Genomic DNA, 225,818 nt, shown 5'->3' on the forward strand with positions numbered 1-225,818 from the left:
CGACCCGGTGGCCAGCGACGGCGCATAGCCCAGGCGCTTCATCTCGGGCAGGGCGACCTTGCCCAGGGTGACGGCGGTGGCAACCGACGATCCCGACACGGCCGCAAAGACCGCGCAACCCAGCACCGAGGCCGAGGCGAGCCCGCCGCGAAAGGCCCCGACCCAGGCGAAGGCCGCGTCGTAAAGCCCGCGGGAAAACCCGGCGGCAGAGGCGATGTTGCCCAGAAGAACGAACATCGGCACGACGATCAGGTTGTAGTTGGCGACGGCCGAATAGCTTTCGGTCAGCAGCACGCCGCCGGCGGACCGCAGCCCCTCGAGGCCCCAGTACCCGAAGAAGCCGACCGACATCATGGCAAAGGCCACGGGCATCCGCAGGATCAGCAGCCCGAACAGGCAGGCGATACCCAGAAGACCGGCCATCATCGGTGTCATCATTCCGGTCCCCGCATCGCGATGGCCAGCCCCTGGATCACGAAGACCAGCGCGCACAGGCCCGTGCCCGCCGCCAGGATCGCGTAGAACGGCCAGATCGGCATCTTCAGCATGTTGGTGGCGTCGCCCCATTCCAGCGCATCCAGCGCCTTGATCCCCGCGCGACGGCACAGAAGCCCCAGCACCAGCGCCGAGATCGCCCGCGACAGCAGGTCGCCCGCGTATCGGCCCCAGGGGCCAAGCCAGGGGTCGAAGACATCGACGGCCACGTGATCGCACTTGGTCGTGCAGTAGGGCAGGGCGGACATCACCAGCGCGACGGCGGTCAGCTGAACGATTTCATTGCCGCCCAGAAGCGGGGCGTTGAAGACATAGCGCAGCACCACCCCAAGCGTGACAACCCCGAGGATCGCGATCAGGCAGATGCCGCCGATCACCGTCAATCCAAGCGCCGCGCGGTCCAGCGCGCGCGTCAGGCCGTCCAGCCGTCGCATGGTGGGTGGGGTCTTGCGACCCATTTCAGGACGCCTGCCGGCTGCGGCGGCGTAGTGCGGTGGTGAGTGTCATCTGCTCCTCCAGACCGGACGGCCAGGCGGGCCGGTCCTGCGGTCGGAGTAGCGCGTCGTGGCGCAAGGCGGCCAATTCAATCAAAGCCGCCTGACATAAGTCAAAGCTATAGTGGTAGTTTGCGGGCCTCGTCCCGCAGCACCTCGATCAACAGGGCCTGCGCCTTCGTCGGCACCCAGTTTTTCCGCGTTGTCAGGCCGATCGGGCGGCGCTGCCATGCGGCGCGTACATCCAGTTTGGCCAAAAGCCCGTGCTGCAGTTCGGCCCCTGCCTGCGCAGCCGAGATGCAGCCCAGGTGATCGCTGTGCTGCAGGATTTCCCGCATCAACAGGATCGAACCGGCCTCGATGATGCCCTCGGGCGGGTGCGGGGCGAAAAACTGGTCGAACTGGGTTCGGGTCGGGGTGCCGTGGCGCGGCACGACCCAGCTTGCCCGGTGCAGGTCGGCGGGGCCAAGTCCGTGCTGTCCGACAAGCGGATGATCCCGGCGCGCCAGAAAGGCCAGCCCGTCCTCGAACAGTGGGTCCTGCCGGATGTCCCCGATCGGGGCGGGATCGCGCAGGGCACCGAGGATCATGTCGACCTCGCCGCGTCTCAGGTCCCCGAGCAGATCATCGTACAGACCGTCGATCACCTGAACCGGATGCCTTTGCCGGTCCTCGCGAAACCGGACCAGCGCCCGGGGCAGCAGCACCGACCGCGACAGGGGCAGGGCGCCGATGGTGATCCGCCCGCTTTCCCCGCCGTCCAGATCGGCGATGTCGCTCTCGGCCGAGGTCACTTCGGTCATCGCCACCATCACCGCCTGCACCAGCGCACGGGTCTGGCGGGTCGGCACCAGACCAAAGCCGGTGCGGTCAAACAACTTGCGCCCGGCCTCCTTTTCCATCTGCGACACCGCGCGATGCACCGTCGGCTGTGCAAGCCCCAGGCGACGGGCGGCAAGGGTGAAGTTCTCGGTCTCGTGCACGGCGACGATGGCCTGCAACTGCGCGAAGGTCGCCGTCAGCTTGAGCCGTGGCGCCAGGTCTTCCAGCGCCGGGTCCAACCGGTCGAAGGCACGCCGCAGCCGATCGGCCAGAAGCGCCCCGCGCGGCGTGGCAAAGACACCCTGGCGGGTCCGGTCGAACAGGGGGCCGCCCGCCTCGGCCTCAAGTTTGCTCAGCGCCTGGGTCACGGCCGGCTGGGACACGTTGGTCCGATCGGCCGCCAACGTCAGGGATCCCGTGTCGGCCACCGCAAGGAGAAGCCGAAAGTGTCTGATATTGCGTGAAAATGTCGTCATGGGCGCAAAGGTCCGGCAGTCTAATTCGCCATCCATCATAGCTTCATCTTATGCTGATGCACGCCAATTCGAATTGCCGCATCGCCCCGAGGGTGAGATCACCGCCGCACCCGGACGGAGGAGGACCCAATGACCCGGAAGACCGCCCTCGTGATCTCAGCCCATGCCGCCGACTTTGTCTGGCGCTGCGGCGGTGCCATCGCGCTGCATGCCGACAGGGGCTATGACGTGACGGTTCTGTGCCTGTCCTTCGGCGAACGCGGCGAAAGCGCCAAGCTGTGGAAGCGGGAAGGCATGACGCTGGACCGGGTCAAGACCGTCCGGCGGCAAGAGGCCGAAGCGGCCGCGCAGGCGCTTGGGGTGGCGGACCTGGTCTGTCTCGATCTCGGTGATTACCCGCTCGAGTTCTCGACCGACAACAAGATGAAGATCGTCGATGTGATCCGCAGGGTGCAGCCGGCCTTCATGCTGAGCCATTCGCAGTACGACCCCTACAACACCGACCACATGAACACCACGAACGCGGTGCTGGAATGCCGGATGATCGCCCAGGCCTGGGGGCACAACCCCGGCGAAAAGGTCCTGGGCGCGCCACAGCTTTACCTGTTCGAGCCGCATCAGACCGAACAGATGGGATGGAAGCCCGACACCTTCCTCGACATCACGCCGGTCTGGGACAAGAAGCGCGCGGCGATCGAATGCATGCAGGGGCAGGAGCACCTGTGGGACTACTACACCCGCGTCGCACAGCAGCGCGCCAACCACTTCAAGCGCAATTCCGGCGGTCAGTCCGGCGGACGCGATTGCCGATACGCCGAGGGGTTCCAGTCGATCTTCCCCCGGACCGTCGACGAGTTGTGATCGGGCAGGGGGCGCTGCCCCCGCACGTCAAAGCGCGCTTTGACGCGCCCCCCGGAGTATTTCCGGCAAGATGAAGAGGAGGACAGGATGGAGCCGACCACGCCAAGCTTCGATATCGCGCATCTGGGCCACATGGAGATGCTGACCGACCGCTATGACGAGAGCCTCGATTTCTTCACCCGGGTCTACGGGCTGAAGCTGTCGGCCGAAGACGAGACCTCGGCCTACCTGCGCGCCTGGGACGATTACGAATTCCACACGCTCAAGCTGACGCGGGCCGAAACGACCGGGGTGGGGCACATCGGCTATCGCGCGGCCTCTCCGCAGGCGCTGGCGCGGCGGGTCGCGGCGATCGAGGCGTCCGGCTACAAGACCCACGGCTGGGTCGAGGGCGATCCGGGGCACGGCCCGGCCTTCCGGTTCGAGGACCCCTTCGGCCATGTCTTCGAGATCTACTACGAAACCAAGTGGTACGAGGCGCAGCAGGACGCGGACCGCCCGGCGCTGAAGAACACGGCCTCGGCCTTTTCGGGCGCGGCGCCGCGGCGGATCGACCACCTGAACCTGCTGGCCTCGGACGTGGCCGAATTCCGGCGGTTCATGGAGGTCTGCCTTGGCAGTCGCGTGACCGAATACATCCAGCTGGACAACGGTCGGATCGGCGGCTGCTGGTTCACGGTGAACAACAAGACCTATGACCTGGCCTGCACCGAAGAACACGGCGGCGGTGACGGCCGTCTGCATCATGTCACCTATGCCACCGACCAGCGCGAGGACATCCTGCGCGCGGCCGACGTCTTCCTGCAGAACGGCGTGCATATCGAAACCGGGCCGCACAAGCATGCGATCCAGGGGACTTTCTTTCTGTATGTCTGGGAGCCCGCCGGCAACCGGGTCGAACTGGCCAACGCCGGGGCGCGGCTGATCCTGGCGCCGGACTGGCAGCCGGTGAAATGGACGGAAGACGACCGCAGGAAGGGGCAGGCCTGGGGCCTGAAGACGATCCCGACGTTCCACACCCACGGAACGCCGCCGGTGAAGGGCTAGGGGCCGTGCCGCGCAGCGCGGTACGGCTCGGGTATTTTGGGAAAGAGGAAGAGGTCAGGATGGCTGTTGTCGTGCAGGATGTGAACCGGGCCGATCCCGTGGTGATCGACGGGCTGGCGCGGGCGGGCGTCGCCACCGTGCATGAGGCGCAGGGGCGGACGGGGTGTCTGGCCAGCCACATGCGGCCGATCTACGGCGGCGCGCAGATCGCCGGGTCGGCGGTCACGATCTCGGCCCCGCCGGGTGACAACTGGATGCTGCATGTGGCGATCGAACAGCTGCGCGATGGCGACGTGCTGGTGCTGGCGCCGACCGCGCCCTGCGACATGGGCTATTTCGGCGATCTTCTGGCAACCTCGGCCATGGCGCGCGGCTGCAGGGGGCTGGTCATCGACGCGGGCGTGCGGGACATCCGGGACCTGACCGCCATGGGCTTTCCGGTCTGGTCCCGGGCGGTGTCGGCGCAGGGGACGGTCAAGGAAACCCTGGGTTCGGTGAACGTGCCGGTGGTCTGCGCCGGGCAGCAGATCGAGGCAGGCGACGTCATCGTGGCCGACGACGATGGCGTCTGTGTCGTCCGTCGCGCCGCAGCGGCCGAGGTTCTGGCGAAGGCCGAGGCGCGGCTGGCGGCGGAAGAGGTCAAGCGGAAGAGGCTGGCCGCAGGCGAGCTGGGGCTGGACATCTACGATATGCGGGGGCGGCTGGCCGAGAAGGGGCTGCGCTACGTCTGAGGAGGCGGGGATGAGCATTGCGGACGACGGCATCCCCTGCACCTGGATGCGCGGCGGGACCTCGAAGGGGGCGTATTTCCTGGCCAGCGATCTGCCCGAGGACCCGGCCACGCGCGATGCGCTGCTGCTGGCGATCATGGGCTCGCCCGACCCGGCGCAGATCGATGGGATCGGCGGGGCGGATCCGCTGACCTCGAAGGTGGCCATCCTTTCCGCCTCGGCCCGCGCGGATGCGGATGTCGATTACCTGTTCCTGCAGGTCTTCGTGGACCAACCCCTGGTCAGCGATGCCCAGGGCTGCGGCAATATCCTGGCCGGTGTCGGACCTTTCGCGATCGAACGCGGGCTGGTCCGGCCCAAGGGCGATGAGACCGAGGTGCGCATTCACATGCTCAACACCGGCGACATCGCGACGGCCCGGGTCGCCACGCCGGGCGGTCGGGTCAGCTATGTGGGCGATGCGCGTATCGACGGGGTGCCGGGCCGGCATGCGCCGGTACCGCTGATGTTCGGCGATGTCGCCGGATCGATGTGCGGCGCGCTGCTGCCGACCGGGCGGGTGGCCGACGTGATCGACGGCATCGCCTGCACCCTGATTGACAATGGCATGCCCTGCGTGATCCTGCGCGCAGCGGATCTGGGTGTCACCGGCACCGAAGCGCGCGAGGAACTTGAGGCAGACACCGGGCTGAAGGCGCGGCTTGAGGAGATCCGCCTGCAGGCCGGGCCAAGGATGAACCTGGGTGACGTGCGGGAAAAATCGGTGCCGAAGATGACGCTGGTGTCCCCGCCGCAGCACGGAGGGGTCATCGCCACCCGCAGTTTCATCCCGCATCGCTGCCACGCCACCATCGGCGTTTTTGCCGCCGTCACCGTCGCGACGGCCTGCACGCTGCCGGGATCGACGGCGGCGGGACTTGCCGTCCTGCCCCGGGGCGCGACCTTCGCGATCGAACATCCGACCGGCGCGGCCGAGGTGCTGATCGAGCGTGACCGCACCGGGCAGGTCACCCGGGCCGGCACCCTGCGCACGGCCCGCAAGCTGTTCGAGGGGCGGGTGTTCGCCTGAGACCGCGCCGGGTCAGAACCCGAAAAGCCGTTCTGGCGTGTCGCAGAGCGCTAGCCGCCGGGTGTCTTCGTCCAGCCAGCCCAGCACCGTGTCTGTCAGCAGGCCGTCGTCGGGATAGTCGGCGGTCGTCCTGGCCAGGTTGTGCGGCCAGTTGGTGCCCCAGATCAGCCGGTTCGGCGCATGGGCGGCGACGGCGCGGGTGACGGCGGCGATGTCGGCGTACTCCGGCCCCCCGGTCCGAGAGCTTTCATAGCAGCCCGCCAGTTTGAACCAGCAGCGCCCGCCGTCGATGAGTCGCTTCACGGCAGCAAGTTCGGGCCCGTCGGGCGCGGCGCCACGGAAGAACTTGCCATGGTGGTCGAGGATCCAGTTCGACCTTAGCCCCGACAGCCGCGCCTCGTGGTCGAGGATATCCGATCCGTCGAACTGCACCGCCAGCACCCAGCCACGCGCGGCGGCCTTGGCGTCCACGGCCTCAAGCTGCGACAGGCCGACCGCGCCGCCCGGCAGGTCCATGATCCGCGCGCCGACGATGCCCGCGGCGCTCAGCCGGTCCAGCTCTTGCTCGGAGGTATCGGCGTCGATGACCGCAACGCCCCGGGCCATGTCGCCCAGGTCCTCGAGGCAGGCCAGCAGGCAGCTGTTGTCGCCCTGCTGTGCGTTGCCCTGCGTCACCACCACCCGCGAGATGCCGATCCATTCGGCCATCTGCCGGTACATGGCGGGCGTCGGCAGCGGATCCGGCGGGTTGCCGGGGCCGCCGGGCAGGGCGGGATAGCCGGGCAGGTACATGTGGCACTGGGTGTCGATCGCGCCCTCGGGCAGGCGGATCGTCGGCGGCGTGCCGGTCAGTTTGCGGTCGATCATCGGGTTTCCTTCGGGGCGAAGTCGCGCAGGGCGTCACGGTTGATCTCGATCCCCAGGCCGGGGCCGTCGGGGATCGTGACGACGCCGCGATCATGTTCGATCGGACGGGTCAGGACCGCCTGGCGAAACGGGTTGTCGGTGCGGTCGAACTCGAGGATCGGCTCGACCGGGTTCAGCCGCACGGGGTTGGGCACCATCGCCGCCATGAACTGCAACGAGGCCGCGATCTGCACCCCCGTCCCCCAGACATGCGGCACCACGCGGATGTTGTGCAGCGCGGCCAGGTCGGCGATCCGCTTCATCTCGGTGAAGCCGCCGCAGCCGCAGAGGTCGGGCTGGAGGATATCGATGGCCCGCGTCTCGACCGGCTCGCGCATGCCCCACCTGGTGTGCCAGGTTTCCCCGCCCGCGACCGGGATGGGCTGCTTGGCGCGGATCTCGCGATAGGCCGACAGATGTTCGGGGGTCACTGGTTCCTCGAACCAGTCGATGCCATGATCGGCGGCGGCACGGCCAACCCGGATCGCCTCGATCGTGTCATAGCCGTGGTTGCCGTCGATCATCAGCCGCATGTCCGGCCCCATGGCGTCGCGCACGGCACGGATCACCGCCATGTCCTCGTCGAAGCCGAAGCCGATCTTGATCTTCATCGCGTGAAAGCCGGCCGCGCGGTGGCGGGCGGCCTCTTCGGCATTGTCGCTGACCCGGTCGACGCCGTCGCGCTTGAACGCCCCCGTGGCATAGGCGCGGACGCTTTCGCGGAACCGCCCGCCCAGAAGGGTCGAGACGGGCACGCCGAAATGCTTGCCCTTGATGTCCCACAGCGCCACGTCGATCCCCGACAGCGCCGTCACCGTCAGGCCCCGTTGCCCCTGGTCGCGCAGCGCATTGTACAGCACCGCCCAGATCTTCTCGGTCTCCAGCGGGTCCATGCCGATCAGCCAGCCCGCGTAGGTGTCCACCACGGCGCGGTTGGCGCGCGCGGGGCCCAGGCATTCGCCCCAGCCAACGGTGCCGTCATCGCAGACAACCTCGACCAGCAGGTGCTGGCGCCGGTCGAACCGCATCGAGGCGCTTTCAAAAGCGGTGTCGAGCCGGTGTTCCAGAAGGTGGGTGTGTACTTCGGTGATCTTCATGCTTTGTAGGGGGCGATCAGGTCTTCCATCAGGCCCATCTCTTCCTTGTCCAGATCCGTCAGCGGCGACCGCACCGGGCCGGCGTCAAAGCCCTGCAGGCGTACGCCTGCCTTGATCGCCGACACGGCATAGCCCTTGGACCGGTTGCGGATCGCCATGAAGGGATAGAAGAAATCATTCAGGATCTCTTCGCAACGGCCGCGGTTGCCGCCGCGCAGCGCATCGTAGAATTCGATCGCCAGACCGGGGACAAAGTTGAACACGGCCGAGGAATAGGTGGTGAAGCCCGCGCCAAGATAGGCTTCGGCAAAGAGTTCCGCCGTGGGCATGCCGCCCAGATACATCAACCGGTCGCCCATCTTGGCCGTCACCTGCCGCACCAGCCCGATGTCGCCCGACCCGTCCTTGAACCCGATGAGGTTGGGGCAGGCGTCGCACAGCCGGGCCAGCGTGTCGGGCTGCAGGATGGAGTTGTCGCGGTTGTAGACCATCACGCCGATACCGACCGAGTCGCAGACCTTCTTCACGTGCGCGTAAAGGCCTTCCTGCGGGGCATCGATCAGGTAGTGCGGGATCAGCAGGATGCCGTCGGCCCCGGCCTGTTCGGCCGCCTTCGCGATATCCACCGCGATTTCCGTGCCGTAGCCACAGCCCGACACGATCGGAACTTCGCCCGACGCTGCTTTGGCGGCCGACACGATCTCGGGGATCTCGGCGGGTTTGAGCGAAAAGAATTCGCCCGTGCCACCCGCGGCAAACAGCGTCGCGGCCGGATAGCCCGACAGCCAGCCCACGTGTTTCTCGTAAACGTCCCGGTTGAAACCGCCATCCGCCCCGAAGGGGGTGACGGGGAAGGACAGAAGGCCTGAGCCCAGGGAAGTCTTGAGGTCTTGCGGGTCCATGATGTGCTCCGGTGTTCCGATTGGACCCAGAGCTATCCGACCTGACAGACAGGTGTCAATAAGTTGTATGATCTATTTGGATGTGTCGCGCAGCATATTGCGATATCTCTGCTGGCTGCCCTTCAGGTGATGCCGCATGGCGTCGCGGGCCGTATCGGGGTCACCGGCGGCGATGGCATCGGCAATGGCGCGATGTTCGCCCGAGATCAGGGTGATATAGCTGTCCGGGCTGCGCTGCCCGTTGCCGGCCTGCAGCGCCGACCGGGGAATCACCGATTGCCCCAGCACGTCCAGGAACTCGGCAAAGCGCGGGTTGTTCGCAGCGGCGGCGATGGCGCGGTGAAAGCGGAAGTCGGCCTCGGTGGTGGCCAGCCCCTGCTGGGCCAGGGCGCGGATCTCGGCCTCGGCCTCGTAGATCTCTTCTTCCTGCGCGGGGGATCGGCGTGCAGCCGCCAGGGCGGCGGCCTCCATCTCGACGGCCGTACGCAGCTCAAGCATCTCGATTATCGAGGAAATCTTGTCCACGTCGACAATCTGGAAAGGCCGCTGCACGGGATCTGCGGGCGCAAGGACGAAGACGCCGGCGCCTTGCCGGGGCTCGACCAGCCCGTCCGCGCGCAGGGTGGCGATCGCCTCGCGGATGACCGTGCGCGACACCGAAAACGCCTCTGTCAGCTGCGCTTCCGAGGGCAGGCGGTCCCCGACCTGCACGTCCCCGCTGGCGATCTGGGTGCGCAGTTCGGCCACCACCTCGGCCACGAGGTTGCGTCGGCCGCGCCGGGCGGGTCTGTCGGGTGAGGGCTGTGTCATGTCGGTATCCTTCCGTGCCCTGCACATAAGCTGAATACCGGTCACTTTGTCAAATCCTCGCCGCATGCATCATATGTGTTGACAAGTTGTATGATGATTATCCATACCTCCGGCATAGCTGGCGTCGATCGCCAGATCAAATGGGAGGACAAGACATGACATTTACCCGGATCGCCCTGACCAGTGCCATCGCCGCCCTGGTCGCGGTGCCCGCCCTGGCAGACCAGTGGCGCGGCTGGAACATTCACCCCGAAGACTACCCGAACTCGATCGCGCTTGAGACCTTCGCGAAGGAAGTGGCGGAAAAGACCGAAGGCCGGATCGAACCGCAGGTCTATCACAACGCGGTGCTGGGCGATCAGCCGGACGCGATCGAACAGGTGCGCAACGGCGGCCTGGATTTCGCGAACTTCAACATGGGCCCCATGGGCCAGATCGTGCCCGCGACCAACGTTCTGTCGCTGCCCTTCATCTTCAAGGACGTCGACCAGATGCACGTGGTGATGGACGGTGAGATCGGCCAGCGCTTCTCGGACGCTCTGGCGGAAGAGGGGCTGGTCGCCCTGTCGTGGTTCGACAGCGGATCGCGGTCGTTCTACAACACCAAGCAGCCGATCGAGACGCCGGATGACGTCAAGGGCATGAAGTTCCGCGTGATGAACAACGACCTCTACGTCCAGATGGTCGATCAGCTGGGCGGCAACGCGACCCCGATGGCCTATGGCGAGGTCTACCAGTCGCTGAAGACCGGCGTGATCGACGGGGCCGAGAACAACTATCCCTCCTACGACAGTTCCAACCACTTCGAGGTGGCCAAGTACTATTCGATCACCAACCACCTGATCATTCCCGAATGCCTCTGCGTGTCGACCGCGACCTGGGACGGGCTGTCGGACGAAGACAAGGCCATCGTGAAAGAGGCCGCCGTGAACGCCGCCAAGGAACAGCGCGAACTCTGGGCTGACCGCGAAATGAAAAGCCGCGAAAAGGTCGAAGCGGCCGGGTCGCAGATCAACGAGGTCAAGGATCCCAAGGCGTTCCAGGATGCCATGGGCCCGGTCTACGAAGGCTTCATCAAGGCCAATCCCGACCTGGAAAGCCTGATCAAGGACATCCAGGCCAGCAGCTGATCCCTTGCCTTGCGATGCCCCGGCTGCACTCTGGCCGGGGCATTTCACGTCGGAGACACGGATGACGTCTGACACGAACACCCCGACCCGCGACCCCGTCTTCCGGGTGCTGGACCTTACGGCGCGGGCCTGCATGACCATCGCGGGCATCCAGCTGGTGACCCTGATCGCCATCTTCGGCTGGCTGGTCTTCGGTCGCTACGTGCTGAACGACACGCCGACCTGGGTCGAACAGGCCGCGCTGATGCTGGTGGTCTGGATCACCTTCCTTGGTGCGGCGGCCGGGGTCTGGAACCGGGCGCATCTGTCGATCGATTTCGTCCGGGAAATGATGCCCCCCGTCTTCCGTATCCCCCTGCGCTGGCTGGCGGTGCTGGGCGTGCTGATCTTCGCCGCCTACCTGGCCTGGTACGGCTGGGACCTGGCCGAGAAGACCTGGCGCCGTCGCATCCCGATGCTCGCCATCGCCGAGGGCTGGCGCGCCGTGCCCATGGCGGTCTGCGGCGTGCTGTCAGTCTTCTATTCCCTCTATCACCTCGCCATGCTTGTCCGTGGCCAAGACCCGGCGGAACTCTGAATGGGCCTGTCACTGCTTTTCGGCATCTTTGCCCTTGGCCTGATCTCGGGCATGCCGGTCGCCTTCGCGCTTGGCCTGGCGACCGTGGGCGGGTTCCTGTACGAAGGACTGCCGATGTTCATCGGGTTCCAGCGGATCCTGTCGGGCATCTCGGTCTTCTCGCTGCTGGCCATCCCCTTCTTCATCTTCGCCGGAGAGCTGATGATGCAGGGCGGCATCGCCGGCCGCCTCGTGCGGCTCGCCGCTTCGGCCGTGGGCAAGTCGCGCGGCGGGCTGGGGGTCGTGAACGTGGCCTCCTCGATGCTTTTCGGCGGCATCTCGGGCTCGGCCGTGGCCGATACCTCGGCGCTTGGGGCCATCCTGATGCCGGTGATGAAGGAAAAGGGCTATGACGCGGATTATGCCGTCAACGTCACCGTGACCTCGTCGGTCGCGGGCGTCGTGATCCCGCCGTCGCACAACATGATCCTCTATGCGGTCGCGGCGGGGGGCGTCTCGGTCTCGCAGCTGTTTGTCGCGGGGATCGTTCCGGGCATCCTGATGTGCCTCTGCCTTGGCATCGTCGCCTGGTACATCGCCGTCAAGCGCGGCTACCCGTCCGAGGAGTTTCCGGGCTGGCATGCATTGCTGATCAGTTTCGCCGCCGCGATCCCCGGCCTGCTGACGGCGGTCATCATCGTCGGCGGCGTGCTGTCGGGCGTCATGACCGTGACCGAATCCGGGGCCTTCGGGGCGATCTGGGCGCTGCTGGTCACCGTCTTCGTCTATCGCGAACTGACCTGGCCGGGCTTCAAGCTGGCCGTGATCTCGGCCGTGCGGACCACGGCGCTGGTGATGGTCCTGGTCGCGACGGCGTCGTCCTTTGCCTACCTGCTGGCGCTGTACCGGGTGCCCGACAACCTGGCGACCTTCGTCACCTCGATCTCGTCGAACCCCTTCGTGATCCTGCTGCTGCTGAACCTGACGCTGCTGGTTCTGGGGATGATCATGGACATGGCCGCGCTGATCCTGATCTGCACGCCGATCTTCCTGCCGGTCGTCGTCGGCCTGGGCATGGACCCGGTGCAGTTCGGCGTCATCATGATGATGAACCTCGGGCTGGGTCTGTGCACCCCGCCGGTCGGGGCCTGCCTTTTCGTCGGCTGCGTCGTCGGCGGCATCCGGATCGAACAGGCCGTGCGCACGATCTGGCCCTTCTACATCGCCATCCTGGTCGCGCTGATGCTGGTCACCTATGTGCCCGCCGTCTCGATGGCCTTGCCCAACCTGCTGAAATAAGGATCTGACACCCGTGAAACGTCTGCTCATCACCGGTGCCGCCGGTAACCTTGGACAACTGGCGCGCGCGCGCCTTGGACACCTCGCCGACGTGCTGCGCCTGTCCGACATCGCCGACATGCCCCCCGCCCAAGAGGGGGAAGAGGTCGTGACCTGCGATCTGGGCGACGAGGCCGCCGTGCACGACCTGGTCAAGGATTGCGACGGCATCCTGCATCTTGGCGGCGTGTCCGTCGAACGGCCCTGGGACCAGATCCAGCGCGGCAACATCACCGGGGTCTACAATCTTTACGAGGCCGCGCGCGCCCACGGCATGCCGCGTATCTTCTTTGCCTCGTCGAACCACGCCATCGGCTACTACCGCCAGGACGAGGTGATCGATACCAAGGCCCCGCAGAAGCCCGACGGCCTGTACGGCGTGTCCAAATGCTTCGGAGAGGCCATGGCGTCGCTCTATCATTCCAAGTTCGGGCAGGAGACCGCGTTGGTCCGCATTGGGTCGTGTTTCGAAAAACCCCGCGACCGCCGGATGCTGGCCACCTGGATGTCGCCCGACGACTTCGTCAGCCTCGTCGAATGCGTCTTCCGCGTGCCGATGCTGGGCTGTCCGGTGATCTGGGGCGTGTCGGACAACAATGAGCGCTGGTGGAACACGGAAACCGCGCGGCTGATCGGCTGGGGGCCGAAGGACAATTCGGAAACCTACCGGGCCGAGGTCGAGGCCGCCGCCCCGTGCCCCGCCGCCGATGCGCCCGAAAGCGTCTATCAGGGCGGCAAGTTCACCGCCGAACCGATCTACAGGGACTGACCGATGACCTTCACGCCGCAGGGCAAGCACCTGATCGCCGGGCACTGGGTGTCCGGCACCGACACCTTCCGGTCCTCTCCGGCCACGGGCAGCGGGGCAGACTATGCCCGCGGCACCGAAGCCGATGTCGACCGCGCCGTAACGGCGGCCGAGGACGCCTTCTGGAGCTACGGCTACCTCTCCCGCGATACCCGCGCGGCCTTCCTTGATGCCATCGCCGATGAGATCGAGGCCCGTGGCGCCGACATCACCGCCATCGGCACCGCTGAAACCGGCCTGCCCGCAGCCCGGCTGGAGGGCGAGCGCGGGCGCACCACCGGCCAGCTGCGGCTTTTTGCGACGCATATCCGGCTGGGCGCCCATCTGGACGCGCGCCACGATCCCGCCCTGCCGGATCGCAGCCCGCTGCCCCGGCCGGACCTGCGCATGATCCAGCGCCCGATCGGGCCGGTGGCGGTGTTCGGCGCGTCGAACTTCCCGCTCGCTTTTTCAACCGCCGGGGGCGACACCGCCGCGGCGCTGGCGGCCGGATGCCCGGTGGTGGTCAAGGGCCATCCCGCCCATCCCGGCACCGGCGAAATCGTGGCGCAGGCGATCCACGCCGCGATCACGCGCTGCGACATGCACCCCGGCGTCTTCTCCCTGATCCAGGGCGACCAGGTGGGGTTTGCCCAGGCGCTGGTGCAACACCCGCTGATCAGCGCGGTCGGCTTTACCGGATCGCTGAAGGCAGGCCGGGCGCTCTTTGACCTATGTGCGCAACGTCCCGAACCGATCCCCTTCTTTGGCGAACTGGGGTCGGTGAACCCCATGTTCATCCTGCCCGCCGCCGCGCGGGCGCGGGCCGATGACATCGGCACCGGCTGGGCCGGGTCGCTGACCATGGGGGCGGGGCAGTTCTGCACCAATCCCGGCATCGCGGTCATTCCCACGGGCGCGGATGGCGACCGCATCGTCGCCGCCGCAGCCCGGGCGCTGGCCGATGCCGCGCCACAGACCATGCTGACAGACGGCATCGCCGCCGCCTACCGTGAGGGGCAGGAGAGGTTCGCCGCACGCAACGTCGTGCGCCCGGTGGTGACGACCCGCTCGGACGGCCGCAGCGCCACGCCCAACCTCTACGAGACCGACGCCGACAGCTACCTGGCCGATCATGGGCTGGGGGAAGAGATCTTCGGCCCCTCGGGCCTGGTCGTCCGCGTGGCGGATGCCGCGCAAATGGCGCAACTGGCGCGCGGCTTCGACGGGCAGTTGACGGCGACGATCCACATGGACGCCGAAGATGCCGAACAGGCGCGCGACCTGCTGCCGATCCTTGAACGCAAGGCCGGGCGGATCCTTGTCAACGGCTTCCCCACGGGGGTCGAGGTCGCCGACAGCATGGTGCATGGCGGGCCTTACCCGGCCTCGACCAACTTTGGCGCCACCAGCGTCGGCACCCTGTCGATCCGGCGCTTCCTGCGCCCCGTGTGCTACCAGAACCTGCCCGAGGACCTTCCGATCCCCGGCTGACTTGCCCGGTCACGCCCGGTTCAGTCGTCAGGCCGCGTCAGCTCCCACAGCGTGTCGGCGGTGGCATAGTCGCGATACCCCAGCCGGGCCAACGGCGCGGCGGCGGCGGTGTCGAACCTGCCATCGCGGATGTACTCGTCGCGGATATGGGTCTGCACCACCTGGCCGATCACCAGGTACCGGTCGATCGTGTTGCCCTCGATGTCGACCAGCGGCTGGACCGAGATCGTCCGGCATTCCAGCGCGGCGGGGCTTTCGGCCACGAAGGGCGCCCCGACCACCTGCGACACCCCGAGCGTCAGGCCCGCCAGTTCGAATTCGTTCGCCCCGTCCGGATGGCTGCCCGAGGACACGTTCATCGCATGCTTCAACGCATCCGTGGCCAGCGAAAAGGTGAACTCTCCCTGCGCCTTGGCGTTCGCGGGCGAATGCTTCATCCCCTCGCTGGTAAAGGCGATCATGTGCGGGGCCGAGCCAAGCGGCATGAAGAAGGAATAGGGGCCGAGGTTCGGCACCCCGTCGGCGTTCAGCGTGCCGATCCAGCCGATCGGCCGGGGCGCGACAATCGCCTTGAAGGGGTCGTGTTTCAGGATCTCGGGGCGGTCGGAACCGTAGTGCATGGGGCATCTCTTCTTGGGATGCCCCTTCCTGCCACAGCTGCGCCGCCGACCCCAAGGTGCCAAAACGGACAGGCCGGGTGTGCGATCAGCCGGGGATGGGGCCGGGATGATGGCAGGCGACCACCGCCGCCGGATCCGACACCGGGGCCAGGGGCGGCATGGTCTGGCCGCAAAGCGCCGTCGCCTTGGGGCAGCGGGTATGGAACCGGCAGCCCGAGGGCGGGTTCATCGGCGACGGCAGGTCACCGGTCAGCACGATCCGCTTGCGCTTGCGTTCCAGGATCGGGTCGGGCCGCGGAATGGCCGAGATCAGGGATTGCGTATAGGGATGCTGCGGGTTCGAAAACAGCTCCTCCACCGGGGCCATTTCGACGATGCGGCCCAGGTACATTACCGCCACCCGGTGCGAGATATGGCGCACCACGCCCAGGTCATGCGCGATGAAAAGATAGGCGCAGCCCAGGTCCTTCTGCAGGTCTTCCAGCAGGTTCAGGACCCCGGCCTGGATCGACACGTCCAACGCCGAAACCGGTTCGTCCAGCACGATCAGCTTGGGGTTCAGCGACAGCGCGCGGGCAATGCCGATGCGCTGGCGCTGCCCGCCTGACAGTTCGTGCGGGTACCGGGTGGCCATGTCGGCGGGCAGACGGACCAGGTCGATCAGCTCGGTGATGCGTGTCTTCAGTGCGGCGCGCGGCAGGTCGGCCAGCCGCAGCCCCTCGGCCAGGATCTGCGCCACCGTCATCCGCGGATGCAACGAGGCCATGGGATCCTGGAAGACGATCTGCATGTCGCGACGCAGCTGCCGCAGGTGAGCGTCATCTGCACCGGTCACGTCCTTGCCGCCGACCATCACCTGACCCGAGGTCGGCTGGATCAGCCGCAGGATGCTGCGCCCGAGGGTCGACTTGCCGCACCCGGATTCACCCACGAGACCAAAGGTTTCGCCCGGCGCGATGTCGAACGAAATGCCCGACACCGCCTGGACCGCCCCGACTTCGCGGCCCAGCAGGCCGCCCTTCAACGGGAATTCCTTGACCAGGTCGCGCACCGACAATGCCGCCTTCGACGAAATCGGGGGCAGGGCGGGGACGCCGTCGCGCAGAGGGCTGTTCATGATCATTCCGCCACCTCCGGCGTTACGGTGGTCAGGGGGAAATGGCAGGCGCTGTCGGTTGCGCCGGTGACACGCAGGGCCGGGTCCGTCTGGTGGCAGACCGGTTGCGCCACCGTGCATCGCGGCGCGAAGGAACACCCGGGCGGGCGGTTGAAGATCGACGGCGGCGTCCCCTCGATCTGGCGAAGCGCGCCCGTCCCGTCCAGCGTCGGCACCGCGCCGATCAGCCCGGCGGTATAGGGATGCGCGGTGTTATAGAACAACGGATCCGTCGGCCCGCGTTCGACGATCCGGCCGCCGTACATCACCGCGATCCGGTCCGCGATGCCCGCGACGACGCCCAGGTCATGGGTGATCATGACCAGGCCGATGCCCAGTTCCTTGCGCAGATCGCCCAGCAGGTCGAGGATCTGCGCCTGCACCGTGACGTCCAGCGCCGTGGTCGGTTCGTCGGCGATCACCAGTTCGGGCCGGTTGGCCAACGCCATGGCGATCATCGCCCGCTGACGCATCCCGCCGGAAAATTCGTGCGGGTACTGGCGGATACGCTTGGCCGGCTGCGGGATGGCGACCAGCTCGAACAGGCGCTCGACCTCCTTGAGAGCCGTGCGGCGTGACATCGACCGATCATGCAGCAGGATGGCCTCGGCGATCTGGTCGCCCAGCCGCAGCACCGGGTTGAAGGCCGACAGCGGGTCCTGGAAGATGCAGCCGATCGCCTTGCCCCGGATCTTGCGAATCCGTGCGGACGACATGCCGATCAGCTCTTCTCCGCGGAACTTGGCGCTGCCGGTGACCCGGGCCCCGCGCGGCAGAAGCTGCAGGAAGGCCATCATGGCAATCGACTTGCCCGACCCGCTTTCCCCCACGATGCCAAGCACTTCGCCACTGTCGACCGACAGGTCCACACCGCGCAGCGCCTCGGCCCGGTTGCCGTCGGCATCGGTGAATTCGATCCGCAGGTCGGTCATCTCGAGGAGGGGGGCGGTCATTGGCTTCTCCGGTCGAAAAGGTCGCGCAGGCCATCACCCAGGAACGAGGTCGCCAGCACCACGGTCAGGATTGCCATGCCGGGGCCGAAGGCGATCCACCAGTTGTAGAACCGGGTCGCCCCTTCGGAAATCATGCTGCCCCATTCGGGCGACGGCGGGGTCGCGCCCAGCCCGATGAAGGACAGCGAGGCCGCCAGCAGGACGACCTGCCCGAAGTCCATGGTCGCGTTGATCAGCGTCGGCGTCCAGCACAGCGGCAGGACATGCACCCGCAGCACCCGCAGCGGCGGCGCGCCCCCGGCGACGGCGGCCTCGACATGTTCGCGTTCGCGGACCTCAAGCACCTGCGCCCGCATCAGCCGCGCATAGATCGGCCACCAGACGATGACCATCGCGATCGAGGCATTGGCCAGCCCCGGCCCCAGCATGGCGGCGACGGCCATGGCCAGCAGGATCGGCGGGAAAGCCACGGTCACGTCGACGAGGCGCATGATGATCGTGTCCCACCAGCCGCCGAAAAAGCCCGAGATCGCGCCAAGGAAAGACCCGATGGCCACCGCGCAGGCGACCACGACGATGGCGATCGGGATCGACCAGACCGCACCGTGCAGGGTGCGGGAAAACACGTCCCGCCCAAGCGCGTCGGTGCCCAGCCAGTGATCCATCGACGGCGGTTGCAGGCGCCGCCCGACCATCTGCAGCGGATCGGCCAGCGGCCACAGCTGCACGGTCACCACGGTGATCAGCCACATCAGCAGGATCGCGGCCCCGATCTTGGCGGTCAGCGGCAGGCGTCTCATCGTGCGCGCGATCGGTCCGGGGGTGCGGCGCGGCGCGATCTGCGCGGCGGGTTGGCTTGCGTCGGTCATTCAGTGCACCTTGATCCGCGGATTGGCCCAGGCATAGGCGATGTCGGTCAGCAGGTTCGCCAGAAGGAAGGCGATCGACCCCACGATGGTCACCCCGCCGATCGCCGGGTAATCCAGCGACGCCGCCGCGCGCACCGCGTAGGATCCGATGCCGGGCCAGGCAAAGATCGCCTCGGTCAGGACGGCGCCGGTGATGAGGTAGGCGAAGGTAAAGCCCAGGATCGTCAGCAGCGGGATCATGGCATTGGGCAGCGCATGGCCGACCAGCACCCGCCGTTCGGCAGCGCCCTTGGCGCGGGCCGTGCGGGCATAGTCCATCGACAGCCCCTCGATCAGCGACGACCGGACAAGGCGCGTGATGACGCCGGTGACGGCCCATCCCAGCACGAAGGCGGGCAGGGCCAGGTGGGTCAGCGCCTGCACGAAAAGCCCCACGTCGCCCGCGATCAACGCGTCGACAGTGTAGAAGCCGGTGGTATGCGGCGGCGGGTCGACGCGGGGCGGCAGTCGCCCGGTCCCCGGCACCAGCGAAATGCGCACCGACAGAAGATAAAGAAGGATCAGCCCGGACCAGAAGATCGGCAGCGACGACCCGATCAGCGCGAAGATCCGCGCGACGCTGTCGATCACCGACCCGCGGAACCGCGCCGACAGAAGCCCAAGCGCCAGCCCCATGACCGTGCCGATGATCATCGCGGCCACGACCAGCTCAAGCGTGGCGGGCAGGCGTTCGGCGATATCGGTGGCGACGGGGCGGCGGGTGGTGAACGAGGTGCCCAGATCCCCCTGCACCAGCTTGCCAAGGTAGACGACGTATCGCACCGGCAAGGGCTGATCGAGGCCCCATTCCGCCTTCACGGCGGCGACGACCTCGGGGTTGGACATCATCCGTTCGGGGACAAGGGCGGCCAGCGGGTCGCCCTTGGTCATTTGTGACAGAAGAAACGAGACGCTCGCGACCCCAAGCAGCAGGAAGGGAATGGTGATCAGCCGTCTTAGGATATACGCGAGCATCTGTCTTACTTCCGGGAGATTTCGGCCAGCGGCAGGTTGCAGCAGGCCGAGTATCGCACGCCTTCGATATCGTTGCGATAGGCCAGCACGAGGTTCGGAGAGACCAGCGGAAGGATGATCGCATCCTTCATCATCTCTTCACCAAGCGCGGTATAGGCGGCTTCGGCTTCTTCGCCCGACGAGGCAAGCGCCTTGGCGTAAAGCTCGGCCTCGGCCGGGTTGGCGACCAGGGCGTCGTTGCCGACCCCGGCGCGACCGGTCCAGGGATAGCCCTCGATCATCGCGAAATAGGCGACATACTGGCCCGACCCGTAGTAGTCCGGCGCATAGTAGATCGCCGTCACCGGCCATTCGCCCGCACCCAGTTCATCGCGCCAGACCGCCCAGGTCAGCGGCTTGAGCTCAAGCTCGACACCGACGGCGGCAAAGTCCTGCTGGACCTTCTGCATCATGATGTTGAAGTCGACGCCATAGATGTTGTCGTTGGGATAGCCCGCGACCAGCTTGAGATCCGACTGACCGGCGGCGGCCAGCATTTCCTTCGCCTTCTCGACATCCTGTTCACGCGGGGTCAGACCCGCCGTGCCGGGAAAGCCGTTGGGGATCGGAGCGGCGACCTTGGTGCCGTTGCCGCCCACGGTGAAATCCAGCATCCCGTCATAGTCGATGGCGAGCGCCAGCGCCTGCCGGACCTCGGGGGTCAGCACCTCGGACATGCCCTTGGCGCCGGGAATGAAGCCGATGTAGACGAAGTTGAAGGACGGCACGACCTCGGTGGTCACGTCACCCGACCGGATCGACTGGGCGGTGTCGGGGTCGATCTGCATGGCGATGTCGACCTGACCGGTTTCCAGCGCCTGGGCCTGGCTGACCGCGTCCTGGATCTGGGTCACGACGATTTCCGAAAACGCCGGGGCGGTGCCCCAGTAGCTGTCGTTGCGCGCCAGCCGCAGTTCGGCTTCGGGCGAATAGCCCGCCAGTTGGAACGGGCCGGACCCGGCCGAGTTCTCGAGGAACCAGGGTTCGGCCTTGTCGCCTTCGGCCGCGCCGTCACCGGCAACGGCGCCATTGGCCTCGGCCACTTCGGCGTTGATGATCCCGGCATAGGGCGCCGAAACCTTGTTGAGGAATTCCGCGTTCGGTGCCTCGACCGTGAACTTGACGGTCTTGGCATCGACGGCTTCGGCACTGGCCAGCCCGTCCATCAGGAACGACGGCGACGCCTTGAGGTTCTTCAGCCGTTCGAACGTCCATACGACGTCCGAGGCCTCGACCGGGGAGCCGTCGGCAAAGACCGCGTCCTTCAGCATGAAGGTGAATTCGGTGAAGTCGTCGTTGACCTCCCAGCTTTCGGCCAGGTTCGGGACAAGCGTCTTGTTGTCCGGGTCCAGCGTCACCAGCGTCTCGTAGACGGCGGTGAGGTAGAACTGGCAGGTGTCGCAGAACGCCCGGCTCGGATCGAGCGAGTTGACGTCCATCGACCGCGCGATCACCAGCGTGTCGTCATCCTGGGCCAGGGCAGGGGCGGCGAAGACTGCCGATCCGGCCAGGGCGAGGGCGGTCAGCCCGTGCTTTAGTCTGAAGTGTGTCATTCTGGGTTTCCCTGTTGGCGCATGAAATGACCGTTCACGCATCGATGACCCCCGCCAGTGCGGCGGAGGGTTTCAGCGATGCACGGCTCTGCTTGATGTCCTCGAAGGCGGCGCCTGTCGCCTCGAGGGTGGTGGCGATGTCCTTGCGGGTCATCGCGGCATTGATGAACATGTTGTGGTAGGGCGACATGTAGACCCCGCGCTTCATCGCGGCGCGGCAGAAACCGTAGCCCAGGCTGAAGTCCGGATCGTCCTCGAACAGGATCATGGGCAGGGTGACCGGCCCGGTCTGGCGCAGGGCAAACCCCGTTGCCGCCGCCTGTTCGTCCAGCCCATTGCGCAGGGCCTCACCGATCTGGGTCATGTGTTCCAGGTAATCGCTTTCGCGGACCAGCCGCAGCGTTTCCAGCGCCGCCGCCATCGGCACAGCCGAGAACCAGTAGGATCCGGTGACGAAGATCGACTTGGCCGCCTCGCGCGCCCGGTCATTGCCCAGCAGCGCCGAGATCGGCTGGCCATTGCCCAGCACCTTGCCCCAGGCCGACAGGTCGGGGCGCACGCCGATGGTTTCCCACGAACAGTCGCGCGCCAGCCGGAACCCGGCCCGCACGTCATCGACCACCAGCAGCGCATCGTGCTCGTCGGCCAGCCGCCGCGCGGTGCGGGCGTATTCGGCATCGGGCAGGGACTGGTCGGCGAAGGTGTCGTGCCGGAAGGGCGCGGCAAAGATCCCTGCCAGGTCGTCTCCGGCCTCCTTGACCGCATCGGTCAGGGCCTGCGGATCGTTGTAGTCGAAATAGATGAAATGCGCCCGGTCCTCGGCCACGACGCCGCCGGGGCGGGGCGTGTTCCAGGGCATCGACCCGTGGTAGGCGTTCTTGGCCAGCAGCACCTTGCGCTTGCCGCGATAGGCGCGGGCGATCATCAGCGCCATCATCGTCGCATCGGCGCCGTTCTTGCAGAACATCGCCCAGTCGGCGTGGGACACCATGCCGACCATCGCCTCGGCCAGGTCGACGATCAGCGGGGACGGGCCGGTCGCCGTGTCGATGCGGGTCTGCTGTTCGCTGACCACGCGGGCAATGTCGGGATGGCCATAGCCCAGCAGGTTCGGTCCGTAGCCGCACATGTAGTCGATGTATTCATTGCCATCCACATCGGTGATCCGGGTGCCCTCGGCGCGGGTGAAGAACTGCGGAAAGTCCTCGGGCATGAGCGCGGTGGACTGGTGGCCGTACATGCCGCCGGGGATGACCTCGGCTGCCCGTTCGCGCAGGGCGCGATCCTTGGAATTGTCCCACATGAGCCTGGTATCCCGTTGGTTTGTAACTGATTTATATCGAGGTTATTGACGGAAAATTCAGCTGACAACTGTTATTGATACGCAGTTGCTGGGTGTTAACACTTTGGTTTTCAAACTGCGGATTTGCTGTGCAGAGAGGTATTTTATCAAGCAGTACCGGGGGTTAATCCAGCGCAACTGTTTCGGAATTCTGCGAGTGCACGATGTCCCCGCGCCATCAGTAAGTGATAATTTATTTGATTAACTTAGCTGGAAAACTCAGGGTGCGGCAGAAGCTCTTCCGGCAGGTAGATCCGCAGGTACGCGACCGAGGCGCGCCAGGCCTCCTGCAGGTAGTGATCAGTGATCCGTCCGTGTTCGGCGTATGAGATCATCCAGACCCCGTCCATTACCCCGATCGAAACCGCCAGCCAGTCTTCCAGCCGGTCAAGCCCGGTGCAGATGAAGCGGCGGCGGAATTCCTCGGCCCGGACCCGCGCGAGTGACGAGTTGCCGCGCAGGTCCAGCGTCCGCACCTCGGCGCTGACGCCGGCGCCCATGAACAGCCGCAGCGCGGCGGGGCGTCCGTTCAGGTAATCCCGCCCGCGCGACTGGCGGGTCAGCAGCAGGGTCTGCCACCGATCGGGCGGGGGCGCGATGTGACTGCCCGACAGTTCGGCCAGCTCCTGGTGGAAACGGCGCGCCAGTTCGACGTAGATCGCGTTGCGGTTGGGGAAGAAGTGATAGACCGAGGGCAGCGGCACCTCGGCCCGTTCGGCGATCATGGCAAGGGTGACTTCGGTGTCGGTGTGTTCCGCCAGCAGGTCTTCGGTGACGTCCAGCAGGTGGCGCACCCGTTCCTTGCCACGGGTGCGCTGCGGTTGTCGGGCGCTGGACAGTTTCTGGGCGGGTTTCGTCATCTCGGCCTCCTGTCCGGGCCGGGATCAGATCCCGGCGATAAAGTCCCGCGCCACCGCTTCGACGCCGGGCGCATCAAGCTGGTAGGCGGCATAAAGCGCGGCGGGCGGCCCGACCTCGACATAGCAGTCGGGAACCCCGTGCCGCTTGAACGGCAGGCGGGGCAGGTCGATCAGCACCTCGGCCACGGCGGTGCCAAGCCCGCCGGTCACATTATGCTCTTCCACCGTCATGATCGCCGAGGTTTCCGTGGCGGCAGCGATGACCTCGTCCCGGTCGAGCGGGCTGATCGTGTGCATGTCGACGACCCGCACCCCGATGCCGTCCGCCGCCATCGCAAGGGCCGCATCCAGCGCGGCGCGCACCTGGCTGCCGGTGGCGATCAGCGTCAGGTCGGTGCCTTCGCGCAGGCGGATCGCCTTGCCGATGGTCAGGTCCGGTACCTCGGCATAGACCTCGGGGTCGCGCCCCCGGCCCAGTCGGATGTACATCGCCCCCGGATGGTCGGCCGAGGCCCGCAGCACCGCCCGCAGGTGGTTGGCATCGGTCGCGCAGATCACCGTCAGATCGGCCATGCAGCGCAGCATCCCCAGGTCTTCCAGCGCGTGGTGGGACGACCCGTAGAACCCCATGGACATGCCCGAATGCGTGCCGATCACACGGACCGGCATCCGGGGATAGGCGCAGTCGGTGCGGATCTGCTCGGCGCCGAGGATCGAGGCAAAGCTGGCGAAGGTTGCGACATAGGGCACCATGCCGCTGGCAGCCATGCCGGCGGCGGCAGTGATCATGTTCTTCTCGGCGATGCCGAAGTCGAAAAAGCGGTCGGGGTGCACGTCCTTGAAATCGTTGGTGCGGTTGGCAGAGGCCAGGTCCGCCGTCGCCACCACGATACGCGGGTCGGTCTTGGCCATCTCGGCCAGTTCTTCGCCCAGCACGAAGGCGGGCATGCCCTTTCGCGGGGTGCCGCGCACCGACCGCGTGTCCTTGAAGACCGTCTTGCCTTCGGTCGTGCCGCGAAAGATCTCGGCCTCGTTCTGCATTTCGGTGGTCATTCTGCGGGCTCCGGTTCATAGGGCTGAAGGCCGGCCTCAAGTTCGGCCATCACGTCGTCATAGTCTTCGCCGACCAGGTTGCCGACGTGCCAGTCCAGCGACATCTCCATCCGCTTCACGCCGCGCCCCTTGATGGTGTCGAAGACGATGCACTGCGGTTTGCCGGTGGTGCCCCGGGGCAGGGCATCGAAGGCCGCCAGGATCGACGGCAGGTCATGTCCGTCCACCCGCTGCACGTCCCAGCCGAAACTGGCAAAGCGGTCGTGCACGGGTTCGATCGCCATGATGTCTTCGGTGTGCCCGTCGATCGACAGGCCGTTGCGGTCCAGCAGGATGACCAGGTGACCCAGCTTGAAATGGCTGGCCGAGGACACGGCCTCCCAGATCTGGCCTTCCGAGATCTCGCCGTCCCCAAGCATCACGTAGGTCCGGTGGTCGAGCCCCTTGATCCGCCCGGCCAGCGCCATGCCGACGCCGACGGACAGCCCGTGCCCAAGCGAGCCCGAGGAGAAATCGAGCCCGCGCACCTTCTTCATGTCCGGATGATCGCCGTATTTCGACCCGAGCCGCGTGTAGGTGTCCAGTTCGGCCGGGGGGAAATAGCCAAGGTCCGCCAGCACGGGATACAGCCCGATGGCCGCGTGTCCCTTGGACATGACGAACCGATCGCGGTTGTCCCAGTCCGGCTTGGCCGGTTCGATCCGCATCTGCGCGTAATAGAGGGCCGACAGGATCTCGGCGCAGGAAAAGGTCGAGGAATAGTGCCCCGCGCCCGCGATCTTGGTCAGCCGGACGGTTTCGGTCCGGATGAACTTGGCGCGGTCTTCCAGCACCGCGATGTTGACGTTGGATCTGTCTGGCATCGATGGTCTCTCCTCGCTTTCGAATTTGATATATCCAGTTTGGCCGTAGATCAAGGAAATTGGTGGAATTGGCCGAAATTCCTATGGATACGTCCGAAATTGCTGGGGGATTGGTGCATTATGATATATCTACTGGGCAATCCGCTCGGGCGCCGATTGACACACCGGCCCCCCTGCCGGACTTTGACGGCCAGACCACGTGAAAGGGCAGACAGGTGAGCGACGCTCAGATCGAAGACGCGGCGACGGAAGACGCCATCCCCCTGTCCGAAGTGGTCTATGCCCGGTTGCGCCGGTCGCTGATGCAGGCCGAACTGAAGCCGCACCAGCGGCTCAAGGTGCGTGACCTGGCGCAGCAGATGGGGACGTCGGAAACCCCGGTGCGCGAGGCGCTGTTCCAGCTGGCCCACGAGGGCGCGATCGAGATCCGGCCAAGGTACTATATCCGGGTGCGCCGCCTGACGCTGGCCGAATACAACGAAATCCGCGACATCCGCATGAGCCTTGAGCCGATGGCGGCCGAACGCGCGCTGCCGCATGTCGACGACGCGGTGATCGCGACGCTGGCCGCCACCCATGCCACGCTGGTCGCCGCCGAGGCGTCGGGCGACTGGGCGACGGCCCTGCAGGCGAATTTCGACTTTCATTTCGGCCTCTATTCCCGGTCCGGCATGCCCACGCTGACCGAGGTTCTGGAAGGTCTGTGGATCCGCATCGGCCCGCTGCTGAGCGAACTCTACCCCGATGCCCACCCGACCTATGCCGGGCGGCACCAGCATGAAAACGTGCTGGACGCGCTGCGGGCGCGCGACGCCTATGCCCTGCGCGAAGCGATCCGCATGGACCTGATGGAGGGCGGGCGCAACCTGCGTGAACACCTGGCCGCCCACGAGGCCGACCAGGCGCGGGTCAAGCCGCGCCGCCGCCGTTAATCACCGTCTTCAGGACGCCTTCAGGTGGTGGTCGGCTTGCCGTAGCCATAGCTGCGATAGGCCGCGTGCACCTCGGCCATCTCACCATCCGTCAGCAGAACCGGGTCGCCGACCGAGCGGCTCAGCTGCAGCTGATGCGCGAGCACCTCGAGCTTTTCGGTCTGCCCGAAGGCCGAAGTGAGGCTGCGACCCATGGCGATCATCCCGTGATTGGCCATGAGGCAGGCGGAATAGGTCGTGCCCAGGGTGCTCACCACCGCATCGGCCAGCGCCTGGCTGCCAAAGGTTTCATAGGGCGCGCAGGGCACCTGATTGCCGCCGAACCCGGCGACCATGTAGTGGAAGGGCGGGATCGGCTGGCGCAGGCACGACAGCGCGACGCAATAGGTCGGATGGGCATGGACGATCGCCTGCGCCTCGTCCCGCGCGGCATAGATCGCGGCGTGCAGTGCCCATTCGCTGGACGGTTTCCACCCGCCCGAGAAGCTGCCGTCAAAGGCGACTTCGGCGATCTGGTCGGCGCTCATCCGGTCAGGTTCGACACCCGACGGCGTGATCAGCATGCCGGTGCCGAACCGGACCGAGATATTGCCGGCCGTGGCGTTGGACAGCCCGCGCGTGACGCACAGGCGGCTGTGGTCGACCAGCGCCTGGCGGATTTCGTCTTCGGTCATGATCAGCCTTTCATTTCGTCCAGGGCGCGCAACAACACGTCGGATGTGCCCAGCTTGCCGGATTTCAGGAAGAAGGACACCGGGTCGATGCCGTCCGACACGCAGAACCCGCCGCCAAGCGGGCCGCGTGCAAAGGGGCGGACGCGGCGGATGCCAAGCGCCCCGACGACCGCCCCCGAGGTTTCGCCGCCCGACACGATGAAACGCCGCACGCCCGCGTCATGCAGATGCGCCGCGATGCCCGAAAGCAGCGCTTCGGCCCGACGGGCCGCGCCCAGTTGGCCGAAGGCGGCCTGGGCGGCCTTTACTCCGTCCGCATCGGCCAGCGTGGTGATCGCGAAGGGGCGGTGCCCGATGTGATCGGCGGCCCAGGCGCAGGCCTCGGTGATCTGCTGGGGGACGGGCGTGGGGCTGATCAGGTCGATCCGCAGGACCGGATGTTCGGCGGCGAAGGCGGCGGTCTGGTCTTCGGCGACCGGCCCGACTGATCCGATCAGAACGGCGACCGGCCCGTCGGCATGACGCGGGGCGGGGGCGGTGCCGGTCAGGCCGGCGGCGCGGTCCAGGCCGACCGCGATGCACAGCGGATCGCTGGCCACGATCGCCCGCGTCCCGCGCGCCAGCTGCATCGAGACGGTCACGTCGCCATCATCGGCGCAGTCCAGCAGCACCTGCCGGTGGCCCTTGGCGGCCTCGGCCTGCAGCGCCGCGCGCGCGACGGCTTCGCCCTGCACGAGGTCCAGGTGACTGACGTGGCCGAGCGGAGCGCGCGTCTGTTGCGACAGGAACCGCACCATGTTCGGGTCCGGCATGGGCGTGACGGGATCAAAGCGCTTGGCGCTCTCGTTCACCAGCGTCGACTGATAGAACATGTGGCCCATGGCGACGGTGCAGCGGAATTCGGGAAACCCGGCGCTGAGCAGCACGGGCAGGTCGCCATACCGGTCGGCCAGCATGTCGGCGGCCAGGCCGATGTTGCCCTCTTCGGTGGAATCGAAGGTGGCGCAGGCCTTGTAGGCGACCGTGGCGCAGCCAAGCGCATCCAGCGCATCAAGGGCGCGGGTCAGTTCGGTTCGCGCGTCATCGACCGGGATCAGCCGGGTGCGGCTGGCGATGACCACGATCGGTGCCGACAGCGGCGCGGCGGCTGCGGCGTCTTCGGGGTCGAAGAAGACCGGGCATTCCAGCCCCGCCTCTTCGAAATAGCTGGCGATCAGCAGGCCGCCGGTGAAATCGTCCGAGATCACGCCGTATCTGGGGCTCATGTCCTGTCCTTTCTTCCGAGGATTCGGTGCACAGCATACATGACCGAAACCGGGCGTTGCGTTATTCGGCAGGCACCGCGCGGTGCCCGGCCAGCGCGTCGAAGGCATCGTCGATGGCCGACAGCGCAGTGTCGATCACGCCATCGGTATGGGCCAGCGACAGGAACATGTTGTGCGTGTGGTGCAGGTAGACGCCCCGGGCCAGCGCTTGTTGGCAAAAGGCCTCGCCCAGCCTGGCGCCGGGATCATCGGCGAAATGCATGATCGGCATGGCGGGCGGACCGGACAGCGTGACGTCAAAGCCGTGGCGCGCGGCGCTGCGGGTCAGGCCCTGGGCAAAGCGGGTGCCGGCGGCGCGCAGGCGGGCAGGGCCGTCTTCGCGCTCAAGCACCTCGATCGTGGCGACGGCGGCGGCCATGGCCGCGCCGCCGTACCAGAAGGACCCGGTGAAGAAACAGGTCTCTCCGGCCTGGCGGAAGCGATCGGTGCCGGTCACGGCGGCCAGCGGATAGCCGTTGGCGATGGCCTTGGAATAGGCGGCGAGATCGGGGCGCACGCCGACCTCTTCCCAGCTGCCGCCAAGGTTCAGGCGGAAGCCCGCGCGCACATCATCAAGGATCAGCGCCGCATCCAGCCGGTCGCAATGGGCCCGCGCGGCATTTGCAAAGGGTTCGGTCGGCAGCTCTTGTCGCTGCGCAAGGTCGTGGCGAAAGGCCGACACGACGATCCCGGCAAGATCATCCCCGGCCAGGGCGACGGCCGCATCAAGGCTGTCGGCGTCGTTGTAGTCGTAGGGGATCAGATGCGCCCGGTCCTCGGCGGTGACACCGATCAGGGAAGGAGAGCTCCACGGCACGGCGCCATGATAGGCGCCGCGTGCCACCAGGATCTTGCGGCGTCCGGTCCCCGCCCGGGCCAGCGTCACGCAGCTTGTCATCGCGTCCGACCCGTTCTTCTGGAACAGCGCCCAGTCGGCATGCGGGATCGTCGCGACCAGCTTCTCGGCCAGCCGCACGGCGTGTTCGGTCGGTCCGTTCAGGCAATCGCCGGCGCTGATCTGGGCCAGCGCGGCGCGGTCGACTTCGGGATGGCGGTGGCCCAGGATGATCGGCCCCCAGCTGCACATGAAGTCGATGTAGTCGCGCCCGTTGACGTCGCGCACCAGCGCGCCGTCGCCCCCTTCGAAGAACTGCGGATAGCCTGCAGGCACCGCTTCGGCCCGCATGTGCCCCCAGAGCCCGCCGGGAATGACCTGTCGGGCGCGGGCGCGCAGGCGGCTGTCGGCAGAGTGCGGATCGTTCGGAAGGGCGGAGGGCATGGGCGGATCCTTCGGGGAGTCGGGGAAGTGATATGATATATTAAGTGGCGTATGAGTATTGCGGTCGTCAAGGTGAGTCGTCTTTCTGACTGCAATAAAATCCGAAAAATGGCGGCTTGAAGGTCATGGATTTGGTGGAAGATATCGAAAAGATTGGAATAATGGCGTATATTGCGGTCGGGTATGGATATGGCCCCGTATATGTTGCGAGGAAAAATCAGTCATAATGGTATATCAAAACCCAGTCGCCCGGCCAAAGTCCGTTGCCTTGTGGCACCCGGTCGCGCTGCATAGGGTGATCCAACCAGGCAGGAGGACGGCGTGAGCGCATCGGACATCATCGGCGACCCGGCCGCGCAGGGCCGCCCCATGCGGCGGCGCGGGGTCGAACGCCACAACCTGATCCTCGATTCGACCGAACGGCTGCTGGCTGCGACCACGGACGAAGACATCAGCCTCGCCCAGATCGCCGAGGACGCCGGCGTCTCGTTGGCCTCGGTCTACTATTTCTTCCCCAACCGGAACGCCGTCTACGTCGCGCTGGCCCGGCGGTTCAACGAAGAGATCTATCAAAGGTCGATCCTGCCGCCGACCGATCCCGAACCGCAAAGCTGGCAAGAGCTTCTGGCGATGAAGCACAAGGCGGCGGCCGTGTTTCAGAACAGCCGTCCGGCAGCGCTGCGCCTGTTTCTCGGGGCGGGGGTGTCGGTGGCGGTGCGCAATGCCGATTTCGCCGGCAATGCCCGCATCGCGCAAAGTCGCGCCCGCATGTTCCACGCCTATTTCGACATGCAGCCCATGCCTGACCTGGCGCACCGACTGGAAATCGCGGCGGCGGCGATGGATGGGGTCTGGTCCCTGTCCTACGGACATCACGGGCGCATCACCGACGCCTACCGCGAGGAGGGCACGGCCTGCGCCGTGACCTATCTGCGCCGCTACCTGCCCGAGTTCCTGCCCCGCAAGCCGCTGACCGACGAGGCCTTGGCGGGCATCGAGGTAGCCCCGCTGACCCCGGACGACACCGCACCGACGGACTGACCGCCACCGCCCGGGCACGGGCCAACGAAAAACGCCCCCGACGCGATGGCCGGGGGCGTTTTCTGTCTGGTCTCTGGTTCAGCCGCCGAAGTCGTCGAGCATGATGTCTTCGCGATCCACGCCCAGATCCAGCAGCATGTTGATCACCGACTGGTTCATGATCGGCGGGCCGCACATGTAGAATTCACAATCCTCGGGGGCCGGGTGGTCCTTGAGGTACTGTTCATACAGCACGTTGTGGATAAAACCGGTCAGGCCGGACCAGTTGTCCTCGGGCAGGGCATCGGACAGGGCGACGTGCCATTCGAAGTTGTCGAACTCCTCGGCCAGCTGGTCGAAATCCTCGACGAAGAACATCTCTTTCTTCGACCGGGCGCCGTACCAGAAGGTGATCTTGCGGTCGCGGTTCTCAAGCCGCTTGAGCTGGTCGAAGATATGGCTGCGCATGGGTGCCATGCCCGCGCCGCCGCCGATGAAGACCATTTCCTTCTTGGTGTCGCGGGCGAAGAATTCGCCGAACGGACCGGAAATGGTGACCTTGTCGCCGGGCTTGAGGTTGAAGATGTAGGACGACATCTGGCCAGCCGGGATATCGGTCGTGCCCGGCGGCGGCGAGGCCACCCGGACGTTGAGCATGATCAGCCCCTTTTCATCGGGGTAGTTCGCCATGGAATAGGCGCGCTCGATCGGTTCGGCGACCTTGGACTTGTACTGCCACAGGTTGAACTTGTCCCAGTCGGACCGGTATTCCTCTTCGATGTCGAAGTCGGTGTAGGACAGTTCGTGCGCGGGCGCCTCGATCTGGATGTAGCCGCCGGCGCGGAAGTTCACGTCCTCGCCCTCGGGCAGTTCAAGAACCAGGTTCTTGATGAAGGTCGCGACGTTTTCGTTCGACCGGACGGTGCATTCCCATTTCTTGACGCCGAAGACCTCTTCGGGGACTTCGACGTCCATGTCCTGCTTGACCGCCACCTGACACGACAGGCGGTCGCCACAGGCGGCCTCGCGCTTGGTGATGTGGCTTTCTTCGGTCGGCAGGATGGACCCGCCGCCCGAATGGATGCGCACGCGGCACTGGGCACAGGTGCCGCCGCCACCGCAGGCCGAGGGCACGAAGAGCTTCTGTTCCGCCAGCGTCTGCAGCAGCTTGCCGCCCGCAGGTACGGAAATCGTCTTTTCGCCGTTGATCGTGATGTTGACGTTGCCGCTGGACACCAGCCGCGACCGCGCTGCGAGGATCAGGGTCACCAGCGCCAGGACGATCAGCGTGAAGAGGATGATACCAAGTGAAAAAGTTGCCACTGTCGCGCCCCCTTACAGTTTCACGCCCGAGAAGGACATGAAGGCCATCGCCATCAGACCCGCGGTGATGAAGGTGATCCCAAGGCCCTGAAGCCCGTCGGGAATGTCCGAATACTTCAGCTTCTCGCGCACGCCCGCCATGGCGGTGATCGCCAGCGCCCAGCCAAAGCCGGAGGACACGCCATAGGTGGCCGCTTCGGACAGGTTGTAGGACCGTTCGACCATGAAGAGCGATCCGCCAAGGATCGCGCAGTTCACGGTGATCAGCGGCAGGAAGACACCAAGCGCGTTGTAGAGCGGCGGGAAGTACTTATCGAGAACCATCTCGAGGATCTGCACGATCGCGGCGATCACCCCGATGTAGGAGATCAGGCCGAGGAAGGTCAGGTCGACGTCCCCGAACCCGGCCCAGGCCAGCGCACCGGGGGCGAGCAGGTAGGTCAGGATCAGGTTGTTTGCGGGCACGGTGATGCCCTGCACGACCATGACCGAAATGCCGAGGCCGATGGCGGTCGAGATCTTCTTGGACACGGCAAGGAAGGTGCACATGCCCAGGAAGAACGACAGCGCCAGGTTCTCGACGAAGACCGCCTTGACGGCGAGGGAAATCAGGCCTTCCATCAGTGCGCCTCCACGGACTGGATCTTGTATTCACGCTCTTCGACCTGTTCCGGCTTCCAGGTGCGGAAGGCCCAGATGATCAGACCGATCACGAAGAACGCCGAGGGCGGCAGCAGCAGCAGGCCGTTGGGCACGTACCAGCCGCCGTTGTTCACCGTCTGGAACACGGTCACGCCGAAAAGCGACCCCGAGCCGAACAGTTCACGCACCACCGACACCATCATCAGCAGCAGGCCATAGCCCAGCCCGTTGCCGACGCCGTCGACAAAGCTGGCCACCGGCGGGTTCTTCATCGCGAAGGCTTCGGCGCGTCCCATCACGATGCAGTTCGTGATGATCAGGCCGACGAAGACCGACAGGGTCTTGGAAATCTCGTAGGCGTAGGCCTTGAGAACCTGGTCGACGAGGATCACGAGCGAGGCGATGATGACCATCTGCACGATGATCCGGATCGACCCGGGGATCTGGTTGCGCAGGACCGAGATGAACATGGACGAAAAGCCCGTCACCAGCGTCACGGCGATCGCCATCACCAGCGCCACCTGCATGGACGAGGTCACGGCCAGCGCCGAACAGATGCCCAGCACCTGCAGCGTGATCGGGTTGTTGTCGATCAGCGGATCGACAAGTTGCGAACGGTAGGTCTGAGCCATCAGTCAACCTCTCCTGCTTTGAGACGTTCGAGGAAGGCGCCGTAGCCGGTCTCTCCCATCCAGAAACGCACCAGGTTATCCACCCCGGCCGATGTCAGGGTCGCCCCGGCCAGTGCATCCACGTAATACTCCTGGCCCTGCGGCGGCACGGTCTTGGCCACGCGAATGGCCAGGGTGCCGTCTTCGGTGAACAGCTTCTTGCCGTTCCAGAGGGCCTTCCAGCGGGGGTTGTCGACCTCGGCGCCCAGGCCGGGGGTTTCGCCGTGCTGGTAGAACTGCAGGCCGAAGATGTCGTTGCCGTTCTCTTCCAGCGCGATGAAGCCATAGAGCGTCGACCACAGGCCATAGCCTTCGATCGGCAGGATGACCTTGTCGATCTCGCCCGCGTCGTCACGCAGAAGATAGACCATGCGGAAGGCGTCCATCTGGCCGCCGAGCCCCGCGGGATCTTCGTCCAGCGCGCGGACGATCGCCGGATCGCCCTTCGCGGCCAGCTGATCGAAGGTGTCGATCTCGAACTGGTCGGTGAAGTCGCCGGTCGACAGATCAAGCACATGCGGCTCGAAGTTCGCGAAGGCCTCGTTCACCGGCGTGGTCTCGTCATAGACGCCCGCCACCTGAAGGATGTTCACCCGCTTGTCGCGCAGCTGGTTTTCGGCCTGCACCGGGCGCAGGGCCACGGCCGCTGCCGACACGACCATCGAGGCGACGAGGCACAGGGTCACGGCCACCACGACGGTCTTGCCGACACTGTCGGGCGGCGCGGCCAGGAAGCGGCCGATCGGTCCCTTGGGGCGATCTTGTTGGGTCTGGTCAGACATGACGCTTTGCCCTCCGTTTGATGTTGGCCTGCACGACGAAGTGGTCGATCAGCGGCGCGAAGACGTTGCCGAACAGGATCGCCAGCATCATGCCTTCCGGGAAGGCCGGGTTGATGACGCGGATCATCACCACCATGAACCCGATCAGCGCGCCATAGATGTAGCGGCCCAGGTTGGTGTGCGATCCCGACACCGGTTCCGTCACCATGAAGACGAGGCCGAAGGCATAGCCGCCCAGCACCAGGTGCCAGTACCAGGGCAGGGCGAACATCGGGTTGGTGTCCGACCCGATCCAGTTCAGCAGCAGCGAAAAGCCGATCATGCCCGCGAGGCAGCCGACCACCATGCGGTAGTTGGCGATGCGCGTGGCCAGCAGGAAGACCAGCCCCAGAAGCGCGGCCAGCGTCGAGGTTTCGCCAAGCGATCCGGGCACGAAGCCCAGGAAGCTGTCCCACCAGGTCATGCCGCGTGCGGCCAGCGCCTGGTACCCGTCCGAGGCCGACACCGCCAGCGCGGTCGCGCCGGTAAAGCCGTCGACCGGCACCCAGACGCTGTCACCCGACAGCTGTGCCGGATAGGCGAAGTACAGGAACGCTCGGCCCGTCAGAGCCGGGTTGAGGAAGTTCTTGCCGGTGCCGCCAAAGACCTCTTTGCCGATGACCACGCCGAAGATGATGCCAAGCGCGACCTGCCACAGCGGCGTGGTCGCGGGCAGGATCAGGGCGTAAAGCATGGACGAGACAAGGAAACCTTCGTTCACCTCGTGCTTGCGCACGGTGGCGAAGATCACCTCGAACACGCCGCCGGCAACCAGCGTCACGATGTAGATCGGCAGGAAATACAGCAGCCCGTGCGCCATGTTGGCCAGCGGGTTGGCGGCGTTGAAGCCGATGCCCAGGCCGTCGATGATCGCGGCCCGCCAGCCCGAGGCGCCGAATTCGGCGATCGCGAGGTTGGTCTGATAGCCGGTGTTGTAGAGCGCCATCAGGATGCAGGGGATCGTGGCGAGGACCACGTAGGTCATGATCCGCTTCATGTCGATGTAGCTGCGCGCGTGCGGCGCGGCGGTGGTCACCGTTTTCGGGGTATAGAGAAAGCTTTCGACCATCTCGTAGATGGGGAAGTAGCGTTCCCATTTGCCGCCCTTTTCAAAGTTCGGCTCGATACGGTCAAAGAAGTTGCGCAAGCCCATTCCTTACCCTTCCTTCTCGATCTTGGTCAGGCAGTCGCGCAGCGCCATGCCGTATTCATATTTGGCCGGGCAGGCAAAGCCGACGAGGCCAAGGTCCTCTTCGTCAAGCTCGAGCGCGCCAAGCGCCTGGGCCTGATCGGTGTCCATAACCAGAAGCGCCCGCAGCAGCTGCGTCGGCAGGAAATCCTGCGGCATCAGCGTTTCGAACGTGCCGATCGGCACCATTGCGCGGCGGCCACCGTTGAGGTTCGAGGTCAGCGGGAACTTGCGGCTGGCAAGGGCGGATCCCAGCACCGGCTGCACCGCGTACTTCGAAATCATCGGGCGGATCCAGCCAAGCGGGATCTGCTTGCGGTCTTCCTCGATCAGCGTGATCTGGCGGGCATAGCGGCCAAGGTAGGCGGCTTCGTCCACGGCGGCACGGCCCGACAGGACCGACCCCGAGACCATGCGCGCGGGCACACCGGCAGGCAGGTCGTTCTGCACCAGTTCCGCCACCGACGCACCGCGGATCGTGCGGATCAGCCGGGGATCGTTGCAGATCGGACCGCCAAGCGCGATCAGGACCGACGGATCAAAACGTCCGGTCAGCATCAGCCGGCCGATGGTGATCACGTCCTGATAGCCGATGGTCCAGACGAACCGGTCGGCACGCGGCGTGTCGAGGAAATGCAGGTGCGTCCCGGCCAGACCGGCGGGATGCGGTCCTGTGAAGGCGACGGCTTCGACACCGGGCAGATCGTGGCCGGGCAGGGCATCGCCGCCGTCCTGGCACAGGTAGGTGGTGCCTTCGGTCAGCATCGACACGGTGGCCAGGCCCTTGGCGAAGGCCTCGGCCTCCTCACCAATGGCGATGCGCGGGTCGGCGGCCAGCGGTTCGGTATCCAGTGCGGTGACGTAAATTGCGGCGGGCGTCGCGTCGGGCGCGGGCACCTTGGAATAGGGCCGGGTCCGGAACGAGGTCCACAGACCGGCCGCGCACAGACGTTCGACGACGCCCTCGCGGGTGGCCGCATCCCCGACCGAGGAGAAATCGATCGGCTGGCCCGCGTTCTCGTCGATGTCGATCACGATGCTGATCAGCTTGCGACGGGCGCCACGGTTTATCGCACGAACCTTGCCCGCGACCGGAGAGACGATCTTTGCCTCGGGCATGTTCTTGTCGAAAAGCACCGGGGATCCGGGCACGACGGTGTCGCCTTCCTCGACGACGATTCGCGGCTTGAGGTCGATGTAATCGTCCCCCAGCAAACCGACGCTGTGAACGGCCGGTGCCGTCCCGATTTCCTGGCGCGGCGCGCCTGTGATGGGCAAATCCAGCCCCTTGCGCAGCTTGAAACGCTTCAAATTTCTGGTCCCTCGTTCATGTCTTGGCCGACGAGTCTGCGGTGTGCGCGGGCATACCGAACCCTGCTCGGGCGCTTGCTAGTTCTTTTTTATTCAAATGGCCATAAAGAGCTTGAAGAGATGTGGACAACACGACTACCAGACGCCAAGTTTTCGAAAAAAGGGGCATGCTTTGAGCACTCTGACTACGTTCTCGCGCCGTTCTTTCCTGGTCATGCCGCTGGCCCTGGCGGCTTGCAAACCCGGCAGCCAGGTCATTGAAATCCTCGGATTTTCAATGGGTACCTCGTACAAGGTCGTCGCAGTAGATCACAGCAACCGCCTGAAAGAGGCGGACGTGAAAGCGGCCGTGTCGACCGCGCTGGCGGACGTGAACAAAAGCATGTCGAACTGGGATCCGTCTTCGGAAATCTCGGTTTTCAACCGTGAAGCGGGCGCGTCGCCGGTCGCGATGTCCGCGCCTCTCACAAATGTGATGACGGCTGCGGCGCAGGTCAACGAAGCCAGCCAGGGTCGGTTCGACACCACCGTCGGCCCGCTGATCGAACTGTGGGGCTTCGGCGCCCCCGGCACCCGCGCGATGCCCGACGCCCACGAAATCGCCGCCGCACAGGCGCGCTCGGGCCACGGCAACACGCTGACGATCGGCGCGGGCAGCCTGCGCAAGACGCAAGGCGACACGCAGGTCTATCTGGCCGGAATCGGCAAGGGATATGGCGCGGATCACGTCGGCATGGCGCTGCAGGACATGGGCCTGAAGGATTACCTGGTCGAGATCGGCGGCGACCTTTACGCGTCGGGCCGCAACCGGGACGGCCTGCCGTGGCAGATCGGGATCGAAACGCCCAACCCCGCGGATCGCGGCATCCTGGGTGTTGTCGGCGTGTCGGGCATGGGCCTGGCGTCCTCGGGCGACTACCGCAACTATTTCGACGCGGACGGCAAGCGCTACAGCCACCTGATCGACCCGACCACGGGCCGCCCGGTGGATCACCACACCGCCTCGGCCACCGTGCTGGCGGAAAACGCGATGCTGGCCGACGCCTGGTCGACCGCAATGAACGTGCTGGGTCGGAAAAAGGGGCTTGAAGTGGCCGCGCGGCACGGGATCGCCGTGCAGTTCGTCGACCGCGATCACACCGCCGACGGCCTGCGCTTCAAGACTTACGCAAGCGCGGCGTTCAAGGCACTCACCGCCTGATCGCAGGAGCATCCGATGGCAACCTTCTTTCTGACCTTTACCGTCCTTCTGATGGTCATGACCGGCATGGCGCTTGGCGTGATCTTCATGAACAAGCGGATCAAGGGCAGCTGCGGGGGGCTGAACGCCATCGGGGATGCCGACCATTGCCTGGTCTGCAACAAGGAAATCGATCCGAATTCGCCGCTGCGCGAACGGCTGGAATGCCCGCGCGCCCGCAAGATGCTGGAACGAGCCGGCCTGGATGCCGAAACCCGCGCCTGACATCAGCCTTCGGATGAGAAGATTGAAAGCCCCGGCCCTGCGCCGGGGTTTTTCGTACCGGACCGGCCGACGGCGTCAGCCCGGCAGATCCAGGGGCACGAACCCAAGCGTCAGCAACCCGGCCGCCGCGATCAGCCCCCAGACCCAGTACATCGCGCGCGGGCCTTCGGTCTTCCAGACCCGGCGGTACTGGTAGCCTGCCAGGCAGGTGACGCAGAAGATCGCCGTGGCAATCAGCGGGCTGAGGGTCATGTCGTCCATCGGGCACCTTCACATCGGGCAGGGCGTTTCGCGCGGTGTAACGGGAAACCGGCGCCGCCACACCCCCGAATTCTGCCGGATCACACCAGGAAGTCGGTGTCGGACGGCGCCTGCGTCGTCACCACGAAGGGTTCCCAGTCGCCCCAGACGAACCCGTCATGCGCCTTGACCCACAGCGTCTGCACGGAGGGCGAGGTGTCGCGGCTGAACCAGACGCCATCGAGGTTTTCGGTGACATAGCCGTTGGGGTTGGTCAGTTTCTTGCCGTCGGCCCACCAGTTGCCGGCGCCGTTGCTGTCCCACAGCTGGATCTTGCTGATCCGGTCGCCGTCCGCGTCGGAATAATTGGCGACGGATTTCAGCCTGACCCAGTTGTAGTCGTCGGTGGACATCACCTGGTCGGCGATCTCGACCTCGGGTGCGGCATTGGTCGCACGCGTGGTCAGGGTGAAGGCCTTCCAGCCGCTGAATTCAAAGCCGTCGCTGGCATTGACCCACAGCGTCTGGGTCGAGGGCGTGGCATCGCGCTGGAACCAGACACCATCGACGTTGGTGGTCGTATACCCGCGCGAGGCATCGACGACCCGGCCATCGGCATACCAGTTGTGCCCGCCGGTGCTGTCCCACAGCGTGATCGACCTGATCGGATCGCCGTTGCCATCCTTGATCGACATGACGTCGGGCAGCCGGGTCCACGGCGTACTGCCGATGACCATCGTCTGGTTGGGCAGGCTGACCACGGGCTTTTCGTTGGCCACCCGTGAATGCAGCTGGAAGCTGTCCCATCCGCTCCAGTCGTATCCGTCGTGGCCGCGCACCCACAGCGTCTGCACCGAATCCACGGTATCGGGCCGGAACCAGACATTGCCAAGATTGGTGACGGTATACCCGGCCGAGGCATCGACGACCTTGCCGTCGGCCCACCAGCTTGCCGTTCCGGTGTCGTCCCAGATCTGGAACTTGCCAAGCGTGTCCCCTTCGGCGTCGGTCTGGACCAGGACCGACTCCAGCTTGCGCCAGGCGTTGGACGAGGCGAACATGAACTGGTCATTGACCCGGACCTCGGGGCGGGTGTTCAGGTTTTGGGTCGTCAGGTCGAAGGTTGTCCAGTCGGACCATGCGGACCCGTCCGACGCGCGGATGGCAAGTTGTTGCGTGGTCTCGGTCGCGTCGCGCTGGATCCAGACCCCGTTCAGGTTGGTCGTCACATAGCCGGCCGTGGCGCCGACGATCCGCCCGTCCGCGTACCAGTTATGGGCACCGGTGGTGTCGCGCAGTTCATACCGGGTGATCGCGTCACCATCGGGATCGCTGACCGTCAGGTAGTCGGGCAGATGCGCCCACATCGTATCCCTGTCCAGCAGCACCGACTTCATCTGCACAACCGGCGGCCTGTTGGCGATCGCCAGGTCGGCGAAGTCCATGTGAATATTCCTGGTCAGGTCCCAGGCAAAGGATTTCTGGGCATCCAGATGGCCTGTCTTGCTGACACCCTGGTCAAGTCGGCCGAACTGGGCGAAGGCGAGGCTGGCGGTGTCCCGCCCCATCACGCTGTTGACCTGGTTCACCATCACGTCGTTCAGCACGATGGACGTGACCGTTTCCTGGCCGTCGCCGATGACGCCAACGCCTTCGATCACCACGTACTTCATCAGGTCGCCGGTGGTCATCGCCTCGTAAAGTCCGACGGTCAGCGCGGCGTCGTCGAATTCCAGCACGACATCGCTCAGCTTCGCGGTCGTGGCCCCCTTGTCGCCGACAGGCCCGAACGCGGACAGATCGCCGCCGTCCCAGCCGTCAAGCTTGAACCACCCCGCGCGGCCTGGATCGGTCGAGGTGCCGTCGATCCCTTCAATCTTGATGTAATACCCGGTCGGCGTGCCAACATGCTGCGCGGTGCGCGCGACCATAGCGCTGCTGACCGTGGCCACTGCGTTAATTTCGAGGTCATAGCCGAAGCTCAGCGGGGATGAGGACAGGGCGCCCTTCGCGTCCACCGTGCGCTGAGTCAGGCCGTAGCGGGTGGTGGTCAGCCCAACGGACTCGGTTCCATCAGCGTTCGTGGCCAGAGCGTCGATCTGCAGGTCCTCCAGGGAAAGACGGAACAGCTCGTAACTGGTCTTGGTGTCGGCCCCCGCGGTCACGCCGACCAGCGTCGCGTTGGAAAGGACCTTGTTTGTCGCCGCCGCCAGTTGCGCTTCGGTCAGGGCCAGACCGAAATCCAGGTCCAGATCGATGTAGCCCTCATCGACAAGCGCGCTCAGGTCCAGGCTGTCGACGCGGTAGGTGCCGGTGTACCCCTTGGTGAGGACGTCCCCGACGCCGAGCCCCTCGATATGCAGGTAGTAGTCGAGGGTCATTGCCCCGCCGACCACCTGCGTGCCGCTGTCAGAGGTGGCCACTGTCCCGTCGGTCACCGCGCCAAGATCGGCATTCCAGACGCCAAGATCCACGGTCGTCGTCTTGCCCAGAAGGTCGCGCACGGTGTTCTTGATGCCGGTCTGCTTGGCCGTCAGATCGACCGACATCAGGCCCGGCGACTGGTCCGACTGCACCAGGATCTGGCCGAGGTCCAGCGATACGTCGCCCAGCCGGTATTCCTCTTGCACGGCGAATTGCGCCTTACCGTCGAAGGCGACGCCATGCACCACGGCGCCGGTCAGCCCGCCCGTTTGCTGCTGGCCGATCATCCATGTCAGGGCCGACCCGAAATCCCCGGTCAGGGTCAGCGGCCCGAGGATAGACTTGCCACTTCCGCCCCCGCCACCAAGGCTGGCGAAGGTCGTGTAGGTCTGGCTGTCCAGTGACAGACTGTCGACACGGATCCAGTTGGCATAGCTATCCCCGGCGACGGCCGCCCCGTTCAGGCCGTCGAACTTCAGGTAATAGGCGGTGATCGGCGTATCATCGACCGGATCGGTGCCGGGCGTGATCTGGTTGACGGCGACATCCGCTTCATTGGTCGCGAAATCGAACGAGAAGTCGGTGCTGCCCGAGACCACGCCGGTCTTCTGGTCGACGAGATGCGTTGTCAGCTGGACCTTCCGGGCGTCCAGCGTCAGCTGGTCGAGGTCGCCGTTTCCGGTCGTGTCTTCGGTCGCCTGGAAGCGCGAGACGAGGAATTCGTCGATCGCGAGGTCATAGACGACCTGATCCTGGCGCATCCCGATCACGCGCGCCCCGATGCCGACCTCGGACGTCAGGGACTTGAGATGAAGCTGGGACGCGATGGCAGAGAAGTCGCCGGTGAAGGACAGCGCCCCGAGGTCGGGCGACTTGCCTTCGGTGGCAAGGCTGAAGTCGAAGGACGACAGCCGGGTATAGCCGCTGACGCCTTTGCTCGTCGCGTTCCCGACGATGTCGTCGAAGGCGATGTAGAAGGTGTCGGCCGGCATGGCGGCGCGTTCGGGTGTGCTGGTCGGATCGCCCTCGAAGGCCGTTTCGGTCTTGTCGTTGGCTTCGAAGGACCAGCCGAACTGCTGCGTGGTCTCCTTGCCCGATCCGTCGGTTCCGTAGCTGTAGGTCTTGACCGTCATGGCGCCGACACCGCCGACCCCGAGATCGATCGACTGATCCGCGCCCGTCGCCACGTTGTCCAGCAGCACTTTGCCCAACTTGACCTCGAGAAACCGGGTCGCGGTGCCCTTCATGTCGCCATTGGCCAGCACGCCGTCGATCTGAACCTTGCCGATTGCCTGACCGGTCGCCGCGCTTTGCAGAAGATGCGTCAGCCCCGTGGTCGAATGCAGCGTCAGATCGAAGTCCGCCAAGGTCTTGCCATGCTTGCCCGAGGCCATGTCCAGAAGGCGGGACTGGTCGATGTCGAAATCCGACAGTTTGAACCAGCCGGCGTAGTCACCCCCTTCGACGGAGCCGTCGATGCCATCGATGCGGATGTAGAAGTCGACATTTTCGGGGGCGGATGTTCCCGAGGCCTCAGCACCGTTCGATACGCCGTGCGGGGGCTGGTACACCTGCTGCGTCGACACGTCGAACCCGTGTGCCCAGAGGTCGCCGACCTTTCCATCGGGCTCGACGGTCGCAGCCGCAATCCCGGCGCGGACAGTGCCGATCGACAATGAGGCCGTGACATAGCCTGCCTCGGTTCCGGTCAGGTTGACGGCGCCAAGGGCACCACCGGTGAACGACAGCGTCTCGACGATCGTGTCCGCGTCGTTGACCCCGATGATGCGGATCTCGTCCAGCGCCCGGCCCAGGTACATGCCGTCGAACAGCCCCAGGCTGTTGGACCCGAACCTGATGGTCGCGGTCAGATCCTGGAAGTCCACCTTCTGTGACGAGGGAAAGGACCCCGAGGTCAGGCCCACATCAGTCGAGGCCACGAAGGCATAATCCGAAAGTTCGAACAAGCCGGGAAAGGCCTTGGTCGAAATCTCTCCGCTCAGGACCGACGTGTCAGTCGTCAGATCCAGGTCGATAAAATAACGAAGCTCGGCCACGGGAAAATCCTTGAATGAAATCCCGGAAAGTTTAGCCGCAGGGATCGGATTCGGTCAAAGCGATTAATCCATGACAATCCTGCCGGACCCCGGTGCGACCGCGCGACCCCGGACCGCGCGGAATTTCACGAGACATCCGGCCCGTATCCGCTAGGGTGGCGCGCATATTTATTGACACCGGGACTGCATTTCACATGGCCGAAGACAGATCATCAGACAGCTGGCACACCGCAACCATCGAACGCGATCAGGCCCTGTTCAGTGAACTGCCTTACGGATCCTTCCCCTACGTGGCCAGTCACCCTGATACGCTGGCCACGGTGGCCACGCTGATGGGGCGACAGGTGCCTGCGGTCGCGACGGCGCGGATCCTAGAGTTGGGCTGTGCCTCGGGTGGGAACCTGATCCCGATGGCGGTCGAATACCCCGGGGCGCGGCTGCATGGCATCGACCTGACCGAGCGGCACATCCGCGACGGGCAGGCGCGCATCGCGGCGCTTGGCCTGTCCAATGTCACGCTCGACGTCGCGGATCTTTTGACCATCGATTTCGGCGACAACGTCTACGATTACATCATCTGCCACGGCGTCTATTCCTGGGTCGATCAGGCGACGCAACAGGCGATCCTGCGGTTGATCAAGCGGCACCTTGCCCCGACCGGGATCGCCTATGTCAGCTACAATGTCCTGCCGGGCTGGCAACAGCGCAGCGTGATCCGGGACATCTTCGCCTTCAGCGATACAGGTCAGGGCAGTGTGCCGGACCGGGTGGCGCGCGGGCGGTGGTTGCTGGACCAGCTGGCCAAGGCCTCGGACCAGTCGACGCCCTATGGCCAGATGCTGCGCCGCGAGGCCCAGCACCTGAGCGACCAGAACGACAGTTACCTGATGAGCGAATTCCTCGTGCAGGAAAACAGGCCGTGTTATTTCAAGGACTTCGCCGCCGATGCCAAGGCCGCCGGGCTGTCCTGGCTGGGCGAGGCCGCGTTGTCGTACCTGATGCAGGGGGCCGCCAACCCGCAGCTGGACCAGGTCGTACGGGCCCTCGCGGGGCCGGATGACCTCCAGTACGAGCAATACCTGGATTTCCTTGCAGGCCGCCAGTTCCGCCAAAGTCTTCTGGTGCAGGACGAAGCTGCCGTCGCGCGCAAGCTGGTGCCGGGCCGGTTGCAGCGCCTGCACCTGTCCAGCCCGCTGCGGCAACAGGCGATCGAGGCCTCTGAAGGGGCAGAGCCGTCGGCGCGGCGGCTCAGGGATCCCGTGACCGGGAAATCCATCACCACCAACGATCCTGCCGTGATCGCCGCCTTCGACCATCTGGGGCAACGCAGCCCCGCCACCATGCCCTTTGCCGAGGTGCTGCAGGTCGCGGTCGCGGCGGCGCCCGAGGGCCCTGCGGCACAGGTCGCCGAACGGGTGGCGCAGGCCGTGCTGAAACTTGGCCTTGCCGGCCTGTGCACCCTGCGGACCACGCCGATCGGGGCGGGCGGCGCGCAGCCTGTCCGACCCTGTCTTCGGCCGCTGGCCCGGCAGGAGCTGGCAGATGGTCAGGCCTGGATCACATCGGCCGACCACCGCCCCGTGCACCTCGGAGCTGTCGCGCCGCTGGCCCGCCTTTTCGATGGCAGCCGCACGGCCGATGCCCTTGCCGCCGCCATCGCCGCGCAGATCGAAGCCGGGGCCGTCGCGGTGGACCTCGACGGATCCGACAGCGCGGCGCAGTCGGTGCGGCTGATGCAGTCGCTGCTGGTCAGGTTCGCGCTGGCCGGAGTGCTTGCGCCGTCAGAGACCGCCTAGAGCGCCTCAACCGCATCCTCGGGTGCCGATCGCACCACGCCGCGCAGCGTGTCGCGGGCCAGTTCCGCCGTTGCCTCGACCACCAGCCTGTCGAAATCGGCGTCGCCGCTTTCGCTCAGCCTGCGGGTCTCATCTGAGAGCGCGGGATAGCTGCCCTCCCACGGGGCACCGTTGCGCAGACCGAAGCCCGCGATGACCTTGGCCGGGTTGCGTTCAAACTCGCCGCCGCCGCCCTTGATCACGCTCAGCTGGTCCCAGCCCAGAAGCGCCGCCGCATCCGCCTGCAACAACCGGTACGAGGGGTGAAAGACCCCCTGCACGCTGGCCCGCGCCCGGCCCGGATTGAGCATCCGGCAGACCGTGTTGACGCAGGACCGCAGCCCGAAGGTGTCGCGCAGGTTCAGCAGGGCAAAAAGCGCGGGGTGGGCGGTTTCGAGCGTCATGTAGGCGATGCCGTCGCGGGCCAGCAGGGCCTCGGCCTCGGTCGCCGTGGCGGCCATGCCGATGCCCGCATCCGGCAACCCGTCGCGCACCTTGCGATCCGCGCCGTTCCAGCCATGCAGCAGCACGCGGTGGCCGTCGTCGGCGATGCGGCGGGCGGCGTGCAGAAACAGTGGCGCGCCCCGCGTCCGCCCCGCAGCGTAGGACGGCCAGTCCAGGTCGACCCCGCCGACCGGGGCAATCCCGGCCTGCGCGGCTTCGGCAAAGCCGGCGATTTCCGGGGCCGTTTCGCCCTTCATCCGCAGCAGCATGAGGATCGCGCCAACGGCCTCGGGCGCGGCTTCGCCCGACAGCATCTGGCGCATCGCGTCCGTGGCCTCTTCCCGCGTCAGCGACCGCGACCGCCCGGGGCCGCGTCCAAGGGTGCGCACGTGTTCGGCCAGGCTCACTCGGCGGCTTCCCTTGTCGTGGTCGTGGCGATCAGCGCCGCGATCTCGGGTCGGCAGGATCCGCAGTTGGTGCCGGCCTGCAGCGCGTCACCGATAGCCTCGACGCTGATCAGCCCGTTCTGTTCGATGGCGCGCACGATGGTATTCACACCCACGCCGAAGCAGGAACACAGCACCGGGCCGGGGTCGAGCTGCCCGACAGGCCGCCGCCCGCCCAGCACTTGCGGCGCATCCGTGCCGGGCAGGGTGGCCAGGTAATCGCGCATGACGGCCACGGGTTCGCGTGCGATGAAAATCGCCCCCATCAGCCCGCTGTCGGTCGAAAGTGCCACTCGCGTGATCCCCCGGCCCGCGTCCCGGATGGTCGAGACCTGCGCCTGTTCAATGCCGAATATGCGCCGGGCCTCGGCATCCCAGTCCGCGATCTCGGTCGTTCCGGCAAACTCTGCGCGGAACCCGGCCGTGGTCCGGGCAAGGGCCCAGTACTCCCCCGGCAGATCCATCGGACCGGAGGACACGGCGAATCCGTACCACCCGGCCTTGAACCGTTCAACCGACACGACCGAGGCCTTGCTTTCCGGCTGCCCCGACACCGGATCGACCGCCGCTGCCACCACCGCGTCGATCCGGGCCGAGGGCGCGGTTTCGCCCGTCCAGTGCATCGGTGCGAAGACCTGACCGGGCTGCACGCTGTCGGTGATGCGCGCGCGCAGGATCGCGCGGCCCGTGGGGCTTTGGATCTGCACCAGATCGGCCGCCGCGATCCCCTGCCGCTGCGCGTCATCGGGGTGGAGCTCAAGGAAGGGCTCGGCCAGGTGCGCGGACAGGCGCGGCGACAGGGCGGTCCGCGTCATCGTGTGCCACTGGTCGCGGATGCGCCCGGTGTTGAGCCGGAAGGGATAGCGCCGGTCGGTCTTCGCGGCGGGCGGCTGCCAGCGCACGGGGATCATCCGCGCCTTGCCGTCAGCATGGAAGAACTGCCCGTCCGCAAAGAACCGTCCGCCGGTGCGCGCCTGCGTCACCGGCCAGCGCACCGGTGCAAAGGCGTCGTAGGCCTCGTCGTCGATGTCCATCAGGCCCGAGATGTCGAAATCCCGGCCAAAGCAGCGCCCCGCGATGCCCGACAACGCGGCGTATTCACGAAAGATCTCGGCCGCGGAGGCATAGTCGAAGGCCGCGTCGAACCCCATGCGACGCCCGACCTCGGCCAGGATCGCCCAGTCCGGCCGCGCGCTGCCCGGCGCGGTTAGCACGGCCCTCTGGCGGCTGATCGTGCGGTCCGAATTGGTCACCGTGCCGTCCTTTTCCGCCCAGGCGGTCGCAGGCAGAAGCACATCGGCCAGCCGCGCGGTGTCGGTCGCGCCGGTCACGTCGCTGACCACGGTGAAATCGCACCCCGCGATGGCATCACGCACCCGGTCGGCATCGGGCATGGTGACGGCCGGATTGGTATGGATGATCCACAGCGCCTTGATCCGCCCGTCGCCCACGGCCCGGAACATGTCCACGGCCTTCAGCCCCGGCGCCTCTGGCATCACCGGCGCTTCCCAGAAGCTCCGCACGGCGCTGCGGTGATCGGGGTTTTCGATGTCCAGATGACAGGCCAGCATATTGGCCAGCCCGCCGACCTCGCGCCCGCCCATGGCATTGGGCTGTCCGGTGACCGACAGCGGCCCGCAGCCGGGCTTGCCGACGCGCCCCGTGGCGAGGTGACAGTTCAGGATCGCGTTGACCTTGTCCGAGCCCGAGGTCGACTGGTTCACCCCCTGGCTGAACACCGTCACCACCTTTTCGGTCTTGATCCAGAGATCACAGAAGGCGGTGATCTGCGCCGCGTCCAGGCCCGTCGCGTCGATCGTGTCGCACTGCGCGGCGCGCAGGGTGTCGTCGAAGTCGTTGATCTGCCTCACGTATCCGGCGTCTACCGCGCCAGTTTCATAGATCCGCGTCAGAAGCTGGTTGAAGAGCGCCACATCCCCGCCCGGCGCAATCGGCAGATGCAGGTCTGCGGTGTCGCAACTGGCCGTGCGGCGCGGATCGATGACAACGATCCGCGTGCCCCGGGCCTTCCGCGCCGCCAGCAACCGCTGGTAAAGCACCGGATGACACCAGGCGAGGTTCGACCCGACCAGCACGACCAGGTCGGCCTCGTCCAGGTCCTCGTAGGTTTGCGGCACCGTGTCGGTCCCGAAGGCGCGCTTGTGGCCCGCCACGGTCGAGGCCATGCAAAGCCTTGAGTTCGTGTCGATATTCGCCGACCCGATGAAGCCCTTCATCAGCTTGTTGGCGACGTAGTAGTCCTCGCTCAGCAATTGCCCCGAGACGTAGAAGGCCACGCTGTCGGCGCCGTGATCGGCGACGGTCTGGCGGAACCGGTCGGCCACCTGTTGCAGCGCCGCGTCCCAAGGTGTCGCGACCCCGCCGACCATCGGCGCGCGCAGCCGCCCGCCCAGCCCGACGGTTTCGCCTAGCGCCGAGCCCTTGGAGCAAAGCCGCCCGAAGTTCGCCGGGTGGTCCGGGTCGCCCCGCACATCCAGCCCGCCCATCCCGTCCGCACGCAGCAGAACACCGCAGCCGACACCGCAATAGGGGCAGGTCGACCGGACCTCGGGCAGGGCGGAGCCGTCCATCAGGCCACTCTCCGCGATCCGATGGAGGCCGCGTCGATCTGAACCCGGTCACCCTCCACCCGCACGGGGTAGGTGGTGATGCGGGCGTCTTCGCCGATGGCCTCGCCGGTGTTCAGATCAAACACCCAGTTGTGCAGCGGGCAGGTGATCTTCTGGCCGTGCACGATGCCCTCGGCCAGCGGCCCCGCCTTGTGCGGGCAGGTGTTCGAGGCCGCGAAGACCTCGGCCTCGGCCGTGCGGAACAGCGCGATGCAGCCCACGGGCGTCTTGATCACGCGCGCCCCGCGCAGGGGGACGTCGTCCAGCGATCCGATGTCGATCCAGCTCATTGGGTGTCTCCTTGAGTCGTCATCACAGGCATCCCCTTCAGTTGGCGAACAAGAACTCCGCCCCGAACATATGTCCCGCCCGGCGGTAACGCCGGGCAGTGCCGCGTTGACCGGCAGGTGTTTGCAGGCAAACACCGAGAGGGGCCCGCCCCCCAGGGCGGTGCTTTCGCGCCACCCTCGGGGCGGTCGCTGCCCTCAGCGACGACCGCAGTCGGACTTGCTCTCATGACACCTGAATGGGCAGCGATTGTGGACCCACTCATTCCGCCGCCTCCAGCGTCAGATCGGCCAGCGGCTGGTACCGCTCGGCGCGCGTCTTCACATGATCCGCCCAGGGATCCTTGCGATAGACCGTCTGCGACAGCTCGAAGGCCTCGACCAGCCGCTGGCGTTCTGCCAGATCGTCGACGACCCGCGCCTTCACCCAGTCGAGACCCACCTTCTTGACCCACTTGTAGGGCCGGTCCAGGTACTTGGCGTTCTCGCGGTAGAGTTGGATGAAGGCCACCGTCAGCGCGATCGCCTCCTCCTCGGTCGCTGCATCCGCCAGGCGTTCCGTTTCCTTCACGTCCATGCCGGCCGCGCCCGCGACCCCGATCTGGTAGCCCGAGTCGACGCAGATGATGCCCACGTCCTTGCAGGTCGCCTCGGCACAGTTGCGCGGACAGCCGGACACGCCCAGCTTGACCTTGTGCGGCGTCCACGACCCCCAGAGGATCTTTTCCAGCTTGATCCCGAGGCCCGTGGAATCCTGGGTGCCAAAGCGGCACCAGTCGGACCCGACACAGGTCTTCACGGTGCGCAGACCCTTGGAATACGCATGTCCCGAGACCATCCCGGCGTCGTTCAGATCGGACCAGATGGCGGGCAGATCTTCGCCCTTCACGCCCAGCAGGTCGATCCGCTGGCCGCCGGTGACCTTGACCGCCGCGCCGTATTTCTCGGCCGCATCGGCAATCGCGCGCAGCTCTTTCGCGTCGGTCATCCCGCCCCACATCCGCGGCATGACCGAGAAGGTGCCGTCCTTCTGGATATTGGCGTGTTTGCGTTCGTTGATGAACCGCGACTGCGGGTCATCCTGATACTCGACCGGCCAGTCCGCCAGCAGGTAGAAGTTCACCGCAGGCCGACAGACATGACAGCCGTTGCGCGTCTTCCAGCCAAGCTCCTGCCAGACGGCCTCTTGCGACTTAAGTTCCTGCGACTTGATCAGCCGCCGCACGTCCTCGTGCGTCAGGTCGCAGCACCCACAGATCGGTTGCGTGGTCGGCAGCACGAAGCTGTCGCCAAGCGTGACCTGCAGCACCTGCTCGACCAGCCCGGTACATGTCCCGCAGGACGCGCTGGCCTTGGTCGTGGCCTTCACGGCGCCCAGATCGGTCGCCCCCGCTTCGATCGCCGCGACGATGTCGCCCTTGCACACGCCGTTACAGCCACAGATTTCCGCCTCAGGCGGCAAGGCTGCAACGGCTGAGAGAGGGTCCGCAGAGGCGCCCCCCTGGAAGGCAGGCCCGAAGATCAGTGTCTCGCGCATCTCGGCGATGTCGGTGCCGTCCTTGATCAGCCCGAAGAACCAGTTGCCGTCGGCCGTGTCGCCATACATCACCGCCCCGATCAGGCGGTCATCCTCGATCACCAGCCGCTTGTAGATACCCCGACCCGGGTCGCGATAGACGATGTCCTCGCGCCCCTCGCCGTCGCCAAAGTCGCCCGCACTGAAGAGATCGCAGCCCGTGACCTTCAGCTTGGTCGACAGCTCTTTCATCTGGAAGGTCGCGTCTTCGCCGGTCAGGGTCTTGGCCAGCACCTTGGCCTGATCGTAAAGCGGCGCGACAAGTCCGAAGACGTTGCCCTTGTATTCGATGCATTCACCGACGGCGTAGACGTCTTCGACCCCCGTGCGCATCTGCGCATCCACGTGGATCGCCCGGCCGCAGGGGATACCCGCATCCTTGGCCAGCTGCACCGCCGGGCGGATGCCCACGGCCATCACGACGATGTCGCAGGGCAGTTCGGTGCCATCCTTCAGAACGACCTTTTCAACCTTGCCGTCGCCTTCGATCCGGTCGGTCGAGGCTTCGAGCATCACGGTGATCCCGCGCCCCTCAAGATCCTTCTTCAGAAGATACCCCGCCGCCGGATCCAGCTGCCGCTCCATCAGGTGGCCCATCAGGTGCAGGACCGTCACCTCCATGCCGCGCAGCCGTAGCGCCGCCGCGGCCTCAAGCCCCAGCAGGCCACCGCCGATGACGACCGCCCTGGCACCCGGTTTGGCCGAAGCCTCGGTCATCGCATCGGTGTCTTCCAGATCGCGGAAGGCCACCACGCCCGGCAGATCATGGCCGGGGCAGGGGATGATGAAGGCCGACGACCCGGTGCCGAAGACCAGCTTGTCGTAAGGCACTTCGCCCTTTTCGCCGACGACCACCTTGCGGGCGGTATCGACCGAAATGACCTTTTCGCCGAACCGGCAATTCACCTTGTTCGAGCCATACCAATCGTCGTCGTGGGTGACGATCTCGGCAAAGCTCTTCTCGCCGGACAGCACCGGCGACAGCATGATACGGTTATAGTTCCCGCGCGGCTCCGCGTTGAAGAGCGTGATGTCATACGCCCCGGCGTCCGCTTCGATCAGGTGTTCCAGGAACCGGCCAGAGGCCATCCCGGCACCGATAACGACAAGTTTCTGCATCTCTCGGCTCCTTTAAAGGTACCAGGCCACGACGTGGCTGAGTTCACCGTGTTGATGGATGGGCAGCGCGACCATTGACGCATAGCCCGCCGTGATCCCCGGTTTGCCCGCCTCGATCACCGGCACGCCGGTGCCCAGCACGCGGCCGATGGCCCCCTGCCAGGCGACGGCCTTGCGTTCGTTGCCGGCGTTTTCGGGATCCCAGAGCGCGCCGTCGCGGGCACAGATCCCGTCGACCAGCCGCGCTTCGTTCGCGCTGCCGTTGCGGGCGGCGCGGGCGTCCCAGATCTCGAACCGGCGGGCGATCGGCGTGCCCTGGGCCGACAGCAGCGTGAGCACGAAGGACGTGTCGCCCGGCACCGGGATCGGCAGGCCCAATCCCGTCGTCAGTCCGGCCTTGGCCGCACTGTCGGCGCGGATGAACTTGTAGCCCGAACCGAGGTCGCGCATCAGCATCGGCGTGTGCGAGGACCAGACACCGCCGGGCAGGCCCTGGCCGCGCGGGAAATGCGTGTGCTGGCTGACCCATTCGAAATGCTTGGCGGCCCCGTAGTAGCCATCGTCGAGCATCAGGAGCCCGTCGTTTTCGTGCCAGACCTCGATCGCGCCGGTGCGCTGATCATCGTCGCCGCACAGCACGACCAGCACGGCCTTCAGCACCTTGCCATCGAAGACCGGGATCGCCACGGCCGAGGTCAGCCCGGCCTCGGCCGCGGCTTCGATCCGCTGAAAGTACGACCCGTCAAACCCCTTGAGCACGACCGGCCGTGCCTCGGCCCAGGCCTTGCCCGGCAGCCCTTCGCCCTTTGCGAAGGACACGCGGCGCGAGGCGTCTTCGAACGCGGCGAGGGTGCCATAGTCGCCCCCGGCATGGACCAGCGTGTCACCCTCGGGCACCCAGACCTCGGAGACCTGGATGAAGGTGCGGACCTCGGCGTCCAGAACCGTTTCCATCACGCGGCCTCCTTCTTCTTGGCGTCGGGCGTGGCCTTGGCGGTCTTTTCGGACTTTCCGGTCGCGCCGTGTTCGTATTCTTCAAGGAAATCGAGGACCTGCTCGCGGTAGAGGTAGTAATCCGGATGCTCCAGCAGCGCCTTGCGGGTGCGGGGGCGGGGCAGGTCGACGTTGACGATCTTGCCGATGGTGGCCTGCGGCCCGTTGGTCATCATGACGACGCGGTCGGCCAGCAGGATTGCCTCGTCCACGTCATGGGTCACGCAGATCGCGGTGACCTTGGTGCGGGACCAGACCTCCATGAGAACCTCCTGCAGCTCCCACCTTGTCAGGCTGTCGAGCATGCCGAAGGGTTCATCCAGCAGCAGCAGCTTGGGCGACAGGGCAAAGGCCCGCGCGATGCCGACCCGCTGCTTCATGCCATTCGACATCTCGGAGGCGGACTTGTTCATCGCATCGCCAAGGCCCACCCGTTCAAGGTAATAGTCGACCACGTCCTGCCGTTCGGCCTGCGACGCCTTGGGATAGACCTTGTCGACCCCGATCGCGACGTTTTCGCGGGCCGAGAGCCAGGGGAAAAGGTTTGGCGACTGGAAGACGACGGCCCGTTCGGGGTCGGCCCCCTGCACGTCATAGCCATCCAGCTTGATCACGCCCTTCGAGATGTCGTTCAACCCCGCGACCATGGTCAGCACAGTGGACTTGCCGCAGCCCGAATGCCCGATGAGCGAGATGAATTCCCCCCGGTCGAGTTTCAGGTTGAAGTCTTCGACGACCGTCAGCGGCCCCTTGGGGGTCGGGTAGATCTTGTGCAGCTGTTCGAACGAAAGATACCGCTGATCGATCAGGCCCTTCTGCGCGTCGGCCACGGCCGAGGGCAGGTTGGCGTCATGGGTGTGCTTGGGCTGGATGTCGGGCAGGATGCGCGACCCTTCCGGCTTGGCCTCGATGCCCACGTCCATCAGGTAGTTGGTGACCTCGGCCCGCAGCCTCTTGAAGGTATCGTCGTGGTTCATGGCCGACCGTTCGCGGGGACGCGGGATGGTCACCTTGAATTCGGCGCCAAGCGTCCCGTCGGGGTTCAGCGTGACGATCCGGTCGGCCAGCACGATGGCCTCGTCCACGTCGTTGGTGATCAGAACGCAGGTCTTGCGGTCGGCCTGCCAGATCGCCTCGATCTCGTCGGCGAGGTTGGCCCGGGTCAGCGCATCCAGCGCCGACAGCGGTTCGTCCAGCAGCAGGACCTCGGGGTTCATCGCCAGGGCCCGTGCCACGTTGACCCGCTGGCGCATCCCGCCCGACAGTTCGGCCGGGCGGCGGGTGGCGGCGTGGCTCAGCCCCACCATCTTGACGTAATGCGCGACCTTTTCGGACTTTTCCTTGGCGGGCATCGACGGGAAGACCGAATCCAGCGCCAGCCGGACGTTCCCTTCGACGGTCAGCCAGGGCATCAGCGAATAGCTTTGGAAGATCACGCCGCGTTCGGGGCCGGGGCCTTCGATCGGCTTGCCCTTGAAGGTGACCTCGCCGAAGGAGGGCGTCTCAAGCCCTGCCATCAGGTTGATCAAGGTCGTCTTGCCGGTGCCCGAAAAGCCCAGGATCACCAGGAATTCGCCCTCGGCGACCTCAAGGTCGATCCCCTTGAGAACCGTCGTCAGCTGGGTGCCTTCGCCGAAGCCTTTGTAGACGTTGTCGAACTTGAGAATGCTCATGATACGTCCCCGATCAGCGGTTGTTGGTGAAGGTGAAGGCGGCCTGCAGGGCGAACATCACCCGGTCGAGCAGGAAGCCGATGATCCCGATGGTGAAGACCGCGACCATGATCTTGGCGAGCGACTGCGACGACCCGTTCTGGAATTCGTCCCAGACGAACTTTCCAAGGCCGGGGTTCTGCGCCAGCATTTCCGCCGCGATCAGGACCATCCAGCCCACACCAAGCGACAGGCGCAGACCGGTGAAGATCAGCGGCAGGGCCGAGGGCAGGACCAGCTTGGTGATCTTGGTCCAGGTGTTCATCTTCAGGACCTTCGAGACGTTCACGAGGTCCTTGTCGATCGAGGCCACGCCAAGCGAGGTATTGATCAGCGTCGGCCAGAGCGAACAGAGTGTCACCGTGATGGCCGAGATCAGGAACGACTTGGAAAAGAGCCCGTCATTCGTCGTGTAGACGGCCGAGACGATCATCGTCACGATCGGCAGCCAGGCGAGCGGCGAGACCGGTTTGAAGATCTGCACCAGCGGGTTGAGCGCGGCGTTCGCGGTGACCGAAAGGCCTGCGGCGATGCCAAGCGGCACGGCGACCACGGTGGCGATCAGGAAGCCGAAGAAGACGGTTTTGATCGAGGTCCAGATCTGCTGGTAGTAGGACGGCGCGCCGGTATAGGCGACCATCTTGACCTGGTCTTCCTTGCCCGCGGCGATCAGTTTCTCGTTCCGCTTGGCGACCATGTCCTCGAACTTGGCCTTCTTGGCGGCCTTGTCCTGCGCGTCTTGATGCAGGTTCACGACTTCGGTCCAGACCTGGCTGGGGCCCGGCACGGCGCCAAGCGAGGTCTGCACGCGAGGCGCGAGGTTGGACCAAAGCGCGAGAAACAGCGCGATGGCCAGCAGCGGCACGCCCAGCAGGCGCCAGACGTCCTTCATCTGGGCGCGCGGGTTGTCCCCGGCCGCGGCCTTGATCAGGGGGGCGACCCAGGCAAGGCCCAGGACGGTCAGCCATTTGTCGGCCTTGTTGACGGTGGTAAAGAGCCGGGCGCGACGGGCTTCCTTGGCGGCGGCGGCGTCCAGATCCTGGTGGTCGATGGCGGTCATGATGTCCGTCCTTGCTGTAGCTGGGTTCTGTAGGGGCCACGCCGTTGCGGCCTTGGGGGATCGACGTCGGGCGGCGTTCGCTCCTACCGGAGCCTCACCCCGCCCGCCGTCCCGTCATGGGGTACGCGTCGGCACGCACCCCGGGGAAGGTCAGGCCTTAGCCTTGCACCTCGTTGCCCACGACCTTCTGTTCGCCCTTCAGGCCGATCGGCAGACTTTCCAGGTAGGCATTGGGCGTCTTGCCGTCGAAGGGGATGCCGTCGATGATGTCTTCGGCCGGGGTCGGCGCCTTGTAGCCATCGCTGTCCCAGGGGAAGTCGGCTTCGTTCGCCAGGCCTTCGTCGACCAGCAGACGGGCTGCTTCGAGGTAGATGTCCGGGCGATAGACCGACTTGGCGACCTCGTCGTACCATTCGTCCGACTTCGCATCGGCGATCTGGCCCCAACGGCGCATCTGGGTCAGGTACCAGACGGCGTCGGAATAGAAGGGGTAGGTCGCGTTGTAGCGGAAGAAGACGTTGAAGTCGGGGACCTCGCGCTTGTCGCCCTTCTCATACTCGAAGGTGCCGGTCATGGAGTTCGCGATCACCTCGGCATCCGCGCCGACGTATTCGGGCTTGGCCAGGATCTCGACCGCCTCCATGCGGTTGGCGTTGTCGTTCTCGTCCAGCCAGATGGCCGCGCGGATCAGCGCCTTGGTCACCGCCTTGGTGGTGTTCGGGTACTGTTCGGCAAATTCGGCGGTGATGCCAAAGACCTTCTCTGGGTTGTTCTTCCAGAGTTCATAGTCGGTGATGACCGGAACGCCGATGCCCTTGAACACCGCCTGCTGGTTCCACGGTTCGCCCACGCAGTAGCCGTAGATCGTGCCGGCTTCGAGCGTGGCGGGCATCTGCGGCGGGGGCGTCACGGACAGCAGAACGTCAGCCGCGATCTGGCCCGAGATGTTTTCGGGGCTGTAGAAGCCCGGGTGCAGACCACCGGCGGCCAGCCAGTAGCGCAGTTCGTAGTTGTGGGTCGAGACCGGGAAGACCATGCCCATGTTGAAGGGCTTGCCTTCGGACTTGTACTTTTCAACCACCGGCGCCATCGCGGCGGCGGAAATCGGGTGCTGCGGGCGGCCGTCATCCATGGTGGGGATGTTCGGCTTCATCTGTTCCCAGACCTCGTTCGACACGGTGATGCCGTTGCCGTTCAGGTCCATCGAGAAGGGGGTGATGATATGCGCCTCGGTGCCGAAGCCGATGGTGGCGGCCAGCGGCTGACCGGCCAGCATATGCGCGCCGTCCAGCTGTCCGCCGATCACGCCGTCCAGCAGAACCTTCCAGTTCGCCTGCGCTTCCAGCGTGACGAACAGACCCTCGTCAAGGAAGTAGCCCTGTTCATAGGCCACGGCCAAAGGCGCCATGTCGGTGAGTTTGATGAACCCGAAGGTCAGTTCGTCTTTTTCAAGCTCAAGCTCCGCCAAGGCGGGCGAGGCCAAGGCCACAGAGGCCATCAGACCAAAGAGAACTTTCTTCATCGTCTTTCCTTTCCAGATAGCTCCGGTCCGGCAAGGGACGGAGCATGAACGAAAAAAAGCCGCAGTACGTCACGCCTTGAGATGGGCGGAGTACGAGCGGCTTTGCTCAGCTTGTCCCTGTCGATGGGAAATTCAAAAACCGTCAGCGCCATTGCGTCCGGTTGCATTCTGGATAGGCCGCACAGCAGCAGGAAAAAAGATCAAAGCCGGGAAAAGGTCAGGATTCGACGATTTTGCATGTGCAGAAATGCGGGTTTGCACATTGTTTCATCAGATGCCCGGGGTGGGTCGCGAAAAATACGCGGCATCGGAACGGTCCGGGTTTCCCTCGGGCCGGGCACACGCCTGTATGCGTTGATCCCGGGCGGGTGATTCCTCGCGCAGCCGTCTGGTGTACAGGCCCCGGAAGGGCCCCGAAACACCTTGTCCCGCGTCCCGCTGCGGCGCAGAATTGGAGCCATGGCCAACCAGCTTTCCATCCTTGTCGTTGAATCGGATCGGGACCGGGCGTTGCAGATCGTCGATGGTCTGGGCGGCGGCGACCAGTTCGCGATCTCCGTCATCTCTGAATCCTCCGGGCTTGCGCGGCGCGTCGCCGAACTGAACCCCGACGTGGTGCTGATCGACCTTGAAAGCCCCTCGCGCGATATTCTTGAAGAGCTCGCCTCGGCGTCCGGCCCGCTGGAACGTCCCGTGGCGATGTTCGTGGACCGGTCCGACGACGGGCTGACCCGTGCAGCGGTCGAAGCGGGGGTATCGGCCTATGTCGTGGACGGTCTGCAGACGCATCGCATCCGGCCCGTGCTGGATGCGGCAATCAGCCGGTTTTCCGTCTTCAAGCGGATGCGGACCGAGCTTGAGACCACGAAGCGCGCGCTGGAAGAACGCAAGGTCATCGACCGCGCCAAGGGCATCTTGATGAAATCCAAGGGCCTGTCGGAAGAAGAGGCCTATGCCATGCTGCGCAAGACCGCGATGGACCGGGGCCGACGCCTGTCGGACGTGGCCGAGGCGCTGGTGACCGCGGCGGGTCTGCTGTCATGAGCGATGTGCTGACGGCAGGCTTCCTGCCCCTGACCGATGCCGCCCCGCTGATCGTTGCGCGCGAAATGGGTTTTGCCGCGGAAGAGGGGCTGGAGCTGTCGCTGATCAAGGCGACCTCGTGGTCGTCGCTGCGCGATTACCTTCTGTTGGGCAAGCTGGACGCGGCCCAGATGCTGGCGCCGGTGCCGGTGGCCCATGCCCTTGGCCTTGGCGCGCTGGGCGGCATGGATGTGATCGCCGCGCTGAACCTGTCGGGCAACGTCGTGTCGGTCAGCAAGGCGATCGCGGCGGAAATGCAGGCGGCGGGCTACGGGTTCGATTTCACCGACGCCGCCGCCGCCGGCCGCGCGCTGATCGCCCTGGGCCGGCCGCTGCGCATCGCCGTGCCCTTTCCCTTCTCGATGCATGCGGAACTTCTGTATTACTGGCTCGACACGCTCGGCCTTGCCGCGCCGCAGTCGCTGTCGGTGCGCACCGTTCCCCCGCCCCTGATGGCCGAGGCCATGGCCGACGGAGAGGTCGATGCCGTCTGCGTCGGCGAACCCTGGGGGTCGCTGGCGGTGGAAAACGGCGATGGCGTGATGTTGTTGCCGACCTCGGCGATCCGCCAATCCGCGATAGAAAAGGTGCTCGCGGTGCGCTCGGGCTGGGCCGAGGACAACCCCGACCTGACCCGCAAGGCCCTGCGCGCACTTTGGCGGGCGGCAAGCTGGCTGGACCAGCCGGAAAAGCGGGAAGTCGCGGCCGAGATCATGGCGCGGCCGGATTACCTGGGCCTGCCGGTCGACCTTGTCGAACGCGGGTTGCGGGGCAATTTCACGATTTCGCCGCAGGGGGATCTGCGCGCCGCGCCCGGGTTCCTGACCTTCGCCAGCGGCGCGGCGGGCTTCCCCTGGCGGTCGCAGGCGGCCTGGATCGGGATGCGCATCGCCGCACGCACAGGGTTGGACCAGGCCGAGGCCATGGCCGCCGCCCGCGCGGTTTTCCGCACCGACATCTACCGCGATCACCTGCGGGGCGTCAGCGCGGATCTGCCAAGCGCATCGCAGAAACTGGAAGGCGGGCTGGACCACGCGACCGAGGTCGCCTCGGAAAGCGGGCGGGTCATCCTGCCGCCCGACCGGTTCTTCGACGGGACGGTCTTCGACCCGGACTGAGCGGGGGAGGGGCCTCAGGCCACCTGCCGCGCCGCATTCGCCAGCGACTTGGGGTACCGCACCATGATCACCGCCGGGCTGGCGATCGCTTCGGCCTGCACGGTCGCGGCCAGATCGCCCAGCATGCAAGTCACATGGCGCTCCTGTTGGGTGGAGGCCGCCGCGACGATGTCCACCGGGCAGGCTGCGGGCGCACCGCCCCGGATCAGCCCGGCCTGCACGTCCCGGGCCTTGTCGACGGCCATGTAGAAGGCCGTGGTCGTGCCCGGACGCACCAGCGTGGCGCTGTCGGGCGCGGCGTCGCCCGGGCGGCACATGCCGGTCGAGATGGTGAAGCTGTCGGTCTCTCCGCGTTCGGTCAGCGGTGTCTGGATCGTGGCGGCAGCGGCCGAGGCTGCAGTGATCCCCGGCACGACCTCGACCTCGATCCCGGCAAGGCGCGCGGCGGTGATTTCCTCGGTCGCGCGGCCGAAGATCGACGGGTCGCCGGACTTCAGCCGCACGACGCGCCGACCCTGCGCGGCCTCGGCCACGATCAGCTGGTCGATCCGCTCCTGCGGCCAGGCCGAGGCCCCGACGGCCTTGCCCACGTAGACGCGGTCGGCGTCGCGCCGGGCAAGCTCCAGCACCTCGGGATCGACCAGCCGGTCGTAGAAGATGATATCGGCCTGCTGCAACCGCTGCACCGCCCGCAGCGTCAGCAGGTCGCGCGCGCCGGGGCCTGCTCCGACCAGCGCGATATGACCGCGCCGTTCGGGGGCTGCACCGGCCTCGACCGCCGCCTTCAGCATCGACGCCGCCGCCCGTTCACGCCCCGCCAGATGCGCGCGAAAGGCGTCGCCGGTGAACGCCCATTCCCAAAACGCCCGGCGGTCTGGACGCGCGATGTGCTGTGCCACAGCCCCCCGCAACCGCCCCGCCAGCGCGACGAAGGACCCAAGGCGCGGCGACAGCATGGTCTCGACCTCGGTCTTGATCGCGCGGCCCAGAACCGGGGCCTGTCCTTCGGTGCCGATGGCCACGACCACCGGGTCGCGATCGACGATCGAGGGCGTGAAGGCATCGCAGAGCTCGGGCTGGTCGATCACGTTGACCACGGCCCCCGCAGCCCGGGCCTGCACGGCCAGCGCCACGTCCCACGCCGGGCAGCCGGTTCCGATGAAGACCAGCGCCGCGTTGTCAAAGACGCCGGCCGCATCGGTCACGTGATCCGCCCGGCCCGTATCGACCAGCGCCTGAAGCTCGGCATCCAGCGCATGGGCCAGCAGGGTGATCCGGGCTTCGGTCTTGAGGATCAGTCGGGTCTTGCGGGCGATCTCCTCGCCTCCGCCGCACAGAACCACGCGGCGCCCGGCCATCTTGAGGAACATGGGGAAGGTCTTCATGGAACGCTCCTTGCAACGCGAAAAGGCCGCCGACAGCACATGACGAGGGTCATGATCGTCGGGCAGCCTTGCCCAAAATCCGGTCTGTCGGGATTTCGCGACGCCGTTGTCGCATGAATAACGCCTAGCCGCAGGTCCGCGCGACGGGCAAGGATTATCGGCACCCGGCGCGGTCGGACCCCGCCGGATGCCCGAAACTTCAGCAGATGCGCGCGTCTATTCGGCGACAACCCGGTTACGCAGCAGGCCGATCTGGTCGACCTCGACCTCGCAGACATCGCCCGGCTTCATCCACAGCTGCGGCTTGCGCGCCATGCCGACCCCGGCCGGAGTGCCAGTGACGATCAGGTCACCGACCTCAAGCGTCATGACCGCCGACAGCTTTTCGATCAGCGTGGCGACGTCATAGATCAGCGCGTCGGTATTGGCGTCCTGCACGACCTCGCCGTTGAGGCGGGTGGTGATGCGCAGGCCCTTGGCGCCCGCGGGCAGGGCATCGGCGGTGACGAAATCCGGTCCAAGCGCGCCGGTCGCGTCGAAGTTCTTGCCAAGGGTCCACTGCGGCGTGGCCATCTGGAAATCGCGGATCGACCCGTCGTTGAACAGCGTATAGCCCGCGACATGGTCCAGCGCGGCGTCGCGGCTGATGTGCCGCCCGCGCTTGCCGATCACTGCCACGACCTCGCCTTCATAGTCGAACTGGTCCGAGGCCGTCGGGCAGACCAGATCGCCCTCGTGTGGCACGAGGTTGTCGTTGAACCGGACAAAGACCGTCGGATAGGGCGGTGCCTCGTGCCCCGTTTCGGACGCGTGGTCGGCATAGTTCAACCCGACGCACAGCACCTTTCCGGCACGCGTGAAGGGCAGGGCGGGCGTGATGGAGGCCGGGTCGATCACATCGCCCGCCGCCAGCACCTTGGCCGCCTGGTCGAGCGTCCCCGCCCGAAGGATATCATCCAGCGATCCGGGGAAGGAGGCATCCTCCTCGAGCAGGCCGGCATATCCGGCCCCGGTCTGAATGGCGAGCCCGGCGACACCGTCGCGAGTGAAAGCAAAAAAGCGCATGAGGTCCTCCCTTTGCGCGGAATGAACCACGCGGGGGCGGAAGGTGCAATCGGCCTTCGCAGGGCGGTCTGACAGGGGGGCTGCCGTGCCCCGACAGGATCAGTGCCGGTCGCGGATCACCGCGATCCGGTCGCGCAGCATGGCTTCGGAGATTTCGCCCAGGAATACTGACACCAGCGCTCCGTCGGCTGCAAAGAAGAAGGTCGCAGGCAGCCCCGCGCCACCGAACCGCCGGGCCAGCCGCTTGTCCGGGTCCAGCACGACGTCGCGCCCCGACAACCCTTCGGTCGCCAGATAGAGCGCGACCTGTTGCGGCGTCTCGGCCTGATTGGCAAAGGCCACATCGATGTCGGGCATGGCCTCTGCGATCCGTTGCATCATCGGCATTTCGCTGCGGCAGGGGCCACACCATGTCGCCCAGAGGTTCAGGACCAGCGGCCGCCCGTTGCGCTGCCCCAGATCGCGGACCTCGCCGCCCAGGGTCGTGACAGGCGTGTCCCGGATCGTGCTGCCATCACCGGGCGGGTCCTGCACCAGCGCCGAAAATCCCCCGGTCAGCACGCCGATCCCCGCGACGAAGGCCAGCGGCCGCCCGATCTGGGTCCGCCGCAGCAGCACTGCGGCCAGTGTCAGACTGCCGAGGATCAGCAGCGGCATAAGGGTCGAAAGCGTCGGCACGGCGCGGCTGTCCTTCGGTGGAACCAGGGGCCACTTTTGTGGGGACAGCCCGCGAAGGCCAGAGCCCAGAGGCCATTCCGGGATCACGATGCCGCCAGATGAATGAAAAAGAAAAAAGCCTCCGTTTCCGGAGGCTTTTTCTTCACTCCCCTGAGGGAGGATGTTGGAGCGGGCGAGGCGATTCGAACGCCCGACCCTAACCTTGGCAAGGTTATGCTCTACCCCTGAGCTACGCCCGCTTCCTTGGGTAGGGCAGCGTTTAATCAAACCCCGGGGGGGCTGCAAGAGAGAATTTTGGGGTCGGTGCACTTTTTTTCGCGCGTCGGTCCGGCGACCGTTCGGCCCGTGCAAACGCGGGGCGCTTGCGGCACAGCGGACCGGTGACCGCACCCGAAAATGGCGGGTCCAGGGAACCAACTGGCTCCGTCTGGTCAGGATTGTTCGACCAGCGTCGTGCCGTGCCTGGGCAGGTCGCGCCGATCAGTGTCATTTCCGTCCTAAAGTTAAACTGCGACACATTGATCTGGCCGCAGCGCACAGCGTAAAATCGCATCATTCAAACAAGGGATACGCATCATGAAACATATTTTGGCCACCACCGCGCTGTCGCTGCTGACTGCGACGGCCGCGACGGCCGGTACATTGGGTTACGGACTGACGATCAGCGGGTCTTCCTCCGTCGGCGCCAACTTCAACGTGCCGAAGCTGAGCCTGTCCAATACCGGCGATACCGGAGAGATCACGGCCTTTTCGATCACCGTTGGGGATACAGACTACAATTTTGATTACTTCTCGGGCGCACTTACTCCACCTGCTGGTGGAACGGTGTCCATCACCTTGGGGGACCAGACGAACGGCGGCGTTAGATATGACGAGGTTGCGCTGGCTTTTACCGACTTCGGCCCGGGTGAGATGTCGAGCTTCTTTCTGGATATCGACTCGGACTCAGCGAATACTGTCGAAAGTTTCCGCGAAGTGCTGTTTGACAACGGGCCAGCTCTGAACTCGGTCGTCAGTGTCAGCTTTTCGACAGGCGACATTCTGTCCATGGTCTTGCCCGACAGCCAGACCCAGCTGACGACGTATTCGTTCGGCCAGTCAAAGATCGTCGATGCGGCCGTGCCGCTGCCGGCGTCGATCCCGCTGCTGCTGGCCGGTCTCGGCGCGCTTGGCGTGGTGCGGTCCCGCCGGCGCAGTTGAGACACCAAAATCGATGACAAAGGGGCGCGATTTCGCGCCCCTTTTCACAACGTCAACATACTTCGGTCCTGCTATTCGAACTCGACCAGCAGGTCCTTCGCGTCGATCTGCGCGCCTGCGCCGACGTAGACGGCCTTGACCACCCCGTCGCGGTCCGCGTGCAGGCCGGTCTCCATCTTCATCGCCTCGATGGTCAACAGCAGGTCACCCTCCTTCACCTTCGCACCCGGCGACACCGCCAGCGTCGCCACCACGCCCGGCATGGGGGCGGCAACATGCGCCGGGTTCGTCGGATCGGCCTTGGGGGCCGCCGCCTTGGCCCCGGTCGCCTTGCGGTCCGGCACGCGCACCACGCGGGGCTGGCCGTTCAGTTCGAAGAACACCCGCACCTCGCCGTCATCCTGCGTCGGGCCGACCGTGACCAGCCGGATTTCCAGCGTCTTGCCCGGGTCGATCTCGGCGGTGATCTCTTCTTCGGGCTCCATGCCGTAGAAGAAGGTCAGCGTCGGAAGCGTGCGGACGGGGCCGTAAAGCTCGTGCCGCGTGGCGTAGTCGGTGAAGACCTTGGGATACATGAGGTATCCGTTCAGATCTTCATTATCGATGTCGACGCCGTTCAGCGCCGCGCTGGCCTCGGCCCGCTTTTCCTCAAGATCGGTGGCGGGCAGATGCGCGCCGGGGCGGTCGGTATTGGGGGCCTCGCCCTTCAGGACCTTCTTGACGATCGCGTCCGGGAACCCGCCCGGAGGCTGGCCGAGATTGCCGCGCATCATGTCGACGACCGAGTCCGGGAAGCTCACGTCCTTCTTCGGGTCCTCGACATCCGCACGGGTCAGGCCCTGGCTGACCATCATCAGCGCCATGTCCCCCACGACCTTGGACGACGGCGTGACCTTCACGATATCGCCGAACATCTGGTTCACGTCTGCATAGGCCTGCGCGACCTCGTGCCAGCGTTCCTCAAGCCCCAAAGACCGCGCCTGCGCCTTTAGGTTGGTGAACTGCCCGCCCGGCATCTCGTGCAGGTAGACCTCGGAGGCGGGGGCCTGCATGCCGGATTCAAACGCCGCGTACTGGCCGCGCACGGCCTCCCAATAGTTCGACACCTCGCGCACGGCGGCAATGTCGATGCTGCTTGCGCGGTCCGAGTGCTTCAGCGCCTCAAGCACCGATCCGAAGGTGGGCTGAGAGGTGTTGCCCGACAGCGCATCCATCGCGGCGTCGACACAATCCACGCCCGCCTGCGCGGCGGTCAGGATCGTCGCAATCGCCGCGCCCGAGGTGTCATGCGTGTGGAAGTGGATCGGCAGGTCGACCGCATCCTTCAGGGCCGGGAACAGGACGGCCGCCACCGGGGCGGTCATCACGCCCGCCATGTCCTTGATGCCCAGCACATGGGCGCCGGCCTTCTCCATCTCTTTCGCCATGTCGACGTAATACTTGATGTCGTACTTGGCGCGTGCCGGGTCCAGGGCGTCGCCGGTGTAGCAGATCGTGCCTTCGCAGATCTTGCCGCTGGCCTGCACCGCATCCATCGCGACGCGCATGTTTTCCACCCAGTTCAGGCTGTCGAACACGCGGAAGACATCCACGCCCGTCTCGGCCGCCTGGCGCACGAATTCCTGCACCACGTTGTCGGGATAGTTGGTATAGCCCACCCCGTTCGAGGCGCGCAGCAGCATCTGCGTCAGGATGTTCGGCATCTTTTCACGGATGTCGCGCAGCCGCTGCCAGGGGCATTCCTGCAGGAACCGATAGGCCACGTCGAAGGTCGCACCGCCCCAGCATTCGACCGAAAACAGCTGGCTCAGGTTGCTGGCATAGACCGGCGCGATCTTGACCATGTCGATCGATCGCATCCGCGTGGCCAGGAGCGATTGGTGCCCGTCGCGCATCGTGGTGTCGGTGAACAGAAGCTCCGTCTGGTCCTTCATCCACTTGGCGACTGCCTCTGGCCCCTTGTCGTCCAGCATCGTCCGCGTCCCGGCGGGGGGCTTGGCCTGCTGCAATTCGGGGATGCGCGGCGGCTTGAGGTCGGGGTGCGGCAGCGGACGGCCCTGCACCTCGGGATGCCCGTTCACGGTGATGTCGGCGATATAGGTCAGGACCTTCGTCCCCCGGTCGCGGCGCGGCTTGAAATCGAACAGCTCGGGCGTCGTGTCGATGAACTTTGTCGTGTACTGGTTCGACAGGAAGGTCGGGTGCTTCAGCAGGTTGATGACGAAGTCGATGTTCGTGCTGACGCCCCGGATACGGAATTCGCGCAGGGCCCGATCCATCCGGCGGATCGCAAGTTCGGGCGTCGGGGCCTTGGCGGTCACCTTGACCAGCAGCGAGTCGTAATACCGCGTGATCACGCCGCCCGCATAGGCCGTGCCACCGTCCAGGCGGATGCCCATGCCGGTGGCTGATCGATAGGCGCTGATCCGGCCGTAGTCGGGGATGAAATTGTTCGTGGGGTCTTCGGTGGTGATCCGGGTCTGCAAGGCGTGCCCGGTCAGCTTGACGTCGTATTGGCTGGCCTTGCCGGTGGCCTCGGCCAGCGCCTTGCCCTCGGCGATCATGATCTGCGCCTGCACGATGTCGATGCCGGTGACCTCTTCGGTCACGGTGTGTTCGACCTGCACGCGGGGGTTCACCTCGATGAAGTAGAACTTGCCCGTTTCCATATCCATCAGGAATTCGACGGTGCCCGCGCATTCATAATTCACATGGGCGCAGATCTTGCGGCCCAGTTCGCAGATCTCTTCGCGCTGCGCCTCGCTCAGATAGGGGGCCGGCGCACGTTCGACGACCTTCTGGTTTCGGCGCTGCACCGAACAGTCGCGTTCATAGAGGTGATAGATCGACCCGTGCTTGTCGCCGAGGATCTGCACCTCGACATGGCGCGCGCGGGTGATCATCTTTTCCAGATACCCCTCGCCATTGCCGAAGGCCGCTTCGGCCTCGCGGCGCCCCTCCAGCACCTTTTCCTTCAACTCCTTGGAGTTCGTCACGGGCCGCATGCCCCGCCCGCCGCCGCCCCAGGACGCCTTGAGCATCAGCGGATAGCCAATCTCCTCGGCCTCCCTGGTGATGGCGTCGAAATCGTCGCCCAGCACCTCGGTCGCGGGGATGACGGGCACGCCCGCCGCCACGGCGACCTTCCGCGCGCTGGCCTTGTCGCCAAGCGCGCGCATGGTTTCCGCCTTCGGGCCGATAAAGGTGATCCCAGCCGCGTCACAGGCATCCACGAAATCCGGGTTTTCCGACAGCAGGCCATAGCCCGGATGGATCGCATCGGCACCGGACATCTTGGCGACGCGGATGATCTCCTCGATCGACAGGTAGGCCGCGACCGGCCCCAGCCCTTCACCGATCTTGTAGGCCTCGTCCGCCTTGAAGCGGTGCAGGCCCAGCTTGTCCTCCTCGGCGTAGACCGCGACGGTTTTCTTACCAAGCTCGTTCGCCGCCCGCATGATGCGGATCGCGATTTCGCCTCGGTTGGCGATCAGGATTTTCTGGAAATCGGCCATGGGGTCTTCTCCATGAGAGGGACATTTCGCGAAGCAAACGACATGCCGCGCCGCAGCGCAAGGGGCGAATATGCAAACTGCAAACGGTTAAGGCTGCGGACTGCAAACCCAGCAAAGCCCTTGCCCCATAAGGCGAAGGAGGGTTTGCGCTAACCTTTGGTCAAGGGTGGTGTCGTAATTTTCCGGCGGGGGCGCGGACTTAACCGATGACCTGGTCCCACAGCCGATCGCGTACCTCGGCCGGGCGGGTGATCCCCATCTGGATCATGCCCGAGGTCATGTCTTCGGTCAGGATATGCGTCACATGCGCCGCGCCACGCGCGCCGAAAGCGGCGACGCCCCAGAGCCATGGCCGGCCAAGCATCACGAAATCCGCCCCCAGGGCGATCGCCCGCAGCACGTCGAGCCCGGAGGTCACCGTGCCGTCGAAGATCACGGGGAAATCCGGGCCAAGCGCCTTGCGGACAAGGGGCAGGGCGGCGGCCGATCCCGGGGCGCCGTCGAACTGGCGCCCACCATGGTTCGACACCCAGATCGCATCGAAGCCGAGATCCCGCAGCATCACCGCATCCGACGGCACCAGCACGCCCTTGGCGATGATCGGCCCGTCCCAAAGCTCTCTCAACCGTTTGAACAGCGCGAGGTCCGGTGCGGCATGCGGCGCAAGCCCGACGTGCCGCGCCGGTTCATGCGGCGAGGCATATTTGGCCAGCCCGCGCACCGACGGCACACCGGCCCGTGCGACCGCCATCGACCAATGCGGCCGCAGGACCGATTGCAGGAACAGCCGCGGCGTAATCCGGGGCGGGGTCTGCAACCCGCCACGCCGCTGCCGTTCCCGCCGCGACGGACCGGGGACATCGACCGTGAGGACAAGCGTATGGAACCCGGCCGCCTTGGCGCGGGACAGCAGATCCTCGCAATGATCCATGTCGCGCGGTGGATAAAGCTGGAACCAGCCCTGATCGCCGACATGCGGCGCGAGATCCTCGACCGAGGCCGCAGCGACCGTCGACAGGCCAAACGGCAGCCCCTGCGCCACGCAATGCTGCGCCAGCGTGATTTCGGCCCCTGGCCAGAACAGGCCCGTCATGCCAACCGGCGACACCCCCCAGGGGCGCGTATAGGTCCGGCCCATCAGCGTGGTCGTCAGATCCGGTTCGGTCCGTCCCTTGAGAACGGCTGGCGCCAGAACCACCGCATCCAGCGCCTCTCGGGATCGGCGGATGGCCGAATCTTCGCCCGTTCCGCTCTCAAGGTATTCCCAGGCGAAATGGGGCAGGCGGCGTTTCGCGCGGGCGCGCAGGTCGGGCAGGGTCGGGTGCGAAAGGTCTAGGTCCATGGCCGGGTGACACTGTCCCCGGTCGCAGGGATTGGCAATAGCGTGAAACACCGTTCCTTTCACCACCGGGCGTGTTAACTTCCGTTAATGCCCGGAGAAACCCACCTTGCCGCGATCCTCTGCTCGCTCCTCCTGAACGGAGAGGCCGAGGTGCGCCACGACTATACTGTCGGGGACAAGGTGCGTCATATCCGCGTCGACTGCGAGACCGCGACGCACGTCTACGAGGTTGGATTTGACGGCAAGCGATCCTCCTTTGATTCTCTGCATCAGGCGGTCTTTGCTGCCGAACTGACCGGCAAGCTGCCTGCGATCGTGATCATCGACACCGACGGGCGGGTTGAGCCCGTCGAATACCAGGTGCGCACCGTCGCCAGGGCGGCGGGCGTAAGCTTTCTGACAACGGACAAGGATTTCCTGATCCGGTGGCAGATGACGGCGCCGTTCCGGCGGGATCAGCGCCCGCCGCTGTTCGGATACTGACCCGCAAAACTCTAACAGAAGTCCTGTGAACAAGTCGTGAACACACTCTTCCGTTTCGCTGCCTGACGCGCTATCTTTGCGCGCATGAGCAGCTATGACGAACAGGACGCCTTTGAGGGCGCCTCCCTCTCCGCCCGCGCCATGGCTGCGCGGCCGACGCCCTATCTGGACGACCTGAACCCCGCACAACGTGAGGCGGTCGAGGCGCTGGACGGCCCCGTGCTGATGCTTGCGGGCGCGGGAACCGGCAAGACCAAGGCCCTGACGTCGCGGATCGTGCATCTTCTAAACACCGGGCGGGCGCAACCGAACGAGATCCTGTCGGTCACCTTCACCAACAAGGCCGCGAAGGAAATGAAGACCCGCGTCGGCCGGATGCTGGGGCAGGCGATCGAGGGGATGCCCTGGCTGGGCACCTTCCATGCCATCTGCGTCAAGCTCTTGCGCCGCCACGCCGAACTGGTCGGGCTGAAGTCGAACTTCACCATTCTCGACACGGACGACCAGATCCGGCTGCTGAAACAGCTGATCCAGGCCAACAACATCGACGAAAAGCGATGGCCCGCGCGGCAGCTGGCCGGAATCATCGACCACTGGAAGAACCGCGCCTGGACGCCCGCCAAGGTGCCCTCGGCCGAGGCCTCGGCCTTCAACAATCGCGGCACCGAGCTTTACGACCAGTACCAGCGCCGCCTGCTGGAATTGAACGCGACCGATTTCGGCGATCTGCTTCTGCATATCGTGACGATCTTTCAGACCCATGAAGACGTGCTGGCGCAGTATCAGCGCTGGTTCAAATACATCCTCGTCGACGAATACCAGGATACCAACGTCGCCCAGTACCTCTGGCTGCGGCTGCTGGCGGGCGGGCACAAGAACATCTGCTGCGTCGGGGACGACGACCAGTCGATCTATGGCTGGCGCGGCGCCGAGGTCGGCAACATCCTGCGGTTCGAAAAGGATTTTCCCGGCGCCAAGGTCGTCCGGCTGGAACAGAACTACCGCTCGACCGAACATATCCTCGCCGCCGCCGGGGGCGTCATCCGCGGCAACGAGGGGCGCTTGGGCAAGGAGCTTTGGACAGAAGCGCAGGGCGGCGAAAAGGTCCGCCTGATTGGCCATTGGGACGGCGAGGAAGAGGCGCGCTGGATCGGGGAAGAGATCGAATCCATGCAGTCCGGCACGCGGGGCATGGCCCCGATGTCCTTGGATAACATGGCGATTCTAGTCCGCGCGTCCCACCAGATGCGCGCCTTCGAGGACCGGTTCCTGACCATCGGTCTGCCCTACCGCGTCATTGGCGGCCCGCGCTTCTATGAACGGCTCGAGATCCGTGATGCCATGGCCTATTTCCGGCTGGTGGTCTCTCCGTCCGATGATCTGGCGTTCGAGAGGATCGTGAACACGCCAAAGCGCGGGCTGGGCGACAAGGCGCAGCAGAAGATCCAGCTTTGCGCGCGCGAAAACGGCGTGCCCCTGGTCGACGGGGCGCGCATCCTGCTGAACGAGGGCGGGATCACCGGCAAGGGTGCCGGACAACTGCGCGCGCTGGTCGACAACCTGGAACGTTGGGGCCGTATGACGGGCCACGCGGATCTCAGCCACGTCGAACTGGCCGGGATGGTGCTGGACGAATCCGGCTATACCGAGATGTGGCAGAACGACAAGACGCCAGAAGCGCCCGGTCGGCTCGAGAACTTGAAGGAACTCGTCAAAGCTCTTGAGAACTTTGAAAACCTTCAGGGGTTCCTCGAACACGTCTCTCTCATCATGGACAATGAATCCGACGACCATGGTGCGAAAGTGTCAATCATGACACTCCACGCGGCCAAGGGGTTGGAGTTTCCTGCGGTCTTCCTGCCCGGGTGGGAAGACGGGCTTTTCCCCTCGCAACGCTCCATGGACGAGTCGGGCCTGAAGGGGCTGGAGGAAGAGCGTCGGCTGGCTTACGTCGGCATCACCCGCGCAGAAGAGCTTTGCACGATCTCCTTCGCCGGCAACCGTCGCGTCTTTGGTCAATGGCAAAGCCAGCTGCCCTCGCGCTTCATCGATGAACTTCCCCCCGAACATGTCGAGGTGCTGACGCCCCCAGGCCTCTATGGTGGCGGTTTCGGCGCGGCGGCCGGACAGCCGCAGGTCGAATCCCAGATCGACAAGCGCGTGTCCGAAGCGAATGTCTACAACTCGCCCGGCTGGAAACGCATGCAGGCCCGCGCGAACCAGCGCCCGGTCAGCCAGCCACGCGAAACCCGCGCCCAGGTCATCGACGCGCAGGCGATCAGCGCCTACACGATCGGCGACCGGGTGTTTCACCAGAAGTTCGGCTATGGCGCGGTGACGGGGATCGAAGGCGACAAGCTGGACATCGATTTCGAAAAGGCAGGCCCGAAAAAGGTCGTGGCAAAGTTCGTGATGGCCAGCGACGATATCCCATTTTGAACTGACCGGTCCGACCCGGCCCCTTTGGTCCGGATATCTTCTTCTGGTCAAAAATACCTTCAGGTGAATTGAGCCGCAGGCTCAAGAGGGGCGAAGCCCCTGACGGCGGCTGATCCACACAGGCGTCCGCGGGCCCGTCGTCTTGCCAATGCAGCCCCCAAAAAAAGAAAACCGCGACGCCAGGGAGGAGGAGAGGCGCCGCGGTTCCATTTCACGATGACCCAGGGAGGAGGAGAGGGCCACCGATGCTGTTGTGCAGTGTCCGGCGACCCCAGGGAGGAGGAGAGGGGCCGCCGGTCTTGCTATCACCGACCCAGGGAGGAGGAGAGGGCCGGTGCATTCTGTGCGGAGCGTCTTACCCGGCTCCGGGGATTAGTGCGGCGACATCAGGGAGGAGGAGAGATGCCGCCGCTGTTTTCGACCGGCCCAGGGAGGAGGAGAGGGCCGTCCGAACTCTGAATTACATGCTCCGGTAGGCTTCTTCGTAAGCCAGGGAGCGGATCATCGACCGGTGCAGGCCCAGGTCGCGCAGTTCCCGATCCGACAGGCCGGACAGTTCGTCCAGGCACTTGCGGTAGGTCGTGTACTTTGCGTAACGCTCGGACAGACCGGTCAGCAGGCGCGTGAAGAAGCCACCGGTGTGGACTGCTGCGCTGCGGGTTTCGATCATCGTTGCCATATCTTCGTACCTTTCGTCTTCGCTGCTGTATTTGCGTCTGCAGCGATCTGTTGACTTGAATGTACCTTTTTTCTGCATCTGCACAATGGAGGATGCTGCAACGCAGCTATGCGGCAGATGCATGATTAAGGGAGGGAATTAAGATATTGAAAGATATTGATAATATACAAAGCGCCCATTTGGTGTGCAAAATAATTGTCTCTGACAACCATGTTGACGTCACGTCCCGTCAGGATGTTGCACGGCTGGCACTTCGGCCGGATGGACGTTAGACAGGCCCGGAAATGGCCCGGAGGACAGGTTTTGCTATCCAAGGACACGGTTTTTGCTGCGTTGCAGCGTATCTCTCTGCCGGATGGCGGGGATCTTGTCGCGAACGACATGATCCGCGCGCTGTCGGTCGACGGGGGCAAGGTGAAGTTCGTGATCGAGGCGCCCTCGGCCGAGATCGCGCGGCAGATGTCGGGCATCGTGCGCGCGGCAGAAGGTGTGGTGCGTGACCTGCCCGGGGTTGAAGATGTCAGTGTCGTATTGACGGCCCATGACGCGGCGCCCAAGCCCAAACAGCCGCCGCAGTTGAAGGTCGGCGGTCATCCGACGCCCCAGACGGGGCCGATGCGTCCGGCGGGGGTGGCCCGCATTCTCGCCATCGCCTCGGGCAAGGGGGGCGTGGGCAAGTCGACCGTGTCCTCGAACCTGGCCGTGGCGCTGGCGAAGCAGGGGCGGCGGGTCGGCCTTCTGGATGCAGATATATATGGTCCGTCACAGCCGCGGATGATGGGCGCCTCGGGGCGTCCTGCCTCGCCCGATGGCAAGACGATCGAACCGCTGCACGCGCATGGCGTCACGCTCATGTCGATCGGCTTCATGGTGGACGAGGCCAAGGCGGTGGTCTGGCGCGGGCCGATGCTGATGGGCGCGCTGCAGCAGATGCTGGGGCAGGTCGCCTGGGGAGAGCTGGACGTCCTGCTGGTCGACCTTCCGCCGGGCACGGGCGACGTGCAGCTGACGCTTTGTCAAAAAAGCGAGCTTTCGGGCGCGCTGGTGGTCTCGACGCCGCAGGACGTGGCATTGATCGACGCGCGCAAGGCGATCGACATGTTCGCGACGCTCAAGACGCCTGTGCTGGGCCTGATCGAGAACATGTCTTCTTTCACATGTCCGACCTGCGGCACCGAACACCATATATTCGGTCATGGCGGCGTGGCGGCTGAAGCCGAGAAGATGGGCGTGCCGCTTCTGGCGCAATTGCCGATCGATCTTGAGACCCGCCTGTCCGGCGACGCCGGAACCCCGGTGGCGGCCGGGGACGGGCCAATGGCCGAGTCCTACGCGCGTCTTGCCGAAGGGCTGATCCGAGGCGGCCTCGCCTGACCGGCACCTGAGGCGCGGCGGAGCACTGTTCCGGGAAATCGTGGGATGGATGGGATTGCATGGGCAATCCATGGGGCGGCCCGGGCAGGGGCCGCCTTTTCTTTGGCCGCCGCCATGGTGACGGGCGAAGAATCCTTGGCGATTCGAGCCTTTTTTGCGGGAAATGCCGGGAAATCGGACCGCGCGGACCCCGCCAAAGTCGCTTTTTCTTGCGGTGCGTAACTTTTCTTTGGATTTCATGGGATGGTTGGGCGAAGCCTGTCCGGGGCCTATATATGGTGTTCGATCGCGATTCTGTGACGATATGGGCCATATTTTGCCGATTGTTGGGTGTGGTTGCCCTTGACAAGCCCTGTGGATAACCCTGTCGTTAACCCTTTTTAAGCGAAATTGTTGTTGCGTCCCATGATCCCCCATGGCATCCATATCTCACAAGATGAGACGGGAAACGGGGCATCAAGACCCCATAAAAAAATCCCTAGGCAGTGATCATACAGGCACCCGCTTTCATCAAACCAAGAGATCCGGCGCGCGGGCGAGCAGACATCCCCCCAGGTGGCGCGCGCAGTCGGACATACCCGGAAACGGGACGAGGGCGGCGGATAGGGCAGTGGCAGCAGCTCCTATCCGCCGTTTCCGTTTCAGGGCCTTAGAAAATTCAAACGGGGGACGGGACGAGGAACGTGGGCTACACGCAGCGGTTCCAGGGCAGCGAAGACATGAAGGTGGACAGCAAGTTCCGCCTGTCGATCCCGTCCGACTTCCGCCGTGTCCTCGAAAGCCAGGATCCCGACTGGAAACCCGGTGAACAACCCCGCCTCGTGCTTCTGACCTCCGGCCGCCTTGACGGCTACGTCGAGGGCTATTCCATTGAAACGATTGCCGAAGTTCAGGACGCCTTGGCGCGCAAGCCCAAGGCCGACCCGAAGTTCAAGGCGCTGCGCGCCCACTATATCCATTCCGCGGTGCAGGTGACGGTCGACGAAACCGGCCGCATTGTCGTGCCCGCCAAGGTCCGTGACCGGCTGGGCCTGGGCAAGGATGAATATGTCACCTTCGTTGGTGACCTGAAGACCTTCCAGCTTTGGAAGCGTGTCGATCTTGAGGCCGAGGCCGCCCAGTACGAGGACGACCTGGGCGAAGACTTCGATCCCGATGCCGAGATGGATGCCCTGATGTTCGGCGACACCGAAGGGGCGGAGTAGGCCATGGTGGACAGCGCCCAGACCCCGGACGCGCCCCATATCCCGGTCCTGCTGCGCCCGCTTCTCAGGCTTGTCGCGCCGGTCTCCGGCACCTGGCTGGATGGCACTTTCGGCGCGGGCGGCTATGCCAGGGGCCTGCTGGCCGAAGGGGCGGATCGGGTCATCGGCGTCGATCAGGATCCGCTGGCGCTCGAGATGGCGGAAAGCTGGATCGGCGATTTCCAGGGCCGGCTTGAGCTGCGGCAGGGCAACTTCGCCAACCTCGACGACATCGCGGGTGAACCGCTCGACGGTATCGTGCTCGATCTCGGCGTAAGCTCCATGCAGCTGGATCTGGCCGAGCGCGGATTTTCCTTCATGAAGGACGGCCCGCTGGACATGCGCATGTCGCAGGCGGGGCCGTCGGCGGCCGATCTGGTCAACGGCATGGACGAGGGCGATCTGGCCGACGTCATCTTTCTGTATGGCGAAGAACGCGCCAGCCGCCGTATCGCCCGCGCGATCGTCCGCAACCGCGCCGAGGCCCCGATTGAGGGCACGCTGCGCCTCGCCAATATCGTCGAAGGCTGCCTGCCGCGTGCCAAGCCCGGCCAGTCCCACCCCGCGACCCGCACCTTCCAGGCGCTGCGCATCGCGGTGAACGACGAATACGGCGCGCTGGCCGAAGGGCTCATGGCCGCCGAACGCGCGCTGAAACCCGGTGGCCAGCTGGCCGTCGTCACCTTCCATTCGGTCGAGGACCGCATGGTCAAACGGTTCATCCAGATGCGCTCTGGCGGGGGCGGGCGGGCCAACCGCTATGCGCCCGAGATGCCTGAAGACGCCCCGCGTTTCACGCCCGTCACCAAGAAGGCCGTCGGTCCCGATGACGACGAACTTGCCGTGAATCCGCGCGCCCGGTCCGCCCGGCTGCGGATCGCGCGGCGCACCGAAGCCCCGGCCGAAGCCATTGATCGCAAGGCCCTGGGGATGCCTGTATTTCAGGGGAAACTGCCATGAAACCGCTGCTTTACATCCTGTCTTTCGCGCTGCTGATCGGCCTTGGCTTCTGGGCCTACGAGGAAAACTACCAGACCAAGCAGATCGTCAACGAAGCCGAGCACATGCAGAACCAGATCGCCCAGGCCCGGGCACGTCTGGGCGTTCTCAAGGCTGAATGGGCCTATCTGAACCGCCCCGACCGGCTTCGTGAACTGGCCGAGCTGAACTTTGATCCGCTGGCGCTTCTGCCGATCACGCCGGATCAGTTCGGGCGCATGGACCAGGTGGAATACCCGGTCGTCACCGTGCCCGAGGTTGATCTGAACAACCCCGTTGATGTCTCGACCCTCTCCATGCCGGAGGCCACCGAATGACCGACACCCCGCTTCGCATCCCGCTTCGTCCGCTGGCCCGAATCCTCGAGGCTCGCGAAAAGGGCGAAAACCCCGACGCGATCGAACGCGAGAACCTGCGCCTGAGGCACGAGGAAATGCGCGACCGCGCCCGCGTGCGGGCCGAGGGTCGGATCCTGGTGCTTGGGGCGGTCTTTGCGCTGGCCTTCATGACCATCGGGGTCAAGATGTGGATGGTGGCGGAATCCGAACCCGCCGAACCGCGCACCTCCTATGCCGGGATGGGTATCGTCGCGCAGCGGGGCGACATCGTCGACCGGCAGGGCAGGGTGCTGGCCACAAACCTCGACACCTTCTCTCTTTATGCGCATCCGCACCAGATGGTCGAACCGCGTCGCGCCGCCGAAGAGCTTGCTGCGATTTTCCCCGACCTCGACCGCGAGCGTCTGATCAAGGATTTCACCGGATCGCGCCGCTTTGTCTGGATCCGTCGCAAGATCAGCCCCGAACAGCGTCAGGCCGTGCACGACATCGGCGAACCGGGCCTGCTGTTCGGCCCGCGCGAGATGCGGCTTTATCCGAACGGCGCCATCGCGGCCCATATCCTGGGCGGCGCGGGCTATGGCGAAGAAGGCGTTGCGGCGGCCGAGATCAAGGGCACCGCGGGCATCGAACGCGCCTTCAATGACTACCTCACCGATCCCGCCAACGGCGGCCGTCCACTGCAGCTGTCGCTGGACCTGACCGTGCAGGCTGCCGCCGAAGAAGTGCTTTACGGCGGCATGCGCCTGATGAACGCCAAGGGCGCAACCTCGATCCTCATGGACGCCCATACCGGAGAGATCATTTCCCTGGTCTCGCTGCCCGACTTCGATCCGAACGACCGGCCCAACCCGCCGACCGAAGGTCACCCCGACGACAGCCCGCTGTTCAACCGTGCGGTGCAGGGGGTTTACGAGCTTGGCTCGACTTTCAAGATCTTCACGGCCGCCCAGGCGCTGGACATGGGCATCGCCAACCCCAAGACCATGGTCGACATCCGGGGGCCGATCCGTTGGGGCCGCCACACGATCAAGGACTTCCACTGGTACGGCAAGGAACTGTCGGTGGAAGAGATCATCATCAAGTCGTCGAACATCGGCACCGCGCGTCTGGCCGAACAGATCGGGATCGAACGCCAGAAACAATTCCTCGCGGATCTGGGGCTGTTCGAACCCACCCCGGTCGAACTCTCCGAAGCCCCCAGTGGCGCGCCGCTGATCCAGAAGAACTGGTCCGAACTGACCACCATGACGGTGTCCTTCGGTCACGGCATGTCGATCAGCCCGCTGCATCTGGCATCCGCCTATGCCACCATCGCAAACGACGGCCGTCGCGTCCGCCCGACATTGTTGCGCCAGGATACGCCGCAGGTCGGCCCGCAGGTGATGTCGGCCGCTGCCGCACGTCAGGCGCAGACCATGCTGCGGCAGGTCGTAACCGAAGGCACGGCCTCTTTCGCGGATATCGATTTCTATTCGATTTCGGGCAAGACCGGCACCGCCGACAAGCCCAAGCCGACCGGCGGCTACTACAAGGACAAGACGATTTCGACCTTCGCCTCAATGTTCCCGGCGCATGATCCGCAATACGTGCTGATCGTGACCCTGGATGAGGCCGTCGAGACCTCGGGCAAGGATCCCCGCCGCACCGCCGGCTGGACCGCCACGCCCGTCGCCGCCGAATTGATCACCCGCATCGGTCCCCTGCTTGGCCTCCGCCCCGAGATTGCACCTGTCCCCCTCGCTGATATAACGCTGACATCCAACTAAGCCGGAAAGGCGACAGGCGATGGCAGCAGAAGCTTCCCAGACGCAGACACTCGGACAGCTGGGCCTTTCCGCGCAGGGCGGACGGGACGCCGTGGTGACCGGCATCGCGGTCGACAGCCGCGAGGTCGAGGACGGCTATCTGTTCGCGGCCATGCCCGGCACGCGGATGCACGGGGGCGAATTCATCCAGTACGCGCTGCGTCAGGGGGCCTCGGCCGTGCTGACCGACGCCGAAGGTGCGCGGATCGCCGCCGACGTTCTGGCCGACAGCGACGCCGCCGTGGTGATCGCCGAAGACCCCCGGCAGGCCCTGGCCTATACCGCCGCGCTGTGGTTCCAGCGCCAGCCCCCCACCATGGCCGCCGTCACTGGCACCAACGGCAAGACCTCGGTGTCGACCTTCCTGCGCCAGATCTGGATGCTGGTCGGGCGCGAGGCCGTGAACCTTGGCACCACCGGGGTCGAAGGCAGCTATTCCGCGCCACTGATGCACACGACACCCGAACCCATCACCCTGCACCGGATGCTGGCCGAACTGGCGGACGCGGGCATCACCCATGCCGCGATGGAGGCCTCGTCCCACGGGCTGCGCCAGCGGCGGCTGGATGGCGTGGTGCTGAAGGTCGGCGGGTTCACCAACCTCACGCAGGACCACCTCGATTATCACAAGGATTTCGAGGACTATTTTCACGCCAAGGCGGGCCTTTTCACCCGTGTCCTGCCCCCCGACGCCGCCGCCGTGATCAACATCGACGGGCTGCGCGGCGAAGACATGGCCGATATCGCCGCCGACCGCGGGCTGGATGTCCTGACCGTCGGATCGTCGGCCGAGGCCGAGATCCAGATCCTGGGCCGCCGCTTCGATGCCGACAGCCAGACGATCCGCTTTTCCTTTGACGGCGAAATTCATCAGGCCACGCTGAACCTGATCGGCGGCTTTCAGGCCGAGAACGTGCTTGTTGCGGCCGGCATGGCGATCCTGTCGGGCGAAGACCCGGACGAGGTCTTTGCCGTCCTTCCCGCGCTGACCACCGTGCATGGCCGGATGGAGCTGGCCGCGCGCCGCGCCAATGGGGCGGCGGTCTTTGTCGATTATGCCCATACGCCCGATGCCGTGGCCACGGCGCTCAAGGCGCTGCGGCCGCATGTCATGGGGCGGCTGATTGCCGTGATCGGGGCAGGGGGCGACCGGGATCGGACCAAGCGTCCGCTGATGGGCGAAGCCGCTGCAACGAACGCCGACGTTGTCTTCGTGACCGACGACAACCCGCGCAGCGAAGATCCCGCCGCGATCCGGCAGGCCGTCCTGATGGGCTGCCCCGAGGCGACCGAGGTCGCCGACCGGGCCGAGGCGATCCTGCGGGCGGTCGATTCACTGGGTCCGGGCGATGCGCTGTTGATTGCCGGAAAGGGACATGAAACGGGTCAGATTGTCGGGGATACCACCTATCCCTTTGACGATTCCGAACAAGCCAGCGTTGCCGTGTCCGCGCTGGACGGACGGCTGCCATGACGCTGTGGACGGCGGCAGAGGCCGCGCAGGCAACCGGTGGCAAGACCTCGGGGAACTGGCAGGCAACGGGCGTGTCGATCGACACCCGTACCCTGCAGCCCGGCGATCTGTTCGTGGCCCTGTCGGCCGCGCGCGATGGCCATGATTTCGTGGCGCAGGCGCTTGAAAAAGGGGCGGCCGCCGCCCTTGTCACCCGTGTGCCTGATGGTGTCGCCTCGGACGCGCCGCTGCTGATCGTGCCCGACGTGCTGCGCGGGCTCGAGGCGCTTGGCCGGGCCGCGCGTGCCCGCATGACCGGCAAGGTCGTCGCTGTCACCGGGTCGGTCGGCAAGACCTCGACCAAGGAGATGCTGCGCGCGGTCATCGGCGACCAGCGCAGGGTCCACGCGGCCGAGGCCTCCTATAACAACCACTGGGGCGTGCCGCTGACGCTGGCCCGGATGCCGCGCGAGACCGAGGTCGCCGTGATCGAGATCGGCATGAACCACCCCGGTGAGATCGCGCCGCTGGCCAATCTGGCCCGGCCGCATGTCGCCATGATCACGACCGTCGGCACCGCGCATCTGGAAGCCTTCGACGACATCAGCGGGATCGCGCGGGAAAAGGCCAGCATCTTCAGTGGCCTGATGCCCAAAGGTCATGCGGTTATCAACGGCGATCTCGACACCACCCCGATCCTAATCGACGCCGCCCGCGCCGCCCATGCCACCATTCTGACCTTCGGCGAAAACCCCGCCAACCACCACCGCCTGATGACGGTCGAAATCGTCGACGACACCACCGTCGCACTGGCCCGGATCTGGCGCGCCAAGGCGATGTTCAAGGTTGCGGCCGCCGGGCGCCATTACGCGCAGAACGCGCTTGGCGTGTTGGCCGTGGTGCAGGCGCTCAAGCTGGATCGGGCGCTGGCCTGCGCCAGCCTTGGCCATTGGGCGCCGCCCGCCGGACGGGGCATGCGCGAACGCCTGTTGCTGGACACCGTGGACGATCGCCTGTCGTTCGAACTGATCGACGATGCCTTCAACGCGAACCCGGTGTCGATGGCCGCCTCGCTCGAGGTGATCGCCGCCGCGCGCACCGAAAACAACCTGGGCCGTCATGCAAAGGGCCGCCGCATCGCGGTGCTGGGCGAGATGCTGGAGCTCGGCCCCGACGAGATCGCGATGCACGCGCGGCTGGCCGATCTGCCGTCTGTCGCCAAGCTGGATCTCGTGCACTGCGTCGGCACCCGGATGAAGGCGCTGTATGATGCGCTGCCGCCCGAAAAGCGCGGGCGGTATGCCGATGCCGCGGAAGAGCTGGCCCGCGCGGCCAGTCGGCTGGTCGACGCCGGCGATGTCGTGCTGGTCAAGGGATCCAAGGGGTCCAAGGTCAGTCTGGTTGTTGACGCGATGCGCAAACTGGGGCATCCCGCGCCGGACAATTGAGGCAGACCCCAAGGAGGACGCGAGATGTTGTATTGGTTAACAGCGCTCTCTGACGGCGGAGACGTCTTCAACCTGTTCCGCTACATCACCTTCCGCGCCGGCGGCGCCTTCATGACGGCGCTGATCTTCGGATTCATCTTCGGCCGCCCGCTGATCAACGTGCTGCGCCGCCGTCAGGGCAAGGGCCAGCCGATCCGCAACGACGGCCCCGAGGGGCATTTCGTCAAGGCCGGCACGCCGACCATGGGCGGGCTCTTGATCGTGGGCGCACTGGTGACCTCGACCCTGCTCTGGGCGCGGCTCGACAACGGCTATGTCTGGATCGTGCTCTTCGTGACGCTGGCCTTCGGCCTGATCGGCTTTGCCGACGACTATGCCAAGGTGTCGAAACAGAACACCAAGGGCGTGCCGGGGCGCGTGCGGCTGCTGCTGGGCTTCGCCATTGCCTTCGTCGCCTCCTACTGGGCGTCGATGCTGCACCCCGAGGAGCTTCAGTTCCGCCTGGCCCTGCCGGTGTTCAAGGACGTGCTCTGGAACATGAGCTATTTCTTCCTGCCCTTCGCCATGTTCGTGATCGTCGGCGCGGCCAACGCCGTGAACCTGACCGACGGGCTGGACGGGCTGGCGATCATGCCGTCGATGATCGCGGCCGGGGCGCTTGGCATCATCGCCTACACCGTTGGTCGCGTTGACTTTTCCGAATATCTGGATGTGCACTACGTCCCCGGCACCGGGGAAATCCTGATCTTCGTCGCGGGCCTGATCGGCGGTGGCCTGGGCTTTCTGTGGTACAACGCCCCGCCCGCCGCCGTCTTCATGGGCGACACCGGATCGCTGGCGCTTGGCGGCGCGATCGGGGCGATCGGCGTGGCCACCAAGCACGAGATCGTTCTGGGCATCGTCGGCGGCATCTTCGTGGTCGAGGCGTTGTCGGTGATCATCCAGGTCGCCTACTTCAAGCGCACCGGCAAGCGCGTCTTCCTGATGGCGCCGATCCACCACCACTACGAAAAGAAGGGCTGGGCCGAGCCGACCATCGTCATCCGGTTCTGGATCATTTCGCTGATCCTGGCCCTCGTCGGTCTGGCAACGCTGAAACTGCGGTAGGGAGCGGGGGCTGTGCGCCCCCACACCCCCCAGAGTATTTTGGGCAAGATGAAGGGGATGCGGGCATGATCCCGGTGCGCGGTGTGGAAGGGCAGAAGATTGCGGTGCTGGGGCTGGGGCGGTCCGGCCTGATTGCCGCACGGGCGCTGCGGGCCGGCGGCGCGGAGCCGATCTGCTGGGACGACAACCCCGCCGCCCGCGACAAGGCCGAGGCCGAGGGGTTCCTCACCGCCGATCTCTCCAAGCCTGCCGGGATGGAGGGCGTGGCCGCCCTGATCGTCAGCCCCGGCATCCCGCATCTTTACCCCGATCCCAATCCGGTGATCCGGCTGGCCTGGGACCAGGGCGTGCCGGTCGACAATGACATCGGGCTTTTCTTCCGCTCGCTCGGTGGTGCGGACTGGGACGATTTCGACAGCCAGCCCAAGGTCGTGGCGGTCACCGGGTCGAACGGGAAATCGACGACCTCGGCCCTGATCCACCATATCTGCGTCACCGCCGGGCGATCGGCGCAACTGGCCGGCAATATCGGGCGTGGCGTGCTGGACATCGATCCGCCCGAAGATGGCGGCGTCGTGGTGTTGGAACTGTCGTCCTACCAGACCGACCTGGCGCGGGCGCTGACGCCGGATGTGGCCATATTCACGAACCTTTCGCCGGATCACCTTGACCGGCATGCGGGCCTGGGCGGCTATTTCGCGGCCAAGCGTCGGCTGTTTGCCGAAGGCGGACCGGACCGCGCCGTGATTGGCGTGGACGAGGACGAGGGGCTGTATCTGGCCAACCAGCTGTCCGAAGGGGCGGTGGATGATCGGGTGATCCGTGTGTCGTCCGGGCGCAAGCTGGCAGGGCCGGGTTGGCTGGTCTATGCGCGCAAGGGCTTCCTGACCGAATGGCGCAAGGGCAAGCAGGTCGGCGCGATCGATCTGCGGGGCATCACCGGTCTGCCCGGTGCCCACAACCACCAGAATGCCTGCGCTGCCTATGCCGCATGTCGCGCGCTCGGGCTGGCGCCGCGCGTGATCGAAGCCGCCTTCCACAGCTTTGCAGGCCTGCCGCACCGGAGCCAGACCGTGGCCGAACATCATGGTGTCCGTTTCGTAAATGACAGTAAGGCGACGAATGTGGATGCTGCCGCAAAGGCCCTTGGCGCCTTTGAAAACATCCGGTGGATCTGCGGCGGGCTTGAGAAGGAGGGGGGGCTGGATGACCTGCTGCCTGCCACCGGCTCCGTGCGCCGGGCCTATGTCATCGGGCGTGAGGCCGCGCAATTTGCCGTAAAGCTGCGGGGGGTCGACGCAGAGGTCTGCACCGACATGGCCACCGCCGTCGCACGCGCTGCCGAGGATGCCGAGGCGGGGGATACGGTCCTTCTGGCTCCGGCTGCAGCATCATTTGACCAGTACGACAGCTTTGAGCGGCGTGGAGAGGATTTCGTGGCCCGGGTAAACGCATTGATCGCCGAAGGGTAGCTCAAGTTTCCTTATCCTGCTGCGACCAATTGCTGGGCGTTGGTTCGAATACTGACGCAAAGATTCCCATTTTGAGTCAATTTGACGAATAAGCGGGCCAAAAGGCCCGGCGCCGGGGTGGTCGCATGAGTAACGCCATGCAAGCCGCTGAGAACGAAGACTAAACCGCGCGGATCGCCCGCGCTGCTGCCATGGCCGACGCCCAGGCCCACTGGAAGTTGTAGCCGCCCAACCAGCCCGTCACGTCGACACATTCGCCGATGAAATAGAGGCCCGGCTGCGCCTTGGCTTCCATCGTCTTGCTCGACAGCGCATCGGTGGATACGCCGCCAAGCGTAACCTCGGCGGTGCGGTAGCCTTCGGTGCCGCCCGGCACGACCTGCCAGTGGTGCAACCGATCGGCGACCTCTCGCAGGACCGCGTCGGACATGTCGGCCAGGTTGCCGGTCAGCCCCGTTTCCTCGACCAGTGCGTCGGCCAGGCGGGCCGGGATCAGCGCGGACAGGGCACGGGCCAGGCCGCGGCGGCCGGCCTCGGACCGGGCCGCGCGCAGGGCGTCGAAGGCCGACGCAGCAGGGAGCAGGTCGATGCGCACGGCCTCTCCCTCGCGCCAGTAGGAGCTGACCTGCAGCATCGACGGACCCGACAACCCCCGGTGCGTGAAAAGCAGCGCCTCGGCGAATTCGGGGCCGGTCTGGGCGCCTGCGTTGACGAGCAAGGCCACGCCGGCCAGTGGCGCAAATCGCCCCTCGGGGAAGGTGAAGGGTACAAGACCCGCGCGCGTCTCGACCAGATCCAGCCCGAATTGCCGTGCGATATCATAGGCCAGGCCCGTCGCGCCCATCTTGGGGATCGACTTGCCGCCGGTGGCCACGACCAGCGATCGCGCCGTCACCACGCCCGAGGACAGGGCCACGCGATAACCGCCCGGCACCGCCTCCACGCCCGCGACCGACGTGGAGAGCCGAAGCTCGGCCCCCGCATCCGCGACCATGCCCGTCAGCATCGACACGATCTGCATGGCGCTGTCGTCGCAAAAAAGCTGCCCAAGCGTTTTCTCATGCCAGGCAATGCCATGGTCCGACACCAGCGACACGAAATCCCAAGGGCCATAGCCCGCCAGGGCGGATTTGACGAAGTGCCTGTTCTGCGACAGGAAATTGCCTGGCTCACAGCCCGTGTTGGTAAAGTTGCACCGCCCGCCGCCGGAAATCCGGATCTTTTCCCCGGCCTTCTTCGCATGATCCACGATCAGCACCCGCCCGCCGCAATGCGCGGCGCACATCAGGCCGGCCGCCCCGGCGCCAAGGATGATCGTGTCAAACTCCATCCCCCGCCCATGCCGCAAACCGGCAGCCAGCGCAACGCGGGCGGCGTGCATTCAGACTGGCCAGAGCGGCAAAAATTGGCTAAACTATGGCATCAGACCCCGAAAAACGGGGCGGACAGAGGCAGAAGGCAGTGTCCAATGACAGAGATGGTGTATGGCGCGCTCCCCGTCCCGGACGGAGAGCCGATCCTTCCCAAGTGGTGGCGGACGATCGATCGTTGGTCACTCTTCACGATCATTATCCTTTTTGCGATCGGCCTGCTTCTGGGGCTTGCGGCTTCTCCGCCGCTGGCTGAGCGCAACGGCTATCCGCCCTTCCACTACGTGACGCGGCAGGCCTTTTTCGGCACGCTGGCGATGATCGCGATGATCGTGACCTCGATCATGACGCCGCAATCGGTGCGCCGCCTGTCGGTGCTGGGGTTCATGGTGGCCTTCGCCGCCATCGCCCTGCTGCCGGTCTTCGGCACCGACTTCGGCAAGGGCGCGACGCGGTGGTATTCGCTCGGGTTCGCGTCGCTCCAGCCGTCGGAATTCCTCAAACCCGTCTTCATGGTCGTCACCGCCTGGCTGCTGGCGGCCGCGCAGGACCTGAACGGGCCTCCGGGGCGGCTCTGGTCCTTCATGTTGATGACGATCATCGTCGGCTTTCTGGCCGCGCAGCCAGACTTCGGACAGGCCAGCCTGGTGCTGTTTGGCTGGGGCGTGATGTATTTCGTCGCCGGTGCGTCGCTGAAGCTGCTGCTGGCCATGGCCGGGGGCGTCGTGATCTTCGGCGTCATGGCCTACAACAGCTCGGAACACTTCGCGCGGCGGATCGACGGCTTCCTGACCTCGGAAATCGACCCGACCACGCAGATCGGCTATGCCACGAACGCCATCCGCGAAGGCGGTCTGTTCGGCGTCGGCGTCGGCCAGGGCGAGGTCAAGATGTCGCTGCCCGATGCGCACACCGACTTCATCATCGCCGTCGCGGCCGAGGAATACGGCCTTGTCCTCGTCGCGGTCATCATCCTGCTGTACCTGAGCCTTGTGCTTCGCTCCCTGCTGCGGCTGACGCGCGAACGCGATCCCTTTGTCCGCCTGGCGGGCGTGGGGCTGGCCGCGACATTCGGCGTGCAGGCGATGATCAACCTTGGTGTTGCGGTGCGTCTGCTGCCCTCGAAGGGGATGACGCTGCCCTTCATTTCCTACGGCGGGTCGTCAGTCATCGCCTCGGGAATCGCCGTCGGCATGCTGCTGGCGCTGACCCGCAGCCGTCCGCAGGGCGAGATCACCGACCTTCTGTCAGGACGAAGCCGATGAACCTGTCTGCACCGCTGCTGATCATCGCGGCGGGCGGCACCGGGGGGCACATGTTCCCCGCGCAGGCCCTGGCGGAAACCATGCTGGCCCGGGGCTGGCGGGTCAAACTTTCGACCGATGCGCGCGGCGCGCGCTATACCGGCGGCTTCCCCCCGGGCGTCGAGATCGAGGTGCTGTCCTCGGCTACCTTCGCGCGCGGCGGCCTGGCGGCCAAGGCCATGGTGCCGTTCCGGATCATCGGTGGCGTGATCGGGGCCGTGTGGAAGATGCTGCGCGACAAGCCCAGTGTGGTCGTCGGGTTCGGTGGCTATCCCGCGATCCCGGCGATGGCGGCGGCAACCATCCTACGACGCCCGCGGATGATCCATGAACAGAACGGCGTGCTGGGCCGGGTGAACCAGATCTTTGCCAAGCGCGTCGATGCGGTGGCCTGCGGCACCTGGCCCACGACCCTGCCCGAGGGCGTCGAGGCCGTGCACACCGGCAACCCCGTCCGCGCTGCGGTGCATGACCGGGCGGGCGCCGGGTACATTCCGCCGGGCGATTACCCGATGTCGATCCTCGTCATCGGCGGATCGCAGGGCGCGCGGATCCTGTCCGATGTCGTGCCACCCGCCATTGCCGCCCTGCCGCCCGAACGTCTGCGGCACATCCGTGTCAGCCATCAGGCGCGTGACGAGGACCAGGAGCGCGTGGCCGCGTACTATGCCGAAAACGGCATCGACGCGGATGTCGAACCCTTCTTCCACGATGTGCCGACCCGGCTCAGTGAGGCACAGCTGGTGATCAGCCGGGCAGGGGCTTCGACCGTGGCGGACCTGACCGTGATCGGCCGTCCGTCGATCCTTGTGCCGCTGGCCGCCGCGATCCGCGACGAACAGACCGCCAATGCGCGCGGGCTGGTGAATGCCGACGCCGCGATCCTCGTGCCCGAGAAGCACTTCGAGGCGCAGACTCTCGCCGAACAGATCGACAGCATCTTGTCGAACCCGCAGGCGGCAGAGCATATGGCGCGCGCGGCCCTGTCGGTCGGACGTCCCGATGCGGCGGTCGCGCTGGCCGAGATGGTGGAAACCCTCGCCGCCAAGGGGTAAAGGGCGCCATCCGGCGACCGTGAACAAAGGACAGTACCGTGAACGCAGCGACCAAACTCCCCGGAGACGTGGGCCCCATCCATTTCGTCGGCATCGGCGGCATCGGCATGTCGGGCATCGCCGAGGTGCTGCTGAACCACGGCTATACCGTTCAGGGGTCCGACCTGAAGACCTCGAAGATCACCGACCGGCTGGCCGGGCTGGGCGCGACGATCTTCGAAGGCCAGCGGGCCGAGAACCTTGAAAATGCGCAGGTTGTCGTGATCTCGTCCGCGATCAAGCCGGGCAACCCGGAACTGGACGAGGCCCGCCGCCGTGGCCTTCCTGTCGTCCGCCGGGCCGAGATGCTGGCCGAGCTGATGCGCCTGAAATCCAACATTGCCGTCGCCGGAACCCACGGCAAGACGACGACCACCACCATGGTCGCGACGCTGCTGGATGCGGGGCAGGTCGACCCGACCGTGATCAACGGCGGCATCATCCACGCCTATGGCTCGAACGCCCGCGTGGGTCTGGGCGAATGGATGGTGGTCGAGGCGGATGAATCCGACGGCACCTTCAACCGCCTTCCCGCAACCATCGCCATCGTCACGAACATCGATCCCGAACACATGGATCACTGGGGCGACTTCGACACGCTGCGAAAGGGCTTCCTGGATTTCGTGTCGAATATCCCCTTCTACGGTCTCGCCATCTGCTGCACCGATCATCCCGAAGTGCAGGCGCTGGTCGGCAAGATCACCGACCGCCGCGTCGTCACCTATGGTTTCAACGCCCAGGCCGACATCCGCGCCGCCAACCTGAGCTACAAGGCCGGCGTCGCGCATTTCGACATCCTGCTGCAGGCCGAAGGCGACAGGATCGACGGCTGCACCCTGCCGATGCCCGGCGATCACAACGTGTCGAACGCGCTATCGGCAGTCGCCGTCGCGCGTCATCTGGGCATGAAGAAGGACGAGATCCGCACCGCTCTGGCGAACTTCGGAGGCGTCAACCGCCGCTTCACCAAGGTGGGCGAGGTGAACGGCGTCACGGTGATCGACGACTACGGCCACCACCCTGTGGAAATCGCCGCCGTGCTCAAGGCCGCGCGGCAGGCGACCGAGGGCCGGGTGATCGCCGTGCACCAGCCGCACCGCTATTCGCGCCTGCACACCCTGTTCGACGACTTCTGCGCCTGTTTCAACGACGCCGATGTCGTCGCCATTGCCGAGGTCTATGCCGCAGGCGAAGATCCGATCCCCGGGGCGTCGCGCGATGATCTGGTCGCCGGTCTGATCCGTCACGGCCATCGCCACGCCCGTGCCATCACCTCGGAAGACGATCTTGTCGCACTGGTGAAGGAACAGGCGCAGGAGGGCGACATGGTCGTCTGTCTCGGCGCTGGTACGATTTCCGCCTGGGCGAACAACCTGCCGACGCGACTGGCCAACTAGCGGCCTAGCGTGGGGTGGACAGGCGTCCACCCCTGCGATCCCGGTGTTGCAAAATCGACTCTCTTTATGGGCGAGTTCCCGCTGATCGGGTTTTAGGTTTGCCGGTCACATGTTGATGATGGACCATCATCCCCATCAAGGGATGGGGCCACTCACATGTTCTTCCTTCAGACAAACTACTTCTTCATCGTCACGATCCTGTCGTTCCTGACGGGGCTGTCGGTCTGTTACGCGCTGACCAGCACGCGCATCTGGCCCAAGGGGTTGATCCTGCCGGTCATGGGCGTGCTGATCCTGTTGCAGACCGTCTATGTTCCGATCCCCGGGTCGGACCTGCTTCTGATCGGGGGCATCGGGGTGATGCTTGTTGCGGGCAGCCTGCTGGGGCTGGGCGCGCGGGTCATCGTGCGAGCGATCCAAGCGCGTCGGGCACGCTTCGCCTGACACCGCCGGCTGGACGGCGCGGGGCGCGGTTGCTATCCCGGCGCGACGCCGGAAAGGAACTGCCATGCCCCGCCCAGACCAGATCGAGATCCGCGGCCGCCTGACCGGCGACCGTGCCCTGTCCGACCTGACATGGCTGCGCGTCGGCGGCCCGGCTGACTGGTTCTTCCAGCCCGCCGACGAAGACGACCTGGCGTATTTCCTGGCCCATCTCGACGCCGACGTGCCCGTGTTTCCCATGGGCGTCGGGTCGAACCTGATCGTGCGCGACGGCGGGCTGCGCGGCGTGGTGATCCGGCTGGGGCGCGGGTTCAACGCCATCGAAGCAGAAGGCCAACGGGTCACCGCAGGCGCCGCCGCGCTGGACGCCCATGTCGCCAGGCGCGCGGCCGAGGCGGGGATCGACCTGACCTTCCTGCGCACAATTCCGGGCTCCATCGGCGGGGCGCTTCGCATGAATGCTGGCTGCTATGGCAGCTATACCGCCGATCATTTCATCGCCGCCCGAGCCGTGACCCGTGACGGGCAGCAGGTGACGCTGCGCGCGGATGACCTGAACTTCGCCTATCGCCAGACCGATCTGCCCGAGGGCTGGGTGATCACCCAGGTCACCTTCGAAGGCCCCGCAGGTGATCCCGCCGAACTGGCCGCCCACATGGACGCGCAGCTGAAAAAGCGTGACGAAACTCAACCCACCAAGGACCGGACCGCCGGGTCGACCTTCCGCAATCCGGCCGGCTTTTCGTCGACCGGGCGCGCGGATGACGTACACGACCTCAAGGCCTGGAAGGTCATCGACGACGCCGGGATGCGCGGCGCGCGGCAGGGCGGGGCGCAGATGAGCGAGAAACATTCGAACTTCCTGATCAACACCGGCGACGCCACGGCGGCCGACCTTGAAGGATTGGGCGAAGAGGTTCGAAAAAGGGTCTTACAATCCTCGGGTTTGACGCTAGAATGGGAAATCATGCGCATCGGAGAATTCGTCCCGTCAGAGGACAGCTGAGCGCAGGCAGAAAACAGGACCTTCCAGGTCAAAAGCTACTAACAAGGGCGAGAAGCCCGAATGAGGCGCTAAGTGGGTGTGTCGAGCAGGACAACCCTCAAGGTGGCGGTACTGATGGGTGGACCCTCTGCAGAACGCGAGGTGTCTTTATCCACCGGGCGTGAATGCGCGGCCGCCCTGCGGGGTGAAGGGTATGACGTGGTCGAGGTCGATGCAGGCCCCGATCTTCCTGCGCGCCTGTCCCAGATCGCCCCCGACGTCGTTTTCAACGCCCTGCATGGCCCCTTCGGTGAAGATGGCTGCGTGCAGGGTATGCTGGAATGGCTGAAGATTCCCTATACGCATTCCGGCGTTCTGGCCTCGGCCTTGGCCATGGACAAGGAAAAGACCAAGGGCATCTATCGCACCCATGGTCTGCCCGTGGTGGCAAGCCAGCTGGCCAGCAAGGATGAGGTCCGCGCCCGCCACGTGATGGCGCCGCCCTATGTCGTCAAACCCTACAACGAAGGGTCGTCGGTCGGCGTCTATATCGTGAACGAAGGCGCCAACACGCCGCCCGCCCTGTCCGACGACATGCCCGACACCGTCATGGTCGAAGCCTTCGCGCCGGGCCGTGAACTGACGGTCTCGGTCATGGGGACGGGCGAGGGCGATCCGGGCGCGCTTTGCGTCACCGACATCCTGACCGACGGCTGGTACGACTATACCGCGAAATACGCCCCCGGCGGATCGCGCCACGTCTGCCCTGCTGAGATCCCGTCCGAGATCGAACAGGCCTGCCTCGACTACGCCGTGCGCGCCCATATGGCGCTTGGCTGTCGCGGGGTGAGCCGGACGGATTTCCGTTGGGACGAGGCGCGCGGGCTCGACGGGTTGATCCTTTTGGAGACGAACACGCAGCCGGGCATGACGCCGACCTCGCTGACGCCGGAACAGGCGCAGGCCCGTGGCTTCAGCTTTGGCGCCCTGTGCCGTTGGCTGGTGGAGGATGCCTCATGCAGCCGCTGATCGCCCGCCGCCCCGTCGGTGCCCGGCCCGACCCGGCCGAACGCGCCGCCCCAAAGCCCAAGGCCGATCCCGCGCCCTCGCGCGCCGCCTACCGGATGCAGCGCCTGATGCTGACCCCGGCCTATCGCCTGACGCTGCGGGTCTTCCTGCCGTTCCTGATCGGGCTGAGCGCGGTGCTGATCTACATGTCCGACGCTGATCGCAAGGATGCGGTCCTTCTGGGCATTGTCGACCTGCGCAACCAGATCGAAACCCGCCCCGAATTCATGGTCAAGCTGATGGCCATCGACGGCGCCTCGGCCGAAACCGAAGGCGATATCCGTGAGATCTCGCAACTCGACTTCCCGGTCTCGACCTTCGATCTCGATCTCGACACGCTGCGCGAAAACATCATCGGGCTGCCTGCGGTGGCTGCGGCTTCGGTCAGCGTGCGCCAGTTGGGCGTGCTGGAAATCACTGTGACCGAACGCGAACCGGCGCTGCTGTGGCGGCGCAACGACGGCATCCAGGTGCTGGACAACACCGGCATCATCATCGGCGAACTCGACAGCCGCACCCTGCGGCCCGACCTGCCGCTGATCGCCGGCTACGGCGCCAACGACCACGTGGAGGAGGCGATGGACCTGCTGCGCGTGATCTCTCCTCTGCATGACCGTCTGCGCGGCATTGTCCGCATGGGCGAACGCAGGTGGGACATCGTGCTGGACGGCGATCTGCGGATCATGCTGCCGGCGCACCAGCCCGTTCTGGCGCTGGAACGGGCGATTGCATTGCACGACGCACAGGACGTGCTGAACCGGGACATCGCGGCGCTGGACCTGCGCCTTGCCGCGCGCCCGACACTTAGAATGAATGCCGGGGCGCTCGAACGCTGGCGGCAGATCAAGGACATGCGTGTGGAGACGGGCAGATGACGATGCTCTATGAGACTCAGCGGGCGATGCGCAACATGCGCAAGGCGGCGATGCAGCGCGGCGTGGTGGCCGTTCTGGACGTCGGCAGCTCCAAGATCGCCTGCCTCGTGCTGCGGATCGACCAGTCCGGCAGCGGGATGCGCGACGATATCGGCGGCTCTCTCGCCGGGCAGGTCGGTTTCCGGGTCATCGGCGCGGCCACCACCCGGTCGCGTGGCGTGAACTTCGGTGAAATCGACAGCATGCCCGAGGCCGAGCGCGCCATCCGCACCGCCGTTCAGGCCGCGCAGAAGATGGCCAACATCCGCGTCGATCACGTCATCGCCTGCTTCTCGGGCGCCGACCCGAAGTCCTACGGCCTCTCGGGCGAGATCGAGGTCGAAGGGCAGGCGGTGTCCGAACAGGATATCTCCCGCGTTCTGGCCTCCTGCGACGTGCCCGACTATGGCGCGCACCGCGAAGTCCTGCACGCCCAGCCCGTGAACTTCGCGCTGGATCACCGATCGGGCCTCAGCGACCCGCGCGGCCAGATCGGCCATCACCTGTCGACCGACGTGCACATGCTGACCGTCGATGCGATCGCCGTGCAGAACCTGGCCTACTGTCTGAAACGCTGCGACCTGGAACTGGCGGGCATCGCCTCGTCGTCCTATGTCACCGGCGTGTCCTGCCTGGTCGAGGACGAGCAGGAACTGGGCGCGGCCTGCATCGACATGGGCGGCGGCACCACGGGCCTGTCGATCTTCATGAAAAAGCACATGATCTATGCCGACACGGTGCGGATGGGCGGCGATCACGTGACCTCGGACATCTCGATGGCGCTGCAGATCCCGACCTCTCATGCCGAACGGATCAAGACCTTCTACGGCGGCGTCGTCGCCACGGGCCGCGACGATCTGGAACGGATCGAGCTGAAGGGCGAGACCGGCGACTGGAACCACGACCGGCGCGAAGTTTCGGTGGCCGAGCTGATCGGCATCATGCGCCCCCGCGTCGAGGAAATCCTCGAAGAGGTCCGCCACCGCCTGGACGCCGCGGGCTTCGATCACCTGCCGAGCCAGCAGATCGTGCTGACCGGCGGCGCCAGCCAGATCCCCGGCCTTGACGGCCTTGCCGCGCGCATCCTCGGCCAGCGCGTCCGCCTGGGTCGCCCGCTGCGCGTGCATGGTCTGCCACAGGCCGCCACCGGCCCCGGTTTTGCGTCCTCCGTCGGCATGTGCCTCTTTGCGGCGCGTCCGCAGGACGAAAGCTGGGACTTCGATCTGCCGGTCGAACGCTACCCCTCCAAAAGCCTGCGCCGCGCGGTGCAGTGGTTCAAAGAGAACTGGTGATTGGCGGCGACACCCGCGAATTGACGGGTGCAATTTCCTGCGTGTCGGGTTAGACGGGGCCAAGGTGACACCACCTTGAGCCCGATAAGGCCCATTACTCGAAGGAATTAGCATGATCAGAATGACCATGACGGCAGCTGCCGTTTCTATTTTTGCCCTGACCGCCGCCGAAGCGGCAACCGTTGCGTCCGGCGCTACGCTTGCCAGTAATGATGGCGGTATCGAATCTAACGACGGCCCGTCCTACGCCGTGTCTCACGGATCCTATTCCAGCGAAGTCACGACCCCCGCATCCGAGTGGGTCTGGAACGGCACCGCTGTCAACGTTGACACGACCTACACCTTTACTTTCGACCTGACGGGATACGACGTTTCCTCGGCCAGCCTGTCCGGAAAGTGGGGCGTCGACAACGTCGGTACTGTTGCGCTCAACGGCACCATTCTCGATTCGCTGAATGCGGTTGTTACGGGAAATTTCAACAGCTTGCACGATTACTCGGCAAACACTGGCTTCCTTGCTGGCGTGAACAGCCTCGTTTTCACTTTGCGTGATGTCGGCGCGCCGGGTGCTTTCCGCGCGACCGCAGTCGTCGATGCCACGGCCGTTCCGCTGCCTGCCTCCGCGCCCCTGCTTCTCGCCGCAATCGGTGGCGTTGCCGCGCTGCGTCGCAAGCGCCGCGGCTGAGCCGACCCACACATGACGACATGGGCAAAGGCCGTCCCCCTTGGGCGGCCTTTGCTTTTGCGAAAGCCCTGCGGAAATTGGCCGGTCTGCTTGGCGTATTCCGGGCTTTGTGCAACAATCCGCGCAACAAGGGACGGAAAACGTCCGAGTCGGCGCGAGCAGTGACCACTCACCCTATATCAAGAATCGCAGCGCCGCTAAGCCGCGATAGATGCTGCATAATCGGACTAATCTTGCTGTTGTCCGCTCTATTCTTGCGTCTCCTTGCACATCAAGATATTGCTGTAACGGCAATATTACGCTGACTTAATCGTAACTGACCCCAGATTTTGCTAGCGTTTCAGAGATTCAGGCGTGACCTCAGCCGAGACTCACGCTACAGTTGGCAACGATAGACATGAATAAAAGCTGTCGATAGATGGACACACAGGCGGACGTAACCATGGCATTGAACCTCTCGGTACCGGGACAGGACGAACTGAAACCGCGCATCACCGTGTTCGGTGTCGGTGGCGCTGGCGGCAACGCAGTCAACAACATGATCGACAAGGCGCTGGACGGGGTCGACTTTGTCGTCGCCAACACCGACGCCCAGGCGCTTCAACAGGCCAAGGCGGAACATCGCATCCAGCTGGGTGTGAAGGTGACCGAAGGTCTGGGGGCAGGGGCCAAGGCCTCGATCGGCGCCGCGGCGGCCGAAGAGTCCATCGAACAGATCGTCGACCAGCTGGCCGGGGCACACATGTGCTTCATCACCGCCGGCATGGGCGGCGGCACCGGCACCGGCGCTGCCCCGATCATTGCGCAGGCCGCCCGTGAGCTTGGCGTTCTGACCGTCGGCGTCGTGACCAAGCCCTTCCAGTTCGAAGGCGCCAAGCGGATGCGCCAGGCGGAAGACGGTGTCGAAGCCCTTCAGAAGATGGTCGATACGCTGATCATCATTCCGAACCAGAACCTCTTCCGGCTCGCCAACGAAAAGACCACGTTCACCGAAGCCTTCTCGATGGCCGATGACGTGCTCTACCAGGGTGTGAAAGGCGTGACCGACCTGATGGTCCGTCCGGGTCTCATCAACCTCGACTTTGCCGACGTTCGCGCCGTGATGGACGAAATGGGCAAGGCGATGATGGGCACCGGCGAGGCCGAGGGCGAAGACCGCGCCATCCAGGCCGCCGAAAAAGCCATCGCCAACCCGCTGCTCGACGAGATCTCGCTGCGCGGTGCGAAGGGCGTGCTGATCAACATCACCGGATCGGACGATCTGACCCTGTTCGAACTGGACGAAGCCGCGAACCGCATCCGCGAGGAAGTGGACCCCGAGGCGAACATCATCGTCGGTTCGACCCTCGACCCGAACATGGACGGCAAGATGCGCGTGTCGGTCGTCGCGACCGGCATCGACGTGACCGAGATGTCGCAGGACATTCCGACCCCGCGCCGTCGCATGGCCGAGGCGCGCCAGACCGCGCCCGAGCAGATCGAGGTGGCCGAACAGCCCGCCCCGGCACCGGTCGAAACCGCCTACGAACCCGCACCGGCCCCGGCTCCGCGCCGTCCGGCCCCGATGTTCGTCGCGCCGACCCCGGCACCGGCTCCGGTTGAAGATGTGATCGAGGAAGACGACGCGCCGTCCCTGTTCACCGGCTTTGACGCCAACGAAGCGGGCCGCGACATCGCGCGGGACACCTACGCCGAGGACGCCGACGACGGCCTTCCGGCCCCGGCCTACCGTCCCGAGGTGATCGAGGCCGCGCCGCAGCCCGCGCCGGAACCGCAGCCGCAGCAGACCGAGGCCTTCGTGGCCCCCAAGGCGCCGCGTCCGGGCCAGCCCTCGGCTGAAACGCTTGCCCGCCTGCAGGCCGCGATCCACCGCGCGCCCTCGCGCCAGGCGGAGCAGCCGCAGGAAGAAAAATCCCGCTTCGGGATCAACTCCCTGATCAACCGGATGACCGGAGAGCGTCAGCACGGACAGGCCGCCGCCGCGCAGCCCGCACCGCAGCAGCCGGTCCGCCAGCAGCCCGCGATGCGCCCGCAGGAAGCACCGCGCGCCGCCGACCCGGCCCGTGATCAGGATCAGGAGCGGATCGAAATCCCCGCTTTCCTGCGCCGCCAGGCAAACTGATCCTACGCAAATCGTGAACGGAAAGGGTCGCCGACGGGCGGCCCTTTTCTTTTGCTAGCAAGGGGTTCCGACGGTGTCTTCACCCGATGCGTCAATTTTCGCCGCGCTGCGGCGGTTGTGTTTCAAACCGTTGCAAAGAGTGAATTGAGATGTCGGGCCGTCACAACTAGTTAAGGATCAGCAGAACGCCCCCGTATGGCCGAACCATGCAGCTGGCCCGGGATCATTGCGTTCAAGACAAGGGGTTGCCGTGCAGAAGACGATCAAGTCGCCAGTCCGCTTCGAGGGTGTCGGTCTCCATTCGGGGAAACCGGCGACGCTCGTGGTGCGCCCGGCCTCTGCCTATCACGGCATCTGGTTCAAGCGGACCGACATCAAGCTGGGCGATGCCAAGATCCCCGCACGTTGGGATGCGGTCGACCGCTCGCCCCTGTGCACCCGGATCGAAAACGCGGCCGGCGCCACCGTGTCGACCATCGAACACCTGATGGCCGCGCTGGCGGGCTGCGGCATCCACAATGTGCTGATCGAAATCGACGGCCCCGAGGTCCCGATCCTCGACGGCTCGTCCGCGCCGTTCGTGCGCAGCTTTTTGACCTGCGGGCTGCAGGTCCAGGCCGCCCCGATCCGCGCGATCGAGATCCTCAAGCCGGTCGAGGTGTCCAACGGCGACGCCGTGGCCCGGATCGAACCGAACCGCGTGATGGAAATCGCCTTCCAGATCGACTTTGCCGATGCGGCCATCGGGCAGCAGGCCAAGCATCTGACGATGGAAAACGGCACCTTCGTGCGCGAGCTGTGCGATTGCCGCACCTTCTGCCGTCAGGCGGATGTCGACGCGATGCAGGCCAACGGTCTGGCGCTTGGCGGCGTTGCGGGCGAAAACGCGGTTGTGTTCGACGGTGATGACGTGGTCAGCCCCGGCGGTCTGCGTCGCGGGGACGAACCCGTGCGTCACAAGATGCTGGACGCCCTTGGCGATCTGACGCTGGCCGGTGGCCCGATCCTGGGTCTCTACACCGGCACCCGCGCCGGTCACAGCCTGACCAACACCCTGCTGCGCAAGGTTTTTTCCGATCCTGCGAACTATCGCGTGGTTGATTGCACCGACGCACAGGCCGCCCGTCTGCCGGGCGCGGGCGCGCATCTTGCGGAAATGCCCGCAGTCGCCTGATTTTCAGGGCAAACCTGCTCTTGTCCTCCTCTGCCAAACGGGCGATTGTCGATTTGCCCCCCGGGTTTTCTGTGTTAGACCCGGGTAACCGCGGCCCCGAGGGTGGCGGTAACCGGAGTGGGCAGGTCCAAAAAGACGACATGGGGCGGCTAGTGGTGAACTCTCGAATTGCGGCAAATGGCACGCGTGCCTTGGCGACCTTGATGCTGTGCGGGGCTCTTGCCGCCTGCAGCGGCGAGGCCACCGATGGTCTTGGCATGAACGGTCAGCCGATCGAAGCCTTCACGGCCGAACAGATCTTTGGCCGGGCCGAGTTCGAAATGAACCGCCGTCGCCACGAACGGGCCGCCGAATACTTCGGAGAGGTCGAACGCCTGTATCCCTATTCCGAATGGGCGAAACGCGCGCTGATCATGCAGGCCTTCGCCTATCACAAGGACAAGGACTACGAGAACAGCCGCTCGTCCGCGCAGCGCTACATCGATTTCTATCCGGCGGATGAAGACGCGGCCTATGCGCAGTATCTTCTGGCGCTCAGCTACTATGACCAGATCGACGAAGTCGGCCGTGACCAGGGCCTGACCTTCCAAGCGCTGCAGTCGCTGCGCACCGTGATCGAGCGTTATCCCGACAGCGAATATGCCAAGTCGGCGATCCTGAAATTCGACCTCGCCTTCGACCATCTCGCCGCGAAAGAGATGGAGATCGGGCGTTACTACCTCAAACGTCATCACCACACCGCGGCGATCAATCGCTTCCGCGTCGTGGTCGAAGACTTCCAGACCACCACCCACACGCCCGAGGCGCTGCATCGCCTGGTCGAGGCCTACCTGTCACTCGGCCTGACCGACGAAGCGCAGACCGCCGGCGCGATCCTGGGCCACAACTTCCAGTCCACCAACTGGTACGAAGACAGCTATCAACTGCTGACAAAGCAGGGGCTGGAACCGAAGGTGCGCGGGAAGAACTGGCTGTCTGCCATCTATCGGCAGATGATCCAGGGCAAGTGGCTGTGACGCTGCCCCTTTGGGGATCTGCGACAGGATAAGCTGATGCTGCGCGGGCTGGACATCCGGGACATGCTCATCATCGACCGGCTGGAGCTTGAGTTCCAGCCCGGTCTAAACGTGCTGACCGGTGAGACCGGCGCGGGCAAGTCCATCCTTCTGGATTCGCTTGGCTTCGTGCTGGGCTGGCGTGGCCGGGCCGACCTGGTGCGCACCGGCGCCGATCAGGGCGAGGTGACGGCCGTCTTCGACCTGCCCGCCGATCATCCCGCACGCGCCGTCCTGGCCGAGGCCGGGCTGCCTGCCACGGACGAACTGATCCTGCGCCGCGTGAACACCGCCGATGGCCGCAAGACCGCCTGGATCAACGACCGCAGGTCGTCGGGCGAAGTGCTGCGCAGCTTGTCGGAAACCCTGATCGAACTGCATGGCCAGCACGACGACCGGGGCCTGCTGAACCCGCGCGGGCACCTGGCGCTGCTGGACGCCTACATGGATCAGCCCGCGCTGGTGGACGCCACCCGCCAGGCCTGGCGCACCCGGCGCGAGGCCGCCAAGGCGCTCGACGTTGCCCGCGCCGCCATCGAAGAGGTCAAGGCCGAGGAAGACTTCCTGCGCCATGCCGTGGCCGAACTGGACAAGCTGGGCCCGCAGCCGGGCGAGGAAGCCGAGCTCGACAGCAGCCGTCGCCGGATGCAGGCCGCGGAAAAGGTCCGCGAAGACGTCGCCCGCGCGATGCAGGCCCTTGGCAGTGACGGGGCCGAGGGCGTGATGACCGACGCGCAACGCTGGCTGGACGGGGCTGCTGCCCAATTGGGCGACGCGCTGGACGCGCCCCTCGCGGCCCTGTCGCGGGCCTTGACTGAACTGGGCGAGGCCGCCGACGGGGTGGAACGGTGCTTCGATGCGCTGGATATCGACCCGCTGGAACTGGAACGGACCGAGGAACGGCTGTTCGCAATCCGCGCCATGTCGCGCAAGCACGGCATCGTCGCCGATGACCTGCACGCCTTTGCCGACACGCTGCGCGAACGGCTGACCCGGCTGGACCGTGGCGCCGAGGATATCGAGGACCTGGAGGCCGCCGCCGCCAAGGCCGACAAGGCCTATCAGGCCGCCGCTGCCCGCCTGACCGAGGCCCGGGCCGAGGCCGCAGGTCGGCTCGACAAGGCGGTGGAGGCCGAACTGGCTCCGCTCAAGATGGAACGCGCCCGGTTCACGACCGCGCTGACCCCCGCCGATCCCGGTCCCGATGGACAGGATGCCGCGACCTTTACCGTCGCCACCAACCCCGGCGCGCCTGCAGGCCCGTTGAACAAGATCGCCTCGGGCGGGGAACTGTCGCGCTTTTTATTGGCGCTGAAGGTCTGCCTGTCGGGCGAGGCCTCGGGCGTCACCATGATCTTTGATGAAATCGACCGGGGGGTTGGCGGCGCGACCGCCGATGCCGTCGGGCGCCGCCTGGCCGAACTGTCCGCGACGGGCCAGGTTCTGGTGGTCACGCACAGCCCGCAGGTCGCCGCGCTTGGGTCGCATCACTGGCGGGTGGCGAAATCGGTCGATGGCGATGTCACCCGGTCGACGGTCACGCCCCTGGCGCAGGACGAACGGGTCGACGAAATCGCGCGGATGCTGTCTGGTGATCGCGTGACGCCGGAAGCCCGCGCTGCCGCGCAATCGCTTCTGGGCTAGGGCGGCCGCGTCTCAACCCCTTGAAAAATAGAGGCCCCCGAAGATCGCACAGCGTTCCTCGAAGGCCCCAACACGTCACTCAATATTCGCGGACCATAGGAACCGTCCCCCAGGCCGTCATGCCCCATTTGGGCTAAATTTTCCGGTCGTCCACGATTTTCCTACAAGCCCTAGCTTGCAGGAAGATGCGCCATCCGCTTGAGGTGCTGCAGGACCATGTCCCATTTCTGGAAGAACAGGAACGATCCGGCGCCTTCGACCGGGATGATGGTCACCCAAGGGTAATCCGCGCGATATTCGGCGATGGTTTCGGCAGTGATGCCCTGATCCTCGGTGCCGATCAGATCGACGATCTGCACCCGGTCGCGCATCGCCTCGAACTCGCTCCGCCAGTCACTGCGGTGCACGATCGAGATCTCCTGCGCATAGGCGCGCGCGGCTTCGAACCCTTCCGACAGGATGACGTCGGATCCGCTTTCCACCGATTCGAACAGGCGCGGCACCCGGGTCATGGCAACGTCGGCGGGCGACCCGGCATAGACCTGCCGCACGAATTCCGCCTTGCCGATCTGGCGCGCCATGGCAAAGCCCAGCCGGACCACGAAGGGCAACAGCGCCGGCACGTACCGTGCCGTGCCCAGTATGAACCGGTGCCAGCGCCCCATGCGTTCATACTGTTCTGGCCGGGTCAGCGGCAGGAAGGCCGAAGACCCGAGGATGCTGTGGATGCGGTCCGGGGCATGGCGGAAAAGGCGCGCGACATAGGGCATGTCCTCGTCCAGCACGATGACCTGCGCCGCGCCGATCACCAGCTTGTCCATCACGGCCAGCACGTCCTGCGCGAAACAGTCCAACCGGTCGTCTCCGGGCGCCAGCGGCGAGGATCCCCCATAGCCCGACCGGATCGGCGCGATGATCCGCAGGCCCGACTGTTCGGCGGCAAATTCAGCGGTGGCCGGCCAGCGGCAGGTCCCGAACGACGAACTGAGGAAGATCACCGGCCGTCCCTCGGGATCGCCGAAATCAAGGTAATCGAACCGCCGCCCGTCGGGCCGCGTGATCTGGCGGAAGGGCAGGGGCGACAGTTCGGCCCCGCCGCGCGATACCCGCAGCCCCGTCCCGTCGCTGCGTGGGCTGATGCGGTCCGTGTCCCCCGGCGCGATATCCATCAGCGACAGGGCGATGCGCAGCAGTTCGGATTGCCCGCGCGCTTCGGTCTTGGCCTGCAGCGATTTGACCTGCGACCTGACCGTGGCCAGCGACCGGCCCCGCGCCGCGGCAATGTTCTTGAGCGAATGGTGCCGCGTCAGGGCGATCATCACCTCGGCTTCGGCCTCGGTCAGGTGGAAGGCATCGCGCAGAAGGGTCCGGGCCTGCGGGGTCCAGTGGATATCGGTGGTGGCAACCAGGACGAAATCCGGCTCGTCCTCGGCGCCAGGCACATAGTGGACAAGAAAGAGGATCGGCCGGTCGTCGGTCACGCGTCGCGCGCGGACGATGCGTGTCGGCTGTCCGCCGGGCGCCTCACCGGACAGCAGCGCCTGCACGGTCATCGACAGCCGCGCCAGGTCGTCCTCTCCGATCCGCAGATCCCGCAGGGCCTGGCCGCGTCGAAGGCCCAGCATCCGGCCCGCCGCCGAATTCGCCACCGTGATCCGCAGTTTCGCATCCAGCGTGAAGGCCGCGGCCCGGTGGAACCTGTCCAGCGCCCGGTCCTGCGCCGAAGACCGCGACGCCTGCGCGCCAAGCTTCAGGATTTTCTCAAGCCGCCCGAGGTGCCGCAGCATCCCGCTGCGGTCCAGATGGGCCCGGCGCGTCTGGGCCGAGAGCCGCCAATTCGGAACAAAGACCTTGTCCCAAAGGGTGACGAGGTCGGTCAGACGTCGCGGCTCAAGCGCCGCATCGTAGGATTGATCGACGACCGACGCCTCAACGTCCGTATCTGCGCCGTCGTCCGTATGTGCCGCGTCCGGCTGGCGTTCTGCCTGTGTCACCTGTGCCCCTACCGTCCCAATTCCGGTCCGGCGCGCAACATCCCCAAGACGCTGCAGAATGCAGCGCCGCCGGGTCCCAATGATGTCGCGCGTCTGGGCGCATCAATAGACTCTAATTGGCGTCAGGCGCAAGTTTTCCCGGGTTCAGGATGTTCTGCGGATCCAGCGCGCGCTTGATCTGCCCCATCACCTGCCAGGCATCCCCATGTTCACGGGTCATGAAGCCCTTCTTGCCGATGCCCACGCCATGTTCCCCGGTCGAGGTGCCGCCCATCTCCAACGAAAGCGCCACCATGCGGTCCGAGGCCGCCTTGACCCGTTTCAGGTCGGCTTCGTCCGTCGGATCGACCAGCAGGATCGCGTGGAAATTCCCGTCGCCCACGTGGCCGAGGATCGGGCCGGGGATACCGGCTTCCTCAAGATCCTTCTGGGTCGCCTCCACCGCTTCGGCCAGGCGCGAGATCGGCACGCAGATATCCGTGACCACCGCCCGCGTCCCGGGCCGCGCCGCGAGGATCGCCCAATAGGCGTGGTGCCGCACGGTCCAGAGCGCCTTGCGATCCTCGGCATTGGCCGCCCATTCGAACCCGTGGCCGTGGTGTTCGGCCACGATATCGCCAAAGACCTCGGCCTGTTCGGCGACCCCGCCCTCGGAGCCGTGGAATTCCACCAGCAGATGCGGCTTCAGCGGCATCGCCATGCCCGAATAGCGGTTCACCGCATCCACCGTCGCCGCATCGACAAATTCGATCCGCGCCATGGGAATGCCCATCTGGATGGTGTCCGACACGGCGCGCACCGCGTCCCCGATGGTGTCGAAGGCACAGACGGCGGCGCTGACCGCTTCGGGCTGGCCGTGCAGGCGCACCACCATTTCGGTGATCAGGCCAAGCGTGCCCTCGGCGCCGATGAAAAGCCCCGTCAGGTCGTACCCGGCCGAGGACTTCCGCGCCCGCGTGCCGGTGCGGATCACCCGGCCGTCGGCCAGCACGACCTCAAGCCCCAGCACGTTGTCCCGCATCGTGCCGTAGCGCACCGCCGTCGTGCCGCTGGCCCGGGTCGAGGCCATGCCGCCAAGCGTGGCATTGGCGCCGGGATCGACCGGAAAGAACAGCCCAGTCGCCCGCAGTTCCTCGTTCAGCGCCTCGCGGGTGACACCGGGCTGGATGCGGGCATCCATGTCGGCCTGACCGATCTCGATCACGCGGTTCATCCGGGCGAAGTCCACCACCAGCCCGCCCGAGAACGCCTGCGCCTGGCCCTCAAGCGAGGTACCCGCGCCATAGCCGATCACCGGCACACCATGCGCCGAACAGATGCGCATCAGCGCCGAAACCTCGGCCGTCGTTTCGGGATAGGCCACCGCATCGGGCAGGGTCAGGGGGAAATAGCTTTCCGAGGCGCCGTGCGCCTCCAGTTCCGGCTTGGACCGCGTGACCCGATCGCCTAAGACATCGGTAAGGTCGGGCCAGGCGTTTTCCAGCGTCATCTCGTCTCCTGCGGCTGAACGTGTCCCGTCTCTATTATGGCACGGGACCGGGGGAGGGAAGGGCACCACATCCGGCACAACGCACAACCACGGAGGCCGCAAGGCGCCATGAGCTCCAACGCCAGATCGCCCTTGGCCGCCGTGATCGAACGGATGCGCGCCAATCTTCTGGACGGCTGGCACGTGATCCGCACGCGCGGCCCCAACCAGGTGCAGTTCTGGCTGATCGCGCTTGCCGTCGGGATCGCGGGCGGCGCCGCAGCACTTGGCTTCCGGCTGGGGATCGAGGCGCTGCAGGCCTTCCTCTATCGCACCGATGACATCACCCGCCTGTCGAGCTTTGCCAGTGACCTGCCCTGGTACTGGGTGCTGACGATCCCGATCTGCGGTGGCCTTCTGGTGGGCGTCATCCTGCACAAGTTCACGCCCGACGCCCGGGTCAGGTCGGTGGCCGACGTGATCCAGGGGGCGGCGCTGAACAATGGCCGGGTCGAGGGCAAGGCAGGCCTCGCCTCCGCTGCGGCCTCGCTCATCACGCTTGGCTCGGGCGGGTCGTCGGGGCGGGAAGGGCCGGTGGTGCACCTGGCCGCCGTGATCTCGACCCGGGTGCTGACCTGGCTCAAGGCCGATGGCGTCACCGGGCGCGATCTTCTGGGATGCGCGGTGGCGGCGGCGGTCTCGGCCTCGTTCAACGCGCCGATCGCCGGGGCGCTCTTTGCGCTCGAGGTGGTGCTGCGCCACTTCGCCATCCATGCCTTCGCCCCGATCGTCATCGCCTCGGTCGCGGGCACGGTGATCAACCGGCTCGAATTCGGCGGCGTGACCGAATTCACCCTGACCACCGGGTCGATCCTGCATTTCTACGAAGAACTCCCCGCCTTTCTCATCCTGGGCGCGATCTGCGGTCTGGTGGCGGGGATGCTGATGCGGTCGATCTTCGCGGCCGAGGATGTCGCCTCCTACATCCAGGCGCGCTACCGCCTGCCGCGCTGGCTGCGCCCGGGCCTCGCCGGCGCAATGCTGGGCGTCATGGCGATCTGGTGCCCGCAGATCATCGGGGTGGGGTACGAGACGACCTCGCTGGCGCTGACCGGCCAGATCGTTCTGTGGAACGCGATCCTGCTGGCGGTGATCAAGACGGTGGCGGTGTCGATCACCATCGGCGGACGGATGGGCGGCGGGGTCTTCTCGCCCTCGCTGATGATCGGGGCGCTGACCGGCCTGGCCTTTGGCCAGATCGCCACCGGCATCTTCCCCGACATCTCGGGCTCGGCGACGCTCTATGCGCTGGCGGGCATGGGCGGCGTTGCGGCGGCGGTGCTGGGCGCGCCGATCTCGACCACGCTGATCGTGTTCGAACTGACCGGCGACTGGGCCACGGGGCTGGCGGTGATGGTCACCGTGTCGATCTCGACCGCGATCGGCACGCGGCTGGTCGACCGGTCCTTCTTCCTGACCCAGATCGAACGGCGCGGCGTCCACCTGGCCGCCGGGCCGCAGGCCTATCTGCTGGGGCTGCTGAAGGCACAGCAGGTCATGCGCATCCGGGGCGAAAAACGCGCCCCCCCCGACGACGACTGCTGGGCGATGATCGAGGCCGGCGACTACATCGACGCGCAATCCACGCTCGAGGCCGCGCTGCCGGCCTTCGACCGCACCGGTGCCGTATTCCTGCCGGTGGTACAGTTGACACGCGCCGACCAGCCGCCTGACCTGCTGGGTGCGCTCTACCACGTCGATGCGCTCAGGGCCTACAACCGGGCGCTGGCCGCGACGGCCGCCGAGGAACACAGTTAGAGGGCGCTGCCCTCTCTTGAGCCCATGCGGGCTCAATTCACACCCGGGATATTTTCGGCAAAAAGAAATCAGCCAACGCCGCTTTCTTTTTGCTCCAAATATCCCCGCCGGAGGCATCCGACCCCGCCACGGGCGTCACGCGTGGGCGTCGTCGGGCGCCTTGGGCAGCAAGGGCTGGATCGCGCGCAGGAAGCTGTCGATATAGGTCAGCAGCACCGGCACCACCACCAGCGTCAGCAGCGAGGACGAGATCAGCCCGCCGATCACCGCATGGGCCATGGGCGCGTTCTGGCCCGAACCGCCGTGGATGTTCAGCGCCAGCGGCAGCATCCCGAAGATCATCGCCAGCGTCGTCATCACGATCGGGCGGAAGCGGGTCGTCCCGGCCTCGACCAGCGCGTCGAAAAGGTTGAGCCCCGCGCGCCGGTGCTGGTTGGCGTTGTCGACCAGCAGGATCGCGTTCTTCACCACGAGGCCCATCAACATGATGAAGCCGATGATCGAGAACATGTTGAGCGTCGATCCCCCGACCAGCAGGCCCGCCATCACCCCGATCAGCGCCAGCGGCAGGGATGACATGATCGCCAGCGGCTGCACGAAGCTGGCGAACTGCGAGGCCAGCACGAGGTAGATGAAGACCACCGCCAGCAGCAGCGCCGCCGCCGCCGAGGCGCCGGATTCGGCGATCTGTTCGCTGTCCCCGCCAAAGCCCGTCCGGTAGCCCGGCGGCATGTCGAGCGCGGCGATGGCCTCCTGAATGAAGGGCTGGGCGGTGCGGATGTCGAGCCCGTCAAGGCCGGAGGTCACCTGGACCGACCGTTCGCGGCCTTCCCTGGTGATCTCTCCGGGACCTTCCGAGGGTTCGACGACCGCGATCTGGTCCAGCCGGACGACGCCGGTGCCGCTGGCATCCGTCGCCACCGGCAGCGACCCCAGCCGACCCGCATCGTTGCGCACGCCTTCGGGCAGGCGCAGCAGCACGTCGTAGCTGTCGCCATTGGGCGCGGTCCAGTCCGACACGGTCTGCCCGGCGATCATCGGCGACAGGGCGTTGCCCACCTGCGCCAGCGACACGCCAAGGTCCGAGGCCGCGTCGCGGTCGACCCGGATGCCGATGGTCGGCTGCGGATCGTCGAGGCTGGTGCGCACATCGGCAAAGCCCGGCACGGCCTCGAGGTTGTCGGCCAGCTGGCGCGACAGGCGGCCAAGCGTATCCAGGTCTTCGCCGAAGATCTTGATCACCACCGGCGATTCCACCCCGCCCCCGAAGCTTCCCGGAGGGCCGACGCGGAACTTGGCGCCGGGCACCGCCGAAAGCGCCTCGCGCATCAGCGGCGTGAGGGTCGTGGGGGTCAGTTCGCGTTCGGTCGGGTTGGTCATGCGCAACACGATGGAGGCCGCGTTTTCACCGGAATTCGTGCCCGAATTCACGGTGGCATAGGTGCCGATCACCTCGGGAAAGCTGCGGGCGATGGCATCGACCTGGGCGATCTTTTCGGCAGTCCGGTCCAGCGGCGTGCCGACCGGCATCTCGAGGTCGATCTGCATTTCCGAATTGTCGGCCGGCGGCACGAATTCTGCGCCGACCAGCGGGAACAGGGCCAGCCCGCCGACGAAGAACCCGAAGGCCGCCAGCAGCGTCGTCTTGCGCCAGCGCAGCGCGACCTTCAGCAGCCCGCGATACCGGCGGCCCAGCCAGTCGAAGAACCGTTCGAACTGGTGGATCGCACGGCCGAGCGGCCCGCGTTTGACATTGGCGTCCGCCGCCGGGTCGTACCAGACCGAGGACATCATCGGATCAAGCGTGAAGGACACGAAGAGAGAGATCAGGACTGCCACCGACACGGTCACCCCGAACTGCAGGAAGAACCGCCCCAGGATGCCTTCCATGAAGGCCACCGGCAGGAACACCGCGACGATCGACAGGGTGGTGGCAAAGACCGCCAGGCCGATCTCGTTCGTGCCGTCCAGCGCCGCCTGGTCGTGCGGTTTGCCCATCTGCAGGTGTCGCATGATGTTTTCGCGCACCACGATGGCGTCGTCGATCAGGATGCCGACGGCAAGGCTGAGCGCCATCATCGTCATCATGTTGAGCGTGAAGCCCAGGAAATAGATCGCCGCCATCGTCCCGATGATCGAGATCGGCAGGGTCAGCCCGGTGATCACCGTGGACCGCCATGAATTGAGAAAGAGGAACACGATCACGGTGGCCAGCAGCGCCCCTTCGATCAGCATCGACTGCACGGATTCAAAGCTGTGTTCGACAGGCACGGCATTGTCGCGGATGATCTCAAGCTCGATCCCGTCATAGAGAGGGTCTTCGGCCAGTTTCGCGATTTCCTCGCGGACGGCCTCGGCCACGGCGACGGTATTGGCGCCCTGGGTCTTCACCACGTCGACCGCCAGCGCGCGCTGGCCGTCCAGCATGGCAAGGCTTTCGGCATCCGCAAGGTTGGTGCTGGTCTGCGCCACGTCGCCCAGCCGCACCGGGTAACCGCCACGGCGCGAGATGATGATGTCGTCGAAATCGGCCAGCGCGGCGATGCGGCCTTCGACCTGCACCGATTGCTTGCTGTCGCCGCTGGTGACCGACCCGGCGGGCAGGTCGGTGTTGTCGGCGGCCAGGGCCTGCACGATTTCCGAGGCGCCGATGCCAAGCGCCGCCTGGCGGTCCGGATCGATCAGCACATGCACCTCGCGCGGGACGCCGCCGACGACCGAGGCCCGGCCCACGCCCGGAATGTTCGACAGGCGCGTCGCCAGCTGGTCTTCGGCCAGGGCCGTCAGAACCCCGGTGTCGAACCTCTCCGAGGAGATCCCGACCGAGATGATGGGCAGTTCAGAGGGATCGAACCGCAGGATCTGCGGATCTTCGGCGTTGTCGGGCAGTTGTGAAGCGATCTGGGCGATCCGGTCACGCACGTCCTGGGCTGCGACGGAACTGTCGATCTCCAGTTCGAACTGCACGATGGTCATGGCCGATCCGGTCAGCGCGGTCGAAGTGATGGCGTCGATGCCTGACAGGGTCGACACCCCGTCCTCGATCGGCTTGATGATGTCGGCCTCGACCGCCTCGGGCGTGGCCCCGGGGTAGGTGGTCACGATGGCGACGACCGGGAAGTCGACCTCGGGCAACTGTTCGACCGGCAGGCGCTGGTACGAGAAGAGCCCGATCACGAAGATCGCGACCATGATCATGGTCGCGAACACCGGCTGGGCAACGGAAATGCGGGTCAGGAACATCGCTTACTCTCCAACCACGGTGATCTGCATGCCGGGCTGCAGGCGGGGCATGGCGGCGGTGACGATCACGTCGCCGTCCGTCAGGCCTTCGGTCACCTGCACGACGCGTCCCCGATCCCAGGACTGGCCAAGCGTCACCGGCTGACGCACGACGCGCCCGCCATCCCGCTTGAGCACGAAAGACCCGTCGCCGTCTTCGCGGATCGCATCGACGGGCACACCGAAGGCATCGGTCACCTGGTCCAGCACCAGAAGCCCCGAGGCGAACATGCCGCCACGCAGCACTTCGTCGGGGTTGTCGATGGTGGCATAGATGGGCAGCATCCGCGTGCCCGAGACCGCCACCGGGGCAACGCGTTCGATCTTGCCCGAGAAACTTTGATCGCCAAAGCCATCGACGGTCAGTTCGACCGTCTGGCCGGTCTGGATGCGGGGGCCGTAGTTCACCGGCACCGCGCCTTCAAGCTCCAGCGACGAGACATCGACCAGCGTCATCAACGCCGTGCCGGGGCTGACATAGGCGCCCGGATCGACCAGCCGTTCGGACACCACGCCGGGGAAGGGCGCGGTGATCGTCGCCTTTTCCATGGCACGCTCGGCGTTCGACACCTGTTTTTCCAATGCCGCCAGATTGGCGCGCAACTGCCGCACGTTGGCTTCGTTGCTGTCCAGCGTCGAGGACGCCGACACGCCGCGATCCACAAGGCTTTGCGTCCGGGTGAACTGTTCCTGCGCATAATCCAGCTGCGCCCGCGTCGCATCCGCCGTCGCCCGGCTTTGTTCCAGCTGGTTGCGCAGGGTCTCCAGATCGATCTGGATCAGCGTCTCGCCCTCGACAGCCGTCTGCCCGGCCTTCTTGGCCACCCGCTGCACCCGGCCCGAGACCTCGGCCGGAATGCCCAGCTGACGGACGGGGGCAAGCGATCCGGTCAGGCGGACGGTGTCGCGCAGGGTGGTCGGTTCGATCCGGGTCAACTCTCCCGGCAGCAGCTGCATGACGACCTCGCGCGCGGGGGCTTGGGTTTCGGCAGGCGTTTCGGGTGCGGGCGCGTCGGCCGTTTCCTCGGCGGGCGGGGTGCCCAGCAGGCCACGATCCTGCGCGACCCAGGCGCCTGCTCCGACTGCTGCCAGCGCCACCACGATCCAGGGCCAGCGCCGACGGGGGCCGCGCCGCCCGTCGGCCTGCGCCGCCTTGACCTTGCGTTCACGACCGGTCAGCGCCCAGTCGGGCTTGGGCGGGTCTTGGGGTTTGTCTGCCATGTCAATCGCTCACTGTCTTGTCGGGGGCCTCGGCCCCTCGTGTCTGGTCCTTCGGGGCCGCGTCGAGCGTCTGGGCCCACTGCGACAGGAATTCGGATGATTTGTGGTAGAAGTCCGAGAATTCCTCGACCTTCCTGCGTTGCCGTGCCTGGCCGGGATCAAAGCTGTCGGCGATCTCGTCGATCCGCTCGGCATTGCGCCGGAACCTGAGCGACAGGCTTTCCAGCACGCCGCGATGCATCCGCGCCTCGGCCCGCCAGTGGTCCTGACGTGATCCGGGCCGCGCCTCGCGCACCGCGATGCCCTTGGCTTCCAGCAAACGGACATTGGTCGACACCGACGCCTTCGAGACCTGCAGCGTCTCGGCGATTTCGGTCAGGCTCAGCGCGCGGTCGGCCAGGGCCAGCTGTCCAAGGATGCGGCCCGAGATCGGCGGCATGCCTTCGCCCTGAAAGATCAGGCCCAGGGTTTCGACGAAACGGTCTTCGGGTGTGTCGGTCATCGTTTTCCTCGTTCGGAACGTTCAATATGAACTGAACGATGAGGGTGCAAGTCAGACACCGACGATTTCCGTCGTGCCGTAGCGGAATTTGCCGATCTTGCGTCCGATATGGGCCGCGAACACGAAAACGCCCGCATCCTGGGATGCGGGCGTCGTCAGATCCGGTGGTGCGGCGGGGGTCAGACCCGTTCGACCGCCACGAAGTCGGTGGCATAGAAGGCAAGGTGGTCCTTGATCCGTTCCATGCCTTCCTTGGGTGTCTCATAGCTCCAGGCTGCGTTTTCCAGCGTCGTGCTTTTCGTCACGATCGAGAAATAGGTCGCATCGCCTTTCTTGGGGCAGTGGGTGGTGTGATCCGTCCGGTCCAGGAAGGCCATCGCGATATCGCCGCGCGGGAAGTAGATCACCGCCGGATAGCCGCCCTCGGTCAGTTCAAGTGCGTCGCGGCTTTCGCCCAGAACGGCGCCCCCGGCGCGCACGACCCATGTGCCCTCGGCCTTGTGAATTTGTATGTCCGTCATTCGTCCCTCCCGGCAGGCCATCCTGCCTTTGCCCTCACTGTGCGACAGTGAAGTGACAATTCTGTAATATGCTCAGAGAGCTTCAACCGCCGCGTCAAACCATAGCCTGCAGTCCTGCGGCAGGAGAGGGCCGATATTGTCGCGGCATGTGGCGTGGTACGCATTTATCCACGCCCGTTCCTCTGCCGTCAACAGGTCGGTCGCGATCAGCCGCCGGTCAATGGGCACCCAGGTCAGCGTCTCGAAATCCAGCATGTCCCGCGCATCGCCGCCGGTGACGGGATCGGCAGGCTGAACGGCGATCAGGTTCTCGATCCGGATGCCGAAGGCGCCGTCGCGGTAATAGCCGGGCTCGTTCGACAGGATCATGCCGGGCAGAAGCGGCACGTCACCGCCCCGGGCAAGCCGCTGCGGCCCTTCGTGTACACAGAGGTAGGCGCCGACGCCGTGCCCGGTGCCATGGTCGTAATCCATCCCCGCAAGCCACAGCGGATACCGCGCCAGAGCATCCAGATGCGCCCCCGCCACGCCGCGCGGAAACCGCGCCCGGGAAATCGCGATCATGCCCTTGAGGACAAGGGTGAAGGCGCGCTTTTCCTCGGCCCCCGCATCGCCGACGACCAGCGTGCGGGTGATATCGGTGGTGCCGTCGGGATATTGCCCGCCGCTGTCCAGCACGATCAGCGCACCCTCTTCGAGCCGACGGTTCGTGTCGGTGCTGACCCGGTAATGGGGCAGGGCACCGTTCGGCCCCGCACCGGCGATCGTGTCGAACGAGATCTCGCGCAGCATGTTCGTATCCCGACGGAACCCTTCGAGAGAGGTCACCAGGTCGATCTCGGACAGGTCCGTCTGATCGGCGGCGTCGAACCAGGCCAGGAACCGGCACATGGCGACGGCGTCGCGGATATGGGCGTCGCGCATCCCCTGCAGTTCGCCTGCGTTCTTGCAGGCCTTGGGGATACGGCAGGGATCGGTGCCATGCCGTGCCTCTTGCCCGGTGTCGGCCAGCATGTCGGCCACCGCCTGCGGCGTCGACTGCGGGTCGATCCGCAGCGGGCCGGTCAGATCGGCAAGGACCGCGGCCAGATCGCTTTCGGTGCGGATCTGAACCTCGGGGCCCAGGTGGTCGCGCACCGCGTCGCATTTCGCCGGATCGGTCAGCAGCACCGCAGAGCCATCGGCCCGCAGCACGGCGAAGGCATGGGCAATCGGGTTGCGGGGGATGTCGGCGCCGCGGATGTTGAACAGCCAGGCCACGCTGTCGGGGAGGGTGATCAGCGCGGCGGCCTCGCCCGCCTTGCGCAGGTCCTCGGCCAGCCGGGCGCGCTTGGCATCATGCGTCTCACCCGCGAATTCCAGCGGATGGGCCGTGATCGGCGCGGCGGGCGGGGCGGGCTGGTCGGCCCAGATCCGGTCGATCAGGTTGTCGGTGCGCCGGAAGGTCATCTTCGGCAGATCGCGCGACAGGCGCGTGATCTCGTCGATCGTGTGCAGCCAGGGATCGAAGGCCAGAACGCCACCGTCGGGGTAGGTCTGGGCCAGCCAGCCGACATGGCTTTGCGCGGGCCAGTCCATCGGGGTGAAATCGGGCGCGACCTGCGCGCGCACCTGCACGCGGTAGCGGCCGTCGACGAAGACCAGCGCATGATCGGCGCTGACCAGCGCAAAGCCCGCCGATCCGGTGAACCCCGTCAGCCAGGCCAGCCGGTCGTCGCGCGGCGCGACGTATTCGCCCTGGAACCGGTCGGCGCGGGGCACGAGGTAGGCGTCGATCTTCTCGGCCGTCATGACATCGCGCAGACGCGCCAGGCGGGGCGGGCCCTGATCCGGCGAAGAGGGGCTGTCGAAGGTCTGGAACATGTCAGGCGCCTCGCTTGTGGGGGCCGCCGGAGGGCGCTGCCCTCCGGACCTCCCGGGATATTTGGGGCAAAAAGAAGATCAGGAGGCCTTCCTGATCCCCGAGAACCGGGCCCGGGCCCGCGGGTCTGTGTCGAAAAGCGCGGCCAGCTGTTCGGTCATCGCACCGGCCAGCTGATCGACGTCCGTGATCGTCACGGCGCGGTCGTAATAGCGGGTCACGTCGTGGCCGATGCCGATGGCCAGCAGTTCGACCGCCTTGCGCTTTTCCACCATGGCGATGACATCGCGCAGGTGCTTTTCCAGGAAGTTCGCCGGGTTGACCGACAGGGTCGAGTCGTCCACCGGCGCCCCGTCCGAGATCACCATCAGGATCTTGCGCGCTTCGCGGCGGCCCTGCATCCGGCGGTGCGCCCATTCCAGCGCCTCGCCGTCGATGTTTTCCTTCAGCAGACCTTCCTTCATCATCAGGCCAAGGTTTTCGCGCGCGCGCCGCCAGGGCGCGTCGGCGGACTTGTAGACGATGTGGCGCAGGTCGTTCAGGCGGCCGGGCTGCTGCGGCCGACCGTCGTTCAGCCAGGCCTCGCGGCTTTGTCCGCCCTTCCAGGCGCGGGTGGTGAAGCCCAGGATTTCCACCTTGACGGAACACCGTTCCAGCGTGCGGGCCAGAACATCCGCGCAGATCGCCGCGATCGAGATCGGACGGCCGCGCATCGAGCCGGAGTTGTCGAGCAGGAGCGTCACGACGGTGTCGCGGAATTCCATGTCCTTTTCGACCTTGAACGACAGCGGCGTGGTCGGGTTGGCCACGACCCGGGCCAGGCGGCCGGCATCCAGCACGCCCTCTTCCTTGTCGAATTCCCAGCTGCGGTTCTGCTGCGCCTGAAGGCGGCGCTGCAGCTTGTTCGCCAAACGCCCGACCGCGCCCTTCAACGGTTCGAGCTGCTGGTCGAGATAGGCGCGCAGGCGTTCCAGTTCGACCGGATCGGCAAGGTCTTCGGCCGCGATTTCCTCGTCATTCTCGGTGGAATAGACGGTATAGTTCGGGTCAGCTTCCGACGCGGGTGGCGGGGGCGGCGGCTCCAGCGGGGCCTCGCCTTCGGGCATCTCGGCCTCGTCGCCCATTTCCTCTTCGGCCATGTCGTCCATCGACACGGTCGCTTCAGAGGGATCCTGCTGTTCTTCCTGGCTTTGCTCGGGCGAGGCCTCGGCGTCGTCCTGGTCGTCGCTGTCGCCGGTGCTGTCGGGCTGTTCTTCTTCGTCCTGCCCGTCCTCGGTCGCCTCGTTGTCCTCGTCATCGCCGCCGTCCGGGTCATCCCCCAGCTGGTCGCCGTAGCCGAGGTCTTCGATGATGCGTCGCGCGAAACGGGCGAATTCGGCCTGGTCCGACAGTTTCTCCGCGAGGTTTTCCAGCGTGCCGCCGGCCTGATCCTCGATGAAGGGTCGCCAGAGCTCCATCACGTTCTGCGCGCCCGCAGGCATCTCGCGCCCTGTGGCAAGGTGGCGGATCAGGTAGCCCGCCGCGACCGGCAGGGGCGCATCGGCCATCTGGGTCACGCCTTCATAGCCCGCGCGCTTGGCCTCGGCGCCGATCTTGGCGTCGATATTGCCGGCGGTGCCGGGCATGTCGCGGGCGCCCATGGCTTCGCAGCGGGCAGTTTCCATCGACTCGTAGAGATCCCGGGCCATCTGCCCCGGAGGCGCGAATTTCGCATGGGTCGCGGCGTCGTGGTAGCGTCGGTGCATGGCCAGCGCATCCGCCGTGCCCCGCGCCAGCAGGACCTCGTCCTTGGTCATCCGCCGGCTGATCTGCGGCAGGCGCATGTTGTCGCCCGAGGTGCCCGAGGGATCGACGGAATAGCTGACGTTCAGCTCCGGATCATCGGCCATGACCTTGGTGGCCTCGGCCAGGGCCTTCTTGAACGGATCGGCGGGATTGTCGCTTGGCTTGCTCATGCGAGAGGTAAAGCACTCCGCGCGGTCCTCGGCAAGCGGTTCGCGGCGTGAGGGGGGCAGACCAAGGCCGCTCATGAGGGCAGGGAGGGGCGGGGCAGCATCCTGCCATTGCGCCCGGTCGGCGCGTCGCGGTCAAGGGGGGTCAGCTGGTCATCAGGAACAGGCATCGTTCCAACGCGGCGCGGGCGGTGGCACGGGCCTGTCGGGCCTGTTGCGGATCCCGGGTGAAACTGGCCCGCTGAAGCAGGGCGGCCTGCGCGAACTTTGCCTCGATCCGGGTGGCGAGGATGGCGGGACCCGCATCGGCCGGGCGCGCCGCATCGACGAGGTCGATCATCATGGCGCGCTGGCGCGTGACCTCGGCCGGGTCGTGGCCCATCAGCCAGCTGTGTTCCATTTCGGCAGAAAAGCGCCCGGCACAATCGGCGAAGATCATCACCGGATCCGACAGGTCGCCCGGCCCGGCCTGTCCGGTTGCCGGGGCAACCAGCCCGAGAGAGACAACAAGGGCGCGCACAAGATGCATGGGATCAAGATAGCGCACATTTCTTAATCAGACCCTTAGAAAATCGCGAGAATTTGGCAAAGGATGCAAATTTGCACTTTTCAGGTGGGCCGGAGTGTTGCAGCCGCGGTGACCGGCGACTCTCCGTTCCCGCACAGTCCATGTGCGACGGCCGGCCTTTTGCCTGCGCCTCCGCACGAAGATATTCCGCACATCGCAAATGCAAAACGGGGAGACACCAATGTCCCGCAATCCGAAGATCGCCCTCATCATCACTTCGACCCGCGACAGCCGCTGGGGTGAAGTGCCCGCCCAATGGATGCTGACCCAGGCGCAGGCCCGCACCGACCTGGACGTCGAACTGGTTGACCTCAAGGACTTCGACCTGCCGATGTTCAACGAACCGGCGTCGAACATGTGGATGCCGACGAGCGACGAGAAAGCCGTTGCCTGGCAGAAGAAGATGGCCGAATTCGACGGTTTCATCTTCGCCGTGGCCGAATACAACCACACCATTTCCGGCGCCCTGAAGAACGCGCTGGACCAGGCCTACAACGAATGGGTCCGCAAGCCGATGACCGCCATCGCCTATGGCTCCATGGGCGCAACCCGCGCGCTGGAACACCTGCGCAACATCGCCGTCGAACTGCAGATGGTGCCGGTGCGCAACGCCGTGCACATCGGCGGCGCGGACTTCTTCAAGGTGCACCCGATGGGTGGTGGCGCCCCGATTTCCGAGGTCGAGGAAAACCTGCTGCCCGCCGCCAAGGCAACGCTGGACGACCTGGCCTGGTGGGCACGCGCGACCATGGCCGCGCGGGACGCGGACGCTCAGAAGGCCGCTGCCTGAGGCATCCCGGGGCTCTGCCCCGGACCCCGAGGTATTTCGGACCAGAAGAAACGAGAAAGGGCCGCGCGATGCGGCCCTTTTGTCGTTGGGATGACCCCGGTCAGCTGGCAGCCGAGGCGGCGCTTTCGGGAAGCTCCTCGTCGAAGCAGCGCTGGTAGAATTCGGCCACCGTCTGGCGTTCCAGCTCGTCGCACTTGTTGAGGAAGGTCAGGCGGAAGGCGTAACCGATGTTGCGGAAGATTTCGGCGTTCTGGGCCCAGGTGATCACGGTCCGCGGCGACATGACGGTCGACAGGTCGCCGTTCATGAAGGCGGTCCGGGTCAGGTCGGCAAGACGTACCATCTGGCTGACGGTCTTGCGGCCCTTTTCGTTGTTGTAGTGCGGCGCCTTGCTGAGGATGATCGCGGTTTCCGCATCATGGCTCAGGTAGTTCAGCGTCGCGACGAGGGACCAGCGGTCCATCTGTGCCTGGTTGATCTGCTGCGTGCCGTGATACAGGCCCGTCGTGTCGCCAAGGCCCACGGTGTTCGAGGTCGCGAAGAGGCGGAAATACTTGTTGGGCGTGATGACTTCGTTCTGGTCGAGAAGCGTCAGCTTGCCGTCATGTTCCAGCACGCGTTGGATCACGAACATCACGTCCGCGCGGCCCGCGTCGTATTCGTCGAACACGATCGCGGTCGGGTTGCGCAGGGCCCAGGGCAGGATCCCTTCGTGGAATTCGGTGACCTGCTTGCCGTCGCGCAGCTTGATCGCGTCCTTGCCGATCAGGTCGATCCGGCTGATGTGGCTGTCGAGGTTGACGCGCACGCAGGGCCAGTTCAGCCGCGCGGCGACCTGTTCGATGTGGGTCGACTTGCCCGTGCCGTGATAGCCCTGAACCATCACGCGGCGGTTGTGCGAAAAGCCCGCAAGGATGGCGAGCGTCGTGTCGGGGTCGAACTTGTAGGTGCTGTCGACCTCGGGAACGCGGTCGGTCCGGTCCTCGAACCCCTTGATCACCATGTCGGTATCGATGCCGAAGACTTCGCGAACCGAGATTTCCTCGGTCGGTTTTGCGTTGATATCGGTCATGCCCTCGGCCATGGTTGCCCTGTCCTTTCCTCGTGAAAGCCTTGCTTGAGGCCCGCCCCGCAACATATCGAAGCGGAAAATGAGGGAAAGGGCAAAATGGCTGTCTTGCGGCCAATATCCGGGCCCACCCCCGGGGAAGGAGCACGATGACCACACGGCAGGAGATCGAGACCCTGATCGATAAGTGCGCCACCGGCGACCGGCAGGCCTTTTCCGATCTCTATCGATACACCTCGGCGAAACTCTTCGGCACGGCCCTGCGTATCTTGAAATCAGAAGCCGAAACGGAAGAGGCGGTACAGGAAATCTACGTCAAGATCTGGCGCAACGCCGATCGCTACCGGGCCGGGGGAACCAGCCCGATGACCTGGCTCATCACGATCGCGCGCAACCATGCGATCGACCGGCTGCGCGCCCGGCGCGCCATGGGCGGCGGGATGGACGAGGCCGAGGCCATCGCCGATGCCGCCCCGGGGCCCGAAGCCCTGGCCATGGCGGCCTCGGACCGGTCACGGATCGTTGCCTGTTTTGCGCTGCTGCCGTTGGACCGCGCCGAAGCCGTCCGGCGGGCCTACCTTGAAGGCGAAACCTATGCGGACCTGGCCAGCCGGTTCGAGGTGCCGCTGAACACGATGCGAACCTGGCTGCGCCGCAGCCTGATGAAACTGAAGGACTGTCTGTCGGAATGAGCGACGAGGATACCATAGGCGACGGCGACGACCGCATCCTGGCGGCCGAGTATGTGCTGGGGCTGCTGTCGCCCGCAGACATGCGCGGGGTCGAAGACCGGCTGGGGGGCGATGCCGCCCTGCGGTCCGAGGTCGCGCAGTGGCAGGAAACCTTCGTGACCTTCACCGACCCGATCCCCGAGGTCACGCCGCCCGAGCACCTCTGGCCTGCGATCACCCGGGATCTCGACACGCCCGTGACGACGCGGCCGCGCCGGTTCGGGCTGGGCGTGCTGGGCTATGCCCTGGGCGGTGTGCTGGCGGCGGGCCTGGCCTGGGTCGCCTTCGACAGCGGCGTGATGAGGCCCGCAGCCCCCGAGTATCAGGCCCGCATCGCGGCCGAGGACGACAGCCTTGTCTTCGAGGCCGCCTTCGACGCCGACACGGGCCAGCTGGCGCTGCAGTACCGGACGGGCGGCCATGCGCCCGGGACCTCGCTGGAATTCTGGCTGATCGCCGAAGGGCAGGCGCCGGTATCGGTCATCGTCTGGCCGGACGGGTCGCAGGCCGAAACGGTCGAGCTTCCCTCGGACCTGACGGGGCAGTTGACGGGCGCGGTGCTGGCCATTTCGGAAGAACCTGCCGGCGGGTCGCCGACCGGTCAGCCGACCGGACCGGTGCGCGCCGTCGGACCGCTGCAGGGCGTCTGACATTTACGGATCCCGACGTCCCCGAAGCGGGACGTCGCATGTGCCACCCCGCCCGGACAGATGGGCAGGGGGCCGCAGGGTCACTTGAAGTTGCGGCTGTCCTTGATCTGATCCCAGGCCCAGACGACCAGCTGAAGCTGTTCTTCCTGGCTGCGGTCGCCGCCGTTCATGTCCGGGTGCAGCACCTTGATCAGCGCCTTGTAGGACTTGCGGACCTCGGCCTTGGTCCAGTGGTCCTTGGCTTCCAGGATCTCGACCGCGCGGCGTTCGGTCGAGGGCAGACGACGCGTGGTGGCGCCGTTCGTGGACCGGCCCGGGTTGCGCGTGGCGTTCGATCCCAGCACCTGGTGCGGGTCGTCGATGCCCAACCGGGCCCAGGCCCGGGCCTCGGGATCGCCCAGGGGTTTCGTCTGGCGTTCCCAGACCTTGTCCTTGGACATCTGCGCGTTCATCTCGGCCTCGGTCGTGCCGTCGAAGAAGCTCCACTTCTGGTTATATTCGCGCACGTGGTCCTTGCAGAACCAATAGTAGTCATCCAGCACGTCCGGCGCCTTGGGCGCACGGTACTGCCCGGCTTCTTCGCAGCCCGGGTGTTCGCACTGTTTCTGCGAGGTCTCGGAGGCCCCGGTCATGCCCCGGCGGCCGCGGTTGGTCTTCTTCTTGGCCGAAGAAACCGACATGTCGAATCCGAAGGGGTCATTTTTGGCCATGAGATGTCCTTTCCGAGTCAGGCGCAGGAGTTTAGACTGTCTGTCCGAAGATTGAAGAGGCGAGGTTACAAAAAATGCTGGTATCGGCAGAGATACGCGAAAAGCTGGACGCGCGGTTTTCCCCGCGCGAGCTTGAGGTGATCGACGAGAGCGAACAACATATCGGCCATGCAGGGTATCAGGAAGGCGGGCAAAGTCACTTTCGGGTCAGGATGCGCGCCGAGGAACTGGACGGGTTGTCGCGGGTCGCGCGGCACCGCGCCGTGCACGATGCCCTGGGGCCCGATCTGATCGGGCGGATCCACGCGCTGGCGCTGGATCTCGCTGCCTGAGGGCTATTCGGCCGCCGTGCGCCTCTGGGCTGCGGCGGCATCCTCAACCGGGTCTTCGGCATCCTCGGCAAAGCGCGACGCCAGATCCTCAAGCGCCGCATCCGACGGGGCCTCGACCTCAGGATCGCTGTCCGACTGCCGTTGCGCGGCGCGTCGCCGCAACAGACCGCTCAGACCGCCCGCATCGGGGTCGGGCGCATCCCCCGAGACGGAGCCAGAGGTGTCGCTACCGGACACAGGGGGCAGCAGTAACGGCGCCTGCGGGGCCTCTTGGATCGCGCGCGGATCGAAGGCCGCCAGGTCCGACTGGCGCTTGCGGCGAAACACCAGCACGTTGCGATAGACGGTATGGGCATTCACCAGCCCGGTCTTTTCCTCGGACGGCAGGGTTTCGGCGCGCTGGTATTCCCACCCCTCGGCCGCCATGTCGTTCATCACCAGTTCCAGCGAATGGGCAAACCGGCCCTCGGGGCCGCTGATGCCCCGTCCACGCTTGCCACGCGCGGGCGCGGGGACGACCTTGTATTCGTAATGGCTCATCTCAATCCGTTCCGTCCTGCCAAAATGGCCCGGGGCCTGGCGGTTTTGGCCAGTATTCCCCGATCCGGACCGAATATGAAGGCAAAACATGCCCTTGGGACACGGACCCTGCGCCTGTGCCCCCGCTGCACGTCAGATCACTTGCGGATCGCCATGGGTGCGCCGACCCAGTCGGGCACCGGCAGCTTCGCATGTGCGTCCAGCGTCTCGGTCAGCTTCGCCAGAACCTCGGGCGGGTAGGGGGCGACACGGGGGCCGGACTGGTCGATGTGCAGGCTGATCCCTTCGCCGGTGGCGGCGATCCAGCCGTCCTCGTGGATCAGCTCCTGGCAGAAGTGATGCGCCTTGGGGCCGACATCCAGCAGCCGGAAGGACGCACGAACCTTGTCGCCCACATGCAGTTCCCGGACATAACGGATACGGAATTCGGCCGAATAGGTCGTGTGCGTTCCCTTCGAGGTATAGTCCCATCCCAACCCGAAGGTCTTGGCCACCTCGTCGACGCCGGTGTCGAACAGCACGCCGTAATAGGCCATGTTCAGGTGCCCGTTCTGGTCAATCCACTCCGGTTTGACCTCCATCTCGGGGGACAGGAAAATATCGCTCAAGATCTCACTCCCAATGGCAGCCCGACCCAATCGGGCACGGGTGAACTTGCCTGTTCTGCCGCCATCTTTTCAAGCGCATTCCTCAGCTTGTCGGTATAGGGCACCACTTTGCGCGCCTCCATGTCGACATGCAGGTTGACCGTTTCCGCCGTGGCGGCGACCCATCCGTCGCTGTGGATGAGCTCCTGGCAGTAGTGGAACGCCCGCGTCCCGACCTTCACGATCCGGAACGAACAGCGCACCCGGTCTCCCAGCAGCAGCTCTCGCAGGTAGCGGATGCGGAAATCGGCGGTCATCGAGGTCATGCCGTGATCGCGCCGGTAGTCCGCACCAAAGCCGATGGCGTTGAAACCATGGTTGCAGCCGATGTCGAACAGAACACCGTAGTAGGCCATGTTGAGATGCCCGTTGAAATCGATCCATTCGGGAAGGATCTCCATCTCTTCGGACAGGAAACGGCCGTCGATCATCTCTCCGGTCATGTTGCGGGCGTAGGGGTCGTGGGTCATGCGGATCCTCTGGTTCGGACCCGTGGTAAGGGGCGAGGCCACCGGGGTAAAGGCAAGGACGCCTTCGCCAGATATGCAAACGGCGGCAGGCTGGTGTCGCCTTGCCGCCGCTGCGGTGATGACTGGACGATTGGCCGGGCTTAAAGCCCCAGCTTCTCCGTCACCAGCTGGTTGACCGCCGCCGGGTTGGCCTTGCCGCCAGTGGCCTTCATGACCTGTCCGACGAACCAGCCTGCCAGCTTGGGATTCTGCTTGGCTTTTTCGACCTGCGCGGGGTTGGCCGCGATCACCTCGTCCACGGCGGCCTCGATGGCGCCGGTGTCGGTGACCTGCTTCATGCCCTCGGTCTCAACGATCTCTTCGGGGTCGCGGTCCTGGGTATAGGCGATCTCGAAGACGTCCTTGGCGATCTTGCCGGAAATGTCGCCCTTCTTGATCAGCGCCACGATCTGGCCCAGGCGCGCCGGGGAAATCGGGCTGTCCGAAATCTCGGCATCGTCCTTCTTCAGGCGGCCGAACAGTTCGTTGATGACCCAGTTCGCCGCCAGCTTGCCGTCACCGCAGGCCGCGACGACCTCTTCGAAGAAGTTCGCGTTCTCGGTTTCCGCAGTCAGCACCGAGGCATCGTAGTCCGACAGCCCCATGTCGCCCATGAAGCGCGACTTCTTGGCGTCCGGCAGTTCGGGCAGGGAGGCCGCGATGTCGTCGACCCAGGCCTGCTCGATCTCGAGAGGCAGGAGATCGGGATCGGGGAAGTACCTGTAATCCTGCGCCTCTTCCTTGGACCGCATCGACCGGGTTTCGTTCTTGTCCGGATCGTACAGGCGGGTTTCCTGCACGACGGCGCCGCCGGCCTCGATGATCGCGATCTGGCGCCGGGCTTCGACGTCGATGGCGGCCTGGATGAACCGCATGGAGTTCATGTTCTTGATCTCGCAGCGCGTGCCGAGATGCGAGAAATCCTGCGTTTCCTGGTACTTCTCGTACTGGCCCGCACGGCAGACCGACACGTTGACGTCCGCCCGCAGGTTGCCGTTCTGCATGTTGCCGTCACAGGTGCCCAGGTACCGCAGAATCTGGCGCAGCTTGGTGACATAGGCCGCCGCTTCCTCGGGGCCACGGATATCGGGGCGCGACACGATTTCCATCAGCGGCACGCCGGTGCGGTTGATGTCGATGAAGGACATGTGCGGATCCATGTCGTGGATCGACTTGCCCGCGTCCTGTTCGATGTGGATCCGTTCGATCCGCACCAGCCGCGCGACGCCTTCGCCCATTTCGACCAGCACTTCGCCTTCGCCCACGATCGGGTGATAGAGCTGCGAAATCTGGTAGCCTTGGGGGCTGTCGGGGTAGAAATAGTTCTTGCGGTCGAAGGCCGACCACAGGTTGATCTGCGCCTTCAGGCCCAGCCCGGTGCGGACCGCCTGTTCGACGCAATATTCGTTGATGACAGGCAGCATCCCCGGCATCGCGGCATCCACGAAGGACACGTTCGAATTCGGCTCGGCGCCGAAGGCGGTCGAGGCGCCCGAGAAAAGCTTGGCGTTGGACGACACCTGGGCGTGGATTTCCATCCCGATGACGAGTTCCCAGTCGTGCTTGGCCCCGGCAATGACCTTGGGCTTCGGGGTCTCATAAGTCAGATCGAGCATAACCGCCTCATGTGTCGCATATCGACAGGCGTTCTAGGCGGGATGGGCCAGCGGGGCAAGGGGGCCTGCGGGGCGGGCGCGCCCGGGGGACGGTCCGGGACCGGCACTGCCCTACATCCGGGCGTTGGTCCGGTTCGCCTGATGGATCGCGCCCATGGAAAGCGCGGAATTCACCGCGCCCTGCGCCCGTTTCGTCGCCGCCGCGATCCGACCCGAGGACAGCGGGCCTAGGTGCGATGCCCCGGGCAGCGCATCGGCGCGGGCCCAGACCTGCGGATGCAGTTCGGTCAGGTGGCGGTCGGTCAGTTCGGGCAGGGCCGCGTGGATCCGGCTCCGCGCCGTCTGGGCCGACCGCGACAGGTCGTCCGGCGCGACCTCGGGGTCCATGCCGTCGGCATAGGCCGCAAACAGGTTTGCCAGAACGGGATCGGGGCGCGAGGTCAGAATGTCGTGCATGCCCGCAATGAAGCGTTCGGTATCCAGCACCGAGGCCGCCGAGGGATCAAGCCGCAGCGCGTCGAACCACATCCAGGTATAGCCGCCATCGCGCCAGACCGATTTCATCTCGGCCGCGACGGACTGGGCCGTGGTTTCAAGGCGGTCGTGGGTGCCGAACCAGCGCGGCAGAAGATGCACCCCGTAGGCGCGCAGCCGGCCCGGGTTGGCCGCATCGGCGTCGATCGCCGACTGGTGCAGCGCATCGACCCGTGCGCCGGCACCGGGATCGGCGGCCAGCAGATCGCAGCGGGTCGCGGCGATCTCGGCGCTCAGGGGGGCGGTGACGGCGGCCTGCACGATCAGCGCCGAGGCTGCCTCGAACCGGTCAAGGAACCCCGCGCTCGGGGCTGCGGGCAGGGCATAGGGATCGACCTGGCCTTCATAGGCCCAGGCGCATTCGATCTGCGCCCGTGCCACGACCAGCGCGACGCCCCAGAAATCATCGTGTTCTTCCGCGATCTCCTCAAGCGCGCGGATGCCGCCGGGGACCGGCGCGCCGCCTTCGGTGATTGCACCCCGGGCATGTCGTACCGCGTCCGATCGGGCCCCGTCGGCCAGTAGCGCCGCCATCGAGACACCCGAGGGCGAGGTCACGCGCTTGCGGTCGGTTTCGTGGATCAGCTTGGCCAGCATGTCCCATCGTTCCTGCCGCGCCAGCGTCTGCCCCTTGGCAAAGTAGACATTGCGCCCCCGATCCTGCGCGGTCTCTCCGCGCACCGGAAGGGAAGGTCTGGGGGCCGTGGCCGTCTGTCTGGGGCGAAGGGGGGTCATGGGCAGCTCCGTCGTTCTGCCGATGGGTATGACGCCGCTTTCAGGCCGAAACGGGGCAGGTGTCGGGTCTTTGAACGAAATTGGCGTGACCGTCCGGGGCGAGCTTGGCGCAAAGATGGCCGCCGCGTGCCAATTGCGGCACCTTCGCCCGATACCCGTCCACAAGGTGAACGCCGTCTTGCCTTAACGGCCGCCCGCCACGTCTAGGATCGACCGCGTGGTATAGCTGGCGCCGTCCGACAGCAGCCACAGGATCGCCTCGGCCACTTCCTCGGCGGTGCCGGGACGGCCAAGGGGCGGGGTATGGCCGATCTGGCCCAGCCGGTCGGGCTCGCCCCCCTTGGCGTGGATATCGGTCTCGATCAGCCCGGGCCGCACGGCGTTCACGCGGATGCCTTCGCCTGCAAGCTCATCCGCCAGCCCGATGGTGAAACAGTCGATCGCCGCCTTCGAGGCCGCGTAATCCATGTACTGCCCGCCCATCCCCTTGCGCGCGGCCGTGGACGAGACGTTGACGATATGCCCGCCCGCGCCCCTGCGCCGCATAAGCGCCACCGCTTCGCGCGCCACAAGGATCGCGCCGATGGTATTGACGGCGAACATCCGCGTCAGGCGCTCGGGCGTCAGATCGGCCAGCGAGGCCCGGGTGTCGACGATGCCCGCGTTGTTGACCAGGTGCAGCGGCAGGTCCGGATCCGACGCCTCGGCGGCCTCCTGTCCCAACCGCGCGATGTCATCCGGGGTTTCCAGATCCGCCTGGATCAGCGTGACCTCGGCCCCACGGGTCCGGGCGTCATCGGCCACGTCCTCGGCCGCCTCGCGATTGCGGCCGTAGTGCAGCAGCAGATGCTGATCCGATGCCGCCGCCAGCCGCGCGCAGGCGGCCCCGATCCCGGAACTTGCGCCGGTGACAAGCAGAGTGCGTTTCATGATCCTGATCCTCCGCCCGCGATCTGATCACGGGCGGACGCGACTGGCAACCAACTGACGCCGCCCCATCAGGCGTCGAGGATACGCCCCACCATTTCACCGGTGTCGCGGCTCAGCCCTTTCAGCCCCGCGATGCGGTCCAGTTGTTCGCGCATCATGCCCTGCCGGTCCGCATCATAGCGCCGCCAGGTCTGGAAGGCGGAACACATGCGCGCGGTGGTCTGGGGGTTCACCGGATCCAGTTTCATCAGCCAGTCGGCCATCAGGCGATAGCCCGCGCCGCTGGCATGGTGGAACCCGGCCTGGTTCATCGCCAGCGCCCCAAAGACCGCGCGGAACCGGTTGGGGTTGGTCATGGTGAAATCGGGCCGTTCCGTCAGCCCCTGCGCCACCTGTGCGGCCAGTTCGGGGCGGGCATGGGCGACCTGCACCATGAACCACTTGTCCATCACCAGCCGTTCCCCGGCCCATTGGTCGGCAAAAAGCCCGAGTTGCAGTGACCCCAGCCCGGCCGCCAGAAGCGACGACAGCGCGCCCAGCTGTTCGGTCATGTTGTCGGCGGTCTCGTATTGCGCGGCCGCCGCCGCTCCGCCATCGCGCAGCGTGATCAGCGACAAGAGCGCGCCGGTCAGCGCGCGCCGCCCGGCGGGTCCCGCGTCAGGTGAATAGGGGCCGGTCACGCGGTGGCGGTCGTAAAGCGGTTGCAGGTCGCCCGACAGCGTGTCGGCCATCGCCAGGCGCATGGCCTGTCGCCCGGCCCAGATCGCCTGCGGGTCCGGGGTGCGCCCGGCATCGGACAGCGCCTGCGCCAGGTCGTCTTCCGACGGCAGGCCCATGCACAGGGCGCGGAATTCCGGATCGAGACTGTCATCCGTCACCAGCCGACGCAGACCGTCAAGGAACCCCTGATCGGGCGACTGCCCGCCGTCGATCATGCCAAGCAGCGCGGATTTCGCCAGCTGCCGCCCGGCCTCCCACCTGTTGAAGGGATCGGTGTCATGCGCCAGCAGGAAGGCGCGGTCCTCGTGCGTGACCTCACGCTCAAGGATCACCGGGGCCGAGAAGCCGCGCAGCGGCGACGCCACGGGCCGATCGGCGAGCCCTTCGAAGGTAAAGCTTTGTTCGGCCTCGGTGAATTCCAGAAGCGTGGTCGGCACCACCTCTGCCCCCGACCGGTCCAGCAGGCCGATCGCGAAGGGGATCACCTGCGGTTTCTTGTCGGCGCATTCGGGCGTCGGCCGCAGGGTCTGTTTCAGATGTACGGTATAGGTGCCATCGGCCCAATCCTCGGTCATATCGACCCTGGGCGTTCCCGCCTGACTGTACCACAGCTTGAACTGGCTCAGATCGCGGCCGGTCGTATCCTCGAACACCTTCAGCCAGTCCTCGATCGTGCAGGCCTGACCGTCATGCCGGTCGAAATAGAGATCGAGCGCGCGGGCATAGGCATCATCCCCGACCAGGCGTTTGAGCATGCCGATGACCTCTGCGCCCTTTTCATAGACGGTCGCAGTGTAGAAATTGTTGATCTCCTGAAAGCTTTCGGGCCGGACCGGATGGGCCAGCGGCCCGCCGTCCTCGCGAAATTGCCGCCCGCGCAGATCCAGCACGTCCGAGATCCGCTTGACCGGCTCGGACCGCATGTCGGCCGTGAACTGGGCGTCGCGAAAGACGGTCAGTCCTTCCTTCAGGCACAGCTGGAACCAGTCGCGGCAGGTGATCCGGTTGCCCGTCCAGTTGTGGAAATATTCGTGCGCGATGATCGCCTCGATCCGTTCGAAATTCGCGTCCGTCGCGGTTTCCGGGCTGGCCAGAACGGCGGAGGAGTTGAAGATGTTCAACCCCTTGTTCTCCATCGCACCCATGTTGAAGTCATCGACCGCCACGATGTTGAAGATGTCGAGATCGTATTCCCGGCCATAAACCTCCTCGTCCCAGGTCATCGACTTCTTCAGCGCCTCCATCGCGAAGTCGCACTTGTCCTCGTCACCCTTGCGGACCCAGACGTTCAATTCGACGTCCCGGCCGGACCGGGTGGTGAACTGGCCCGGCAGGTTCAAAAGCTCTCCGGCGACCAGCGCGAACAGGTAGGCAGGCTTGGGCCAGGGGTCGTGCCATTCCGCGAAGCCAGGTCCCTCTGCCTGCTTGTTGCCGTTGGACAGCAACACCGGCAGGTCCGACTCGATCCGGACGGTGAAGACCGCCATCACGTCGGGGCGGTCGGGATAGTAGGTGATCTTGCGAAAGCCCTGCGCCTCGCATTGCGTGGAATACATGCCGTTCGACATGTAAAGGCCTTCGAGCGCGGTATTGGTCTCGGGGCTGATCTCGACCTCGGCCTCCCAGGTGAAGGGGCCGTCGGGCACGTCGCATGTCAGGCCTTCGGGCGACACGGTGGGTGACACCTCAACGCCGTCGATTGCGGCGCGGATCAGGGTCAGCTGCTCCCCTTCCAGAAAGAACCTCCGATCCGTCGTGTCCGGGTTGGGCGTGAACCGCACCTTCGATGTCACGCGGGTCGCGGTCGGGGCGAGCCGGAAGGCCAAATGCACGTCTTCGACCAGCCAGGCGGGGGGCGTGTAATCCTTGAGATAGATGGTCGGGTTTGCCGCGTCCGTCATGGCCTGCGCTCCTTCATGGCTGGGTCACGCCGTTGTTCCAGCCGCGACGGAGGAGTGCAAGGGGGGCAGGGCGGATGCGGAAGCGCGGCGGGCAACGCTGCGGCCTGTTTGAACCCGCGGTCCGGCGCTGCGTGACCATGCAGGTGGTGTCGGGCATGCCCACATCCGGTCAGGACACCATGCGCAGCCCCACGTTGTCGCGGCCTTCGTCGCCCGTGCGGAACCGGCTGACCTCGTGCATCAGCCCGTCGGCCTCGCCCTTCAGCGTGCGGCTCATGTCGGCGGCCGAACGGATGTTGGCGGCGTTGCGTTCGGTGTCGGTGCTCAGCTTGGTGGTCGCCATGTTGATCTCGGAAATCGTCATGGCCTGTTCGTCCAGGGTGGTCATGTTCGACGCGACGTTCTGGGAGATCGTGCCGATTTCCTCGAAAATGCGTTGCAGCACCTCGTCGGCGCGCGCCACGAGCTTTGATCCGTTCTTCACCCGCTCGTCGCTGGATTTCACCAGCAGCTTGATCTCGGTCGCGGCGTCAGAGGCCCTCTGGGCAAGAGAGCGGACTTCGGAGGCGACGACGGCGAAGCCGCGACCCGCATCGCCGGCGCGGGCGGCTTCGACCCCGGCATTCAGGGCCAGCAGGTTGGTCTGGAAGGCGATTTCATCGATGCTCGATAGGATGTGGCCGATCTGGGTCGAGGACGCCTCGATCTCGTTCATGGCCCCCTTGACCGAATCCACCACCTTGCGGCCGTCTTCGGCGCTTTCCTGCGACGACTTGGCCAGATCGTGGCTTTCGCGCGCGCGCTGGACAGAACTTTCGGCGCTGGCCGACAGTTCGTTGATGGCAGCCGCGACCTGTTCCAGCGACGCGGCCTGGCTTTCGCCGCGCTGGGCAAGGTCGTCGGTGGCCGCATCCAATTGGCTGGCGATGCCATGCGCCGACGTCGAGGTCATCCGCACCTTGCGGACGAAATCCGCCATCGACGTCACCATCTCGTTGAACCGCAGCCCCAGTTTGCGCACCACGTCATACCTGTCGTCGAACGTCGCAGGCGTCAGGTCCCCGTCACGCAGATTGTCGAGGCCCTGGAACAGAAGGCTGTTCATCAGGTGCCTGTCGGTGATGTCGCGGGCGACCTTGATCACGCGCGCGACCTTGCCGCTGGCATCGAAGACCGGGGCATAGGTCGCGTCGATCCAGATTTCGCTGCCATCCCTGCGCAGGCGCTTGAAGACATCCGTGTGGGGCTGGCCGTTTCGCAGAAGGTCCCAGAAGGTGGCGTATTCGGCAGACTCGGCAAAGTCGGGTTCCACGAAGATCGCGTGTTTCTGCCCCTGGATTTCGCTGACGTCGGAAAACCCCATGGCGCCGAGGAAGTTGTCGTTGGCAAACAGGATGGTCGCATCGGGGGCGAAATGAATCACCGCCTGGGTCGACATGACCATCTGGACCAGAGCGTCGTTGCGTTTCTGTTCTTCTTCGGAAGCCTTGTGCGCACCGCGTCTGGTGTCGCGAGAAAGAGAGCGAAGCATCGGGTGTCCTATGTTTACTGACCCGACCTGTCTACGGCGCAAAGGTTACGAAAACCTCTAACGGTCCCCTGATACTTTCGTGACCGGACAAGAAGCGGATTGAACCCGATCCGCCCGTCCTGCGTTCATCCTTTGGAAACCCGAAGGAGCTATCATGTCCGCACCGACAACGAACATCGAGAAACAGGCACACCGTCACAGCACACCGATCTGGGGGATCCTGGCAGCCGTCATCTTCGGCGGGCTGATGGGCGCCGCGATCACCTGGACCGCGACCAGTGGCGATGCCCCCGAAGGCGCAGCCGCCCAGGTCGACGGCCGCACGGGCGACGTCGCCACCGAGTAATGACGCATCCGCGGGCGACGTGGGGCGCCGTTGTCGTGCCTCGTCAGCCACGCGGCGCGGCGTTGCAGTGAAGCGCGGACCAATGTGGTGCGGATCAATGTGGTCACGTAAGACCTCCGCTCAACAGCAGGGGTGCACTGGGTTTGACGCCTAGACGTGTGCTGGTGGGCGAATGCTGCGCTATAGGTAGGCCGTTGGTAGGCCGTGGTCTGATGTCCTTTGGCGGCCATAATTCAACCATGCATTGGCTGACAGCATCGGTCGAACAGAATGGCTTTACCGAGGCAAGTCAATTGTACCGACGCCACGTCGGCGGTGCGCGTTGGACATTGGTCGTCGGCTGTCGAAGGGCCATCGACCTCGGAAGCTCAGCATCGGACGTTCAAGTTCGGACATTCAATATCGGCAGCCAATCACAGGCGGCTGACAGACGCATCAGTGTCGGCCCATGCCCGGCGGCCCGCCACGGAGCCCATTGCACAATTGTCAGGCTCGGCGCCCTGTCTCTGCGTCCGTGCACAGTGCGCGTTGTTTCATTGCCTCGGTCCCCCGGTTATATCTGGTGCAGGCAAAAGGACCCGACACCACATGGCACGCCCCCGCATCGGCATCATCACCAACCTTCATATCGTCAACGACAGCTACCGCACCCACGCGGGCGGTGTGATGAACTCCGAAGCGGTGGCCGAAGCGGCCGGGGGGCTGCCCCTGCTGATCCCCGCCGATCCGCGTATGGCCTCGGTCGAGGAACTGCTTGAGACCTTCGACGGCTTTGTCCTGACCGGCGGGCGCCCGAACGTACACCCCGAAGAATACGGCGAATGCGAAACGCCCGCCCATGGCACCTTTGACCGGGCCCGCGACGCGATCACCCTGCCTCTGGTGCGGGCCTGCGTCGAACGTGGCCAGCCGTTTCTTGGGATCTGCCGGGGATTTCAGGAGGTTGCCGTGGCCATGGGGTCCTGCCTGCACCCGGAAATTCGCGATCTGCCGGGCCGGATGAACCACCGGATGCCCCCCGAGGGCACGCTGGAGGAACGGTTCGCGCTGCGCCACAAGGTGACGGTCAGCGATGGCGGTCCCTTCCACAAGATCTTTGGCGCGACCGAGGTGATGACCAACACGCTGCACGGCCAGGCGGTGATCCGCGCGGGCGAGCGGTTCGTGATCGACGGCACCGCGCCGGACGGCACCGCCGAGGCGGCCTATGTCAAGGACGCGCCCGGGTTTACCCTGTCGGTTCAATGGCATCCCGAATTCAACGCCGCCGCCGACCCGGTGTCGCGCCCGCTGTTCGCCGCCTTTGGCGAAGCCGCGTGCGCCTGGATGACGCGGCGCGAGCCGTTGCAACTGGTAAAATCCGCCTGATCCGCAGGGGTTAGGCCACAGCCACCCGCACCCAGTCCAGATAGGCGACGCCAAGCCGCCCGGGAAACGCCGGAAAGGTGGTTTCCGAGGTCGCGATGACCAGCCTGTCGTCCGTGATCGTGAAATTGCGGATCTGTTCGGTGCCGACATAGGCGGGCACCCAGGCGACATCGACCAGCGCGGTGAACTGCCCGTCGCGGATCGTCAAGGCACCGGAATAGCTGAACATCGTGCGGATCATCGCGGCCTCGGGCGTCTCGCCGGGGTGGGGGGAGCGGTCGCGGGCCGTGATCACCGTGCTCAGCCGATTGTCGCGGGTGATGGTGATGAAGCCCAGGGGATCATCCCCGAAAGGCAGAAACTCCTCGCCGGTGTCGGAAAAGACATAGCGCACTGCCTCCAGCCGCCAGTTTCCGTAGATCTCGTCGCTCATGTCTGTCCTCCCGGGCCGGATCTGGCCACGGGGCGCAGCAGACACCTTTTGCCCGGATAACGAAAGGGGCCGCGCGGTGGCGGCCCCTTCGACATGATCTGCCAGGTGATCAGACGGCGAAATCAAACTGCTCGGCCAGCGGCAGCCTGCGCGCCCGCGTGCCTGTCAGATCGAACAGCGCATTGGCCAGCGCCGCCGCCGCCGGGGGCGTGCCCGGTTCGCCGATGCCGCTGATGCGATGGCCGTTTTCCAGGATCCGGATATCCACGACCTGCGGCATCGTATGCATCCGGATCGCGTCGTAATCGTAGAAGTTCGCCTGTTCCGCCGCGCCGTCGGCAAAGGTGATCTGCTGGTGCAGCGCTGCCGACAGGCCAAAGGTCATGGCCCCGAACAGCTGTGCCTCGATGTTCTTCGGGTCCAGCGCAATGCCGACGTCCGCCGCGATCCAGGCCTTGGCGATCTTGATGCCCGCGTCGGTCTGATGCACCTCGATCACCTCGGCCACGGGGGTGCCGAAGCTGTGGCAGAAGGCCACGCCGCGTCCCACGCCGTCGGGTGTCTTGCCGGTCCAGCCTGATGCGTCGCGCACGGCCTCGAGCACCGATGCCGACCGTGCGTCCTCATCGCGCATCATGTCCAGCCGGAAGGCCAGCGGATCGGCGCCAGCCGCATGGGCCAACTCGTCGATGAAGCTGTCGAAGAAGAAGCCGTTGATCGACGCCCCCACGGATCGCCACGGCCCGACTGGCAGGTCCATGTCGGCCAGGTATCCGCGAACCCGGGCATTGGGCAGGGCATAGGGTTGGTCAAAGGCGCCTTCGACGGTGATCTTGTCGGGACCCATGGGCGCCATGCCCAGCAGGATCGACATCAGCGAGGCCGTGGCGCTTTGCGCAGCGATCTGGCCGTCGACCATCACCGCACGGCCGTCCTTCACCGCACCGCGGAACCGCGACACAGCGCCGGGGCGGTAGAACCCGTGGCTCATGTCCTCTTCGCGCGACCAGAGCAGCTGCACCGGCACGCCGGGCATCTTCACCGCCAGCCGCGCGGCGTATTGCGTGAAATCCAGGAACCCGCGCCGCCCGAACCCGCCGCCCATCAGGGTGGTGTGCAGGGTCACGGCCTCGGGGTCCAGCCCGGCCTCCTTGGCGGCGACATCGCGGCAGTGGATCGGGATCTGGTTGCCCGACCAGACTTCCATAGTCTCGCCGGTGAACAGCGCCGTGGCGCTCAGCGGCTCCATCTGCGCATGGCAGAGGTAGGGCACCTGGTAGTCCGCCGTGATCTCGGTCGCGCCGTCGGGCAGGATGTCGACATCCCCGGTCTCGAGCAGTGTCGAATTCACGTCGCCGTCAAAGGCCGCGCGCAGGGTTTCGAAGATCATGTCCGATGTTTCAGGATAGGTGCCGGGCGTCCAGTCGAAGACGACGGCCTCGGCCCCTTGCATCGCGGACCAGGAGTTGTTGGCGATCACCGCCACCCCGTCGCCCAGGTTTATGACATCCTCGACCCCGGCCATGTCGAGTGCCGCCGAGGGATCGAAGCCCGCCATGCCGCCGCCCTGGTAGGGGTTGCGCTTGAGCGCGGCGAACTTCATCCCCTCAAGCCGCACGTCGAGCGAGAACTGCGCCGTGCCGGTTGCCTTGGGCATCTGGTCGTGGCGCGGCTGGCTCTTGCCGACGTGTTTCCAGCTGGATTGTGGGCGCAGGTCCGGCACGATCGGCTTGATCTCGGCGGCGGCCACGGCCAGTTCGGCATAGCTCAGCCGTGTGCCGTCGGGCGCGATCACCGCGCCGCCTTCGGTCTTCAGCGCCGACCGGTTCACGCCCAGCTGCTGCGCGGCTGCCTCCTTCAGCGTTTCGCGGGCCGAGGCCCCGGCCTGCCGCATCTTTTCGAACCCGTCCGCCGAGGAGGTCGAGCCGCCGGTGATCTGCAGGTTCAGGAACTTGCCCGCCACCGACATCTGGTTGCCAAGCGCCTCTTGCCAGCCCGACAACCGGTATTCGGCGGTCGGGAACATCTGGGTGCCCATGCCGCGGTTGTAATAGGCCTTGCCCGGAGGGCCGTGCTGGATCCGCAGGTCGCCCGGGTCCATGTCCAGCTCTTCGGCCGCCAGCGCGGCCCAGGTGGTTTGCACGCCCTGGCCCATCTCGGCCTTGGGGACGATGACGGTCACGCCGTCGCCGTCGATCACGATGAAGGGGTTCAGCGCGACCTCGCCGTCCTTGGGCGTCAATGGGTTCGGCGCGGGTTTGCGCGCGGCATAGACGCCGAAGGCGACGCCCCCGGCCACGGCGGCGGTGCCGATCAGAAAGGTGCGGCGGGCGATTTTACCGATACGGGACATGGATCAGGCCTCCTGCAGCTTTTGCGCGGCGTCGTGGATCGCGGCGCGGATCCGGGGGTAGGTGCCACAGCGGCAGAGGTTGCCCTGCATCGCCTCGTCGATATCGGCGTCGGTCGGGTTGGGCACCTCGGCCAGCAGCGCGGCGGCCTGCATGATCTGGCCCGACTGGCAGTAGCCGCATTGCGCCACCTGGTGATCGACCCAGGCCTGCTGCAGCACGGCAGGCGCATCGGGCGTGCCCAGCCCCTCGATCGTGGTCACCTCGCCCCAGACATCGCCGATGGCGACCTGGCAGGACCGCACGGCCTCTCCGTCGATATGCACGGTGCAGGCGCCGCAGGCGGCCACCCCGCAGCCGAACTTGGTGCCGGTCATGTTCAGCCCGTCACGCAGCGCCCACAGCAGGGGCACCTCGTCGGGCAGGTCTACGGTCTGGGCGGTGCCGTTGATGGTCAGTCTGGCCATGGAATCACTCCTGCTGAACTTTCTGACAAAATGCGGCTAAAGTGTCATTGTGTCAATTGACAGATTTCACGATTTCTGTCAGAACGCCGGACATGAACACGCAAGCCCTTTCGGATACTGATGAAAAACGCGCCCGCATCCTGAATGCGGCGCTGTCGGTCTTTTCGCTCTATGGCTACCGTCGCACCTCGATGGAGGACATCGCGAAGGGGGCGGGCATGTCGCGCGCGGCGCTCTATCAGCACTTCCGCAACAAGGAAGACATCCTGCTGCACGGGGTGGGCGCCTATTTCGACGTGGCCGTTTCGGCACTGCGTGATGCGCTGACACCTGGCCGCCCGCTGAAAGAGGCGCTGCAACTGGCCTGCGCCTCGGGCACGGGGGATCTGGCGCGCGCGCTTCTGGACAGCCCGCACGGCGAGGAGCTTCTGTCGATCAAGTCCGGCGAGGCCGAAGTGCAGACCCGCGAGGGCAATGCCCGCATCGCCGCGATCTGGACCGACTGGCTGGCGACCGAAGCCGCCGCCGGGCGCATCCGGCTTGAAGGCGACAGCATCCCGCAGATGGCCGAGGCGATCATCGCCGGCCAGCACGGCCAGAAGATGCTGGCGACCAGCTATGCCGACTATGTCGCGCGCCTGAAGGTCTATGCCGACCTCGTCGCGCGCGGGCTGGAGCCCTAGGGCTCAGATCTCGGCGTAGATTTCCAGGCGGGTGCCCTGCGGGTCGCGGAAGAACAGGGTCCGGTGGCCAAACGGCTGGTCCGTGACCGGCTGGTCGATCGCGATGCCCTGCCGGTCAAGCTCGGCCGCGCAGGCCGCCACCATGTCGGGCGGCACCCGGAAGGCCAGCTGCAGGGCAGGGGCCTTGGGCGCCGTATCGACCTGGCACAGGGCAAGGGTCTGCCCGCCGACCGCGAATTCAAGCCACCGGGGCGTGAGCGCGCGGACGAACCGGAACCGCAGGACCCCTTCGTAGAACCCGCGCATCGCCTGCAGGTCATCCGTAAAGATCACCGTGTAGTCGATGCCGCGGATGGCATCGAAGGGGCTGCCCATCTCAGACCTGCCCGCCGCCGATCATCACCTCGGTGCCGTTGACGCTTTCGCACAGCGGATTGCACAGCCAGACGGCCGCTGCCGCGACCTCTTCGGGGCGGATCAGGCGCTTGTGGCGGTTCAGGTCGACCATCATCGACCGCGCCGCGTCTTCCGACACCCCCGCCCGCTGAGAGATCGCGTCGGTGTTGCGTGTCACGATCGGCGTGTCGACGTAGCCGGGGCAGATCGAATTGAAGGTATAGGGCGCTTCGAGGAAATCCTCGGCGAAGGACCGCATCATCCCCAGCACCCCGTGTTTCGACGCCGCATAGGCCCCCGCGCCGGCCGATCCGCGCACGCCCGCGATCGACGACACGGCGATGCAGCGCCCCCAGTCGGTGGTCAGCATCGACTTGAGGCTTTCGCGTACGGTGTAGAAACAGCCGTCCAGGTTGGTGGTCATGATCTTGCGCCAGAACTCCGACGAGGTCTTGTGCAGCTTGCGCCCCTCGGCAATCCCGGCATTGGCGACGCAGATCTGGATCGGGCCGCGCGCCTCGACCGCGGCGGCCATGCCGTCGATGATCTGGCCTTCGTCGGTCACGTCCATGACCATCGGGTGCATGCCGGGCTCTGCCACCTCTTTCAGAACCTCGATCCGGCGGCCGGTGATCGTGACCTGCGCACCTTCGGCGACCAGCGCACGCGCGATGGCCAGCCCGATCCCGGTGCCACCCCCGGTGACGATCGCATGTTTCCCGTCCAGCATCATGGCCGCTCCTCCCTTGCGGAATTGATTTCCGCGAACCATAGGCCGCGCCGGGCAAAGCGCAAGCGGCGTGGTGGATTGCAATTCATTCGTCATCATGAATATGTTGTGGCAGGAGGAGCCCATGATCCATTTCAAAACCGCCCTGGCCCTGTGCCTGACCGCCACCGCGGCGCTGGCCAGCGAAGACATCCCCGACCAGTACCCCCAGTCCGAGCTTTACTCGAAACCGGTCGAGGTGATCCCGCACGTCTTTTCGGCCATCGGAGCCACCGCCCCGCCGACCTATGAGAACGCGGGCCACAACAACAATCTCAGCTTCATCGTGACCGGCGACGGGGTGATCGTGGTGAATGGTGGGGCCTCCTACCGCCTGGCGCGCGCGCTTCATGACGAGATCCGCGCCGTGACCGATCAGCCGGTGAAGCTGGTCATCAACGAGAACGGGCAGGGGCATGCGATGCTGGGCAACTCCTACTGGGCCGAGCAGGGGGTCGACATCCTGGCCCACGAAGAGGCGATCGCCGAGGTCGAGGCCGAGGGGGATTTCATCCTGCAGGGAATGCGCGCCTATAATCGCGACAAGGCCGAGGGCACGCGCGTGGTGCCTGCGAACCTGTCGTTTTCCGACAGCTATGCCATCGACATGGGCGGTCTGCAGATCGAGGTGATGCACATGGGCCCGGCCCACGGCCCCGGCGACACGCAGGTCTGGATCCCCGCATGGGACATCCTGATCGCCGGGGACATCGCCTTTCACGAACGGATGCCGCCGATCTTTGAAGGCGCCTGCACGAAATGCTGGATCGAGACATGGGAGACCAAGCTAGAGCCGCTTGCCCCCACCTACATCATCCCCGGTCATGGTCACCCGACGAACCTGGCGCAGGTGCGGCGCTATACCCACGACTACCTTGTCTACCTGCGCGACCGGATCGGGCAGCATATCGACGATGGCGGCGACCTGGCCGGCGCCTATTACGTCGACCAGTCGCCCTATGCGCATCTTGATACCTTCGAGGAACTTGCGACCAAGAATGCCGGGCGCGTCTATGAAGAGATGGAGTGGGAATGACACCGGCATGAGTTCCTGGATCGACATCCCGCCCCTCTGGTTGGGCCTGGCGCTGGCAACGGCCTGGGCCCAGGCGCGTCATCTCGACATGGGCCTGACGTTCGGCGGGGCGTGGTCGGATTTCGCGGGCGGTCTGCTGGTCGGTGGCGGGCTGATCCTGATCGCCCTGGCCGCGCACGAGATGTACCGCCAGCGCACGACGATCCTGCCCAACCGCGAGGCCGGCCGACTGGTCACCACCGGGATCTTCAGCCGCACGCGCAACCCGATCTACCTGGGCGATGTCATGATCCTTGCCGGTTTCATCCTCAACTGGAACGCTGTTTTATCGCTCCCCCTTGTTCCGATCTTCCTCTGGTTTATCGAACGGCGATTTATTTTCGCGGAAGAGGATGGACTCAGGCGCAAATTCCGGGCTGACTTCGCGCGCTATTGTCAGAAGACCCGTCGTTGGATTTGACTCTGCGCTGCAGAAAGGGCACATCGACAGGGATCTGTTGCGCAACAATCTTGCGCGACCCAAGGAGGAATTGGTCGGAATATTCCGACCGTCGGAAAGCCGTTGTTCAAAAAGGGGGACGACACAGGTGAAAATCGGAACGCCGAAAGAGGTATTCGAGGGTGAGAACCGGGTCGCGATGACGCCGGACTCGGCCGCGCAACTCCAGAAGCTTGGCCACGAGTGTTACGTCGAAGCCGGGGCCGGTGCGGCCGCGGGCTTTGCCGACGACATGTACGAGGCAGCTGGCGTCACGGTGGTCAAGACCGCTGCCGCGCTGTGGAAAGAGGTCGACATCATCGCCAAGGTGCGTCAGCCGAACGAGACCGAGCTGAAGCGCCTGAGTGCTGACAAGACGTTGATTTCCTTCTTCAACCCAGCCGGAAACGAGCAGGGGATGGAGATCGCGAAATCCAAGGGCGCCACCGTCATCGCGATGGAGATGGTGCCGCGGATTTCCCGCGCGCAGAAGATGGACGCCCTGTCGTCCATGGCCAATATCGCGGGCTACCGCGCGGTGATCGAGGCCGGCAACAACTTTGGCCGCTTCTTCACCGGTCAGGTCACGGCTGCGGGCAAGGTGCCCCCCGCCAAGGTCCTGGTCGTCGGCGCCGGCGTGGCCGGTCTGGCCGCCATCGGCACCTCGACCTCGCTTGGCGCCGTCACATACGCCTTCGACGTGCGTCCCGAAGTGGCCGAGCAGGTTGAATCCATGGGCGCCGAATTCGTCTACCTCGACTTCGAGGAAGAACAGGCGGACGGCGCGGCCACGGGTGGCTATGCGGCGGTATCTTCGCCCGAATTCCGCGAGGCGCAGCTGGCCAAGTTCCGCGAACTGGCCCCCGAGGTCGACATCGTCATCACCACGGCGCTGATCCCGAACCGCGAAGCGCCCGAGCTGTGGACCGAGGACATGGTCAAGGCCATGAAGCCCGGATCGGTCATCGTCGACCTGGCCGCCGAAAAGGGCGGCAACTGCAAGATGACGGTGATGGACCAGAAGATCGTGACCGACAACGGCGTCACGATCATCGGCTACACCGACTTCCCGTCGCGCATGGCGACGCAGGCCTCCAGCCTTTATGCCACCAACATCCGTCACATGATGACCGACCTGACGCCCGAAAAGGACGGCGTGGTCGATCACAATATGGATGACGACGTGATCCGTGGCGCGACCGTGACCCACAAGGGCGAAATCACCTGGCCGCCGCCACCGCCGAAGGTCGCGGCCATCGCGGCCCAGAAGCCCAAGGAAAAGGCCAAGGAGCTGACGCCCGAAGAAAAGCGCGCCGCCGAAACGGCCGCCTTCAAGGCACAGACCAAGCAACAGGTGACCCTGCTGGGTGTCGGTGCCGTTCTGCTGCTGGGTGTCGGCCTTGTTGCGCCGGCCAGCTTCATGCAGCACTTCATCGTGTTTGTCCTGTCGGTCTTCATTGGCTTCCAGGTCATCTGGGGCGTGGCGCATTCGCTGCACACGCCGCTGATGGCCGTCACGAACGCGATCTCCTCGATCATCATCCTGGGCGCCCTGATGCAGATCGGGTCCGGGTCCTTCCTGGTGATCCTGCTGGCGGGGCTTTCGGTCTTCATGGCCGGGATCAACATCTTCGGCGGCTTCCTTGTGACACGGCGCATGCTCGCCATGTTCCAGAAATCTTAAGGAAAGGCGGGGATCATGGATTACGGATTCACCACGGCGGCCTATGTGGTCGCGGCTGTCCTCTTCATCCTGTCTCTCGGGGGCCTCTCCGGGCAGGAATCTGCAAAACGCGCCGTCTGGTACGGCATCGTGGGCATGGCGCTGGCGGTCTTCGCCACGCTGATCGGGCCGGGATCGGGCCTGTGGCTGCTGTCGGCTCTGCTCATCGCAGGCGGCGGGGCCATCGGCATGTACGTGGCCAAGAAGGTCGAAATGACCGAGATGCCGCAGCTTGTTGCTGCAATGCACAGCCTTGTCGGTCTGGCGGCGGTCTTTGTCGGCTTCAATGCCCATATCGAACTGGCCCGCGTGGCCGCGATGGACGAAACCGCCCGCGAGGCGCTAAAGGGCTTTGCCGCCCTGATCGCCAAGAAAGACGGGGTCGAGATCGGCATCCTGAAGGTCGAGCTCTTCCTCGGCATCTTCATCGGGGCCGTGACCTTCACCGGGTCGGTCATCGCCTATGGCAAACTGGCGGGCAAGGTCACCTCGGCGGCGCAGAAGCTGCCCGGCGGTCACCTGCTGAACGCCGCCGCCGCCATCCTGTCGGTCGTCTGCCTGTTCTGGTATGCCTCGACCGGTGGCTTCCTGCCGCTGGCCCTGATGACGCTGGCCGCGCTCTTCATCGGCTATCACCTGATCATGGGCATCGGCGGCGCGGATATGCCTGTCGTCGTGTCGATGCTGAACAGCTATTCGGGCTGGGCAGCGGCCGCGATCGGCTTCTCGCTTGGCAACGACCTGCTGATCGTTGTGGGCGCGCTGGTCGGCTCGTCGGGTGCGATCCTGTCCTACATCATGTGCAAGGCGATGAACCGGTCCTTCGTGTCGGTGATCCTGGGCGGCTTCGGCGGCACCAGCGGCCCGGCGATGGAAGTCGAGGGCGAACAGAAGCCCATTGACGTCGACGGCGTGGCACAGGCGCTGGACGAGGCCGACAGCGTGGTCATCGTGCCGGGCTACGGCATGGCGGTCGCGCAGGCACAGCAGAACGTCGCCGAACTGACCCGCAAGCTGCGCGCCAAGGGCAAGGAAGTGCGTTTCGCGATCCATCCCGTCGCGGGTCGTCTGCCGGGCCACATGAACGTGCTTCTGGCCGAGGCCAAGGTGCCCTACGACATCGTGCTGGAGATGGACGAGATCAACGACGACTTCCCCGATACGGACGTGGTCATCGTGATCGGGTCGAACGACATCGTGAACCCGGCGGCGCAGGACGATCCGAACTCTCCGATTGCCGGCATGCCGGTTCTGGAAGTCTGGAAGGCCAAGCAGGTGTTTGTCTCGAAGCGCGGTCAGGGCACCGGCTATTCGGGCATCGAGAACCCGCTGTTCTATAAGGACAACACCCGCATGTACTATGGCGACGCGAAAGACAGCGTCGGAGCGTTGCTGGCCAAGATCGACTGATCTGCGGTCAAGCGAATTGGAAAGGGCGGTCCTGCGGGGCCGCCCTTTTCGTTTGTGTGAGCCGACCGAGGGGGGGCTTTGCCCCCCGGCCCGTGCCGGTCCTCCCCCCAAGGTATTTGGAACCAGAAGAAGCGGGCCGGGTTTGGTCATTAGCACGGAGGAGATGCAGATGATCCGCGAAGGTACTCAGGTGAAGTGGAGCTGGGGCAATGGCTCGGCCAGCGGCAAGGTGGAGGAGCGGTTCACCCGCGAGGTCACCCGCACGCTCAAGGGCGAGGAGGTCACCCGCAAGGGATCTGACGACAACCCCGCGCTGCTGATCGTGCAGGAAGACGGCGACAAGGTGCTCAAGCTGCACTCTGAGGTGGAGCGGGCCTGAGCATGGCAGAGCTGGTCTATTACCCCGACGACCGGCCCGGCATCACCCGGGCGCGCCATGGGCGCGGCTTTACCTATCGCGGACCGGACGGCACCACCATCGCCCGCGGGCCCGAGCGGCGGCGGCTGGAGGCCATGGCGGTGCCCCCCGCCTATGATCGCGTCTGGATGACGCCGTTGGACAACGGGCACCTGATGGCGACGGGGTTCGACGACCGGTCGCGCAAGCAGTACCGCTATCATCCCGACTGGTCCGCCGCGCGATCGGCCGAGAAATTCGCGGTGCTGCCCGCCTTTGGCGAGGCGTTGCCGAAGATACGGGGCCGGATTTCCCGCGACCTGAACAACCGCGAGGCGGGGGAGGCGGAGTTCGCGCTGGCCGCCGCGCTGCTGCTGATCGACGAGACCGCGATGCGCGTCGGCAACCCGGTCTATGCCGCCGAGAACGGCACCTATGGCGCGACGACCCTGACCCGCCGCCATCTGCGACTGCGTGACGGCGGGCTGGACCTGAGCTGGATGGCCAAGGGCGGCAAGAAGGTGCGCAGGCGCATCCGGTCGAAACGCCTGATGCGGGTGCTGCAGGCGGCGCGCGATCTGCCGGGGGCAGAGCTGTTCACCTGGGTCGACGACGCGGGCGCGGCGCACAAGGTCACCTCTTCGGCGTTGAACGGATACCTCTCGGAAATCGGCGGGCACGACGGGTTCACGGCCAAGACCTTCCGCACCTGGGCCGGGTCGCTGGCCGCCTTTGAATGCCATCTGGCAGAGGGCGAGGGGGCGACCATCAAGTCCATGGCCCAGGCCGCGTCCGAGGCCTTGGCGAATACGCCGACGGTCGCGCGGAATTCCTACATCCACCCCAAGGTGATCGATCTTGTTGGCGTGGATGCGGCGGATCTGCCAGAAGGCCGCCGGGGCCTGTCGAAGGCCGAGGCGGGGATGCTGAAGATCCTGACGTGATCCTCATATGCAAAAGGGCCCGGCGAATGCGGGCCCTTCTTTCGTTCGCGGATGGGTGGATTATTCGGCAGGCTGCGCCAGTGCGGCAGGCAGCGCGCGGCCCAACAGCAGGCGGTCGGTGGCCACGCCGCCGATGCAGATGAAGCCAAGCGCCAGCAGCGCCGCGACGCCAAGCGTCGGCACCCCGGCCAGGCCCGCGCCGATGGTGCAGCCGCCCGCAAGCACGCCGCCAAAGCCCATCAGGGTCGCGCCAAGGATGTAGCGGCCGGTCTGTGCCGGGGTCGCGAAGCTTTGCCATTCGAAGCTACGCAGCGCCAGCGCGGCAATCAGGCCACCCAGAAGCGCGCCACCGATCAGCCCGGTGCCGAAGCCCGCGGGCACGGCCGTCGACGCGATGGTCCAGAAGAGGCCCTCGGTCATGGGGGCGATGAACGACAGGCTTTCCAGCGTGATCGGGTCAAATTCGTCATAGAGCACATAGCCCGTGCCGACCCAGCCAAGCGGCACCAGCAGGCCGATGGCGGCGGCCAGCACCAGCCGACTGACCGGATTGCCGGACCGCACCACGAAGACCAGCGCCAGCGCGGCCAGCACCACGGACCACAGGGTCAGGCCGCCGGGCAGGGCGGCCAGCGTCCCGAACTCTCCGACGGACCAGGTGACCGACCCGAGCGTGGTGCGCACCGGGGCCAGCACGCCCTTGAGCGTGGCATGGGCGACGACCGCGAAGACGACCAGCACCAGCGCCGCGCGCAGGTTGCCCGCGCCCGTCAGAACGACCAGCCGCGAGACGCAGCCGCGTGTCAGGATCATGCCGGCGCCGAACAGAAGCCCGCCTAGCGCAATGGCCAGAACGGGCATGTCGCCGGTGACATAGCGGTGGCCTGCGAAATCGATCAGCCCGGCGGCCACGGCGCCCTGCGTGCCCAGGATCGCCACGGCCAGGGCCAACGCCCAGACCCCGCGCGCGGCGCGGCGGTCCTCGCCCACCAGGGCGCGGCGGAAGCAGAACTTGGTGACCGCTGCCAGCAGGCCGAAGACCAGCCCGAGGCCCAGGGCGAACCAGAGGCTCGCCTGTTGCGGTGTCAGAGTGTCGAAGCCGAAGGATTCGTACATAGGTATCTCCTGAGCGCGGAATATTGTCCCGATACGCCTGCAGAGGGGGCCATATCAAGCTATTCATTCATGCGAATAGGTGGCTTGGTCGGGAAATTATCCCGATCGGCGCGGGCGACAAGAACGCTGTCCCCGCCAGCCCCGGGAAATGGAACACCGGCCCGCATCGCTGCGCGCCGGTGGAACCCTTGCCTTAATTTGCCTCAGCGCCCGCGGATGCGGGGATCAAGCGCGTCGCGCAACCCGTCACCGAGGTAATTGACCGTCAGCACGGTCAGCGAGATCGCGACGCCGGGCAGGATCACCCTTTCCGGGTTCTGCTGCATGTAGTCGACCGCGTCGAACAGCAGGCGGCCCCAGGTCGGGAAGTCCGGCGGAAAGCCGAGACCCAGGAACGACAGGGCGGATTCGGTGATGATCGCATTGGCGATGCCCAGGGTTGCCGACACCACGATCGGAGAGATCACGTTCGGCAGGATATGCCGCAGGATCATCTTGCTGTCCGTCGTCCCGATCGACCGGGCGGCCAGCACGAATTCACGCTCCTTCAACGCCAGCACGTCGCCGCGCACGATCCGTGCCGTGGGCATCCACGAGGTCACGCCGATGGCGACCACGATCAGGATGAAGATCCCCGTTTCGGGCCCGAAGGCCGCGTTGAGCGGTTCACGGAACAGCAGAACCATGACCAGCAGCAGCGGCAGCAGGGGCAGGGCGAGGAACAGGTCCGTCGTCCGCATCAGCAGGTTGTCGAGCCATTTGAAATAGCCCGCCATGACCCCCACGAGCGAGCCCAGGAACAGCGCCAGTAGCATCGCGGTGATGCCCACGGAAAGCGAGACCTGCCCGCCGGCCATCATCCGGGCCAGCATGTCGCGGCCCAGCTGGTCGGTGCCGAAGGGATGCGCCAGCGACGGCCCCTGGTTGCGGGCGCGGATGTCGATGAAGGTCGCCTCGATCGGCCAGAACAGCGGGCCGGCGAAGACGACCAGGACGATCAGCAGGAAGATGATCCCGCCGGCCATGGCGCCCTTGTGGTGGCGGAACTGGCTCCAGACCTCGGCCCACTGGGACCGGGGCGGCGTGTTGGGCACCTGCACCTTCATGACGTCTGCGGCCTGGACTTCGCCGGGGCCGGGTTCGATCTGCTGGGGTGTGTTGGGGTCAGTCATAGCGGATCCGGGGGTCGAGAATGCCGTAAAGCACGTCGGCGATCAGATTGAACATCACGATCAGCACGGCGAAGATGAAGGTCAGCGTCTGCACCATCGGCAGGTCGTTCGCCTGGATCGCGGTGATCAGCAGCTGGCCGATCCCGTTCACCTTGAAGACCTGTTCGGTGATGATGGCGCCGCCGAAGATCGACGGAATGCCAAGCGCGATCACGGTGACCACGGGGATCATCGAGTTGCGCAGAACGTGGCTCAGCACCACGACGCGTTCGCCCAGGCCCTTGGCCCGCGCGGTGCGCACGTAATCCTGGTTGAGGTTGTCCAGCATCGAGGCCCGCATGAACCGCGCGATCTGCGCCGTGATCTGCAACGCCAGAACCATCACCGGGAGCACCATCTGGCGCAGCTGGATCATGAAGCTGTCCCAGTCGGTCACCTTGTGCGTCGTGTCGTAGATCGACGGGAACCAGCCCAGCTGGACCGAGAAGATCACGATCACCAGCACGCCCGAGAAGAAGGGTGGCACCGAAAACCCGATCATCGACACGAAGGTGCCGACGTTGTCGAACAGCGAATACTGGCGGTAGGCCGAATAGATGCCGATCGGCAGGGCGATCAGGACGGCCACGACATAGGCCGTGCCGACCACCCAGAGCGTCTGGGGGATACGCTGCACGACGATGTCCATGATCGGCGACCGGGTCTGCCAGGACAGCGCCCGCAGTTCTCCGGCTGCGAATTCGGTTCCGAAGATCGCGTCGATCAGCACCCGGGGTTCGACCCAGAAGAACTGCCGCAGCCATTTCCAGTACTGAACGTACCAGGCGTCACCGAGGCCAAGCGCCTCGCGCATCTTCTGTTTGACTTCCGGCGGCACCGTCAGCGGCACCTGCGCCATCGGGTCGCCGGGCGCCAGCATCAGCAGGCCGAAGATGACCAGCGAGATGAAGAGAAGCGTGGGCACGGCGAGCACGAGACGCCGGATCGTGAAGGTCAGCATGGGGCGACCTCATGGTCTTTGGGGAGGAGCTTTGAGGGCAAAGGCCATGTCCATCTTTTGGGGCTGCATTGGAAAGCCATCCTGCACCAATGGCTTTCGAATACCGCCCGAAAAACGGGATACGCCCCCGCAAGTGGATGCGGGGGCGTAAAGATCAGGCGTTTACTTGACGCGGTGCCAGTCGGCGGCGTTCCACAGTTCCGAGTCCCAGGTGTTCAGGACCACACCACCCAGGGTGTTGGAATGTGCGGACACACGGCCACGGTCGACCAGCGGCACGACGACGTAGCTGTCTTTGGTCAGCATGTCGTTGAGCTTCTTGGCGATCTCGGCACGCTTCTCGATTTCGCCGGTCTTGCCCAGCTCGGCGACAAGTGCGTCGTACTCTTCGTCGCAGAAGCGGTTGATGTTTTCACCCTGCCACTGGCTTTCCGGCTTGGGGGCCTTTTCGCAGGTGTGCTGCGCCAGGTAGGCTTCGGGATCGGTGCCGTCGAAGTTGTTCGCGTACATTTCCACGTCCGCATAGAACTTCTGGAAGGTGTCGGGCGAACCCGGGTCACCACCGAAGAAGACCGAGCCCGAGATGTTGCGCAGTTCGGTTTCGACACCGATCTCGCTCCACCACTGCTTGATCAGCGCCTGGAAGTCCTGACGCACGGCGTTGGTCGAGGTCTGGTAGAGAAGCGCCAGCTTCTTGCCATCCTTGTCGCGCACGCCGTCGCCATCGCTGTCGGTCCAGCCGGCTTCGTCCAGCAGGGCCTTGGCGCCTTCGATGTCCTGCGCGATGCAGTCGGTGTTGTCGGAGGCGTAGACCTCCGGTGCGGGCACCAGGTTACAGGTCGGGCGACCGGCCTGGCCGTAGCCGATTTCCACCAGCAGTTCGCGGTCGATGGCCATCGACAGCGCCTTGCGGACGCGGACGTCGGACAGCGCCCAGTGGGGGTGCTTGGCGGTCGCGCGCTCGCCTTCCGGCAGGGACGGCGACGGGTCGGTCATGTTCATCTCGATCCGTTCGACCAGCGTGCCGAAGGCCGAAACCGGGGTGCCCTTGCCGCCTTTGGCCATCTCGGCGATGACTTCGGGGGCCAGCTGCAGGTTCCAGGCGTAATCGTATTCGCCGGTTTCCAGAACCGCACGACCCGCCGCAGCCGCGTCGCCGCCGCCCTTGAAGGTCATGGTCGCGAAGGCGGGTTTCGCCGGATCGCGGTAGTTCGGGTTTGCGGACAGCGAGATCACGTCGTTCGGGCGGAAATCATCCACGACGAACGGGCCGGTGCCGATCGGGTTGAAGTTCGCTTCGGTGCACTCGGGCGCTTTCGGGCCAAGGCAGTTTTCGAACTGGGCTTTCTGCAGGATCGGGGACTGACCGCCCATGAACGCCTGGTAGGGGTTCGGCTTGGGTTCGGTGAAGTTCACCACGACAGTCAGGTCATCCGGCGTCTCGACCGAGGAGATGCCTTCGAACTTGGCCAGCTGCGCGCAGCCGCCTTCGGGATGCATGCAGTATTCGGCGGTGAAGGCCACGTCGGCCGAGGTCACCGGGGTGCCGTCAGACCACAGCAGGCCCTCTTTCAGCTTCCAGGTGATCTGCTTGAGGTCTTCGGTCACGCCACCGTTTTCGATCGTCGGAATTTCGACGGCCAGGTAGGGGACCATGTTGCCGTCCTGGTCAAAGCGGCCAAGGGGTTCGATGACCAGCGATGCGGCTTCGATGTCCTTGGTGCCCGAGGACAGGTAGGGGGTCATGATCGACGGCGCCTGCCAGTAGATCACGTTGACATGGCCGTCCGCGCCACGCTCTGCCATGGCGGCAGGCGCCATGACCGATGCAGCGGCGGCGCCGAGCAACAGGGTTCTGAGTTTCATCACACACTCCATTGTTGGATTTGCCGCGCCACTTCTGCGGAGGCGCGGGATGGTACGCGCGGTAAGTGCCATCGCACCCCTATCAAGGGTGTGGCCGCCCACCTCACGGATTTGTTCATCGAAAAGCGGTTTCGTTCAAATTGCAAGCCCAGTGGTTAGCGGACCTGAGGTAAGCGATGTCACGCGTTTGACATTTTGCCCCGTCCGTCGCTAGCGTCAGGGCGTCAGACAGGACAGGACCCCCCATGCTGGATCAGACCCCCGCCGCGGACACCGACCGCGAGGCCATTGCCCGGATCGAAAATCTGAAAGTGTCGTTCCAGACCAAGGACGGAGAAGTCTTTGGTGTCGAGGACGTGTCCTTCTCGGTCTATCCCGGCGAAACCGTCTGCATCGTCGGCGAATCCGGATCGGGCAAATCGGTGTCGTCCCTGTCGCTGATGCGGCTGGTCGAATTCGGCGGCGGCAAGATCGCCGGAGGGCATCTGTTCTTCGATCGCTCCGAAGGCGGCCAGATCGATATTGCCAAGACGGATCAAGGCCTTATGCGCACGATCCGTGGCAACGAAATCGGCATGATCTTCCAGGAGCCGATGACGGCCCTGAACCCTGTCTTCACCATCGGCCGCCAGTTGACCGAAGGGCTGCGCCTGCATCTGGACCTGTCCAAGTCCGAGGCGCACGCCCGCGCGATCGAATTGCTGCGCGAGGTTCGGATCCCCGAACCTGAACGTCGGATGAAGCAGTATCCGCACGAGCTTTCGGGCGGCATGCGCCAGCGTGTCGTGATTGCCATGGCGCTGGCCTGCAAGCCGCGTCTGCTGATCGCGGACGAACCGACCACTGCGCTCGACGTGACGATTCAGGCCGAAATCCTGGCCCTGATGGATCGCCTCAAGCGGGAAACCGGCACGGCGGTGATGTTCATCACCCACGACATGGCCGTTGTTGCGCAGATGGCGGACCGCGTCGTGGTCATGTTCCGCGGCAACAAGGTCGAAGAGGGCACCGTCGCTGAAATTTTCAACAATCCCAAGCACGACTATACGAAAGCATTGCTCGCCGCAGTGCCCAAGCTGGGGGAAATGACCGGCAAGGCCGCGCCCGAGCCGATGAAGCTCGTCGGGGTCGAATCAGGAGAGGTCCGACCAATTCCCGGCACGCAGGAGACGCTGCTTGAGGTGAAGAACCTGACCACGCGTTTCCCGGTGAAAGGTGGCTTCTTCCGGCGCACGGTGGCGCAGGTTCACGCGGTCGAAGACGTGTCGTTCACCGTCAACAAGGGCCAGACGCTGAGCCTTGTCGGGGAATCCGGCTGCGGCAAATCCTCGGCCGGGCGGTCGATCCTGCGGCTGGTCGAACCGAACTCGGGCGAGATCCGACTGGGCGGCAAGGACATCATGGCGTTGAACGATCGCGACCTTCGCGAAGCGCGGCTTGATATGCAGATGATCTTCCAGGATCCCTTCGCCTCGCTGAACCCGCAGATGATGCTGCGCGACCAGGTTGCCGAACCGATGTGGAACTACGGCACCGTAAAGGGGCAGGAGATGGAGGACCGCATCGCCATGCTGTTCGACCGCGTCCACCTGCCGCGCGCCTTCATGCGCCGCTACCCGCACGAACTGTCGGGCGGTCAGCGGCAACGTGTGGCGATTGCCCGCGCGCTGGCCCTGAACCCCAAGCTGATCGTCGCGGACGAAGCGGTGTCGGCGCTGGACGTGTCGGTGCAGGCGCAGGTGCTGAACCTGATGATGGAGCTTCAGGCCGACCTGGGCCTGTCGTTCCTGTTCATCAGCCACGACATGGCCGTCGTGGAACGCGTCAGCCACCGCGTCGGCGTCATGTACCTGGGCCGCATCGTCGAAATCGGATCCCGCCAGGCCGTGTTCGAAAACCCGCAGCACCCCTACACCCGCGCGCTGATGAAGGCCGTCCCGATCGCCGATCCCGACCGCCGCAAATCCGAACGCGAGCTGAACTTCAAACCCATCCCGTCCCCGATCCACGATCTTGATTACGTCGCCGAACCTTCGGTCTACGACAAGGTCGGCGAGGACCACTTCGTGCTGACAACCGACAGCGGCTACTGAGAAAATGCCCGAAAAACTGACGCCCTATCAGATCATGGAGAAGCTGGTCAGCTTCCCCACGGTCTCTCGCGATTCGAACCTTCCGCTCATCGACTGGGTGCAGGATTACCTTGAAAGCCATGGGGTTGCGGTCAAACGCCACCTGCACGCGTCAGAGCCTAAGGCGGGTCTCTGGGCCCATGCCGGCCCGATGGAGGACGGCGGCGTCGTGCTGTCCGGGCACACCGACGTGGTGCCCGTGGACGGGCAGGCCTGGTCGACCGATCCCTTCACCGTCACCGAAAAGGACGGACGGTACTACGGGCGGGGCTGCTGCGACATGAAAAGCTTCGACGCGCTGGCCGTCTGGGCCGTGGTCGAGGCGCATCTGAACGGGACCAAGCGGCCCTTGCAGCTGGCCTTCACCTATGACGAGGAAGTCGGTCTGATCGGGGCCGATCCGCTGATCGAGGATCTGGGCGACGCCTTCCCGCGCGCCAAGACCGCCATCATCGGCGAGCCGACCACCATGCAGGCCGTCACCGGCCACAAGGGCGGGCTGGCCTGGAACATGCATTTCCACGGCTACGAGATCCATTCGTCCCTGTCGCATCGCGGCGTGTCCGCGATCATGGAAGGGGCCAAGCTGATCCAGTGGGCGAACGAGGTGAACGCCGAAAGCGCCGCCGCGACCCCGAATGAGATCAACGCACTGTTCGATCCGCCCTGGTCCAACCTGCATGTCGGCATGATCGAAGGCGGCACCGCCCACAACATCACCGCCAAGGATTGCGAATTCGTCTTCTCGATCCGCGTGGCCCCGGGGGATGACCCCAAGGTCTGGACCCGTCGCGTCATGGACAAGGTGGCCGAGATCGAGGCCGGCATGCAGGCGATCCACCCCGATACGCGGATCGAGGTGACCGAGAAATTCGCGGGCCCCGGCCTCTTCTCCGATCCCGGTGGCCCGGCCGAAACGCTGGCGCGGCAGCTGACGGGCGACAATGCGCGCCATGTCGTCAGCTATGGCACCGAGGCGGGATATTTCCAGAAGCACGGCTTTGACGCCGTGGTCTGCGGCCCCGGCGACATCCAGCAGGCCCACCAGCCCGACGAATTCATCGAGGTGTCGCAGTTCGAAGCCGGCCATACCTTCATGCGACGACTTCTGGACCACCTGAACCAGGACTGACCCATGCCCATCAAGAACCGCTTTGCCGAACTGCTTCCCGAAATCACCGCCTGGCGGCGCGATTTCCATGAAAACCCCGAACTGCTGTACGACATTCCCCGGACCGCCGGGATCGTGGCCGACAAGCTTCGGGACTTCGGATGCGACGAAGTGGTGGAAGGCATCGGCCGCACCGGCGTGGTCGCGGTGATCCGGGGGCAAAGCGACACCCATGGCCGCGCGATCGGTCTGCGGGCCGACATGGACGCGTTGCCGATGCAGGAAAAGACCGGGCTGCCCCATGCCTCGAAGACGCCCGGCATGATGCACGCCTGCGGTCATGACGGGCATACCTCGATCCTGCTGGGCGCCGCAAAATACCTGGCCGAGACGCGACGCTTCGACGGCACCGTGGTCCTGATCTTCCAGCCCGCCGAAGAGGGCGGGGCCGGCGGCAAGGCCATGATCGACGACGGGCTGTTTGACCGCTGGCATATCGACGAGGTCTATGGCCTGCACAACCAGCCGGGCCTGCCCGTGGGCGATTTCGCGATCCGCCCCGGCGCGCTGCTCGGCTCGGCCGACGAATTCGCGATCACCGTGACGGGCAAGGGTGGCCATGCCGCGCAGCCCCATACGGTCATCGATCCGGTGGTCGCTGCCGCGCAGATCATCACCGCGCTGCAAACAGTCGCCAGCCGCAACGCCGACCCGATCAAGTCGATCGTCGTGTCGGTCTGCACGCTGGAATCTGACACCAAGTCGCACAACATCATCCCCGGCGCGGTCTTCCTGCGCGGCACCGTCCGCACGCTGGACCCCGGCGTGCGCGATATGGCCGAAGACCGCATCCGCACCCTGGTCACCGCGACGGCCCAAGCCTTCGGTGCCACGGCCGAGATCACCTATGACCGCGGCTATCCGGTGACGATGAACACCCCCGACCAGACCGACTTTGCCGCCGATATCGCCGAACAGGTGGCGGGCCGGGTCGACCGCAACGTGCCGCCCGTCATGGCGGCCGAGGACTTTGCCTACATGCTGGAACAGCGCCCGGGCGCCTATATCATGCTGGGCAACGGCGACAGCGCCATGGTCCATCACCCCGCCTATGACTTCAACGATGAAGCGATCCCGGCCGGCTGCAGCTGGTTCGCGGAGCTCGTCGAAAACAGACTGCCGGCCTGACGACCGGAGCCAGACTGCCGGCCTGCCGCCGGCCGCGAAAGGAAAGACAATGCCCGTCAAGAACCGCTTTGCAGAGCTGCTGCCCGAGATCACCGAATGGCGCCGCGACCTGCACGAACACCCCGAGATCCTGTTCGACACCATCCGCACCGCCGGCATCGTCGAGGAAAAGCTGAAGGCCTTCGGCTGTGACGAGGTCGTCACCGGCCTGGGCCGCACCGGCGTCGTCGGTGTCATCAAGGGCAAGGAAACCGGGTCGGGCAAGGTCATCGGGTTGCGCGCCGACATGGACGCGCTGCCGATCCTGGAAGAAACCGGGGTCGACTATGCCTCGAAGACGCCCGGCGCGATGCATGCCTGCGGCCACGACGGCCACACCGCGATGCTGCTGGGCGCGGCCAAGTATCTGTCGGAAACGCGCAACTTCGACGGCACGGTCGTGGTGATCTTCCAGCCCGCCGAAGAGGGCGGCGGTGGCGGACGCGAGATGTGCGCTGACGGCATGATGGACCGCTTCGGCATCCAGGAGGTCTACGGCATGCACAACTGGCCCGGCATGCCCGTCGGCACCTTTGCGATCCGCCCCGGCCCGACCATGGCCGCCACCGATGAATTCACCATCATCGTGAAGGGCAAGGGCGGCCACGGCGCCAAGCCGCACCAGGCGGTGGATTCGGTCGTCACCGCGTCGCAGATCGTCGTTGCCCTGCAAAGCATCGTCAGCCGCACCGCCGACCCGATCAGTGCGGTCGTCGTGTCGGTCACCAGCTTCGTGACCTCGTCGCAGGCGTTCAACGTCATCCCCGACACGGTCGAACTGCGCGGCACCATCCGCACGCTGACGCCGGAAAACCGCAAGATGACCGAAGAGAAGATCAAATCGATCCCCGTCGCCATCGCCGCCGCCTATGGCGCCGAGGCCGAGGTGATCTATCATTCGAACTACCCGCCGACCATCAACGCGCCCGAGCAGACCGAATTTGCCGCCGCCGTTGCGCGGTCGGTGTCGGGCGACTGCGCCGAGGCCGAGATCACCATGGGCGGCGAGGATTTTTCCTACATGCTGGAAGAACGCCCGGGCGCCTACATCTTCATGGGCAACGGCGATAGCGCCGACGTGCACCACCCGAAGTACAACTTCAACGACGAAGCGATCCCGGCGGGTTGTTCGTGGTGGGCGGGCATCGTCGAACAGCGGATGCCTGCGGCGTGATTTGAACCGGGAGAGGGGGCTGTCTGCCCCCTCTTGTCCCTGCGGGCCAATTCACCCCCGAGGATATTTGCGGCCTTATGTATCAAACGCACCAAGCGGTGCGCGGCTAGATGAAATGACTCCACTTAGCGTCTGAAGTCGCCTACCTCTTGTTTTAACAGGAGGTCTACATGTCAGAAACGCCGCTGGTCTTATTTATTGATCTGAAGCCAGACACACGCATTGATCTAAAAACGGCGGCTCGTGCCGCGATAGCCTGGGCCGATACGGTCGAGAGTGTTGGAGCGTTCTTCGATCCAGCACACCCGCCCACAATTGATCTTGTTGCATCTGAACCCGGAAGCCAAAAGCTGCGGGGTATCATCAAGTCGATTACGGACGATCCGCAGGCGCTTATACGAACAGCGATAGTTTCTTCGATCATCTACATTGTAGATACCGGCGGACGCTGGGGGCTTGAGCAAGTTCTTGAATACATGAAAGGGCCAGACGCACCGCAGGAAGTTGTTTCTCTATCTGAGGAGGAGCGTACTCAAATCGCCAAGGATGTTGCGGCCGCGCTAGAAGCGCGCCTTGGCGAAGCTCCTGCTAGGAGGGTGTTTGCTGAGCTTTCCAATGATGATGACGTGACCGGCGTGGGGGTCACTTCTCGAACCGATGGTAATAGGCCTTCCATCGTCGTCAGCAGAGGAGAGTTTCCGCCGGAGGTGTTCATCATCGACCATGAGGGAACCGAAAAGCGCACGCGGGTAGAGGAGGTTGATCTGGTTCTGTTTCGGCCAGTCTTAACTACCGAAACTGACAAAAGGTGGGGGTTCACATGGCCGTATGGAAAGATAGGGGCCACCATAAAAGACCATGAGTTCTTAACCAACATGGCCGAAGGGAAGCTTGGAATTGAGATGGCGCAGGGGATTGTGTTGACGGTTCTGCTCGAAATTTCCGAAGAACGCAGAGAGAGCGTTTGGTCGGTCAAAGAATATTCTGTTCAAAAGGTTGTCAAAATTCGCCCTCACGAAAAACAGGAGCGGATGGATTTACAGTGAGGTCAGCAAGATGATGCCGAAAACCACGATGGCTAAGGCGGTCAAGATTGCCGCAACAGTACTGAGCGTTTGAACCGCAAGCAAAACACCGAAAACCGCAGCAGCCACCACGGTCGGCGCGATCCATTTTCGCACCTTAATCCATTGTTTTTGCTCTGTTTCCTTGATCATTCCAAAATCTCAACTCTCTGCACTTTTATAGCAGAAAGGGACTGCAATAGGAACGCCGCAGTGAACTTCCCTCGTGACAATTTGTTTCGAATGTTCACCTCTTTGTCTCCAATCAGATCGGCAAGCTGCGCATAGGTCACGCCTTTACGCTTCAGCTCCGCTTTCAGGAGGTTCGCGGCCATCGTTTCCCATTCTGTTTGCTGCGCCATGCGTCACCTTTCAAGATAAACGTATCTTTTTTGATACCTATGCCCTTGCAAGGGATGCGTCAACGTACCATATCTGTTACATAGGTAACGGAAACGATACGATGGCCCAACACTTTCTCCTCTCCGCAGCGTCCCGCACCCTCTCCCTGCGTTCGATCTACAAAGCAGGCGAGGAAGCAGCTTACGAAACCTTCTGCAAGATGCGCTGGCCCGAGACGGATGGCGAGGCGGTTTGCCCGCGCTGCGGACATGACGAAACCTATTCGATCAGCACCCGCCGCAAGTTTAAGTGCAAGGCTTGCGCTCACCAGTTTTCGGTTACGTCCGGCACCATCTTTGATTCCCGCAAGATGGCCTTCGTGGACCTGCTGGCCGCGATCTGCATCATCGTGAACGCATCCAAGGGCGTTTCCATGGTGCAGCTTTCCCGCGACCTGGATTGCCAGTACAAGACCGCCTTTGTACTGGCCCACAAGCTGCGCGAAGCGATGGCCCTTGAGGTTCAGACTGGCGAAGTGCTGAACGGTCATGTTGAAGTTGATGGCGCGTATTTTGGCGGTCACGTCCGCCCGGAGAACCGCAAGGAAGACCGGAAGGACCGCCGCCTGAAAGAGAACCAGACCGGCAAGCGCCGCGTGGTTGTGGTCCTGCGTGAGCGTGATGGCCGCACTCTGCCGTTTGTTGCCAAGCAGGAAGCGGAAGGCGTGGAACTGGCGAAAGAGAACGTCAGCCGCTCCGCTACCCTGACCGCCGACGAAGCGTCCCATTGGGATTTGCTCCACGCTGGCTGGTCCGTGGATCGCGTGAACCACTCGCAGGTGTACAGCGATCACGGCAAGCACACCAATATGGCGGAAAACTACTTCTCCCGCCTGCGCCGCATGGTTGTCGGCCAGCATCACCACGTTTCGCCGCAGTACCTCTACCAGTACGCAAACCACGCCGCATGGCTGGAAGACAACCGCCGCACTGACAACGGGACGCTGGCACACATCATGGTTTCGAACGCGATGGACGCGCCGGTTAGCAGGAACTGGAAGGGGTACTGGCAGCGGGCGGCGTGACATATTTTGTGTATTGGGGTTGACCAACCCACGACCTGAGGTATTCGCCATGGACTCAGGCAGAACGAATCAAGTATATTCATCCGTGGGGCTGCAATGGGACCCCACGGATGAAACTTGAGCCGTGCGACCGGCCAGTCTTGTCAGTGAACACGACAAGAATCCCATTTTTGACGGAAGCCGTCAAGCCTGTCGCCGCCTCTGACCTAAGAGGTGCGCCATGGGACTTTCCCTTGGTCTCGGACTTGGGCTTGGAATGAATCAACCGGTTCCGACCGTTGATGAAAAGGACAAGCCCAAGAAGCCGAAGAAGGAAAAGGACAAGTAACGCTTGTCTGGCTGGCCCTACGGGGTCAGCCTCCACACCGGCCCACCCTCAATCTTTCCCCTAAGCTTCGACAAAGCCCCATCCACTCGCCAATAAAGCCGATCCGTGGGCACGTCAGGTCGAAGCGCCCCAATATATTCGACAAGCTGCGCACGGGTCTTGGGGCCATCCCTGAGCGCATCCAGCACCATCCGCCCCATCTCTCCGCGTCGGGCTGTGGCAATTAACACACGGGGCATATCCACGCCGCGCATGGCCAGCAGCGCCTCCACATGGTCCAGACCGTCGCCACCTTCCCGGATGATCTGCTTTCGGAGCGCCAGCAGCGCGTTATTGATCGTCTTGTCCTGCATGGGGGCAGGGTAGCAATTTCAGCGCGTCAGGGATTCACAGAAGTTGGTGCGTTTGATACATAAGGCCGGATATTTGCAGCAAAAAGAAGCTGCGGTCTGTCAGCCGCGCCAGAGCGCCTCGTAGACCTCGGCGATGCCTTGGGCTTCGCGGTCGATCGAGAAGAGCCGGGAGGCGTCCTGGCGGGCATGGACGGCCATCTGGGCAAGGCGGGCGGGATCCGACAGCAGGGTGACCAGCGCCTCGGCGGCCTGAGGTGCGGCCTCGACCGGGACGGTGATGCCATTGGCGCCGCCTTGCGTGAAATGCCGGAAATACCCGGCCTCGGAGGCGAGGAGCGGCACGCCGGACGCCATCGCCTCGAGCGGGGCCATGCCGTAGCCTTCGTACCGGGGCAGCTGCACGCAGAGATCCAGCGCGGGCAACAGGTCGACCATGCGCTCGGGCGCGAGTTCGCCGGGAAAGAGGATGCGGTCGGCCAGACCGGCGGCGGCGATCCTGGCCTTCTGATCTGCCAGGAACTTTTCGTGTTTGGACGTTGCCTTGCCGATCACCAGCGCGGTGACGCCGGGAAGGTCCGGCAGGGCGGCGATGGCGGCGTCAATGAAGACATCGGTCCCCTTTTCGGGCCGGATACGCCCGATCGTGGCGATGCCCCTCTGGCCGGGGTATCCGGTGGCGGCCCAGGCGGCGGTGCGGTCCGGCGCCGGTACAAAGAGGCTGGTATCGACCCCGTGCGGCACCACGGCGCGGACATGCGGCACGAATTCGGCCGCCTTGTCGGTCGTCGCGATCACCGCGTCCATGCGCGAGATCAGCCAGCGCGGAAAGGCCGAATGCAGCCGTTGCGCGGCTGAAGTGAAGACGATCCGGATCGGCAGGCGCAGCACGTCGCGGGCCCAGATGGCGGTCTGCATTTCCGGATTGCGGCGGACGTGCCAGATCGCGAAGGACCGACCTTCGGGGGCGTCGCGCGACAGGCGCCGGGCGTCACGTCGGCTGATCGGATCGGGCGCGCCGGGCAGGGAATGGCCGACGAGCCGCAGGTCATACTGCGACATCTGCTGGCGGATCACCCCGGCGGCGGTCGAGGAGACGCCGGTGTAGTTGCGGTTGAAGTTGGTGACGAAAAGCTCGGGCATGGTCAGCTAAGCAGTTGTTCATCCAGAAGGGCCGCCAGCCCGTCCAGCTGATCCAGCTGCGACTGCGCCAGCGACTGCGCCACGCTTTTCTGGCCGCGCTGTTCTTCGAGATCGGTGAGCAGGAGGGCGACGGCTTCGGCCAGCTCGCGCGGGGTCTTGATCATGCTGACAGCCCCGGCTTCGGTAAACTGGTCGTAGACATCGGCAAAGTTCGCGACCCGGCGGCCCGAGATCAGCGCGCAGTTCATCTGTGCCGGTTCATAGGGGTTGTGGCCCCCGGCGCGCCCCAGGGATCCCCCCATGAAGACGACCGAGGCCAGTTGATACCAGACCCCCATTTCGCCAAGGGTGTCGGCAATATAGACCTCGGAGGCGCCGGGATCGCGTGAGTGCGATCGGCGGGTGCAGGTCAGCCCCTTGGCTTCGACCATCGCCGCGATCTCGGCGGCGCGTTCGGGATGGCGGGGCACAAGGATCAGACGCGCCCCGCGCACCATGTCGCGCAGGCGGATCTGGGCTTCGATCACCTTTTCCTCTTCGCCGGGATGCGTCGAGGCCGCGACCCAGAGAAGACCGGAATAGGCCGCTTCGACCTCCATGTAGGCACGTTCGTCGACTGGCAGCGGATCGGCCATCGCCTTGAGGTTCGGTCCGCGCGCCACGCGGTCGGGATCGGCGCCAAGCGCGATCAGCCCGTCCAGCGTCCGCTGGTCCTGCGTGCGGATCAGGGTGAACAGCCCCAGCAGGTAGCGGGCGGTGCTGTCGAACCGCTGCCAGTTCTTCAGGCTCGATTTCGACATCCGCGCATTGACCAGCGCCAGCGGGATCCCGGCGGTATGGGCCGCGACCAGCATCTGCGGCCAAAGCTCGCTTTCCACGAAGATCGCGGCGTCGGGTTTCCAATGGTCCAGGAACCGCCGCAGGGCCGAGGGACGGTCAAGGGGCGCGAACTGGTGCCGGCAGCCGGGCGGCATCCGCTTTTCCAGGATCGCCGCCGAAGATGCGGTGCCCGAGGTGATCAGCACCTCGGCCCCCTCGTCGCGTTCCACCATGCGGCGGGCCAGCGCCAGCACCGACAGGCTTTCGCCGACGCTGGCCGCGTGGAACCAGATCAGCCGACCGGCGGGCCGGGGCAGGGTCGCATGGCCCAGCCTTTCCCGGCGGCGCGCGGCGCTTACCCCCTGGCGGGCAAGCTTGCGGGACACGCGGTACCAGACCAGCGGCGCGGCAAGCGCCGCGATTCCACGGTAGAAGTGGAAGAACGCCGTTCCCTGGGGCGCCATCAGCCGCCCGTGTGGCTCATGTGCCGCGACACCTGGCCATCGGCCCGCTGACGGGAATAGTCGAAGTCGTGCCCCTTGGGCTTGAGCAGGATCGCGGCGCGGATCGCGTCTTCAAGCGGGGCGTCATCCTGCGGGTGATCGCGCAGGGGCGCGCGCAGGTCAGCGACGTCTTCCTGGCCGAGGCACATGTAGATTTCGCCGGTGCAGGTCACGCGGACGCGGTTGCAGCTTTCACAGAAGTTATGCGTCAGCGGCGTGATGAACCCGATCTTCTGCCCGGTTTCCTGCAGCTGCACATAGCGCGCCGGTCCGCCCGAGCGTTCGGCAAGGTCGATCAGCGTATATCGTTCAGCCAGTTGCGCGCGCAGGTCCTTCAGCGACCAGTACTGGCCGATCCGGTTCTCGTTGCCCAGATCGCCCATGGGCATGACCTCGATCCAGGTCAGGTCCATGTCGCGGGCGGCGCAGAATTCGGCCAGGGTGAACAGCTCGTCTTCGTTGAAGCCCTTCAGCGCCACGGCATTCAGCTTGACCCGCAGGCCCGCTGCCTGCGCCGCATCAAGCCCGCGCAGCACCTGCGGCAGGCGACCCCAACGGGTCACGCGGGCGAATTTGTCTTCGTCCAGCGTGTCGAGCGACACGTTGATCCGGCGCACCCCCGCCGCGTAAAGATCCTTGGCAAAGCGTTCCAGCTGAGAGCCGTTCGTCGTCAGCGTCAGTTCCTTCAGCGCGCCCGAGTCGAGATGGCGCGACATCGACCGGAAGAAGGTCATGATATCGCGACGCACCAGCGGCTCGCCCCCGGTGATCCGCAGCTTTTCCACGCCGAGGCCGACGAAGGTCGAACACAGGCGGTCCAGTTCCTCAAGCGTCAGAAGTTCCTTCTTGGGCAGGAAGGTCATGTTCTCGGACATGCAGTAGACACAGCGGAAATCGCACCGATCCGTCACCGAGACGCGGAGATAGGTGATCGCACGGGCGAAGGGATCGATCAGCGGAGCCGTCATGCGCAGAACTTAAGGCCCGGGCAGGGGCAGCACAAGCGGGAAGGGGGGCGACTTTTGGCCCAGGCGGCACCGGAAAAAGATTGACCCCGGGCGGGGGCGGCGCATCATTCCCCATATGAAAGCCCTTGTCCTGTCCGCGCTTCTGGCCCTGTCCGCCTGTTCGTCCATGCCCGCGTTCCGTGCGCCGGGTCCGCAGCCCGCGACCGCAGACCCGGTGGCGCAGGGGCCTTACGCGCAGGTCCGGCCGCAGGGCCGGCCCGGCGAGGGCGGCGCGACACCCGTGGCGGCCGCGCCCCCTGCGTCCGGGCGGCTGGGCACGACCGTGGCCTCGCTTGGCAATGCGGCCGAACCGGGGATCTGGCTGAAGACGCCCTTGGTGCGCACCGAGGGGCCGGGAACGGTCAGCTATGGCGGAAAATCCGTCACGGCGCGCCTGATCCCGATCGACGGGCCGGCGACGGCGGGATCGCGCGCCTCGCTTCAACTGATGCAGGGGCTGGGGGCGCCGCTGACCGGCCTGCCGGAATTCACCGTCAGTCGCTAAGGTACTTGCCCGCCTCTTTGCGCGCAAAGGCCTTCATGCCGGACCCGTATTCGGCAAGGAAGGCGCGCACCCGGGCGGCGTCGTGCTTGGACAGTTCGCGCAGCCACCAGGCGATGGCCTTCTGGATGAACCAGTCCCGATCCGAGACATAGCCGCCCGCCCAGTCCAGCACCCGGTCGCGGGCGGCGGCTTCAGCCTCGGAAGGATGGTTGGACTTGGTCAGAAACAGCGTCGAGACCAGCGCGGCGCGGCGGGTCCACATGTGATCCGACACCGTCCAGGCTTCCAGATCGTCCAGCCGCGTCAGATCCGCCTGAAGCCGCCGCCCGATGGCGCTGCAGGCGTGATCGGCAATCGCCCAGGCGTCGAACTGCGGCACCCAGGAGGCCAGCAGATCCCAGACCGGCGCATCGCCCTTGATCCGCGCCTGCGTCAGAAGCTTGGCGGCGGCGATCCGCGCCTCGTGAATGTCCGTCGCCCACAGACCGTCGGCCAGCGCGACGCGGTCCTCAAGCGACAATTCACGCCGCCATTCGGTCGTGAGGTCGTTCACCGCCGGGTTGGGCACGCCCAGGTAGGTCCGGTCCACCTTGTGATAGGCGGTACTGCCCTCGGCCCGGCCCGGTTCCTCGTGGGCGCGCAGGGCCTCGAGCGCGGCCTCGACGGACATGGGTGCGGTCATTCCACCGTCACGGATTTGGCCAGGTTGCGCGGCTGGTCGACATCGGTGCCCTTGGCGACGGCGGTGTGATAGGCCAGTTGCTGCGCCGGGATCGCATAGAGGATCGGGGCCAGCAGGTCCTCGACCTCGGGCATCTCGATGCTGCGCCACAACCCGTCACCGGCGATGTCCAGCCCGGCCTTGTCGGTGATCAAAAGCACCTTGCCGCCGCGCGCCATGACCTCTTGCATGTTCGACACGGTCTTGTCGAAAAGCGCATCGCGCGGTGCCATGACCACCACGGGCATATTGCCGTCGATCAACGCGATCGGGCCATGCTTGAGCTCTCCGCTGGCATAGGCCTCGGCGTGGATATAGCTGATTTCCTTAAGCTTCAGCGCCCCTTCCAGGGCCAGCGGGTACATCTGGCCCCGGCCCAGGAACAGCACGTCGCGCGCCTCGGACAGCTCGGTCGCCAGCGTCTCGACCACTGCCTCGTTGTCGAGCGCCATGTTGATCCGCGACGGCAACCCGCGCAGGGCCGAGGTCACGTCGGCCAGCCTGTCGTCCGTGATGGTGCCGCGCTGCCGGGCGGCCTCGAGCGCGACGACCAGCAAAACGGTCAGCTGGCAGGAGAACGCCTTGGTCGAGGCGACGCCGATTTCGGTCCCGGCAAGGATCGGCAGGGCCACGTCGGATTCCCGCGCGATCGAGCTTTCGGGCACGTTCACCACAGACACGATCCTGTCGGCCTTGTCCTTGCAATACCGCAGCGCCGCCAGCGTGTCGGCGGTTTCGCCCGACTGGCTGACGAACAGCGCGATCGTGCCCTTGCCCACGGGCGGTTCACGATAGCGGAATTCCGAGGCCACATCGACCTCGACCGGGATACCGGCCAGCTTTTCGATCCAGTATTTCGCGGTCAGGCAGGCATAGAACGCCGTGCCGCAGGCCACCAGGACCATGCGCGAAACCGTCGTGAAATCAATGTCGTCCGAGGGGAACCTGATCTGGTGACCGCTGGCGCCGAAGTAATGCCCGATCGCTTCGGAAATCACCTGCGGCTGCTCCGCGATTTCCTTGGCCATGAAATGCTTGTGCCCGGCCTTGTCGACCCGCACGTTGTCCTGCTTGACCTCGCGCATCTCGCGGTTGGCCAACTGGCCGTCGGCATCGCGGATCTCGACCGAGGTGCGGGTGAGGACGGCCATGTCACCTTCTTCCAGATAGGTGATCTTGTCGGTCAGCGGAGCCAGCGCGATGGCGTCCGAGCCGATGTAGTTCTCACCCTCGCCATGCCCGATTGCCAGCGGCGACCCCTTGCGGGCGGCGATCATCAGATCTTCTTCACCCTCGAACAGGAACGCCAGCGCATAGGCCCCTTCAAGCCGTTTCAGCAGCCGTTCCACCGCCGCGCGCGGGCTGTCGCCGTCGCGCATGTAGGCTTCGACCATGAGCGCGACGGTCTCGGTATCCGTGTCGGTCACGAAATCCACGCCCATCTCCTTGAGCTCACTGCGGAAATCGCGGTAGTTCTCGATGATCCCGTTGTGCACAACCGCCACCGGTCCGGCCTTGTGGGGGTGGGCGTTGCGTTCCGAGGGCTCTCCATGGGTGGCCCATCTGGTGTGGCCGATGCCGGACTTCCCGGCCAGCGGCATGTGCACCAGAAGATCGCTCAGGTTGACCAGCTTGCCGACAGCGCGACGCCGATCAAGCGCGCCCTTGTTGACGGTCGCGATGCCCGCGCTGTCATAGCCGCGATATTCCAGCCGTCGCAGCGCATCCACGAGGAAAGGCGCCGCTTCGTGCTGTCCGAGATACCCGATAATTCCACACATTTATTACGCCTCTTGGCTTTTTTTCAATTTCTGTTTCTTCAACATTTCAAACAATTTCCGCGCAAGCCCGGGTTTCGTCACCTGTCGCGCCCGCCCGATGGCCAGCGCCCCCGGTTCCACGTCCGAGGTGATGACCGAACCCGAGGCCGTCATCGCATCGTCCCCGACCGACACCGGCGCCACCAGCATGGTGGACGATCCGATGAAGGCCCGTGCGCCGATCCGCGTCTGATGCTTCATCACGCCGTCGTAGTTGCAGGTCACCGTGCCCGCGCCGATGTTCGCCTCTTCGCCCACCTCGGCGTCGCCGACATAGGTAAGGTGGTTGATCTTGGCGCCGCGATCCACGCGAGAGGCCTTGATTTCCACGAAATTCCCGACCTTTACGTCCTCGGCCAGTTCCGCGCCCGGACGCAGGCGGGCATAGGGGCCGACCACCGATCCGCGGCTGACGTGGCAGCCTTCCAGATGCGAAAAAGCGCGGATGGTGGTGCCGGATTCCACGCTGGCCCCGGGGCCGAAGACCACGTTCGGTTCGATCACTGAATCGCGGCCAACCACGGTGTCATAGGCGAAGAAGACCGTCTCGGGCGCGACCAGCGTGACCCCGTCCGACAGCGCCTCGGCCCGCATGCGTGCCTGGAAGATCCGTTCCGCCTCGGCCAGCTCCGCGCGGGAATTCACGCCAAGCGTCTCGGCCTCGTCACAGGTGACGGCCCCGGCGGACAGCCCGCGCGCGCCGGCCAGACCGATGATGTCGGTCAGGTAAAATTCGCCCGCGGCGTTGTCGTTGCCGACCGCATCCAGAAGTTCCATCAGAACCTTGGCATCCGCCGCCACAACGCCAGAATTGCAAAGGGTTATGCGGCGTTCTTCATCCGTGGCGTCCTTGAATTCGACGATCCGGTCCAGCCGTTCGCCGTCCATCACCAGCCGCCCGTAGCGCCCGGGATCGGCCGCTTCGAACCCCAGGACGACCACGTCGTGCGTCGCCCGCGCCGCCTGCATTTTCTCCAGCGTCTCGGGCTGGATGAATGGCGTGTCGCCGTAAAGTACGATCACGTCACCCTCGAAGCCGTCGAGCGCCGCGCGCGCCTGCAGCACCGCGTGCGCCGTGCCAAGTTGTTCCTCCTGCACGGCAATATCGACGAAGGGCGCATAGTCCAGCGCCGCCTGGCCGACCGCTTCGCCACCATGGCCGGTGACCACGACGATCCGCGACGGTTCCAGCGTCGCGCCGGACCGGATCGCGTGCACCAGCATCGGCGCGCCGCCGATCGGGTGCAGCACCTTGGGCAGGTCAGAGTTCATGCGCGTCCCTTGGCCGGCGGCCAGAATGACGAGTGCGATGGTCATCAGAGCGTTGCCCTTGCATTGTTTTCCTGTCGCGCTCGTTTTATCCGGATGGGGCTGCCGTGCAAGGGCAGGCCAATCAACTTGGGTTTCGACCCCGTAACAGGAGCCTTTCCGCCCATGGCCACCATCGTGTTCGACCTTGACGGGACGCTTGCCGATACCAGCCGCGACCTGCTGGCCGCCGCCAACCACTGCCTTGGCGATTATGGCGCCGATGCCATGCTGGGCGATGACGATGCGGGCACGGCCTTGCGCGGCGGGCGGGCAATGCTGCGGCTTGGCCTGGGTCGGATCGGCCGGGACGACGAGGCGGTGATCGACGCGCTTTATCCCCGCCTTCTGACCGCCTACGCCGATGCGATTTCGGTGCATACGGTGCTTTATCCCGGCGCCATGCAAAGCATCGAGGTGCTGCGGCGTGAAGGGCATGGCGTGGCGATCTGCACCAACAAGCCCGAAAAACTGGCGCGACAGCTGCTGACCGACCTGGGCGTGATCGACGAATTCCAGGCGCTTGTCGGCGCAGATACCCTGCCGGTCCGCAAGCCCGATCCCGAACCGCTGCGCGAAGCCGTGCGCCGGGCCGGAGGCGACCCGGCGCTGGCCGCACTGGTCGGCGACAGCGATACCGACCGCAACACCGCCCGCGCCGCGAACGTGCCGTCGATCCTCGTGACCTTCGGACCAAGCGGCGAGGACATGGCGGCGCTTGATCCCGAGGCGCTGATCGACCATTTCGATGACCTGCCGGGCGTGGTCCGGACGCTCTGGGCGTGACCTGAAGGCCACCCCGGACCTGTCCCGAACGGCTGTCATGGACCATTCAGTTGACCGCTGCCCGCCCGCGTCCTAGCGGATCGGGCGGAGTATACCATGACACCTGTTTCTACCGCCTCGGCCCCGGCCCCCCGGTCCGCCGTCGTTTTCGTCTTCGTGACCGTGCTGATCGACATGATCGGCGTCGGGCTGATCTTTCCGGTCATGCCCGCCTTGCTGCAGGACGTGGGCCACATGGACCTGTCGCAGGCCTCGGTCATCGGCGGCTGGATGTTCGCGGCCTTTTCGCTGGCGCAGTTCCTGGCGGGGCCGCTGGTGGGGAACCTGTCGGATGCCTATGGCCGCCGGCCGCTGTTGTTGCTGGCCATTGGCGGGCTGGCGCTGGACTACGTGCTGTCCGCCCTTGCGCCGACCATCTGGCTTTTGTTCATCGGACGGGCGATCGCGGGGCTGTGCGGGTCGTCCTACATCGTCGCCAATGCCTTCCTGACCGACATCACCGCCCCGCAGGACCGCGCCCGCGCCTTCGGGCTGGTCGGCGCCGCCTTCGGCATGGGCTTTGTCTTCGGCCCCGCCATCGGTGGCATCCTGGGTGAATTCGGCCCCCGCGTGCCCTTTTGGGCCGCCGCAGGGCTGGCAGCCGCCAATTTCGTCTTCGGTGCGCTGATCCTGCCGGAATCCCTGCCGCCGGAAAAACGCCGCCCCTTCCGCTGGCGCCGGGCCAATCCGATAGCCCTTTTCACGGTGTTCAGGGGCTACCCGAGTGTCCTGCCATTGGCCGCCATCCTCACGCTGTATCATTTCGCGGGCAGCGCGTATCCGACACTCTGGTCCTTCTGGGGCATCGCACAGTTCGGCTGGACCGAACTGACCATCGGCGCGACGCTGGCCCTGTTCGGCACAATGGCCGCAGTGGTCGAGGGCGGGCTTTCGGGCCCCTTCGTGCGCTGGTTCGGCGAACACCGCCTGATCGTGGCGGGCCTGCTGATCGGCACCGGCAGCGCGCTTGGGTTCGGCCTGGCAACGACCACGACCGCCGTGATCGTCCTGTTGGTGATCGTGTCGATCGAAGGCCTTGTGAACCCCTGTCTGACGTCGCTGATGACGGCCGAGGTGCCAGATGATGCGCAGGGCGAATTGCACGGTGGCCTGTCGTCACTGGCCAACCTGGCCATGCTTTTCGGCGCGCTCTTCTTCACCCAGACCTTCGGATGGTTCATCCGCCCCGAGGCCACGACACCGAGCCCCGGTGCGCCCTTCATGATCTGCGCGGGGCTTTATGCCGTCGCATTCCTGGGCTACCTCTGGGTGTCGCGGCGTCCGGTGACGTGACGCCCCGCGCCGCGCCCATATATCCCGCAGGAGCCCCCATGACCGAAACCTTCACAGGCGCCTTCACGCAGCAGGAACCGATCCCCGAAGAGGCGATCGAGGCCGCCGTTCGCGTCATGCGGTCGGGTCGGCTGCACCGCTACAACGTGGTCGAGGGCGAGACGGCCGAGGTCGCCCTGCTGGAACAGGAGTTCGCCGCCGCGATGGAGGTGGATTTTGCCCTGGCCACGGCCTCGGGCGGGGCGGCCATCGCCACGGCGCTGCGGGCCGTCGGCGTGAACCCGGGTGACCCGGTCCTGACCAATGCCTTCACGCTGGCCCCGGTGCCCGGTGCGATTGCGTCGCTTGGCGCCGTGCCCGTCTACGTCGGCGTGACCGAGGCGCTGGTTATCGACCTTGATCACCTTGCGGATCTGGCCAAGACCGCGGGCGCCCGTGTCCTGTTGCTCAGCCACATGCGGGGCCATATCTGCGACATGGACCGTCTGATGGCGATCTGCGACGCCGCCGAGATCACCGTGATCGAGGACTGCGCCCACACCATGGGCGCGCGCTGGAAGGGCGTTCTGTCGGGCAACCATGGCCGGGTCGCCTGCTATTCGACGCAGACCTACAAGCACCTGAATTCCGGCGAAGGCGGCTTTCTCACGACCTCGGATCCCGAGGTCATGGCCCGTTCGGTGATCCTGTCGGGAAGTTACATGCTGTATGGGCGGCATCTGGCCGCGCCGGGGCCCGAGGTGTTCGAAAAGGTCAAATACGTCACCCCGAACGTGTCGTCCCGCATGGACAATCTGCGCGCCGCGATCCTGCGACCACAGCTGGCGCGGCTCGCCGATCAATGCGCCCGCTGGAACGACCGCTACCGCGTCGTCGAAGACGGCCTGCGCGACACCCCCGGCCTGACCGTGATCGACCGCCCCGGACACGAGGCCTTTGTCGGCTCGTCGATCCAGTTCCTGCTGCTGGACTGGTCTGAAGCGGCCATCCAGGACGTCCTGCGCCGCTGCGCCGCCCGCGGGGTCGAATTGAAATGGTTCGGCGGCGCCGAGCCGACGGGCTTTACCTCGCGCTACGATTCCTGGCGCTACGCCCCGTCAGAGCGGCTGCCGGCCTCGGACCGGGTGTTGAAATCCATCCTCGACATGCGCTTGCCACTGACCTTCACCCTCGACGACTGCGCGACATTGGCCCGGATCATCCGGGCCGAGGTCGGGGCGGTCTGGCAGCAAAAAGGCGCGACCGGGTAACCGATCGCGCCATGGGCCGGGTCATCCGGCAGCGGGGGGCAATGTCAGAAGCTGACCTTGCCGTGTTCGCCCATGTCCGGCGTGTCGTCCGTCAGGTTGGCCTTGGCGATCTCGTAAAGGAAGCCTGCACCGCCATCGGTTGCCCAGACCTCGCCCCGGGTCGGCCGGAAGGCCAGCAGACGGACGTCATCATCGTGGCGATCGTCCTCGAACCAGGCGGCTGCGACGGGTGACCAAAGCTCGTCCAGCTTGTCCGGATTGTCGGCCTGCGTCAGGCTGCCTTCGATATCGGCGAACAGCTTGGCCGACATGTCCGAGGCAATCAGCCGGATGCGGCCGGATCCATGTGCGGCCTTGTGGGCATCGGTGCCCTCGGCGGTGATGAACCAGATGACGCCTTCGCCCGCGTCGGCATAGGGCGACATCGGCAGTGCGCGGCCGTCGATTTCCATCATCACGGTCTTCAGGTCTTCGGCGCGCTTCCAAAAGGTCTCGGTCAGCGAATGTGCATGGTCTTTCATCGTCATCTCCTATGATTTCGGACGCCTCGCGTCCCTTGCACCTTCAACGCGGGCCGGGCTTCGGGGGTTCCTGCCCATTGACGCGACTCGGTCCCTGTGCTTGGTATATGAACGAGTGTTCAATAAACGGGAGGAGGAGCCCATGTTCACCGCATCCATGGCCTTTGATCTGGGCGAGGACGTGAACGCGCTGCGCGAGATGGTGCACCGCTTTGCGCAGGAACGGATCAAGCCTCTGGCCGCCGAAATCGACGCGACCAACGAATTTCCCGCGCACCTGTGGAAGGAAATGGGCGATCTGGGCCTTCTGGGCGTCACCGTGCCCGAAGAATACGGCGGCGCGGGCCTGTCGTATCTGGCCCATGTCATCGCGGTCGAGGAAATCGCCCGCGCCTCGGCCTCCGTCTCGCTGTCCTACGGCGCGCATTCGAATCTTTGCGTGAACCAGATCAAGCTGAACGGGACCGAGGAGCAGAAGCAGAAATACCTGCCCGGCCTCGTCTCTGGCGATCATGTCGGGGCGCTGGCCATGTCCGAACCCTCGGCGGGCTCCGACGTCGTGTCGATGAAGCTGCGCGCCGAAAAGCGCAACGATCACTATCGGTTGAACGGCGGCAAGTACTGGATCACCAACGGGCCCGACGCCGACACCTTGGTTGTCTATGCCAAAACCGATCCCGACGCCGGGTCCAAGGGCATCACCGCCTTCATCATCGAAAAATCCATGACCGGCTTTTCGACCTCTCCACATTTCGACAAGCTTGGAATGCGCGGGTCGAACACGGCCGAGCTGATCTTCGAAGACGTCGAAGTGCCCTTCGAGAACGTGCTGGGCGAGGAGGGCAAGGGCGTGCGCGTCCTGATGTCCGGTCTTGATTACGAACGCGTCGTTCTATCGGGCATCGGCACCGGCATCATGGCCGCCTGCCTGGACGAGATCATGCCCTACATGGCCGAGCGCAAGCAGTTCGGCCAGCTGATCGGGAACTTCCAGCTGATGCAGGGCAAGATCGCGGACATGTACACCAAGATGAACTCGGCCCGCGCCTATGTCTACGAGGTCGCCAAGGCCTGTGATCGCGGTCAGGTCACCCGCCAGGACGCCGCCGCCTGTGTGCTGTATGCATCCGAGGAAGCGATGGTCGTCGCCCACCAGGCCGTGCAGGCCATGGGCGGCGCGGGCTACCTGAACGACAACCCCGTCGGCCGCATCTTCCGCGACGCCAAGCTGATGGAAATCGGGGCCGGCACGTCCGAAATCCGCCGGATGCTGATCGGGCGCGAAATGATGGGCGCGATGTCATGAGAACCCCGGCGGCCGTCCTGACCCTCTGCGCGACGACAGCCGTCGCAGACATGCCGGTCGCGATCACGCGGGATCTCGACCGCTGCATGGTCGCATCCGTTGACCAACAGTCGGACATGCGCTGCATGACCACCGCATTCCAGGCCTGCGGAACCTCCGATGCAGCCTGCCTCATCGCACTCGATGCACGTGTCACGGCCGCAGCCGACGCACTGGTTCAGGACATCGACCCCTCGGCGATGGCCGGAGCGACAAAGAAGGAGGCCCTGAAGCGACGCATGTTCCTGCGCAGGCTCAACCGGGTTTCCAAGCGCGTGGACCGCACCTGCGGATCGGACCAGACGCCGGAAACCTGCGCCGTTCTGGCATCGACCGTCCGCTGGCTCGAGCTCCGCAGCCTGTCGCGCGAGGTGGCGGGATAGCCATGCTGGAACGGGTCGGATCATATCAGGACCTCAGGGACCGGTTCGCGTGGAAGATCCCCCCGCGTCTGAACATGGCCGCGCAGGTTTGTGACGATTGGGCCGGGCGCGATCCGTCGCGCACCGCGATCATCGACATGACAGGCGAGGCGCGGCGCGATGTCTCCTACGCCACGCTGCGCGAGATGGCCGAGGTGCTGGCGACGGGGTTGTCGGACCGGGGCGTCGCGCGGGGCGACCGGGTGGGGGTGCTGCGGTCGCAGGACCCGTGGTGCGCCGCCGCTCATGTCGCGATCTGGAAGCTCGGCGCGATTTCCGTCCCGCTTTTCAAGCTCTTCCGCGAAGACGCGCTGCGCAGCAGGGTCGAGGATTCGGGGCTCAGCCTGTCGGTCACCGACGCCAAAGGGGCCGCCATGCTGGAGGGCATCGGATCGGAGGCGCTGATCCCCGAAGACGGCCTGCCGGACCACATGACCCCGACCGCCGACACGGGCGCCGAGGATCCGGCGATCCTGATCTATACCTCCGGCACCACGGGCAAGCCCAAGGGCGCGCTGCATGCGCATCGGGTGTTGACCGGCCACCTGCCGGGGGTGGAGTTGAGCCATGATTTCCTGGGCCAACCCGGTGACGTCCTGTGGACGCCGGCCGACTGGGCCTGGATTGGTGGCCTGTTCGACGTGCTGATGCCCGGCCTGGCGCTTGGCGTGCCGGTGGTGGCGGCGCGGATGGTGAAGTTTTCCGTCACAGAGTGCCGTGAACTGATCGCAAGCGCCGGAATTCGCAACATTTTCTTCCCGCCGACGGCGCTGCGGATGCTCAAGGCCGAAGGCGCCGTGATCCCCGGGCTGCGGTCGGTCGCATCGGGCGGCGAACCGCTCGGGGCCGAGATGCTTGCCTGGGGGCGCGAGTCCATGGGGCTGACCATCAATGAATTCTACGGCCAGACCGAATGCAACATGGTCGTGTCCTCCTGCTCTGCTGCCTATCCCGCGCAGCCCGGCTGCGCCGGGCGGGCGGTGCCGGGGCACGAGGTTGCGATCGTCGACGCCGAAGGACGGTTAACAGACGCCGAAGGCGATGTGGCCGTGAGGCGAGGCTCGGCCTCCATGATGCTGGAATACTGGCAAAAGCCCTACGCGACGGCCGAAAAGTTCCGGGGCGACTGGATGTTGACTGGCGACCGGGGCGTGATGGAGGATGGCTACCTGCGCTTTGTCGGGCGCGAGGATGACGTGATCACCTCGGCCGGGTATCGCATCGGACCCGGAGAGGTCGAGGATTGCCTGCTGACCCATCCGGCGGTCGCAACAGCGGGCGTGGTGGGTAAGCCGGACCCGCTGCGCACAGAAATCGTCAAAGCCTACATCGTGTTGAAGCCGGACGCTCAGCCAACGGACGAGACGCGACAAGACATTGTTAACTACGTAAAATCCCGCCTGTCCGGTCACAATTACCCGCGCGAGGTCGAATTCCTCGATGCGCTGCCGATGACCGTGACCGGCAAAGTCATCCGCAAGGACCTGAAAGCCCGCGCCATGGAGGAGACCAGAGGATGAAGCTTACCTCGCAAGCCATCGCCACCTCGGAAGATTTTCGGAAGAACCGCGAAGGCCACCTGGCCGCGCTGGACATCGTCCGGGCCGCAGCCGAGGCCGCAACACAGGGCGGCGGGCAGAAATCGCGCGACCGCCACGTCAGCCGGGGCAAGATGCTGCCGCGCGATCGGGTGGCGGGGCTGCTCGACCCCGGGTCGCCCTTCCTCGAACTTGGTGCGACGGCCGCGCATGGCATGTACGACGATGCCGCGCCCTGCGCCGGCATCATCACCGGGATCGGCCAGGTGCAGGGGCGCGAGGTCATGGTGGTGTGCAACGACGCCACCGTGAAGGGCGGCACCTACTATCCGATGACGGTGAAAAAACACCTGCGCGCCCAAGAGGTTGCCGAGGAAAACCATCTGCCTTGCGTCTACCTTGTCGACAGCGGCGGTGCCAACCTGCCGCAGCAGGACGAGGTCTTTCCCGACCGCGATCACTTTGGCCGGATCTTCTATAACCAGGCGCGCATGTCGTCCAAGGGGATCCCGCAGATCGCGGTGGTCATGGGGTCGTGCACGGCGGGCGGCGCCTATGTGCCCGCCATGTCGGACGTGACGATCATCGTGAAGGAACAGGGAACGATCTTCCTGGCCGGTCCGCCGCTGGTCAAGGCCGCGACCGGAGAGGTCGTGACCGCCGAAGACCTGGGCGGCGGCGACGTCCACACGCGCCTCTCGGGCGTCGCGGACTACCTGGCCGAGGATGACGCGCACGCGCTGGCGCTTGCACGCCGGGCCGTCGGGTCGCTTGGATTTGCGCCCAATGTCAGTGCCTTGCAGATGCAGTCACCGGAAGATCCGGCCTATGATCCGGACGAGATCATCGGCGTCGTCCCGGCCGATCTGCGCACGCCTTATGACATCCGCGAGGTCATCGCGCGCACCGTCGATGGGTCGCGGTTCGACGAGTTCAAGCCGCGCTTCGGCGAAACGTTGGTCACCGGATTTGCGCATGTCATGGGGATCCCGGTCGGCATCATCGCCAACAACGGGGTGCTGTTTTCCGAGGCCGCCCAGAAGGGCGCGCATTTTGTCGAACTGTGTTCGCAGCGCGGTATCCCGCTGGTGTTCCTGCAGAATATCACCGGGTTCATGGTCGGGCGGAAGTATGAAAACGAAGGCATCGCGCGCCACGGGGCCAAGATGGTGACCGCCGTCGCCTCGACCAACGTGCCCAAGATCACCATGCTGGTCGGCGGATCCTTTGGCGCGGGCAACTACGGCATGGCGGGGCGGGCCTATTCACCGCGCTTCCTGTGGACCTGGCCGAATTCGCGCATATCGGTCATGGGCGGCGAACAGGCGGCAGGCGTGCTGGCGACGGTCAAGCGCGACGGGATCGAACGCGCGGGCGGCAGCTGGTCGGCCGAGGAAGAGGCCGAGTTCAAACGCCCCACAATCGAGATGTTCGAACGGCAGTCGCATCCGCTTTATGCCTCGGCCCGGCTTTGGGACGACGGCATCGTCGACCCGCGCAAGAGTCGCGAGGTGCTGGCGCTAAGCCTGCGCGCCGCGCTGAACGCCCCGGTGGCGCCCACGAAATTCGGCGTGTTCCGCATGTGACCGGCGGGGGGAGGGGGCGCTGCCCCCCGTCCTTCGGACGCCCCCCGAGGTATTTGGACCCAGAAGAAGGAACTGTACCGTGATCGAGACCAGACTGACCCGGGCCTTCGGATTGGAGCATCCGATCGTGTCGGCCCCCATGGCGCTGGCCGCGGGTGGGGCACTGGCGGCGGCGGTGACCGGCGCGGGCGCGCTGGGCCTGATCGGCGGGGGCTATGGCGATCCCGACTGGATCGAGACCGCGTTTCGCGATGCGGGCAATGCGCGGGTCGGCTGCGGGTTCATCACCTGGAAGATGGCCGAACGACCCGAGCTGCTGACCCGGGCGCTGGAGCATGACCCGGCGGCGCTGTTCCTGTCCTTTGGCGATCCGCGCCCCTTTGCGGGGGAAATCGCGGCGGCGGGTGTGCCGCTGATCTGCCAGGTGCAGACGCTGGCCCACGCCCGCGAGGCGATCGAGGCCGGAGCGCGGGTGATCGTGGCGCAAGGCGGCGAGGCCGGGGGGCACGGGGCGACCCGTGCGACGATGACGCTGGTGCCGGAGGTTGCGGACCTGCTGGCGCGCGAGGCGCCCGAGGTGCTGTTGCTGGCCGCCGGCGGGATCGCGGACGGACGCGGGCTGGCGGCGGCCCTGATGCTGGGGGCGGACGGCGTGCTGGTGGGCACGCGACTTTGGGCCAGTCGCGAGGCGCTGGTGCACGAGGCGACGCAGGCGGCAGCAGTGGCGGCGGGGGGCGATCAGACGATCCGGTCGTCGCTGCCCGACATCGCGCGGCGGCTCGACTGGCCTGCGCCCTTCACCATTCGCACGGTGGAGAACGACTTTACTCGCACCTGGCAGGACGACCCCGAGGGGCTGAGGGCGCGTGGGGATATCCCCGACGCTTATGCGACGGCTTTTGCCAGTGGCGACACCACGGTGGCGCCGCCGATCGCGGGCGAAGCCGTGGGGTTGATCCACGACATTCCCGGCGCGGGCGAGATCGTCACGCGTATCGCGACCGAGGCCGAGGCGCTGCTGGGTGGCGGCTGGAACAGATGAGATTTGCAAGGAGCTCCATGGGGGACCGCCCCGGAGAGGAGGACAGATGTTCGACAAGATCCTGATCGCGAACCGGGGCGAGATCGCCTGCCGGGTGATCGACACGGCGCGGGCCCTGGGCGTGCGCACCGTGGCCGTCTATTCCGACGCGGACGCGGGCGCGCGCCATGTCGCCATGGCGGACGAGGCGGTGCATATCGGGGGCCCGGCTCCGGCGGACAGTTATCTGCGGGGCGATGCGATCATCGCCGCGGCGCAGGCCACGGGGGCGCAGGGGATCCATCCGGGCTATGGCTTCCTGTCGGAAAACCCCGATTTCGTGGACGCGGTGGAGGCCGCCGGGCTGACCTTCATCGGCCCCTCGGCCAAGGCGATCCGCGCCATGGGGCTGAAGGATGCGGCTAAGGCGCTGATGGAAAAGGCGGGCGTGCCGGTGGTGCCCGGCTATCACGGGGCGGACCAGTCGGATGACGTGCTGTCGAAGGCCGCCGATGACATCGGCTATCCGGTCCTGATCAAGGCCGTGGCGGGTGGCGGCGGCAAGGGGATGCGGCTGGTCGAGGCGCCGGGCGCGTTCGCCGATGCCCTGGCGAGCGCCCGGTCAGAGGCCAAGACGGCCTTTGGCAACCCGGATGTGCTGGTCGAGAAGTTCGTGGAAAAACCGCGCCATATCGAGGTGCAGGTCTTCGGCGACGGTACCCGCGCGGTGCATCTGTTCGAACGCGACTGTTCGCTGCAGCGTCGCCACCAGAAGGTGATCGAGGAAGCGCCGGCCCCCGGGATGACCGAAGAGATGCGCGCCGCCATGGGCGAGGCCGCCGTGCGCGCGGCCGAAGCGATCGGCTACAAGGGCGCGGGCACGATCGAGTTTATCGTGGACGGGTCAAACGGCCTGCGCCCCGATGGCTTCTGGTTCATGGAGATGAACACCCGCCTGCAGGTCGAACACCCGGTGACCGAGGCGATCACCGGCGTCGATCTGGTGGAATGGCAGCTGCGGGTGGCCAGCGGCGAAGCCCTGCCGAAACAGCAGGACGAGCTGACGATCACCGGCCACGCGTTTGAGGCGCGGCTGTATGCCGAGGACGTGCCCGCAGGGTTCCTGCCCGCCACGGGTCGGCTGGCCGATCTTGCCTTCCCGTCGGGCGCGCGGTCGGACACGGGCGTGCGGTCGGGCGATGTGATCAGCCCGCATTACGACCCGATGATCGCCAAGATCGTGACCCACGGGGCGACCCGGGACATCGCGCTGAAACGGCTGTCCAAGGCGCTGATTGATACGCATGTGGCCGGTACGGTTACGAACCTGGCCTTCCTTGGCGCATTGGCCGCGCATGACGGGTTCGGCAGGGGCGACGTCGACACCGGGCTGATCGGGCGCGACATCGACGCGCTGTCGGCCGCGCCCTTGGCTGCGCCGCAGACCACCGCCTGGGCGGCCATGGTCGCGCTTGGGCTGGATGCCGCGCCGGGGGATCTGACGGGTTTCACCATCTGGGGCGAGTTGACCCGCCGCCTGACCCTGCGCCACAGCGGTGAGGAGATCGAGGTGACCATCGCCAGCGCCTCGGGCACCGACCACCGGATCACGCTGGCCGATGGCACGACCGTCACCGCGACCCACGCAGGGCAGTGGATGCTCGACGGTCAGCCCGCCCCGGCCCATCACCGCGAGGGCAACAAGATCACCGTCTTCGCGGGCTACGGGCAGGGGTATGAGCTGATCGACCCGCTGGATCGCGCGGCCGAGGCAGGCGCAGGCGGCAACCTGATCGAGGCGCCGATGCCCGGTCTCGTCAAATCGCTTTACGCCAAGGCGGGCGACACGGTCACCGCCGGGACGCGCCTTGCGGTGCTTGAGGCGATGAAGATGGAACACGGGCTTCTGGCCCCGCGTGACGGGGTTGTGGCCGAGGTTCTGGTGGACGAAGGTGCGCAGGTCGAGGCCGGAGCGCCTCTCATCAGACTCGAGGAGGAAGAATGACCCCGATCCTGCACCACATCCCCGGCGCCCGATCATTCCGCATACTCTGGCTGCTGCAAGAGATGGGGATCACCCCGGAGATCAAGGAATGGAAGATCCAGGACGGGTCGATGCGCAGCCCGGATTTCCTGTCCAAATCGCCTGCGGGGCGGATCCCCGCGCTCGAGATCGACGGCGAGGTGATCTATGAAAGCGGCGCGATCACCGAATACCTGTGCGACACCCGCCCCGAACATGGGCTGGGCCGCGCGCCGGGTGATCCCGAACGCATCCCGTTCCTTGAGGCGATGCATTATTCGGAAACCATCGGGCACCTGATCGCCGGGCTGAACCTGCAGTGGATCTTCCTGCGCAACCCCGAGGACCGGTCGGACACCGTGGTCAAGATCGAGGCCAAGCGGCTGGCCGCCACGCTCGCCCCGATCGAAGCGCTTCTGGGCCGACAGGACCACATCCTGGCCAGCGGGTTTTCTGCCGCCGACACGATGTACGGGTTTTCCCTGACGGCCGCGGGGCGGTACGTGCGGCTGGAGCAGTTTCCAAACATCCAGGCCTATATCGCGCGAATGGCGGATCGCCCGGCCCACAAGGCGGCCAAGGCAATGGACGGCGAACGCAACTTTCCGGGCAAGGACTTCTACGAGGTGGAGGCGTGATCACACTCCACCACACGCCGCAGACCCGATCCATGCGCGTGCTCTGGCTGCTCGAAGAGCTGGGCGTGCCCTATCAGATCGTGCCCCATGCCTTCGACAAGTCCCTGCGTGCGCCGGATTACCTGGTGATCTCGCCCGCCGGGCGCGTGCCTTCGATCGAGATGGACGGCGACACGTTTTTCGAAAGCGGCGCGTTGATCGAAATCCTGTGCGAACGCTATCCCGAACGCGGGCTGGGGCGTCTTGCTGGGGATCTGGACCGGCCCGACTGGCTGATCTGGCTGCATTTCGCGGAAACCGTGACCCAGCATTGCGCGGCGCTGACGCAGCAGCACATTGCGATCTACGATGACGCCATGCGGTCGCCCACGGTGATGAAGCTTGAGGCCGCGCGGCTGTCCAAATGCTATGCCGCCATCGAAGGCCGCCTGTCGACTCCGGTCGAAAACCGCGACTATCTGCTGACCTCGGGCTTTTCCGCCGCCGACATCGCGGTCGGGCAGGCGGTCTATCTGGGTCGCTTCTTTGCAAAGCTCGACGACTACCCCGAAACCGCCAAGTGGTACGACCGCCTGGCCGAACGCCCGGCGTTCCAAGCGTCGCTGCCCGAACCGGGGCAGGGGATCTACAAGCAGGATTTCTATCCGCCCTGGGAGGGCTGAATGACCGGACCCGTCGAAATCTTCGAGGTCGGCCCGCGCGACGGGCTGCAAAACGAAAAGCGCGACATCCCCGTGGCCGAGAAGATCGCGTTGGTCGACACGCTGTCGCGCGCGGGCTTCCGGCGGATCGAATGCGCCTCCTTCGTCAGCCCCAAGTGGGTGCCGCAGATGGCCGGATCGGCCGAGGTTCTGGCCGGGATCACCCGGTCGAAAGGCGTCCGTTATGCCGCGTTGACGCCGAACATGCGCGGGTTCGAGGACGCCGTGCGCGCAGGCGCGGACGAGGTGGCGATCTTTGGCTCGGCCTCCGAAGGGTTCTCTAAGGCCAACATCAACGCCTCGATCGCCGAAAGCCTGGAACGCTTCGCCCCCGTCGCGCAGGCGGCGATGGAGGAAGGCCTGCCGGTCCGCGGCTATATCTCTTGCGTGACCGACTGCCCCTATGACGGCGCGACGCCGCCGGGCGCCGTGGCGCGGGTCGCGGCGGCGCTGCGGGACATGGGGTGCTATGAGATCTCTCTCGGGGACACGATCGGGCAGGGCACGCCCGACAGCATCGCCGCCATGCTGGACGCGGTGCTTGAGGAGATCCCGGCGCCTCGGCTGGCGGGGCATTACCACGATACAAGTGGCCGGGCGCTGGCCAATATCGAGGTGTCGCTGGAAAAGGGCCTGCGAGTCTTCGACGCGGCGGTCGGTGGTCTGGGGGGATGTCCCTATGCGCCGGGGGCGGCTGGCAACGTCGCGACCGAGGCCGTGCATGACCGCGTGACGACGCTTGGCTATGACACGGGGCTGGACCGCGACGTGCTGGTGAAAGCCGCTGATATGGCGCGGCGGATGCGCGGGCAGGCGGGGTGAACCCCGCCCTACGCCCGGCCCGACCGCCCTGGCCCCGGACGCGACACTGTAGGGTGGAGTTTCCCCCACCTCCCCACCACCAGAGTAAGAACAGGACAAGCCCATGACCGACACCACCGTTTCCATCACCCGCGATGACCGGGGCGTCGCCACGCTCTGGCTGGATCGCGCGGAAAAGCACAACGCCATGAGCGCGCAGATGATCCGCGACATCCACGACGCGGCCGAGGCCTTGGGCCGGGACGATACGGTGCGCGTGGTGATCCTGGCGGCGAAGGGCCGGACCTTCTGCGCCGGTGGCGATCTGGGCTGGATGCGCGACCAGTTCGACGCCACGCCCGAAACCCGCGCGAAAGAGGCCGGGGCGCTTGCCTACATGCTGCAGGCGATCAACCTGATCCCCAAGCCGGTGATCGGCCGCGTGCAGGGCAATGCCTTTGGCGGCGGGGTTGGCATGGCCGCCGTCTGCGACGTGGCCATCGGCACGACCGAGGTTACCATGGCGCTGACCGAAACCAAGCTGGGCCTGATCCCCGCCACCATCGGCCCCTACGTCGCTGCCCGCATGGGCGAGGCCCGCGCCCGCCGCGTCTTCATGTCCGGCCGCCCCTTCAAGGGCCCGGAGGCGGTCGAGCTGGGTCTGCTGGCCCGCGCCGTCGCCGCGGACGATCTGGACGACGCCATCGAGGCCGAGGTTCTGCCCTACCTGCAGACCGCCCCCCTCGCCGTTGCGCGCGCCAAGGCGCTTCTGCGCCACCTTGGCCCGCCGATCACGCCCGAGGTCATCGAGCAATCGATCGGAGAACTGGTCGCCTGCTGGGACGGCCCCGAGGCGAAAGAGGGAATCGGCGCCTTCTTCGACAAGACCAAGCCAAGTTGGCAGAGCTAGGCGGTCGGGCCCGGGCGACCTGCGCGGTCACGGTTTTCGGCATCGCTGACGACGCCTGACGTCTAGGGATCCCGGGCACGGGCGCCGTCGCGGCACAATGGCCCAGAGGCGGCGCGCCTTAACCTGCCGCGCCAGACGCGATGATCGGGACTGACCGGTGCCGCATCATGCCGCAGACCGCACTGCCACCGCCACGAAAAAGTCGACAGAAAGAATCGGAATTTCGTTCGTAACCTCGTGGAAACCCACGAAAGCTTAGGTGGACCGGACGGATCGCGGGCACTACATTCCGCAAAGTGAATATCACCGGGTTTGGTTGACCCTGACAAGGGGCAGGAGTAAACCCCAATCAGCCCGGACAGGTCATAAACACCTGTCCAGCCCTCAGGAAAGGAGCTATCCACGTGGAAGAGATGCTCAGGGAATATCTCCCCATTCTCGTTTTCCTTGCCGTCGCCGTTGCCCTGGGCCTTGTTTTCATCTTCGCCGCCATCATCGTTGCGGTCCGCAATCCGGACCCCGAGAAGGTTTCGGCCTATGAATGCGGGTTCAACGCCTTCGATGACGCGCGGATGAAATTCGACGTCCGGTTCTACCTCGTCTCGATCCTCTTCATCATCTTCGATCTCGAGATCGCGATGCTCTTTCCCTGGGCCGTGGCCTTCAAGGACATCTCCATGGTCGGCTTCTGGTCGATGATGGTCTTCCTCGGCGTGCTGACGATCGGCTTCGCCTACGAATGGAAGAAAGGGGCGCTGGAATGGCAATAAGCACCGCCGTGAACACCGCGGCCGCGGACAAGGACTATGCCACGCAGGCCCTGAACCGCGAACTGCAGGACAAGGGGTTCCTGCTGACCTCGACCGAGGATCTGATCAACTGGGCGCGCACCGGGTCGCTGCACTGGATGACCTTTGGCCTCGCCTGCTGCGCGGTCGAGATGATGCACACCTCGATGCCGCGCTACGACGCCGAACGCTTCGGCATCGCGCCGCGGGCCTCTCCGCGCCAGTCCGACGTGATGATCGTCGCGGGCACGCTGACCAACAAGATGGCCCCCGCGCTGCGCAAGGTCTATGACCAAATGCCGGAGCCGCGCTATGTGATCTCGATGGGATCCTGCGCGAACGGCGGCGGCTATTATCACTACAGCTATTCCGTGGTGCGCGGCTGCGACCGGATCGTGCCCGTGGACATCTATGTCCCCGGATGCCCCCCGACCGCCGAGGCGCTTCTGTACGGGATCATGCAGCTGGCCCGCAAAATCCGCCGCACCGGCACGATCACGAGGTAACCCGCGATGCCGATGAACGAACTTGGTGCCCATATCGAGCTCAAGCGCCCGGACTGCGTGCTGTCCTGGGACGTGACGCTTGGTGAGCTGACGGTCGATGTGACACCCGCGAACGTCGCGGGCTTTGTCGAATTCCTGAAGACCGACGCGACCTGCCGCTTCTCGACTCTGGTCGACATCACGGGGGTGGACTATCCCGAACGGGCCAAGCGCTTCGACGTGATCTACCATTTCCTGTCGATGTACCAGAACCACCGCATCCGCCTGCGCGTCTCGGTCCGCGAGGACGAGATGGTGCCATCGATCACCGAGGTCCACCCAAGCGCCAACTGGTACGAGCGCGAGGTCTTCGACATGTTCGGGATCATCTTCTCGGGCCACCCGGACCTGCGCCGTCTTCTGACCGACTACGGCTTCCGCGGCTACCCGCTGCGCAAGGATTTCCCGACGACCGGCTACACCGAGGTGCGCTATGACGAAACCGCCAAGCGCGTCGTCTATGAGCCGGTGAAGCTGACGCAGGAATACCGCCAGTTCGATTTCATGTCCCCCTGGGAAGGCGCGAAATACGTGCTGCCGGGGGATGAGAAGAAGGAAGCCCAGAAATGATGGACGGGCCAATTCGCATTGCAGATCCGGCGCTTGACCAGGCGATCACGGACTATTGCCACGCGCTGCACTTTGGCGACGGCGCAGCGGTTGATACCCTGTGCCACGACCGGTTCCTGATGCAGTGGGTCGGCCAGGACGGCGGCGCGCGCTGCATCGACAAGGCGGCCTTCGTCGCCCGGATCGGCGGACGCGATGCCTTTCCCGGTGAGCCCCGCTTTGATGTCCATTCGGTCGATCTGTCGGGCCCCGACATGGCGCAGGTCAAGCTGGACGTGACGGTGCCGCCGCGCGTCTACACCGACCAGCTGGGCTTTCTGCGCGTCGACGGCGCATGGCGCCTGATGACCAAGCTTTTCCGCGTGGCCGACGGCCCGGCGCTGGAGGACTGAGGATGCAACTTCGCTTCGGAGGCGACAAGACATGATGGACGGCTCCAACCAGTTCGGCGACGCCCAGACGGGCGAGCAGAAGATCCGCAACTTCAATCTCAACTTCGGTCCGCAGCACCCTGCGGCCCACGGCGTTCTGCGCCTGGTGCTTGAGCTGGACGGCGAGGTGGTCGAACGTTGCGACCCGCATGTCGGCCTGCTGCACCGTGGCACCGAAAAGCTGATGGAAAGCCGGACCTACCTGCAGAACCTGCCCTATCTCGACCGGCTCGATTACGTGGCGCCGATGAACCAGGAACACGCCTGGTGCCTGGCCATCGAGAAGCTGACGGGCGTCGAAGTGCCCCGCCGCGCCTCGCTGATCCGGGTGCTGTTCTGCGAAATCGGCCGTATCCTGAACCACCTCATGAACGTCACCACGCAGGCGATGGACGTGGGTGCGCTGACGCCGCCGCTCTGGGGGTTCGAACAGCGTGAAGACCTGATGATCTTCTACGAACGGGCCTGTGGCGCGCGTCTGCACGCCGCCTATTTCCGCCCCGGTGGCGTGCATCAGGATCTCCCGCCCGAGCTGATCGACGACATCGAGGCCTGGATCCCGCCGTTCCTCAGCTTCATCGACGATCTCGGCAACCTGCTGACCGAAAACCGCATCTTCAAGCAGCGCAACGTCGACATCGGCGTCGTCACCGAAGACGACATCCAGATGTACGGCTTTTCAGGCGTGATGGTGCGCGGGTCGGGTCTGGCCTGGGATCTGCGCCGTGCGCAACCCTATGAATGCTATGACGAATTCGACTTCCAGATCCCGGTCGGCAAGAACGGCGATTGCTACGACCGGTACCTGTGCCGGGTCGAGGAAATGCGCCAGTCCGCCGCGATCATGCAGCAGTGCATCGACAAGCTGCGCGCGCCGGAAGGGCAGGGCGACGTGCTGGCCCGGGGCAAGATCACGCCGCCGAAACGGGGTGAGATGAAGACCTCGATGGAGGCGCTGATCCACCACTTCAAGCTCTACACCGAAGGCTTCAAGGTGCCCGAAGGTCAGGTCTATGCGGCGGTCGAGGCCCCCAAGGGCGAATTCGGCGTCTACATCGTGTCCGACGGCACCAACAAACCCTACCGCGCCAAGCTGCGCGCGCCGGGCTATCCGCACCTTGCGGCGATGGACTACATCGCCACCGGCCACCAGCTGGCCGATGTCGCCGCCATCATCGGCACCATGGATATCGTGTTCGGAGAGATCGACCGGTGAAGACATTCTTTCTGTTGCCCGTCCTTGGCCTGACCGCCGCCTGCGCCATGCCGCCCCAGGGTGTGCCGGGCGATGCCGTGACCGCCTATGATGCCGCCGTCGCGTCAATCGGCTGCAACCTGCGGTCCGAAAAGGATTATCTTCCCGTGGAACTGCAGACGGGCATGACCCGTGAGCAGGTGCTGGAAATGACCGCCTTCAAGATTGCCAACAAGCAGGCCAAGAAGCTGCCTGATGGCACCGTCCAACTGATGACCGGAGCCTGTGCCTGATGCTGCGTCGCCTGCACCCAGAGCAACCCGATAGCTTTGCCTTCACGCCCGCCAACCAGGCCTGGGCCGAAGCGCAGATGACCAAGTACCCCGAAGGCCGCCAGGCCAGCGCGATCATCCCGCTGCTGTGGCGCGCGCAGGAACAGGAAGGCTGGCTGACCCGCCCCGCGATCGAACATATCGCGGACATGCTGGGCATGGCCTATATCCGCGCGCTCGAGGTGGCGACTTTCTACTTCATGTTCCAGCTGCAACCTGTTGGATCCGTTGCGCATATCCAGATCTGCGGCACCCTGTCGTGCATGATCTGCGGCGCCGAGGACCTGGTGGGCGTCTGCAAGGAGATGATCCACGAAAAGCCCCACGCCCTGTCGGCGGACGGCAAGTTTTCGTGGGAAGAGGTCGAATGCCTGGGCGCCTGCGCCAACGCGCCGATGGCCCAGATCGGCAAGGATTACTACGAAGACCTGACGGTCGACCGGCTGAAGGAAATCCTGTCGGAACTGGCCGAGGGCAAGGTGCCGGTTCCGGGCCCGCAGAACGGCCGGTTCGCGGCCGAACCGCTCAAGGGGCTGACGTCCCTGACCGAATACGAAAGCGGCCGGACGCAATACAACGCCTCGGCCGCGCTGGCGGTCGACATTGGGGATACGGTCAAGCGCATCGATGGCACCGAGGTGCCGCTGCTGACGCCCTGGCAGGGCAAGCCCAAGGCCGACAAAGCGTCGGGCAGCACCAGGGTGAGCGAGGCCGTCGCGGCGAAGAAGGCCAAATCCGAACCGCGCCCGGCAGAATCCGAACCCGCAGACGCCACCGGAACGACCGAACAGGAAGCGCAGGCCTCGAGCCAGGCCAAGCCCGTGTCCAAGGACGAACCGGCCAAGGCTGGCAAGGCGGCGAAACCCGCCAAGTCCGGCAAGACCGCCTATGCCGAAGCGCCTTCGGCTGACACGCTGGATGCCGCCGCCGCCGCGATGGACGCCCCGGCCAGCGTCACCGCCGCCGCAGGAGAGGGCACCAAGCCGCGCGGGCTGAAGGCCCCGCTTGACGGCGGTGCAGACGACCTGAAGCTGATCAAGGGCATCGGTCCGTCGCTGGAACAGCTGTGCCATAGCCTGGGCGTCTATCATTTTGGCCAGATCGCCGAATGGGGCGGGGCCGAGCTTGCCTGGATCGACCAGAACCTGAAAGGCTTCAAGGGCCGCGCCAGCCGCGACCAGTGGATCGATCAGGCCAAGGTTCTCTCGGCTGGTGGCACGACGGATTTTGCCGAACGCGTCAAGCAGGGCGGCGTTTACGACGATTGATGTGACACCAAGGGGATAGAGAATGGGACAGGACTGCAAACGTAACAGCTGGATTGCCGCGGCGGCGCTTGGCGCTCTCGTGTTCCTTGTCATTCTCATCTTCGGCACCGTCGAATTCTTCGGCTCCATCGTCATCGGCGTGGCCGTTGCCATCGTGCTCGGGTTCTTCTTCACGATGTTCCTGTGCCCCGGTGAGGGCACCGACACGAAAGCAGACACGAAAGCCGACACGGAAGCCTCCGATCACGCCCCGACGGCAACGCCCGCGGCCTCGGCATCTGCCAGCGCAACCGCAGCGGTGACACCGGCAGACGTGGCCCCCGCAAAGGCGACACCGGCCCCCGCCGAGACGCCCGCCGCACCGGCCCCCGTGGATACGCCGTCGGAGCCCGAAGTCGTCGCGGCACCCGCGCCCAAGCCCGAACCGGCCCCTGCGCCCAAGCCCGAACCGGCCCCTGCGCCCATGCCCGAACCGGCGCCCGTCGCCGCGCCGACCCCGGCAGCGACCGACGGCGCGGGCAGCCGCCCGGCAGCATTGGACGCGGCGCGGGATGGCAAGGCGGATGACCTGAAGAAAATCAAGGGCGTCGGCCCCAAACTTGAAGTGATGTTGAACGAGATGGGCTATTACCACTTTGACCAGATCGCCGCCTGGAGCGGAGAGGAAGTGGCCTGGGTCGATCAGAACCTCAAGGGCTTCAAGGGCCGCGTCAGCCGAGACAACTGGGTCGATCAGGCCGCGCAGCTTGCCGCAGGCGGCGAAACCGAATTTTCCAAGCGCGTCGGCAAGGGCGACGTGTACTGAGTGACGTGATGCAGGACCGAGACGCAATCATAGCCAGGAAGAGCAGGGTGGTCGCCCTGGTCATCGCCGGTGCCATGGTCTTCTGGATCGCGGGGCAATTCCTGCGTGAACAGCTGGGTGTCCCGCTGCGCTTCGCGTTTCTCATCGATCTCATGGCCATCGCCGCCTTTGTCTGGGCGCTGGTGGTCATCTTGCAAATCTGGCGCGCCCGTCAGGGCGACAGCGGCCAAGACTGAAGGCCAAGGATAAAGGGTAGAGCATGCTCAAGGACGAAGATCGCATCTTCACCAACATCTACGGGATGCATGACCGGACGCTGAAGGGCGCCCAGGCCCGTGGTCATTGGGATGGCACCGCCGGCATCATCAAGAAGGGCCGCGACTGGATCATCGACACGATGAAGGCCTCCGGTCTGCGGGGGCGTGGTGGTGCGGGCTTCCCGACCGGCCTCAAGTGGTCCTTCATGCCCAAGGAATCCGATGGTCGCCCGGCCTATCTGGTTGTGAACGCGGATGAATCCGAACCCGGCACCTGCAAGGACCGGGAAATCATGCGCCACGATCCGCACACGCTGATCGAGGGCTGCCTGATCGCATCCTTCGCGATGAACGCGCATGCCTGCTATATCTACCTGCGCGGCGAATACATCCGCGAGCGCGAGGCGCTGCAGGCCGCCATCGACGAATGCTATGACGCGGGCCTTCTGGGCAAGAACGCCGCCAAGTCCGGCTGGGACTTCGACCTCTACCTGCACCACGGGGCCGGCGCCTATATCTGTGGTGAAGAAACCGCGCTGCTGGAAAGCCTTGAAGGCAAGAAGGGCATGCCCCGGATGAAGCCGCCGTTCCCGGCAGGTGCCGGCCTTTATGGCTGCCCGACCACGGTGAACAACGTGGAATCCATCGCCGTCGCACCCACCATCCTGCGTCGTGGCGCCGACTGGTTCGCGGGTTTTGGCCGTGAAAACAACGCGGGCACCAAGCTGTTCGCAATCTCGGGCCACGTCAACAACCCCTGCGTCGTCGAAGAGGCGATGTCGATCACCTTTGAAGAGCTGATCGACAAGCATTGCGGCGGCATCCGGGGCGGCTGGGACAACCTGCTGGCCGTGATCCCCGGCGGATCGTCCGTTCCCTGCGTGCGCGGGGAAAAGATGAAAGACGCCATCATGGACTTCGACTACCTGCGCGGCGAACTGGGCTCGGGCCTGGGCACGGCGGCGGTGATCGTGATGGACAAGCAGACCGACATCATCAAGGCGATCTGGCGGCTGGCCAAGTTTTACAAGCACGAAAGCTGCGGCCAGTGCACGCCCTGCCGCGAAGGTACCGGCTGGATGATGCGCGTGATGGAACGCCTGGTGAAGGGCGAGGCGAGCGTGGAAGAAATCGACATGCTCTGGGACGTGACCAAACAGGTCGAAGGCCACACGATCTGTGCCCTTGGCGACGCGGCCGCATGGCCCATCCAGGGCCTGATCCGCAACTTCCGTGACGTGATCGAAGACCGGGTGAAGACCAAACGCCCGGCGGTGGCAGCCAAGTGATCCGTCGCACCCGCATATCCCTGCTTGTCGGTGCCGCGCTGGCCGTGGCGCTGGCAGGCTGTTCCGCGCAGACCATGCGCGAGAACTGGCAGAACCGCGTGTCCGGCGAGACCGAGGTGCATATCACCGAAGGCGCCTATCGCGTCGCCTTCCTGCCGCTGGCCTCGCCCCCCGGCGCGGCGGCGGATGCCTGGGTCTATGGCCCCGGCGTGTCGGCTCCGTTCACCATCCCCGATGGTGGTGTGCCGGGCCTGCGGATCAGCCGTCTGGACGGCCAGCCGATGCTGCGCGCCGATTACGAAAACGCCCGCGCCGCCGCCTCGGCCGGTTGCGCGGATCGCCCCGGCTGGACCCCGGCCAAGGCCGCGGCCATTGCCCGCACAACCGCGCGTACGGAATCGACCGCCTACTACGGGACGGGTTATCTGACGGGCGGTGCCTGGGTGCTGCTGGGGGTTTGCAAATGACCCGCTTTGCAGACTTTGCAATACGTTTCGCGGCCCCGGTCGCCGACCTTGAAGGAGGAGCCGCATGATCCGTGCGCTGGTTCTGATGCTGATCACCACGACCACCCTGTCGGCCTGCGGAAACTGGGGGGGCAAGGGCAATCCCTGGGGCAATCGCGTCGCCTATGACGGGGCATACTTTCGCGTGAAGGCCTCGAGCGACAAGGACAACCGTCAGAATTTCACCGTCGATGTCCGCGATGCAGGCAAGACGCTGGTCGGCGCGCGCCAGGCGGCGAGCGCCAAGGCGGCGGAATACTGCATCCGTCAGTACGGCCGGTCCGACATGACCTGGGAGGTATCGCCCGAGGTCGAGGATGCCATGCTGCCGATCGTCGAGGGCGACCTGATCCTGAGGGGGACCTGCGACGGATGGCGTTAAGCCGCGCATATCATCCGGACCGGACCCGCGCGGGCGGCAAAACCCCGCGTGTTTCAACCGGTTATGGGGCGCGTTATTGCATAACACGCACCCTGTATCCCATCTGCGCAGCAGATGGGGTCGCCGTGATGGCGACCCTGCGCCGCAACGAAGGGAGACATCCATGCGTCTGACCACCACCGCCCCGATGCTGGGCCTGATCCTCGCGCTTGGCGCGACAGCCGCGACCGCCAAGGTGCCGCTGCGCGACGTGCCCGAGATCGACAACCAGATGTTCTCGGTCGCGATGGCGATCGAGATCAGCGACAAGTGCGACAGCATCAGCCCGCGCACGCTCAAGGGTCTGAACTTCCTGTTCGGACTGGCCAGCCAGGCAAAGGGCATGGGCTATACCAAGGCCGAAATCGACGCCTATCGCAAAAGCGATGCGGAAAAGGCCCGGATCCGCGCCAAGGGCGAAGCCTATGTGCGCGAAAAAGGGCTGGACCCGGCGAAACCCGCTGACCTGTGCAAGCTGGGTCAGATGGAGATGGCGGCGAACAGCCAGATCGGATCCTTCCTGAAGTAGATCGGGACGGATCCACGCGGGCCCCGCCCGCACCCGAACAACCGCCCCGGCGCCGCGTGCGCCCGGGCACCGAAAGAACCCCGGTCCGAGGATCGGAAGGCGAGTAGCAAAGTGAGAGACCATGTCTGACCTGCGCAAGATCATCATCGACGGCCACGAGGTCGAGGTCGATCCGGCCCTGACCCTTATCCAGGCCTGTGAACAGGCCGGGATCGAGGTGCCGCGCTTCTGCTATCACGAACGCCTGTCGATCGCGGGCAACTGCCGCATGTGCCTGGTCGAAGTCGTGGGCGGCCCGCCGAAGCCCGCCGCCTCCTGCGCGATGCAGGTGCGTGACCTGCGCCCGGGGCCGGAAGGCCAGCCGCCGGTGGTGAAGACCAACTCGCCCATGGTCAAGAAGGCCCGCGAAGGGGTGATGGAGTTCCTGCTGATCAACCATCCGCTGGATTGCCCGATCTGCGACCAGGGTGGCGAATGCGACCTTCAGGACCAGGCGATGGCCTATGGCGTCGACTTCTCGCGCTATCGCGAGCCCAAGCGCGCGTCGGACGATCTGGATCTCGGCCCGCTGGTCGAGACGCATATGACCCGCTGCATTTCCTGCACCCGCTGCGTCCGCTTCACCTCCGAGGTCGCTGGCATCATGCAGATGGGTCAGACCGGCCGGGGCGAGGATGCCGAGATCACATCCTACCTGAACCAGACGCTGGATTCGAACCTGCAGGGCAACATCATCGACCTCTGCCCGGTTGGCGCGCTGGTGTCGAAACCCTATGCCTTCACCGCGCGGCCGTGGGAGCTGACCAAGACCGAAACCATCGACGTGATGGATGCGCTTGGGTCCAACATCCGGGTGGACACCAAGGGCCGCGAAGTCATGCGCATCCTGCCGCGCAACCATGACGGCGTGAACGAGGAATGGATCGCGGACAAGACGCGCTTTGTCTGGGACGGGCTGCGCCGCCAGCGGCTTGACCGCCCCTACATCCGCGAAAACGGCAAGTTGCGCCCGGCCTCCTGGCCCGAGGCGCTGTCTGCCGCGGCGACCGCGATGAAGGGCAAGAAGGTCGCGGGCCTCGTCGGGGATCTCGCACCGGTCGAAGCCGCCTTTGCGCTGAAGCAGATGATCGAAGGTCTGGGCGGCACCGTCGAATGCCGCACCGATGGCGCCAAGCTGCCCGTGGGCAACCGGTCCGGCTATGTCGGCACCGCGACGATCGAGGATATCGACAGCGCCAATGGCATCCTGCTGATCGGCTCCAACCCACGCGTCGAGGCGCCGGTGCTGAACGCCCGCATCCGCAAGGCCTGGATCAATGGCGCGCAGGTCGGCGTGATCGGCGCGGCCGAGGATCTGACCTACGACTACCACCACTTCGGCGCCGACCGCGCCGCGCTGGCCGACCATGTGAAGACCGCCAAGTCCGAACCCGTGGGTGACGACGAACGTGGCATCGTGATCGTGGGGCAGGGCGCCCTGCGCGAAGCGGACGGTGACGCCGTCCTGGCCGCCGCGATGGAAATTGCCGAAGCCCGGGGCGCCAAGCTGATGATCCTGCACACCGCCGCCGCGCGCGTTGGCGCGATGGACGTGGGCGCGGTGACCGACGGGGGCCTCAAGGCCGCCATCGACGGGGCCGAGGTGATCTACAACCTGGGCGCGGACGAGGTCGAAATCGCCGACGGTGCCTTCGTGATCTACCAGGGTTCGCACGGGGATCGCGGCGCACACCGCGCCGACGTGATCCTGCCGGGCGCCGCCTATACGGAAGAAAACGGGCTCTTCGTGAACACCGAAGGCCGTCCGCAGCTGGCATTGCGCGCCGGGTTCGCCCCGGGCGAGGCCAAGGAGAACTGGGCCATCCTGCGCGCGCTGAGCGCCGAGGTCGGAGAGGCGCTGCCCTTCGACAGCCTCGCGCAGCTGCGCAAGGCGCTGATCGCCGCCGTGCCGCACCTGAAGAAGATCGACCAGGTGCCCGCGAACGACTGGTCCGCCCTGCCAAGCGCCAAGCTGGGCGAGGCAAGCTTCGTGAACGCGGTCAAGGATCACTACCTGTCCAACCCGATCGCGCGCGCCAGCCAGGTGATGGCCGAACTGTCGTCCAACGCCGCCGCCCGCGCCAACCCGAAGGTCGCGGCCGAGTGATCCGTTTCGCCCTCATAACTGCGGTCGGCCTTATGGCGGCCTGCACCGCGCAGGAGGTATCCCGCGCGGCGCCCCGGGCCCTTGCGCCCGCAGGGGCGAGTTACGGGGCAATCGAGACGCGGCTTCTGGACAACGACTTGGTCGCCTTCCACGTCAAGATGCGTGGCGCGCGTGACGGCCAGGACGTGGCCGATTATGCCGAATGCGCGGCCGCGCAGTACACGCTGATCCGCGGTTTCGGATTTGCGCGACATCTGCGCACGAAAACCGCCGAAGTTTCTGGCGTCTGGCAGGCAGATGCGATTTATACCATCTCGCCGGCGATCCCCGCCGGCCTGCGCACGATCGACGCCGAAGTGACGGTCGAGAACTGCAAATCCAACGGAATACCCACGGTGTGAGGACCTATGGCTGACTTCTTTACAACTCACCCCCTAGGCATCCTCCTTCTGACGGTCGGTCAGGTCTTGCTGGTGGTCGTGCCGCTTCTGGTGGCGCTGGCCTTCCTGCTTTACGCCGACCGCAAGGTCTGGGCCGCCGTGCAGTTGCGCAAGGGGCCGAACGTCGTGGGTGTCTTCGGGCTGTTGCAGTCCTTCGCGGACTTCCTGAAGTACATCACCAAGGAAGTGGTGGTGCCGGCCGGCGCGGACAAGTTCGTCTTCTTCCTTGCGCCGATGCTGTCGTTTGTCCTGGCCATGATCGCCTGGGCCGTGATCCCCTTCAACGACGGCTGGGTCCTGTCGGACATCAACGTCGCGATCCTCTATGTCTTCGCGGTCTCCTCGCTCGAGGTCTACGGCGTGATCATGGGCGGCTGGGCGTCGAACTCCAAATATCCCTTCCTCGGCTCGCTGCGGTCCGCCGCGCAGATGATCTCTTACGAGGTCTCTCTCGGACTGATTATCATCGGCGTCATCATCTCGACCGGGTCGATGAACTTCGGCGATATCGTCGCCGCGCAGGATGGCCGCTACGGGATCTTCAGCTGGTACTGGCTGCCGCACTTCCCGATGCTGTTCCTCTTCATCATCTCGGCCATGGCGGAAACCAACCGCCCGCCCTTCGACCTGCCCGAGGCGGAATCCGAACTTGTCGCGGGCTACCAGGTCGAATATTCGTCCACGCCCTTCCTGCTGTTCATGATCGGCGAATACGTGGCGATCGTGCTGATGTGCGCGCTGGTGTCGCTGCTGTTCCTCGGCGGCTGGCTGTCGCCGATCCCGGGCCTGCCGGACGGCGTGCTGTGGTTCGTGCTGAAGCTGATCTTCGTCTTCTTCATCTTCGCCCTGACCAAGGCCGTGGTGCCGCGCTATCGCTATGACCAGCTGATGCGGATCGGCTGGAAGGTCTTCCTTCCGCTGTCGCTTGCCTGGGTGGTGATCGTCGCCTTCCTTGCCAAATTCGAACTCTTCGGCGGGGCCTATGCCCGCTGGCTGATGTGAGGACGCAATGACCCAGATCGACTACAACCGAGCCGCGAAATACTTCCTGCTCTGGGATGTGTGGCAGGGCTTCAAGATGGGGCTGAAGTACTTCTTCAAACCCAAGGCCACGCTGAACTATCCGCATGAGAAGGGCCCGCTTAGCCCGCGTTTCCGTGGCGAACATGCGCTGCGCCGCTATCCGAACGGCGAAGAACGCTGCATCGCCTGCAAGCTCTGCGAGGCGATCTGCCCCGCGCAGGCCATCACCATCGACGCCGAACCGCGCGAGGACGGATCCCGCCGGACCACGCGCTATGACATCGACATGACCAAGTGCATCTACTGCGGCTTCTGCCAGGAAGCCTGCCCGGTCGATGCCATCGTCGAAGGCCCGAACTTCGAATTCGCGACCGAAACCCGCGAGGAACTGTTCTACGACAAGGAAAAGCTGCTGGCCAACGGCGAACGTTGGGAAGCCGAAATCGCCCGCAACCTGGAACTGGACGCCCCGTACCGATGATCGCCCCCCGGCATCATATGAAGGACAACGCCCATGGCTGACGCGAAGACCCCGTTCGAACTGATGATGAGCCAGGCGCAGGAGATGGTGAAAGCCATGAACCCCGCGCTTGAGACCTTCACGCCCAAGGGGTTCGACAGCCTCTGGCCGACCATGCCCAAGGAGTGGATGGAGATGGCCTTCGGCAACGCCTTCAACACCGGCGGGCTGGATGCAAAGACGCGGCTTTACCTGACGCTGGCGGGGCTGACCATGCAGGGCGCGCAGGCCGAAGCGCAGATCCGCATGACCGTCCGCCACCTGCTGGAACTGGGCGCGACGAAACAGGAAATCGGTGAATGCATCGCGCAGATGTCGATGTTTGCCGGGCTGCCCGCCATGACCAAGGCGGGCGAAATCGCGAACGACGTGATCAAGGATCACGAGGCCGCGCAGAAGGATGAGGACGAGGCATGACCGTGACCACACTGGCCTTTTACCTGTTCGCCATGTCGACACTGGTCGGCGGGCTGTTCACCGTAATGAGCCGCAACCCGGTGCATTCGGTGCTTTGGCTGATCCTGGCCTTCCTGTCGTCGGCGGGGCTGTTCGTGCTGCTGGGTGCGGAATTCGTGGCGATGCTGCTGATCATCGTCTACGTCGGCGCGGTCGCGGTGCTGTTCCTGTTCGTGGTCATGATGCTGGACGTCGACTTTGCCGCGCTGAAGGCCGAAATGGCCCGCTACATGCCGCTGGCGCTTTTGATCGGGGTCATCCTGCTGATGCAGTTCGGCCTCGCGTATGGCTCCTGGGAAGCCTCGGCCGCGGCCGAAGGCAACCGCCTGGCCATCATGCCGCAGGGCGAGAACACGCAAGGGTTGGGCCTGCTGATCTACGACCAGTACTTCCTGCTGTTCCAGCTGTCGGGCCTGATCCTGCTGGTCGCCATGATTGGCGCCATCGTCCTGACCCTGCGCCACCGCACCGACGTCAAGCGCCAGAACGTGTTGGCGCAGATGTGGCGCGACCCGGCGAAGTCGATGGAACTGAAAGACGTCAAGCCCGGGCAGGGGCTCTGATGGAACTCGTGGCGCTCGTCGTGGCCAAGCTGGGCTACGGCGGTGTTGCGGCACTCTGGGCGGCCAAGGTCGCCTGCTTCTGGGCCGGGCACCGGCTTTGGAAAAGAAGAAACTCGAAGGTCTGAGGGGACTGGGAATGATTGGGATCGAACATTACCTGACGGTGGCCGCCGCGCTATTCGTCATCGGCATCTTCGGGCTGTTCCTGAACCGCAAGAACGTCATCATCCTGCTGATGAGCATCGAACTGATGCTGCTTGCGGTGAACATCAACCTTGTCGCCTTCTCGTCTTTCCTCGGCGATCTCGCCGGGCAGGTGTTCACCCTGTTCGTGCTGACGGTCGCCGCCGCCGAGGCCGCGATCGGCCTTGCCATCCTCGTCTGCTTCTTCCGCAACCGCGGCACGATCGCGGTCGAAGACGTCAACGTGATGAAAGGCTGAGCCGATGCTTCAGATCATCCTCTTCGGACCTCTTCTCGGCGCCCTCATCGCGGGCCTTGGCTGGCGGGTCGTGTCGATCCGTGGCGCCCAGTGGATCACCACCGGGCTGCTGTTCCTGTCGTGTTTCCTGTCCTGGGTCACCTTCCTGAGCCACGGGCCCGAAACCCAGCACATCGAACTGCTGCGCTGGATCGAGAGCGGCTCGCTCTCGACCTCATGGGGGATCCGGCTGGACCGGCTGACCTCGATCATGCTGATCGTCGTCACCACCGTCTCGGCGCTCGTCCACCTCTACAGCTTCGGCTACATGGCGCATGACGACAACTTCCGCGAGGGCGAGGACAGCTATCGCGCCCGTTTCTTCGCCTACCTGTCGTTCTTCACCTTCGCCATGCTGATGCTGGTGACCTCGGACAACCTGGTCCAGATGTTCTTCGGCTGGGAAGGGGTGGGCGTCGCATCCTACCTGCTGATCGGGTTCTACTACCGCAAGCCCTCGGCCAACGCGGCTGCCATGAAGGCGTTCATCGTGAACCGCGTGGGCGACTTCGGCTTCGCGCTTGGCATCTTCGGTCTCTACTACCTGACCGACAGCATCATGCTGGACGACATCTTTGCCGCCGCGCCCGACCTTGCCGGTCAGAACCTGCACTTCCTGTCCTGGTCCTTCGACGCGACCGAGATCCTGGCGCTGCTGCTGTTCATCGGCGCCATGGGCAAGTCGGCGCAGCTGCTGCTGCACACCTGGCTTCCCGACGCGATGGAAGGCCCGACCCCGGTGTCGGCCCTGATCCACGCGGCCACCATGGTCACGGCGGGCGTCTTCCTGGTCTGCCGCATGTCGCCGCTGATGGAATACGCCCCCGACGCCATGTCGATCGTCACCTTCATCGGTGCCACCACGGCCTTCTTTGCAGCCACCGTGGGCCTGGTGCAGAACGACATCAAGCGCGTCATCGCCTATTCGACCTGTTCGCAGCTGGGCTACATGTTCGTGGCCGCCGGCGTCGGCGTCTATTCGGTCGCGATGTTCCACCTTTTCACCCACGCCTTCTTCAAGGCGATGCTCTTCCTGGGCGCCGGGTCGGTCATCCACGGGATGCACCACGAACAGGACATGCGGAACTATGGCGGTCTGCGCAAGAAACTGCCCTATACCTTCTGGGCGATGATGATCGGCACGCTGGCCATCACCGGCGTCGGCATTCCGCTGACCCACATCGGTTTTGCCGGCTTCCTGTCCAAGGACGCGGTGATCGAGAGCGCCTGGGCCGGCACGGCGGGGGGCTATGCCTTCTGGATGCTGGTGATCGCGGCGCTCTTCACGTCCTTCTACTCCTGGCGTCTGATCTTCCTGACCTTCTACGGCGAGCCGCGCGGCGACAAGCACACGCATGATCACGCGCATGAAAGCCCGACGGTCATGCTGATCCCGCTTGGCGTGTTGTCGCTTGGGGCGATCTTCGCGGGCATGATCTGGTACGGGTCGTTCTTCGGGGACCACAACAAGGTCAACGCCTTCTTCGGCATTCCGGCCCATCACGAGGCCAGCGAAGGCCACGCCGAAACAGACGGTCACGCCGACACCGCCGCTGCGGACCATGGGACCGACGCGGCCGGGGATCACGGCACCGAAGCCGCGCATGTGACCGACCTGGCCGAAGGTCATTCCGGCATGGCACCGCAGGGCGCGATCTTCATGTCGCCGGACAACCACGTCATGGACGAGGCGCACCATGCCCCGACCTGGGTGAAGGTCAGCCCCTTCATCGCCATGCTCATCGGGTTCGTCACCGCGCTTTGGTTCTACATCTGGAACCCGTCGATGCCGGCGCGTGTCGCCGAAACCAACCGGCCGCTGTACCTGTTCCTGCTGAACAAGTGGTACTTTGACGAGATCTACGATTTCATCTTCGTGCGGCCCGCCTTCTGGATCGGCCGCACCCTGTGGAAGCGCGGGGATGAGAAGACCATCGACGGCGGCATCAACGGCGTCGCCATGGGGATCATCCCCTTCTTCACCCGCCTCGCGGGCCGGGCGCAGTCGGGCTACATCTTCACCTATGCATTTGCCATGGTCATCGGCATCGCGGTCTTCGTGACCTGGATGACGATCGGCGGAGGGGCGGAATAATGAGCAACCTTCTCTCTATCGTCACCTTCCTGCCGGCCATCGCGGCCCTGATCCTCGCGGTCTTCCTGCGAGGAGAGGACCCGGCAGGCCAGCGCAATGCCAAGTGGGTCGCGCTGATTGCGACGGTGATGACCTTCCTGATCTCGCTTTTCATCCTGGCGGGCTTCGACAGCGCCAACACCGGCTTCCAGTTCGTCGAGGAACGCGACTGGCTGATGGGCCTGAAGTACAAGATGGGCGTCGACGGAATCTCGGTCCTCTTCGTGATGCTGACCACCTTCATGATGCCGCTGACCATCGCGGCGTCCTGGGGCGTCAACACCCGCGTCAAGGAATACATGATCGCCTTCCTGCTGCTGGAAACGCTGATGCTGGGCGTGTTCATGGCGCTGGACATGGTGCTTTTCTACCTCTTCTTCGAGGCAGGCCTGATCCCGATGTTCCTGATCATCGGCATCTGGGGCGGGGCGAACCGGATCTACGCGTCCTTCAAGTTCTTCCTCTACACCTTCCTCGGGTCGGTCCTGATGCTGGTGGCCATGGTCGCGATGTATGCCGACGCGGGCACCACCGACATCCCGACGCTGCTGGCGCATGAGTTCGGGTCCGAGACCTTCAGCCTGCTCGGCATCCAGATCATCGGCGGCATGCAGACGCTTCTGTTCATCGCCTTCTTCGCCAGCTTCGCGGTCAAGATGCCGATGTGGCCGGTCCATACCTGGCTTCCGGACGCGCACGTGCAGGCGCCGACCGCCGGGTCGGTCGTGCTGGCGGCGATCCTGCTGAAGATGGGCGGCTATGGCTTCCTGCGGTTCTCTCTGCCGATGTTCCCCGTGGGGTCCGACGTGATGACGCCGCTGGTCCTGTGGATGTCGGCCATCGCCATCGTCTACACCTCGCTCGTCGCGCTGGTGCAGGAGGACATGAAAAAGCTCATTGCCTATTCGTCCGTCGCGCACATGGGTTACGTCACCATGGGCATCTTCGCGGCGAACCAGCAGGGCATTGATGGCGCGATCTTCCAGATGCTGAGCCACGGCTTCATCTCGGGCGCTCTCTTCCTCTGCGTCGGCGTGATCTATGACCGGATGCACACCCGCGACATCGAGGCCTACGGTGGACTGGTGAACAAGATGCCAGCCTACGCGATGATCTTCATGCTCTTCACCATGGCCAACGTCGGCCTGCCGGGCACCAGCGGGTTCATCGGGGAATTCCTGACCCTGATGGGCATCTTCCAGGTCAACACCTGGGTCGCCGCCGTGGCCACCTCGGGCGTCATCCTGTCGGCGGCCTATGCGCTGTTCCTGTACCGCCGGGTCGTCATGGGCGACCTGATCAAGGAAAGCCTCAAGTCGATCACCGACATGACCGCCCGCGAAAAGTGGATCTTTGCCCCGCTCGTCGCCATGACCCTGCTGCTCGGTGTCTACCCGAGCCTCGTGACCGACGTGATCGGGCCGTCCGTCTCGGCCCTGATCGAAAACCATGAAACCGCGCTCGCCAATGCCGACAGGCTGGGCGACACGATGCACGCCGACGCGGCTGCGTCGCACTGAGGGGACCGGACATGACCACGGATCTCAACACCATCCTGCCGGAAATCCTGCTGTCCGGTTTTGCCATGCTGGCGCTTCTGGCGGCGGTCTATACCGGCAAGGACAAGATGGCCCCGGCCCTGACCTGGATCACCGCGGGCGTCATGGGCCTGCTGGCGCTCTGGATCGCCACGACGGGCGAGGGGACGAACCCCGCCTTCGGCGGCATGTTCGTCGACGACGCCTTCGCGCGCTTCGCCAAGGTGACGCTGCTGCTGTCCGGCGCGCTCGTCCTCATCATGGGGCAGGAGTACATGGAGCGGCGCGGCATCCTGCGCTTTGAATACCCGGTGCTGGTGGCCCTGGCGTCCGTCGGGATGATGGTCATGGTCTCTGCCGGAGACCTGATGACGCTCTACATGGGGCTCGAGCTGCAGTCGCTGGCGCTTTACGTCGTCGCATCGTTGCGGCGGGATTCCGTCCGGTCGACAGAAGCGGGGCTCAAGTACTTCGTCCTCGGCGCGCTGTCCTCGGGCATGCTGCTTTACGGCGCATCGCTGGTCTACGGCTTCTCGGGCACCACGCTTTTCTCGGGCATCGTGACGGCGGCGGGCGAGGGGCGCGCGGCGCTTGGCCTGCTCTTCGGCGTGGTCTTCATGCTGGCGGGCCTTGCCTTCAAGGTCTCGGCCGTGCCCTTCCACATGTGGACCCCGGACGTCTACGAGGGTGCGCCGACCCCGATCACCGCCTTCTTCGCCACCGCCCCCAAGGTCGCCGCCATGGGCCTGTTTGCCCGCGTGATGTACGACGCCTTCGGCGGCATCGTCGGCGACTGGCAGCAGATCGTCGCCCTGATGTCCGTCCTGTCGATGTTCCTTGGCGCCATCGCCGCCATCGGCCAGACCAACATCAAGCGCCTGATGGCCTATTCCTCGATCGCGCACATGGGCTATGCCCTGATCGGCCTCGCCTCGGGCACCGAACAGGGAGTCAGCGCCATGCTGACCTACCTCGCGATCTACGTGACCATGAACATCGGCACCTTCGCCTTCATCCTGTCGATGCAGCGCGACGGGGAGCCGGTGGTCGATATCGGGTCGCTCAACCTCTATGCCCGGACCGATCCGGCCCGCGCCCTGGCGATGCTGGTGCTTCTGTTCAGCCTTGCCGGCGTGCCGCCGATGCTGGGCTTCTTCGCCAAGCTGGGTGTCTGGCAGGCGGGCATTGGCGCGGACCTGGTCTGGCTGGTGGCCCTCTCGGCAGTCGCTTCGGCCATCGGCGCCTACTACTACCTGCGGATCGTGTTCTTCATGTACTTCGGGTCGGAAGGATCGCAGATCGACAGCGGCCGGTCGCCGCTGCTCTGGGGGCTTCTGATGGCCTCGGCCGCGGTGATGGTGCTGGGTGTGTTGAACCTTTTCGGTGTCGACGGCATGGCCCAGGCCGCCGCCGCATCGCTGGTGAACTAAGCCGATGAGCGCGCTGCCGTCGTGGCCCGAAGGCCACGACAAGCTTATCCTCGAGACGGTCGACAGCACCCTGAGCGAAGCGCAGCGCCGCTTTGCCGGGGGCGTCACCCGCCCCTTGTGGATCCTTGCCTTGCAGCAGACCGCCGCACGCGGTCGCCGGGGCCGCCCCTGGTCGATGCCGCCGGGCAACCTCGCCACCACGCTGATCCTGCCGACAAGCGACACGCCCGACCGGCTTGCCCTGCGCAGCTTCATCGCCTCGCTTGCGCTGCATGACGCCTGCACCGCCGTCACCGGCCGGACCGAGGGGTTTGCGCTGAAATGGCCCAATGATGTTCTGCTGAACGGCGGCAAACTGGCCGGGATCCTGCTGGAAAGCCTGGCCTCCGGCGGGCGCACCGCCGCTGCGTCGATCGGGATTGGCGTCAACCTTGCCGCCGCCCCCGGCGCGGAGGAGGTCGAGGCCCGCGCCCTGCGGCCCGTCGCCCTGACCGAGGCCGGGGCCCAGACCACCCCCGAGGAATTCCTGACCTTCCTCGCCCCCGCCTTCGCCCGCTACGAGGCGCAGTTCACCACCTACGGTTTCGCGCCGATCCGGACCGAATGGTTGAACCGTGCGGCGCATCTGGGCGATGTCATCACCGCCCGCACCGGCACGGATGAAACCACCGGCACGTTCGAGACGATCGACGACACCGGACGGCTGATCCTGGCCACCGCGCAGGGCCGCACCGCCATCGCGGCCGCCGACATTTTCTTCTGACAGGGGGCGCACATGCTTCTCGCCATCGACTGCGGCAACACCAACACGGTCTTCTCGGTTCTCGACGGGGACAAGGCCCTGTGCACCCTGCGCACGGCCACCGACCACCAGATGACCGCCGACCAGTATTTCGTGTGGTTTTCCACGCTGATGGAGCATCACAAGCTGCCCGTCGACATCAACGCGGTCATCATCTCATCGACCGTGCCGCGCGTGGTCTTTAACCTGCGTGTCCTCGCCGACCGGTACTTCAACTGCCGCCCCTATGTCGTCGGCAAGCCCGAATGCCTGCTGCCGCGCCAGCCGCGCGTGGATGCGGGCACCGTGGTCGGGCCGGACCGGCTCGTGAACTCGGCCGGGGCCTATGACCGGTACGGCGGCAACCTGATCGTGGTCGATTTCGGCACCGCCACCACCTTCGACGTGGTGGCCGACGATGGCGCCTATGTCGGTGGCGTGATCGCGCCCGGCGTGAACCTGTCGCTGCAGGCGCTGCATGAAATGGCCGCCGCGTTGCCCCACGTGGATGTGACGAAACCGCAGAAGGTCATTGGCACCAACACCGTCGCCTGTATGCAGTCGGGTATCTTCTGGGGCTATGTCGGGCTTGTCCGGGGGATCACCGAACAGATCCAGGCCGAATATGACCGACCGATGAAGGTTATTTCGACCGGGGGCCTTGCGCCGCTCTTCGGTCAGGGGGATACCCTCTACGATCACTTCGATGAATTCATCACGATCCACGGTCTTCGGATCATCTATGACTACAACCTTGAACAGGGCAACGCATGAGCAATGAACGGCTGATCTATCTCCCCCTCGGTGGCGCCGGGGAAATCGGCATGAACGCCTACGTCTACGGATACGGGCGGCCGGGAGAGGAGAGGCTGATCCTCGTGGACCTCGGCGTCGCCTTCCCGGACATGGACACGACCCCGGGGGTCGACCTGATCTTCGCCGACATCACCTGGCTTGAAGAACGCAAGGACCGGCTCGAGGCGCTGCTGATCACCCATGCGCACGAAGACCACGTCGGCGCGGTCGGGCATCTGTATGAACGCCTCGGCGCGCCCAAGATCTACGCGCGGCCCTTCACGGCGAACATCGCCCGCGGCAAGCTGGCGGAATACGGGGTCGGCGACAACGCCGTCACCGTCGCCAATGTCTGGCCCGAACAGATCCAGCTGGGCCCGTTCCGGGTCGGCTTCCTGCCGATTTCCCACTCGATCCCCGAAAGCTCCGGCTTGGTCATCGACAGCCCCGAAGGCCGCGTGATCCACACTGGCGACTTCAAGCTGGACGAAACCCCGCTGGTCGGCGAAGCCTTTGACGAGGCGCTTTGGCGCGAGGTCGCTTCCACCGGCGTGCGTGCGCTGGTCTGCGATTCCACCAACGTCTTCTCCGGCCACGCCGGCCGGTCCGAAGCCGTCGTCGGGCCCGAGATTACCCGCCTGGTCAACTCCTCGACCGGCATGTTCGTCGCCACGACCTTTGCCTCGAACGTCGCGCGGGTGAAGACCCTGGCCGATGCGGGCGTTGCCGCCGGACGGTCGATCTGCCTGTTGGGCCGGGCGATGCGCCGCATGATCGAAGCCTCGATCAAGACCGGCGTCCTGTCGGACTTCCCGACGGTCGTGTCGCCCGAGGATGCCAAGAACATCCCGCGCGAGAACCTGATGCTGATCGTCACCGGCAGCCAGGGCGAACGCCGTGCCGCCTCGGCCCAGCTGTCGCGCGGCAAGCACATGGGGCTGACCCTGAAAGAGGGCGACACCTTCCTCTTCTCCTCCAAGACCATTCCGGGGAACGAGAAGGAAGTCATTCGCATTATCAACAGCTTCTCGGAACTGGGTGTCGATGTGGTCGACGACAGCTCCGGGCTCTATCACGTGTCCGGGCACGCCAACCGCCCGGATCTTGAGCGCATGCAGGACATCGTGAACCCGCAGATCGTGGTCCCGATGCACGGCGAACATCGTCACCTGCGGGAACATACCAAGCTGGCGGAACAGAAGCGTCGCAAGGGTGTGCTGGCGGTCAATGGCACGATGGTCTCGCTGTCGGGCAATGCGCCAGAAGTTGTGGATTATGTCGAAACCGGGCGGACTTACCTGGACGGATCGGTGCAGATCGGCGCCTTGGATGGCATCATCCGCGACCGGATCCGCATGGCGCTGAACGGGCATGTCACCGTGACGGTCGTCCTGGACGAAGAAGACGAACCGCTTGGCGATCCCTGGTGCGACCTGATGGGGCTGCCCGAACTGGGACGGTCCCGCGCGCCCCTGCAAGAGGTGCTTGAGGAAGACCTGTCGCAGTTCCTGAACCGGGCAGGGCAGGCCACCCTGTCGGATGACGACAAGATCGAAGAGGCCCTGCGCCGCGTCATCCGCCAGTCGGCCAACGACGAAATCGGCAAGAAGCCCGAGGTCACGGTCGTCGTCAGCCGCCTGACCTGAGGTCTAAAAGGGCTGTTGCGCGGCGACCAACTGCGCAATGGCCCCCCGCGCCAAGGCGGGCGAGGCGAACTCGACCCCCATCTGCCGGTCCCGTGACCAGCGCCACACCACCCGCATCTGCAAGACCTGCGACACCCGTAATGAGGCGATCGTCGTCGCGCCATAGGAGTCCGCCGGCAGGGGCAGCTCGATCCGCGCCCCGCCGTAGGACAGATCAAGCACCCGCACGCTGGTCGCGCCGCCGCCAAACACGGCGATCCCCGTCAAATTGACATGAATACGTTCGAACTGGCGCACGGACGCCAGAGTGGGCTGCGCGACAGCACCCATGGGCCAACCTTTCACAGGATCTCTCCTGTGATTAGCTGACAACCGTTGAAGAAGGGTTAAGACGCGCCTTAGCTGGCGCGCCGTTCGTCAAAGCTTAGCGCGATGAAGCTGGGCATATGATCGCCCATGCCGACAACCTTGTTGTCGTCATCGCGGCCCCGCCGACGCCCACGCCGCTGATCGCCCTTGGGCTTGTCGTCGGATTTGGGATCGTCCTTGGTCGGCGCGGCCTGTTCGGCGACCTCGACGGCCTCGGTCTTGGCTTCGACCTTCGCTTCGGTTTCGACAGGCTTGTCGCGACCACGGCCGCGGCCGCCCCGCGACCGGCGCGGTTTGGCTTCGGTCGTGTCCTCTTCGACCGCCGCCGCAGGGGCAGGGGCGTTCGGTGTGTCAAGCCGCGGGATGGTCTTTTCGACCAGCTGCTCGATATCGTCGAGGTTCTTTTCGTCGCGCGGCACGCAGATCATCACGGCCTTGCCCTGACGACCGGCGCGGCCAGTGCGACCGATCCGGTGCACGTAGTCTTCGGCATGGCTGGGGACGTCAAAGTTGAACACGTGGCTCACGTTGGGAATATCCAGCCCGCGCGCAGCCACGTCCGAGGCCACGAGGAACCGGAGCGAGCCGTCGCGGAACCCGTCCAGCGTCTTCATCCGCTGCGATTGTTCCAGGTCGCCATGGATCGGCGCGGCGTCATACCCGTACTTTTTCAAGGACTTGGCGGTGATGTCCACGTCGGTCTTCCGGTTGCAGAAGATGATCGCGTTCCGGCAGCCCTCGCCTTCGGATTCGATCAGGTCACGCAGCAGGCGCCGCTTTTCCGACCCTTCACGATCCTTGCGGGATGCCTTGAACATGACAACGCCCTGCTCGATCGTCTCCGACGTCGTCGCCTGGCGCGCCACTTCGATCCGTTCCGGGTTGGAAAGGAAGGTATTGGTAATTCTCTCGATCTCGGGCGCCATGGTGGCCGAGAAGAAAAGCGTCTGCCGGGTGAACGGCGTCAGCGAGAAAATGCGTTCGATATCAGGGATGAAGCCCATGTCGAGCATACGGTCGGCTTCGTCCACCACCATGATCTGCACGCCGGTCAGCAGAAGCTTCCCACGTTCGAAATGGTCAAGCAGACGGCCGGGCGTCGCGATCAGAACATCGACGCCACGGTCGATCAGCGCGTCCTGTTCCTTGAAGCTGACACCGCCGATCAACAGCGCTTTCGTCAACTTGAGGTGTTTCGTGTAAGTGTCGAAGTTTTCGGCAACTTGTGCCGCCAGCTCTCGGGTCGGAGCAAGCACGAGGCTGCGCGGCATCCGCGCCCGGGCGCGGCCCTTCGACAGCAGTGTGATCATCGGCAGCGTAAAGCTGGCCGTCTTGCCGGTCCCGGTCTGGGCGATACCCAGCACGTCGCGCCCTTCAAGCGCAGGGGGAATGGCGCCCGCCTGAATCGGCGTCGGCGATTCGTAGCCGGCCTCGGCAATGGCTTTCAGGACCTTGGGGTCCAGGTTCAGATCAGTAAATTTTGTCATGCGTATCCGTAGTTTGCGGACACGTCTTGGCCCGCGCGGCGTGGGGGCCGGTTGCCCGGATGGCTCTGAGATGAGTGATTCAGATCGGCCCAAGTGCGGCGGGCATACCGGAAAAACGCAGTTTCGTCAAATGCGTAAGCTCTCGGATCACACGGCGGCCCCGGGAAAGTGTTTTTCCCGGATCGCGGTTAGCGGCAACTGTTCCTGCCGCAGCAGCCCCGCCGCGCGCAATCGGGACAGGTGACCGGGAGTGGCAGCGCAGACTTCGTCGAAAAACTGCCGAAGGGCCGTGTCCCCGCCCTGGTCCTCAAGCATGGCGAAGACCTCGTGCATGGTTAGCCCACCCTTTTCGCGGATCTTGTTGGGTTTGAGCTCTGCGCGGTAAGCCCCCAGCCTGTGGCGATAATCATAGTGGGCCCGCCAATCCTCCCAACTGCGGGCATGAAGGTGGGCCAGGGCGATGTCCGGCAGTTCCTGCATGCCGGGGTTCTGTGTGTCGCCCGACAGGAAATTATGGATGCGGAAGGCCGGGGCCGGCAAACCGGTCCGAACGGCGACCTTCCCTGCAACATGGCTAAGAAAGCCGCCGTTGAGGTGACGACCATACGTCGGCCAGACCTCTTCTGCCAGCCGATGGCGCGTCGGCAAGTCGATCGCCAAAGTCTTGAAATTCCAAGTATCCGAGGGGGCGTCGAGCGGTGCCAAGGCCTCCATGGGGCGCAGCCGCGCGACATGGCAGTCTTCGGGCAAAAGGGCGAGGTGGCCGGCCACCGTTCCGGTAGGGATCAGGAACTCGTCAACATCGATATGCACCAGCCAGTCGACATCGGCGCGTCGCCTGTAGGTTCGTGTCGCGTTAAACGTCTGACGGGGTTCGACCTTCTCCGGTCGGCCGCGCCCCCTTGAGTGCCAGTAGTCATCGTCGGTGACGAGCGGCCGGATCCGGGGATGGGCCTTGAGAATGGCAAAGGTTGCGGCGTCCGGGGCGTCGAGGTGGATGAACAAGCGGTGCGCGCCAAGCTCAAGATGCCAGGCGGCAAAGTCGAGCACGTCGCGCATCGGGGCCTTGATCGTGCTGACGATGCCCCAGGTGGTCATGCAAAGCCGCCTGCGGCGACATGAGCTGTGTGTTGCAACCGGTTGATGCAACGACTTTGGACAAGGTTATCCACAGGCCGCGAGGCGGATTGGACATGCATCACACAGATCATGCAGCGAGAGTGCCGCGCCGCTGCCGGGCTGGCAAGCGGCTCAGCCCATCATCTCTTTCGTCGCGGTCAGCTTGATTTCGGGATAGTCACGCTCCACGCGGTCGATATCCCATTGCAGGCGGGTCAGGTAGACGACGTCGCCGTCGTGGTCCGTTGCAATATGCTGTTTGTTCGCATTCACAAACTTATCAACCGCTTGCCGGTCGCCCTTCACCCACCTCGCCGAGGTGAACTGGGAACTGTCGAAGCGCACCGGCAGGCTGTATTCCAGCTCGATCCGGCTACCCAGGACCTCGAACTGCAGGGCGCCGACGACGCCGACGATGAAGCCGGACCCGAAGGACGGCTTGAAGACCTTTGCCGCGCCTTCCTCGGCGAACTGCATCAGCGCCTTTTCCAGGTGCTTTGCCTTCATCGGATCGCCCGCGCGGACTGTCTGCAACAGCTCTGGCGCGAAGGAGGGGATGCCGCTGACACGCAGCGCTTCGCCTTCCGTCAGCGTGTCGCCGATGCGCAGCTGGCCGTGATTGGGAATGCCGATGATATCGCCGGCCCAGGCCTCTTCTGCCAGTTCGCGGTCGGCGGCAAGAAAGAGCACGGGGTTTGAAATCGCCATCGGTTTCTTCGTGCGCACATGGGTCAGTTTCATGCCGCGTTCAAAGTGCCCGGAGGCGAGCCGGATAAAGGCGACGCGGTCCCGGTGTTTGGGATCCATGTTTGCCTGAACCTTGAAAACAAAGCCCGCGACCTTCTTTTCATCCGGCGCGATCTGGCGCGGTTCGGCCGATTGCACCTGCGGTTCGGGGCCGTAGGTGCCGATGCCGTCCATCAGTTCCTTCACGCCGAAGGAATTGATCGCAGAGCCGAACCAGATCGGCGTCATGTGCCCTTCAAGCACCGCCTGGGGGTCCAGCTTGGGCAGCAGTTCGCGGGCCATTTCGACCTCTTCCCGAAGCTTGTCGAGAAGATGCGCAGGCACGTGCTTTTCCAGCAGAGGATCGTCGAGACCGTTGATTTCGATCGTAGCGGCAACGCGGTTCCGGTCGGCACGATCCATCAGCTCAAGCCGGTCCCGCAGCAGATCGTAGCATCCGACAAAGTCCGACCCGGTCCCGATCGGCCAGGAGGCAGGGCTGACGTCAATCGCCAGGTTTTCCTGGATTTCGTCAATGATGTCGAAGGTATCTCGACTTTCCCGGTCCATTTTGTTGCAAAATGTCAAGGTCGGCAGATCGCGCAGGCGGCAAACTTCGAACAGTTTCCGCGTCTGGCTCTCCACACCCTTTGCGCCGTCGATCACCATCACGGCAGCATCCACGGCCGTCAGCGTGCGATAGGTGTCTTCCGAAAAGTCCGAGTGGCCGGGCGTGTCGACAAGATTGAACCGGAAGTTCTTGTAATCGAACGACATCGCAGAGGCCGAGACCGAGATCCCGCGATCCTTCTCCATCTGCATGAAGTCCGACCGGGTGCGCCGCGCCTCGCCCTTGGCGCGGACCTGACCGGCCATCTGGATCGCACCGCCGAACAGCAGGAACTTTTCCGTCAGCGTCGTCTTCCCCGCATCCGGGTGAGAGATGATCGCAAAAGTCCGGCGCCGCGCGATCTCGGGCGGCAGGGTGGGGCGGTTTGAGGGCGTGTCCAGCATGGCGGCGATATAGCAGTCCCGCCGAAAACGGCAAGCGGCGCAAGGCTGCAGTCAATGGGATTCGATGTGTTCGACGCCGAGACGAGGGCGAACGATGCCCCGATGAGCCTAGCGCGTGCCGGTCCGTCGCGACGCCGCCCGCAGCACACCTGCCGCATCAGGCTGATCCAGCAGGGCTTTCTGAACCTCAAACTGCAGGTGCGGACGGTCCGCGTGGCCGGGCAGGGCGCGCGCCAGAACCTCGTCCAGCTCGGGCGGAAGGGCCGCGCGGGTGCGCGTGTCGACCAGAAGGGTTTCTGCGGCGATTCCCTCGGCGTAGATGATCTCGTGCCCGTCGAAGAGCAGCTGGTAGTATTCGACGAACCCGCCATCCTGCTGCGTCACGGTGCTGCCATTGACCAGATGGCGCGCCTTGACCAGAAGTTCGCGGCGACCGGCGCCGATGGCATCTTCGCGTTGGTAGATGAACAGCCGGTGATCGGGGCTGACCACAAGGTCGTCATCATTGTTGAGCGCCCCGGCGCGGATCACGATCGGGGCAAAATCGCCCACGGCCCGAACGGTCGAATGGCCGATCCAGCGGATTTCCTGCACACCATTGTCACGGGTCAGCACACGGTCACCGATCTTCAGCGCCTCGATCGCGCGTTGCGCGCCCGAGGCCAGCGTGATCCGGGTGCCGCGCGTGAAGGACACGCAGGCGACTTCGGCGAACTTCCGGGCCGCATCTTCGACATCGATGCCGACCAGGGTGTAGTCGATGCGCGGGGCCAGCGGCGCAAGCGGCAGGGCATAGACCGCCGCCGCATCGCCGAACATGTCGACCTCGACCAGAAGCAGTACTTCGGTCGTGGCGCCGTCGGGGGACATGAATGTCAGGCAACTGTCCAGGTGGACCGAGGCGCCGGGTGTGCCGACGCCGGTATCTTCGCCGATGGTGATGGCGCCCGCGTCGGACGATTCGACGCCCAGCCGGACCTGCCGCGCGCCATCGGTGAACCAGTAGCTGTCGTCCAGCATCAGCTCTGCCGCGAAGGTCAGATCGTCGCCTTCGTTCGCGCCATGTACGCAAGTCAGATCGCGGGCGCGGAAGACCGGGATCGACGCTGCGGGTTTGGCGATCGCAGAGATCATTGCACTTTACACCTTTCCACTGCCGGGTCGGTCCGGCATGAGTGTAGGACTAGGCGGCGATTGTGGCGGCATCCGGGCGGGTCCCGGGTCATTTGCCGTCATTGTTGCGGTTTCGGACCGCAATCAAGCTAACAGGCCGACGGAAACAAAAGGATAACGGGCCCTTGGCCCGGACAGGAGGATACATGGACCTCGGGATTACTGGCAAGCGCGCATTGGTCTGCGCCTCGTCCAAGGGGCTGGGCCGTGGCTGTGCGATGGCACTGGCTGAAGCGGGCGTCGACCTTGTTCTGAACGCACGCGGGGCCGAGGCGCTTGAGGCGACGGCGCAGGAGATCCGCGACACCTACGGGGTCGAGGTCACGACCGTGGCCGCCGACATCGCCACCGACGAAGGCCGCGCCCGCGTGCTTGAGGCTGCGGGCCAGATCGACATCCTTGTCAACAACGCGGGCGGCCCGCCCCCGGGCTTCTGGACCGAGTGGGAGCGAGAGGATTTCATCAAGGCGCTGGACGCCAACATGCTGGCCCCGATCGCGCTGATGAAGGCGCTGCTGCCCGGCATGATCGACCGCGGCTGGGGCCGTGTGGTCAACATCACCTCGGCCTCTGTCCGGTCGCCGATCGCGCAGCTGGGCCTGTCGAATTCGGCCCGCGCCGGGCTGACCGGCTATGTCGCGGGCACCGCGCGGCAGGTGGCGCAGCATGGCGTGACGATCAACAACCTGCTGCCCGGCCTGCACGCCACCGACCGCGCCACGTCGCTGGCCAAGGCCACTGCCGACCGCGAGGGCATCACGATCGAGGAAGCCGCCCGCAACCGCGACGCCGCCAACCCGACGGGCCGCATCGGCAAGGCGGAAGAATTCGGTGCCACCTGCGCCTTCATGTGTTCGCAACATGCGGGCTTCATGGTGGGGCAGAACATCCTGCTGGACGGCGGGGCGTTCAATTCGACCACCTGACGGGGGCGGGATATGGCGGGGGGCTATTCGCTCAAGGATCAGCTGTTCAACGCGGAAACGGTCGGCGGCCTGGTCGCCCGGTTCCGCGCGAACGACCCCGCCTTTGGCCCCGGGCTCGAGGATCGCATCCTCGGGCGGTTTGCCGAGCTTGAGCTGAAAGAGCGGATCGACTGGATCGCAGACTGCCTTGTCGCGGCGCTTCCGGATGATTTCGACCGCGCGGCCGAGGTGATCCAAGCCGCGCTTCCCCCGCCCCTGGATCCAACCAAAACCGACAATGATTTCGGGCACTTCATCTATGCACCCCTGGGTGAGGTGGCGGTCAAGACCGGGCTGGAGCATCACCGCGACCGCGCGCTTGACCTGATCGAGGCCGTGACGCAGCGCTTTTCGATGGAATATGCGATCCGGCCGTTCCTCAACCGCTGGCCGGACGAGACGCAGGAGCGTCTGGCGCAATGGGCAGACCATCCCAGCTATCACGTGCGGCGGCTGGTCAGCGAAGGCACGCGGCCAAGGCTGCCCTGGGGAATCGGGATCACGCTGCCTGCCGGGGCCGCCATGCCGCTTCTGGATCGGTTGCACGCCGATCCCGCCCGGTTCGTCACCCGGTCCGTGGCCAATCACCTCAACGACATCTCGAAACTCGACGCCCGCCCGGTGATCGCCGCCTTGCATCGCTGGCGGTCCGACGGACGGCAGACCGCGCCCGAGCTGGACTGGATCACGCGCCACGCCCTGCGTGATCTGGTAAAAAAGGGGCATCCCGGCGCGCTGTCCCTGCTGGGCTACCGGATGGAGGCGCAGGTCAACGCCGATCTGACCCTGCCCGCGACGGCCCGGATCGGTGAGGGGTTCGACCTCTCGGTCACGCTCACCGCTGCCGAGGATCTGCCGGTCCTGGTCGACTATGCGATCGGGTTCATTCGCGGCACCGGCGTGCGCCGCAAGGTGCACAAGCTGAAGGTGGCACAGCTGACAGCGGGCAAGCCGATGACCCTGGCCAAGCGGCACAAGCTGCCTGCCGACGCCACCACCTATCGGCTCAACCCCGGCCCGCACGAGGTCGAGGTGGTGGTCAACGGCCGGATCCGCGCCACCGGCATCGTCACCTTCACCACCTGATCCGGCCAGACCCTTGCCCGCGCGGGGCCTGCCTGATACCCACGGCGAAACCTTTGCAAAACGATCAGGCATCCGGTGACCACACCCCCAAGACTAGAGGTCCGCAACCTGTCGCGCAGCTTTGATGGCCGCGCGGTGGTCGATGACGTCTCGCTCACCATCCAGCCGGGGCAGGTGACCTGCCTGCTGGGGCCGTCGGGATGCGGCAAGTCCACCACGCTGCGGATCATCGCCGGGGTCGAGTTGCAGGACGCCGGAGAGATCCATGTCGACGGCGACCTGATCTGCGACACGGTCTATCGGGTGCCCGCCGAGCGCCGCCGCATTGGCCTGATGTTTCAGGATTTTGCCCTGTTCCCGCACCTGACCGTGGCGCAGAACGTGGCCTTCGGCCTGTCGGGCAGCGCAGCCGAAAATCGCGCCCGGGTCGAGGCCATGTTGGACCGCGTCGACCTGCGGCGCTTCATCGACGCCTGGCCGCACGAGCTGTCGGGCGGCGAACAGCAGCGCGTCGCCCTGGCCCGCGCCCTGGCCCCGCGCCCCCGTATCATGCTGATGGACGAACCCTTCTCGGGCCTCGACAACCGGCTGCGCGACGACATCCGCGACACCACGCTGACCATCCTGAAGGACGAAGGCACCGCCGTCCTGCTGGTCACGCACGAGCCGGACGAAGCCATGCGGATGGCGGATGAGATTGCCCTGATGCGCCATGGCCGGATCGTCCAGCAGGGGGCGCCCTACAATATCTACAACGCGCCGATCGACAAGCAGGCGGTGGCGTTCTTCAGCGATATCAACGTGATCCGGGGAGTCGTGCGCGGCGCGCTGACCGATACCCCCTTCGGCCAGTTCCTGGCACCGGGCATCCCCGACGGGCAGGAGGTCGAGATCGTGATCCGGCCGCAGCACCTGAAGATCGACTTCGACCGCAACGGGCAGGGGCCGCTGCCCACGGCACAGGACGGCACGCCCGCGCGCGGCGTGGTGTCCCGGGCGCGGTTCATGGGCAACGAAAGCCTGGTCGAATTCCGCATGGATCACGACGGATCGACCATCAAGGCGACGGTGCCGAACGTCTTCCTGCCCAGCCCGGGCAAGCCCCTGTGGCTGACCATCCGGCGCGACCGCTGCTTCGTCTTTCCCGTCGGCGACTGATTTCCGTCTGGTCCCAGATACTTCCGGCCGGAACGCCCCGGGTGATCGGCAGCGACGCCTCGGTCCCACGCCGCCCTGTCGATATGCCGCGCCCGATCCACCTGTTTTCTTTCACATTCACAGGAATGCACCTTCCCCTTGCGCGTCAGAGCCATTAGATACGACGGGACTTTCGATCCGGGCGGATCACAGCAAAATCCCCGCCCGGCGAACCAGGGAGAGATGACATGCTCAACAACATCGGCCTTCCCGGCCTTCTGCTGATCGCCGTGGTCGTGCTGGTCCTCTTCGGACGCGGCAAGATCTCCTCGCTCATGGGCGAGGTCGGCAAGGGCATCACCGCCTTCAAGAAGGGCGTGAGCGACGGAACCAAGGAACTGGAAGACGCGCAGGCCGACACGGCCCGTGACGTGACTCCGGAAGAAAAAGACAAGGCCTGATCCCATGTTCGGCATGGGCTGGACCGAGCTTCTGGTCATCGGCATCGTCGCCCTGATCGTGGTCGGACCCAAGGACCTTCCGGTCCTGTTCCGCACGCTTGGGCAGTTCGTGGGCAAGGCCCGCGGCATGGCGCGTGAATTCACCCGCGCCATGGAAGAGGCCGCCGACCAGTCGGGCGTGAAAGAGGCCACTGACACCCTGCGCGGCCTGTCCAACCCTGCCAAGTACGGGCTCGACAAGGTGAAGGACGCCACCGACTTCACCAAGTGGGATCCCGACAGCGAAACCGGCAAGCTGGCCAAGGATCGGGCGGACAACGCCGAAAAGATCCGCCAGGCCGCCGCCACCAAGGCGCAGGCGCGCCTTGACGCAGAAGCCGCCGCCAAGGCCGAGGCCGAGGCCGAGACGGCCAAGGGCCCCGCGCCGCTGGAAAAGGCGATGGCCAAGGCCAAGGGCGATGCCCCGGCTGACACCGCCAGCGCCCCGAAAGAGGCGCCCGAAACGGCCCCGACCGACGCCCGGACCAAGACATGAGCGCACAAGACGAGATCGACGACAGCTCCGCCCCGCTGATTGAACACCTGGCCGAGCTGCGCACCCGCCTGATCCATTCGGCGGTCGCCTTCATCATCGGCATGGTGATCTGCTTCACCGTCTGGAACCCGATCTTCAACTTCCTGACGCAGCCGCTGTGCGACGCCATGTCCGCGCGCGGCCAGACGGGCGATTGCGGGCTGATCCTGATCAAGCTGCAGGAAGGCTTCTTCGTCGCGATTTCGATCTCGCTTCTCGGCGGGCTCTGCTTGTCCTTTCCCTACATCGCCTACCAGATGTGGCGGTTCGTGGCCCCGGGGCTTTACAAAAGCGAACAGGGGGCCTTTCTGCCCTTCCTGATCTCCTCGCCGCTGATGTTCTTCCTCGGCGCCTCCTTCGCGTTCTACGTCGTGACCCCGCTGGCCTTCGACTTCTTCCTTGGCTTCCAGCAGCCCGGGTCGGTCCTGTCGGACAACCCGGCCGACAACGGCATCGCGGGCATCGCCTTCCAGGGCTCGGCGCAGGAATACCTCTCGCTCACCATCAAGTTCATCGTCGCCTTCGGCCTCTGCTTCCAGCTGCCCGTCCTGCTGACGCTGATGGGCAAGGCGGGCCTGGTGTCCGCCGAAGGGCTTGGCAACGTGCGCAAATACGCCGTCGTCGCGATCCTGGTGCTGGCCGCGCTGGTCACGCCGCCGGACGTCATCACACAGGTCATCCTGTTTGTGGTGGTCTATGGCCTCTATGAGATCTCGATCTTTCTGGTCCGTCGCGTCGAGACCAAGCGCGAAGCCCGCCTGCGCGCCGAAGGCTACTATGACGACGAGGAAGAGGACGCCGAAGCTGCCGCCGATGCGGAGATGGCCGAGGACCCGCTTCTGAAGGACGACCCGCTGATGAAGGACTTCGACGCGGACGAGACCGACAAGAAGAATGACTGACGACGCCCTGACCCGCATCGCCGACGCGCTGGAACGGATGGCGCCCGCGCCGCTGGCCTCGCCGGATTTCACCGGGGCAGACGCCTTCGTCTGGCACGTGAACCCCGAACGCCTTGTGCCGGTGCCCAGGGTGTCACGCGTCGCGCTGGATCTGCTGGTCGGGATCAACCGGTCCCGCGACACGCTGCTGGCCAATACCCTGCAGTTCGCCCAAGGGTTCCCGGCCAACAACGCCCTGCTCTGGGGCGCGCGGGGTATGGGAAAATCCAGCCTGGTCAAAGCCGTGCACGCCGAAATTCTTGCACGCGGCCATGATCTGAAGATCATCGAGCTGCAGCGCGACGACCTGCCCACGGTCGACCGGCTGATGCAGATCCTCGGTTCTGCCAACCACCGGTTCCTGCTGTTCTGCGATGACCTGTCGTTCAGCCACGACGACCAGCATTATAAATCGTTGAAGGCCGTGCTTGACGGCGGCATCGCCGGGCGGCCCGAGAACGTGCTGTTCTACGCCACCTCGAACCGCCGCCACCTGATGCCCCGCGACATGATCGAGAACGAACGTTCCTCGGCGATCAATCCCGGCGAAGCGGTGGAAGAAAAGGTGTCGCTGTCGGACCGCTTCGGCCTCTGGCTGGGCTTCCATGCCTGCGATCAGGACGATTTCCTGGCGATGATCGATGGCTATTGCGCGGCCCACGGGCTGACGATCGACGCCGACACCCTCCGGGCCGAGGCGATCGAATGGCAGGCCACCCGGGGCGGGCGCTCCGGTCGCGTGGCCTGGCAGTTCTTCACCGATCTCGCCGGGCGGCACGGCGTCAAACTGGCCTGAGCGTCAGCCGCTCGCCAGATCCTCAAGATAGATCCGCACGGCCTCTTGCACGTGGCGAAACCGGTCGCCGCCCAGGTGCTTGCCGCCGTACCAGCGCGTCACCACCACGATATGATCGTGCAGCCCCTCGCGCTCCAGCATCCGCAGGATGACCATGCCGGCCCCGGCCTCGCCATCGTCGTTCTTCACGGGCCCGTCGGCGCTCAGCAGGCCCCAGGTGTTGTGGGTCGCCTTGGCGAACTTCTTGTTTCGGCAAAGGTCCTTGATAAAGGCCTTGGCCTCATCCTCGGACTGGCACGGCCCGCCCGAGACCGCGTATTTCGATCCCCGGTCGCTGATGATGTTCACAAGGCTGCGCATGGGACGGGCTTACGCAAGCCGCCGGGGCCGCGCAAGCCGGGCCCGGGGCTTCTTCTGGTCCAAAATACCTCGGGGGAGCCCGGAACGGGCGGGGGCAGAGCCCCCACGCCGGTCTACTGCAGGTAGTCCATCGGATCCGTCGCCTCGAGCCCCTTGCGGACCTCGAAATGGACGTAGGGCGACGACCCCTTGCGCACCTCGGCCAGCTTCTGTCCGCGCGAAACGCTCATCCCTTCCTTCACGGCGATATTGTCGACGTTGGAATAGATGGTCAGCAGCTTGCCCTCGTGGCGCACCACGATCACGCGCACGTTGTCCGCGTCCGAGGTGATGGCCGCCACCGTCCCGCCCTGCGCGGCGCGCACGGCGGTGCCACTGTCGGCGGCGATGTCGATGCCGTCGCTCTTGCCCTTGGAATAATCCCGGATGATCCGGCCCTTGACCGGATAGTCCATCGCGGCCTTCGGCGCAGCGGTCTGGGTCTGGCCCAGGTCGGGTGCGGCGGTCGGTGCAGGCGCGGGGGCCGGGGCAGGGGCAGCGGTGCTGCTGGCCGTGCGTTCGGGCGGCGTGATCGGCTGCGTCTGTTCTGCAGGCAGCGGCGCACTGGCGCTTGGCGGCACCGGGGTCGGCGACCCGACGCCGGGCGGCTGCGTGGCCACGGGCACCGGCACATCCTCGACCGCGACGGGGATCAGCAGGAACTGGCCCTCGCGGATGGTGTAATTTTCGTCCAGCCCGTTCCAATCGGCCAGCGACCGGACCGACACGTCGTAAAGCCGCGAAATCGTATAGGCCGTCTCGCCGCGCGCCACCTTGTGGCGGACAGGCTCCGGCGCGGTCAGCTGGCTCTGGGCGGCGGGCAGGGTCGACACTTCGACCCGCTGATCGCCGGCGCGGTCCAGCGCGGCCCCGGCCATGCTGCCGATATCGACCTGGCCCGCGGGCATGTAGGGGCCGGTACCGGGCGCGCCGGTTGCGGGCGATGGTTCGGCCACGCGCGACGGCAGGGCCAGGATTTCTCCGTTGCGCAGGATGTCATCGGTGCGCAACCCGTTGTAATCGGCCAGTTGCTGCGGATCGACGCCGACCCGGCCCGCGACCTGCGCAACGCTGTCGCCGCGCCGCGACACCGCGACCTGGTAGTTCGGATAGGAGATCACGCCGCGATCGTCGGGGGCGGGGCGCGCCACCGTGGCCGTCCGCGCCGCGTCTGTCGTCGAAAAGCCGCCCAGCTCTCCGCGCACGTCCATGTCGAACCCGTTCTGGCACGCGGCCAGCGCCACCAGCGCCGTTCCCGCCAGCATTGCGCGCATCACTCCGGCCTGGCGGAGGACTTTCCCCGACTTGTCCTGCATCTGCTCTGTCCCTCACCACCCCGTTTGCCGGGGATTGAATTCCGTGGCGCCACCCGCGCCGTCAGTCGTCCCGTGCAAGGCCTTCCACCAGCGGCACGAAGCGCACCGGGCGAAGTTCCTCATACTCATAGCCCGTTTCCGTCCGCAACACGCGGATCAGGCTTTGCACCGTGTCGGACTGGCCGACAGGCAGCACCATAATACCGTTAATCTTCAACTGAGCCAAGAGAGGCCCCGGCGGGTCTTCGGCCGCGGCGGTCACGATGATACGATCAAACGGCGCCTGATCGGACAGCCCGTGGCTGCCGTCGCCCGCGAAGGTCGTGATATTGCCAAGACCCAGCCGGTCAAAGATCACCTCGGCATCCTTCACAAGACGCGGGTGCCGGTCGATCGTGTAGACGCGCCGCGCGATCTGCGCCAGCACCGCCGCCTGATAGCCCGACCCCGTCCCGATCTCGAGAACGCGGTGACGCGGATCCACCTGCAGCGCCTGCGTCATCAGCCCCACGATCGAAGGCTGCGAAATCGTCTGGCCGCAGGCGATCGGCAGCGGCATGTCCTCGTAGGCGCGTTCGGCAAAGAGCCCGCGCAGGAAATCGCCGCGATCGACCTTTTCCATCGCGGCCAGCGTGCGCTTGTCGGTCACCCCGCGCGTGCGCAGGGTGAAGAGGAACTGCATCTTGCGTTCTGCGAGGCTCTCGTCGCTCATTCGATGGCTTTCAGCGGCTCCAGGGCGTCATGGGCCGTCAGGTCGGCCCGCATCGGCGTGACCGAGATGTAGTTTTCCAGGTTCACGGCCGCATCCGTCCCGTCGCCCGACCGCTGCCGCTGATCGGTGCCCCGCACCCACAGGAACTTCTTGCCCGAAGGCGACAGGTGCGGTTCGACATGGAAACTGGTGTGCGGCCGGATGCCCTGCGCGGCGACTTTCGTGCCTTTCACCGCATCGGCGGGGCAGGGCGGAAAGTTGATGTTGTAGAACAGCTTGTAGTCTTCGGTGTTCTTGGGCGCGGCGTCCATCACCTTGCGGATCACCCCGGCACCATGCACCGCCGCGGCCTCGAACGGGTTGTCGATGTGGAAGTTGTCGGGACCAAGGTACTGCGACAGCGCAAAGGCCGGCAGCCCCTGCAGCGCGCCTTCCATGGCGCCGCCAAGCGTGCCGGAATAGAGCGCGTTCTCGGCCGAGTTGTTGCCCCGGTTCACCCCCGACAGGATCAGGTCTACCGTCTGGCCGTTCAGCACCTCGTGCAGGCCGGCCAGCACGCAATCCGCCGGCGCGCCTTCGGCGGCAAAGCGGCGTTCGTCCAGCTTGGTGATCATGAAGGGGTGGGTGTAGGAGATCTTGTGGCCCACGCCCGACTGTTCGAAGGCGGGCGCGACGGTCCAGACCTCTCCGTCCGGGCCGGCAAGGTCGGTGGCGATGTCGTGCAGAACCTTCAGGCCGGGTGCACTGATACCGTCGTCATTGGTGATGAGAATGCGCATCTGTCGCCCCGCTTGCCTGTTTTGCCTTTCCATACATTTCGCGGCGGGAACGGGCAAGGCAGCAGCGGTGCGGCGACGGGCAGGGGGGCCTTTCGTGCAACGCCTGGCTTCGGCCCCGGACAATGCCCCGGAAAACGCCACGGCCCCGCGCGGCTGGCATCCCCCGGGCGCAATCCCCATCTGGGGCAAAAGACGGAGCCCCCGGATGCGCCTTCCCCTGATCCTGAACCTCAGCCTGCTGGTTCTCTTCCCGCTGTCATGGGCCGCGCCGCTGGCGCGGGCGGGCGTACTGCCGCTGTTCGGCCTGTCCGAGATCTCGGTGCTCTCGGGGCTTGTGTCACTGTGGGACACGGACCGGGTGCTGGCCTTGCTGGTCGCGCTCTTTGCCATCGTCGCGCCCATGGCCAAGACCGTCGCACTGGCGCTGATCCACACGGGGCGGATCGGCGCGCGGTGGCTGGGGCCGCTGACGGGGTTGGGACGGCTGGCCATGGCCGATGTCTTTCTCATCGCGCTCTATATCACCCTGGCCAAGGGCATCGGCATCGGCCGGGTGGAAACCGCCTGGGGGCTGTACCTCTTCACCGGCTGCGTCCTGGCGTCGATTGGCCTGTCGCACTGGACCAAGGCCTGCACCGCATTGACCACGCCCGTGGCCTGAGGCACAGATGTAGTATGGCCAAACCCCAGATCTCCTACACCTGCCAATCCTGCGGCGCGCAATTCCCCAAATGGGCGGGGCAATGCGAAGGCTGCGGTGAATGGAACACCCTGGTCGAGGAAGCGCCGCTGTCCGCAGGCCCCGGCAAGGCGCTGAAGGGTCCGAAGGGCCGCAAGCTGATCCTCACCGACCTCTCGGCGAAAGAGGCCCCGCCGCCGCGCCACCCCTCGGGGATGGAGGAACTGGACCGGGTGCTGGGTGGCGGGCTGGTGCCTGCGTCGGCCATTCTGGTGGGCGGCGATCCCGGCATCGGGAAATCGACGCTGCTGCTGCAAGCCGCCGCGCGCTTTGCGTCGACGGGGCTGCGCACCTTCTATATCTCGGGCGAGGAAGCCTCGGCCCAGGTGCGTCTGCGCGCCGCGCGGCTGGGGCTGACCGATGCGCCGGTGCAGCTGGCCACCGAAACCTCGCTGCGCGACATCATGACGACACTGGATGCCGAACGGCCCGACCTGGTGATCATCGATTCGGTGCAGACCATGTGGTCCGACAACGTCGACAGCGCCCCGGGATCGGTCAGCCAGGTCCGCGCCACCGCGCAAGAACTGACGACCTTTGCCAAGCGGCGGGGCGCCGCCGTGATCCTGGTCGGCCATGTCACCAAGGAAGGTCAGATCGCGGGCCCCCGCGTCGTCGAACACATGGTGGACACGGTGCTTTATTTCGAGGGCGAGCGCGGCCACCAGTTCCGCATCCTGCGCAGCGTCAAGAACCGCTTTGGCCCGGCCGACGAGATCGGCGTATTCGAGATGACCGGAGGCGGGCTGGCCGAGGTCACCAACCCTTCGGCCCTGTTCCTGTCCGAACGCGGCACCCCGGCGCCCGGATCGGTGGTTTTTGCAGGCATAGAAGGCACGCGGCCCGTGCTGGTCGAATTCCAGGCACTGGTCGCGCCGACGCCGCACAGCCAGCCGCGCCGCACTGTCGTGGGCTGGGATGGCGGGCGTCTGGCGATGATCCTGGCGGTGCTGGAATCACGCTGCGGCATCCCTTTCGCGGGGCTGGATGTCTACCTCAACGTGGCCGGCGGGCTGAAGGTCGGCGAACCGGCGGCGGACCTTGCGGTGGCCTGTGCGCTGCTTTCGGCGCGCGAAGATACGGCTTTGCCCGCAGAATGCGTGGTTTTCGGCGAGATTTCCCTCTCGGGCGCGCTACGTCCGGTCGGGCAGACGGAAAACAGGTTGAAAGAAGCGACGAAACTTGGTTTCTCCTCCGCCATAGCCCCGGCCGGGGGGAAGATTTCTGGGTTCGGGGGCATGTCCCTTCGTGAAATGCCCGATCTGACCGCCGTCGTCGGAGAGGTCTTCGGCGCGGGATAGGCGCACATTTCCGCGCGGGACGGCGCGATCGAAAGGACGATCAGATGGAAGGTTTCACTGTCATCGATGCGGTGGTGGCGATTGTAGTCGTCCTGTCGGCGCTTCTGGCCTATTCGCGCGGCATCGTCCGCGAGGTGCTGGCCATCGGCGGCTGGATCGCGGCGGGCATCCTGTCGTTCATCTTCGCCCCGCAGGTCGCGCCGCTGGTGAAAGAGGTCCCCTTCATCGGCCCCTTCATCTCGGACAACTGCGAACTGTCGATGATCACCGGTTTCGCCGCCGTCTTCGCCATCGTCCTGCTGATCGCCTCGCTCTTCACGCCGCTGTTTTCGGCCGTGGTGCAGAAATCCGCGCTTGGCGGTCTGGACCAGGCGCTAGGGTTCCTGTTCGGCGTGGCGCGTGGCCTGCTGCTGGTCGCTATCGCGTTCTTCGTCTACAACACGATCTTCTCGGCACAGCACACCGATGTCGTCGACAACTCGCGCTCGGCGCTGGTCTTTGGCCAGCTGACCGGCAAGATCGAACAGGAAAATCCCGAACAGGCGCTTGGCTGGGTCACCCGCCAGTACGAACAGCTGATCGGCACCTGCAGCCAGTAACGTCAGATTTTCCGGCGTCGGATCACGTTTTCCCGATAGCGCGAAGAGATTTATGATCCTTTCGTGACACCGGGGAAACTTCGTCCTATGAGGGGCCCAAGGAAGCGAACGGATTCGGAGACCGCCTTGTCCCGCCAGACCCCCGCCACTCTCGCCGCCTCTTCGGACGCACCGGAAAAAGACCTGCCCAGCCTGCCCTGGGACGACGACAAGCTTAAGGAAGAATGCGGCATCTTTGGTGCCGTGGGTGTCACTGACGCCGCCAGCTTTGTCGCGCTTGGCCTGCACGCCCTGCAGCATCGCGGGCAGGAGGCCGGCGGCATCGTCACGCATGATGTCGAACACGGGTTCAATTCGGCCCGCCGCTTTGGCTACATCCGCGACAACTTCACCTCGCAGGATATCATGGACACGCTGCCCGGCATGATCGGGATCGGCCATGTCCGCTATTCGACCGCCGGATCCAAGGGCGCGACGCAGATCCGCGACGTGCAGCCCTTCTTTGGTGAATTCGCCATGGGCGGCGCGGCCATCGCGCACAACGGCAACATCACCAACGCCGACGCCCTGCGGCGCGAACTGATCGAACGCGGGTCGATCTTCCAAAGCTCGTCCGACAGCGAATGCATCGTGCACCTCATGGCGCGGTCGCTGCAGAAGGGCCTGCCGGAACGCATGGAAGACGCGCTGCGCCGCGTCGAAGGCGCGTTTTCGGTCGTCGCCATGACCTCGACCCAGCTGATCGGCGTGCGCGACCCGCTTGGCGTGCGGCCGCTGGTGCTGGGGCAGGTGGGCGATGGCTGGGTCCTGTCGTCGGAAACCTGCGCGCTGGACATCATCGGCGCGGATTATGTCCGCGAGGTCGAGCCGGGCGAAATGGTCGTGATCACCGACAAGGGGGTCGACAGCCGGTTCCCCTTCCGCCGCCAGTCGCCGCGTTTCTGCATCTTCGAACATGTCTACTTCTCGCGTCCCGACAGCATCATCGGTGGCCGGTCAGTCTATGAGACCCGGCGCCAGATCGGTGTCGAACTGGCCCGCGAAAACCCGGTCGAGGCCGATCTGGTCTGCCCCGTGCCCGACAGCGGCACCCCTGCAGCGATCGGATACAGCCAGGAATCCGGCATCCCCTATGCCATGGGGATCATCCGCAATCAGTACATGGGCCGGACCTTCATCGAACCGACCGAACAGATCCGCAACATGGGCGTGCGGCTCAAGCTCAACGTCAACCGCGCGCTCATCAAGGGCAAGCGGGTGATCCTGGTCGACGACTCGGTGGTGCGCGGCACGACCTCGCGCAAGATCAAGGAGATGATCCTGGATGCAGGCGCCGCCGAGGTGCATTTCCGCATCGCCTCTCCGCCGACCGCCTGGCCGTGCTTCTACGGCGTCGACACCCCGCAGCGCGAAAAGCTGCTGGCGGCCACCATGTCGGAAGACGAGATGCGCGATCACCTGGCGGTCGACAGCCTCAAGTTCATCTCGCTCGATGGCCTCTACCGGGCCGTCGGTGCGGCCGAGGGACGCAACAACAAGTGTCCGCAATATTGCGACGCCTGTTTCTCGGGGGAATACCCGGTCGCGCCGTCGGACATGATCGACAAGGGGTTCGAGCTCAAGGCAGCCGAATGACCCGCAAGGCCCGGGACACATGACCGATTTTCTGCTGTTCGTCCCGGCCTGCTTTGCACTGAACCTGGCCTTTGGTCCCAACAACCTGCTGGCGCTGACCCACGGTGCGCAGGGTGGGGCAGGGTTCGCCATCGGTGCTGCGTCTTCGCGCATCGCGGTCTTCGTGCCGATGATCGCCGCCAGCGCCCTCGGGCTGGGGGTGATCCTGTCGACCTCGGCCCTGCTGTTCGGCGTGATCAAGGTGATCGGCGCGCTCTACCTGGTCTGGATGGGAATCCGCCTGCTTGGGTCGCGTCCCGAGGGGGGCGCTGGTGCGGGCCGTCCACAGGCGCCAAGTTTCCGCACCGCCCTGCGACGAGAGGCGCTGGCCGCCGTCAGCAATCCCAAGGCCATCCTGATCTTCGCCGCCTTCTTTCCACAGTTCGTCGACACCGCCGCCTATTGGCAAAGCTACGCGACCCTTGGCGCGATCTTCCTGGGGCTGGAGCTGTGTGCGATCAGCATCTACGCGCTCGCCGGGGCCTGGGCCGCCAGTTTCGCCGCGCATCGCCTGCATTGGTTCCAGCGCGCCTCGGGCGTGGGCATGATCCTGTTTGGTCTGCTGCTTCTGGTCAGCCGCCAGCCCGGTCGCGCCTGACACCTGCGGCACGCGGTCACAACTGCGTGCTCGGCAACCCGGCGCTGAACGGCGCCCGCCCCGTCGGCGCCGATCTGCCGCAGGCCGAGACCGGACCCAATGCCCCATTTCCTTTCCCGACGCGCTTTGTCATGCCGCGCCGCACGCCACCACAGGCGTGTCAAAGACAAGAGGCATCCATGGCCGGAACACCGGAAAACGTCGCGAAACTGGCAACGCGGGAAAATGCGCTCGACCTCGGGTCGCTGGCGCTGTTGGGCACGATGGTCGAACCCGACGGGCCGAAGGCACTGATCCGCACCTCGGGCGGGAACATCCAGAAGGTCCGCCCGGGCGACCGCATCGGGCTGTCGCAGGTCCGGGCGATCGGCAGCGGCATGGTGCAGGTCAGCAGTTTCGGCAGCGTCGAAACCCTGACCATGCCGGGCGGCTAGGCGGGCATTGGTGCGGGGTCTCTTGACGCAGTTGCGCAAAGCGGCCAAACCGCAGCCATGACCCAACAGATCGCCCTCATCACCGGTGCATCGCGTGGCCTTGGTGCCGCGCTCGCCAAGGCCCTGGCCCCGACCCATCACATCGTTGCCGTCGCCCGCACGGTCGGCGCCCTGGAAGAGCTGGACGATGCGATCCAGGCCGCCGGGGGGCAGGCGACCCTGGCGCCGATGGACGTGACCAAACCCGATGCCATGGCGCAGCTGTGCCGGTCGATCCACGACCGTTGGGGCGGTGTCGCCCTTTGGGCGCACACGGCGATCCACGCGGCCCCGCTGACGCCCGTCGCGCATATGGACGCCAAGGACTGGGCCAAGTCGGTCGAGGCCAACGTGACCGCCATGGGCCACCTGATCCCCTATATCGCGCCGCTTCTGGGCACCGAAGGCCGTGCGGTCTTTTTCGACGATGCCGAGAAGGACGCGAAGTTCCACGGGCCCTACGGGGCGACCAAGGCGTCGCAGATCACGCTGGCCCGCGCCTGGGCCGAGGAAAGCGCCAAGTCCGGGCCGAAGGTGCATGTGCTGACACCCCGCCCGATGCCGACGGCCACCCGTGCCCGGTTCTATCCCGGCGAAGACCGGTCGGCCCTGACGCATCCCGACGCAGAAGCCGCACGGCTTCTGGCCTTGCTGGGCTGACGCAGATGAGCGCGGAGGTTGCCAGCTATATCGCTCAGCAGCCCGAGGCGCAGGCCAAGGCCCTGAAAACCCTGCGCAAGTACCTGGCCGCCCGTGTGGCCCATGCGGGCGTGGCGGCCGAAGAGGTGATCTCCTACGGCATGCCCGGGTTCCGCATCCTGTCAGGGCGGGGGCAGGGCAAGATGCTGCTGGGCTACGCCGCCTGGAAAGATCACCTGGCGCTTTACCCGCACTCCGGCACGGTACTGGGCAGGATGAAAGCGGAAACACGCGGGCTGAGCCAGACCAAGAGCGCCCTGCACATCGGCATCGGGTCGGTGCCGGACGATCGCGTCACCGACCGTCTGATCCACCTGAGGCTGGAGGAGCTGGGCTAGCGCGGAGAGGGGCGCTGCCCCTCGCGGCTGCGCCGCTCACCCCGAGGTATTTTCGACCAGAAGAAGCCTTGAGACGCGCCCCGGTGCGGGCCGGGTCATCGCACGGCTTCGATCGGCCCTTCGGCGCGGCCGTGGATGAACTGGTCCAGGTACGGATCGCCCGAGGCATCCATGTCGGTGACCGGCCCGGTCCAGCGGATCTTGCCACCGTGCAGCATCGCGATCCGGTCGGCAATGGCGCGGACGCTGGTCATGTCGTGGGTGATGGTCATGGCCGTCGCCCCCATCTCGACCACGATTTCACGGATCAGGTCATTGATGACGCCCGCCATGATCGGGTCCAGCCCGGTGGTGGGTTCATCGAAGAAGATGATCTCGGGCTCGGCCGCGATGGCGCGGGCCAGGCCCACGCGCTTTTGCATGCCGCCCGAAAGCTCGGCCGGGAAGCGGTCGGCGACGTCCGGCGTCAGCCCGACGCGCCGCAGCTTTTCGATCGCGATCTCGCGCGCCTCGACCTTCGGGCGTTTCAGCGATCCGCGCAGCAGGCGGAAGGCGACGTTCTGCCAGACCGGCAGGCTGTCGAAAAGCGCCGCGCCCTGGAACAGCATCCCGAACCGCGCAAGGAAGGCATCGCGATCCCCCGCCATCGCCGGTTTGCCGCCCACGGTGATCGCGCCGCTGTCCGGCGTCACGAGGCCAAGCACGCTTTTCAGCAGCACCGATTTGCCGGTTCCCGAGCCGCCGATGATGACCATCGACGTGCCCTGCGGCACCTCGAGCGTCACGCCGCGCAGCACCTGGTTGGCGCCAAAGGCCTTATGAACATCGTCGAACCGGATCATGCCGAGAAGAACACCCCCGTGAGCACGAAGTTCGCGGCAAGGATCAGCACCGACGCGGCCTCGACCGAGGATTTGGTCGCCTGGCCCACGCCCTGCGCGCCCCGCCCCGAGTTCATGCCGAAATAGCAGCCCATCACCGTCGCGATCACCCCGAAGGCCGCGCCCTTGACGAGCGAGGAGATGACGTCGAGCGGTTCGAGGAAGTCGATGGTGTTTTGCAGGTAGGTGGCCGAATTGAAGCCAAGCGAGCGCACCGCCACCTGGTAGCCGCCGAAGATCCCGATCACGTCGCCGATGCCGACCAGCACCGGCACCGTGACCAGCCCGGCCAGCACGCGCGGCACGGTCAGGTACTTCATCGGATGGGTCGACAGGGTCACCAGCGCGTCGATCTGTTCGGTCACCTTCATCGTGGCGATTTCCGCCGCGATCGAGGAGGTCACCCGCGCCGCGATCATCAGCCCGACCAGCACCGGACCCAGTTCGCGCACCATGCCGATGGCCACGATCTGCGGCACCACCGCCGCCGCGTCGAACCGCGATCCGCCCGCATAGATCTGCAGGGCAAGCGCGCCGCCGGTGAAGACGGCCGTCAGCCCCACGACAGGAAGGGACAGCCAGCCGATGTTCATCAGGGCCGACAGGAATTCACGACCGTAGAAGGGTGGGGTCAGCAGGTGGCGCAGCACCTGACCGGCGTAGATCGACACCCGGCCGACCATGGCGAGCACGGCCAGAACCCGCGCGCCGATCCCGCCAAGCAGCCGACCCAAGCCCTTAGCCCCCCTTGTAGCGACGCGACATGCGCCGCCCGAGGGATGTCAGGACCTCGTAGCCTATGGTGCCCGCGTTGTCGGCGATCATGTCGACGGTCTGCTGCGGGCCCAGCAGCGTCAGGCCCTGCGGTTCCTCGTCGAGGTGGGTGATGTCCACGCCGATCAGGTCCATCGAGATACGACCCCGGATCGGGCAGGGATCGTCCCCTGCAAAGAGCGAGGTCTTCGGGCCCATGATCCGGTGGATGCCGTCGGCATATCCGGCGGCCACGGTCGCGATCTTGCTGGGCCTGTCCGCAACCCAGGTGTTGCCGTAGCCGACGGTTTCGCCCGCCTGCACCGTGCGGACCTGGATGACCGGCAGGTCAAGCCGCGCGACAGGCATCGCCTCGGTGAAGGGCAGGCCGCCGTAAAGGCCGATGCCGGGGCGGGTGACGTCGAAATGATACTCCGGCCCCAGCAGGATGCCGCCCGTGGCCGACAGGGACCGCGGCACACCGGTGCCGTCGGTCAGCGCCAGGAAGGTCTCAAGCTGCTGGCGGTTCATCGGGTGGTCGGGTTCATCCGCGCAGGCCAGGTGCGACATGATGAGCGTCGGGTCAAGCTCGAGCGCGGTGTCGCGCAGGGCCAGCCATTCCTCGGCCTCCATGCCCAGGCGGTTCATGCCGGTATCAAGCTGGATGCCGAAGGGATGGCCTGGCAGGGCTTCGACGTGGCGGACCATCTGGTCGATGGAGTTGATCATCGGCACAAGGTTCAGATCGCCGATCATGTCCGTGTCACCGCGCATGTGGCCCGAGAAGACGCTGATTTCGACGTTCGGTCCCAGGGCATCGCGCAGGGCCGCGCCCTCTTCTGCAACGGCGACGAAGAACCGCCGGACCCCGGCCTTGGCCAGCGCGCGTCCGACCGGCTGCACCCCCAGACCATAGCTGTTCGCCTTGACGACGGCGGCGGTCTCCGTCGTGGCGGGGGTCATGGAATCCAGCGCCCGCCAGTTCGAGACGAGGGCATCGAGATCAACGGTAAGACGTGCGGTGCTCATGTGGGTCTTTTGACGGTCGGGCAGGGCCTTCGCAAGCGGAATTGCCGGGGCGCGACGCCATGGGCAAGGGGGCGGCGATGCGGGGGGCGTCCGCTACGACCGAGAGGCGAAAGGCAGGCCGTGCCTACGGCTCCCAGTTGTCGCGGTAGCGGTCCCAGATCTTTTCGCCGATCAGGCAATCGCTGGCCTGTGCGGGCCGGACCTGCGGGGCAACCGGACGGTCGATCCGGGGCGGTTGGACCGGCCCGGCGATTTCCAGCACCAGTTTCTTGCGCACCGCGGCGGCAAATTCGGACCAGTCCAACACCGGCACGACAAAGGCGCCGGGGCCGCCGATCACGCAGTCGCGGTAATACTGGTCAAGGTTGTCGATCGTCCACATGCCGCCCATGCCGTCGCGGGTCATCAGCGGCAGCCCGTTGATCGTGATCCCCTGCGCGACCACCGCATCGCGCGCCATGATCACCGGCCCGCCATCGTTGTTCGGCCCGTCGCCCGACACGTCGATCACCCGACGCAGACCGGCAAAATCGTTCTGCGCAAAATAATCGGCACCGACCGTCAGCGCCGACGAGATCGAGGTGCGTCGCATCCCCGGCGAATGGGTCAGGGCGATGACATCGGCAAAGGCCTCGGCGTCCTCGCGGGTGCGGATGATTGCCCAGTCCTGTACGATGCGGTGCGACGTCCGGCCCGCCCATTCGACATAGGCGATCGCGACGCTGCCCAGCATGCCGCTGTTGATGGCTGCAAGCACGTCGGAGGACACCAACGCCTCGGCATAGCCGCGCCGCTGGATCTCAAGCTCCCGTTCGCTCATCGAGCGCGAGACATCGACCAGCAGCAGCAGTTCGACGTCGACCTCGATGGCGTCAGGGTTCCAGGGCTCCTGCGCGAGGGCAGGGGCGGCAAGGGACATCGCGGCCAGAAGGACTAGGGGGCGCCACATCCGAAAAGTGTCGCGCCGCCCGGGCCTTTCTGTCCAGAAAAACCGGTGGCCTTACGAAAAGGTGATGCGACCTGTGGGTCAGTAGCCCGCGTCGCCGCCTTGCTGCCAAGGCTTGACGAGGTTGCCGAAGCGGGTGAATTCGGATTCGAACG

General features: G+C 65.5%; 212 protein-coding genes and 1 tRNA gene (2 of these 213 cut by a window edge). 117 read left to right on the top strand and 96 right to left on the bottom strand.

The features are described 5' to 3' along the window. From E4S58_RS03015 to E4S58_RS03025, 3 genes are all read right to left on the bottom strand, one after another. Positions 1-435: the start of a TRAP transporter large permease gene (locus tag E4S58_RS03015; protein WP_136635810.1), read on the bottom strand. Its footprint begins 870 nt before the window's first position; 435 of the gene's 1,305 nt are visible here — the first part of the coding sequence; the start codon lies at positions 433-435; the stop codon falls past the left edge of the window. Further along, positions 435-953 (bottom strand): TRAP transporter small permease, encoded by a 519-nt coding sequence (locus tag E4S58_RS03020; RefSeq protein ID WP_136634826.1) that lies wholly within the window; start codon positions 951-953, stop codon positions 435-437. The genes E4S58_RS03015 and E4S58_RS03020 overlap by 1 nt, the downstream gene beginning before the upstream one ends. A gap of 155 nt (positions 954-1,108) precedes the next feature. After that, on the bottom strand, positions 1,109-2,326 hold the full coding sequence (locus E4S58_RS03025; protein WP_338101496.1) for a LysR family transcriptional regulator: 1,218 nt from the start codon (positions 2,324-2,326) through the stop codon (positions 1,109-1,111). 90 nt (positions 2,327-2,416) lie between these two features. On the opposite strand from E4S58_RS03025, the gene E4S58_RS03030 reads away from it, so the two are divergent. The 4 genes from E4S58_RS03030 (at position 2,417) to E4S58_RS03045 (ending at position 5,995) form a co-directional block, all read left to right on the top strand. Beyond that, a complete protein-coding gene (locus E4S58_RS03030) occupies positions 2,417-3,148 on the top strand; it encodes a PIG-L deacetylase family protein (protein ID WP_136634828.1) in 732 nt (243 codons plus the stop codon). Between the two features lie 87 nt (positions 3,149-3,235). Next, on the top strand, positions 3,236-4,195 hold the full coding sequence (locus tag E4S58_RS03035; RefSeq protein WP_136634829.1) for a VOC family protein: 960 nt from the start codon (positions 3,236-3,238) through the stop codon (positions 4,193-4,195). 59 nt (positions 4,196-4,254) lie between these two features. Continuing rightward, entirely contained in the window at positions 4,255-4,926 is a 672-nt protein-coding gene (locus tag E4S58_RS03040) for a 4-carboxy-4-hydroxy-2-oxoadipate aldolase/oxaloacetate decarboxylase (protein WP_136634830.1), read from the top strand. 10 nt (positions 4,927-4,936) lie between these two features. Then, complete coding sequence (locus tag E4S58_RS03045; protein WP_205965347.1) at positions 4,937-5,995, top strand: 4-oxalomesaconate tautomerase; 1,059 nt, start codon at positions 4,937-4,939, stop codon at positions 5,993-5,995. A 12-nt stretch (positions 5,996-6,007) separates the two neighbouring features. On the opposite strand, the gene E4S58_RS03050 is transcribed toward E4S58_RS03045, so the two are convergent. The 4 genes from E4S58_RS03050 to E4S58_RS03065 all read right to left on the bottom strand — a co-directional run bounded on the left by E4S58_RS03050 (position 6,008) and on the right by E4S58_RS03065 (position 9,710). Continuing rightward, on the bottom strand, positions 6,008-6,862 hold the full coding sequence (locus E4S58_RS03050) for an amidohydrolase family protein (protein ID WP_136634831.1): 855 nt from the start codon (positions 6,860-6,862) through the stop codon (positions 6,008-6,010). After that, positions 6,859-7,998, bottom strand: coding sequence for a mandelate racemase/muconate lactonizing enzyme family protein (locus E4S58_RS03055; RefSeq protein ID WP_136634832.1), 1,140 nt, complete (start codon positions 7,996-7,998; stop codon positions 6,859-6,861). Before E4S58_RS03055 ends, E4S58_RS03050 begins: the two co-directional genes overlap by 4 nt. Further along, on the bottom strand, positions 7,995-8,900 hold the full coding sequence (kdgD, locus tag E4S58_RS03060; protein ID WP_136634833.1) for a 5-dehydro-4-deoxyglucarate dehydratase: 906 nt from the start codon (positions 8,898-8,900) through the stop codon (positions 7,995-7,997). Before kdgD ends, E4S58_RS03055 begins: the two co-directional genes overlap by 4 nt. Before the next feature lie 72 nt (positions 8,901-8,972). Beyond that, entirely contained in the window at positions 8,973-9,710 is a 738-nt protein-coding gene (locus E4S58_RS03065; RefSeq protein ID WP_136634834.1) for a FadR/GntR family transcriptional regulator, read from the bottom strand. A 155-nt stretch (positions 9,711-9,865) separates the two neighbouring features. Between E4S58_RS03065 and E4S58_RS03070 the strand changes: the two genes are divergently transcribed. From E4S58_RS03070 to E4S58_RS03090, 5 genes are all read left to right on the top strand, one after another. Then, on the top strand, positions 9,866-10,840 hold the full coding sequence (locus tag E4S58_RS03070) for a TRAP transporter substrate-binding protein (RefSeq protein WP_205965348.1): 975 nt from the start codon (positions 9,866-9,868) through the stop codon (positions 10,838-10,840). A 61-nt stretch (positions 10,841-10,901) separates the two neighbouring features. Then, the gene (locus tag E4S58_RS03075; protein WP_136634836.1) at positions 10,902-11,417 is read left to right on the top strand and encodes a TRAP transporter small permease; all 516 of its coding nucleotides are present in this window, start codon (positions 10,902-10,904) and stop codon (positions 11,415-11,417) included. Further along, on the top strand, positions 11,418-12,695 hold the full coding sequence (locus tag E4S58_RS03080) for a TRAP transporter large permease (RefSeq protein WP_136634837.1): 1,278 nt from the start codon (positions 11,418-11,420) through the stop codon (positions 12,693-12,695). 13 nt (positions 12,696-12,708) lie between these two features. Beyond that, positions 12,709-13,503: an NAD-dependent epimerase/dehydratase family protein gene (locus tag E4S58_RS03085; protein WP_136634838.1), complete on the top strand. Its 795-nt coding sequence runs from the start codon at positions 12,709-12,711 to the stop codon at positions 13,501-13,503. A 3-nt stretch (positions 13,504-13,506) separates the two neighbouring features. Continuing rightward, positions 13,507-15,015: an aldehyde dehydrogenase (NADP(+)) gene (locus tag E4S58_RS03090; RefSeq protein WP_136634839.1), complete on the top strand. Its 1,509-nt coding sequence runs from the start codon at positions 13,507-13,509 to the stop codon at positions 15,013-15,015. Between the two features lie 20 nt (positions 15,016-15,035). Here the strand turns inward: E4S58_RS03090 and E4S58_RS03095 are convergent, their stop codons facing one another. The 10 genes from E4S58_RS03095 to E4S58_RS03140 all read right to left on the bottom strand — a co-directional run bounded on the left by E4S58_RS03095 (position 15,036) and on the right by E4S58_RS03140 (position 25,337). Further along, positions 15,036-15,635 carry a flavin reductase family protein gene (locus tag E4S58_RS03095; RefSeq protein WP_136634840.1) on the bottom strand — a complete coding sequence of 200 codons (600 nt, stop codon included), beginning with the start codon at positions 15,633-15,635 and terminating at the stop codon, positions 15,036-15,038. 85 nt (positions 15,636-15,720) lie between these two features. Continuing rightward, the gene (locus tag E4S58_RS03100) at positions 15,721-16,758 is read right to left on the bottom strand and encodes an ABC transporter ATP-binding protein (protein WP_240789445.1); all 1,038 of its coding nucleotides are present in this window, start codon (positions 16,756-16,758) and stop codon (positions 15,721-15,723) included. Beyond that, a complete protein-coding gene (locus tag E4S58_RS03105) occupies positions 16,755-17,744 on the bottom strand; it encodes an ABC transporter ATP-binding protein (RefSeq protein ID WP_136634841.1) in 990 nt (329 codons plus the stop codon). The genes E4S58_RS03100 and E4S58_RS03105 overlap by 4 nt, the downstream gene beginning before the upstream one ends. Next, positions 17,741-18,613 carry an ABC transporter permease gene (locus E4S58_RS03110; protein WP_169052587.1) on the bottom strand — a complete coding sequence of 291 codons (873 nt, stop codon included), beginning with the start codon at positions 18,611-18,613 and terminating at the stop codon, positions 17,741-17,743. The genes E4S58_RS03105 and E4S58_RS03110 overlap by 4 nt, the downstream gene beginning before the upstream one ends. Further along, a complete protein-coding gene (locus E4S58_RS03115) occupies positions 18,614-19,627 on the bottom strand; it encodes an ABC transporter permease (RefSeq protein WP_136634842.1) in 1,014 nt (337 codons plus the stop codon). It abuts the gene before it with no gap. A 5-nt stretch (positions 19,628-19,632) separates the two neighbouring features. Next, the gene (locus E4S58_RS03120) at positions 19,633-21,219 is read right to left on the bottom strand and encodes an ABC transporter substrate-binding protein (protein WP_136634843.1); all 1,587 of its coding nucleotides are present in this window, start codon (positions 21,217-21,219) and stop codon (positions 19,633-19,635) included. A gap of 34 nt (positions 21,220-21,253) precedes the next feature. Then, positions 21,254-22,522, bottom strand: coding sequence for an aminotransferase class III-fold pyridoxal phosphate-dependent enzyme (locus tag E4S58_RS03125; RefSeq protein WP_136634844.1), 1,269 nt, complete (start codon positions 22,520-22,522; stop codon positions 21,254-21,256). A gap of 245 nt (positions 22,523-22,767) precedes the next feature. Beyond that, positions 22,768-23,421: a TetR/AcrR family transcriptional regulator gene (locus E4S58_RS03130; RefSeq protein ID WP_136634845.1), complete on the bottom strand. Its 654-nt coding sequence runs from the start codon at positions 23,419-23,421 to the stop codon at positions 22,768-22,770. A 24-nt stretch (positions 23,422-23,445) separates the two neighbouring features. Next, positions 23,446-24,474 carry a transketolase family protein gene (locus E4S58_RS03135; RefSeq protein ID WP_136634846.1) on the bottom strand — a complete coding sequence of 343 codons (1,029 nt, stop codon included), beginning with the start codon at positions 24,472-24,474 and terminating at the stop codon, positions 23,446-23,448. Continuing rightward, the gene (locus E4S58_RS03140) at positions 24,471-25,337 is read right to left on the bottom strand and encodes a transketolase (RefSeq protein WP_136634847.1); all 867 of its coding nucleotides are present in this window, start codon (positions 25,335-25,337) and stop codon (positions 24,471-24,473) included. Before E4S58_RS03140 ends, E4S58_RS03135 begins: the two co-directional genes overlap by 4 nt. Before the next feature lie 215 nt (positions 25,338-25,552). Between E4S58_RS03140 and E4S58_RS03145 the strand changes: the two genes are divergently transcribed. Then, positions 25,553-26,269, top strand: coding sequence for a GntR family transcriptional regulator (locus E4S58_RS03145; protein ID WP_205965349.1), 717 nt, complete (start codon positions 25,553-25,555; stop codon positions 26,267-26,269). A 20-nt stretch (positions 26,270-26,289) separates the two neighbouring features. Here E4S58_RS03145 and E4S58_RS03150 read toward each other — a convergent pair whose 3' ends face one another. The 3 genes from E4S58_RS03150 to E4S58_RS03160 all read right to left on the bottom strand — a co-directional run bounded on the left by E4S58_RS03150 (position 26,290) and on the right by E4S58_RS03160 (position 29,526). After that, a complete protein-coding gene (locus E4S58_RS03150) occupies positions 26,290-26,943 on the bottom strand; it encodes a class II aldolase/adducin family protein (RefSeq protein WP_136634848.1) in 654 nt (217 codons plus the stop codon). Between the two features lie 2 nt (positions 26,944-26,945). Beyond that, complete coding sequence (locus tag E4S58_RS03155; protein ID WP_136634849.1) at positions 26,946-28,208, bottom strand: four-carbon acid sugar kinase family protein; 1,263 nt, start codon at positions 28,206-28,208, stop codon at positions 26,946-26,948. A 61-nt stretch (positions 28,209-28,269) separates the two neighbouring features. Continuing rightward, on the bottom strand, positions 28,270-29,526 hold the full coding sequence (locus E4S58_RS03160; protein WP_136634850.1) for an aminotransferase class III-fold pyridoxal phosphate-dependent enzyme: 1,257 nt from the start codon (positions 29,524-29,526) through the stop codon (positions 28,270-28,272). A gap of 321 nt (positions 29,527-29,847) precedes the next feature. On the opposite strand from E4S58_RS03160, the gene E4S58_RS03165 reads away from it, so the two are divergent. Beyond that, the gene (locus tag E4S58_RS03165) at positions 29,848-30,567 is read left to right on the top strand and encodes a TetR/AcrR family transcriptional regulator (protein ID WP_136634851.1); all 720 of its coding nucleotides are present in this window, start codon (positions 29,848-29,850) and stop codon (positions 30,565-30,567) included. 78 nt (positions 30,568-30,645) lie between these two features. Here the strand turns inward: E4S58_RS03165 and nqrF are convergent, their stop codons facing one another. Genes nqrF through E4S58_RS03195 form a run of 6 tightly spaced genes read right to left on the bottom strand, consistent with a single transcriptional unit; the run spans position 30,646 to position 36,503 of the window. Then, positions 30,646-31,869 (bottom strand): NADH:ubiquinone reductase (Na(+)-transporting) subunit F, encoded by a 1,224-nt coding sequence (gene nqrF / locus E4S58_RS03170; RefSeq protein ID WP_136634852.1) that lies wholly within the window; start codon positions 31,867-31,869, stop codon positions 30,646-30,648. A 12-nt stretch (positions 31,870-31,881) separates the two neighbouring features. Then, a complete protein-coding gene (nqrE, locus tag E4S58_RS03175; protein ID WP_136634853.1) occupies positions 31,882-32,490 on the bottom strand; it encodes an NADH:ubiquinone reductase (Na(+)-transporting) subunit E in 609 nt (202 codons plus the stop codon). Further along, on the bottom strand, positions 32,490-33,143 hold the full coding sequence (locus E4S58_RS03180; protein ID WP_136634854.1) for an NADH:ubiquinone reductase (Na(+)-transporting) subunit D: 654 nt from the start codon (positions 33,141-33,143) through the stop codon (positions 32,490-32,492). Before E4S58_RS03180 ends, nqrE begins: the two co-directional genes overlap by 1 nt. Beyond that, positions 33,143-33,964 carry a Na(+)-translocating NADH-quinone reductase subunit C gene (locus E4S58_RS03185; protein ID WP_136634855.1) on the bottom strand — a complete coding sequence of 274 codons (822 nt, stop codon included), beginning with the start codon at positions 33,962-33,964 and terminating at the stop codon, positions 33,143-33,145. The genes E4S58_RS03180 and E4S58_RS03185 overlap by 1 nt, the downstream gene beginning before the upstream one ends. After that, complete coding sequence (locus E4S58_RS03190; protein ID WP_136634856.1) at positions 33,957-35,156, bottom strand: NADH:ubiquinone reductase (Na(+)-transporting) subunit B; 1,200 nt, start codon at positions 35,154-35,156, stop codon at positions 33,957-33,959. The genes E4S58_RS03185 and E4S58_RS03190 overlap by 8 nt, the downstream gene beginning before the upstream one ends. A gap of 3 nt (positions 35,157-35,159) precedes the next feature. After that, positions 35,160-36,503: a Na(+)-translocating NADH-quinone reductase subunit A gene (locus E4S58_RS03195; RefSeq protein WP_136634857.1), complete on the bottom strand. Its 1,344-nt coding sequence runs from the start codon at positions 36,501-36,503 to the stop codon at positions 35,160-35,162. A 172-nt stretch (positions 36,504-36,675) separates the two neighbouring features. On the opposite strand from E4S58_RS03195, the gene E4S58_RS03200 reads away from it, so the two are divergent. Beyond that, entirely contained in the window at positions 36,676-37,704 is a 1,029-nt protein-coding gene (locus E4S58_RS03200) for an FAD:protein FMN transferase (protein WP_240789446.1), read from the top strand. Between the two features lie 15 nt (positions 37,705-37,719). Next, a complete protein-coding gene (nqrM, locus tag E4S58_RS03205) occupies positions 37,720-37,968 on the top strand; it encodes a (Na+)-NQR maturation NqrM (RefSeq protein ID WP_136634858.1) in 249 nt (82 codons plus the stop codon). A gap of 75 nt (positions 37,969-38,043) precedes the next feature. Here nqrM and E4S58_RS03210 read toward each other — a convergent pair whose 3' ends face one another. Both E4S58_RS03210 and E4S58_RS03215 read right to left on the bottom strand, forming a co-directional pair. Next, positions 38,044-38,229: a hypothetical protein gene (locus E4S58_RS03210; protein ID WP_136634859.1), complete on the bottom strand. Its 186-nt coding sequence runs from the start codon at positions 38,227-38,229 to the stop codon at positions 38,044-38,046. An 80-nt stretch (positions 38,230-38,309) separates the two neighbouring features. Further along, entirely contained in the window at positions 38,310-42,689 is a 4,380-nt protein-coding gene (locus E4S58_RS03215; protein ID WP_136634860.1) for a type VI secretion system tube protein Hcp, read from the bottom strand. Positions 42,690-42,883: 194 nt separating this feature from the next. Between E4S58_RS03215 and E4S58_RS03220 the strand changes: the two genes are divergently transcribed. Continuing rightward, positions 42,884-44,485, top strand: a complete 1,602-nt coding sequence (locus E4S58_RS03220; protein ID WP_136634861.1) for a class I SAM-dependent methyltransferase — start codon at positions 42,884-42,886, stop codon at positions 44,483-44,485. Here E4S58_RS03220 and E4S58_RS03225 read toward each other — a convergent pair. From E4S58_RS03225 to E4S58_RS03260, 8 genes are all read right to left on the bottom strand, one after another. Next, entirely contained in the window at positions 44,482-45,375 is an 894-nt protein-coding gene (locus E4S58_RS03225; protein WP_136634862.1) for a glycosyl transferase family protein, read from the bottom strand. The two genes, E4S58_RS03220 and E4S58_RS03225, sit on opposite strands and share 4 nt — an antisense overlap. Beyond that, positions 45,372-48,005: a nitrate reductase gene (locus E4S58_RS03230; RefSeq protein ID WP_136634863.1), complete on the bottom strand. Its 2,634-nt coding sequence runs from the start codon at positions 48,003-48,005 to the stop codon at positions 45,372-45,374. The genes E4S58_RS03225 and E4S58_RS03230 overlap by 4 nt, the downstream gene beginning before the upstream one ends. Beyond that, positions 48,005-48,334, bottom strand: a complete 330-nt coding sequence (gene nirD / locus E4S58_RS03235; protein WP_136634864.1) for a nitrite reductase small subunit NirD — start codon at positions 48,332-48,334, stop codon at positions 48,005-48,007. Before nirD ends, E4S58_RS03230 begins: the two co-directional genes overlap by 1 nt. A 259-nt stretch (positions 48,335-48,593) precedes the next feature. After that, a complete protein-coding gene (gene nirB, locus E4S58_RS03240) occupies positions 48,594-51,026 on the bottom strand; it encodes a nitrite reductase large subunit NirB (protein ID WP_136634865.1) in 2,433 nt (810 codons plus the stop codon). A 12-nt stretch (positions 51,027-51,038) separates the two neighbouring features. Beyond that, the gene (locus tag E4S58_RS03245) at positions 51,039-51,980 is read right to left on the bottom strand and encodes a GAF domain-containing protein (protein WP_136634866.1); all 942 of its coding nucleotides are present in this window, start codon (positions 51,978-51,980) and stop codon (positions 51,039-51,041) included. Then, positions 51,980-53,692, bottom strand: a complete 1,713-nt coding sequence (locus E4S58_RS03250; protein WP_136634867.1) for an ABC transporter ATP-binding protein — start codon at positions 53,690-53,692, stop codon at positions 51,980-51,982. Before E4S58_RS03250 ends, E4S58_RS03245 begins: the two co-directional genes overlap by 1 nt. A 13-nt stretch (positions 53,693-53,705) precedes the next feature. Further along, on the bottom strand, positions 53,706-54,791 hold the full coding sequence (locus tag E4S58_RS03255) for an ABC transporter permease (protein WP_136634868.1): 1,086 nt from the start codon (positions 54,789-54,791) through the stop codon (positions 53,706-53,708). A 157-nt stretch (positions 54,792-54,948) separates the two neighbouring features. Continuing rightward, the gene (locus E4S58_RS03260; protein WP_136634869.1) at positions 54,949-56,313 is read right to left on the bottom strand and encodes a CmpA/NrtA family ABC transporter substrate-binding protein; all 1,365 of its coding nucleotides are present in this window, start codon (positions 56,311-56,313) and stop codon (positions 54,949-54,951) included. 459 nt (positions 56,314-56,772) lie between these two features. Here E4S58_RS03260 and E4S58_RS03265 point away from each other — a divergent pair, with 459 nt between their 5' ends. Continuing rightward, positions 56,773-57,357 (top strand): ANTAR domain-containing response regulator, encoded by a 585-nt coding sequence (locus E4S58_RS03265; RefSeq protein ID WP_136634870.1) that lies wholly within the window; start codon positions 56,773-56,775, stop codon positions 57,355-57,357. Then, the gene (locus E4S58_RS03270) at positions 57,354-58,514 is read left to right on the top strand and encodes an ABC transporter substrate-binding protein (RefSeq protein WP_136634871.1); all 1,161 of its coding nucleotides are present in this window, start codon (positions 57,354-57,356) and stop codon (positions 58,512-58,514) included. The genes E4S58_RS03265 and E4S58_RS03270 overlap by 4 nt, the downstream gene beginning before the upstream one ends. A 14-nt stretch (positions 58,515-58,528) precedes the next feature. Here the strand turns inward: E4S58_RS03270 and cysG are convergent, their stop codons facing one another. From cysG to E4S58_RS03290, 4 genes are all read right to left on the bottom strand, one after another. Then, positions 58,529-59,899, bottom strand: coding sequence for a siroheme synthase CysG (gene cysG / locus E4S58_RS03275; RefSeq protein WP_136634872.1), 1,371 nt, complete (start codon positions 59,897-59,899; stop codon positions 58,529-58,531). A gap of 216 nt (positions 59,900-60,115) precedes the next feature. Further along, complete coding sequence (locus tag E4S58_RS03280) at positions 60,116-60,964, bottom strand: fumarylacetoacetate hydrolase family protein (protein ID WP_136634873.1); 849 nt, start codon at positions 60,962-60,964, stop codon at positions 60,116-60,118. 99 nt (positions 60,965-61,063) lie between these two features. Continuing rightward, positions 61,064-61,642 (bottom strand): TlpA family protein disulfide reductase, encoded by a 579-nt coding sequence (locus E4S58_RS03285; RefSeq protein ID WP_136634874.1) that lies wholly within the window; start codon positions 61,640-61,642, stop codon positions 61,064-61,066. Between the two features lie 164 nt (positions 61,643-61,806). Next, a tRNA-Gly gene (locus tag E4S58_RS03290) sits at positions 61,807-61,881 on the bottom strand. 337 nt (positions 61,882-62,218) lie between these two features. Here E4S58_RS03290 and E4S58_RS03295 point away from each other — a divergent pair. After that, positions 62,219-62,842: a VPLPA-CTERM sorting domain-containing protein gene (locus E4S58_RS03295; protein WP_136634875.1), complete on the top strand. Its 624-nt coding sequence runs from the start codon at positions 62,219-62,221 to the stop codon at positions 62,840-62,842. A gap of 71 nt (positions 62,843-62,913) precedes the next feature. On the opposite strand, the gene E4S58_RS03300 is transcribed toward E4S58_RS03295, so the two are convergent. Then, complete coding sequence (locus E4S58_RS03300) at positions 62,914-66,357, bottom strand: pyruvate carboxylase (RefSeq protein ID WP_136634876.1); 3,444 nt, start codon at positions 66,355-66,357, stop codon at positions 62,914-62,916. Between the two features lie 199 nt (positions 66,358-66,556). Further along, a complete protein-coding gene (locus E4S58_RS03305; protein WP_136634877.1) occupies positions 66,557-67,699 on the bottom strand; it encodes an alpha-hydroxy acid oxidase in 1,143 nt (380 codons plus the stop codon). An 87-nt stretch (positions 67,700-67,786) separates the two neighbouring features. On the opposite strand from E4S58_RS03305, the gene E4S58_RS03310 reads away from it, so the two are divergent. Beyond that, positions 67,787-68,182, top strand: coding sequence for a hypothetical protein (locus E4S58_RS03310; RefSeq protein ID WP_136634878.1), 396 nt, complete (start codon positions 67,787-67,789; stop codon positions 68,180-68,182). A gap of 84 nt (positions 68,183-68,266) precedes the next feature. Beyond that, entirely contained in the window at positions 68,267-70,621 is a 2,355-nt protein-coding gene (locus E4S58_RS03315) for an ATP-dependent helicase (RefSeq protein WP_136634879.1), read from the top strand. Between the two features lie 460 nt (positions 70,622-71,081). Here E4S58_RS03315 and E4S58_RS03320 read toward each other — a convergent pair whose 3' ends face one another. Then, positions 71,082-71,300 (bottom strand): DUF1127 domain-containing protein, encoded by a 219-nt coding sequence (locus E4S58_RS03320; RefSeq protein WP_136635816.1) that lies wholly within the window; start codon positions 71,298-71,300, stop codon positions 71,082-71,084. 303 nt (positions 71,301-71,603) lie between these two features. On the opposite strand from E4S58_RS03320, the gene E4S58_RS03325 reads away from it, so the two are divergent. The 9 genes from E4S58_RS03325 to murD all read left to right on the top strand — a co-directional run bounded on the left by E4S58_RS03325 (position 71,604) and on the right by murD (position 82,543). Continuing rightward, positions 71,604-72,674 carry an Mrp/NBP35 family ATP-binding protein gene (locus E4S58_RS03325; protein ID WP_420821268.1) on the top strand — a complete coding sequence of 357 codons (1,071 nt, stop codon included), beginning with the start codon at positions 71,604-71,606 and terminating at the stop codon, positions 72,672-72,674. Between the two features lie 683 nt (positions 72,675-73,357). Next, complete coding sequence (locus E4S58_RS03330) at positions 73,358-73,879, top strand: division/cell wall cluster transcriptional repressor MraZ (protein WP_136634880.1); 522 nt, start codon at positions 73,358-73,360, stop codon at positions 73,877-73,879. A gap of 3 nt (positions 73,880-73,882) precedes the next feature. Further along, the gene (gene rsmH, locus E4S58_RS03335; RefSeq protein ID WP_136634881.1) at positions 73,883-74,878 is read left to right on the top strand and encodes a 16S rRNA (cytosine(1402)-N(4))-methyltransferase RsmH; all 996 of its coding nucleotides are present in this window, start codon (positions 73,883-73,885) and stop codon (positions 74,876-74,878) included. Continuing rightward, positions 74,875-75,234 carry a cell division protein FtsL gene (gene ftsL / locus E4S58_RS03340; RefSeq protein WP_136634882.1) on the top strand — a complete coding sequence of 120 codons (360 nt, stop codon included), beginning with the start codon at positions 74,875-74,877 and terminating at the stop codon, positions 75,232-75,234. Before rsmH ends, ftsL begins: the two co-directional genes overlap by 4 nt. Next, entirely contained in the window at positions 75,231-77,024 is a 1,794-nt protein-coding gene (locus E4S58_RS03345; protein WP_136634883.1) for a peptidoglycan D,D-transpeptidase FtsI family protein, read from the top strand. The genes ftsL and E4S58_RS03345 overlap by 4 nt, the downstream gene beginning before the upstream one ends. A 19-nt stretch (positions 77,025-77,043) precedes the next feature. After that, the gene (locus tag E4S58_RS03350; RefSeq protein WP_136634884.1) at positions 77,044-78,537 is read left to right on the top strand and encodes a UDP-N-acetylmuramoyl-L-alanyl-D-glutamate--2,6-diaminopimelate ligase; all 1,494 of its coding nucleotides are present in this window, start codon (positions 77,044-77,046) and stop codon (positions 78,535-78,537) included. Then, a complete protein-coding gene (locus E4S58_RS03355; protein ID WP_136634885.1) occupies positions 78,534-79,964 on the top strand; it encodes a UDP-N-acetylmuramoyl-tripeptide--D-alanyl-D-alanine ligase in 1,431 nt (476 codons plus the stop codon). The genes E4S58_RS03350 and E4S58_RS03355 overlap by 4 nt, the downstream gene beginning before the upstream one ends. Positions 79,965-79,988: 24 nt before the next feature. Then, positions 79,989-81,071, top strand: a complete 1,083-nt coding sequence (gene mraY, locus E4S58_RS03360) for a phospho-N-acetylmuramoyl-pentapeptide-transferase (RefSeq protein ID WP_136634886.1) — start codon at positions 79,989-79,991, stop codon at positions 81,069-81,071. A 65-nt stretch (positions 81,072-81,136) separates the two neighbouring features. Beyond that, positions 81,137-82,543: a UDP-N-acetylmuramoyl-L-alanine--D-glutamate ligase gene (gene murD / locus E4S58_RS03365; protein ID WP_136634887.1), complete on the top strand. Its 1,407-nt coding sequence runs from the start codon at positions 81,137-81,139 to the stop codon at positions 82,541-82,543. Positions 82,544-82,703: 160 nt separating this feature from the next. Here murD and E4S58_RS03370 read toward each other — a convergent pair whose 3' ends face one another. Beyond that, positions 82,704-83,873, bottom strand: a complete 1,170-nt coding sequence (locus E4S58_RS03370; protein WP_136634888.1) for a BaiN/RdsA family NAD(P)/FAD-dependent oxidoreductase — start codon at positions 83,871-83,873, stop codon at positions 82,704-82,706. Positions 83,874-84,011: 138 nt separating this feature from the next. On the opposite strand from E4S58_RS03370, the gene E4S58_RS03375 reads away from it, so the two are divergent. The 13 genes from E4S58_RS03375 to recN all read left to right on the top strand — a co-directional run bounded on the left by E4S58_RS03375 (position 84,012) and on the right by recN (position 99,091). Next, complete coding sequence (locus tag E4S58_RS03375; protein ID WP_136634889.1) at positions 84,012-85,178, top strand: peptidoglycan glycosyltransferase FtsW; 1,167 nt, start codon at positions 84,012-84,014, stop codon at positions 85,176-85,178. Continuing rightward, positions 85,175-86,272, top strand: a complete 1,098-nt coding sequence (gene murG / locus E4S58_RS03380) for an undecaprenyldiphospho-muramoylpentapeptide beta-N-acetylglucosaminyltransferase (RefSeq protein ID WP_205965350.1) — start codon at positions 85,175-85,177, stop codon at positions 86,270-86,272. Before E4S58_RS03375 ends, murG begins: the two co-directional genes overlap by 4 nt. Before the next feature lie 38 nt (positions 86,273-86,310). Next, entirely contained in the window at positions 86,311-87,708 is a 1,398-nt protein-coding gene (murC, locus tag E4S58_RS03385; RefSeq protein ID WP_136634890.1) for a UDP-N-acetylmuramate--L-alanine ligase, read from the top strand. Positions 87,709-87,864: 156 nt separating this feature from the next. Further along, complete coding sequence (locus E4S58_RS03390; protein WP_136634891.1) at positions 87,865-88,152, top strand: hypothetical protein; 288 nt, start codon at positions 87,865-87,867, stop codon at positions 88,150-88,152. A 64-nt stretch (positions 88,153-88,216) separates the two neighbouring features. After that, positions 88,217-89,158, top strand: coding sequence for a UDP-N-acetylmuramate dehydrogenase (gene murB / locus E4S58_RS03395; RefSeq protein ID WP_136634892.1), 942 nt, complete (start codon positions 88,217-88,219; stop codon positions 89,156-89,158). Between the two features lie 72 nt (positions 89,159-89,230). Then, positions 89,231-90,166, top strand: coding sequence for a D-alanine--D-alanine ligase (locus E4S58_RS03400; RefSeq protein ID WP_205965351.1), 936 nt, complete (start codon positions 89,231-89,233; stop codon positions 90,164-90,166). Then, positions 90,154-91,080 carry a cell division protein FtsQ/DivIB gene (locus E4S58_RS03405; RefSeq protein WP_136634894.1) on the top strand — a complete coding sequence of 309 codons (927 nt, stop codon included), beginning with the start codon at positions 90,154-90,156 and terminating at the stop codon, positions 91,078-91,080. Before E4S58_RS03400 ends, E4S58_RS03405 begins: the two co-directional genes overlap by 13 nt. Continuing rightward, a complete protein-coding gene (gene ftsA / locus E4S58_RS03410) occupies positions 91,077-92,411 on the top strand; it encodes a cell division protein FtsA (RefSeq protein ID WP_136634895.1) in 1,335 nt (444 codons plus the stop codon). The genes E4S58_RS03405 and ftsA overlap by 4 nt, the downstream gene beginning before the upstream one ends. 112 nt (positions 92,412-92,523) lie before the next feature. Beyond that, positions 92,524-93,096, top strand: a complete 573-nt coding sequence (locus tag E4S58_RS03415; protein ID WP_136634896.1) for a VPLPA-CTERM sorting domain-containing protein — start codon at positions 92,524-92,526, stop codon at positions 93,094-93,096. 442 nt (positions 93,097-93,538) lie between these two features. Then, a complete protein-coding gene (gene ftsZ / locus E4S58_RS03420; protein WP_136634897.1) occupies positions 93,539-95,218 on the top strand; it encodes a cell division protein FtsZ in 1,680 nt (559 codons plus the stop codon). 250 nt (positions 95,219-95,468) lie between these two features. Continuing rightward, complete coding sequence (lpxC, locus tag E4S58_RS03425; RefSeq protein ID WP_136634898.1) at positions 95,469-96,392, top strand: UDP-3-O-acyl-N-acetylglucosamine deacetylase; 924 nt, start codon at positions 95,469-95,471, stop codon at positions 96,390-96,392. Positions 96,393-96,532: 140 nt separating this feature from the next. Next, positions 96,533-97,408 carry an outer membrane protein assembly factor BamD gene (locus E4S58_RS03430; protein WP_136634899.1) on the top strand — a complete coding sequence of 292 codons (876 nt, stop codon included), beginning with the start codon at positions 96,533-96,535 and terminating at the stop codon, positions 97,406-97,408. 36 nt (positions 97,409-97,444) lie between these two features. Continuing rightward, entirely contained in the window at positions 97,445-99,091 is a 1,647-nt protein-coding gene (gene recN / locus E4S58_RS03435) for a DNA repair protein RecN (protein ID WP_136634900.1), read from the top strand. A gap of 170 nt (positions 99,092-99,261) precedes the next feature. On the opposite strand, the gene E4S58_RS03440 is transcribed toward recN, so the two are convergent. Both E4S58_RS03440 and E4S58_RS03445 read right to left on the bottom strand, forming a co-directional pair. Beyond that, the gene (locus E4S58_RS03440; RefSeq protein WP_136634901.1) at positions 99,262-101,085 is read right to left on the bottom strand and encodes a bifunctional helix-turn-helix transcriptional regulator/alpha/beta hydrolase; all 1,824 of its coding nucleotides are present in this window, start codon (positions 101,083-101,085) and stop codon (positions 99,262-99,264) included. A gap of 112 nt (positions 101,086-101,197) precedes the next feature. Further along, positions 101,198-102,574, bottom strand: coding sequence for an FAD-binding oxidoreductase (locus E4S58_RS03445; RefSeq protein ID WP_136634902.1), 1,377 nt, complete (start codon positions 102,572-102,574; stop codon positions 101,198-101,200). Between the two features lie 108 nt (positions 102,575-102,682). Between E4S58_RS03445 and E4S58_RS03450 the strand changes: the two genes are divergently transcribed. Beyond that, the gene (locus tag E4S58_RS03450; protein ID WP_136634903.1) at positions 102,683-104,371 is read left to right on the top strand and encodes a chloride channel protein; all 1,689 of its coding nucleotides are present in this window, start codon (positions 102,683-102,685) and stop codon (positions 104,369-104,371) included. 135 nt (positions 104,372-104,506) lie between these two features. On the opposite strand, the gene E4S58_RS03455 is transcribed toward E4S58_RS03450, so the two are convergent. The 7 genes from E4S58_RS03455 to E4S58_RS03485 all read right to left on the bottom strand — a co-directional run bounded on the left by E4S58_RS03455 (position 104,507) and on the right by E4S58_RS03485 (position 114,257). Next, positions 104,507-107,614, bottom strand: a complete 3,108-nt coding sequence (locus E4S58_RS03455; RefSeq protein ID WP_136634904.1) for an efflux RND transporter permease subunit — start codon at positions 107,612-107,614, stop codon at positions 104,507-104,509. Positions 107,615-107,617: 3 nt separating this feature from the next. Then, positions 107,618-108,874, bottom strand: a complete 1,257-nt coding sequence (locus tag E4S58_RS03460) for an efflux RND transporter periplasmic adaptor subunit (protein ID WP_136634905.1) — start codon at positions 108,872-108,874, stop codon at positions 107,618-107,620. 1 nt (position 108,875) lies between these two features. Next, positions 108,876-109,376, bottom strand: coding sequence for a GbsR/MarR family transcriptional regulator (locus E4S58_RS03465; protein WP_136634906.1), 501 nt, complete (start codon positions 109,374-109,376; stop codon positions 108,876-108,878). Positions 109,377-109,555: 179 nt separating this feature from the next. Further along, the gene (locus E4S58_RS03470) at positions 109,556-109,897 is read right to left on the bottom strand and encodes a DUF427 domain-containing protein (protein ID WP_136634907.1); all 342 of its coding nucleotides are present in this window, start codon (positions 109,895-109,897) and stop codon (positions 109,556-109,558) included. 72 nt (positions 109,898-109,969) lie between these two features. Beyond that, positions 109,970-111,760: an aminopeptidase P family protein gene (locus E4S58_RS03475; protein WP_136634908.1), complete on the bottom strand. Its 1,791-nt coding sequence runs from the start codon at positions 111,758-111,760 to the stop codon at positions 109,970-109,972. A 78-nt stretch (positions 111,761-111,838) separates the two neighbouring features. Beyond that, positions 111,839-113,713 (bottom strand): cobaltochelatase subunit CobT, encoded by a 1,875-nt coding sequence (gene cobT / locus E4S58_RS03480; protein ID WP_136634909.1) that lies wholly within the window; start codon positions 113,711-113,713, stop codon positions 111,839-111,841. A gap of 142 nt (positions 113,714-113,855) precedes the next feature. Beyond that, the gene (locus E4S58_RS03485) at positions 113,856-114,257 is read right to left on the bottom strand and encodes a hypothetical protein (RefSeq protein WP_169052588.1); all 402 of its coding nucleotides are present in this window, start codon (positions 114,255-114,257) and stop codon (positions 113,856-113,858) included. 202 nt (positions 114,258-114,459) lie between these two features. Here E4S58_RS03485 and E4S58_RS03490 point away from each other — a divergent pair, with 202 nt between their 5' ends. After that, positions 114,460-115,068 carry an NADPH-dependent FMN reductase gene (locus E4S58_RS03490; protein WP_136634911.1) on the top strand — a complete coding sequence of 203 codons (609 nt, stop codon included), beginning with the start codon at positions 114,460-114,462 and terminating at the stop codon, positions 115,066-115,068. A gap of 100 nt (positions 115,069-115,168) precedes the next feature. Here E4S58_RS03490 and cobS read toward each other — a convergent pair whose 3' ends face one another. Continuing rightward, positions 115,169-116,152 (bottom strand): cobaltochelatase subunit CobS, encoded by a 984-nt coding sequence (gene cobS / locus E4S58_RS03495; protein ID WP_136634912.1) that lies wholly within the window; start codon positions 116,150-116,152, stop codon positions 115,169-115,171. Between the two features lie 134 nt (positions 116,153-116,286). Between cobS and E4S58_RS03500 the strand changes: the two genes are divergently transcribed. Beyond that, positions 116,287-116,829: a sigma-70 family RNA polymerase sigma factor gene (locus E4S58_RS03500; RefSeq protein ID WP_136634913.1), complete on the top strand. Its 543-nt coding sequence runs from the start codon at positions 116,287-116,289 to the stop codon at positions 116,827-116,829. Continuing rightward, entirely contained in the window at positions 116,826-117,518 is a 693-nt protein-coding gene (locus tag E4S58_RS03505) for an anti-sigma factor (protein ID WP_136634914.1), read from the top strand. The genes E4S58_RS03500 and E4S58_RS03505 overlap by 4 nt, the downstream gene beginning before the upstream one ends. 80 nt (positions 117,519-117,598) lie before the next feature. Here E4S58_RS03505 and E4S58_RS03510 read toward each other — a convergent pair whose 3' ends face one another. Further along, positions 117,599-118,228 carry a J domain-containing protein gene (locus tag E4S58_RS03510; protein ID WP_136634915.1) on the bottom strand — a complete coding sequence of 210 codons (630 nt, stop codon included), beginning with the start codon at positions 118,226-118,228 and terminating at the stop codon, positions 117,599-117,601. 74 nt (positions 118,229-118,302) lie between these two features. On the opposite strand from E4S58_RS03510, the gene E4S58_RS03515 reads away from it, so the two are divergent. Further along, entirely contained in the window at positions 118,303-118,560 is a 258-nt protein-coding gene (locus E4S58_RS03515) for a BolA family protein (protein WP_136634916.1), read from the top strand. 3 nt (positions 118,561-118,563) lie between these two features. On the opposite strand, the gene E4S58_RS03520 is transcribed toward E4S58_RS03515, so the two are convergent. The 8 genes from E4S58_RS03520 to E4S58_RS03555 all read right to left on the bottom strand — a co-directional run bounded on the left by E4S58_RS03520 (position 118,564) and on the right by E4S58_RS03555 (position 128,223). Continuing rightward, complete coding sequence (locus E4S58_RS03520) at positions 118,564-119,100, bottom strand: DUF4177 domain-containing protein (protein ID WP_136634917.1); 537 nt, start codon at positions 119,098-119,100, stop codon at positions 118,564-118,566. A gap of 137 nt (positions 119,101-119,237) precedes the next feature. Beyond that, positions 119,238-119,708 carry a thioesterase family protein gene (locus E4S58_RS03525; protein ID WP_136634918.1) on the bottom strand — a complete coding sequence of 157 codons (471 nt, stop codon included), beginning with the start codon at positions 119,706-119,708 and terminating at the stop codon, positions 119,238-119,240. Next, positions 119,705-120,217 carry an acyl-CoA thioesterase gene (locus E4S58_RS03530; RefSeq protein WP_240789448.1) on the bottom strand — a complete coding sequence of 171 codons (513 nt, stop codon included), beginning with the start codon at positions 120,215-120,217 and terminating at the stop codon, positions 119,705-119,707. Before E4S58_RS03530 ends, E4S58_RS03525 begins: the two co-directional genes overlap by 4 nt. A gap of 140 nt (positions 120,218-120,357) precedes the next feature. Further along, entirely contained in the window at positions 120,358-121,872 is a 1,515-nt protein-coding gene (gene gatB / locus E4S58_RS03535; RefSeq protein WP_136634919.1) for an Asp-tRNA(Asn)/Glu-tRNA(Gln) amidotransferase subunit GatB, read from the bottom strand. A gap of 111 nt (positions 121,873-121,983) precedes the next feature. Then, a complete protein-coding gene (locus E4S58_RS03540) occupies positions 121,984-123,141 on the bottom strand; it encodes a hypothetical protein (protein WP_136634920.1) in 1,158 nt (385 codons plus the stop codon). A gap of 183 nt (positions 123,142-123,324) precedes the next feature. Further along, on the bottom strand, positions 123,325-124,071 hold the full coding sequence (locus E4S58_RS03545; RefSeq protein ID WP_136634921.1) for an SDR family oxidoreductase: 747 nt from the start codon (positions 124,069-124,071) through the stop codon (positions 123,325-123,327). Between the two features lie 68 nt (positions 124,072-124,139). Beyond that, on the bottom strand, positions 124,140-126,692 hold the full coding sequence (gene pepN, locus E4S58_RS03550) for an aminopeptidase N (RefSeq protein WP_136634922.1): 2,553 nt from the start codon (positions 126,690-126,692) through the stop codon (positions 124,140-124,142). 169 nt (positions 126,693-126,861) lie between these two features. Further along, the gene (locus E4S58_RS03555; protein ID WP_136634923.1) at positions 126,862-128,223 is read right to left on the bottom strand and encodes a methyl-accepting chemotaxis protein; all 1,362 of its coding nucleotides are present in this window, start codon (positions 128,221-128,223) and stop codon (positions 126,862-126,864) included. Positions 128,224-128,377: 154 nt separating this feature from the next. On the opposite strand from E4S58_RS03555, the gene E4S58_RS03560 reads away from it, so the two are divergent. Beyond that, complete coding sequence (locus E4S58_RS03560) at positions 128,378-128,569, top strand: hypothetical protein (protein WP_136634924.1); 192 nt, start codon at positions 128,378-128,380, stop codon at positions 128,567-128,569. Positions 128,570-129,157: 588 nt separating this feature from the next. Then, entirely contained in the window at positions 129,158-129,937 is a 780-nt protein-coding gene (locus tag E4S58_RS03565; RefSeq protein ID WP_136634925.1) for a gamma-glutamyl-gamma-aminobutyrate hydrolase family protein, read from the top strand. A 10-nt stretch (positions 129,938-129,947) separates the two neighbouring features. On the opposite strand, the gene E4S58_RS03570 is transcribed toward E4S58_RS03565, so the two are convergent. The 3 genes from E4S58_RS03570 to E4S58_RS03580 form a co-directional block, all read right to left on the bottom strand. Beyond that, entirely contained in the window at positions 129,948-130,370 is a 423-nt protein-coding gene (locus tag E4S58_RS03570) for a lipocalin-like domain-containing protein (protein WP_136634926.1), read from the bottom strand. A 109-nt stretch (positions 130,371-130,479) separates the two neighbouring features. Next, the gene (locus E4S58_RS03575) at positions 130,480-132,723 is read right to left on the bottom strand and encodes a xanthine dehydrogenase family protein molybdopterin-binding subunit (protein ID WP_136634927.1); all 2,244 of its coding nucleotides are present in this window, start codon (positions 132,721-132,723) and stop codon (positions 130,480-130,482) included. Positions 132,724-132,726: 3 nt separating this feature from the next. Continuing rightward, positions 132,727-133,188 carry a (2Fe-2S)-binding protein gene (locus tag E4S58_RS03580; protein WP_136634928.1) on the bottom strand — a complete coding sequence of 154 codons (462 nt, stop codon included), beginning with the start codon at positions 133,186-133,188 and terminating at the stop codon, positions 132,727-132,729. A 92-nt stretch (positions 133,189-133,280) separates the two neighbouring features. On the opposite strand from E4S58_RS03580, the gene E4S58_RS03585 reads away from it, so the two are divergent. Next, positions 133,281-133,871, top strand: a complete 591-nt coding sequence (locus tag E4S58_RS03585; protein WP_136634929.1) for a TetR/AcrR family transcriptional regulator — start codon at positions 133,281-133,283, stop codon at positions 133,869-133,871. 3 nt (positions 133,872-133,874) lie between these two features. On the opposite strand, the gene E4S58_RS03590 is transcribed toward E4S58_RS03585, so the two are convergent. Both E4S58_RS03590 and E4S58_RS03595 read right to left on the bottom strand, forming a co-directional pair. After that, on the bottom strand, positions 133,875-134,246 hold the full coding sequence (locus tag E4S58_RS03590; RefSeq protein ID WP_136634930.1) for a VOC family protein: 372 nt from the start codon (positions 134,244-134,246) through the stop codon (positions 133,875-133,877). 1 nt (position 134,247) lies between these two features. After that, positions 134,248-135,000: an SDR family NAD(P)-dependent oxidoreductase gene (locus tag E4S58_RS03595; RefSeq protein WP_136634931.1), complete on the bottom strand. Its 753-nt coding sequence runs from the start codon at positions 134,998-135,000 to the stop codon at positions 134,248-134,250. Between the two features lie 121 nt (positions 135,001-135,121). On the opposite strand from E4S58_RS03595, the gene E4S58_RS03600 reads away from it, so the two are divergent. The 6 genes from E4S58_RS03600 (at position 135,122) to E4S58_RS03625 (ending at position 141,024) form a co-directional block, all read left to right on the top strand. Next, positions 135,122-136,072 (top strand): MBL fold metallo-hydrolase, encoded by a 951-nt coding sequence (locus tag E4S58_RS03600; RefSeq protein ID WP_136634932.1) that lies wholly within the window; start codon positions 135,122-135,124, stop codon positions 136,070-136,072. 7 nt (positions 136,073-136,079) lie between these two features. Further along, a complete protein-coding gene (locus tag E4S58_RS03605; RefSeq protein WP_136634933.1) occupies positions 136,080-136,532 on the top strand; it encodes a methyltransferase family protein in 453 nt (150 codons plus the stop codon). A 127-nt stretch (positions 136,533-136,659) separates the two neighbouring features. Beyond that, positions 136,660-138,234 carry a Re/Si-specific NAD(P)(+) transhydrogenase subunit alpha gene (locus E4S58_RS03610; protein WP_136634934.1) on the top strand — a complete coding sequence of 525 codons (1,575 nt, stop codon included), beginning with the start codon at positions 136,660-136,662 and terminating at the stop codon, positions 138,232-138,234. A 15-nt stretch (positions 138,235-138,249) separates the two neighbouring features. After that, positions 138,250-139,683 (top strand): NAD(P)(+) transhydrogenase (Re/Si-specific) subunit beta, encoded by a 1,434-nt coding sequence (locus tag E4S58_RS03615; protein ID WP_136634935.1) that lies wholly within the window; start codon positions 138,250-138,252, stop codon positions 139,681-139,683. A 142-nt stretch (positions 139,684-139,825) separates the two neighbouring features. Continuing rightward, complete coding sequence (locus E4S58_RS03620) at positions 139,826-140,062, top strand: hypervirulence associated TUDOR domain-containing protein (protein ID WP_420821269.1); 237 nt, start codon at positions 139,826-139,828, stop codon at positions 140,060-140,062. A 2-nt stretch (positions 140,063-140,064) separates the two neighbouring features. Continuing rightward, a complete protein-coding gene (locus tag E4S58_RS03625; RefSeq protein WP_136634936.1) occupies positions 140,065-141,024 on the top strand; it encodes a DNA topoisomerase IB in 960 nt (319 codons plus the stop codon). 60 nt (positions 141,025-141,084) lie between these two features. Here E4S58_RS03625 and E4S58_RS03630 read toward each other — a convergent pair whose 3' ends face one another. From E4S58_RS03630 to E4S58_RS03645, 4 genes are all read right to left on the bottom strand, one after another. Further along, complete coding sequence (locus E4S58_RS03630; protein WP_136634937.1) at positions 141,085-142,140, bottom strand: YeeE/YedE thiosulfate transporter family protein; 1,056 nt, start codon at positions 142,138-142,140, stop codon at positions 141,085-141,087. A 203-nt stretch (positions 142,141-142,343) separates the two neighbouring features. Beyond that, positions 142,344-143,312, bottom strand: a complete 969-nt coding sequence (locus tag E4S58_RS03635; protein WP_205965352.1) for an ABC transporter permease — start codon at positions 143,310-143,312, stop codon at positions 142,344-142,346. Further along, a complete protein-coding gene (locus E4S58_RS03640; RefSeq protein ID WP_136634938.1) occupies positions 143,305-144,312 on the bottom strand; it encodes an ABC transporter permease in 1,008 nt (335 codons plus the stop codon). The genes E4S58_RS03635 and E4S58_RS03640 overlap by 8 nt, the downstream gene beginning before the upstream one ends. 162 nt (positions 144,313-144,474) lie before the next feature. Beyond that, positions 144,475-146,178, bottom strand: coding sequence for a peptide ABC transporter substrate-binding protein (locus tag E4S58_RS03645; RefSeq protein WP_136634939.1), 1,704 nt, complete (start codon positions 146,176-146,178; stop codon positions 144,475-144,477). Between the two features lie 245 nt (positions 146,179-146,423). On the opposite strand from E4S58_RS03645, the gene E4S58_RS03650 reads away from it, so the two are divergent. From E4S58_RS03650 to E4S58_RS03670, 5 genes are all read left to right on the top strand, one after another. Further along, on the top strand, positions 146,424-148,271 hold the full coding sequence (locus E4S58_RS03650) for an ABC transporter ATP-binding protein (protein ID WP_136634940.1): 1,848 nt from the start codon (positions 146,424-146,426) through the stop codon (positions 148,269-148,271). A gap of 4 nt (positions 148,272-148,275) precedes the next feature. Continuing rightward, complete coding sequence (gene argE, locus E4S58_RS03655) at positions 148,276-149,442, top strand: acetylornithine deacetylase (RefSeq protein ID WP_136634941.1); 1,167 nt, start codon at positions 148,276-148,278, stop codon at positions 149,440-149,442. Positions 149,443-149,445: 3 nt separating this feature from the next. Continuing rightward, the gene (locus E4S58_RS03660; RefSeq protein WP_136634942.1) at positions 149,446-150,609 is read left to right on the top strand and encodes a M20 aminoacylase family protein; all 1,164 of its coding nucleotides are present in this window, start codon (positions 149,446-149,448) and stop codon (positions 150,607-150,609) included. A gap of 49 nt (positions 150,610-150,658) precedes the next feature. After that, the gene (locus tag E4S58_RS03665) at positions 150,659-151,822 is read left to right on the top strand and encodes a M20 aminoacylase family protein (protein WP_136634943.1); all 1,164 of its coding nucleotides are present in this window, start codon (positions 150,659-150,661) and stop codon (positions 151,820-151,822) included. Between the two features lie 170 nt (positions 151,823-151,992). Continuing rightward, positions 151,993-152,868 carry a hypothetical protein gene (locus E4S58_RS03670; RefSeq protein WP_136634944.1) on the top strand — a complete coding sequence of 292 codons (876 nt, stop codon included), beginning with the start codon at positions 151,993-151,995 and terminating at the stop codon, positions 152,866-152,868. On the opposite strand, the gene E4S58_RS03675 is transcribed toward E4S58_RS03670, so the two are convergent. Further along, positions 152,860-153,039 (bottom strand): hypothetical protein, encoded by a 180-nt coding sequence (locus E4S58_RS03675; protein ID WP_136634945.1) that lies wholly within the window; start codon positions 153,037-153,039, stop codon positions 152,860-152,862. The genes E4S58_RS03670 and E4S58_RS03675 overlap by 9 nt on opposite strands. Then, complete coding sequence (locus E4S58_RS03680; RefSeq protein ID WP_136634946.1) at positions 153,036-153,248, bottom strand: DUF6471 domain-containing protein; 213 nt, start codon at positions 153,246-153,248, stop codon at positions 153,036-153,038. The genes E4S58_RS03675 and E4S58_RS03680 overlap by 4 nt, the downstream gene beginning before the upstream one ends. 101 nt (positions 153,249-153,349) lie before the next feature. Here E4S58_RS03680 and E4S58_RS03685 point away from each other — a divergent pair, with 101 nt between their 5' ends. Further along, on the top strand, positions 153,350-154,312 hold the full coding sequence (locus E4S58_RS03685) for an IS1595 family transposase (protein WP_136634947.1): 963 nt from the start codon (positions 153,350-153,352) through the stop codon (positions 154,310-154,312). 345 nt (positions 154,313-154,657) lie between these two features. Here the strand turns inward: E4S58_RS03685 and E4S58_RS03690 are convergent, their stop codons facing one another. From E4S58_RS03690 to moaA, 4 genes are all read right to left on the bottom strand, one after another. Then, positions 154,658-154,993, bottom strand: coding sequence for a hypothetical protein (locus E4S58_RS03690; protein WP_136634948.1), 336 nt, complete (start codon positions 154,991-154,993; stop codon positions 154,658-154,660). Between the two features lie 99 nt (positions 154,994-155,092). Then, the gene (locus tag E4S58_RS03695; RefSeq protein WP_136634949.1) at positions 155,093-156,133 is read right to left on the bottom strand and encodes a glycosyltransferase family 4 protein; all 1,041 of its coding nucleotides are present in this window, start codon (positions 156,131-156,133) and stop codon (positions 155,093-155,095) included. A gap of 2 nt (positions 156,134-156,135) precedes the next feature. Beyond that, on the bottom strand, positions 156,136-157,416 hold the full coding sequence (locus tag E4S58_RS03700) for a 3-deoxy-D-manno-octulosonic acid transferase (RefSeq protein WP_136634950.1): 1,281 nt from the start codon (positions 157,414-157,416) through the stop codon (positions 156,136-156,138). Beyond that, positions 157,416-158,423 (bottom strand): GTP 3',8-cyclase MoaA, encoded by a 1,008-nt coding sequence (moaA, locus tag E4S58_RS03705; protein ID WP_136634951.1) that lies wholly within the window; start codon positions 158,421-158,423, stop codon positions 157,416-157,418. Before moaA ends, E4S58_RS03700 begins: the two co-directional genes overlap by 1 nt. Positions 158,424-158,538: 115 nt before the next feature. Between moaA and E4S58_RS03710 the strand changes: the two genes are divergently transcribed. Beyond that, positions 158,539-158,967 (top strand): hypothetical protein, encoded by a 429-nt coding sequence (locus E4S58_RS03710; protein WP_136634952.1) that lies wholly within the window; start codon positions 158,539-158,541, stop codon positions 158,965-158,967. Here the strand turns inward: E4S58_RS03710 and E4S58_RS03715 are convergent. The 3 genes from E4S58_RS03715 to glmU are packed head-to-tail and all read right to left on the bottom strand — an operon-like array spanning position 158,957 to position 162,825. Further along, entirely contained in the window at positions 158,957-159,649 is a 693-nt protein-coding gene (locus tag E4S58_RS03715) for a DNA alkylation repair protein (RefSeq protein ID WP_240789449.1), read from the bottom strand. The two genes, E4S58_RS03710 and E4S58_RS03715, sit on opposite strands and share 11 nt — an antisense overlap. Further along, positions 159,646-161,469, bottom strand: coding sequence for a glutamine--fructose-6-phosphate transaminase (isomerizing) (gene glmS, locus E4S58_RS03720; protein WP_136634953.1), 1,824 nt, complete (start codon positions 161,467-161,469; stop codon positions 159,646-159,648). Before glmS ends, E4S58_RS03715 begins: the two co-directional genes overlap by 4 nt. A gap of 3 nt (positions 161,470-161,472) precedes the next feature. Continuing rightward, positions 161,473-162,825: a bifunctional UDP-N-acetylglucosamine diphosphorylase/glucosamine-1-phosphate N-acetyltransferase GlmU gene (gene glmU, locus E4S58_RS03725; RefSeq protein WP_136634954.1), complete on the bottom strand. Its 1,353-nt coding sequence runs from the start codon at positions 162,823-162,825 to the stop codon at positions 161,473-161,475. Between the two features lie 117 nt (positions 162,826-162,942). On the opposite strand from glmU, the gene E4S58_RS03730 reads away from it, so the two are divergent. The 3 genes from E4S58_RS03730 (at position 162,943) to E4S58_RS03740 (ending at position 166,184) form a co-directional block, all read left to right on the top strand. Then, a complete protein-coding gene (locus E4S58_RS03730) occupies positions 162,943-163,602 on the top strand; it encodes an HAD hydrolase-like protein (RefSeq protein WP_136634955.1) in 660 nt (219 codons plus the stop codon). Positions 163,603-163,698: 96 nt separating this feature from the next. After that, a complete protein-coding gene (locus tag E4S58_RS03735; RefSeq protein WP_136634956.1) occupies positions 163,699-164,934 on the top strand; it encodes an MFS transporter in 1,236 nt (411 codons plus the stop codon). A gap of 38 nt (positions 164,935-164,972) precedes the next feature. Beyond that, on the top strand, positions 164,973-166,184 hold the full coding sequence (locus E4S58_RS03740) for a DegT/DnrJ/EryC1/StrS family aminotransferase (protein ID WP_136634957.1): 1,212 nt from the start codon (positions 164,973-164,975) through the stop codon (positions 166,182-166,184). Positions 166,185-166,228: 44 nt separating this feature from the next. Here E4S58_RS03740 and E4S58_RS03745 read toward each other — a convergent pair whose 3' ends face one another. Continuing rightward, entirely contained in the window at positions 166,229-166,705 is a 477-nt protein-coding gene (locus E4S58_RS03745) for a pyridoxamine 5'-phosphate oxidase family protein (protein ID WP_136634958.1), read from the bottom strand. Positions 166,706-166,847: 142 nt separating this feature from the next. Here E4S58_RS03745 and E4S58_RS03750 point away from each other — a divergent pair, with 142 nt between their 5' ends. The 37 genes from E4S58_RS03750 to E4S58_RS03925 all read left to right on the top strand — a co-directional run bounded on the left by E4S58_RS03750 (position 166,848) and on the right by E4S58_RS03925 (position 200,579). Continuing rightward, the gene (locus tag E4S58_RS03750; protein ID WP_136634959.1) at positions 166,848-168,011 is read left to right on the top strand and encodes an isovaleryl-CoA dehydrogenase; all 1,164 of its coding nucleotides are present in this window, start codon (positions 166,848-166,850) and stop codon (positions 168,009-168,011) included. Next, complete coding sequence (locus E4S58_RS03755; RefSeq protein ID WP_136634960.1) at positions 168,008-168,433, top strand: hypothetical protein; 426 nt, start codon at positions 168,008-168,010, stop codon at positions 168,431-168,433. Before E4S58_RS03750 ends, E4S58_RS03755 begins: the two co-directional genes overlap by 4 nt. Before the next feature lie 2 nt (positions 168,434-168,435). Further along, positions 168,436-169,992 carry an AMP-binding protein gene (locus E4S58_RS03760; protein WP_136634961.1) on the top strand — a complete coding sequence of 519 codons (1,557 nt, stop codon included), beginning with the start codon at positions 168,436-168,438 and terminating at the stop codon, positions 169,990-169,992. After that, positions 169,989-171,596 (top strand): carboxyl transferase domain-containing protein, encoded by a 1,608-nt coding sequence (locus E4S58_RS03765; protein ID WP_136634962.1) that lies wholly within the window; start codon positions 169,989-169,991, stop codon positions 171,594-171,596. Before E4S58_RS03760 ends, E4S58_RS03765 begins: the two co-directional genes overlap by 4 nt. A 79-nt stretch (positions 171,597-171,675) precedes the next feature. Continuing rightward, entirely contained in the window at positions 171,676-172,638 is a 963-nt protein-coding gene (locus tag E4S58_RS03770; protein ID WP_136634963.1) for an NAD(P)H-dependent flavin oxidoreductase, read from the top strand. A gap of 46 nt (positions 172,639-172,684) precedes the next feature. Beyond that, positions 172,685-174,622 (top strand): acetyl/propionyl/methylcrotonyl-CoA carboxylase subunit alpha, encoded by a 1,938-nt coding sequence (locus E4S58_RS03775; protein WP_136634964.1) that lies wholly within the window; start codon positions 172,685-172,687, stop codon positions 174,620-174,622. After that, positions 174,619-175,278, top strand: a complete 660-nt coding sequence (locus tag E4S58_RS03780; RefSeq protein WP_136634965.1) for a glutathione S-transferase family protein — start codon at positions 174,619-174,621, stop codon at positions 175,276-175,278. The genes E4S58_RS03775 and E4S58_RS03780 overlap by 4 nt, the downstream gene beginning before the upstream one ends. After that, on the top strand, positions 175,275-175,940 hold the full coding sequence (locus E4S58_RS03785; protein WP_136634966.1) for a glutathione S-transferase family protein: 666 nt from the start codon (positions 175,275-175,277) through the stop codon (positions 175,938-175,940). The genes E4S58_RS03780 and E4S58_RS03785 overlap by 4 nt, the downstream gene beginning before the upstream one ends. Next, positions 175,941-176,801 (top strand): hydroxymethylglutaryl-CoA lyase, encoded by an 861-nt coding sequence (locus E4S58_RS03790; RefSeq protein WP_136634967.1) that lies wholly within the window; start codon positions 175,941-175,943, stop codon positions 176,799-176,801. 103 nt (positions 176,802-176,904) lie between these two features. Next, positions 176,905-177,690, top strand: coding sequence for a crotonase/enoyl-CoA hydratase family protein (locus tag E4S58_RS03795; RefSeq protein ID WP_136634968.1), 786 nt, complete (start codon positions 176,905-176,907; stop codon positions 177,688-177,690). 404 nt (positions 177,691-178,094) lie between these two features. Next, entirely contained in the window at positions 178,095-178,460 is a 366-nt protein-coding gene (locus E4S58_RS03800) for an NADH-quinone oxidoreductase subunit A (protein WP_136634969.1), read from the top strand. Continuing rightward, positions 178,451-178,984 carry a NuoB/complex I 20 kDa subunit family protein gene (locus tag E4S58_RS03805; protein WP_136634970.1) on the top strand — a complete coding sequence of 178 codons (534 nt, stop codon included), beginning with the start codon at positions 178,451-178,453 and terminating at the stop codon, positions 178,982-178,984. Before E4S58_RS03800 ends, E4S58_RS03805 begins: the two co-directional genes overlap by 10 nt. 6 nt (positions 178,985-178,990) lie before the next feature. Then, positions 178,991-179,593 (top strand): NADH-quinone oxidoreductase subunit C, encoded by a 603-nt coding sequence (locus tag E4S58_RS03810; RefSeq protein ID WP_136634971.1) that lies wholly within the window; start codon positions 178,991-178,993, stop codon positions 179,591-179,593. Continuing rightward, positions 179,590-179,985 carry a nuclear transport factor 2 family protein gene (locus tag E4S58_RS03815; protein WP_136634972.1) on the top strand — a complete coding sequence of 132 codons (396 nt, stop codon included), beginning with the start codon at positions 179,590-179,592 and terminating at the stop codon, positions 179,983-179,985. Before E4S58_RS03810 ends, E4S58_RS03815 begins: the two co-directional genes overlap by 4 nt. A 34-nt stretch (positions 179,986-180,019) precedes the next feature. After that, positions 180,020-181,240 (top strand): NADH-quinone oxidoreductase subunit D, encoded by a 1,221-nt coding sequence (locus E4S58_RS03820; RefSeq protein ID WP_136635823.1) that lies wholly within the window; start codon positions 180,020-180,022, stop codon positions 181,238-181,240. Continuing rightward, a complete protein-coding gene (locus E4S58_RS03825) occupies positions 181,237-181,512 on the top strand; it encodes a hypothetical protein (protein WP_240789450.1) in 276 nt (91 codons plus the stop codon). Before E4S58_RS03820 ends, E4S58_RS03825 begins: the two co-directional genes overlap by 4 nt. Next, entirely contained in the window at positions 181,512-182,819 is a 1,308-nt protein-coding gene (locus E4S58_RS03830; RefSeq protein WP_136634973.1) for an NADH-quinone oxidoreductase subunit E, read from the top strand. The genes E4S58_RS03825 and E4S58_RS03830 overlap by 1 nt, the downstream gene beginning before the upstream one ends. Positions 182,820-182,841: 22 nt before the next feature. Continuing rightward, positions 182,842-183,624 carry a hypothetical protein gene (locus E4S58_RS03835; RefSeq protein ID WP_136634974.1) on the top strand — a complete coding sequence of 261 codons (783 nt, stop codon included), beginning with the start codon at positions 182,842-182,844 and terminating at the stop codon, positions 183,622-183,624. A gap of 8 nt (positions 183,625-183,632) precedes the next feature. Beyond that, the gene (locus E4S58_RS03840) at positions 183,633-183,860 is read left to right on the top strand and encodes a DUF5337 domain-containing protein (protein ID WP_136634975.1); all 228 of its coding nucleotides are present in this window, start codon (positions 183,633-183,635) and stop codon (positions 183,858-183,860) included. A 23-nt stretch (positions 183,861-183,883) separates the two neighbouring features. After that, positions 183,884-185,170, top strand: a complete 1,287-nt coding sequence (gene nuoF, locus E4S58_RS03845) for an NADH-quinone oxidoreductase subunit NuoF (RefSeq protein WP_136634976.1) — start codon at positions 183,884-183,886, stop codon at positions 185,168-185,170. Then, positions 185,167-185,637 carry a hypothetical protein gene (locus E4S58_RS03850; protein WP_136634977.1) on the top strand — a complete coding sequence of 157 codons (471 nt, stop codon included), beginning with the start codon at positions 185,167-185,169 and terminating at the stop codon, positions 185,635-185,637. Before nuoF ends, E4S58_RS03850 begins: the two co-directional genes overlap by 4 nt. 64 nt (positions 185,638-185,701) lie before the next feature. Then, positions 185,702-186,058, top strand: a complete 357-nt coding sequence (locus tag E4S58_RS03855) for a hypothetical protein (RefSeq protein ID WP_136634978.1) — start codon at positions 185,702-185,704, stop codon at positions 186,056-186,058. A 163-nt stretch (positions 186,059-186,221) separates the two neighbouring features. Beyond that, positions 186,222-186,626, top strand: coding sequence for a DUF5333 domain-containing protein (locus E4S58_RS03860; protein ID WP_136634979.1), 405 nt, complete (start codon positions 186,222-186,224; stop codon positions 186,624-186,626). 121 nt (positions 186,627-186,747) lie between these two features. Then, positions 186,748-188,772, top strand: coding sequence for an NADH-quinone oxidoreductase subunit NuoG (gene nuoG, locus E4S58_RS03865; protein ID WP_136634980.1), 2,025 nt, complete (start codon positions 186,748-186,750; stop codon positions 188,770-188,772). Then, the gene (locus tag E4S58_RS03870) at positions 188,772-189,173 is read left to right on the top strand and encodes a hypothetical protein (RefSeq protein ID WP_420821275.1); all 402 of its coding nucleotides are present in this window, start codon (positions 188,772-188,774) and stop codon (positions 189,171-189,173) included. Before nuoG ends, E4S58_RS03870 begins: the two co-directional genes overlap by 1 nt. A gap of 6 nt (positions 189,174-189,179) precedes the next feature. Next, a complete protein-coding gene (nuoH, locus tag E4S58_RS03875) occupies positions 189,180-190,214 on the top strand; it encodes an NADH-quinone oxidoreductase subunit NuoH (RefSeq protein WP_136634982.1) in 1,035 nt (344 codons plus the stop codon). A 7-nt stretch (positions 190,215-190,221) separates the two neighbouring features. After that, positions 190,222-190,716, top strand: a complete 495-nt coding sequence (gene nuoI / locus E4S58_RS03880; RefSeq protein WP_136634983.1) for an NADH-quinone oxidoreductase subunit NuoI — start codon at positions 190,222-190,224, stop codon at positions 190,714-190,716. A 33-nt stretch (positions 190,717-190,749) separates the two neighbouring features. Beyond that, complete coding sequence (locus tag E4S58_RS03885; RefSeq protein WP_136634984.1) at positions 190,750-191,172, top strand: carboxymuconolactone decarboxylase family protein; 423 nt, start codon at positions 190,750-190,752, stop codon at positions 191,170-191,172. Then, positions 191,169-191,774, top strand: coding sequence for an NADH-quinone oxidoreductase subunit J (locus E4S58_RS03890; RefSeq protein WP_136634985.1), 606 nt, complete (start codon positions 191,169-191,171; stop codon positions 191,772-191,774). Before E4S58_RS03885 ends, E4S58_RS03890 begins: the two co-directional genes overlap by 4 nt. Then, positions 191,774-191,899 carry a hypothetical protein gene (locus tag E4S58_RS18080; protein ID WP_276605899.1) on the top strand — a complete coding sequence of 42 codons (126 nt, stop codon included), beginning with the start codon at positions 191,774-191,776 and terminating at the stop codon, positions 191,897-191,899. The genes E4S58_RS03890 and E4S58_RS18080 overlap by 1 nt, the downstream gene beginning before the upstream one ends. 11 nt (positions 191,900-191,910) lie before the next feature. Then, positions 191,911-192,216, top strand: a complete 306-nt coding sequence (gene nuoK / locus E4S58_RS03895; RefSeq protein WP_136634986.1) for an NADH-quinone oxidoreductase subunit NuoK — start codon at positions 191,911-191,913, stop codon at positions 192,214-192,216. A 4-nt stretch (positions 192,217-192,220) separates the two neighbouring features. Beyond that, the gene (gene nuoL, locus E4S58_RS03900; RefSeq protein WP_136634987.1) at positions 192,221-194,350 is read left to right on the top strand and encodes an NADH-quinone oxidoreductase subunit L; all 2,130 of its coding nucleotides are present in this window, start codon (positions 192,221-192,223) and stop codon (positions 194,348-194,350) included. Then, on the top strand, positions 194,350-195,909 hold the full coding sequence (locus E4S58_RS03905; protein WP_136634988.1) for an NADH-quinone oxidoreductase subunit M: 1,560 nt from the start codon (positions 194,350-194,352) through the stop codon (positions 195,907-195,909). The genes nuoL and E4S58_RS03905 overlap by 1 nt, the downstream gene beginning before the upstream one ends. Positions 195,910-195,920: 11 nt before the next feature. Then, a complete protein-coding gene (nuoN, locus tag E4S58_RS03910) occupies positions 195,921-197,357 on the top strand; it encodes an NADH-quinone oxidoreductase subunit NuoN (RefSeq protein WP_136634989.1) in 1,437 nt (478 codons plus the stop codon). A gap of 4 nt (positions 197,358-197,361) precedes the next feature. Further along, positions 197,362-198,120, top strand: coding sequence for a biotin--[acetyl-CoA-carboxylase] ligase (locus E4S58_RS03915; protein WP_136634990.1), 759 nt, complete (start codon positions 197,362-197,364; stop codon positions 198,118-198,120). Between the two features lie 12 nt (positions 198,121-198,132). After that, positions 198,133-198,912, top strand: coding sequence for a type III pantothenate kinase (locus E4S58_RS03920; RefSeq protein ID WP_136634991.1), 780 nt, complete (start codon positions 198,133-198,135; stop codon positions 198,910-198,912). Next, the gene (locus tag E4S58_RS03925) at positions 198,909-200,579 is read left to right on the top strand and encodes a ribonuclease J (protein ID WP_136634992.1); all 1,671 of its coding nucleotides are present in this window, start codon (positions 198,909-198,911) and stop codon (positions 200,577-200,579) included. Before E4S58_RS03920 ends, E4S58_RS03925 begins: the two co-directional genes overlap by 4 nt. Positions 200,580-200,582: 3 nt before the next feature. Here E4S58_RS03925 and E4S58_RS03930 read toward each other — a convergent pair whose 3' ends face one another. The 5 genes from E4S58_RS03930 to E4S58_RS03950 form a co-directional block, all read right to left on the bottom strand. After that, positions 200,583-200,909: a PilZ domain-containing protein gene (locus E4S58_RS03930; protein ID WP_169052589.1), complete on the bottom strand. Its 327-nt coding sequence runs from the start codon at positions 200,907-200,909 to the stop codon at positions 200,583-200,585. 68 nt (positions 200,910-200,977) lie between these two features. Beyond that, the gene (locus tag E4S58_RS03935) at positions 200,978-202,435 is read right to left on the bottom strand and encodes a DEAD/DEAH box helicase (RefSeq protein ID WP_136634994.1); all 1,458 of its coding nucleotides are present in this window, start codon (positions 202,433-202,435) and stop codon (positions 200,978-200,980) included. A 147-nt stretch (positions 202,436-202,582) separates the two neighbouring features. Continuing rightward, positions 202,583-203,533, bottom strand: a complete 951-nt coding sequence (locus tag E4S58_RS03940) for a glycosyltransferase family 2 protein (RefSeq protein ID WP_136634995.1) — start codon at positions 203,531-203,533, stop codon at positions 202,583-202,585. A gap of 153 nt (positions 203,534-203,686) precedes the next feature. After that, positions 203,687-205,294 (bottom strand): peptide chain release factor 3, encoded by a 1,608-nt coding sequence (locus E4S58_RS03945; protein ID WP_136634996.1) that lies wholly within the window; start codon positions 205,292-205,294, stop codon positions 203,687-203,689. Between the two features lie 108 nt (positions 205,295-205,402). Then, on the bottom strand, positions 205,403-206,428 hold the full coding sequence (locus E4S58_RS03950; RefSeq protein WP_136634997.1) for a Hint domain-containing protein: 1,026 nt from the start codon (positions 206,426-206,428) through the stop codon (positions 205,403-205,405). Between the two features lie 185 nt (positions 206,429-206,613). Here E4S58_RS03950 and E4S58_RS03955 point away from each other — a divergent pair, with 185 nt between their 5' ends. The 7 genes from E4S58_RS03955 (at position 206,614) to E4S58_RS03985 (ending at position 212,427) form a co-directional block, all read left to right on the top strand. Further along, positions 206,614-207,393 (top strand): SDR family oxidoreductase, encoded by a 780-nt coding sequence (locus E4S58_RS03955; protein WP_136634998.1) that lies wholly within the window; start codon positions 206,614-206,616, stop codon positions 207,391-207,393. A gap of 12 nt (positions 207,394-207,405) precedes the next feature. Then, entirely contained in the window at positions 207,406-208,518 is a 1,113-nt protein-coding gene (locus E4S58_RS03960; protein WP_136634999.1) for a hypothetical protein, read from the top strand. Positions 208,519-208,593: 75 nt separating this feature from the next. Next, positions 208,594-209,676, top strand: a complete 1,083-nt coding sequence (locus E4S58_RS03965; protein ID WP_136635000.1) for an ABC transporter ATP-binding protein — start codon at positions 208,594-208,596, stop codon at positions 209,674-209,676. A gap of 227 nt (positions 209,677-209,903) precedes the next feature. Beyond that, on the top strand, positions 209,904-210,116 hold the full coding sequence (locus E4S58_RS03970; RefSeq protein WP_136635001.1) for a twin-arginine translocase TatA/TatE family subunit: 213 nt from the start codon (positions 209,904-209,906) through the stop codon (positions 210,114-210,116). A gap of 4 nt (positions 210,117-210,120) precedes the next feature. Continuing rightward, positions 210,121-210,651 (top strand): Sec-independent protein translocase protein TatB, encoded by a 531-nt coding sequence (tatB, locus tag E4S58_RS03975; RefSeq protein ID WP_136635002.1) that lies wholly within the window; start codon positions 210,121-210,123, stop codon positions 210,649-210,651. Next, the gene (gene tatC / locus E4S58_RS03980) at positions 210,648-211,592 is read left to right on the top strand and encodes a twin-arginine translocase subunit TatC (RefSeq protein ID WP_136635003.1); all 945 of its coding nucleotides are present in this window, start codon (positions 210,648-210,650) and stop codon (positions 211,590-211,592) included. The genes tatB and tatC overlap by 4 nt, the downstream gene beginning before the upstream one ends. Beyond that, positions 211,585-212,427: an ATP-binding protein gene (locus tag E4S58_RS03985; RefSeq protein WP_136635004.1), complete on the top strand. Its 843-nt coding sequence runs from the start codon at positions 211,585-211,587 to the stop codon at positions 212,425-212,427. Before tatC ends, E4S58_RS03985 begins: the two co-directional genes overlap by 8 nt. Positions 212,428-212,430: 3 nt before the next feature. Here the strand turns inward: E4S58_RS03985 and E4S58_RS03990 are convergent, their stop codons facing one another. The 4 genes from E4S58_RS03990 to surE form a co-directional block, all read right to left on the bottom strand. Next, positions 212,431-212,787 carry a YigZ family protein gene (locus E4S58_RS03990; protein ID WP_136635005.1) on the bottom strand — a complete coding sequence of 119 codons (357 nt, stop codon included), beginning with the start codon at positions 212,785-212,787 and terminating at the stop codon, positions 212,431-212,433. 113 nt (positions 212,788-212,900) lie between these two features. Next, positions 212,901-214,100: a LysM peptidoglycan-binding domain-containing M23 family metallopeptidase gene (locus tag E4S58_RS03995; protein ID WP_240789451.1), complete on the bottom strand. Its 1,200-nt coding sequence runs from the start codon at positions 214,098-214,100 to the stop codon at positions 212,901-212,903. Between the two features lie 103 nt (positions 214,101-214,203). Continuing rightward, positions 214,204-214,854: a protein-L-isoaspartate(D-aspartate) O-methyltransferase gene (locus tag E4S58_RS04000; RefSeq protein WP_136635007.1), complete on the bottom strand. Its 651-nt coding sequence runs from the start codon at positions 214,852-214,854 to the stop codon at positions 214,204-214,206. Beyond that, positions 214,851-215,633, bottom strand: a complete 783-nt coding sequence (gene surE / locus E4S58_RS04005; protein ID WP_136635008.1) for a 5'/3'-nucleotidase SurE — start codon at positions 215,631-215,633, stop codon at positions 214,851-214,853. The genes E4S58_RS04000 and surE overlap by 4 nt, the downstream gene beginning before the upstream one ends. Positions 215,634-215,838: 205 nt before the next feature. Here surE and E4S58_RS04010 point away from each other — a divergent pair, with 205 nt between their 5' ends. The 8 genes from E4S58_RS04010 to E4S58_RS04045 all read left to right on the top strand — a co-directional run bounded on the left by E4S58_RS04010 (position 215,839) and on the right by E4S58_RS04045 (position 222,054). Then, the gene (locus E4S58_RS04010) at positions 215,839-216,294 is read left to right on the top strand and encodes a paraquat-inducible protein A (RefSeq protein ID WP_136635009.1); all 456 of its coding nucleotides are present in this window, start codon (positions 215,839-215,841) and stop codon (positions 216,292-216,294) included. Between the two features lie 14 nt (positions 216,295-216,308). Beyond that, positions 216,309-217,673 carry a DNA repair protein RadA gene (radA, locus tag E4S58_RS04015; protein WP_136635010.1) on the top strand — a complete coding sequence of 455 codons (1,365 nt, stop codon included), beginning with the start codon at positions 216,309-216,311 and terminating at the stop codon, positions 217,671-217,673. A 44-nt stretch (positions 217,674-217,717) separates the two neighbouring features. Then, a complete protein-coding gene (locus E4S58_RS04020; protein ID WP_136635011.1) occupies positions 217,718-218,272 on the top strand; it encodes a CvpA family protein in 555 nt (184 codons plus the stop codon). A gap of 183 nt (positions 218,273-218,455) precedes the next feature. Further along, a complete protein-coding gene (gene purF / locus E4S58_RS04025) occupies positions 218,456-219,907 on the top strand; it encodes an amidophosphoribosyltransferase (protein WP_240789498.1) in 1,452 nt (483 codons plus the stop codon). Between the two features lie 19 nt (positions 219,908-219,926). Further along, positions 219,927-220,544 (top strand): LysE family translocator, encoded by a 618-nt coding sequence (locus E4S58_RS04030; RefSeq protein ID WP_136635013.1) that lies wholly within the window; start codon positions 219,927-219,929, stop codon positions 220,542-220,544. 179 nt (positions 220,545-220,723) lie between these two features. Next, on the top strand, positions 220,724-220,978 hold the full coding sequence (locus E4S58_RS04035; RefSeq protein ID WP_136635014.1) for a pilus assembly protein PilP: 255 nt from the start codon (positions 220,724-220,726) through the stop codon (positions 220,976-220,978). A gap of 57 nt (positions 220,979-221,035) precedes the next feature. Further along, positions 221,036-221,677 (top strand): SDR family NAD(P)-dependent oxidoreductase, encoded by a 642-nt coding sequence (locus tag E4S58_RS04040; RefSeq protein WP_136635015.1) that lies wholly within the window; start codon positions 221,036-221,038, stop codon positions 221,675-221,677. Between the two features lie 5 nt (positions 221,678-221,682). Beyond that, positions 221,683-222,054 (top strand): iron chaperone, encoded by a 372-nt coding sequence (locus E4S58_RS04045; RefSeq protein WP_136635016.1) that lies wholly within the window; start codon positions 221,683-221,685, stop codon positions 222,052-222,054. Between the two features lie 95 nt (positions 222,055-222,149). Here the strand turns inward: E4S58_RS04045 and E4S58_RS04050 are convergent, their stop codons facing one another. From E4S58_RS04050 to E4S58_RS04070, 5 genes are all read right to left on the bottom strand, one after another. Further along, positions 222,150-222,896, bottom strand: coding sequence for an ABC transporter ATP-binding protein (locus E4S58_RS04050; protein ID WP_136635017.1), 747 nt, complete (start codon positions 222,894-222,896; stop codon positions 222,150-222,152). Next, positions 222,893-223,618 (bottom strand): MlaE family ABC transporter permease, encoded by a 726-nt coding sequence (locus E4S58_RS04055; RefSeq protein WP_136635825.1) that lies wholly within the window; start codon positions 223,616-223,618, stop codon positions 222,893-222,895. Before E4S58_RS04055 ends, E4S58_RS04050 begins: the two co-directional genes overlap by 4 nt. 55 nt (positions 223,619-223,673) lie before the next feature. Next, positions 223,674-224,717 (bottom strand): alanine racemase, encoded by a 1,044-nt coding sequence (alr, locus tag E4S58_RS04060; RefSeq protein ID WP_136635018.1) that lies wholly within the window; start codon positions 224,715-224,717, stop codon positions 223,674-223,676. Between the two features lie 124 nt (positions 224,718-224,841). Beyond that, positions 224,842-225,666, bottom strand: coding sequence for a DUF1194 domain-containing protein (locus E4S58_RS04065; protein WP_240789452.1), 825 nt, complete (start codon positions 225,664-225,666; stop codon positions 224,842-224,844). Positions 225,667-225,744: 78 nt separating this feature from the next. Continuing rightward, positions 225,745-225,818, bottom strand: partial view of a replicative DNA helicase gene (locus E4S58_RS04070; RefSeq protein WP_136635019.1) — the 3' portion only. 1,423 nt of this gene lie beyond the right edge of the window; the window shows 74 of its 1,497 coding nt (coding positions 1,424-1,497); the start codon falls outside the window, past its right edge; the stop codon is at positions 225,745-225,747.

Origin of the sequence: Pseudooceanicola onchidii (assembly GCF_004959925.1) — a bacterium.
GTDB classification, from domain to species: Bacteria; Pseudomonadota; Alphaproteobacteria; order Rhodobacterales; family Rhodobacteraceae; genus Pseudooceanicola; species Pseudooceanicola onchidii.

Excerpts from the sequence above, each read along its gene's own strand:
- E4S58_RS03250 (WP_136634867.1), bottom strand. The coding sequence starts at position 53,692 with ATGAGCATTCTCAAGTTCGACAACGTCTACAAAGGCTTCGGCGAAGGC.
- E4S58_RS03995 (WP_240789451.1), bottom strand. The coding sequence starts at position 214,100 with ATGCGCGCAATGCTGGCGGGAACGGCGCTGGTGGCGCTGGCCGCGTGC.
- E4S58_RS18080 (WP_276605899.1), top strand. The coding sequence starts at position 191,774 with ATGGAACTCGTGGCGCTCGTCGTGGCCAAGCTGGGCTACGGCGGTGTT.
- E4S58_RS03905 (WP_136634988.1), top strand. The coding sequence starts at position 194,350 with ATGAGCAACCTTCTCTCTATCGTCACCTTCCTGCCGGCCATCGCGGCC.
- E4S58_RS03035 (WP_136634829.1), top strand. The coding sequence starts at position 3,236 with ATGGAGCCGACCACGCCAAGCTTCGATATCGCGCATCTGGGCCACATG.
- nirD (WP_136634864.1), bottom strand. The coding sequence starts at position 48,334 with ATGAGCTGGATCGACATCGGATCGCTGGACGACGTCCCCCTGCGCGGG.
- E4S58_RS03605 (WP_136634933.1), top strand. The coding sequence starts at position 136,080 with ATGAGTTCCTGGATCGACATCCCGCCCCTCTGGTTGGGCCTGGCGCTG.
- E4S58_RS03220 (WP_136634861.1), top strand. The coding sequence starts at position 42,884 with ATGGCCGAAGACAGATCATCAGACAGCTGGCACACCGCAACCATCGAA.
- E4S58_RS03950 (WP_136634997.1), bottom strand. The coding sequence starts at position 206,428 with ATGATCTCTGCGATCGCCAAACCCGCAGCGTCGATCCCGGTCTTCCGC.
- E4S58_RS03065 (WP_136634834.1), bottom strand. The coding sequence starts at position 9,710 with ATGACACAGCCCTCACCCGACAGACCCGCCCGGCGCGGCCGACGCAAC.
- E4S58_RS03270 (WP_136634871.1), top strand. The coding sequence starts at position 57,354 with ATGAGCGATGTGCTGACGGCAGGCTTCCTGCCCCTGACCGATGCCGCC.
- E4S58_RS03920 (WP_136634991.1), top strand. The coding sequence starts at position 198,133 with ATGCTTCTCGCCATCGACTGCGGCAACACCAACACGGTCTTCTCGGTT.
- E4S58_RS03740 (WP_136634957.1), top strand. The coding sequence starts at position 164,973 with ATGACCGAAACCTTCACAGGCGCCTTCACGCAGCAGGAACCGATCCCC.
- E4S58_RS03315 (WP_136634879.1), top strand. The coding sequence starts at position 68,267 with ATGAGCAGCTATGACGAACAGGACGCCTTTGAGGGCGCCTCCCTCTCC.
- tatC (WP_136635003.1), top strand. The coding sequence starts at position 210,648 with ATGAGCGCACAAGACGAGATCGACGACAGCTCCGCCCCGCTGATTGAA.
- E4S58_RS04030 (WP_136635013.1), top strand. The coding sequence starts at position 219,927 with ATGACCGATTTTCTGCTGTTCGTCCCGGCCTGCTTTGCACTGAACCTG.
- E4S58_RS03645 (WP_136634939.1), bottom strand. The coding sequence starts at position 146,178 with ATGAAACTCAGAACCCTGTTGCTCGGCGCCGCCGCTGCATCGGTCATG.
- E4S58_RS03700 (WP_136634950.1), bottom strand. The coding sequence starts at position 157,416 with ATGGCGCCCCAGGGAACGGCGTTCTTCCACTTCTACCGTGGAATCGCG.
- nuoG (WP_136634980.1), top strand. The coding sequence starts at position 186,748 with ATGTCTGACCTGCGCAAGATCATCATCGACGGCCACGAGGTCGAGGTC.
- murB (WP_136634892.1), top strand. The coding sequence starts at position 88,217 with ATGCCCCGCCCAGACCAGATCGAGATCCGCGGCCGCCTGACCGGCGAC.
- E4S58_RS03520 (WP_136634917.1), bottom strand. The coding sequence starts at position 119,100 with ATGAGCCATTACGAATACAAGGTCGTCCCCGCGCCCGCGCGTGGCAAG.
- E4S58_RS04035 (WP_136635014.1), top strand. The coding sequence starts at position 220,724 with ATGGCCGGAACACCGGAAAACGTCGCGAAACTGGCAACGCGGGAAAAT.
- E4S58_RS03355 (WP_136634885.1), top strand. The coding sequence starts at position 78,534 with ATGACGCTGTGGACGGCGGCAGAGGCCGCGCAGGCAACCGGTGGCAAG.
- E4S58_RS03160 (WP_136634850.1), bottom strand. The coding sequence starts at position 29,526 with ATGCCCTCCGCCCTTCCGAACGATCCGCACTCTGCCGACAGCCGCCTG.
- E4S58_RS03500 (WP_136634913.1), top strand. The coding sequence starts at position 116,287 with ATGACCACACGGCAGGAGATCGAGACCCTGATCGATAAGTGCGCCACC.
- E4S58_RS03935 (WP_136634994.1), bottom strand. The coding sequence starts at position 202,435 with ATGACAAAATTTACTGATCTGAACCTGGACCCCAAGGTCCTGAAAGCC.
- E4S58_RS03745 (WP_136634958.1), bottom strand. The coding sequence starts at position 166,705 with ATGAAAGACCATGCACATTCGCTGACCGAGACCTTTTGGAAGCGCGCC.
- E4S58_RS03350 (WP_136634884.1), top strand. The coding sequence starts at position 77,044 with ATGGCAGCAGAAGCTTCCCAGACGCAGACACTCGGACAGCTGGGCCTT.
- E4S58_RS03735 (WP_136634956.1), top strand. The coding sequence starts at position 163,699 with ATGACACCTGTTTCTACCGCCTCGGCCCCGGCCCCCCGGTCCGCCGTC.
- E4S58_RS03805 (WP_136634970.1), top strand. The coding sequence starts at position 178,451 with ATGGCAATAAGCACCGCCGTGAACACCGCGGCCGCGGACAAGGACTAT.
- E4S58_RS03265 (WP_136634870.1), top strand. The coding sequence starts at position 56,773 with ATGGCCAACCAGCTTTCCATCCTTGTCGTTGAATCGGATCGGGACCGG.
- E4S58_RS03990 (WP_136635005.1), bottom strand. The coding sequence starts at position 212,787 with ATGCGCAGCCTTGTGAACATCATCAGCGACCGGGGATCGAAATACGCG.
- E4S58_RS03615 (WP_136634935.1), top strand. The coding sequence starts at position 138,250 with ATGGATTACGGATTCACCACGGCGGCCTATGTGGTCGCGGCTGTCCTC.
- E4S58_RS03775 (WP_136634964.1), top strand. The coding sequence starts at position 172,685 with ATGTTCGACAAGATCCTGATCGCGAACCGGGGCGAGATCGCCTGCCGG.
- E4S58_RS03915 (WP_136634990.1), top strand. The coding sequence starts at position 197,362 with ATGAGCGCGCTGCCGTCGTGGCCCGAAGGCCACGACAAGCTTATCCTC.
- E4S58_RS03680 (WP_136634946.1), bottom strand. The coding sequence starts at position 153,248 with ATGGCGCAGCAAACAGAATGGGAAACGATGGCCGCGAACCTCCTGAAA.
- E4S58_RS03570 (WP_136634926.1), bottom strand. The coding sequence starts at position 130,370 with ATGAGCGACGAGATCTACGGAAACTGGCGGCTGGAGGCAGTGCGCTAT.
- E4S58_RS03760 (WP_136634961.1), top strand. The coding sequence starts at position 168,436 with ATGCTGGAACGGGTCGGATCATATCAGGACCTCAGGGACCGGTTCGCG.
- E4S58_RS03810 (WP_136634971.1), top strand. The coding sequence starts at position 178,991 with ATGCCGATGAACGAACTTGGTGCCCATATCGAGCTCAAGCGCCCGGAC.
- E4S58_RS03765 (WP_136634962.1), top strand. The coding sequence starts at position 169,989 with ATGAAGCTTACCTCGCAAGCCATCGCCACCTCGGAAGATTTTCGGAAG.
- nqrE (WP_136634853.1), bottom strand. The coding sequence starts at position 32,490 with ATGGAAGGCCTGATTTCCCTCGCCGTCAAGGCGGTCTTCGTCGAGAAC.
- E4S58_RS04010 (WP_136635009.1), top strand. The coding sequence starts at position 215,839 with ATGCGCCTTCCCCTGATCCTGAACCTCAGCCTGCTGGTTCTCTTCCCG.
- nuoN (WP_136634989.1), top strand. The coding sequence starts at position 195,921 with ATGACCACGGATCTCAACACCATCCTGCCGGAAATCCTGCTGTCCGGT.
- E4S58_RS03245 (WP_136634866.1), bottom strand. The coding sequence starts at position 51,980 with ATGGAAACGGTTCTGGACGCCGAGGTCCGCACCTTCATCCAGGTCTCC.
- cobS (WP_136634912.1), bottom strand. The coding sequence starts at position 116,152 with ATGGCCGAGGGCATGACCGATATCAACGCAAAACCGACCGAGGAAATC.
- E4S58_RS03445 (WP_136634902.1), bottom strand. The coding sequence starts at position 102,574 with ATGACGCTGGAAAACGCCTGGCCCGACCTTACCGATGTCTTAGGCGAT.
- E4S58_RS03890 (WP_136634985.1), top strand. The coding sequence starts at position 191,169 with ATGACCGTGACCACACTGGCCTTTTACCTGTTCGCCATGTCGACACTG.
- E4S58_RS03590 (WP_136634930.1), bottom strand. The coding sequence starts at position 134,246 with ATGGGCAGCCCCTTCGATGCCATCCGCGGCATCGACTACACGGTGATC.
- gatB (WP_136634919.1), bottom strand. The coding sequence starts at position 121,872 with ATGCTCGATCTGACTTATGAGACCCCGAAGCCCAAGGTCATTGCCGGG.
- E4S58_RS03490 (WP_136634911.1), top strand. The coding sequence starts at position 114,460 with ATGTCCCGCAATCCGAAGATCGCCCTCATCATCACTTCGACCCGCGAC.
- E4S58_RS03755 (WP_136634960.1), top strand. The coding sequence starts at position 168,008 with ATGAGAACCCCGGCGGCCGTCCTGACCCTCTGCGCGACGACAGCCGTC.
- E4S58_RS03070 (WP_205965348.1), top strand. The coding sequence starts at position 9,866 with ATGACATTTACCCGGATCGCCCTGACCAGTGCCATCGCCGCCCTGGTC.
- E4S58_RS03945 (WP_136634996.1), bottom strand. The coding sequence starts at position 205,294 with ATGCTGGACACGCCCTCAAACCGCCCCACCCTGCCGCCCGAGATCGCG.
- E4S58_RS03345 (WP_136634883.1), top strand. The coding sequence starts at position 75,231 with ATGACCGACACCCCGCTTCGCATCCCGCTTCGTCCGCTGGCCCGAATC.
- pepN (WP_136634922.1), bottom strand. The coding sequence starts at position 126,692 with ATGACGGACGCGGCAAACCCGACCATCTATCTCAAGGATTACACGCCC.
- E4S58_RS03080 (WP_136634837.1), top strand. The coding sequence starts at position 11,418 with ATGGGCCTGTCACTGCTTTTCGGCATCTTTGCCCTTGGCCTGATCTCG.
- E4S58_RS03185 (WP_136634855.1), bottom strand. The coding sequence starts at position 33,964 with ATGTCTGACCAGACCCAACAAGATCGCCCCAAGGGACCGATCGGCCGC.
- E4S58_RS03795 (WP_136634968.1), top strand. The coding sequence starts at position 176,905 with ATGACCGACACCACCGTTTCCATCACCCGCGATGACCGGGGCGTCGCC.
- E4S58_RS03310 (WP_136634878.1), top strand. The coding sequence starts at position 67,787 with ATGCCCGGAGAAACCCACCTTGCCGCGATCCTCTGCTCGCTCCTCCTG.
- E4S58_RS03830 (WP_136634973.1), top strand. The coding sequence starts at position 181,512 with ATGCTGCGTCGCCTGCACCCAGAGCAACCCGATAGCTTTGCCTTCACG.
- E4S58_RS03695 (WP_136634949.1), bottom strand. The coding sequence starts at position 156,133 with ATGCCCGAGCTTTTCGTCACCAACTTCAACCGCAACTACACCGGCGTC.
- nqrM (WP_136634858.1), top strand. The coding sequence starts at position 37,720 with ATGGCAACCTTCTTTCTGACCTTTACCGTCCTTCTGATGGTCATGACC.
- E4S58_RS03465 (WP_136634906.1), bottom strand. The coding sequence starts at position 109,376 with ATGACCGACACACCCGAAGACCGTTTCGTCGAAACCCTGGGCCTGATC.
- E4S58_RS04040 (WP_136635015.1), top strand. The coding sequence starts at position 221,036 with ATGACCCAACAGATCGCCCTCATCACCGGTGCATCGCGTGGCCTTGGT.
- E4S58_RS03190 (WP_136634856.1), bottom strand. The coding sequence starts at position 35,156 with ATGGGCTTGCGCAACTTCTTTGACCGTATCGAGCCGAACTTTGAAAAG.
- E4S58_RS03155 (WP_136634849.1), bottom strand. The coding sequence starts at position 28,208 with ATGAGCCCCAGATACGGCGTGATCTCGGACGATTTCACCGGCGGCCTG.
- E4S58_RS03050 (WP_136634831.1), bottom strand. The coding sequence starts at position 6,862 with ATGATCGACCGCAAACTGACCGGCACGCCGCCGACGATCCGCCTGCCC.
- E4S58_RS03115 (WP_136634842.1), bottom strand. The coding sequence starts at position 19,627 with ATGCTCGCGTATATCCTAAGACGGCTGATCACCATTCCCTTCCTGCTG.
- glmS (WP_136634953.1), bottom strand. The coding sequence starts at position 161,469 with ATGTGTGGAATTATCGGGTATCTCGGACAGCACGAAGCGGCGCCTTTC.
- E4S58_RS03815 (WP_136634972.1), top strand. The coding sequence starts at position 179,590 with ATGATGGACGGGCCAATTCGCATTGCAGATCCGGCGCTTGACCAGGCG.
- E4S58_RS03985 (WP_136635004.1), top strand. The coding sequence starts at position 211,585 with ATGACTGACGACGCCCTGACCCGCATCGCCGACGCGCTGGAACGGATG.
- E4S58_RS03690 (WP_136634948.1), bottom strand. The coding sequence starts at position 154,993 with ATGCAGGACAAGACGATCAATAACGCGCTGCTGGCGCTCCGAAAGCAG.
- E4S58_RS03665 (WP_136634943.1), top strand. The coding sequence starts at position 150,659 with ATGCCCGTCAAGAACCGCTTTGCAGAGCTGCTGCCCGAGATCACCGAA.
- E4S58_RS03180 (WP_136634854.1), bottom strand. The coding sequence starts at position 33,143 with ATGGCTCAGACCTACCGTTCGCAACTTGTCGATCCGCTGATCGACAAC.
- E4S58_RS03110 (WP_169052587.1), bottom strand. The coding sequence starts at position 18,613 with ATGACCGACGCAAGCCAACCCGCCGCGCAGATCGCGCCGCGCCGCACC.
- E4S58_RS03860 (WP_136634979.1), top strand. The coding sequence starts at position 186,222 with ATGCGTCTGACCACCACCGCCCCGATGCTGGGCCTGATCCTCGCGCTT.
- E4S58_RS03055 (WP_136634832.1), bottom strand. The coding sequence starts at position 7,998 with ATGAAGATCACCGAAGTACACACCCACCTTCTGGAACACCGGCTCGAC.
- ftsL (WP_136634882.1), top strand. The coding sequence starts at position 74,875 with ATGAAACCGCTGCTTTACATCCTGTCTTTCGCGCTGCTGATCGGCCTT.
- E4S58_RS03105 (WP_136634841.1), bottom strand. The coding sequence starts at position 17,744 with ATGACCGCCCCCCTCCTCGAGATGACCGACCTGCGGATCGAATTCACC.
- E4S58_RS03415 (WP_136634896.1), top strand. The coding sequence starts at position 92,524 with ATGATCAGAATGACCATGACGGCAGCTGCCGTTTCTATTTTTGCCCTG.
- E4S58_RS03585 (WP_136634929.1), top strand. The coding sequence starts at position 133,281 with ATGAACACGCAAGCCCTTTCGGATACTGATGAAAAACGCGCCCGCATC.
- E4S58_RS03295 (WP_136634875.1), top strand. The coding sequence starts at position 62,219 with ATGAAACATATTTTGGCCACCACCGCGCTGTCGCTGCTGACTGCGACG.
- E4S58_RS03135 (WP_136634846.1), bottom strand. The coding sequence starts at position 24,474 with ATGACCACCGAAATGCAGAACGAGGCCGAGATCTTTCGCGGCACGACC.
- E4S58_RS03575 (WP_136634927.1), bottom strand. The coding sequence starts at position 132,723 with ATGTCCCGTATCGGTAAAATCGCCCGCCGCACCTTTCTGATCGGCACC.
- E4S58_RS03580 (WP_136634928.1), bottom strand. The coding sequence starts at position 133,188 with ATGGCCAGACTGACCATCAACGGCACCGCCCAGACCGTAGACCTGCCC.
- E4S58_RS03460 (WP_136634905.1), bottom strand. The coding sequence starts at position 108,874 with ATGGCAGACAAACCCCAAGACCCGCCCAAGCCCGACTGGGCGCTGACC.
- E4S58_RS03595 (WP_136634931.1), bottom strand. The coding sequence starts at position 135,000 with ATGATGCTGGACGGGAAACATGCGATCGTCACCGGGGGTGGCACCGGG.
- E4S58_RS03505 (WP_136634914.1), top strand. The coding sequence starts at position 116,826 with ATGAGCGACGAGGATACCATAGGCGACGGCGACGACCGCATCCTGGCG.
- E4S58_RS03660 (WP_136634942.1), top strand. The coding sequence starts at position 149,446 with ATGCCCATCAAGAACCGCTTTGCCGAACTGCTTCCCGAAATCACCGCC.
- E4S58_RS03405 (WP_136634894.1), top strand. The coding sequence starts at position 90,154 with ATGCAGCCGCTGATCGCCCGCCGCCCCGTCGGTGCCCGGCCCGACCCG.
- E4S58_RS03640 (WP_136634938.1), bottom strand. The coding sequence starts at position 144,312 with ATGCTGACCTTCACGATCCGGCGTCTCGTGCTCGCCGTGCCCACGCTT.
- E4S58_RS03280 (WP_136634873.1), bottom strand. The coding sequence starts at position 60,964 with ATGCGCTTTTTTGCTTTCACTCGCGACGGTGTCGCCGGGCTCGCCATT.
- E4S58_RS03075 (WP_136634836.1), top strand. The coding sequence starts at position 10,902 with ATGACGTCTGACACGAACACCCCGACCCGCGACCCCGTCTTCCGGGTG.
- E4S58_RS03955 (WP_136634998.1), top strand. The coding sequence starts at position 206,614 with ATGGACCTCGGGATTACTGGCAAGCGCGCATTGGTCTGCGCCTCGTCC.
- cysG (WP_136634872.1), bottom strand. The coding sequence starts at position 59,899 with ATGAAGACCTTCCCCATGTTCCTCAAGATGGCCGGGCGCCGCGTGGTT.
- E4S58_RS03540 (WP_136634920.1), bottom strand. The coding sequence starts at position 123,141 with ATGACCCCCCTTCGCCCCAGACAGACGGCCACGGCCCCCAGACCTTCC.
- E4S58_RS04000 (WP_136635007.1), bottom strand. The coding sequence starts at position 214,854 with ATGAGCGACGAGAGCCTCGCAGAACGCAAGATGCAGTTCCTCTTCACC.
- E4S58_RS03835 (WP_136634974.1), top strand. The coding sequence starts at position 182,842 with ATGGGACAGGACTGCAAACGTAACAGCTGGATTGCCGCGGCGGCGCTT.
- murG (WP_205965350.1), top strand. The coding sequence starts at position 85,175 with ATGAACCTGTCTGCACCGCTGCTGATCATCGCGGCGGGCGGCACCGGG.
- E4S58_RS03130 (WP_136634845.1), bottom strand. The coding sequence starts at position 23,421 with ATGACGAAACCCGCCCAGAAACTGTCCAGCGCCCGACAACCGCAGCGC.
- nuoF (WP_136634976.1), top strand. The coding sequence starts at position 183,884 with ATGCTCAAGGACGAAGATCGCATCTTCACCAACATCTACGGGATGCAT.
- E4S58_RS03230 (WP_136634863.1), bottom strand. The coding sequence starts at position 48,005 with ATGGACGGCTCCGCCCTGCCCGAGGTCCGGTCGACCTGCCCCTATTGC.
- E4S58_RS03555 (WP_136634923.1), bottom strand. The coding sequence starts at position 128,223 with ATGCTTCGCTCTCTTTCTCGCGACACCAGACGCGGTGCGCACAAGGCT.
- E4S58_RS03030 (WP_136634828.1), top strand. The coding sequence starts at position 2,417 with ATGACCCGGAAGACCGCCCTCGTGATCTCAGCCCATGCCGCCGACTTT.
- E4S58_RS03390 (WP_136634891.1), top strand. The coding sequence starts at position 87,865 with ATGTTCTTCCTTCAGACAAACTACTTCTTCATCGTCACGATCCTGTCG.
- E4S58_RS03560 (WP_136634924.1), top strand. The coding sequence starts at position 128,378 with ATGTCCGCACCGACAACGAACATCGAGAAACAGGCACACCGTCACAGC.
- surE (WP_136635008.1), bottom strand. The coding sequence starts at position 215,633 with ATGCGCATTCTCATCACCAATGACGACGGTATCAGTGCACCCGGCCTG.
- rsmH (WP_136634881.1), top strand. The coding sequence starts at position 73,883 with ATGGTGGACAGCGCCCAGACCCCGGACGCGCCCCATATCCCGGTCCTG.
- mraY (WP_136634886.1), top strand. The coding sequence starts at position 79,989 with ATGTTGTATTGGTTAACAGCGCTCTCTGACGGCGGAGACGTCTTCAAC.
- nuoI (WP_136634983.1), top strand. The coding sequence starts at position 190,222 with ATGACCCAGATCGACTACAACCGAGCCGCGAAATACTTCCTGCTCTGG.
- E4S58_RS03255 (WP_136634868.1), bottom strand. The coding sequence starts at position 54,791 with ATGACCGCCATCGACCACCAGGATCTGGACGCCGCCGCCGCCAAGGAA.
- E4S58_RS03820 (WP_136635823.1), top strand. The coding sequence starts at position 180,020 with ATGGACGGCTCCAACCAGTTCGGCGACGCCCAGACGGGCGAGCAGAAG.
- E4S58_RS04055 (WP_136635825.1), bottom strand. The coding sequence starts at position 223,618 with ATGGTCGGCCGGGTGTCGATCTACGCCGGTCAGGTGCTGCGCCACCTG.
- E4S58_RS03045 (WP_205965347.1), top strand. The coding sequence starts at position 4,937 with ATGAGCATTGCGGACGACGGCATCCCCTGCACCTGGATGCGCGGCGGG.
- E4S58_RS03210 (WP_136634859.1), bottom strand. The coding sequence starts at position 38,229 with ATGGACGACATGACCCTCAGCCCGCTGATTGCCACGGCGATCTTCTGC.
- radA (WP_136635010.1), top strand. The coding sequence starts at position 216,309 with ATGGCCAAACCCCAGATCTCCTACACCTGCCAATCCTGCGGCGCGCAA.
- E4S58_RS03150 (WP_136634848.1), bottom strand. The coding sequence starts at position 26,943 with ATGACCGAAGACGAAATCCGCCAGGCGCTGGTCGACCACAGCCGCCTG.
- E4S58_RS03375 (WP_136634889.1), top strand. The coding sequence starts at position 84,012 with ATGACAGAGATGGTGTATGGCGCGCTCCCCGTCCCGGACGGAGAGCCG.
- E4S58_RS03545 (WP_136634921.1), bottom strand. The coding sequence starts at position 124,071 with ATGAAACGCACTCTGCTTGTCACCGGCGCAAGTTCCGGGATCGGGGCC.
- E4S58_RS03715 (WP_240789449.1), bottom strand. The coding sequence starts at position 159,649 with ATGACCGCACCCATGTCCGTCGAGGCCGCGCTCGAGGCCCTGCGCGCC.
- E4S58_RS03260 (WP_136634869.1), bottom strand. The coding sequence starts at position 56,313 with ATGAAGAAAGTTCTCTTTGGTCTGATGGCCTCTGTGGCCTTGGCCTCG.
- E4S58_RS03305 (WP_136634877.1), bottom strand. The coding sequence starts at position 67,699 with ATGGACCTAGACCTTTCGCACCCGACCCTGCCCGACCTGCGCGCCCGC.
- recN (WP_136634900.1), top strand. The coding sequence starts at position 97,445 with ATGCTGCGCGGGCTGGACATCCGGGACATGCTCATCATCGACCGGCTG.
- E4S58_RS03370 (WP_136634888.1), bottom strand. The coding sequence starts at position 83,873 with ATGGAGTTTGACACGATCATCCTTGGCGCCGGGGCGGCCGGCCTGATG.
- E4S58_RS03840 (WP_136634975.1), top strand. The coding sequence starts at position 183,633 with ATGCAGGACCGAGACGCAATCATAGCCAGGAAGAGCAGGGTGGTCGCC.
- E4S58_RS03675 (WP_136634945.1), bottom strand. The coding sequence starts at position 153,039 with ATGATCAAGGAAACAGAGCAAAAACAATGGATTAAGGTGCGAAAATGG.
- E4S58_RS03855 (WP_136634978.1), top strand. The coding sequence starts at position 185,702 with ATGATCCGTGCGCTGGTTCTGATGCTGATCACCACGACCACCCTGTCG.
- E4S58_RS03685 (WP_136634947.1), top strand. The coding sequence starts at position 153,350 with ATGGCCCAACACTTTCTCCTCTCCGCAGCGTCCCGCACCCTCTCCCTG.
- nuoH (WP_136634982.1), top strand. The coding sequence starts at position 189,180 with ATGGCTGACTTCTTTACAACTCACCCCCTAGGCATCCTCCTTCTGACG.
- E4S58_RS03095 (WP_136634840.1), bottom strand. The coding sequence starts at position 15,635 with ATGCACTACGGTTCCGACCGCCCCGAGATCCTGAAACACGACCCCTTC.
- E4S58_RS03780 (WP_136634965.1), top strand. The coding sequence starts at position 174,619 with ATGACCCCGATCCTGCACCACATCCCCGGCGCCCGATCATTCCGCATA.
- E4S58_RS03600 (WP_136634932.1), top strand. The coding sequence starts at position 135,122 with ATGATCCATTTCAAAACCGCCCTGGCCCTGTGCCTGACCGCCACCGCG.
- E4S58_RS03515 (WP_136634916.1), top strand. The coding sequence starts at position 118,303 with ATGCTGGTATCGGCAGAGATACGCGAAAAGCTGGACGCGCGGTTTTCC.
- E4S58_RS03730 (WP_136634955.1), top strand. The coding sequence starts at position 162,943 with ATGGCCACCATCGTGTTCGACCTTGACGGGACGCTTGCCGATACCAGC.
- E4S58_RS03930 (WP_169052589.1), bottom strand. The coding sequence starts at position 200,909 with ATGGGTGCTGTCGCGCAGCCCACTCTGGCGTCCGTGCGCCAGTTCGAA.
- E4S58_RS04050 (WP_136635017.1), bottom strand. The coding sequence starts at position 222,896 with ATGATCCGGTTCGACGATGTTCATAAGGCCTTTGGCGCCAACCAGGTG.
- argE (WP_136634941.1), top strand. The coding sequence starts at position 148,276 with ATGCCCGAAAAACTGACGCCCTATCAGATCATGGAGAAGCTGGTCAGC.
- kdgD (WP_136634833.1), bottom strand. The coding sequence starts at position 8,900 with ATGGACCCGCAAGACCTCAAGACTTCCCTGGGCTCAGGCCTTCTGTCC.
- E4S58_RS03020 (WP_136634826.1), bottom strand. The coding sequence starts at position 953 with ATGGGTCGCAAGACCCCACCCACCATGCGACGGCTGGACGGCCTGACG.
- E4S58_RS03475 (WP_136634908.1), bottom strand. The coding sequence starts at position 111,760 with ATGTTCCAGACCTTCGACAGCCCCTCTTCGCCGGATCAGGGCCCGCCC.
- E4S58_RS03710 (WP_136634952.1), top strand. The coding sequence starts at position 158,539 with ATGAAAGCCCTTGTCCTGTCCGCGCTTCTGGCCCTGTCCGCCTGTTCG.
- E4S58_RS03125 (WP_136634844.1), bottom strand. The coding sequence starts at position 22,522 with ATGTGGGACAATTCCAAGGATCGCGCCCTGCGCGAACGGGCAGCCGAG.
- E4S58_RS03140 (WP_136634847.1), bottom strand. The coding sequence starts at position 25,337 with ATGCCAGACAGATCCAACGTCAACATCGCGGTGCTGGAAGACCGCGCC.
- E4S58_RS03565 (WP_136634925.1), top strand. The coding sequence starts at position 129,158 with ATGGCACGCCCCCGCATCGGCATCATCACCAACCTTCATATCGTCAAC.
- E4S58_RS04065 (WP_240789452.1), bottom strand. The coding sequence starts at position 225,666 with ATGTGGCGCCCCCTAGTCCTTCTGGCCGCGATGTCCCTTGCCGCCCCT.
- E4S58_RS03530 (WP_240789448.1), bottom strand. The coding sequence starts at position 120,217 with ATGACCCACGACCCCTACGCCCGCAACATGACCGGAGAGATGATCGAC.
- E4S58_RS03750 (WP_136634959.1), top strand. The coding sequence starts at position 166,848 with ATGTTCACCGCATCCATGGCCTTTGATCTGGGCGAGGACGTGAACGCG.
- E4S58_RS03625 (WP_136634936.1), top strand. The coding sequence starts at position 140,065 with ATGGCAGAGCTGGTCTATTACCCCGACGACCGGCCCGGCATCACCCGG.
- E4S58_RS03430 (WP_136634899.1), top strand. The coding sequence starts at position 96,533 with ATGGGGCGGCTAGTGGTGAACTCTCGAATTGCGGCAAATGGCACGCGT.
- tatB (WP_136635002.1), top strand. The coding sequence starts at position 210,121 with ATGTTCGGCATGGGCTGGACCGAGCTTCTGGTCATCGGCATCGTCGCC.
- E4S58_RS04045 (WP_136635016.1), top strand. The coding sequence starts at position 221,683 with ATGAGCGCGGAGGTTGCCAGCTATATCGCTCAGCAGCCCGAGGCGCAG.
- E4S58_RS03650 (WP_136634940.1), top strand. The coding sequence starts at position 146,424 with ATGCTGGATCAGACCCCCGCCGCGGACACCGACCGCGAGGCCATTGCC.
- nirB (WP_136634865.1), bottom strand. The coding sequence starts at position 51,026 with ATGCAGAAACTTGTCGTTATCGGTGCCGGGATGGCCTCTGGCCGGTTC.
- moaA (WP_136634951.1), bottom strand. The coding sequence starts at position 158,423 with ATGACGGCTCCGCTGATCGATCCCTTCGCCCGTGCGATCACCTATCTC.
- E4S58_RS03635 (WP_205965352.1), bottom strand. The coding sequence starts at position 143,312 with ATGACTGACCCCAACACACCCCAGCAGATCGAACCCGGCCCCGGCGAA.
- glmU (WP_136634954.1), bottom strand. The coding sequence starts at position 162,825 with ATGACCATCGCACTCGTCATTCTGGCCGCCGGCCAAGGGACGCGCATG.
- cobT (WP_136634909.1), bottom strand. The coding sequence starts at position 113,713 with ATGAGCAAGCCAAGCGACAATCCCGCCGATCCGTTCAAGAAGGCCCTG.
- ftsZ (WP_136634897.1), top strand. The coding sequence starts at position 93,539 with ATGGCATTGAACCTCTCGGTACCGGGACAGGACGAACTGAAACCGCGC.
- ftsA (WP_136634895.1), top strand. The coding sequence starts at position 91,077 with ATGACGATGCTCTATGAGACTCAGCGGGCGATGCGCAACATGCGCAAG.
- E4S58_RS03510 (WP_136634915.1), bottom strand. The coding sequence starts at position 118,228 with ATGGCCAAAAATGACCCCTTCGGATTCGACATGTCGGTTTCTTCGGCC.
- E4S58_RS03100 (WP_240789445.1), bottom strand. The coding sequence starts at position 16,758 with ATGATCATGAACAGCCCTCTGCGCGACGGCGTCCCCGCCCTGCCCCCG.
- E4S58_RS03450 (WP_136634903.1), top strand. The coding sequence starts at position 102,683 with ATGAGCTCCAACGCCAGATCGCCCTTGGCCGCCGTGATCGAACGGATG.
- E4S58_RS03960 (WP_136634999.1), top strand. The coding sequence starts at position 207,406 with ATGGCGGGGGGCTATTCGCTCAAGGATCAGCTGTTCAACGCGGAAACG.
- E4S58_RS03925 (WP_136634992.1), top strand. The coding sequence starts at position 198,909 with ATGAGCAATGAACGGCTGATCTATCTCCCCCTCGGTGGCGCCGGGGAA.
- E4S58_RS03300 (WP_136634876.1), bottom strand. The coding sequence starts at position 66,357 with ATGGCCGATTTCCAGAAAATCCTGATCGCCAACCGAGGCGAAATCGCG.
- E4S58_RS03630 (WP_136634937.1), bottom strand. The coding sequence starts at position 142,140 with ATGTACGAATCCTTCGGCTTCGACACTCTGACACCGCAACAGGCGAGC.
- E4S58_RS03470 (WP_136634907.1), bottom strand. The coding sequence starts at position 109,897 with ATGACGGACATACAAATTCACAAGGCCGAGGGCACATGGGTCGTGCGC.
- E4S58_RS03320 (WP_136635816.1), bottom strand. The coding sequence starts at position 71,300 with ATGGCAACGATGATCGAAACCCGCAGCGCAGCAGTCCACACCGGTGGC.
- alr (WP_136635018.1), bottom strand. The coding sequence starts at position 224,717 with ATGAGCACCGCACGTCTTACCGTTGATCTCGATGCCCTCGTCTCGAAC.
- murD (WP_136634887.1), top strand. The coding sequence starts at position 81,137 with ATGATCCCGGTGCGCGGTGTGGAAGGGCAGAAGATTGCGGTGCTGGGG.
- E4S58_RS03940 (WP_136634995.1), bottom strand. The coding sequence starts at position 203,533 with ATGACCACCTGGGGCATCGTCAGCACGATCAAGGCCCCGATGCGCGAC.
- E4S58_RS03790 (WP_136634967.1), top strand. The coding sequence starts at position 175,941 with ATGACCGGACCCGTCGAAATCTTCGAGGTCGGCCCGCGCGACGGGCTG.
- E4S58_RS04020 (WP_136635011.1), top strand. The coding sequence starts at position 217,718 with ATGGAAGGTTTCACTGTCATCGATGCGGTGGTGGCGATTGTAGTCGTC.
- nuoK (WP_136634986.1), top strand. The coding sequence starts at position 191,911 with ATGATTGGGATCGAACATTACCTGACGGTGGCCGCCGCGCTATTCGTC.
- E4S58_RS03120 (WP_136634843.1), bottom strand. The coding sequence starts at position 21,219 with ATGACACACTTCAGACTAAAGCACGGGCTGACCGCCCTCGCCCTGGCC.
- E4S58_RS03040 (WP_136634830.1), top strand. The coding sequence starts at position 4,255 with ATGGCTGTTGTCGTGCAGGATGTGAACCGGGCCGATCCCGTGGTGATC.
- E4S58_RS03455 (WP_136634904.1), bottom strand. The coding sequence starts at position 107,614 with ATGTTCCTGACCCGCATTTCCGTTGCCCAGCCGGTGTTCGCGACCATG.
- E4S58_RS03970 (WP_136635001.1), top strand. The coding sequence starts at position 209,904 with ATGCTCAACAACATCGGCCTTCCCGGCCTTCTGCTGATCGCCGTGGTC.
- nuoL (WP_136634987.1), top strand. The coding sequence starts at position 192,221 with ATGCTTCAGATCATCCTCTTCGGACCTCTTCTCGGCGCCCTCATCGCG.
- E4S58_RS03025 (WP_338101496.1), bottom strand. The coding sequence starts at position 2,326 with ATGATGGATGGCGAATTAGACTGCCGGACCTTTGCGCCCATGACGACA.
- E4S58_RS03885 (WP_136634984.1), top strand. The coding sequence starts at position 190,750 with ATGGCTGACGCGAAGACCCCGTTCGAACTGATGATGAGCCAGGCGCAG.
- E4S58_RS03670 (WP_136634944.1), top strand. The coding sequence starts at position 151,993 with ATGTCAGAAACGCCGCTGGTCTTATTTATTGATCTGAAGCCAGACACA.
- E4S58_RS03090 (WP_136634839.1), top strand. The coding sequence starts at position 13,507 with ATGACCTTCACGCCGCAGGGCAAGCACCTGATCGCCGGGCACTGGGTG.